This is a genomic window from Phytohabitans flavus (genome assembly GCF_011764545.1).
In the GTDB taxonomy this organism is placed as follows: domain Bacteria; phylum Actinomycetota; class Actinomycetes; order Mycobacteriales; family Micromonosporaceae; genus Phytohabitans; species Phytohabitans flavus.
In genome coordinates, this window is the sequence record NZ_AP022870.1 from 5774976 (window position 1) to 6004866 (window position 229891).

Annotated in this window: 204 protein-coding genes, 3 tRNA genes, 1 other RNA gene, 16 pseudogenes and 1 riboswitch (2 of these 225 only partly in view); of the genes and pseudogenes, 115 read left to right on the forward strand and 109 right to left on the reverse strand. The window is 70.9% G+C overall.

Annotated features, from left to right (window positions below):
- Positions 1–289, forward strand: partial view of an adenosylcobinamide-GDP ribazoletransferase gene (locus Pflav_RS25260; RefSeq protein ID WP_377308093.1) — the end only. The gene continues 470 nt to the left of window position 1, outside the view; the window shows 289 of its 759 coding nt (coding positions 471–759); its start codon lies beyond the left edge, outside the window; its stop codon occupies positions 287–289.
- Between the two features lie 50 nt (positions 290–339).
- The gene (locus tag Pflav_RS25265; protein WP_173038759.1) at positions 340–1275 is read left to right on the forward strand and encodes a hypothetical protein; all 936 of its coding nucleotides are present in this window, start codon (positions 340–342) and stop codon (positions 1273–1275) included.
- Here Pflav_RS25265 and gcvT read toward each other — a convergent pair.
- Positions 1272–2368, reverse strand: a pseudogene (gene gcvT, locus Pflav_RS25270) (glycine cleavage system aminomethyltransferase GcvT). The gene Pflav_RS25265 and the pseudogene gcvT sit on opposite strands and share 4 nt — an antisense overlap.
- An 81-nt stretch (positions 2369–2449) precedes the next feature.
- Here gcvT and Pflav_RS25275 point away from each other — a divergent pair.
- Positions 2450–4009 (forward strand): leucyl aminopeptidase, encoded by a 1560-nt coding sequence (locus Pflav_RS25275; protein WP_173038761.1) that lies wholly within the window; start codon positions 2450–2452, stop codon positions 4007–4009.
- Positions 4010–4144: 135 nt separating this feature from the next.
- Here the strand turns inward: Pflav_RS25275 and Pflav_RS25280 are convergent, their stop codons facing one another.
- Positions 4145–4471 carry a hypothetical protein gene (locus Pflav_RS25280; protein WP_173038763.1) on the reverse strand — a complete coding sequence of 109 codons (327 nt, stop codon included), beginning with the start codon at positions 4469–4471 and terminating at the stop codon, positions 4145–4147.
- A gap of 279 nt (positions 4472–4750) precedes the next feature.
- On the opposite strand from Pflav_RS25280, the gene lpdA reads away from it, so the two are divergent.
- The 4 genes and pseudogenes from lpdA to Pflav_RS25305 all read left to right on the forward strand — a co-directional run bounded on the left by lpdA (position 4751) and on the right by Pflav_RS25305 (position 11372).
- Positions 4751–6130: a dihydrolipoyl dehydrogenase gene (gene lpdA / locus Pflav_RS25285; RefSeq protein ID WP_173038765.1), complete on the forward strand. Its 1380-nt coding sequence runs from the start codon at positions 4751–4753 to the stop codon at positions 6128–6130.
- Between the two features lie 39 nt (positions 6131–6169).
- A pseudogene (gene sucB / locus Pflav_RS25290) lies at positions 6170–8070 on the forward strand (2-oxoglutarate dehydrogenase, E2 component, dihydrolipoamide succinyltransferase).
- Between the two features lie 134 nt (positions 8071–8204).
- On the forward strand, positions 8205–8909 hold the full coding sequence (locus Pflav_RS48950; RefSeq protein ID WP_377310551.1) for an AfsR/SARP family transcriptional regulator: 705 nt from the start codon (positions 8205–8207) through the stop codon (positions 8907–8909).
- Positions 8910–10469: 1560 nt separating this feature from the next.
- Positions 10470–11372, forward strand: a complete 903-nt coding sequence (locus tag Pflav_RS25305) for a TIGR01777 family oxidoreductase (protein ID WP_173038767.1) — start codon at positions 10470–10472, stop codon at positions 11370–11372.
- Between the two features lie 73 nt (positions 11373–11445).
- Here the strand turns inward: Pflav_RS25305 and Pflav_RS25310 are convergent, their stop codons facing one another.
- Both Pflav_RS25310 and Pflav_RS25315 read right to left on the reverse strand, forming a co-directional pair.
- Positions 11446–11838, reverse strand: a complete 393-nt coding sequence (locus Pflav_RS25310) for an SCO5389 family protein (protein WP_173038769.1) — start codon at positions 11836–11838, stop codon at positions 11446–11448.
- Between the two features lie 73 nt (positions 11839–11911).
- Positions 11912–12871, reverse strand: a complete 960-nt coding sequence (locus tag Pflav_RS25315) for an ATP-binding protein (protein WP_173038771.1) — start codon at positions 12869–12871, stop codon at positions 11912–11914.
- 182 nt (positions 12872–13053) lie between these two features.
- Here Pflav_RS25315 and Pflav_RS46215 point away from each other — a divergent pair.
- Positions 13054–14936 (forward strand): annotated as a pseudogene (locus Pflav_RS46215) (DUF2079 domain-containing protein).
- A 64-nt stretch (positions 14937–15000) separates the two neighbouring features.
- A complete protein-coding gene (gene lipB, locus Pflav_RS25330; RefSeq protein WP_173038775.1) occupies positions 15001–15642 on the forward strand; it encodes a lipoyl(octanoyl) transferase LipB in 642 nt (213 codons plus the stop codon).
- A gap of 56 nt (positions 15643–15698) precedes the next feature.
- Here the strand turns inward: lipB and aspS are convergent, their stop codons facing one another.
- Entirely contained in the window at positions 15699–17012 is a 1314-nt protein-coding gene (aspS, locus tag Pflav_RS25335; protein WP_173038777.1) for an aspartate--tRNA(Asn) ligase, read from the reverse strand.
- Positions 17013–17301: 289 nt separating this feature from the next.
- Between aspS and lipA the strand changes: the two genes are divergently transcribed.
- Both lipA and Pflav_RS25345 read left to right on the forward strand, forming a co-directional pair.
- Positions 17302–18261, forward strand: a complete 960-nt coding sequence (gene lipA / locus Pflav_RS25340) for a lipoyl synthase (protein WP_173038779.1) — start codon at positions 17302–17304, stop codon at positions 18259–18261.
- Between the two features lie 79 nt (positions 18262–18340).
- Positions 18341–19405: a cobalamin-independent methionine synthase II family protein gene (locus Pflav_RS25345; RefSeq protein WP_173038781.1), complete on the forward strand. Its 1065-nt coding sequence runs from the start codon at positions 18341–18343 to the stop codon at positions 19403–19405.
- Positions 19406–19436: 31 nt separating this feature from the next.
- Here Pflav_RS25345 and Pflav_RS25350 read toward each other — a convergent pair whose 3' ends face one another.
- Positions 19437–22313 (reverse strand): helix-turn-helix transcriptional regulator, encoded by a 2877-nt coding sequence (locus Pflav_RS25350; RefSeq protein WP_232071895.1) that lies wholly within the window; start codon positions 22311–22313, stop codon positions 19437–19439.
- Between the two features lie 97 nt (positions 22314–22410).
- Positions 22411–22599: a hypothetical protein gene (locus Pflav_RS25355; protein WP_173038785.1), complete on the reverse strand. Its 189-nt coding sequence runs from the start codon at positions 22597–22599 to the stop codon at positions 22411–22413.
- A 144-nt stretch (positions 22600–22743) separates the two neighbouring features.
- On the opposite strand from Pflav_RS25355, the gene Pflav_RS25360 reads away from it, so the two are divergent.
- Positions 22744–23433, forward strand: coding sequence for a DUF4191 domain-containing protein (locus Pflav_RS25360; RefSeq protein WP_173038787.1), 690 nt, complete (start codon positions 22744–22746; stop codon positions 23431–23433).
- Here the strand turns inward: Pflav_RS25360 and menC are convergent.
- The 6 genes from menC to glnA (Pflav_RS25390) all read right to left on the reverse strand — a co-directional run bounded on the left by menC (position 23430) and on the right by glnA (Pflav_RS25390) (position 29321).
- On the reverse strand, positions 23430–24542 hold the full coding sequence (menC, locus tag Pflav_RS25365) for an o-succinylbenzoate synthase (protein ID WP_173038789.1): 1113 nt from the start codon (positions 24540–24542) through the stop codon (positions 23430–23432). The genes Pflav_RS25360 and menC overlap by 4 nt on opposite strands.
- Positions 24539–25369 carry a GNAT family N-acetyltransferase gene (locus tag Pflav_RS25370; protein ID WP_173038790.1) on the reverse strand — a complete coding sequence of 277 codons (831 nt, stop codon included), beginning with the start codon at positions 25367–25369 and terminating at the stop codon, positions 24539–24541. Before Pflav_RS25370 ends, menC begins: the two co-directional genes overlap by 4 nt.
- Positions 25370–25465: 96 nt before the next feature.
- Complete coding sequence (locus Pflav_RS25375; RefSeq protein WP_173038791.1) at positions 25466–26017, reverse strand: CHRD domain-containing protein; 552 nt, start codon at positions 26015–26017, stop codon at positions 25466–25468.
- A 121-nt stretch (positions 26018–26138) separates the two neighbouring features.
- The gene (locus Pflav_RS25380; RefSeq protein ID WP_197938740.1) at positions 26139–27083 is read right to left on the reverse strand and encodes a sugar kinase; all 945 of its coding nucleotides are present in this window, start codon (positions 27081–27083) and stop codon (positions 26139–26141) included.
- A gap of 2 nt (positions 27084–27085) precedes the next feature.
- Positions 27086–27607 (reverse strand): bifunctional 4-hydroxy-2-oxoglutarate aldolase/2-dehydro-3-deoxy-phosphogluconate aldolase, encoded by a 522-nt coding sequence (locus Pflav_RS25385; RefSeq protein ID WP_232071896.1) that lies wholly within the window; start codon positions 27605–27607, stop codon positions 27086–27088.
- A 289-nt stretch (positions 27608–27896) separates the two neighbouring features.
- Positions 27897–29321 (reverse strand): type I glutamate--ammonia ligase, encoded by a 1425-nt coding sequence (gene glnA / locus Pflav_RS25390; protein WP_173038793.1) that lies wholly within the window; start codon positions 29319–29321, stop codon positions 27897–27899.
- A 267-nt stretch (positions 29322–29588) separates the two neighbouring features.
- Here glnA (Pflav_RS25390) and Pflav_RS25395 point away from each other — a divergent pair, with 267 nt between their 5' ends.
- Positions 29589–29954: an RDD family protein gene (locus Pflav_RS25395; RefSeq protein ID WP_232071897.1), complete on the forward strand. Its 366-nt coding sequence runs from the start codon at positions 29589–29591 to the stop codon at positions 29952–29954.
- Between the two features lie 79 nt (positions 29955–30033).
- On the opposite strand, the gene Pflav_RS25400 is transcribed toward Pflav_RS25395, so the two are convergent.
- The 3 genes and pseudogenes from Pflav_RS25400 to Pflav_RS25410 all read right to left on the reverse strand — a co-directional run bounded on the left by Pflav_RS25400 (position 30034) and on the right by Pflav_RS25410 (position 34945).
- The gene (locus Pflav_RS25400; RefSeq protein ID WP_173038794.1) at positions 30034–32199 is read right to left on the reverse strand and encodes an esterase-like activity of phytase family protein; all 2166 of its coding nucleotides are present in this window, start codon (positions 32197–32199) and stop codon (positions 30034–30036) included.
- A 72-nt stretch (positions 32200–32271) separates the two neighbouring features.
- Positions 32272–33759, reverse strand: a complete 1488-nt coding sequence (locus Pflav_RS25405; RefSeq protein WP_173038795.1) for a pyridoxal phosphate-dependent decarboxylase family protein — start codon at positions 33757–33759, stop codon at positions 32272–32274.
- Positions 33756–34945 (reverse strand): annotated as a pseudogene (locus tag Pflav_RS25410) (glycosyltransferase family 87 protein). The gene Pflav_RS25405 and the pseudogene Pflav_RS25410 overlap by 4 nt, the downstream one beginning before the upstream one ends.
- Positions 34946–34981: 36 nt before the next feature.
- On the opposite strand from Pflav_RS25410, the gene Pflav_RS25415 reads away from it, so the two are divergent.
- Complete coding sequence (locus tag Pflav_RS25415; protein WP_232071898.1) at positions 34982–36565, forward strand: hypothetical protein; 1584 nt, start codon at positions 34982–34984, stop codon at positions 36563–36565.
- 1 nt (position 36566) lies between these two features.
- Here the strand turns inward: Pflav_RS25415 and Pflav_RS25420 are convergent, their stop codons facing one another.
- The 4 genes and pseudogenes from Pflav_RS25420 to Pflav_RS25435 all read right to left on the reverse strand — a co-directional run.
- Complete coding sequence (locus Pflav_RS25420; RefSeq protein ID WP_232071899.1) at positions 36567–37388, reverse strand: SAM-dependent methyltransferase; 822 nt, start codon at positions 37386–37388, stop codon at positions 36567–36569.
- 63 nt (positions 37389–37451) lie between these two features.
- Complete coding sequence (locus tag Pflav_RS25425; protein WP_232071900.1) at positions 37452–38348, reverse strand: helix-turn-helix domain-containing protein; 897 nt, start codon at positions 38346–38348, stop codon at positions 37452–37454.
- A 70-nt stretch (positions 38349–38418) separates the two neighbouring features.
- The gene (locus Pflav_RS25430; RefSeq protein WP_173038801.1) at positions 38419–41415 is read right to left on the reverse strand and encodes a bifunctional [glutamine synthetase] adenylyltransferase/[glutamine synthetase]-adenylyl-L-tyrosine phosphorylase; all 2997 of its coding nucleotides are present in this window, start codon (positions 41413–41415) and stop codon (positions 38419–38421) included.
- Positions 41416–42172: pseudogene (locus Pflav_RS25435) on the reverse strand (type 1 glutamine amidotransferase); the annotation flags it as partial. It lies immediately after the preceding gene.
- 98 nt (positions 42173–42270) lie between these two features.
- Between Pflav_RS25435 and Pflav_RS25440 the strand changes: the two are divergent.
- Both Pflav_RS25440 and Pflav_RS25445 read left to right on the forward strand, forming a co-directional pair.
- On the forward strand, positions 42271–43158 hold the full coding sequence (locus Pflav_RS25440) for a S66 peptidase family protein (RefSeq protein WP_173042630.1): 888 nt from the start codon (positions 42271–42273) through the stop codon (positions 43156–43158).
- Between the two features lie 289 nt (positions 43159–43447).
- Positions 43448–43816 (forward strand): hypothetical protein, encoded by a 369-nt coding sequence (locus Pflav_RS25445; protein WP_173038803.1) that lies wholly within the window; start codon positions 43448–43450, stop codon positions 43814–43816.
- A 245-nt stretch (positions 43817–44061) separates the two neighbouring features.
- On the opposite strand, the gene glnA (Pflav_RS25450) is transcribed toward Pflav_RS25445, so the two are convergent.
- On the reverse strand, positions 44062–45414 hold the full coding sequence (gene glnA / locus Pflav_RS25450; protein ID WP_173038805.1) for a type I glutamate--ammonia ligase: 1353 nt from the start codon (positions 45412–45414) through the stop codon (positions 44062–44064).
- Positions 45415–45652: 238 nt separating this feature from the next.
- Between glnA (Pflav_RS25450) and Pflav_RS25455 the strand changes: the two are divergent.
- The 4 genes and pseudogenes from Pflav_RS25455 (at position 45653) to panB (ending at position 49562) form a co-directional block, all read left to right on the forward strand.
- A pseudogene (locus Pflav_RS25455) lies at positions 45653–47409 on the forward strand (NAD+ synthase).
- 95 nt (positions 47410–47504) lie between these two features.
- Positions 47505–48014 carry a Uma2 family endonuclease gene (locus Pflav_RS25460; protein WP_232071901.1) on the forward strand — a complete coding sequence of 170 codons (510 nt, stop codon included), beginning with the start codon at positions 47505–47507 and terminating at the stop codon, positions 48012–48014.
- Between the two features lie 31 nt (positions 48015–48045).
- Positions 48046–48621, forward strand: coding sequence for a Uma2 family endonuclease (locus tag Pflav_RS25465; RefSeq protein ID WP_197938741.1), 576 nt, complete (start codon positions 48046–48048; stop codon positions 48619–48621).
- Positions 48622–48731: 110 nt separating this feature from the next.
- On the forward strand, positions 48732–49562 hold the full coding sequence (gene panB / locus Pflav_RS25470; RefSeq protein ID WP_173038809.1) for a 3-methyl-2-oxobutanoate hydroxymethyltransferase: 831 nt from the start codon (positions 48732–48734) through the stop codon (positions 49560–49562).
- Here the strand turns inward: panB and Pflav_RS25475 are convergent.
- The 5 genes from Pflav_RS25475 to rnpB form a co-directional block, all read right to left on the reverse strand.
- On the reverse strand, positions 49559–50332 hold the full coding sequence (locus Pflav_RS25475; RefSeq protein ID WP_173038811.1) for a helical backbone metal receptor: 774 nt from the start codon (positions 50330–50332) through the stop codon (positions 49559–49561). The genes panB and Pflav_RS25475 overlap by 4 nt on opposite strands.
- Entirely contained in the window at positions 50329–51744 is a 1416-nt protein-coding gene (locus tag Pflav_RS25480) for an RNB domain-containing ribonuclease (RefSeq protein ID WP_173038813.1), read from the reverse strand. Before Pflav_RS25480 ends, Pflav_RS25475 begins: the two co-directional genes overlap by 4 nt.
- A gap of 69 nt (positions 51745–51813) precedes the next feature.
- Positions 51814–52473: a histone H1 gene (locus Pflav_RS25485; RefSeq protein ID WP_173038815.1), complete on the reverse strand. Its 660-nt coding sequence runs from the start codon at positions 52471–52473 to the stop codon at positions 51814–51816.
- A 66-nt stretch (positions 52474–52539) separates the two neighbouring features.
- Complete coding sequence (locus Pflav_RS25490) at positions 52540–52743, reverse strand: hypothetical protein (RefSeq protein WP_173038817.1); 204 nt, start codon at positions 52741–52743, stop codon at positions 52540–52542.
- Positions 52744–53035: 292 nt separating this feature from the next.
- An RNA gene (gene rnpB, locus Pflav_RS25495) (RNase P RNA component class A) lies at positions 53036–53440 on the reverse strand.
- A gap of 36 nt (positions 53441–53476) precedes the next feature.
- Between rnpB and Pflav_RS25500 the strand changes: the two genes are divergently transcribed.
- Entirely contained in the window at positions 53477–54235 is a 759-nt protein-coding gene (locus tag Pflav_RS25500) for a sulfite exporter TauE/SafE family protein (protein WP_173038819.1), read from the forward strand.
- Here Pflav_RS25500 and Pflav_RS25505 read toward each other — a convergent pair.
- The 7 genes from Pflav_RS25505 to Pflav_RS25535 form a co-directional block, all read right to left on the reverse strand.
- Positions 54228–55364: a bifunctional RNase H/acid phosphatase gene (locus Pflav_RS25505; RefSeq protein ID WP_173038821.1), complete on the reverse strand. Its 1137-nt coding sequence runs from the start codon at positions 55362–55364 to the stop codon at positions 54228–54230. The genes Pflav_RS25500 and Pflav_RS25505 overlap by 8 nt on opposite strands.
- The gene (locus Pflav_RS25510) at positions 55361–56101 is read right to left on the reverse strand and encodes a zinc ribbon domain-containing protein (RefSeq protein WP_173038823.1); all 741 of its coding nucleotides are present in this window, start codon (positions 56099–56101) and stop codon (positions 55361–55363) included. The genes Pflav_RS25505 and Pflav_RS25510 overlap by 4 nt, the downstream gene beginning before the upstream one ends.
- A complete protein-coding gene (locus Pflav_RS25515) occupies positions 56098–56901 on the reverse strand; it encodes a Nif3-like dinuclear metal center hexameric protein (RefSeq protein ID WP_173042632.1) in 804 nt (267 codons plus the stop codon). The genes Pflav_RS25510 and Pflav_RS25515 overlap by 4 nt, the downstream gene beginning before the upstream one ends.
- 1253 nt (positions 56902–58154) lie before the next feature.
- Positions 58155–58712, reverse strand: a complete 558-nt coding sequence (locus Pflav_RS25520) for a flavoprotein (RefSeq protein WP_173038825.1) — start codon at positions 58710–58712, stop codon at positions 58155–58157.
- Between the two features lie 72 nt (positions 58713–58784).
- A complete protein-coding gene (locus Pflav_RS25525) occupies positions 58785–60014 on the reverse strand; it encodes a helix-turn-helix domain-containing protein (protein ID WP_173038827.1) in 1230 nt (409 codons plus the stop codon).
- Positions 60015–60164: 150 nt separating this feature from the next.
- Positions 60165–61370, reverse strand: coding sequence for a DUF1501 domain-containing protein (locus Pflav_RS25530; RefSeq protein ID WP_173038829.1), 1206 nt, complete (start codon positions 61368–61370; stop codon positions 60165–60167).
- Positions 61371–61374: 4 nt separating this feature from the next.
- Positions 61375–63351, reverse strand: coding sequence for a DUF1800 domain-containing protein (locus tag Pflav_RS25535; RefSeq protein WP_173038831.1), 1977 nt, complete (start codon positions 63349–63351; stop codon positions 61375–61377).
- Positions 63352–63677: 326 nt separating this feature from the next.
- Between Pflav_RS25535 and Pflav_RS25540 the strand changes: the two genes are divergently transcribed.
- A complete protein-coding gene (locus tag Pflav_RS25540) occupies positions 63678–63941 on the forward strand; it encodes a DUF3040 domain-containing protein (protein WP_173038833.1) in 264 nt (87 codons plus the stop codon).
- A gap of 7 nt (positions 63942–63948) precedes the next feature.
- On the opposite strand, the gene Pflav_RS25545 is transcribed toward Pflav_RS25540, so the two are convergent.
- On the reverse strand, positions 63949–66276 hold the full coding sequence (locus tag Pflav_RS25545) for a glutamate-cysteine ligase family protein (RefSeq protein WP_173038836.1): 2328 nt from the start codon (positions 66274–66276) through the stop codon (positions 63949–63951).
- A 121-nt stretch (positions 66277–66397) separates the two neighbouring features.
- Between Pflav_RS25545 and Pflav_RS25550 the strand changes: the two genes are divergently transcribed.
- The 3 genes from Pflav_RS25550 to Pflav_RS25560 all read left to right on the forward strand — a co-directional run bounded on the left by Pflav_RS25550 (position 66398) and on the right by Pflav_RS25560 (position 69319).
- On the forward strand, positions 66398–67450 hold the full coding sequence (locus Pflav_RS25550) for a hypothetical protein (RefSeq protein ID WP_173038838.1): 1053 nt from the start codon (positions 66398–66400) through the stop codon (positions 67448–67450).
- Between the two features lie 205 nt (positions 67451–67655).
- The gene (locus tag Pflav_RS25555; protein ID WP_232072735.1) at positions 67656–68072 is read left to right on the forward strand and encodes a YciI family protein; all 417 of its coding nucleotides are present in this window, start codon (positions 67656–67658) and stop codon (positions 68070–68072) included.
- 8 nt (positions 68073–68080) lie between these two features.
- On the forward strand, positions 68081–69319 hold the full coding sequence (locus Pflav_RS25560; protein WP_173038842.1) for an RNA polymerase sigma factor: 1239 nt from the start codon (positions 68081–68083) through the stop codon (positions 69317–69319).
- Positions 69320–69352: 33 nt separating this feature from the next.
- Here Pflav_RS25560 and Pflav_RS25565 read toward each other — a convergent pair whose 3' ends face one another.
- Together Pflav_RS25565 and Pflav_RS25570 are read right to left on the reverse strand one after the other, a co-directional pair.
- Complete coding sequence (locus Pflav_RS25565; RefSeq protein WP_173038844.1) at positions 69353–69631, reverse strand: hypothetical protein; 279 nt, start codon at positions 69629–69631, stop codon at positions 69353–69355.
- A gap of 495 nt (positions 69632–70126) precedes the next feature.
- On the reverse strand, positions 70127–70264 hold the full coding sequence (locus Pflav_RS25570) for a hypothetical protein (protein ID WP_173038846.1): 138 nt from the start codon (positions 70262–70264) through the stop codon (positions 70127–70129).
- Between the two features lie 131 nt (positions 70265–70395).
- Here Pflav_RS25570 and Pflav_RS25575 point away from each other — a divergent pair, with 131 nt between their 5' ends.
- From Pflav_RS25575 to Pflav_RS25585, 3 genes are all read left to right on the forward strand, one after another.
- Complete coding sequence (locus tag Pflav_RS25575; RefSeq protein WP_173038848.1) at positions 70396–73044, forward strand: ATP-binding protein; 2649 nt, start codon at positions 70396–70398, stop codon at positions 73042–73044.
- Between the two features lie 63 nt (positions 73045–73107).
- Positions 73108–73512 (forward strand): four-helix bundle copper-binding protein, encoded by a 405-nt coding sequence (locus Pflav_RS25580; RefSeq protein ID WP_173038849.1) that lies wholly within the window; start codon positions 73108–73110, stop codon positions 73510–73512.
- A gap of 50 nt (positions 73513–73562) precedes the next feature.
- Positions 73563–73811 carry a hypothetical protein gene (locus tag Pflav_RS25585; protein WP_173038851.1) on the forward strand — a complete coding sequence of 83 codons (249 nt, stop codon included), beginning with the start codon at positions 73563–73565 and terminating at the stop codon, positions 73809–73811.
- A gap of 286 nt (positions 73812–74097) precedes the next feature.
- Here Pflav_RS25585 and Pflav_RS25590 read toward each other — a convergent pair.
- The 5 genes and pseudogenes from Pflav_RS25590 to Pflav_RS25610 all read right to left on the reverse strand — a co-directional run bounded on the left by Pflav_RS25590 (position 74098) and on the right by Pflav_RS25610 (position 78421).
- Positions 74098–74169, reverse strand: a tRNA-Val gene (locus Pflav_RS25590).
- 73 nt (positions 74170–74242) lie between these two features.
- Positions 74243–74707 (reverse strand): peroxiredoxin, encoded by a 465-nt coding sequence (locus Pflav_RS25595; RefSeq protein WP_173038853.1) that lies wholly within the window; start codon positions 74705–74707, stop codon positions 74243–74245.
- Between the two features lie 78 nt (positions 74708–74785).
- Complete coding sequence (locus Pflav_RS25600; protein ID WP_173038856.1) at positions 74786–75220, reverse strand: DUF3052 domain-containing protein; 435 nt, start codon at positions 75218–75220, stop codon at positions 74786–74788.
- 106 nt (positions 75221–75326) lie between these two features.
- Positions 75327–77662 (reverse strand): annotated as a pseudogene (locus Pflav_RS25605) (thiamine pyrophosphate-dependent enzyme).
- A gap of 99 nt (positions 77663–77761) precedes the next feature.
- Positions 77762–78421: a DUF6766 family protein gene (locus Pflav_RS25610; protein ID WP_173038858.1), complete on the reverse strand. Its 660-nt coding sequence runs from the start codon at positions 78419–78421 to the stop codon at positions 77762–77764.
- A gap of 151 nt (positions 78422–78572) precedes the next feature.
- Between Pflav_RS25610 and Pflav_RS25615 the strand changes: the two genes are divergently transcribed.
- Positions 78573–80144 carry an alkaline phosphatase D family protein gene (locus Pflav_RS25615; protein WP_173038860.1) on the forward strand — a complete coding sequence of 524 codons (1572 nt, stop codon included), beginning with the start codon at positions 78573–78575 and terminating at the stop codon, positions 80142–80144.
- Here the strand turns inward: Pflav_RS25615 and Pflav_RS25620 are convergent, their stop codons facing one another.
- Positions 80145–81761 carry a DUF4139 domain-containing protein gene (locus tag Pflav_RS25620; RefSeq protein WP_173038861.1) on the reverse strand — a complete coding sequence of 539 codons (1617 nt, stop codon included), beginning with the start codon at positions 81759–81761 and terminating at the stop codon, positions 80145–80147.
- Positions 81762–81782: 21 nt separating this feature from the next.
- Between Pflav_RS25620 and Pflav_RS25625 the strand changes: the two genes are divergently transcribed.
- The 8 genes and pseudogenes from Pflav_RS25625 (at position 81783) to gltX (ending at position 91208) form a co-directional block, all read left to right on the forward strand.
- The gene (locus Pflav_RS25625; protein WP_173038862.1) at positions 81783–82187 is read left to right on the forward strand and encodes a YjbQ family protein; all 405 of its coding nucleotides are present in this window, start codon (positions 81783–81785) and stop codon (positions 82185–82187) included.
- Positions 82188–82313: 126 nt separating this feature from the next.
- A pseudogene (aceE, locus tag Pflav_RS25630) lies at positions 82314–85055 on the forward strand (pyruvate dehydrogenase (acetyl-transferring), homodimeric type).
- A 38-nt stretch (positions 85056–85093) separates the two neighbouring features.
- Positions 85094–85564 carry a hypothetical protein gene (locus tag Pflav_RS25635; RefSeq protein WP_173038863.1) on the forward strand — a complete coding sequence of 157 codons (471 nt, stop codon included), beginning with the start codon at positions 85094–85096 and terminating at the stop codon, positions 85562–85564.
- Positions 85565–85587: 23 nt separating this feature from the next.
- Positions 85588–86187 carry a CGNR zinc finger domain-containing protein gene (locus Pflav_RS25640; RefSeq protein ID WP_173042633.1) on the forward strand — a complete coding sequence of 200 codons (600 nt, stop codon included), beginning with the start codon at positions 85588–85590 and terminating at the stop codon, positions 86185–86187.
- Positions 86184–87236 carry a winged helix DNA-binding domain-containing protein gene (locus Pflav_RS25645; RefSeq protein ID WP_173038864.1) on the forward strand — a complete coding sequence of 351 codons (1053 nt, stop codon included), beginning with the start codon at positions 86184–86186 and terminating at the stop codon, positions 87234–87236. Before Pflav_RS25640 ends, Pflav_RS25645 begins: the two co-directional genes overlap by 4 nt.
- 9 nt (positions 87237–87245) lie before the next feature.
- Positions 87246–88549 (forward strand): annotated as a pseudogene (locus tag Pflav_RS25650) (GH1 family beta-glucosidase).
- A complete protein-coding gene (locus tag Pflav_RS25655) occupies positions 88546–89802 on the forward strand; it encodes an MFS transporter (RefSeq protein ID WP_173038865.1) in 1257 nt (418 codons plus the stop codon). Before Pflav_RS25650 ends, Pflav_RS25655 begins: the two are co-directional and overlap by 4 nt.
- The gene (gene gltX / locus Pflav_RS25660) at positions 89799–91208 is read left to right on the forward strand and encodes a glutamate--tRNA ligase (RefSeq protein WP_269474539.1); all 1410 of its coding nucleotides are present in this window, start codon (positions 89799–89801) and stop codon (positions 91206–91208) included. Before Pflav_RS25655 ends, gltX begins: the two co-directional genes overlap by 4 nt.
- An 88-nt stretch (positions 91209–91296) precedes the next feature.
- On the opposite strand, the gene Pflav_RS25665 is transcribed toward gltX, so the two are convergent.
- The gene (locus tag Pflav_RS25665; protein WP_197938742.1) at positions 91297–92016 is read right to left on the reverse strand and encodes an NYN domain-containing protein; all 720 of its coding nucleotides are present in this window, start codon (positions 92014–92016) and stop codon (positions 91297–91299) included.
- Positions 92017–92351: 335 nt separating this feature from the next.
- Positions 92352–92543 carry a hypothetical protein gene (locus Pflav_RS25670; protein WP_173038869.1) on the reverse strand — a complete coding sequence of 64 codons (192 nt, stop codon included), beginning with the start codon at positions 92541–92543 and terminating at the stop codon, positions 92352–92354.
- 365 nt (positions 92544–92908) lie between these two features.
- Here Pflav_RS25670 and Pflav_RS25675 point away from each other — a divergent pair, with 365 nt between their 5' ends.
- The gene (locus Pflav_RS25675; RefSeq protein ID WP_232071902.1) at positions 92909–93547 is read left to right on the forward strand and encodes a hypothetical protein; all 639 of its coding nucleotides are present in this window, start codon (positions 92909–92911) and stop codon (positions 93545–93547) included.
- Between the two features lie 127 nt (positions 93548–93674).
- Here Pflav_RS25675 and Pflav_RS25680 read toward each other — a convergent pair whose 3' ends face one another.
- Positions 93675–94040 (reverse strand): hypothetical protein, encoded by a 366-nt coding sequence (locus Pflav_RS25680; RefSeq protein ID WP_173038873.1) that lies wholly within the window; start codon positions 94038–94040, stop codon positions 93675–93677.
- A gap of 60 nt (positions 94041–94100) precedes the next feature.
- Positions 94101–94640: a hypothetical protein gene (locus tag Pflav_RS25685; RefSeq protein WP_173038875.1), complete on the reverse strand. Its 540-nt coding sequence runs from the start codon at positions 94638–94640 to the stop codon at positions 94101–94103.
- Between the two features lie 142 nt (positions 94641–94782).
- On the opposite strand from Pflav_RS25685, the gene Pflav_RS25690 reads away from it, so the two are divergent.
- The 4 genes from Pflav_RS25690 to Pflav_RS48955 all read left to right on the forward strand — a co-directional run bounded on the left by Pflav_RS25690 (position 94783) and on the right by Pflav_RS48955 (position 97468).
- Positions 94783–96012, forward strand: coding sequence for a sensor histidine kinase (locus tag Pflav_RS25690; protein WP_197938743.1), 1230 nt, complete (start codon positions 94783–94785; stop codon positions 96010–96012).
- Positions 96009–96677 carry a response regulator gene (locus Pflav_RS25695; protein ID WP_173038878.1) on the forward strand — a complete coding sequence of 223 codons (669 nt, stop codon included), beginning with the start codon at positions 96009–96011 and terminating at the stop codon, positions 96675–96677. The genes Pflav_RS25690 and Pflav_RS25695 overlap by 4 nt, the downstream gene beginning before the upstream one ends.
- 174 nt (positions 96678–96851) lie before the next feature.
- A complete protein-coding gene (locus Pflav_RS25700) occupies positions 96852–97124 on the forward strand; it encodes a hypothetical protein (RefSeq protein ID WP_173038880.1) in 273 nt (90 codons plus the stop codon).
- Positions 97121–97468, forward strand: a complete 348-nt coding sequence (locus Pflav_RS48955) for an NYN domain-containing protein (RefSeq protein ID WP_173038881.1) — start codon at positions 97121–97123, stop codon at positions 97466–97468. The genes Pflav_RS25700 and Pflav_RS48955 overlap by 4 nt, the downstream gene beginning before the upstream one ends.
- On the opposite strand, the gene Pflav_RS25710 is transcribed toward Pflav_RS48955, so the two are convergent.
- Entirely contained in the window at positions 97453–98088 is a 636-nt protein-coding gene (locus tag Pflav_RS25710) for a phosphatase PAP2 family protein (protein WP_173038882.1), read from the reverse strand. The two genes, Pflav_RS48955 and Pflav_RS25710, sit on opposite strands and share 16 nt — an antisense overlap.
- A 43-nt stretch (positions 98089–98131) precedes the next feature.
- Between Pflav_RS25710 and Pflav_RS25715 the strand changes: the two genes are divergently transcribed.
- The 7 genes from Pflav_RS25715 to Pflav_RS25745 all read left to right on the forward strand — a co-directional run bounded on the left by Pflav_RS25715 (position 98132) and on the right by Pflav_RS25745 (position 105949).
- The gene (locus tag Pflav_RS25715) at positions 98132–99322 is read left to right on the forward strand and encodes a PucR family transcriptional regulator (protein ID WP_173038883.1); all 1191 of its coding nucleotides are present in this window, start codon (positions 98132–98134) and stop codon (positions 99320–99322) included.
- A gap of 113 nt (positions 99323–99435) precedes the next feature.
- Complete coding sequence (locus Pflav_RS25720; RefSeq protein WP_173038884.1) at positions 99436–100605, forward strand: acyltransferase domain-containing protein; 1170 nt, start codon at positions 99436–99438, stop codon at positions 100603–100605.
- Complete coding sequence (locus tag Pflav_RS25725) at positions 100605–101549, forward strand: beta-ketoacyl-ACP synthase III (protein WP_173038885.1); 945 nt, start codon at positions 100605–100607, stop codon at positions 101547–101549. Before Pflav_RS25720 ends, Pflav_RS25725 begins: the two co-directional genes overlap by 1 nt.
- Before the next feature lie 32 nt (positions 101550–101581).
- Positions 101582–101821 (forward strand): acyl carrier protein, encoded by a 240-nt coding sequence (locus Pflav_RS25730; protein ID WP_173038887.1) that lies wholly within the window; start codon positions 101582–101584, stop codon positions 101819–101821.
- Between the two features lie 2 nt (positions 101822–101823).
- Complete coding sequence (locus Pflav_RS25735; protein ID WP_173038889.1) at positions 101824–103047, forward strand: beta-ketoacyl-[acyl-carrier-protein] synthase family protein; 1224 nt, start codon at positions 101824–101826, stop codon at positions 103045–103047.
- Positions 103048–103061: 14 nt separating this feature from the next.
- Positions 103062–104486 carry an acyl-CoA carboxylase subunit beta gene (locus tag Pflav_RS25740; protein ID WP_173038891.1) on the forward strand — a complete coding sequence of 475 codons (1425 nt, stop codon included), beginning with the start codon at positions 103062–103064 and terminating at the stop codon, positions 104484–104486.
- Between the two features lie 680 nt (positions 104487–105166).
- A complete protein-coding gene (locus Pflav_RS25745) occupies positions 105167–105949 on the forward strand; it encodes an IS5 family transposase (RefSeq protein ID WP_173038893.1) in 783 nt (260 codons plus the stop codon).
- Between the two features lie 631 nt (positions 105950–106580).
- Here the strand turns inward: Pflav_RS25745 and Pflav_RS25750 are convergent.
- The 10 genes from Pflav_RS25750 to Pflav_RS25795 all read right to left on the reverse strand — a co-directional run bounded on the left by Pflav_RS25750 (position 106581) and on the right by Pflav_RS25795 (position 119733).
- Positions 106581–107432, reverse strand: a complete 852-nt coding sequence (locus tag Pflav_RS25750; protein WP_173038895.1) for an ABC transporter permease — start codon at positions 107430–107432, stop codon at positions 106581–106583.
- Positions 107429–108415, reverse strand: a complete 987-nt coding sequence (locus tag Pflav_RS25755; protein WP_173038897.1) for an ATP-binding cassette domain-containing protein — start codon at positions 108413–108415, stop codon at positions 107429–107431. Before Pflav_RS25755 ends, Pflav_RS25750 begins: the two co-directional genes overlap by 4 nt.
- An 18-nt stretch (positions 108416–108433) precedes the next feature.
- A complete protein-coding gene (locus Pflav_RS25760) occupies positions 108434–108973 on the reverse strand; it encodes an NADPH-dependent FMN reductase (RefSeq protein ID WP_197938745.1) in 540 nt (179 codons plus the stop codon).
- A 77-nt stretch (positions 108974–109050) separates the two neighbouring features.
- Positions 109051–109599, reverse strand: coding sequence for a class I SAM-dependent methyltransferase (locus Pflav_RS25765; protein ID WP_232071903.1), 549 nt, complete (start codon positions 109597–109599; stop codon positions 109051–109053).
- Positions 109600–109852: 253 nt separating this feature from the next.
- Complete coding sequence (locus Pflav_RS25770; protein WP_173038899.1) at positions 109853–112903, reverse strand: ATP-binding protein; 3051 nt, start codon at positions 112901–112903, stop codon at positions 109853–109855.
- 97 nt (positions 112904–113000) lie between these two features.
- On the reverse strand, positions 113001–115202 hold the full coding sequence (locus tag Pflav_RS25775) for a hypothetical protein (RefSeq protein ID WP_173038901.1): 2202 nt from the start codon (positions 115200–115202) through the stop codon (positions 113001–113003).
- Positions 115203–115267: 65 nt separating this feature from the next.
- Positions 115268–116239, reverse strand: coding sequence for a glycosyltransferase family 2 protein (locus tag Pflav_RS25780; protein WP_269474540.1), 972 nt, complete (start codon positions 116237–116239; stop codon positions 115268–115270).
- Between the two features lie 12 nt (positions 116240–116251).
- Positions 116252–117361 (reverse strand): MFS transporter, encoded by a 1110-nt coding sequence (locus Pflav_RS25785; protein WP_232071904.1) that lies wholly within the window; start codon positions 117359–117361, stop codon positions 116252–116254.
- 139 nt (positions 117362–117500) lie between these two features.
- Positions 117501–118508 carry a coiled-coil domain-containing protein gene (locus tag Pflav_RS25790; protein WP_173038903.1) on the reverse strand — a complete coding sequence of 336 codons (1008 nt, stop codon included), beginning with the start codon at positions 118506–118508 and terminating at the stop codon, positions 117501–117503.
- Between the two features lie 4 nt (positions 118509–118512).
- Positions 118513–118646, reverse strand: a riboswitch (cyclic di-AMP (ydaO/yuaA leader).
- Between the two features lie 118 nt (positions 118647–118764).
- Positions 118765–119733: a cation diffusion facilitator family transporter gene (locus Pflav_RS25795; protein ID WP_173038905.1), complete on the reverse strand. Its 969-nt coding sequence runs from the start codon at positions 119731–119733 to the stop codon at positions 118765–118767.
- Positions 119734–119889: 156 nt separating this feature from the next.
- Here Pflav_RS25795 and Pflav_RS25800 point away from each other — a divergent pair, with 156 nt between their 5' ends.
- On the forward strand, positions 119890–120816 hold the full coding sequence (locus Pflav_RS25800; RefSeq protein ID WP_232071905.1) for an SMP-30/gluconolactonase/LRE family protein: 927 nt from the start codon (positions 119890–119892) through the stop codon (positions 120814–120816).
- On the opposite strand, the gene Pflav_RS25805 is transcribed toward Pflav_RS25800, so the two are convergent.
- From Pflav_RS25805 to Pflav_RS25815, 3 genes are all read right to left on the reverse strand, one after another.
- Positions 120806–122911, reverse strand: a complete 2106-nt coding sequence (locus tag Pflav_RS25805) for a HelD family protein (RefSeq protein ID WP_173038907.1) — start codon at positions 122909–122911, stop codon at positions 120806–120808. The two genes, Pflav_RS25800 and Pflav_RS25805, sit on opposite strands and share 11 nt — an antisense overlap.
- A gap of 75 nt (positions 122912–122986) precedes the next feature.
- Positions 122987–123892: an alpha/beta fold hydrolase gene (locus Pflav_RS25810; RefSeq protein WP_173038909.1), complete on the reverse strand. Its 906-nt coding sequence runs from the start codon at positions 123890–123892 to the stop codon at positions 122987–122989.
- A 107-nt stretch (positions 123893–123999) separates the two neighbouring features.
- On the reverse strand, positions 124000–124326 hold the full coding sequence (locus Pflav_RS25815; RefSeq protein ID WP_173038911.1) for a hypothetical protein: 327 nt from the start codon (positions 124324–124326) through the stop codon (positions 124000–124002).
- Positions 124327–124578: 252 nt separating this feature from the next.
- Here Pflav_RS25815 and Pflav_RS25820 point away from each other — a divergent pair, with 252 nt between their 5' ends.
- Positions 124579–125070, forward strand: a complete 492-nt coding sequence (locus Pflav_RS25820) for a DUF3145 domain-containing protein (RefSeq protein ID WP_173038913.1) — start codon at positions 124579–124581, stop codon at positions 125068–125070.
- 49 nt (positions 125071–125119) lie between these two features.
- Positions 125120–126853 (forward strand): glycoside hydrolase family 3 protein, encoded by a 1734-nt coding sequence (locus Pflav_RS25825; protein ID WP_415624393.1) that lies wholly within the window; start codon positions 125120–125122, stop codon positions 126851–126853.
- 121 nt (positions 126854–126974) lie between these two features.
- On the opposite strand, the gene Pflav_RS25830 is transcribed toward Pflav_RS25825, so the two are convergent.
- A complete protein-coding gene (locus Pflav_RS25830; RefSeq protein WP_173038915.1) occupies positions 126975–127496 on the reverse strand; it encodes a hypothetical protein in 522 nt (173 codons plus the stop codon).
- Between the two features lie 200 nt (positions 127497–127696).
- Between Pflav_RS25830 and Pflav_RS25835 the strand changes: the two genes are divergently transcribed.
- Positions 127697–128269, forward strand: coding sequence for a DUF2269 domain-containing protein (locus tag Pflav_RS25835; protein WP_180201280.1), 573 nt, complete (start codon positions 127697–127699; stop codon positions 128267–128269).
- Positions 128270–128359: 90 nt separating this feature from the next.
- A complete protein-coding gene (surE, locus tag Pflav_RS25840; protein ID WP_173038917.1) occupies positions 128360–129160 on the forward strand; it encodes a 5'/3'-nucleotidase SurE in 801 nt (266 codons plus the stop codon).
- 3 nt (positions 129161–129163) lie between these two features.
- Here surE and Pflav_RS25845 read toward each other — a convergent pair whose 3' ends face one another.
- Positions 129164–130012 (reverse strand): serine/threonine-protein kinase, encoded by an 849-nt coding sequence (locus Pflav_RS25845; protein WP_173038919.1) that lies wholly within the window; start codon positions 130010–130012, stop codon positions 129164–129166.
- 123 nt (positions 130013–130135) lie between these two features.
- A complete protein-coding gene (locus Pflav_RS25850; protein WP_173038921.1) occupies positions 130136–130504 on the reverse strand; it encodes an STAS domain-containing protein in 369 nt (122 codons plus the stop codon).
- A 539-nt stretch (positions 130505–131043) separates the two neighbouring features.
- On the opposite strand from Pflav_RS25850, the gene Pflav_RS25855 reads away from it, so the two are divergent.
- From Pflav_RS25855 to Pflav_RS25870, 4 genes are all read left to right on the forward strand, one after another.
- On the forward strand, positions 131044–133320 hold the full coding sequence (locus Pflav_RS25855; RefSeq protein ID WP_173038923.1) for a sensor histidine kinase: 2277 nt from the start codon (positions 131044–131046) through the stop codon (positions 133318–133320).
- Positions 133299–133985 carry a response regulator gene (locus Pflav_RS25860; protein ID WP_197938746.1) on the forward strand — a complete coding sequence of 229 codons (687 nt, stop codon included), beginning with the start codon at positions 133299–133301 and terminating at the stop codon, positions 133983–133985. The genes Pflav_RS25855 and Pflav_RS25860 overlap by 22 nt, the downstream gene beginning before the upstream one ends.
- Before the next feature lie 81 nt (positions 133986–134066).
- On the forward strand, positions 134067–134396 hold the full coding sequence (locus tag Pflav_RS25865; protein ID WP_173038924.1) for a hypothetical protein: 330 nt from the start codon (positions 134067–134069) through the stop codon (positions 134394–134396).
- Positions 134397–134489: 93 nt separating this feature from the next.
- A complete protein-coding gene (locus Pflav_RS25870) occupies positions 134490–136016 on the forward strand; it encodes a hypothetical protein (RefSeq protein ID WP_173038925.1) in 1527 nt (508 codons plus the stop codon).
- Positions 136017–136076: 60 nt separating this feature from the next.
- Here Pflav_RS25870 and Pflav_RS25875 read toward each other — a convergent pair whose 3' ends face one another.
- On the reverse strand, positions 136077–137309 hold the full coding sequence (locus tag Pflav_RS25875; RefSeq protein ID WP_232071909.1) for an ROK family transcriptional regulator: 1233 nt from the start codon (positions 137307–137309) through the stop codon (positions 136077–136079).
- A 1106-nt stretch (positions 137310–138415) separates the two neighbouring features.
- On the opposite strand from Pflav_RS25875, the pseudogene Pflav_RS48960 reads away from it, so the two are divergent.
- The 3 genes and pseudogenes from Pflav_RS48960 to Pflav_RS25890 form a co-directional block, all read left to right on the forward strand.
- Positions 138416–138994, forward strand: a pseudogene (locus Pflav_RS48960) (GGDEF domain-containing protein); the annotation flags it as partial.
- A 73-nt stretch (positions 138995–139067) separates the two neighbouring features.
- Positions 139068–139877: an EAL domain-containing protein gene (locus Pflav_RS25885; RefSeq protein ID WP_173038926.1), complete on the forward strand. Its 810-nt coding sequence runs from the start codon at positions 139068–139070 to the stop codon at positions 139875–139877.
- Positions 139878–140100: 223 nt separating this feature from the next.
- Positions 140101–141447 carry an ArnT family glycosyltransferase gene (locus Pflav_RS25890; protein WP_173038927.1) on the forward strand — a complete coding sequence of 449 codons (1347 nt, stop codon included), beginning with the start codon at positions 140101–140103 and terminating at the stop codon, positions 141445–141447.
- 174 nt (positions 141448–141621) lie between these two features.
- Here the strand turns inward: Pflav_RS25890 and Pflav_RS25895 are convergent, their stop codons facing one another.
- Positions 141622–142959, reverse strand: coding sequence for an MFS transporter (locus tag Pflav_RS25895; protein ID WP_197938747.1), 1338 nt, complete (start codon positions 142957–142959; stop codon positions 141622–141624).
- A gap of 201 nt (positions 142960–143160) precedes the next feature.
- Here Pflav_RS25895 and Pflav_RS25900 point away from each other — a divergent pair, with 201 nt between their 5' ends.
- The 3 genes from Pflav_RS25900 (at position 143161) to Pflav_RS25910 (ending at position 145748) form a co-directional block, all read left to right on the forward strand.
- Positions 143161–144009, forward strand: a complete 849-nt coding sequence (locus Pflav_RS25900) for an SDR family oxidoreductase (protein WP_232071913.1) — start codon at positions 143161–143163, stop codon at positions 144007–144009.
- Positions 144010–144078: 69 nt separating this feature from the next.
- On the forward strand, positions 144079–145125 hold the full coding sequence (locus Pflav_RS25905) for a hypothetical protein (protein ID WP_173038930.1): 1047 nt from the start codon (positions 144079–144081) through the stop codon (positions 145123–145125).
- Positions 145113–145748: a hypothetical protein gene (locus tag Pflav_RS25910; RefSeq protein WP_173038932.1), complete on the forward strand. Its 636-nt coding sequence runs from the start codon at positions 145113–145115 to the stop codon at positions 145746–145748. The genes Pflav_RS25905 and Pflav_RS25910 overlap by 13 nt, the downstream gene beginning before the upstream one ends.
- 19 nt (positions 145749–145767) lie before the next feature.
- Here the strand turns inward: Pflav_RS25910 and Pflav_RS25915 are convergent, their stop codons facing one another.
- From Pflav_RS25915 to Pflav_RS25940, 6 genes are read right to left on the reverse strand one after another with little or no spacing between them, the layout of a single operon-like run.
- Entirely contained in the window at positions 145768–146613 is an 846-nt protein-coding gene (locus Pflav_RS25915; protein ID WP_173038933.1) for a glycosyltransferase family 2 protein, read from the reverse strand.
- A complete protein-coding gene (locus Pflav_RS25920; RefSeq protein ID WP_232071915.1) occupies positions 146610–147527 on the reverse strand; it encodes a glycosyltransferase family 2 protein in 918 nt (305 codons plus the stop codon). The genes Pflav_RS25915 and Pflav_RS25920 overlap by 4 nt, the downstream gene beginning before the upstream one ends.
- A complete protein-coding gene (locus Pflav_RS25925; protein ID WP_173038934.1) occupies positions 147524–148858 on the reverse strand; it encodes a hypothetical protein in 1335 nt (444 codons plus the stop codon). Before Pflav_RS25925 ends, Pflav_RS25920 begins: the two co-directional genes overlap by 4 nt.
- Positions 148845–149945: a glycosyltransferase family 4 protein gene (locus Pflav_RS25930; RefSeq protein ID WP_173038935.1), complete on the reverse strand. Its 1101-nt coding sequence runs from the start codon at positions 149943–149945 to the stop codon at positions 148845–148847. The genes Pflav_RS25925 and Pflav_RS25930 overlap by 14 nt, the downstream gene beginning before the upstream one ends.
- On the reverse strand, positions 149942–150793 hold the full coding sequence (locus tag Pflav_RS25935) for a glycosyltransferase (RefSeq protein WP_173038936.1): 852 nt from the start codon (positions 150791–150793) through the stop codon (positions 149942–149944). Before Pflav_RS25935 ends, Pflav_RS25930 begins: the two co-directional genes overlap by 4 nt.
- A 7-nt stretch (positions 150794–150800) precedes the next feature.
- Positions 150801–151994: a hypothetical protein gene (locus tag Pflav_RS25940; RefSeq protein ID WP_232071917.1), complete on the reverse strand. Its 1194-nt coding sequence runs from the start codon at positions 151992–151994 to the stop codon at positions 150801–150803.
- A 211-nt stretch (positions 151995–152205) separates the two neighbouring features.
- Between Pflav_RS25940 and Pflav_RS25945 the strand changes: the two genes are divergently transcribed.
- The 3 genes from Pflav_RS25945 to Pflav_RS25955 are packed head-to-tail and all read left to right on the forward strand — an operon-like array spanning position 152206 to position 155370.
- Positions 152206–152832, forward strand: coding sequence for a YveK family protein (locus Pflav_RS25945; protein ID WP_173038938.1), 627 nt, complete (start codon positions 152206–152208; stop codon positions 152830–152832).
- A 17-nt stretch (positions 152833–152849) separates the two neighbouring features.
- A complete protein-coding gene (locus Pflav_RS25950) occupies positions 152850–154118 on the forward strand; it encodes a DUF1800 domain-containing protein (RefSeq protein WP_173038939.1) in 1269 nt (422 codons plus the stop codon).
- A gap of 1 nt (position 154119) precedes the next feature.
- Positions 154120–155370 (forward strand): DUF1501 domain-containing protein, encoded by a 1251-nt coding sequence (locus tag Pflav_RS25955; protein ID WP_173038941.1) that lies wholly within the window; start codon positions 154120–154122, stop codon positions 155368–155370.
- Between the two features lie 16 nt (positions 155371–155386).
- Here the strand turns inward: Pflav_RS25955 and Pflav_RS25960 are convergent, their stop codons facing one another.
- From Pflav_RS25960 to Pflav_RS25970, 3 genes are all read right to left on the reverse strand, one after another.
- Positions 155387–156979 carry an exopolysaccharide biosynthesis polyprenyl glycosylphosphotransferase gene (locus Pflav_RS25960; protein ID WP_232071919.1) on the reverse strand — a complete coding sequence of 531 codons (1593 nt, stop codon included), beginning with the start codon at positions 156977–156979 and terminating at the stop codon, positions 155387–155389.
- Positions 156980–157104: 125 nt separating this feature from the next.
- Complete coding sequence (locus Pflav_RS25965; RefSeq protein ID WP_173038943.1) at positions 157105–158166, reverse strand: LCP family protein; 1062 nt, start codon at positions 158164–158166, stop codon at positions 157105–157107.
- A gap of 42 nt (positions 158167–158208) precedes the next feature.
- Positions 158209–159462, reverse strand: a complete 1254-nt coding sequence (locus Pflav_RS25970) for an RNA polymerase sigma factor (protein ID WP_173038944.1) — start codon at positions 159460–159462, stop codon at positions 158209–158211.
- Between the two features lie 69 nt (positions 159463–159531).
- Here Pflav_RS25970 and Pflav_RS25975 point away from each other — a divergent pair, with 69 nt between their 5' ends.
- The 6 genes and pseudogenes from Pflav_RS25975 (at position 159532) to Pflav_RS26000 (ending at position 166485) form a co-directional block, all read left to right on the forward strand.
- A complete protein-coding gene (locus Pflav_RS25975) occupies positions 159532–160548 on the forward strand; it encodes an RNA polymerase subunit sigma-70 (RefSeq protein ID WP_173038945.1) in 1017 nt (338 codons plus the stop codon).
- Positions 160549–160565: 17 nt separating this feature from the next.
- Complete coding sequence (locus tag Pflav_RS25980; RefSeq protein WP_173038946.1) at positions 160566–161108, forward strand: dihydrofolate reductase family protein; 543 nt, start codon at positions 160566–160568, stop codon at positions 161106–161108.
- 305 nt (positions 161109–161413) lie between these two features.
- Positions 161414–162808, forward strand: a complete 1395-nt coding sequence (locus Pflav_RS25985; RefSeq protein WP_173038947.1) for an ABC transporter substrate-binding protein — start codon at positions 161414–161416, stop codon at positions 162806–162808.
- 78 nt (positions 162809–162886) lie between these two features.
- Positions 162887–163840 carry a carbohydrate ABC transporter permease gene (locus Pflav_RS25990; RefSeq protein WP_173038948.1) on the forward strand — a complete coding sequence of 318 codons (954 nt, stop codon included), beginning with the start codon at positions 162887–162889 and terminating at the stop codon, positions 163838–163840.
- A 13-nt stretch (positions 163841–163853) separates the two neighbouring features.
- Entirely contained in the window at positions 163854–164741 is an 888-nt protein-coding gene (locus tag Pflav_RS25995; protein ID WP_173038949.1) for a carbohydrate ABC transporter permease, read from the forward strand.
- Between the two features lie 107 nt (positions 164742–164848).
- Positions 164849–166485: pseudogene (locus Pflav_RS26000) on the forward strand (glycoside hydrolase family 13 protein).
- A gap of 147 nt (positions 166486–166632) precedes the next feature.
- Here Pflav_RS26000 and Pflav_RS26005 read toward each other — a convergent pair.
- A pseudogene (locus Pflav_RS26005) lies at positions 166633–167225 on the reverse strand (snapalysin family zinc-dependent metalloprotease).
- 51 nt (positions 167226–167276) lie between these two features.
- Between Pflav_RS26005 and Pflav_RS26010 the strand changes: the two are divergent.
- From Pflav_RS26010 to Pflav_RS26025, 4 genes and pseudogenes are all read left to right on the forward strand, one after another.
- Positions 167277–167954 (forward strand): GNAT family N-acetyltransferase, encoded by a 678-nt coding sequence (locus Pflav_RS26010; RefSeq protein WP_173038950.1) that lies wholly within the window; start codon positions 167277–167279, stop codon positions 167952–167954.
- A 19-nt stretch (positions 167955–167973) separates the two neighbouring features.
- Positions 167974–168816, forward strand: coding sequence for an alpha/beta fold hydrolase (locus Pflav_RS26015; RefSeq protein ID WP_173038952.1), 843 nt, complete (start codon positions 167974–167976; stop codon positions 168814–168816).
- 2 nt (positions 168817–168818) lie between these two features.
- Complete coding sequence (locus Pflav_RS26020; RefSeq protein WP_232071925.1) at positions 168819–169730, forward strand: ion transporter; 912 nt, start codon at positions 168819–168821, stop codon at positions 169728–169730.
- 40 nt (positions 169731–169770) lie between these two features.
- A pseudogene (locus Pflav_RS26025) lies at positions 169771–170968 on the forward strand (RtcB family protein).
- On the opposite strand, the pseudogene Pflav_RS26030 reads toward Pflav_RS26025, so the two are convergent.
- Positions 170958–172360, reverse strand: a pseudogene (locus Pflav_RS26030) (aminotransferase-like domain-containing protein). The pseudogenes Pflav_RS26025 and Pflav_RS26030 overlap by 11 nt on opposite strands.
- On the opposite strand from Pflav_RS26030, the gene Pflav_RS26035 reads away from it, so the two are divergent.
- Entirely contained in the window at positions 172359–173246 is an 888-nt protein-coding gene (locus Pflav_RS26035) for a DMT family transporter (protein WP_232071929.1), read from the forward strand. The pseudogene Pflav_RS26030 and the gene Pflav_RS26035 overlap by 2 nt on opposite strands.
- A gap of 33 nt (positions 173247–173279) precedes the next feature.
- Positions 173280–173855, forward strand: coding sequence for an O-methyltransferase (locus tag Pflav_RS26040; protein WP_173038954.1), 576 nt, complete (start codon positions 173280–173282; stop codon positions 173853–173855).
- Positions 173856–173863: 8 nt separating this feature from the next.
- Here Pflav_RS26040 and Pflav_RS26045 read toward each other — a convergent pair whose 3' ends face one another.
- Positions 173864–174730: an aminoglycoside phosphotransferase family protein gene (locus tag Pflav_RS26045; RefSeq protein ID WP_173038956.1), complete on the reverse strand. Its 867-nt coding sequence runs from the start codon at positions 174728–174730 to the stop codon at positions 173864–173866.
- A gap of 230 nt (positions 174731–174960) precedes the next feature.
- Positions 174961–175469, reverse strand: a pseudogene (locus tag Pflav_RS46235) (DUF952 domain-containing protein); the annotation flags it as partial.
- On the opposite strand from Pflav_RS46235, the gene Pflav_RS26055 reads away from it, so the two are divergent.
- The 5 genes from Pflav_RS26055 (at position 175439) to Pflav_RS26075 (ending at position 179476) form a co-directional block, all read left to right on the forward strand.
- On the forward strand, positions 175439–175951 hold the full coding sequence (locus tag Pflav_RS26055; protein ID WP_415624394.1) for a SigE family RNA polymerase sigma factor: 513 nt from the start codon (positions 175439–175441) through the stop codon (positions 175949–175951). The pseudogene Pflav_RS46235 and the gene Pflav_RS26055 sit on opposite strands and share 31 nt — an antisense overlap.
- Positions 175948–177126 carry a hypothetical protein gene (locus Pflav_RS26060; protein WP_173038960.1) on the forward strand — a complete coding sequence of 393 codons (1179 nt, stop codon included), beginning with the start codon at positions 175948–175950 and terminating at the stop codon, positions 177124–177126. Before Pflav_RS26055 ends, Pflav_RS26060 begins: the two co-directional genes overlap by 4 nt.
- 98 nt (positions 177127–177224) lie before the next feature.
- Positions 177225–177854 carry a nucleotidyltransferase domain-containing protein gene (locus tag Pflav_RS26065; protein WP_173038962.1) on the forward strand — a complete coding sequence of 210 codons (630 nt, stop codon included), beginning with the start codon at positions 177225–177227 and terminating at the stop codon, positions 177852–177854.
- Between the two features lie 54 nt (positions 177855–177908).
- Complete coding sequence (locus Pflav_RS26070) at positions 177909–178559, forward strand: type IV toxin-antitoxin system AbiEi family antitoxin domain-containing protein (RefSeq protein WP_173038964.1); 651 nt, start codon at positions 177909–177911, stop codon at positions 178557–178559.
- Complete coding sequence (locus tag Pflav_RS26075) at positions 178556–179476, forward strand: nucleotidyl transferase AbiEii/AbiGii toxin family protein (protein ID WP_173038966.1); 921 nt, start codon at positions 178556–178558, stop codon at positions 179474–179476. Before Pflav_RS26070 ends, Pflav_RS26075 begins: the two co-directional genes overlap by 4 nt.
- 27 nt (positions 179477–179503) lie before the next feature.
- Here Pflav_RS26075 and sigJ read toward each other — a convergent pair whose 3' ends face one another.
- Complete coding sequence (gene sigJ, locus Pflav_RS43920) at positions 179504–181138, reverse strand: RNA polymerase sigma factor SigJ (RefSeq protein WP_197938748.1); 1635 nt, start codon at positions 181136–181138, stop codon at positions 179504–179506.
- Between the two features lie 344 nt (positions 181139–181482).
- Here sigJ and Pflav_RS26090 point away from each other — a divergent pair, with 344 nt between their 5' ends.
- A complete protein-coding gene (locus tag Pflav_RS26090; RefSeq protein WP_173038970.1) occupies positions 181483–182490 on the forward strand; it encodes a sugar phosphate isomerase/epimerase family protein in 1008 nt (335 codons plus the stop codon).
- A 391-nt stretch (positions 182491–182881) separates the two neighbouring features.
- Here Pflav_RS26090 and Pflav_RS26095 read toward each other — a convergent pair whose 3' ends face one another.
- The gene (locus Pflav_RS26095) at positions 182882–183184 is read right to left on the reverse strand and encodes a hypothetical protein (protein ID WP_173038972.1); all 303 of its coding nucleotides are present in this window, start codon (positions 183182–183184) and stop codon (positions 182882–182884) included.
- Positions 183185–183378: 194 nt separating this feature from the next.
- Between Pflav_RS26095 and Pflav_RS26100 the strand changes: the two genes are divergently transcribed.
- From Pflav_RS26100 to Pflav_RS26170, 15 genes are all read left to right on the forward strand, one after another.
- A tRNA-Asn gene (locus Pflav_RS26100) sits at positions 183379–183448 on the forward strand.
- Positions 183449–183570: 122 nt separating this feature from the next.
- Positions 183571–183644 (forward strand) — tRNA-Ile (locus Pflav_RS26105).
- 77 nt (positions 183645–183721) lie between these two features.
- Positions 183722–184648, forward strand: coding sequence for a tyrosine-type recombinase/integrase (locus Pflav_RS26110; protein ID WP_173038974.1), 927 nt, complete (start codon positions 183722–183724; stop codon positions 184646–184648).
- Positions 184649–185069: 421 nt separating this feature from the next.
- Positions 185070–185363, forward strand: coding sequence for a hypothetical protein (locus Pflav_RS26115; RefSeq protein ID WP_173038976.1), 294 nt, complete (start codon positions 185070–185072; stop codon positions 185361–185363).
- 73 nt (positions 185364–185436) lie between these two features.
- Positions 185437–185682, forward strand: coding sequence for a hypothetical protein (locus tag Pflav_RS26120; RefSeq protein WP_173038978.1), 246 nt, complete (start codon positions 185437–185439; stop codon positions 185680–185682).
- Positions 185682–187571 (forward strand): hypothetical protein, encoded by a 1890-nt coding sequence (locus tag Pflav_RS26125; protein ID WP_173038980.1) that lies wholly within the window; start codon positions 185682–185684, stop codon positions 187569–187571. The genes Pflav_RS26120 and Pflav_RS26125 overlap by 1 nt, the downstream gene beginning before the upstream one ends.
- Positions 187568–187849: a hypothetical protein gene (locus Pflav_RS26130; RefSeq protein WP_173038983.1), complete on the forward strand. Its 282-nt coding sequence runs from the start codon at positions 187568–187570 to the stop codon at positions 187847–187849. Before Pflav_RS26125 ends, Pflav_RS26130 begins: the two co-directional genes overlap by 4 nt.
- A 263-nt stretch (positions 187850–188112) precedes the next feature.
- Positions 188113–188412 carry a hypothetical protein gene (locus Pflav_RS26135; protein WP_173038985.1) on the forward strand — a complete coding sequence of 100 codons (300 nt, stop codon included), beginning with the start codon at positions 188113–188115 and terminating at the stop codon, positions 188410–188412.
- Positions 188409–188708, forward strand: coding sequence for a hypothetical protein (locus Pflav_RS26140; protein ID WP_173038986.1), 300 nt, complete (start codon positions 188409–188411; stop codon positions 188706–188708). The genes Pflav_RS26135 and Pflav_RS26140 overlap by 4 nt, the downstream gene beginning before the upstream one ends.
- Entirely contained in the window at positions 188705–189325 is a 621-nt protein-coding gene (locus Pflav_RS26145; protein WP_173038987.1) for a hypothetical protein, read from the forward strand. Before Pflav_RS26140 ends, Pflav_RS26145 begins: the two co-directional genes overlap by 4 nt.
- Before the next feature lie 6 nt (positions 189326–189331).
- Positions 189332–189712 carry a helix-turn-helix domain-containing protein gene (locus Pflav_RS26150; RefSeq protein ID WP_173038988.1) on the forward strand — a complete coding sequence of 127 codons (381 nt, stop codon included), beginning with the start codon at positions 189332–189334 and terminating at the stop codon, positions 189710–189712.
- On the forward strand, positions 189709–190098 hold the full coding sequence (locus Pflav_RS26155) for a hypothetical protein (RefSeq protein ID WP_173038989.1): 390 nt from the start codon (positions 189709–189711) through the stop codon (positions 190096–190098). Before Pflav_RS26150 ends, Pflav_RS26155 begins: the two co-directional genes overlap by 4 nt.
- Before the next feature lie 13 nt (positions 190099–190111).
- The gene (locus tag Pflav_RS26160; RefSeq protein WP_173038990.1) at positions 190112–190381 is read left to right on the forward strand and encodes a hypothetical protein; all 270 of its coding nucleotides are present in this window, start codon (positions 190112–190114) and stop codon (positions 190379–190381) included.
- The gene (locus Pflav_RS26165) at positions 190362–192323 is read left to right on the forward strand and encodes a hypothetical protein (RefSeq protein WP_173038991.1); all 1962 of its coding nucleotides are present in this window, start codon (positions 190362–190364) and stop codon (positions 192321–192323) included. Before Pflav_RS26160 ends, Pflav_RS26165 begins: the two co-directional genes overlap by 20 nt.
- A 49-nt stretch (positions 192324–192372) precedes the next feature.
- On the forward strand, positions 192373–193029 hold the full coding sequence (locus tag Pflav_RS26170) for a hypothetical protein (protein ID WP_173038992.1): 657 nt from the start codon (positions 192373–192375) through the stop codon (positions 193027–193029).
- Positions 193030–193153: 124 nt separating this feature from the next.
- On the opposite strand, the gene Pflav_RS26175 is transcribed toward Pflav_RS26170, so the two are convergent.
- Complete coding sequence (locus Pflav_RS26175; RefSeq protein ID WP_173038994.1) at positions 193154–193333, reverse strand: hypothetical protein; 180 nt, start codon at positions 193331–193333, stop codon at positions 193154–193156.
- 489 nt (positions 193334–193822) lie between these two features.
- Between Pflav_RS26175 and Pflav_RS26180 the strand changes: the two genes are divergently transcribed.
- The 3 genes from Pflav_RS26180 to Pflav_RS26190 all read left to right on the forward strand — a co-directional run bounded on the left by Pflav_RS26180 (position 193823) and on the right by Pflav_RS26190 (position 195787).
- The gene (locus Pflav_RS26180) at positions 193823–195037 is read left to right on the forward strand and encodes a helix-turn-helix domain-containing protein (protein ID WP_173038996.1); all 1215 of its coding nucleotides are present in this window, start codon (positions 193823–193825) and stop codon (positions 195035–195037) included.
- Positions 195038–195236: 199 nt separating this feature from the next.
- Positions 195237–195458 (forward strand): hypothetical protein, encoded by a 222-nt coding sequence (locus Pflav_RS26185; protein WP_173038998.1) that lies wholly within the window; start codon positions 195237–195239, stop codon positions 195456–195458.
- The gene (locus Pflav_RS26190) at positions 195455–195787 is read left to right on the forward strand and encodes a hypothetical protein (RefSeq protein ID WP_173039000.1); all 333 of its coding nucleotides are present in this window, start codon (positions 195455–195457) and stop codon (positions 195785–195787) included. The genes Pflav_RS26185 and Pflav_RS26190 overlap by 4 nt, the downstream gene beginning before the upstream one ends.
- Before the next feature lie 298 nt (positions 195788–196085).
- Here Pflav_RS26190 and Pflav_RS26195 read toward each other — a convergent pair whose 3' ends face one another.
- From Pflav_RS26195 to Pflav_RS26215, 5 genes are read right to left on the reverse strand one after another with little or no spacing between them, the layout of a single operon-like run.
- On the reverse strand, positions 196086–196652 hold the full coding sequence (locus tag Pflav_RS26195; protein WP_173039002.1) for a hypothetical protein: 567 nt from the start codon (positions 196650–196652) through the stop codon (positions 196086–196088).
- Positions 196649–196975 (reverse strand): hypothetical protein, encoded by a 327-nt coding sequence (locus tag Pflav_RS26200; RefSeq protein WP_173039004.1) that lies wholly within the window; start codon positions 196973–196975, stop codon positions 196649–196651. The genes Pflav_RS26195 and Pflav_RS26200 overlap by 4 nt, the downstream gene beginning before the upstream one ends.
- Complete coding sequence (locus Pflav_RS26205) at positions 196972–197154, reverse strand: hypothetical protein (protein WP_173039006.1); 183 nt, start codon at positions 197152–197154, stop codon at positions 196972–196974. The genes Pflav_RS26200 and Pflav_RS26205 overlap by 4 nt, the downstream gene beginning before the upstream one ends.
- The gene (locus Pflav_RS26210; protein WP_173039008.1) at positions 197151–197555 is read right to left on the reverse strand and encodes a hypothetical protein; all 405 of its coding nucleotides are present in this window, start codon (positions 197553–197555) and stop codon (positions 197151–197153) included. The genes Pflav_RS26205 and Pflav_RS26210 overlap by 4 nt, the downstream gene beginning before the upstream one ends.
- On the reverse strand, positions 197552–198331 hold the full coding sequence (locus Pflav_RS26215) for a hypothetical protein (protein WP_173039010.1): 780 nt from the start codon (positions 198329–198331) through the stop codon (positions 197552–197554). Before Pflav_RS26215 ends, Pflav_RS26210 begins: the two co-directional genes overlap by 4 nt.
- A 161-nt stretch (positions 198332–198492) precedes the next feature.
- Between Pflav_RS26215 and Pflav_RS26220 the strand changes: the two genes are divergently transcribed.
- The gene (locus tag Pflav_RS26220; RefSeq protein ID WP_173039012.1) at positions 198493–198669 is read left to right on the forward strand and encodes a hypothetical protein; all 177 of its coding nucleotides are present in this window, start codon (positions 198493–198495) and stop codon (positions 198667–198669) included.
- Between the two features lie 240 nt (positions 198670–198909).
- On the opposite strand, the gene Pflav_RS26225 is transcribed toward Pflav_RS26220, so the two are convergent.
- Together Pflav_RS26225 and Pflav_RS26230 are read right to left on the reverse strand one after the other, a co-directional pair.
- Positions 198910–199908, reverse strand: coding sequence for an NADPH:quinone oxidoreductase family protein (locus Pflav_RS26225; RefSeq protein WP_173039013.1), 999 nt, complete (start codon positions 199906–199908; stop codon positions 198910–198912).
- Positions 199909–200102: 194 nt separating this feature from the next.
- On the reverse strand, positions 200103–201104 hold the full coding sequence (locus tag Pflav_RS26230) for a sigma-70 family RNA polymerase sigma factor (protein WP_173039014.1): 1002 nt from the start codon (positions 201102–201104) through the stop codon (positions 200103–200105).
- A gap of 253 nt (positions 201105–201357) precedes the next feature.
- Here Pflav_RS26230 and Pflav_RS26235 point away from each other — a divergent pair, with 253 nt between their 5' ends.
- Positions 201358–201723 carry a hypothetical protein gene (locus Pflav_RS26235; RefSeq protein ID WP_173039015.1) on the forward strand — a complete coding sequence of 122 codons (366 nt, stop codon included), beginning with the start codon at positions 201358–201360 and terminating at the stop codon, positions 201721–201723.
- Between the two features lie 377 nt (positions 201724–202100).
- Here Pflav_RS26235 and Pflav_RS46240 read toward each other — a convergent pair whose 3' ends face one another.
- From Pflav_RS46240 to Pflav_RS26255, 4 genes are all read right to left on the reverse strand, one after another.
- Entirely contained in the window at positions 202101–202325 is a 225-nt protein-coding gene (locus tag Pflav_RS46240) for a PIN domain-containing protein (protein WP_232071931.1), read from the reverse strand.
- 17 nt (positions 202326–202342) lie between these two features.
- Positions 202343–202510, reverse strand: a complete 168-nt coding sequence (locus tag Pflav_RS46245; RefSeq protein WP_173039016.1) for a PIN domain-containing protein — start codon at positions 202508–202510, stop codon at positions 202343–202345.
- The gene (locus tag Pflav_RS26250) at positions 202507–202785 is read right to left on the reverse strand and encodes a type II toxin-antitoxin system Phd/YefM family antitoxin (protein WP_173039017.1); all 279 of its coding nucleotides are present in this window, start codon (positions 202783–202785) and stop codon (positions 202507–202509) included. The genes Pflav_RS46245 and Pflav_RS26250 overlap by 4 nt, the downstream gene beginning before the upstream one ends.
- Before the next feature lie 566 nt (positions 202786–203351).
- A complete protein-coding gene (locus Pflav_RS26255) occupies positions 203352–204521 on the reverse strand; it encodes a winged helix DNA-binding domain-containing protein (RefSeq protein ID WP_173039018.1) in 1170 nt (389 codons plus the stop codon).
- Positions 204522–204789: 268 nt separating this feature from the next.
- On the opposite strand from Pflav_RS26255, the gene Pflav_RS26260 reads away from it, so the two are divergent.
- A complete protein-coding gene (locus Pflav_RS26260) occupies positions 204790–205779 on the forward strand; it encodes a 5'-3' exonuclease (protein WP_269474638.1) in 990 nt (329 codons plus the stop codon).
- 111 nt (positions 205780–205890) lie between these two features.
- The gene (locus Pflav_RS26265) at positions 205891–206286 is read left to right on the forward strand and encodes a hypothetical protein (RefSeq protein WP_173039020.1); all 396 of its coding nucleotides are present in this window, start codon (positions 205891–205893) and stop codon (positions 206284–206286) included.
- A gap of 140 nt (positions 206287–206426) precedes the next feature.
- On the opposite strand, the gene Pflav_RS26270 is transcribed toward Pflav_RS26265, so the two are convergent.
- The 6 genes from Pflav_RS26270 to Pflav_RS26295 all read right to left on the reverse strand — a co-directional run bounded on the left by Pflav_RS26270 (position 206427) and on the right by Pflav_RS26295 (position 215447).
- Positions 206427–206666: a hypothetical protein gene (locus tag Pflav_RS26270; RefSeq protein ID WP_173039022.1), complete on the reverse strand. Its 240-nt coding sequence runs from the start codon at positions 206664–206666 to the stop codon at positions 206427–206429.
- A gap of 123 nt (positions 206667–206789) precedes the next feature.
- Entirely contained in the window at positions 206790–207986 is a 1197-nt protein-coding gene (locus Pflav_RS26275) for a TIGR02679 family protein (RefSeq protein WP_173039024.1), read from the reverse strand.
- Positions 207983–212101 carry a TIGR02680 family protein gene (locus Pflav_RS26280; RefSeq protein ID WP_173039026.1) on the reverse strand — a complete coding sequence of 1373 codons (4119 nt, stop codon included), beginning with the start codon at positions 212099–212101 and terminating at the stop codon, positions 207983–207985. The genes Pflav_RS26275 and Pflav_RS26280 overlap by 4 nt, the downstream gene beginning before the upstream one ends.
- Before the next feature lie 11 nt (positions 212102–212112).
- The gene (locus tag Pflav_RS26285; protein WP_173039027.1) at positions 212113–213462 is read right to left on the reverse strand and encodes a DUF2398 family protein; all 1350 of its coding nucleotides are present in this window, start codon (positions 213460–213462) and stop codon (positions 212113–212115) included.
- Positions 213459–215030 (reverse strand): TIGR02677 family protein, encoded by a 1572-nt coding sequence (locus Pflav_RS26290; protein WP_173039029.1) that lies wholly within the window; start codon positions 215028–215030, stop codon positions 213459–213461. Before Pflav_RS26290 ends, Pflav_RS26285 begins: the two co-directional genes overlap by 4 nt.
- Positions 215031–215177: 147 nt before the next feature.
- Positions 215178–215447, reverse strand: a complete 270-nt coding sequence (locus Pflav_RS26295; RefSeq protein WP_173039031.1) for a hypothetical protein — start codon at positions 215445–215447, stop codon at positions 215178–215180.
- A gap of 282 nt (positions 215448–215729) precedes the next feature.
- Between Pflav_RS26295 and Pflav_RS26300 the strand changes: the two genes are divergently transcribed.
- From Pflav_RS26300 to Pflav_RS26310, 3 genes are all read left to right on the forward strand, one after another.
- Positions 215730–215933, forward strand: coding sequence for a cold-shock protein (locus Pflav_RS26300; RefSeq protein ID WP_173039033.1), 204 nt, complete (start codon positions 215730–215732; stop codon positions 215931–215933).
- Positions 215934–216112: 179 nt separating this feature from the next.
- Positions 216113–216712, forward strand: a complete 600-nt coding sequence (locus Pflav_RS26305) for a class I SAM-dependent methyltransferase (protein WP_232072738.1) — start codon at positions 216113–216115, stop codon at positions 216710–216712.
- 156 nt (positions 216713–216868) lie between these two features.
- Positions 216869–218050 carry a Fic family protein gene (locus Pflav_RS26310; protein ID WP_232071932.1) on the forward strand — a complete coding sequence of 394 codons (1182 nt, stop codon included), beginning with the start codon at positions 216869–216871 and terminating at the stop codon, positions 218048–218050.
- 77 nt (positions 218051–218127) lie between these two features.
- Here the strand turns inward: Pflav_RS26310 and Pflav_RS26315 are convergent, their stop codons facing one another.
- Complete coding sequence (locus tag Pflav_RS26315; RefSeq protein ID WP_173039035.1) at positions 218128–218607, reverse strand: heme-binding protein; 480 nt, start codon at positions 218605–218607, stop codon at positions 218128–218130.
- Positions 218608–218785: 178 nt separating this feature from the next.
- Between Pflav_RS26315 and Pflav_RS26320 the strand changes: the two genes are divergently transcribed.
- Positions 218786–219133 carry a hypothetical protein gene (locus Pflav_RS26320; RefSeq protein WP_173039037.1) on the forward strand — a complete coding sequence of 116 codons (348 nt, stop codon included), beginning with the start codon at positions 218786–218788 and terminating at the stop codon, positions 219131–219133.
- A 184-nt stretch (positions 219134–219317) separates the two neighbouring features.
- On the opposite strand, the gene Pflav_RS26325 is transcribed toward Pflav_RS26320, so the two are convergent.
- Positions 219318–219611 carry a helix-turn-helix domain-containing protein gene (locus Pflav_RS26325; protein ID WP_197938749.1) on the reverse strand — a complete coding sequence of 98 codons (294 nt, stop codon included), beginning with the start codon at positions 219609–219611 and terminating at the stop codon, positions 219318–219320.
- 98 nt (positions 219612–219709) lie between these two features.
- On the opposite strand from Pflav_RS26325, the gene Pflav_RS26330 reads away from it, so the two are divergent.
- The 3 genes from Pflav_RS26330 (at position 219710) to Pflav_RS26340 (ending at position 221662) form a co-directional block, all read left to right on the forward strand.
- Positions 219710–219955, forward strand: coding sequence for a hypothetical protein (locus Pflav_RS26330; protein WP_173039041.1), 246 nt, complete (start codon positions 219710–219712; stop codon positions 219953–219955).
- 124 nt (positions 219956–220079) lie between these two features.
- On the forward strand, positions 220080–220676 hold the full coding sequence (locus tag Pflav_RS26335; RefSeq protein WP_232071934.1) for an RNA polymerase sigma factor: 597 nt from the start codon (positions 220080–220082) through the stop codon (positions 220674–220676).
- 14 nt (positions 220677–220690) lie between these two features.
- Positions 220691–221662, forward strand: coding sequence for a CU044_5270 family protein (locus tag Pflav_RS26340; RefSeq protein ID WP_173039043.1), 972 nt, complete (start codon positions 220691–220693; stop codon positions 221660–221662).
- Positions 221663–221737: 75 nt separating this feature from the next.
- On the opposite strand, the gene Pflav_RS26345 is transcribed toward Pflav_RS26340, so the two are convergent.
- From Pflav_RS26345 to Pflav_RS26370, 6 genes are all read right to left on the reverse strand, one after another.
- Positions 221738–223606 (reverse strand): transketolase, encoded by a 1869-nt coding sequence (locus tag Pflav_RS26345; protein ID WP_173039044.1) that lies wholly within the window; start codon positions 223604–223606, stop codon positions 221738–221740.
- Positions 223607–223681: 75 nt separating this feature from the next.
- Positions 223682–224122, reverse strand: coding sequence for a YbhB/YbcL family Raf kinase inhibitor-like protein (locus Pflav_RS26350; protein WP_197938750.1), 441 nt, complete (start codon positions 224120–224122; stop codon positions 223682–223684).
- 19 nt (positions 224123–224141) lie between these two features.
- Positions 224142–224564, reverse strand: coding sequence for a CBS domain-containing protein (locus Pflav_RS26355; RefSeq protein ID WP_173039046.1), 423 nt, complete (start codon positions 224562–224564; stop codon positions 224142–224144).
- Between the two features lie 111 nt (positions 224565–224675).
- Positions 224676–225113, reverse strand: coding sequence for a hypothetical protein (locus Pflav_RS26360; protein ID WP_173039047.1), 438 nt, complete (start codon positions 225111–225113; stop codon positions 224676–224678).
- A 41-nt stretch (positions 225114–225154) separates the two neighbouring features.
- The gene (locus tag Pflav_RS26365; RefSeq protein ID WP_173039048.1) at positions 225155–225949 is read right to left on the reverse strand and encodes a hypothetical protein; all 795 of its coding nucleotides are present in this window, start codon (positions 225947–225949) and stop codon (positions 225155–225157) included.
- A 53-nt stretch (positions 225950–226002) separates the two neighbouring features.
- The gene (locus Pflav_RS26370) at positions 226003–226323 is read right to left on the reverse strand and encodes a hypothetical protein (RefSeq protein ID WP_173039049.1); all 321 of its coding nucleotides are present in this window, start codon (positions 226321–226323) and stop codon (positions 226003–226005) included.
- 55 nt (positions 226324–226378) lie between these two features.
- On the opposite strand from Pflav_RS26370, the gene Pflav_RS26375 reads away from it, so the two are divergent.
- Positions 226379–227257 (forward strand): hypothetical protein, encoded by an 879-nt coding sequence (locus Pflav_RS26375; protein WP_173039050.1) that lies wholly within the window; start codon positions 226379–226381, stop codon positions 227255–227257.
- Positions 227258–227320: 63 nt separating this feature from the next.
- Here Pflav_RS26375 and Pflav_RS26380 read toward each other — a convergent pair whose 3' ends face one another.
- The 3 genes and pseudogenes from Pflav_RS26380 to Pflav_RS26390 form a co-directional block, all read right to left on the reverse strand.
- Complete coding sequence (locus Pflav_RS26380) at positions 227321–228163, reverse strand: sulfotransferase family protein (protein ID WP_173039052.1); 843 nt, start codon at positions 228161–228163, stop codon at positions 227321–227323.
- Positions 228164–228349: 186 nt separating this feature from the next.
- Positions 228350–229419: pseudogene (locus tag Pflav_RS26385) on the reverse strand (polyprenyl synthetase family protein).
- A 43-nt stretch (positions 229420–229462) separates the two neighbouring features.
- On the reverse strand, positions 229463–229891 hold the 3' portion of the coding sequence (locus tag Pflav_RS26390; RefSeq protein WP_173039054.1) for an alkaline phosphatase family protein. Its footprint extends 954 nt past the window's final position; the window shows 429 of its 1383 coding nt (coding positions 955–1383); the start codon falls outside the window, past its right edge; the stop codon is at positions 229463–229465.

Genomic DNA, 229891 nt, shown 5'->3' on the forward strand with positions numbered 1-229891 from the left:
CCGGCGCGGTGTCCCGGCGGCCCGCCCAGAGGGGCTGGGCGCGCTCGTCGCCGGCACGGTAGGGCCGATCCCGCTCGCCGTCGGCACGGCCGCCGTCGTGGTCGTGGCCGCCGCCGCGGTGCCCGGCCGCCCGTGGCAGGGTCCGGTCGCCGCCGTCGCGGCCCTCGCCGTCGCGCTCGTGCTCACCCGCCACGTGGTACGCCGTGTGGGCGGTATCACCGGGGACGTCCTCGGCGCCGCTATCGAGGTGACCACCACGCTCACGTACGTGGGTTTGGTGCTGGACTGAGCGTGGCGCGGGACGGACGGCGGGACGGGTAGCGGGTAACGTTCTTGGGCGTGGGAGAGCCCGACGACGCGCTGATCCTGCCCGTTCCCGAAGCGGTGTCGGCCACCTATCTGGTGCCCGTCGCGACCCCGCCCGACGAGCCCGCGGCGCTTGCCGACCTGGGCGCCAGGGCAGTCGATCGCGTGGTGTCCGGGCCGGCCCGCGACCTGGCCAAGCAGATGCTCGCCGGGCCGCTCATGACGATCGAGGTGCGCGAGGTCGACGACCTGCTGCCGCTACCGCTCGACCTGCTGTCCGCGTTCGGCGCGGACGAGGGTCAGGTGGGGCGGGTGGCGGAGGCGCGGCACGTGATCACCGTTAGCGCCGGCTTCCGGCCCGGCTGGCCGCCCGCGCACGAGTGGAGTGCTCGCGCGGTCGCCGCCGGGCTCGCCGGGGCACTGGGCGCCGACCTGATCGACGCGTTCCAGACGCAGGTGCTCACGGTCGACGCGGCGCTGCGCTCGCTGCCCGACGCCGAGGGGCGGGTGCGGCTCACCGACTGGATCCTGATTCCGTACTCGCCGGGTGACATGCCGGGCGAGGGCATGTGGTTCACGACCAAGGGCCTGGGCCGGTTCGGCCTGCTGGAGCTACAGACGCACGACGTGCCGCCGCAGCTGACCCGCGGCTGGGGCGCGACGCTCACCGGCGTGGCGCGGCGGCTGCTGCGCACGTGGAGCGACGCGCTGGAGCCGCCCGGCGAGCCGGCGTTCCTGCCGTTTCCGGCCACGGTGACGGTGACCGGCCACGACATCGCGGTGGCGTATGGCGCGCCGCCGGAAAAGGGCTCCGACCGCGCCGCTGAGCTGTCGCTCACGCTCGACCCGAGCCCCAACCCGGACGCCGACTCGTTCCTGACCGTCGCGCCGCCTGAGCACTACCAGGGTTCGCCGGGGACGTACTACACGCGCGTCTGCGCCACCCTCTTCGGCGATCCGGTCCGCTAGGCGCGCACCTGCGGCTTCACGAAAGGCGGCTTGACCACCCGCATCCGTGACCGGCGGCCGCGCACGTCGACCTCCACCTCGGCGCCGTCGGCCAGTCCGGCGGCGGTGTCGAGGAGCGCGAGCCCGACGCCGAGCTTGCGGGTCGGTGAGAACGTACCGCTGGTCACCTCGCCGACCTCGTCGTCGCCGACGAGCACCCGCATGTGCGGGCGCGGGATGCCGCGGTCGAGCGCCTCAAGCCCGCGCAGGGTACGCCGCGGGCCGGCCGCCTTCTCGGCGAGCAGCGCTTCGCGCCCCCAGAACGCCGGCTTGTCCCAGCCCACCGCCCACCCCACCCTGCCCTGTAGCGGCGTGATCTCCGGGCTGAGGTCCTGGCCGTGCAGCGCGTACCCCATCTCGGTACGCAGCGTGTCCCGGGCACCGAGCCCGCACGGCCGGAGCCCCAGCTCCGCCCCGGCGGCGAAGAGCCGGTCCCACACCTCGACCGCCCGCGCGGCCGGCACGACCAGCTCGTACCCGTGCTCGCCGGTATACCCCGTACGGCACACCACCAGGTCGTCGACGGTCGCGAAGCTCATGTAGCCGTGGTCGGCGGGCAGCCCGAGCGCGGCGACCGCCTCAGCCGAGCGCGGGCCCTGCACGGCGAGCACCGCGTACCCCTCGTGCTCGTTGGTGACCGTGACCGAGGGCGGTGCCGCCGCCTGGAGACGGCGCACGACCTCGGCGGTGTTGGCCGCGTTCGGGATGAGGAAGACGTGGTCGTCGGCGTGCAGGTACGCGATGATGTCGTCGATCGTCCCGCCGGTGGCCTCGTCGCAGCAGAGCGTGTACTGCGCCCGGCCCGGCCCGATCCGCCCGAGGTCGTTGGTGAGGCAGGAGTTGACGAAGTCGGCCGCGCCCGGCCCGGTCACCCGTGCCTTGCCAAGGTGGGAGACGTCGAAAACGCCGACCGCCTCGCGCACCGCCGTGTGCTCCCGCAGCACGCCTCCCCCGCGTACTCCAGGGGCATCTCCCAGCCACTGAACGCGGCGAACTTGGCGCCGAGCGCGACGTGCCGCTCGTGCAACGGCGAACACCGTAGCGGTTGAGTCATGGGTGGGAACTTACCCAAGGTTCACTGTGTGGTTAGCATCGGCGGGACACCAGCCAGCGCGAGACCCGCCGGAGCCGCCGAGTGACCTCCCCGATCCCGACCCTGAGCCTGGTCGACACCGATCCAGCAGAGCTTGCCGTCGATGCCATCGTCATCGGCGTGCACAGTTTGAACGGAGACGTGGCCGACGGGGACGGCGGCAGCCTTCTGCTGGCCAGCGGCGCGGAAAGCATCGTCGCGGCCTTCGACGGGCGGCTCACCGGCACGCTCGCGCTGCTCGGCGCCACCGGCGCGCCTGGCGAGGTGACCAAGCTGGCCACGCTCGGCACGATCACCGCGCCGGTCGTGGCCGCCGTCGGCCTCGGCCCGGAGCCCACCGGTGCCGCACCGCCGCCGGAGACGCTGCGGCGGGCGAGCGGCGCGTCGATCCGCGCGCTCGCCGGCGCGGGCACGGTCGCGCTGAGCCTGCCGCTCCCGGACGACGAAGACGCACCCGCTGCGGTGCGCGCCGTCGCCGAGGGCGCGCTGCTGGGCGCATACCGCTTCGCCGGGTACAAGACGAAGCCGCAGCCGGGCCGCCGGGCACCGGTCGGCGCGGTGGTCGTACACGTGCCGGACGCGGCGGAGGCGACCGCCGAGGCCGAGGTCACCCGCGCGGCGGTGGTGGCACAGGCGGTCGCGCAGACCCGCGACTGGGTCAACACCCCGCCGAACGAGCTGCGCCCGCCCGCGTTCGCCGACGCGGTCGCGGCCGCCGGTCGCGAGGCCGGGCTCGAGGTCGAGGTGCTCGACGAGGACGCGCTGCGCGAGGGCGGGTACGGCGGCATCCTCGCCGTCGGGCTGGGCTCCTCGGCGCCGCCTCGACTGGTGCGGCTGTCGTACACGCCGCCTGAGTTCGACAAGCGCGTGGCCCTGGTCGGCAAGGGGATCACCTTCGACACGGGCGGCTTCTCGATCAAGCCGGCGCAGGGCATGTGGGAGATGAAGTCCGACATGGCCGGCGCCGCCGCGGTCACCGCCGCGATGCTCGCGGTCGCCGCGCTGCGGCCGTCGGTGGCCGTCACGGCGTACGTGCCGATCGCGGAGAACATGGCCTCGGCGACCGCCTACCGGCCCGGCGACGTGGTGACGATGCGCAACGGCAAGCGGGTCGAGGTGCTCAACACCGACGCCGAGGGCCGCATGATCCTCGGCGACGCGATTGCCCGGGCCTGCGAGGACGGGTGTGACTACCTCTTCGAGACGTCGACGCTGACCGGCGGCCAGGTGGTGGCGCTGGGCAAGCGGATGGCCGGCGTGATGGGCACTCCCGAGCTCTGCGACCGGGTGAAGGCGGCCGGCGAGCAGGTGGGCGAGCCCGCGTGGCCGATGCCGCTGCCGGAGGACGTACGCAAGGGCATGGACTCCGACGTCGCCGACATCTCCCAGGTCAACGCGGCCATGGACCGGGCCGGGCACATGCTCCAGGGCGGCGTGTTCCTGCGCGAGTTCGTGACTGACGACGTGCCGTGGGCGCACATCGACATCGCCGGCCCGAGCTACAACTCGGGCGAGCCGACCGGCTACCTGGCCAAGGGCGGCACGGGCGTACCGGTGCGCACGCTGCTCGCGCTGATCGACGACATCGCCTCGGCTGGCTGAACGAGCCGCTCACCCCCGGCCGCGTAGCCGGCCGGGGTTTGGCTTGTGAACCGCGAAGGGCGAGGCCGCGGGAGCAGCGGTCCGGACCACCGCGGACGTCGCGGTAGCTCAGATCTCTGTCCTGGAATTGATCCTCTAGGCGCCGGCGGCGCGCTTGCGGCGCTCGTTGAAGTCGCGCATGCGCTGCGGGTATCCGACCAGCGCCACGTCGTAGATCGGGATCGCCAGGCGGTGGGCGAACCGCCGGGCACCCTCGGGGCTGTCGATGCGCCGCCGGGTCCACTCGCCGTCATGGGCGATGAGGAGCACGGTCGTCTCGGTCACCGTGGTGCGCGGCTCGATGAAAGCCTCGACGCCACGACGCGACCGGACGAACTCCTCAAGGTGCTCTAGATCGGCACGATTCGCCCCGCGCTGACCCGGCGCGCCGCCCGAATCCTTGCGCCGACGAAACCAGGCCACCGGCTCTCTCCTTCCACGTCCTCATCGACGAATGCGGCAAGCGTACGTCCCGGGGGCCAATGACGTCCGGCCCGACGTGCGCCGCGACGAGGGTGTACGGAACCGCCCCCGGAACGCAAGTAAGGCCCGGAGACGTGTCGTTGGGCACCTCGGTGGCGCGCTATGTACCGGCAAGTGACAAGATGGCCGGGGATTCACAGCTGCGCCTGACCTCCCGTCAGGCGAGGATCGCACCACAGCGTAGGCCCGCGTAGCAACGATGCGACTGGGAGTTGAAATATGAGCGGCGAGACCTTCGACGTAGTGATTCTCGGAGGCGGCAGCGGCGGTTACGCCACGGCCCTAAGAGCCGCGCAACTCGACCTTTCGGTCGTTCTAATCGAAAAGGACAAGCTCGGCGGTACCTGCCTGCACCGCGGCTGCATCCCGACCAAGGCCCTGCTCCACGCGGGTGAGGTCGCCGACCAGACCCGCGAATCCGACGCATTCGGCATCAAGGCCGAGCTGATCGGCGTCGACATGGCGGGGGTGAATGCGTACAAGGACGGGGTCGTCGCCAAGCTCTACAAGGGCTTGCAGGGTCTGATCAAGGCCGCCAAGATCACGTATGTCGAGGGCGCCGGCCGGCTCGTCGCGCCGGACACGGTGGAGGTCGACGGCACCCGTTACACGGGTCGCAACGTCGTGCTGGCCACCGGTTCGTATTCGCGCACGCTTCCCGGCCTGGAGCTGGACGGCACCCGGGTCATCTCCAGCGAGCACGCGCTCAACCTCGACCGCGTCCCGACCTCCGCGGTCGTGCTGGGCGGCGGCGTGATCGGCGTCGAGTTCGCCAGCGCGTGGCGCTCGCTCGGCAGCGAGGTCACGATCGTCGAGGCGCTCCCCCGGCTGCTCGCCGCCGAGGACGAGGACGCTTCGAAGGCGGTCGAGCGGGCATTCCGCAAGCGTGGTATCGGATTCAAGACCGGCAAGCCCTTCGAGAAGGTCGAGCAGACCGACGGCGGGGTGCGCGTCACGATCGCCGGCGGCGAGACGATCGACGCCGAGCTGCTGCTGGTGGCGGTTGGCCGCGGCCCGACGACGGCCGGCCTCGGCTACGAGGAGCAGGGCGTCAAGATGGACCGCGGCTTCGTCCTCACCGACGAGCGGCTGCGCACCAGCGTCCCCAACGTCTACGCGGTCGGCGACATCGTGCCCGGCCTCCAGCTCGCGCACCGCGGCTTCCAGCAGGGCATCTTCGTGGCCGAGGAGATCGCGGGCCAGCACCCGGCGCCGATCGACGAGGCCGGCATCCCGCGTGTCACGTACTCGGACCCCGAGGTCGCCTCGATGGGCCTGACCGAGGCGAAGGCCAAGGAGAAGTACGGCGCCGACAAGGTGCAGGCGTACAACTACAACCTCGGTGGTAACGGCAAGAGCCAGATCCTGCGCACCCAGGGCTTCATCAAGCTGGTCCGGGTGGCGGACGGCCCGGTGGTCGGCGTGCACATGGTCGGCGCCCGGGTCGGTGAGCTGGTCGGCGAGGCACAGCTCATCTACAACTGGGAGGCTTACCCGGCCGAGGTCGCCCAGCTCGTGCACGCACACCCGACGCAGAACGAGGCGCTCGGCGAGGCCCACCTCGCGCTCGCGGGCAAGCCCCTGCACGCACACGCCTGATCAGAGTTTTCCCGCGGAGCCTTGAAGGAGTCTGGAAAGATGCCGGTATCCGTCCCTATGCCCCGCCTGGGGGAGAGCGTCACCGAGGGCACCGTCACTCGCTGGCTTAAGCATGAGGGCGACCGCGTCGAGGTCGACGAGCCACTGCTCGAGGTCTCCACGGACAAGGTCGACACCGAGATCCCGTCGCCCGCCGCCGGCGTGCTGACCCGGATCGTCGTGCAGGAGGACGAGACCGCCGAGGTCGGTGCCGAGCTGGCCGTCATCTCCGGCGAGGACGAGGGCGCGGGCCAGGCACCGCAGGAGGCGCAGCCGGCCGCCCAGGAGGCGCAGCCAGAGCCGGCGCCCCAGCAGCAGGAGCAGCAGCCGGTCGCGCAGGCCCCGTGCAGCAGACCCCGGTGCGGGAGGAGCCCGCGCCGCGGCAGCCGGAGCCGGCGCCCGCGCAGGCCGCCGCCCCGCAGCAGCAGCCGAGCGGCCAGGGCGAGGCGTCCGAGCAGGGTGGCCAGCCGGGCGAGAGCGGCGGCACCACGGTCGTGAAGATGCCGGCGCTGGGCGAGAGCGTCACCGAGGGCACCGTGACCCGCTGGCTCAAGCAGGTCGGCGAAAACGTCGACCTCGACGAGCCGCTGCTCGAGGTCTCTACCGACAAGGTGGACACCGAGATCCCGTCGCCGGCCGCCGGCACGCTGCTTGAGATCCGGGTGCAGCAGGACGAGACCGCTGACGTCGGCGCCGAGCTTGCCGTGATCGGCTCCGCTGGTACGCCCGTCGAGGGTCACGCGGCCGAGTCCGCCCCCGCCCCGACCGTCGAGGCGGTCAAGGCGGAGAGCACGCCCGTGCCGCCGCAGCCGCAGCGCGCCCCCGAGCCCGCTCCGCAGCCGTCCCAGCCGGCGCCGGCCCCCGCCCAGGCGGCCCAGCCCGCTCCGGCCCCCGCCCAGCCGCAGCCGGCCGGCGCCGGAGCCCGTACCGCGCAGGCCAACGGCGGCGACACCGCGTACGTGACGCCGCTGGTTCGCAAGCTCGCCAGCGAGCACAACGTCGACCTCGGCTCGCTCAACGGCACCGGCGTCGGCGGCCGCATCCGCAAGCAGGACGTGCTGGAGGCGGCGGAGAAGGCCAAGGCGGCCGCGGCCGCAGCAGCGGCGCCAGCCCCCACACCGGCCCCGGCCGCGGACCAGCCGGCTGTGGCGGCCGCGATCAGCGAGCCGAGCCCACTGCGCGGCCACACCGAGAAGCTGACCCGCATCCGCGTCTCGATCGCCAAGCGGATGTACGAGTCGCTTCAGTCGTCGGCGCAGCTCACCACCGTGGTCGAGGTGGACGTCACGAAGGTCGCCCGGCTGCGCCAGCAGGCCAAGGGCACGTTCCAGCAGCAGCACGGCGTGAAGCTCTCGTTCCTGCCGTTCTTCGCGGTGGCCGCGGTCGAGGCGCTCCGGCGCTACCCGATCGTCAACGCCTCCATCGACCTCGACGCCGGCACCGTCACCTACCCGGACGGTGAGCACCTGGGCATCGCGGTCGACACCGAGCGCGGCCTGCTGGTGCCGGTGGTCCGCGACGCGAGCGACCTCAACCTGGCCGGCCTGGCCCGGCGCATCGCCGACCTGGCCGAGCGCACCCGCACCAACAAGATCAGCCCGGACGAGATCTCCGGCGCCACCTTCACGATCACCAACACCGGCAGCCGTGGCGCGCTCTTCGACACCCCGATCGTGCCGAAGCCGCAGTCCGCGATCCTCGGCACCGGCGCGGTGGTCAAGCGGGCGGTCGTGGTCGACGACCCCGAGCTCGGCGAGGTCATCACGCCCCGCTCGATGTGCTACCTCGCGCTGTCGTACGACCACCGGATCGTCGACGGCGCCGACGCGGCCCGCTTCCTGTCGGCCGTGAAGGAGCGGCTGGAGGCCGGCCACTTCGAGGCCGACCTCGGTATCGCCTAGACAGCCAGGGACAACCGCGACGCGCGGGGCCTACGGAAGATCGCATCTTGCTGACACCGGCCGGGTACGCGCTGCGGCTGGCCGACGGCGAGCTGGACGAGGCCGGGTTCATCGAGCTGGCCGGGCGGGCCCGGGTGGCCGGCGACCCGCGCGAACGGGTCGCGCTGCTGGCGGACGCGCTGGCGCTGTGGCGCGGCCCCGCGTACGCCGACCTGCGCGACTGGGCCTTCGCTCAGGGCGCCGCCACCCGCCTGGACGAGCAGCGGCTCACCGCCGTGGAGGACCTGGCCGAGGCCCGCCTGGCGCTGGGCGAGCACAGCGTGCTCGCCGACGAGCTTGGCGAGCTGGTGGCCGCCCACCCGCTGCGCGAGCGGCTCCGCGCGGCCCACCTGCGGGCGCTGTACCGCGGTGGGAGGGCCGGCGAGGCGCTGGCCGGGTACGAGGAGCTGCGCCGCCGGCTCCGCACACCTGCTGGGCGCCGCGCCCGGGCTGCGCGTGCTGGCCACCAGCCGCGAGTCGCTGGCCGTACCGGGCGAGACGCTCTTCCGGGTCGCGCCGCTCGACCCGCCCTCGGCGGCCCAGCTCTTCGCCGCGCGGGCAGCCGCGGCCGGCACCACGATCGACCCCGACGACCCGGCCGTGGCCGCGATCTGCGCGCGGCTCGACGGGCTGCCCCTCGCGCTGGAGCTGGCCGCGACCCGGGTGCCGGCGCTGGGCGTACGCGTGCTGGCCGGGCGGCTCGACGACCGCTTCCGCCTCCTCGCTGCCGCCGGGCGGGGCGTGCCGGACCGGCAGCGTACGCTTCGCGCGATGATCGACTGGAGCTGGGAGCTACTTGACGAGCCACAGCGGGCCGCCCTTGTCGGCCTGGCGGTGCAGCCCGGCGGCGCCACGGTGGAGGCGGCCGAGGCGATCTGCGCTGGGCCCGACGTGCCCGAAGTGCTTGCACAGCTCGTAGAGCGCTCGATGGTCGTCGCCGAGCGGAGTACCGCCGGCGACGTCCGGTACCGGCTGCTGGAGACCGTGGCCGCGTACGGCCTGGAACGCCTCGGCGGCGACCAGGCACCCCTCGTACGGCGGGACGCCTACTACGCGGATCTGGCCGAGTGGGCCGAGCCCCGCCTGTACGGCCGTGGGCAGCGCATTTGGCTGGAGCGCCTCGACCTGGAGGCACCCAACCTGCGGGCCGCGCTCGACGGTGCTGTCGAGCGCGGGGACCGCACGCTCGCGCTGCGCCTGGTCAACGCGCTGGCCTGGTACTGGTACCTGCGCGGCCGCCACCGTGAGGGGCAGCGCTCGACCGCCCGTGCGCTTGCCGTCCCGGGTACCGGCGGCGACGCGGCGCGGGCGTCCGCCTGGGAGACCGGGTTCGCGATCATCGCGGGCGACGGGGGCCTGGACCGCGACCTGCCCGAGGGCGGCGACGCCCGGGCCCGGTGGTTCCTCGCCCACGCCCACCTGCACTTCGGCGACGTGCCGGCCGCCGACGAGCTTGTCGAGCGGGCGCTCGCGGAGTTCCGCACAACCGGCGACCGCTGGGGCGAGGCGGCCGCGCTGGCCAGCCGTACGAAGCGGGCCAGCTTCCGCGGCGACGTGGCCGAAGGCGTCCGGGACGGCGAGCGGAGCCTCGCCCTCTTCACCGAGCTCGGCGACCGCTGGGGCCGCCTGTACGCCGGTGACCAGCTCGCCTACCTGGCCGAGATCGCCGGCGACTACGCGACCGCGGGCCGGCTGCATCGGGACGGGCTGCGCGCGGCCGAGGATCTTCGACTGTGGACGGACGTGACGTACCGCCTCGCCAGCCTCGGCCGGCTCGCGCTGTTGACCGGCGACCACGACCGGGCCCGGGAGTTCCACGAGCGGGCGATGCGGCTGGCGGCGCAGCAGTCCAACCGGTTCGCCGAGGAGTTCGCGCGCATGGGGCTGGCCCAGCTTGCCCGCCGTACCGGCGACCTCGACGGCGCCGAGGCACACCTGCGCACGATCCTGGCCTGGCACGAGCGGCTGGCCGCCGACTACGGGCGGCCGTTCTACGGTGTGACGCTGGTGCTGGCCGAGCTCGGCTTCGTCGCCGAGGAGCGGGGCGACGCCGGGCTGGCCCGGTCGCTGCACGAACGCGGGCTCGCCGCCGCCCGCGAGATCGGCGACCCGCGCGCCGAGGCGCTGGCCCACGAGGGACTTGCCGGTGCGGCCGCCCTGACCGGCGATCGCCGAGAAACCTGGTCCCACCTGACCGAGGCGATCCGCCTGCGCGAGTCGGCCCGCGCCCCGCTCCCGCCGGCTGAGCGCCGCGACGTAGAGCGAGCCGTGACCCGCTCCTTAAGGCGTTGATCAGGGAGTTCGTGGAGAGAAACACCGACAAAGTCCCTGATCAACGCGTACGGGGGAGGATGGGTCACATGCGGGTTGTCATCTCGGGCGCTTCAGGCTTTCTCGGGCGGCGGTTGGCCCAGTGGTTGACGGAGAACGGGCACCAGATCAGCCGGCTCGTGCGGAGGACGGACGCGGGGCCGGGCGAAATCCCGTGGGACCCGAAGGCCGGCACCCTCGACCCGGCCGCGCTGGCCCCGCACGACGCGGTGGTAAACCTCTCCGGCGCCAACATCGGTGACCACCGCTGGACCGACCGGTACAAGCAGGTGTTGATCTCCAGCCGCGTCGACACCACCGGCACGCTCGCCCGCACGCTGGCCGCGCTCCCCGCCGACGGGCGGCCGGGCGCGCTTCTCAACATCGGCGGCATCAACCTGTACGGCGACACCGGCGACACCACGGTCGACGAGCAGGCCCCGCCGGGCACCGGGTTCCTCGCCGACCTCTGCAAGGTGTGGGAGGCGGCCACAATGCCGGCCGAGGACGCCGGGGTACGGGTGGTGCGGCTGCGCAGCGGCACACCCCTGCACCGCGACGGCGGCTACCTCAAGCCGCAGATGCTTCCCTTCCGCCTGGGTATCGGCGGGAAGCTGGGCAGCGGCCGGCAGTGGATGCCGTGGATCTCGATGGTCGACTGGCTGCTGGCCGTGTCGTTCCTGCTGGAGCGGCACGACATCGCCGGCCCGGTCAACGTGGTCGCCCCGCAGCCGGTGCGGAACTCCGAGTTCACCAAGCAGTTGGGCGCCGCCCTGCACCGGCCGGTGATCATGCCGATCCCCACCTTCGCGCTACGCGTCCTGCTGGGCGAGATGGCTCCCGATACCCTCGCGAGCGTGCGCGCCCGGCCGGGCGTACTGCTGGACGCCGGCTTCACGTTCCGGCGGCCCGGCGTGCGCGAGGCGTTGGAAGACGCGCTCTACGACCGCTGAGCAGCGGCGGGACCGCCGCGGCGACCGTGTGGTCCACGGTCGCCGCGGCGGCATGCGCCGAAACAGGAACAGATCAGCAATCACGCAGTTCGGGAGACTGGTTGCGGATCTGGGCCACCGGCGAGATGAAGTCCTGGTACGGCTCGCCGCCGACCGCGGACAGCTTGAACGCGGCCACCCGGTGGCAGTTCTGGAACGCCAGCTTCACGCCGAAATGCCGCTCCAGCCCGCCCCGGATCGCGTCGCTGGCGAGCGCCCGCAGCAGCTCGCCGCGCTCCTTCTCGCTCGGTGGCGGGACGGCGTGGTCGGCGAACTCGCCGGGTGTCGTGGCCGAGCGGGCGGCGACGTCGGAAACGACCGCCCAGGCGTACGGCAGCGACTCGCGCACGCAGGCGACGAACTCGGCGTCGTCGACCTGGCCCCGTTCCGCGCGCTCCAGCAGGGCGGCGGGTACGTCGAGGGACATTCTCTCTCCTTAACTCTTCTGGGGCGCTGCCGGCCGCTTCGCGGACGCCAGCGCCGCCTACTGTCTGGGTGACTCAGCGGACCAGCGTCTGTGGCCCAAGCACGAACTCCGGGTCGACCTGGCCGGCGAGGTCCTCGCCCACCTTGTCGTTGGCCCAAGCGGTCGCGTTGCGCAGGTGAAACTCCACCGCCTGGCGGGTGTAGGTGGCCCAGTCCTTCGGACAAACAGCGACGGCTTCACGCATCGCGTCCAGGGCATCACGATTGGCAATCTCCAGTGTGGAGAGCGGCTGGGGCCGGCCCCGCTCGGCCGCCTTCACGTACGCCGAGCGCCCCACCCAGGTCAGCAGGTCGTCGCCGACGTGCGCACGGAGGAAGTCCACATCGGACTCGTCGTCGACCTTGTTGCCCACCACGTACACCCGCACGCCGAAGTCCCGCGCGTAGCCGACGTACTGCCGGTAGACACCCACGCTGCGCAGCGTCGGCTCACAGACGATGAACGTGGCGTCGAAACGGGTGAAGAGACCGGACGCGAACGAGTCGGCGCCGGCGGTCATGTCCACGACGGCGTACTCCCCCGGGCCGTCGACAATGTGGTTGAGCAGCAGCTCGACCGCGCCGACCTTGGAGTGGTAGCAGGCCACGCCCAGGTCCTCGGTCGCGAACGGCCCGGTCACCGCGAGCCGGATGCCGCCGACCTCGCGTACCAGCGCGTCGTAGATCGGGTTGGCACCGGTGATCGACAGCAGCCGCGAGCCTCGCCCGGGCGGCGTGGTCTTGACCATGGCCGCGGCCGAGGAGATCCGCGGGTTGCTCCCCCGCAGGTACTCCTTGATGCCGGCAAGGTGGTCGCCGAGCGCGGGCAGCAGCACCGCCTCGTCCTCGCTGGCGCCGAGCGCGGCGGCCAGGTGCTGGTTGATGTCCGCGTCGATGGCGAGCAGCGGCGCGCCGCCGGCGGCCAGATGGCGGGCGAAGAGGGCGGCCAGCGTGGTCTTGCCACTGCCGCCTTTCCCGACAAGGGCGATTTTCACGGTACGGGACTCCTTGGGCCGTCTTTACGTTGCTTGTATTGGATGTCATTTCCAATAGCGGCGCAAGCATTATCGGGCGTGTCGGCTACCGAACCTTTTTCCACCTCCCGTCACGGTCTGTCCTGACGCGCGGGCGCCGCGCAGTTCAGGTTGAAAAAGGTTCGTTGGTAGGGTGACGGGCCGTGACGCTGACCGAGCCTGTGGCCGCACCCACCGACCCGCCGGGCACCTCGCGCCGCCGGCCGGACCTGGTGGTCGCGGCGCTCTCGCTCGGGCTCGCCGTGCTGGTCACCGCCGGCCTCTGGGCCGACCCCAACCACCGCACCATCAAGGTCAACTCCAGCGACCAGGCGCTCTTCGAGTGGCTCCTGGCGTTCGGCGCGCATGCGCTCACCCACGCGGAAAACCCGCTCTTCACCCACCTGATGAACGTCCCCGACGGGGTGAACCTCGCGGTCAACACCTCGATCACCGTGTACGCGGTGCTCTTCGCCCCGCTCACGCTGCTGGCCGGGCCGCAGTGGTCGTTCGTGGTGATCCTCACGCTCAACCTGGCCGCGACCGCGTTCGCGTGGTACCTGCTGCTCTCCCGCGCGTTCCGCCTGCCGGTGCTCGCCGCGGCGGTGGGCGGGCTCTTCTGCGGCTTCGCGCCGGGCATGGTCTCGCACGCCAACGCCCACCTCAACTGGACCGCCGGGTGGCTCGTGCCGCTGGTGGTGTGGCGGGTGTTCGCGCTCCGCGAGCCGGGCCGGTGGCGGCGCAACGGGCTGATCCTCGGCGTGCTGGTGGCGGTCGCGTTCTCGATCGCGGCCGAGGGGCTCTTCTTCACCGCGCTGGCCTGCGGGGTGTTCCTCGGCGTGTGGGCGTTCTCGCGGCGGGCCGAGGCGCGGGCGGCCCTGCCGACGTTCGTACGCGGGCTGGCGGTCACCGCCGGGGCGGCTGTGTTGCTCCTCTCGTACCCGCTGTGGCTGCACTTCTTCGGCCCGCAGCGGTTCCACGGCACGGGCTTCGACCCGAAGGTGCACAACGAGGACCTGGCCGCGTTCGCCGCGTTCCCGGAGCGGTCGCTGGCTGGGATCGCCGGCTTCGGCACGGGCTTGGCACCAAACCCGACCGAGGAGAACTCGTTCTTCGGCCTGCCGCTGCTCGCGCTCGTGGTCGTCTGCTTCGTGCTGCTGTGGCGGCGCACGGCCCCGAGGCTGGCGAGGTCCGGTCCGAGGAGCGCAGCGACGAGGCCGGACCGAGCCGGCCTCGGGGCCCAGCGCGAGCGGAGCGAGCGCAGTCAAACACAGATGCGGGCCGGCGGGCGGTGCTGCGCGCGCTGGCGGTCACCGCCGGGGTGTTCTTCGTACTGTCGCTGGGGCCGGAGCTCAAGGTCGACGAGCGGCTGACCGGGGTCCCGCTGCCGTACGCGGCGCTGGGCGGCCTGCCGGTCTTCAACGCCGCCCTCCCGGCCCGGCTGGCGCTCGTGGTGATGCCGCTGATCGGGCTGGTGCTCGCGTACGGGCTGGCCGCCCTCGGTCCGCGTCCGGCGCCGGCCTGGCTGGGCGCCTTCGCGGTCGCGCTGCTGCCGCTCGTGCCGGTACCGCTGCACACCTCGGAGTACGAGCCGGTCCCCCGGTTCATCACGTCCGGCACCTGGCGCGAGTACGTCCAGGATGGCGGCGTCCTCGCCCCGGTACCGCCCACCTCCGACGTGCTGCCGGACGGGCAGCGCTGGCAGACGTACGCGCTGGCGCACGGGCAGGGCGAGTTCCGTATCCCGGCCGGCTTCTTCCTCGGCCCCGGCGGCCCGGACGGCAAGGGACGGATCGGCCCGGTCCCGCGCCCGTCGGCCGACCTGCTCTTCGAGGTGGCGCGCACGGGTGTCGTACCCCCGATCACGGACGCGGACCGGGCGGCGGCGCGCGAGGACCTGCGCTACTGGGGCGCGGAGGCCGTGGTGCTGGCCGACCGGGTACACGGGGCGAAGTTCCCGGCCCACCCGGAGGCCCTGCTGCGCGCGACGACCGAGCTGCTCGGCCCACCGCAGCGGGTCGACGACGTGTGGCTGTGGCGGGTGTGACTCCCCACAGACGTGAGCAGAGACACGCAGCGATCGGCCCCCCACCTGGGTCTACGCTGAATGGGTGACTAGCGCACTCACCGAGCTGCGGCACCGGAAGCTCGGCCGCATCGACTACCTGGCGGCGTGGGATGAGCAGCGGCGGCTGCACGAGGCCGTGGTCGCCGGTGCGGAGCCGGGCACCGTGCTCCTGCTCGAGCACCCGAGTGTCTACACGGCCGGCAAGCGGACCGAGCCGCTCGACCGCCCGATGGACGGCACGCCCGTCATCGACGTCGACCGCGGCGGCAAGATCACCTGGCACGGCCCGGGGCAGCTGGTCGGTTACCCGATCCTCAAGCTGCCCGACCCGATCGACGTGGTGGCCTACGTGCGGCGCACGGAGCAGCTGCTCATCGACGTCTGCGCCGAGTTCGGCCTGGCCACGACGCGGATCGAGGGACGCAGTGGGGCCTGGGTGCCGGCCGACGACCGCGGGCCGGACCGCAAGATTGGCGCGATCGGCATCCGGGTGTCGCAGGGCGTGACGCAGCACGGCTTCGCGCTCAACTGCGACTGCGACCTGGCGGTCTTCGACCGCATCGTCCCGTGCGGCATCCGCGACGCGGGTGTCAGCTCGCTGAGCGCGGAGCTCGGCCGGCAGATCACGGTGGCCGACGTGCTCCCGGTGGCCGAGCGCCACCTGGGCACACTGCTCGCGGAGTAGGCGAGCCGGCCCAGGTGCTCACCCAGGCCGGCCGGCCTCGCGTTACTGACCGCTCGCTACGGGGTCAGCCGGTGGCGGTCACGCGGAAAGGCTGTCACCTCGCGTACGTTGGCGGCGCCGGTGAGCCGGGCCACAAACCGCTCCAGCCCGATGGCAAACCCGCCGTGCGGCGGCATCCCGTGCCGAAATGCCTCCACATAGGACTCGTACGGCGCGAGTGGCTCGCCCCGCGCGGCAAGCGCCGCCACGTAGTCCTCGTACCGGTGCAGCCGCTGCCCGCCAGTCACCAGCTCCACACCCCGGAAAAGCAGGTCGAACCCGTTCGTGTACCCGGGACGGGTCGGGTCTGGGTGCGTGTAGAAGGGGCGCTTGGCCGCCGGGTACCCGGTGACGAACACGACGTCCGACCCGTGCTCGGCAAGCGCCCACTCCCCGACCGCCCGCTCGTGCGCAGGCGCTAAATCTACTGGGCCCTGTTCGTCGCGTCGCGTGCCCGCGACGCGACGAACAGGGCTGGAAACCGAGTCCGGCTCGTCCGGGGGCGCGCCGGCGATCTTCAGCGCCTCGGTGAAATGCAGCGCGGGAAACTCGGCGGGCAGCGCCGCCGGCAGCCCGGTCGCCGCCACCATGCCGCGGATCACCTCGGCGAGTACCGCCATGACGTCGCGGTGGTCCTCGACGAATCCCAGCTCGGCGTCGAGCGACGTGTACTGAGCCAGGTGCCGCCCGGTCTCGTGCGGCTCGGCACGGAAGACCGGCCCCACCTCGTACACACGCTCGAAGACGCCCACCATGACCTGCTTGTAGAACTGGGGCGACTGGGCCAGGAAGGCGGGCCGTCCAAAGTAGTCGATCGCGAATACGTTCGCCCCGCTCTCGGTGGAGCTGGCCACGATTTTCGGCGTGTGCACCTCCACGAAACCCAGACCGTCCAGTGTGGACCGGAAGCCGGCCACGGCCGCCGCGGAGACACGCAGCGCGGACGCACGTGTGGCGTGGCGTAGCGAGAGTGACGCGTGGTCGAGCTGAGTGGGCAGGGTTGCCCCCAGCTCCGGCCGGAAGAGGTCGAACGGTGGTGGCTCGGCGGTCGCTCCGAGTACCCGTACCAGAGGCTCGACCACCTCGACCCCGGCGGGCGCGGCAGCGTTCGCGACGGCCTCGCCGGTGAGCTCGACGGCGGTCTCCTCGCCGACGGCCTCGATCTGGGCACGGACACCGGGGTCGGTGACCACGACCTGGCTGAGCCCGGCGCGGTCCCGCACGATCAGAAACGCCACCGACTTCAGCAGCCGGCGGCGGTGTACCCACCCGGCGAGTCGCACGGTTTCGCCAATGTGGGCAGGCAGTTGGGTGGAAAGGATGCGTTGCATGGGCACCTCCTGGTCATCGCGCAACGCGATCCCCGACTGGGCGCGGGCGAGTGGGGAAACTCGCGGTGCCACCGCGCCTTCACCCCCGAAGGGGCCTCATTCGAAATGCGGCTCTGGAGTGTCTTCGCGCCCCGGCGCCGGGCCACCGTCACAGCTGCGGGTGGCTCTCTCGGCCGGCGGATTTCGGGGCGGTACTTGGTTCCGTCGTCGCCGCTCACGACACGCTAGCAGGACAAACCGGTGGTGGGTATCACATAAAGCGCAGCGTGAGGCTCGTCGCCTAGTGTTCATGCGTGACCACAGCGAGCGTAGTCTCGGATCTGTGACCATCGCTCCAGAGGGACGGCGCCTGCTGCGCATCGAGGCGCGCAACGCCGAGACGCCGATCGAGCGCAAGCCGCCGTGGATCAAGGTCAAGGCCAAGATGGGCCCGGAGTACACCGAGCTACGTGGCCTGGTCCAGCGCGAGGGCTTGCACACCGTTTGCCAGGAGGCCGGCTGCCCCAACATCTACGAGTGTTGGGAAGATCGCGAGGCCACCTTCCTGATCGGCGGCGACCAGTGCACGCGGCGATGCGACTTCTGCCAGATCGACACGGGCAAGCCGGCCGAGTTCGACGCTGACGAGCCCCGCCGCGTCGGCGAGTCGGTCGCCACGATGGGCCTGCGGTATGCGACGGTCACCGGCGTCGCCCGCGACGACCTGCCGGACGGCGGTGCCTGGCTGTACGCGGAGACGGTCCGCCAGATCCACAAGCTCCAGCCCGGCTGCGGTGTCGAGCTGCTGATCCCCGACTTCAACGGCGACCCCGCCCAGCTCGGCGAGGTCTTCGACGCCCGGCCCGAGGTGCTCGCCCACAATGTCGAGACGGTGCCGCGCATCTTCAAGCGCATCCGCCCCGCGTTCCGCTACGAGCGCTCGCTCGACGTGCTCACCCAGGCCCGCGCGGCCGGCCTGGTGACAAAGTCCAACCTGATCCTCGGGCTGGGCGAGGAGCGCCACGAGATCTCCCAGGCTCTGCGCGACCTCCACGAGGCCGGCTGCGAGCTGGTGACCATTACGCAGTACCTGCGACCCACGCCGCGCCACCACCCCGTGGAGCGCTGGGTCAAGCCGGAGGAGTTCGTGGAGCTGATGGAGGAAGCCGAGCAGATCGGCTTCGCCGGCGTGATGAGCGGCCCGCTGGTCCGCTCGTCGTACCGCGCTGGTCGCCTCTACCAGCAGGCCCTGGACGCGCGCAACGCCTGAGGCGCACTGTCACGCTGAGATACCACTTTCGGACGAAGCGTGTTGAGGAAGGCTCATCGAGGACACTAGATTTCTCGCCATGAGTCTCCCGACCGAGCCGATCGGAAGCATCCCAAGGTCCCCCGCCCTCCTCGCCGGCATCGCCGACCACGCCGCCGGACGGATCGACAGCGAAGCCCTCGACAGCCTGTACGACGACGCCCTGCGCGACACGATCGCGACGCTGGAGTCGCTCGGTTCGCCGGTGGTCACCGATGGCGAGCAGACCAAGCCCTCCTTCTTGACGTACCCCCTCGCCGGACTCGACAACCTGGCGCCGGACGGCGCCGTCATCCCGTTCGCCGACGGCCACACCCGGCAGCTGCCTCGGCTCGCGAAGGGCCCGTTCCGTTACGGGGCCCGCTCCGGCGAGTACCTCGCCGCCGCGCGCCGGTACGCCACCGTCCCGGTCAAGCAGGCGGTCATCTCGCCGTCCGCGCTGAGCCTCCTCTACCCGCAGGACCCCATCCCGGGGTACAGCCGCGAGGAGTTCCTCGACGACCTTGTGGACGAGGTGGAGGCGGACATCCGCGGCGCTCTGGACGGCGGCGCGCACACGGTCCAGATCGACTTCACCGAGGGGCGCTTCTCCCTCAAGCTCGACCCGTCGGGCGGCGTGCTGCGGTCGCTGGTCGAGCTGAACAACCGGGTGCTCGCCCGCTTCACGGACAGCGAGCGGGCGCGCATCGGCGTACACACGTGTCCCGGCGGTGACCAGGACTCCACGCACAGCCTCGACATCGACTACACCGCGCTGCTGCCTCATTTGTTCGCGGTAAACGCCGGCGTCTTCTACGTGCAGCTCGCCAGCGAGGCAGACCCCGATCGGGTGCTCGCCACGATCGCCACCCACCTCCGGCCGGACCAGCGGGTCTTCGTCGGCGTCACCGACCCGATCGACCCGGTGGTGGAGACGCCCACCCAGGTGCGCGACCGGGTGCTCCGGGCGGCCGAGCACATCGCCCCGGACCGGCTGGGCACCTGCGACGACTGCGGCTTCGCGCCGTTCGGCGACGACACGTCCACCTCGCGGGAGACCGCCTTCGCCAAGGTGCGGGCGCGCGTCGAGGGCACGGCTCTGGCCGCGGAGTCACTTGGCGCCTAGGCGCCGATACCGTCCTATATGGATCGTGGGGCTACTGGCGCTCCGCCAGTAGCCCCAGGCGGTGGGCGACCGCGGCGGCCTCGACCCGGTTTGCCACCGCGAGCTTGGCGATGATGCGGGAGACGTGGACGCTGGCCGTCTTCGGCGAGATGAAGAGCTGCTCGGCGATCCGCCGGTTGCTCAGCCCTTCGGCCACCAAGCGCAGCACCTCCTGCTCGCGCACCGTCAGCAGCTCCGGCTCGTCGGGCGCCGAGTGGCTCGACACCCGCACCCCGACGCGGCGGGCGAGGGTGTCCAGCTCCTCGCGCAGCGGGGCGGCGTGCAGGTCGTCGGCGATGCAGCACGCCTCCTCGACGGCCTCGCCGACCAAGCCGCGATCGCCCGCGGCCGCGGCGGCTTCGGCCAGGCCCAGCAGGGTGCGGGCCAGCGGGTACGGCTGGCCGTCCGTCCGCCAGGCCGCCACCGCCTCCCGCCAAGCGGGCAGCGCGTCGGGGCCGGTGGCGAGGACCGCGCGGGTCTCCGCGGCACTGGCCCGCTGCGCCGGCTGGTCCGCGGTCAGTGCGGCCATCGCCGTGCGGACCCGCTCGGCCAGCACCGCGTCGCCGCCCAGGACGGCGGCACGGGCGGCGGCGGCCATCAGCGGCCAGCTGTGCCGCGGGAACTCGTCCAAGCGCGGCACCCCGACCGCGATCCCCGCCGCCTCGACCGCGCCGGCCAGGTCGCCACGCCGGAGGGCGGACTCGACGCGCAGCTCGTGCAGCGGGATGGCGAGCTGGAGCTCCAGGTAGGGCCGGCCGAGGAAGCTCACCGCCCGGGCCAGAAGCTCGTCGGCGCCGGGGTGGGCGCGGGCCAGGCGGAGGTGGGCCCGGATCTGTAGCCAGTGCAGGCCGAGCGTGCCGGGCGGGTCGATGCGCGCGGTCTCGGCGCAGAGCGCGTCGGCCTCGTCCCACCGGCCCAGCGCGAAGAGCGCCTCGGCGTGGTTGGAGAGCAGGAACGCCCCGGTCGAACGGCTGATGCCCACCCGCTTGGCCTCGACCGTGCCGTCGGCGGCGCTGCGCGCGGACTCCGCGTACTGCCCGATCTCGAAGAGCACATCGGAGATGTTGACCAGCGCGTGGACCAACTGCGGCACATCGCTGGTGCGGCGGGCCACCTCTTCGGCCTTGCGCAGCTCGACAAGCCCGGCCGCGGCCGAGATCTCGTGCGTGCACACCCGGCCGAAGGCGAGTGTCGCCGCGACCTGGGCCGCCGGCTCGCCGAGCGCCTCGGCGTCGGCCAGGGCCTCGCGGGCGATCCGATTCCCTTCCGCCAGGCCGACCTTGCCCAGGTGGGTGGCGACATTGGCCAGGATCTGGACCCGCTCGGCTCCGTTGGGCACGTCGCGGACCAGCTCATAGGCACTGCGGAGCTCGGTCGCGCCGTCGCTCTTGCCGAGCACGCGCATCAGCCGGCCGCGGCGCTCCAGCATGCGCGCGGCGCGCAGCGGCTCGGCGTCCCTGTCGATCTCGGCGAGCGCGGCGCGGGTGAGGCTCATCGCGCGGGGGTAGTCGCCGGCCGTGGACGCCGCCAGCAGCGTCTCCTCCAGCAGTGCGAGGTGGTCCATGGCGAGCCGGTCGGCGGCGTCGGGCACCTGCTCCCACAGCTCCAGCACCCGCTCGAGCAGCCGGCTCTTCTCCGCGTACGCGTACCGCTTACCGGCCGCCGTCGCCGCCGCCCACGCCGAGGTGAGCGCGCGGGGGTGGTCGTGTGCCTGGTACCAGTGGTGGGCGATCTCGGCCGGTGCGCGGTCGGCGCCGACGAGCTGGGGCCGGACCTCGATGGCCGCCGCGTACCGGGCGTGCAGGCGGGCCCGCTCCCCGGGCAGCGAGTCCTCGTGCACGGCCTCGCGGACCAGCGCGTGCCGGAACTCATAACCCCCGTCGGTGCCGGCGACCAGCAGCTGGGCGGCGACCGCGGTGCGCAGCGCGTCTTCGAGGGAGTGGTCGGGCACCTCGGCGACCTCGACGAGCAGGTCGTGGCCGATCCGGGTGCCCCCGGCCGCGGCCAGCCGCAGCACCCGCTGCGCCGCGTCGGGCAGCCGGTCGATGCGGGCCAGCAGGAGGTCCCGCAGCGTGTCGGGCAGGTCGCTGCAACCGTCGGGGTCGCTCGATGCGGCCAGCTCCTCGACGAAGAACGGGTTGCCCTGCGAGCGGTTGTAGACGTTGTCGACCAGGGCCGGACGGGGCTCGGCGCCGAGCAGGTCGGCGAGGATCTCCATCGTGCCGTCGCGGTCGAGCCGGTCGAGGTCGACGCGCTCGACGCCGCGGGCGCGGTCGAGCTCGGCCAGGAAGGGCCGCAGCGGGTGGCCCCGGTGCAGCTCGTCCGAGCGGAACGTACAGATCAGCAACGCCTGGGCGGTGCGCGCCGAGCGGATCAGGAACGCGATGAGGTCGCGTGTGGAGCGATCGGCCCAGTGCAGGTCCTCGATGACAAGGACCAGCGGGCGCTCCCGGGCCAGCCGCCCGAAGAGGCCGGCGACAAGCTCGAAGAGGTATCCCCGGTTGGCGTCGACGAGACCTTCGGGACCTGCCGGGCCCAGCTCGGGCAGCAGCCGGGCGAACTCGTGCTCGTGCCCGTCGAACGCGGCCGAGCCGTCGCGCCGGTGCAGGTCACGCAGCGCCGCCACGAACGGCGCGAACGGCAGGCCCTCCTCGCCGAGCTCCAGGCACTGTCCGGTGAGGACGCGGACGCCGTCGCCGAGTGCAAACCGCCGGAACTCCTCGACGAGCCGGGTCTTGCCGATCCCCGCCTCGCCGCCGAGCAGCACGGTCGTCGGCTCGTCGCCGCGGGCGCGCTTGAGCGCGTCGCGCAACGCCGAAAGATCGGCGTCACGACCAACCAGGACGGAACTTGTGGCTCGGGCGGTCACGAGATCGAGCATGACACGCCCTTCCGACATCCATCAGTGATTAAGCGGGTGGCCGAATCCGGCCCGCCCCCGTGGCGGGCCGGATTCACGGCGGGTCTCACGAGGGCGCCGGAGCGCGCGTCGCGGCCCCGTGCTGGCGCCGCCCGGAACGGGACCACCAGTGCGGCTCAGGTCCGCCGCCGCGCACGACGGCGCGGGCCAGGCGTACCCGGTCGGCTTCGGCGAACAGCTCGGCCGAACGGTGACGGTGAAGGGTCAGTGCGGAGTGCGCGTCGGGATTCGTCATGACAGTTACTCTCCGCGCGAAGGCAGGGCCGCCGCATGGGTGCGATTCCCCATGTTGCGGATGAGCGGGGTCCTTAGCCGGGGCTGCGGCGGCAGTGCGGGGCCGTAAGGTACTTACCGCGCGCGGCCCTTTAGACTTCCTGACATGGCAAAGCCCGAGGAGAAGGTCTCATTCGGCCAGCGGCTGAAGCAGATCGGGATGGTTTTCTCGTTCACCGCCAAACGCGACAAGTGGTTCGCACCGCTGGTCGCCGGCGCGGTGCTCATCCCGCTTGCGCTCACCGCGGTGGCAGTGATCACCTGGGGCTGGCTGTGGCTGCCCGTGGGCATCCTGCTCACGCTGCTCGCCGTGCTCATCGTGCTCAACCTGCGGTCCAACGCCGCGATGATGAACGCGGCGGAGGGCCAGGTGGGCGCGGCCGCCCAGCTTGTGGAGAACATGCGCGGCGACTGGCGAGTGACCACCGCCGTGAGCTCGACCACGCAGATGGACATGGTCCACCTGGTGCTCGGCCGGCCGGGCGTGATCCTGCTGGCGGAGGGCAACCCGCAGCGCGTGCGCAGCCTGCTCGGGCAGGAGAAGCGGCGGCTGGCCAAGGTGATCGGCAACGCCCCGATGTACGACTACATCGTCGGCACCGGCGAGGAGGAGCTGTCGATCCGCAAGCTGCGGACCACGCTCATGCGCCTGCCCCGCAACCTCAGCGGCAAGGATGTCAACGCGCTCGACAAGCGCCTCACCGCGCTGTCCGCCCGCCCCAACCTGCCCAAGGGCGCGATCCCCAAGAACATGCGCCCGCCGAGGGGTGCCTCCCGCCAGATGCGCGGCCGCTAGGGAGCGATCTTCAGCCACTCGGTGGCGGTGGTGTGCTCGCGCAGCGCGTCCGGATCGGGCACCACACCCAGGCCGGGGCCGGTCGGCACGCGTACGTGCCCCTCCTCCAGCACGAACGGCGCGGTGATGTCGCGCGCGAAGTACCGGTCCGAGGCGGACGTGTCGCCGGGCAGCGTGAAGTTGGGCAGCGCGGCGAGCGCGACATTCGCCGCCCGCCCGAGGCCGGTCTCCAGCATCCCGCCGCACCACACCGGCACGCCGTGGGCGGCGCAGACGTCGTGCACCCGGCGGGCCTCCAGGTAGCCGCCGACCCGCCCGGGCTTGACGTTGACGATCGCGGCGGCGCCCAACGCGATCGCATCCGCCGCCGCGCGGGCCGAGGTGATCGACTCGTCCAGGCAGACCGGGGTACGGATCAGGCGTGCGAGGGCGGCGTGCCCACGTACGTCGTCCTCAGGCAGCGGCTGCTCGATCAGCAGCAGGTCGAACGGGTCGAGCCGGGCCAGCTGCCGGGCGTCGGCCAGCGTGTACGCGGTGTTGGCGTCGACCTGGAGCAGCACGCCGTCACCGAAGCGCTCGCGCACGGCGCGGACCGGCTCGACGTCCCAGCCGGGCTCGATCTTGAGCTTGATCCGCAGGTAGCCCTGGCCGAGGTAGCCGTCGACCGCGTCCAGCAGCGCGGGGATCGAGTCCATGATCCCCACGGAGACGCCGGCCGGTACCCGCTCGCGTACCGCGCCGAGGTAGCCGCCGAAGGAGAGCCCGGCCGCCCGGAGCTGCGCGTCGAGCAGCGCGGTCTGCACCGCCGCCTTCGCCATCGGGTGGCCCTTGATCTCGGCGAACAGCGGCTCGACCGCGACCGGGTCCGGGCTGGGCAGGGCGGCGACGGCGGGCGCGAGGAAGCGGCGGACCACCTCGGCGGCGCCGTCCACGTACTCGCTGGAGTAGCGCGGCTCGGACATCGCCGCGCACTCGCCCCAGCCCTCGGCCTCGTCGGTCACCACGCGCACGAGCAGCACGTCCCGCTCGTGCTCGGTGCCGAACGAGGTCCGGAACGGCGCCACAAGCGGCATCGCGACACGCCGCAGCTCCAGGCCCGTCAACTTCACGAGTCCTCCAATACGTACCAGCCGTCACGAGTCACGCCGGCGACCGTGTAGCCGCGCTCCATCGCCGCGGTGACCGCCTCGCGCAGCGCGTACCGCCAGCGCTTGGCCAGCGGCGGGTCGGTGCGGCGCAGCGCCTCGACGTCGGGCGGCGCGGCCACCAGCAGCCGAGGGCCGCTCGCCGCCGCGACCGGCACCGGGGCGCCGTCCTCGTCTCGCCCCAGCGCCACGACACCACCGGCCGGGTCGACCTCCTGGGGCTCGCCACCGGCCGCGGCGGTCGCACCGGGCGAGGTGAGGTCCCAGCGCACGTACATGCGGTCGCTCGGGCCGCCGACGTTGGTACCGAGGTCCATCTGCCCGTAGAAGTCCGGCAGGTAGGCGGTGATCCGGGCGCCGAGCTTGCACAGGTTGAAGTACGCGTTGCGGCGGACCAGCGGGTCGTACGTCCAGCACACCGTGGGCAGGCCCCGGTCGAGCGCCCAGGCCCGCTGGTGCAGCTTCATGACGTACCCGAGGCCGGAGCCCTGCCGCCCCGGCTCCACCCCGGCCACGTGCGAGTGCAGGTGGCCGGCGCCGAGGAAGGCGACGGCAGCGCCGAGCAGCTTGCCGTCCCGGTACGCGCCGACGACGTAGTTGCCAGAGTGGGAGAACGCCCGCATGAAGCCGGCGTTGACAAGCTGGTCGGGCGAGTCGGCGTCCCAGACGCGCTGAAGCAGCTCGGCGGCCGCCCGCTGCTCGTCCACCTCGGAGAGCTCCAGCACCTCTACACCGAGCCGCTCCGCGGCACCAGTGGCCGCTAACCGCGCCTCGTCGGCCGGCGTGCTCATCGCCCTACGGTACTGATTCGCGCCGGGAATGTGATCAGGGCGTCCCCTGGAAGTCGCCGCCGCGACCCGGGGCACGCCCTGATCAAGAACGGTTTGTCAGTGGTGGTCGTGGTCCAGCTGGGCGCGGATCTCGCCGCCCGGGTAGAGGGTGCTGTGGACGTTCACGTACGTGGCCCCGGCCCGGATCGCGTCGACAAGTTCCGTGAACTGCCCGGCCGTGATCCCCTGGCCTGTCGGGCCGATCACGTCGCCCGGCCGGATGGTGCCGGTGACGTTCGCCGGTGCGGGTGGGCAGGCCTGGGTACCGGCCGGCCCGTTACCGAGGTTCGTGCACAGGAATACGCTGATACCGCCACTTTGCGCCTTGCCTCCAAAGTGGATGTGCGCCTGCGTGACGGTGCCTTCGAGAGCGGTGTAGCTGAGCCGGTACGTGATCTCCTGGGCCCGCTCGTTGATCTGGGCGCGGAATTGGCCCGAGCCGGTCGTGGAGAGGACGAGCGGATCTTCCTCGTACCCGGAAAGCCGTTCCTGGATGGCGTTGCCACCCCGCGGGCCGTCTCCGCCCGCGAGTGCGGCGCTCCCGCCCACGGTGGTAACTACGACAGTCGCGATGGCGATCGCCAGGAGCCGTACGTGTCTAACCTTCACGTCTTGCCTCCGTCCGTAGCGTGCGTGCCTATTGGCAGGCCACGCGCCACGACGGGGTCAGGTTCGGCTCGTTCGCATCCTGCGAAACAGCAGATTAGCCGCTCAACCTGGTCGAACGCTCTTATCTGAGCGTCGTACCGGGGACCGCGTCCAGCAGCCCGAGCTCGGCGCGGGTGGGCAGGCCTTCCCAGTCGCCCCGGGAGGCCACCGCGAACGCCCCGGTCGCCACCGCCCGGTCCAGCCGCCCGGCCACGTCGGCGTCGTCGAGCAGGCCGGACAGGTACCCAGCCACGAACGCGTCGCCCGCGCCGACGGTGTCCACGACCGGCACTCGGCGGGCCGGGCGGTCGACGGTCAGGTGGGGCCGGTGCGCCGAGGCGCCGTCGCCGCCCCGCTTGATCACTACCTCGCTCACGCCCGCCTCGAAGAGCGTAGTCAGCGGGTCGGCACCGGGGTCGACCAGCACCGGAAGCTCGTCCTCGGAGGCGACCACGATGTCGACGCTGGACAGCAGCGGCCGGAGGGTGGCCGCGGCGCGCTCGACGCTCCACAGCCGGGCCCGGTGGTTGACGTCCAGGCACACCGTGGCCCCGACCGTCTTCGCCTGGGCGACCGCGCGCGTCACCGCGTCCCGCGGCCCGTCGCCGAGGGCCGGCGTGATGCCGGTGACGTGCAGCACCCGCGGCGTCGCGCCCTCGAACGCCGCCGCGGCCTCCGCCTCGGACAGCCGTGAGCCGGCCGAGCCAGAACGGTAGTAGCTGACCCGCGTCAGGTCGGCGACCCGCGGCTCGAAGATGATCAGGCCGGTCGGCGCTTCCGGTGCGACCCCGCAGGCGGACACGTCCACGCCCTCGGCCCGCAGCGTACGCAGCACCAGCGCGCCAAGCTCGTCGGCGCCTGTCACGCCCACCCAGCGGACGGCGTGGCCGAGCCGGGCCAGCCCGATCGCGACGTTCGCCTCCGCGCCGGCGATCGAGAGGGAGAGCTGCCCGCCAAGGCGCAGCGGCCCACCCGCCCGGAAGGCGGCCATCGTCTCACCAAGCGTCAGGACATCGACACCGCCCATGTTCATACCACGACCGCGACCGCGTCCAGGAAGCGTGCGGCCCGCTCCGCCAGCCCGGCCAGGTCGCCACCGTGCGGGGCGTCACCGAGCAGCGGCGAGCCGACGCCGACCGCGATCGCGCCGACGGACAGGTATTCGCGGGCCAGCTCCGCGTCGACCCCACCAACCGGGACGAACGGTACGTCCGGGAAGGGGTCGCGGAGCGCCTTCAGGTATGTCGGGCCGCCCACCGACGCCGGGAAGAGCTTGACCGCGGCGGCGGCCGCACCGGTAGCGGCGATCACCTCGGTCGGGCTGAGCGCGCCGACCAGGGCCGGCAGCCCGAGCCGGGTCGCCTCCTCCACGCCGGGCCCGTAGCCGGGAGTCACCACGAACGAAGCCCCCGCCTCGGCCGCCCGCATCGCGTCGACGGCTGTACAGACCGTGCCGGCGCCGAGCGTCACCTCCGGCCCGAGCTCGGCGCGCGCCCGCTCGATCACGGTCTCGGCACCCATCGTGGTGAGTGAGACCTCGACCAGCGGCACGCCGGCCTCGACAAGCGCGATGACGCTCCGGGTGGCCGCGTCCGCGTCCCGCCCCGGACGATCGCGACCAGCCGGTGCTGCTCCAGCAGTCCCCTCAGGTCCACAAAGATCACCCTAGCGGCCCCAGCCCGCGCGCTGCGCGCCCCAGGCCTGTTGATCAGGGAGTTCGTGGGCGTGTCGCCCGGCGCGCCTCTACACAAGGTCCCTGATCAACCGCGTGGCCCGCGGCGAGAAACGTGAAGGCCGGCGCACCCTAAGGTGTGCCGGCCTTCACGACCCGGACTTTCGGTCAGACGTTGTAGTACATCTCGAACTCGTGCGGCGTCGGGCGGAGGCGGACCGGGTCGACCTCGTTCTCCCGCTTGTACGAGATCCAGGTCTCGATCAGGTCAGGCGTGAAGACGCCGCCCTCGAGCAGGAAGTCGTGGTCGGCCTCGAGCGAGTTGAGCACCTCGGGCAGCGAGCCGGGCACCTGCTTGACGCTGCCCCACTCCTCCGGCGGCAGGTCGTACAGGTCCTTGTCGATCGGCTCCGGCGGCTCGATCTTGGTCTTGATGCCGTCGAGGCCGGCCATCAGCATGGCCGAGAACGCCAGGTACACGTTGGCGGACGGGTCCGGCACCCGGAACTCGACCCGCTTGGCCTTGGCGTTGCTGCCGGTGACCGGGATACGGGTGCAGGCGGAGCGGTTGCGCTGCGAGTAGACCAGGTTGACCGGGGCCTCGAAGCCGGGCACCAGGCGCCGGTACGAGTTGACCGTCGGGTTGGTGAACGCCAGCAGCGACGGCGCGTGGTGCAGCAGACCGCCGATGTACCACCGGGCCATGTCGGACAGACCCGCGTAGCCGGTCTCGTCGTAGAACAGCGGCTCACCGTTGAGCCAGAGGCTCTGGTGGGTGTGCATGCCGGAGCCGTTGTCGCCGAAGAGCGGCTTGGGCATGAACGTCGCGGTCTTGCCGGCGGCCCAGGCGGTGTTCTTCACGATGTACTTGAAGAGCTGGAGCTGGTCGGCGGCGTGCAGCAGGGTCGAGAACCGGTAGTTGATCTCGGCCTGGCCGGCGGTGCCCACCTCGTGGTGCGAACGCTCGACGGTGAAGCCAGCGCCGATCAGGTTGACCACGATCTCGTCGCGCAGGTCGGCGTAGTGGTCGACCGGCGGCACCGGGAAGTAGCCACCCTTGTAGGCGGTCTTGTAGCCCTTGTTGCCGCCCTCTTCTTCGGCGCCGCTATTCCACGCGCCTTCGATCGAGTCGATGTAGTAGTACGCCTTGTTGGCCGCCGTCTCGTGACGGATCGAGTCGAAGATGTAGAACTCCGCCTCGGGACCGAAGTACGCGGTGTCCGCGATGCCGCTGGCGGCGAGGTAGGCCTCCGCCTTCTTCGCGACGTTGCGCGGGTCACGCGTGTAGGCCTCGCGCGTGAACGGGTCGTGGATGAAGAAGTTCAGCGCGAGAGTCTTCTGCGCGCGGAACGGGTCGATGTAGGCGCTTGCGACATCCGGCAGCAGCAGCATGTCCGACTCGTGGATCTGCTGGAAGCCGCGGATCGACGAACCGTCAAAGGCAAGGCCGTCGGTGAAAACACTGTCGTCGACTGACTCGACCGGGGCGTTGAAGTGCTGCATCACACCCGGCAGGTCACAGAACCGCACGTCGACGAATTTCACGCCCTCGTCTTTGAGGTACCGAAGGAGTTCCTCGGAATTGGCGAACAACACGTCCTCCTGGCACGTCGCTGAGCTATAACGTCGCTGAGCTTAAAGGCGGCACGGCCGCCTGGATGTCTGGCTGGTCGCGACGGTATGGCTGTGCCGTTGCCCAGGCGTGTCTCTAATGTTTCCGCCGTGTTACGTCAGCGGTAGAGGGCGCGCGGTGTGGCAAAGTCCACCACTCGGCCGTCACCAGATCACCGAACGGACCATACACCCAGCGCCCCTGGTCGGCGGCGATATGCGGAGAGGTGTCCCGTAGGCTGGGCGACCGTGACGACGGAGCGGGCCGACCAGGAGCTTCCGACCCTGGCCAAGCGCTTCGGGGCGCTCGTGATCGACTGGCTGCTCTGCCTCCTGATCTCCAACTTCTTCGGCGACCCACTCCGCGACGGCTGGCCACCCGTAGTCGTCCTCATATTGGAGTACGGCTTCTTCGTCGGCCTCTTCGCCCAGACGCCGGGCATGGCCGTGCTCCGGCTCAAATGCGTCTCCTTCAAGGACGGCGGCCGCATCGGCATCCCCCGAGCGCTCCTGCGCGGCGTGCTGCTCGCGCTTGTCGTGCCCGCCCTGATCATGGACCCGCAGCGACGCGGCCTGCACGACAAGGCCGCCGGCTCCATCGTCGTCAACCCCTAGCCCGCGGGTTGATCAGGGACTTGGTGGGCGTGTCGGTCGGCGCGCCGCTGCACAAAGTCCCTGATCAACCGCAGTGGATCTAGAGGAGCTTGCCGAGGCGCATGAACACGGTCTCGCCGGTCGACTCGTCGACACCGTCGTTGTCGGTCACCGCGTACGTGCGACCGTCACCCCCGATGGTCAGGCCCTCGACCTTGTCCTGCGTCCAGCCGTTGCCGGCCTGAAGCAGCGGCAGCAGGTCGATCGCGAGGCGCTTCTTCACGACCGGAAGGCCGGTACCGAAGGCACCCGGGACATCGAAGGTGTAGACCTTCTTGACCTTCGCGGCCGGGCCGCGCTGGTTGTCCCGCTCGATGACCGCGAACGTGTTGTGGTCGACCACGACCAGCTCGGAAAGCCCCACCCACGCACCAGCGGGAGCGGCATCCAGCGGGTACGCGAGCCACGCCCACGTCTTGGAAGCCACCGAGTAGCGGCCGATCCGGACCAGGCCCTTCTGGTCGCCGGTCAGCTCGCGCTGGATCGCGACCCAGACCTGCTCCTTCGAGCCGCTGCCGGTGACCGCGACGCCCTCGATGCCGTTGCTGGTGATCGCGGCGGCCACGTCGGCCGGCAGCGGCACCTCCTCGGCGACGGCACCGTTGGAGTGAAGGCGCACCAGCAGGTTGGGGTTACCGGTGGGGCCGGTGCCCTCGACGCCGAGCCAGTAGCCGCCACCTGCGCGGGCGGCCACCCCCTCCGCGTCGTACCCGACGGGCTCGCCGTCCTTGGTGACGGTCAACGCGCTGGTGATCTTCGCCGGCTTGTCGCCGGTGTCGATGGTCAGCAGGCGGGTCGGCTCGTACACGCTGTCGGTGACCGACACGAGCCGGTCACGCTTGCCCGGCACCGGAGAGAGACCGGAGAGCGCGCCCCACCCGATGTCGTTCGTCGAGACGATCGACGGGAAGTCGGTCTTCGCGCCGAACTTGTAGAGCTGCACCGAGGAGCGGATGCCCTCGTCCGGCATGTCCTCCTCGCTGGAGACGACGACAAGCCCGCGGGACGGCGCGGTGACCACACCCTCCGGCCCGTTGACCGCCGGCATCAGCTGCACGAAGCGCGGCGCCCACGGCTTGCGCACGTCGTACACGGCGACGAAGTTGCCCCGCTCGGCGTTGACGAACAGGTACGGCGTGCCGCCGAACGTGCCCACCGCGACGTTCTCCGGCTCCACGCCCTTGGCGTCCGACCGGTTGTCCGGGTAGAGCCCGTGCGCGACGGCGAGCCGGTCGAGCGCGTTGCCGCTGTCGAAGACGGGGCGGCCGGTGCGCTTGTCGAAGATGCTGAAGCCGCGCGAGCCACCCTCGTAGTCGCCCTCGTTGGCGGTGGCGAAGAGGTTGTCGTCCAGCCACGCGACGCCGTCCGGCTCCCGCTTGGCGGTCACCGTACCGTCCAGCACGATGTTGTCGTCGTCCTTGGTGTCCACGTTGGACACCGTGACCGAGCCGGCGGAGAAGTGTTTGACCACCTTGCGGTCGCGCAGCCGCACGACGGCGAGGTGGTTGTTCTCCTGGAGGCTCACCACGGCTTCGTCGTCGCGGTTGATGCTCACGTACTCCGGCTCGGGGTCCTCCGGAGCGACCGCGGCCAGCCCGGTGAGGTCCACCTTGGACACTGACCAGGTACGAGTGTCCACAACAGACAGCCAGCCGGCGGGAAGCTGCGGGATGGCGCCGTCGTCGACGTCCTCGTCCCGCTCGTTCTCGATGGCGATGGCGATGTACTTGCCGCTCGGCGCGACCGCCACCGAGTCCGGCTGGCCGCCGAGGTCCAGGGTGCGGACCACCGCGCGGGTCTTCGCGTCCACCACGACGAGCTGGCCGGACGGGTTGGTGAAGCTCTCGCGGGTGTTGACCGCGGCGAGGACGTACTTGCCGAACGTGGCGACCGAGGTCGGCTCACCGGCCAGCTCCAGCACGCCCGACGGCTTCGGGCGGGAGGAGTCGGTGATGTCGATGAAGCCGAGACGCTCCCCCGGGCTGTCGGTGTAGATGACCGTACGGCCGTCGGAGCTGACCGCGGCGATCTCGGCAGCGGCATCGTCGGTGATGTCGCTGTTGAGGTACGCCGGGATGGTGGCGATGCGCCCGAACGGGCCAGGGCCACCGTGCGACGGATTGCCGTGCGCCGATGCTGGCATGCTGGGCAGCATCGATGCGACGAGCACTCCGGCCGCGAGCGGCCCCATGTGTTTGCGCTTCATCCACTGTGCGTACTCAGTGCGCCTGTCCGGCTGGGTAACAGCGGGGAAACGTCGGGGCAACGACCGTGCTGATCAGGGGATCAGCGACCGGACGATCTCCACGAACACGTTGATGTCCGACTCAGTGGTGCGCCAGTTGACGATCGCCGGGCGGAGGGCCACGCGGCCACCGTACACAGTGGTCCCCGCGAAGACCCGCCCGTCCGCGAGCAGTGCCGCGCCCACCTTGCGGTTGAGGTCGTCAAGTTCTTCTTCCGGTACGCCCGGCGGGCGCACCCGGAAGCAGACGATGCACAGCGGCACGTCCGCGAGGCGCTCCAGCTCGGGCGCCGCGTCGACAAGCGCGGCGAGGTGCTGGGCGAGGTCGAGGTGGCGCTCCACCATCGCCTGGTACCCCGAGCGCCCGTACGCGGCGAGCGTGGCCCAGATCGGCAGCGACCGCGCGCGGCGGGACGACTCGGGGCCGAGCAGCGCGTACCCACCGCGCGGATCGTCCGGCGCCGGTAGGTAGGCGGCACTCTGCATGCCGAAGGCGACCGCCAGGCGGGTCGGGTCGCGCAGGAAGGCGAAGCCGCTCTCGTACGGCACGTTGAGCCACTTGTGCCCGTCGCACGCGATCGAGTCGGCCCGCTCGATGCCGGCTACGAGCCCGGCGGTACGCGGCGACAGCGCGGCGAAGAGCCCGAACGCACCGTCCACGTGCAGCCAGGCGCCGTACCGCTCGGCGAGGTCAGCCAGGTCGGCCACGGGGTCGAAGTCGCCCGCGTTCACCTCGCCGGCGTTCGCGATGATCACAGCGGGCCCACCGAGCTCGGCCAGCCGCCGCTCCATCGCCGCCAGGTCGATCCGGCCGATCGGGTCCCGGGCGAAGACCTCGACACTCTCGCGGCCGTGGCCGAGCATCTGGAGGGCCTTGCGCGAGCTGGCGTGCACGTACCCGCTGGAGAGCACCGGCATGCGCGGCAGCCCGGCCAGCCCGTCGGCGGCGACGTCGGCGCCGTGCCGCTCGCCCCACCAGTGGGTGGCCGCGCCGAGGCTGGTGAAGTTGGCGAACGTGGCGCTGGCCACGAGCGCGCCGCCGTACCCCTCGGGCAGCCCGAACAGCTCACGCAGCCAGCCCAGCGCGATCGTCTCCACCTCCGTGGCGAGCGTGGAGGAGACGCGGAAGGCGGCGTTCTGGTCGAGGAGCGAGGCGGTCCAGTCGCCGGCGAGGGCGGCCGGGGTCGCGCCGCCGATCACGAAGTGGAAGAAGCGCGGGCCCGCCGAGTGCGTGGCGGCCCCCGTACCCACGCGGAGAAGCCGGCGCACGGCGGCGGCCGCGCCCTCGCCCTTGTCCGGGAGGTCGCCGGAGAGGTCGCGCAGCAGCGGCGCGGTGGCCGGGTCGCTGACCGGGCGGTCGGCGAGCGAGTCGAGGTACGGCCCAGCGGCCTCGTACACCTGGCCGAGCACGCCCTCGCCGCCACCATCCAGCAATGGATCGCTCTGTGCCTGCCACGCTCCGTCGCTCGGCGCTCGTCCGCCGTCGTGGTCGAGGCCCGTAGCCTCGCGACTCCCGCTCATGCACTCACGATGCGCCGCCGCTCCGCTTCCTCCGAGGACCAATCGGTAAGTGGTGGCCCGTCTGTCCGTTCCGGTGTCGGTAGGAAGAGGAGCAGGGCGAGGCTGACCCAGACGTACATGTTGCTGCCGAGAAAGCCGCTCACGCCGGACGACCCGTACTCCCACATCCAGACAAAGCGGCTGGTCAGTATCACGTACGCGAGCGCCGCGAAAGCGAGGAGACGCCGGTCGCGGGCCGCCAGCGCGCGGTCGACGAGCAGGATCAGCGCGGGGAGCAGCCACACGAGGTGGTGCACCCAGGTCACCGGGCTGATCAGGCACCCGACCACGCCGGTGAGCGCGAGCCCGGTGCGCACGTCGGCGTACCGCACCCGCCACACCCAGATGGCGAGCGTGGCGAGCACCAGCACCAGCCACGTGATCGTGCTCGGGTGCACCGGGTCGAGCCGGGCCATGACGCCTTGAAGCGACTGGTTGGAGACGTACGAGAGCGAGCCGACCCGGTCGGTGTTCCAGAGCATCTCGGTCCAGAACTGCCGGGACGCGTTCGGCGCCAGCGCCGCGGCCAGGAGCGTCGCGCCAGCGGCCGTCGCGCTCGCCGTGATCGCCGCGCGCCAGCGGCGGGTGACCAGCAGGTACAGGATGAAGATCCCGGGGTCAGCTTGACCGCGGTGGCCAGGCCGATACCCACGCCGGCCGCCTTGTGCCCGCGCCCGACGAGCCACAAAAGGTCTACCGCGACGAGGAAGAGCAGCAGCGTGTTGACCTGCCCGAAGCTGAACGTCTCGCGCATCGGCTCGAACGCGGCCACCAGGCAGGCGGCGATCACGAACGCGAACCAGCGGGTCCACCCCTCGCGCCGGGAGATCGGGTCGAGCAGCCACCACAGGATCAGTCCGGTGGTCACTACCACCGCGGCGGAGCTGATCACGATCGCGACCGGCCAGGAGAAGAGCGCCATCGGCAGCATCGCGAGCGCGGCGAAGGGCGGGTACGTGTAGCCGTACTTGCTGTTGGGCTTGAGAAAGTCGTAGATCTGGCCGCCGTCGTGCACCCAGTAGTTGATCGACCCGTAGTAGACCTTCAGGTCGAAGAAGCCGTGGCGGATCATCGTGAGGCTCAGGAAGCCGGCCGTCACCAGAACCATGGCGACAACAACGGCTATCCTCCTGTTCACCTTCTCCATGCTGCCGGTTACCCTCTGCCCGAGATGGAGGTGTCCGTGCACGAGGGTCGTACGGTGGTTGCCACCGCGGCCCTGGCGACCGCACTAGCCGCCGCCTTCCTCGCCTTACCCACTTTGGGCCCCGATCTATCCGCCCAGGTCGCCCGCGCGGACTTCTTCGCCGGTCACGGGCTCACCCCGATAGACCTCCGCTGGTACGGAGGGATTAACCAGTTCGGGTACAGCCTGGTTTCGCAGCCGGTGATGGCGCTGCTCGGCGTGCGGGTGACCGGCGCGCTAGCCCTGGTCGGTGCGGCGGTGGCCTTCGCCGCGCTGCTCGTGCGCGAGGGCGTGCCCCGGCCGCTGCTCGGCAGCCTGGTCGGGGCGGTGTGCATCGCCGGCAGCCTCGTCTCCGGGCGCGTGACGTACACGCTGGGCGTCGCGTTCGGGCTGGCGGCGCTCGTGGCACTGGTGTCCGGTTTCCGCTACCGGCTCGTCGCCGCGGCCGGCCTCGCCGTGCTGGCCACCGCCACGAGCCCGGTGGCCGGCATCTTCGTGGGGGTCGCCGGCCTCGCGCTGGTGACTGGCCGCCGGCGCCGGGACGGCACGGTGCTCGCGGTAGCCGCGGCGGTCCCGCTCGGCGTGACCGCGCTGCTCTTCGGCGTGGGCGGCTGGATGAACATCAGCCGGACCGATGCCCTCCACGCGATCGTCACGAGCCTGGTCGTGGCGTTGCTGGTCGGCTACCGCCCGGTCCGGGCCGGCGCGCTGCTCTCGGCCGCCGGGGTGCTGGTCGCCGCGCTCGTACACACCCCGGTCGGGCTGAACGCGACCCGGCTGGCGGCGATGTTCGCGCTCCCGGTGCTCGCCGGCTGCGCGCGGGTGCCCCGGATGCCGCGCGGGATCCGCTCCCCTCGGATCCACACGCGGGTACGCGTACGGCGCCGCATCCGCAGCCGCCTCGCCGCAGCCGGGCTGTTAGTGACGCTCGCCGCCGTGTACGTGTGGCAGCCGCCGGTCTCCTGGGCCGACCTGCGCGACGCCGGCAACCCGACCAGCGACCCGGCGTACTTCGCGCCGCTGCTCGCCGAGCTGCGCGCCCGGCGGCCGGCCGGGCGGGTGGAGGTCCCGCCGACCCGGGACTACTGGGAGGCCGCGTACCTGGACGGGTTTCCGCTGGCCAGGGGCTGGCTGCGGCAGGCCGACATCGAGCGCAACCCGCTCTTCTTCGAGACCGTGCCGGGCGCGTCCGGTACCGGGGTCGCGCTCACGCCGGAGGCGTACCGGGCCTGGCTGGCGCAGAACGCGGTCACGTACGTCGCGGTGCCGGACGCCGAGCTTTCGTGGGTGGGCCGGGCGGAGGCCGCGCTGGTGCCGCGGCTGCTGCCGCAGGTGTGGTCGGGCGGGCACTGGCGCCTCTACGCGGTGCCCGACCCCACGCCCCTCGTCGCCGCCCCGGCCACGCTTGTCGCGAACGACGCCGCCGCGCTGACCTTCGACGCGCCGGCCGCCGGGGACGTGCTGGTCCGGGTGCGGCACAGCCGCTGGCTCACCATCGACGGCGGTGCCGTCCTCGCCGGCGACGGCGGCTGGACGCTCGCCCGGGTACCCGGGCCCGGCCGCTACACCATCACGTCGTGAATCAGGGCTTGCGGGCGACGCCGACCAGGTTGTCCAGTGTGGGCGGTGGGCCGGACGGGCTCGGGTCCGGCCGCCACACGGTGACGTCGACGAGACCGGGCTCGACGAACTCAAGTCCGTCGAAGTAGCTCCTGATCTCCTGCGGACTGCGCATCGTGTACGGCGGGTTTGCCGTCTCGTTCCAGATCTCCATGACCTGGTTGAGCTCGGGATTCGTGTTGGCGCCGTCGAGAGCTACCAGATAGCTGCCCGAGGGCAGCACGTCCATGATGCGCCGCACCACGTCCCGGGCTTCCTCCACTGTGGGCAGGTGGGCCAGGATCCCGGAGAGGATCACCGCGACCGGCTTGCTGAAGTCGAGCGTCCGGCCCGCCTCGCGCAGGATCGTCTCGGTGTCGCGGATGTCGGCGTCGATGTAGTCGGTCGCACCCTCGGGGCCGCTGGTGAGCAGCGCGCGGGCGTGCACGAGGACGAGCGGGTCGTAGTCGACGTAGACGATGCGCGACTCTGGGGCGACCGACTGGGCCACCTCGTGCGTGTTGTTGGCGGTGGGGAGCCCGGTGCCGACATCCAGGAACTGCCGGACGCCCGCCTCGCCGGCCAGGTATCGCACCGCGCGGTTGAGCACGGCGCGGTCGGCGCGCGCGATGTCCAACATGATCGGGAACGCCTTGGTGATCTCGTCGCCGAGGGCCCGGTCGACGGCGTAGTTGTCCTTGCCGCCGAGCCAGTAGTTCCACACACGAGCGGTCTGTGGAACGCTGCTGTCAATCTTGGGCTTTTCTCCCTCGTCCTTACCGGAGAGGTCGATTTCCTCGGTCACGAGCGATGCCCTTCGGGTGTGCCGCGGATCGGTCCGGCGCGCTCGCCAAGGATATACATCCGATCACTCCGGCGCCTGGTCGAGGTCGTGGAGAATACGCTCCAAAATCCGCACGGTATCGCGCAGTGGCGCGGCCTCGACGAATAGCCGGTTTACCGCGTCGAAGTAGTAGTCGACGTCTTCGCGCTTGTCCAGGTAAAGCGCGCCAGACAACTGCTCGATGTAGACGACATCGGGCAGGCTCGCCTGCGGGAAGCGGAGAATCGTGAAGGGCGTGCCGGCCACGGCGTAGCCACCGGCTGCGAGCGGGACCACCTGCAAGCTCACATTCGGCGCCTTGTCCACAATGGAGATGAGCGCCTCGATCTGGTCGCGCATCACCCGCCGGCCGCCGACCGGGCGGCGCAGCGCGGCCTCGTCGACCACTGCCCACAGCCGGGGCGGATCCGGCCGGGTGAGCACCTGCTGCCGCTCCAGCCGCAGCTTGACCCGGCGCTCGACCTCGTCGCGCAGCCCGGGGCTGTGGCTGAGACTCATGACCGCCCGCGCATACTCTTCGGTCTGCAACAGGCCCGGCACGAACGCGACCTCGTAGGTCCGGATCAGCGCCGCGGTCGCCTCCAGGCCCAGGTAGCGCTGGAACCAGTTGGGTGTCACGTCGCTGTACGGATGCCACCAGCTGGGTGCGTTGGCCTCGCGGACGCGCGCCAGCAGCGCCTCGCGCTCGGCCTCGTCGCGCACGCCGTAAAGGGTGAGCAAATCCTTGACGTCGCGCTGCTTGAAGCCGACCCGGCCCAGCTCCATCCGGCTGAGCTTCGACTCCGAAGCCCGGATCGTCTCGCCGGCCTCGGCCCTGGTCAGGCCCCGCTCCTCGCGCAACTGGCGGAGCTGGGCACCGATGAGTATCCGGATGGCCGTCGGGCCATCGACGTGCCGGTCCTGCTCTGGTGATCCAGTCACCCGCACCTCCCGGGCTGTCCCGACGCATAGCATGCCACCGGGTTGGCGGCAAAGCTACCGACGACGCGAGTCAGCTGGCGAGGACGCGTTCGTACGCGGCGCGAGACCTCCTCGTCGTGCGCAGGTAGTAGTCGAGGAACTCGCCCGGGTCACCGCCGTCGAGCAGCCGCACCACGCCGGCCAGGTCGACGCCGTGCCGGGGAAGCTGGTCGGTCGGACGGCCACGGACAAGCGTCAGCGCGTTGCGCACCCGGGCGGCGAGCGTCCAGCCGGCCGCCATCGCCTCGGCGTCGGCGGCGGGCACCAGACCGGCGTCGCGGGCCGCGGCGAGCGCGTCGAGAGTATGGGTGCAGCGCAGCTCCGGTCTCGCCCACGCGTGTCGAAGCTGCACGAGCTGCACGGCCCACTCCACATCGGCCAGTCCGCCCCGGCCCAGCTTGGCGTGGGTCGCCGGGTCGGCGCCGCGGGGCAGCCGCTCGACCTCCACCCGTGCCTTGATCCGGCGGATCTCGGTGACCTGCTCGCGGGTGAGGCCACCATCGGGGTACCGCACGGTGTCGGCGAGCGCCTCGAACTCCCGCCCCAGCGCCTCGTCGCCGGCCACCCATCGGGCCCGGAGCAGCGCCTGGGCCTCCCACACCTTCGACCATCGGGCGTAGTACTGCGCGTACGCGGCCAGGCTGCGTACCAGCGGCCCTTGCCGCCCCTCCGGGCGCAGGTCGGCGTCGACGCCGAGCGGCGGATCGGGTGCCGGGCGCCCGAGCTGGCGACGCAGCTCCTCGGCGATCGCCTGCGCGGCGGCACTCGCGGCGCCCTCCGGTACGCCGGACGGCGGGTCGTACACGAAGAGCACGTCGGCGTCGGAGGGATAGCTCATCTCGTACCCGCCGAGCCGGCCCATGCCGATGATGGCGAAGCGCAGCCCCGACATCTCCGGCACGGTGGCACGCGCGGCCCGCAGCGCGGCGGCGAGCGTCGCGTCGGCCACATGGGACAGTGCACTCGCGACGGACGCGATGTCGACAGGCTGCGCGGGGGCGAGCGTGCCGGCGTGGGCGAGCACGTCGGCGCAGGCGACCCGGAAGAGCTCGCGGCGGCGCAGCGCGCGTACGGCGCTGATCGCCTCCTGGGGATCGCCGTGCCGCTCGGCGGCAGCGGTGAACCCCTCGCGGATCACCTCGCGCGGGCGGGGCACCAGCTCCGCGTCGTTGGCCAGCAGGCGCAGCGCCTCCGGGTCGCGGGCGAGCAGGTCCGCCGCGTACCGGGACAGCACCAGCACCCGGGCCAGGCGCAGCGCCACCGGGCCCTCGTCGCGCAGCAGCCGCAGGTACCAGGGGGTGCTGCCGAGCTTGTCGGAGACCTGGCGGTAGCTGAGCAGGCCGCGGTCCGGCTCCGGCGCGTCGGCGAACTCCTGTAGCAGCACCGGCAGCAGCGTGCGCTGGATCGCCGCCGTACGGGACACGCCACCGGTCAGCGACTCGATGTGACGCAGCGCGGTCGTCGGGTCGAAGCCCAGCACCCGCAGGCGCTTGGCGGCCGAATCGGGCACCATGCGCAGCCCTTCGGCCGGCACCCGGGCGACCGCCTCCAGCAGCGGGCGGTAGAGCAGCTTGACGTGCAGGCGGCGTACCTCGGCGGCGTGCGAGACCCACTCGGCGCGGAACGCCTCGACCGCCTCGCGCCCCGGCAAGGCCGCGGCTATCGGCGTTCCCTCCGTGCGCGCGACGCCACCGGCGCTGTACCCGAGCGCGTGCGCGAGCCAGCGGACGGCGGCCGGGTCGGTCGGGACCGTGTGCGTACGCCGCAACGCCTGCAACTGGAGGCGGTGCTCGACGGCACGCAGGAAGCAGTAGCCGCGCAGCAGCGCCTCGCCGTCGGCGCGGCCGACGTAGCCGCCCGACACGAGCGCGCGGAGCGCGGGCAGTGTGCCGGTCACGCGCAGCGTCTCGTCCACCCGACCGTGCACGAGCTGGAGCAGCTGCACCGCGAACTCGATGTCGCGCAGCCCGCCCGGCCCGCGCTTGATCTCGCGGGGCAGCTCGCGCGGCGGCACGCTGTCGATGATCTTCCGGCGCATGGCGCGCACGTCCTCGACCGCCTCGGGGCGCTCGGCGGCGTGCCACACCAGCGGGGCGAGCTGGTCGATCCACTCCTGGGCCAGCTCCGCGTCGCCGGCCGCCGGGCGGGCCTTGAGCAGCGCCTGGAACTCCCACGTGCGGGCCCACCGCCGGTAGTAGGACAGGTGGCTGGCGAGCGTACGCACCAGCGGGCCACGGCTCCCCTCCGGCCGAAGCGCGGCGTCGACCTGCCACGCCACCTGGCCGCAGATCGCGATCAGCTGGGCCGCGACCGTGGTACCGGCGGCCAGGTCGGCGTCGGCCGCCGCCACGAAGATGACGTCCACATCGGACACGTAGTTGAGCTCGTACCCGCCGCATTTGCCCATCGCCACGACCGCGAGCCGCGGCGGCTCGGTGCCGGCGGGCAGCTCGGCGACCGCGATCGCGTAGGCCGCCTCCAGCGTCGCGTCGGCCAGGCACGACAGCGCCGCCATACTCTGCTCCAGGCCGCGCCCGCCAGTCAGGTCGGCCGCCGCGATCCGCAGCAGGGCCAGCCGGTACGCGGTGCGCAGCGCGGGCACGGTCGGCGCGGCGAGGTGCAGCCCGCCGTCACCATTCGGCGCGACGCCGTCCTTGCCCGTGATCAGCGCGCTCCAGTGGCTGGGGTTGGCGACGAGGTGGTCGCCCAGCGCGGACGAGGCGCCGAGCACCGCGACGAGCCGGCGGCACAGGCCGGCATCCGCCGCCATCGTGACCAGCAGTGCCCCCTCCTGCCGGCGGTCGGCCTCGACAAGGCGGTGCAGCTGCCGCAGCGCGAGGTCCGGGTCGGCGGCGCGGGACAGCGCGGTGAGCAGCTCGCCGGCCGACTCGTCGGTGGGCTCCTGGGCGGCCGGGTCCCACAGCGCCAGCTCGCCGGGGCCCAGCATGTCGGCGGCGCGGGCGACGTCGGCGGTGAGCCCGAACCCGTACCGGGCCAGCCGCGCCTGCGCGCTCGTCGGCCTCGTCATCTACTGGCCCAGCAGCGGCAGCGGGCGGCGCATGTCGCTCAGCTCGCCGAGCGCCAGCGCCGCGAAGCGCGCGGCGAACGGCTGCCAGACCTCTTCGACGTCGACCATCACCGCGTCGCAGGCCGCGATCACCTCATACGCGTCGTACCCCTCGGGCAGCGACTCGGCCCAGTCGCCGATCATCGGGGTATCGCACTCGATGTGGAACTGGAGCGCCCAGGCCCGCTCCCCCATCCGGAACGCCTGGTGCGGGTACCGCGTCGAGGCGGCCAGCAGCACCGCGCCCGCGGGCAGCTCGGTGATCTCGTCGAAATGCCACTGGAGCACGTCGGGCGCCAGTGGTACGTACCGGAACAGCGTGTCGGTCTCCGCGGCGTCCCGGCGGCCGACCAGCGCCGGCCCGATCTCCGGGCCGGAGGCGCTGCGCTCGACCGTGCCACCGTGCGCGGTCGCCATCAGCTGCGCACCGAGGCAGATCGCCAGCGTGGGTACGCCATTGCGGGTCGCCTTGCGCAGCAGCGCCTCCACGCCGTCGAACCACTCCGGGCGCGGCGGGTACGCGGACTGCTCACCGCCCAGCACCACCAGCGCCACGAACCCCTCGAGGTCGGCCGGGAGTGGGTCGCCGGCGTAGGGCTTCACGACTGACAGGGCCAGCCCCGCCTCGGTCAGCCACTCCCCAGTCGCCGCGCGTCGTCGGTCGGGTCGTTTTCGATCACCAGCGCCGTGCTCACGTACCGAGGCTATCCCGGACTCTGCTGGCTGGCTCGCCCCGCTCGCTTCGGGCCCTGGGGCCGTAGGCTCGGTGTCGTGCAGGTTGTCCTTCCCACCGCCCTGCGTGCGGGCGACACCGTGATGCTCGTCTCGCCGAGCGGGCCCGCCAGGCCGGAGCGGGTGGCCCGCGGCATCGAGCTGCTGACCGGGTGGGGCCTGCGGCCGGTGCTGGGGTCGAATGCGCACGCGCGGCAGGGCTACTTCGCGGGCGCCGACGCGCTGCGTGCCGCCGACCTCAACACCGCCTTCGCCGACCCGGAGGTACGCGGGGTCCTGTGCACCCGCGGCGGGTACGGCGCGCAGCGGATAGTAGACGCGATCGACATGGACGCGGTACGGCGCGACCCGAAGGTGGTGGCCGGCTTTTCCGACATCACCGCGCTCCAGTTGGCGCTGTGGCGGTGCGCCCGACTGGCCACAGTGCACGGCCCGGGCGTGGCGTGGCTGGACAAGCGGACCCCGCCGGTTTCCGCGGAGTCGCTGCGCGCCGCGCTAATGGGCACCGATCCGGTCGTGGTCAAGCGGGTGGAGACCGAGGAGACCGCGCCGGTCGTGGTGCCAGGTACGGCCAACGGCCCGCTGATCGGCGGCAACCTCAGCCTCCTCGTGTCCACTGTGGGCACTCCGGACTTCCCTGATCTGCGCGGCGCGATCCTGCTCGTCGAGGACGTGTCCGAGGCACCGTACAAAGTGGACCGCATGCTCACCCACCTCCGCCGCGCCGGGGCGCTCGACGGGGTGGCGGGCGTGGCGGTCGGACAGTTCACCGACTGCGCCGACGGCTGGGACGTGCCGGTGGCCGAGGTGCTGGCCGAGCGCCTCGGCGGCCTGGGCGTGCCGGTGCTCGGCGGCCTGCCGATCGGCCACGGCACCGGCCAGCTCACCGTGCCGGTCGGCACCCCGGCCACCCTGGACGCGGACGCCGGCGTGCTGACCGTGTCGCCGGCTGTGTCGTCAGGTGTGACGTGACAGTCACTTTGTCCGTGGCCGGTCGGTTCGCCTCCGGAGCAGGCTGAGAGGTGAGTGGGAACCCCATGCCGGCGACGATCAGATCGGCAGTGGCGAGCCGGCACGGGGGTGTCGGCTCGCCCACGTTCTCGCTCCTGTGCGCGGGCTGGTGACGCAGCACGCCAAACCGCACTATCCACGCAAGCCGGACGCGGACTTTCAGTCGCGGGACAGGCCCCACAGGGTGAAAGCCCAGGTGACGCCTCCAGCCTCGGTCGGGTACCCCGTTCCAAGCGATTTTGGAGGTCTCATGAGTAGGCCAATTTCGAAGAAGGCCGCGCTCACCGGGCTGGCCGTGGCCGCCGTGCTGTCGGTGGGCATCGCGGCACCGGTCGCCGCGTACGCCGACGACCGCGGTGGCCGGCCGCCCGCCGGCTCCCACGGCCACGGCGACGGCCCGGGTCGACCCGGCGACGGCAAGGACCGCGCCGCGCACGACGCGGAGTTCGCGGCGGCGCTCGCCAAGGAGCTCGGCGTCCCGGAGGACAAGGTGGCGGACGCGCTGAGCAAGGTGCGCGAGCAGCTACGCCCCGAGGGCAAGCCGCACCCCGGCCGCGGCCCGCGCGATGGCCAGCCGTCATCCCCACCGGAAAGCCCGGCGCCAACCCCGACGAAGTAGCCGGGCCAGCTTCATAGGCCCGCCCGCGTTCCGCCACGGTAGCCGCGGCGGCTCGCGGGCGGAAGGCGGAAGGCGGAAGGCGGAAGGAGATCGTGGTACCTGGCTGTCGCTCTGGCAACAGCCAAGTACCACGATCTGCTTAACCGCAGGGCGTTCTACGCCCGGGGTTGTGAAGCGCGGAGGGTGAGGCCGCGGGAGCAGCGGTCCGGACCACCGCGGACGTCGCGGTAGCTCAAAATCTCTTTCTAAAGGGCACCCAGGTAGCGCTGGCGCTCGTAGGGGGTGACCTCGCGGCGATACTGCTCCCACTCCGCGCGCTTGTTACGCAGGAAGAAGTCGAAGACGTGCTCGCCGAGCACCTCGGCGACCAGCTCGGAGCCGGACATCACGTCGATCGCCTCGGAGAGGTTTTCCGGGAGCGCCTCGTAGCCCATGGCCTTACGCTCGGCGTTGGAGAGCGACCACACGTCGTCCTCGGCGCCTGGCGGGAGCTCGTAGCCCTCCTCGATGCCCTTGAGGCCGGCGCCGAGCATCACCGCGAACGCAAGGTACGGGTTGGCGGCCGAGTCGAGCGAGCGGACCTCGACGCGGGCCGAGTTGGGCTTGCCATAGGCCGGGACGCGCACCAGCGCCGAGCGGTTGAGGTGGCCCCAGCACACGTAGGCCGGGGACTCGGTGATCCGGTCGGGCAGCGCCTGCGGGAAGAGCCGCTTGTACGAGTTGACCCACTGGTTGGTGACCGCCGTGTACTCCCGGGCGTGCACCAGCAGGCCGGCGATGAACGCCTTGGCCACCTTGGAGAGCTTCATCGGGTCGCTCGCGTCGTGGAACGCGTTGCGCTCGCCCTCGAACAGCGACAGGTGGGTGTGCATGCCGCTACCCGGCTGGTCGGTGAACGGCTTCGGCATGAACGTGGCCCGCACGCCGTGCGACAGCGCGACCTCCTTGACCACGTGCCGGAACGTCATGATGTTGTCGGCTGTGGTGAGCGCGTCCGCGTACCGCAGGTCGATCTCCTGCTGGCCGGGAGCGACCTCGTGGTGGCTGAACTCGACCGAGATGCCGATCCGCTCCAGCGCGAGCACCGCCTGCCGGCGGAAGTCGCGGGCGATCGCGTGGGTGGTGTGGTCGAAGTAGCCGCCGGCGTCGACCGGGGTGGGCACCGAGCCGTCGGAGGGGCCGTTTTCCAGCAGGAAGAACTCGATCTCGGGGTGGGTGTAGAAGGTGAAGCCCTTTTCCGCCGCCCTGGAGAGCGCGCGGCGCAGCACGTGCCGCGGGTCGGCCCAGGAGCCGCTGCCGTCGGGGAGCAGGATGTCGCAGAACATCCGCGCGCTCTCGCCGCTCACCCCGCCCTCGAACGGGAAGACCTGGAACGTGGTCGGGTCGGGCATGGCGATCATGTCGGACTCGAAGACGCGGGCGAAGCCCTCGATCGCCGAGCCATCGAAGCCGATGCCCTCGTCGAACGCCGCCTCCAGCTCCGCGGGCGCCACCGAGACGCTCTTGAGCGTGCCCAGCACATCGGTGAACCACAACCGGACGAACCTGATGTCGCGCTCCTCCAGAGTGCGGAGCACGAACTCCTGCTGACGGTCCACTTCAACCCCTAGAAAGCACTCGCTGTGGTGACGCTCTAGCTGCGCAAAAGCTGGCGGATCAGTCTCCCGCCACGTCGTTACACCGACGTTACGTGAAGAGGACGCTGACCGCCGTACCGGGTCCTGGCGCAGCCTGCTTGGTTCGTGGCTGTTGTTACCAAACATGCGGAAGGGACAAAAGCGTAGACGAGCGCGGCCTCACAGCGCATGTACGGCCCGGAGCTGGGAGAATGGATCCATGCCGACCCTGCGTCTCGCCCTCGCCCAGGTCAACCCGACCGTCGGCGACCTGTCCGGCAACGCTGGCATCGTGCGCGAGTGGAGCCGGGCCGCGGCCGACTCGGGTGCCCAGCTCGTCGCGTTCCCGGAGATGATGCTGACCGGATACCCGGTGGAGGACCTGGTCTTCCGGGACTCGTTCGTGGCCGCGTCCGTCGCGGCGCTGGAGCGGCTCGCCGCCGACCTGGCCGCCGACGGCCTCGGTGAGCTGCCGGTCGTGGTCGGCTACCTGGACACGGACGGACCGGCCCGGATCAGCGCCGCGGCCGAGCCCAACCGCGGGCCGCGGGACGCGCTCGCGCTGCTGCACGGCGGCCGGGTCGCCGCCCGGTACTACAAGCACCACCTGCCCAACTACGGGGTGTTCGACGAGGACCGCTACTTCGTGCCCGGCGACTTCCTGACCGTCGTGCGGATGGCCGGGGTCGACGTCGCGCTCACCGTCTGCGAGGACATCTGGCAGGCCGGCGGGCCGTTCGCGATCGCCCGGGACGCGCGGGTCGGCCTGATCGTCAACATCAACGGCTCGCCGTACGAGCTGGAGAAGGACGACGTGCGCCTCCCGCTCGTGGCCCGCCGGGCGCAGGAGGCCGGTGCCGCCGTGGCGTACGTGAACATGGTCGGCGGCCAGGACGAGCTTGTCTTCGACGGCGACTCGATCGTGGTGGCCGCCGACGGCACGCTGCGGGCCCGGGGCCGCAGTTCGCCGAGCACCTGCTGATCCACGACATCGACCTGCCGGCGGCCGACCCGGACGCGCCGGAGGGTCCCCTCGGCGAGATGAGCGTGCGGCGCGTGGTCCTCGACGCGGTACCGCCGGCGCCCGCCACCACCGTCGAGGGGGGCGTCGCCGAGCGGGTCACCGACGAGGCCGAGGTGTGGCAGGCGCTGGTGCTCGGCCTGCGCGACTACGTCCGCAAGAACGGCTTCCGCTCGGTCGTGCTCGGCCTCTCCGGCGGCATCGACTCCTCGGTGGTGGCGGCGATCGCGGTCGACGCGCTCGGTCCGGATCGGGTGGTCGGCGTCTCGATGCCCAGCCAGCACTCGTCCGAGCACTCCCGCGACGACGCGGCCGACCTCGCCAAGCGCACCGGCCTCGACTACCGGATCGAGCCAATCCAGCCGATGGTCGACGCCTTCCTGGCCAACATGTCGCTGTCCGGGCTCGCCGTGGAAAACCTGCAGGCGCGGGTGCGCGGCGTGATCCTCATGGCACTGTCCAACCAGGAGGGTCACCTGGTACTCACGACGGGCAACAAGAGCGAGCTGGCAGTCGGATACTCCACTTTGTACGGTGACTCGGTGGGCGGCTTCAACCCGCTCAAGGACGTACCGAAGACGATGGTGTGGACGCTGGCCCGGTGGCGCGATGCGGAAGCCGAGCGGCGCGGCACCGAGCCACCCATCCCGGAAAACGCGATCAGCAAGGCGCCGAGCGCCGAGCTGCGCCCGGGCCAGCTCGACACCGACTCGCTGCCCGACTACAGCGAGCTGGACGTAATCCTGATGGGGTACATCGACGGCGACAAGGGCCGCGACGACCTGATCGCCGAGGGCCACGACCCGGCCGTGATCGACAAGGTGCTGCGTATGGTCGACATCTCCGAGTACAAGCGCCGCCAGTCCGCGCCGGGCACGAAGATCTCAATCAAGGCGTTCGGCCGCGACCGCCGCCTGCCCATCACGAACAGGTGGCGCGAGCCCTCCGACCGGTAGCATGGTATGGATCGAGGAGGTGAGCCATGACCGCAGTGCACTCTGGCCGTCGCCTACGGGTGGACCTACCGCCGCGTCCACTCACTCTTGACGACGTGGCCGAGCTGGCCGCCGCCGACGAGTCCGGACACCGCTACGAACTCGTTGACGGTACCCTCCTCGTCGTGCCTCCGGCGGATTTCGACCACGCGGAGACGATCACCCGCCTGACGGTTTGGTTTGTTACCAACGGCTATGGGACTCACCAGGTCCTCGCAACGCCGGGCATCCAGATCACCGAGCGCACATCGGGACGGGTCCCAGACCTGATCATTCTGCGGCGCCGCAGGGACGGACGCACAGTCTGGGCCGATCCCGCTGACGTCGCCTTGGTGGTCGAAGTGGTCTCCCCCGGGTCAGAGCGCGTCGATCGCGAGGCCAAGCCCGGCGAATACGCTCGGGCTGGAATCACGCAGTTCTGGCGGATCGAGCGAGGCGACAACGCCGAGGCGACGGTCCACCAATTCCGCCTGGGTAACGATCTGCGAGGCGAGCCGACGTACCTCGGTCACCGGGCTGTCCTGCTTGAGGACCTGCTCGCGAGCAAGCCGCCCGAGCTGCTGTGACGCGAGGCCATCGGGCCGGAGGAGGTGAGTCGTGACGACCGTTCATCCGAAGAGGCGGCTGCGTGTCGACCTGCCAGTCTACGAACTCACGCTCGACGACGTGGCGGAGCTGGCCGCGGCGGACGAGCACGGACACCGCTACGAACTGATTGACGGTAACCTCCTCATCATGGCCCCGGCCGACGCTGACCATATGAGCGTCATCGCCGACCTGGTGACTTGGTTTCGTACAAATGGCTTCGCCAGAGGCCTCGTGCTTCCGACACCCGGTATTCGCATCAAAGGACGGTCGTCTGGCCGCAATCCGGATCTGATGGTGCTGCGCCGGCCTGTCCCCGGGGGCACCGTCTGGATCGAGCCGGAGGACGCGCTTCTCGTGGTCGAGGTCGTCTCGCCCAGCACCCGGAGTGAGGACCGGATGCGGAAGCCGGCCGAATATGCCGGTGCCGGGATCCGGCACTACTGGCGGGTCGAGCGCGACGACGGGCCGGCGACGGTGCACTTGTTCGCGCTCGGGATCGACGAGCATGGTGAGCGGCGTTACATCGGGCACGAGGCGGTGCTGCTCGATCGCCTGCTCGAAGGGGCGCCGCCCGCGCTCGCGTAACGCGTGTGAAATCTTCCACTAAGACCTGACGTGTCCGGTAGACGCGGTGGGACAGTTTCCCTAGTGACCCGGGGACCGCGAGCGCGGCCTCGAGGCGAGAGGAGACGACGATGTCAGAGCCGACCCTGTACGGCGGCCCAGCCACCCGGCGGGTACGCACGCGGGACCTGATCGCCGCGAAGCAGCGCGGCGAGCGGTGGCCGATGCTCACCTCTTACGACCAGTACACCGCTGCCATCTTCGACGAGGCCGGCATCCCGGTGCTCCTCGTCGGCGACTCCGCGGCCAACAACGTGTTCGGGTACGAGACCACCGTCCCGATCACGGTCGACGACCTGCTCCCCCTGGTCCGCGCGGTGGTGCGCGCGACCAAGCGCACGCTTGTCGTTGCCGACATGCCGTTCGGCTCGTACGAGGAGGGCCCGACCCAGGCCCTGCGCACCGCCGTCCGGTTCATGAAGGAGGGCGGCGCCCACGCCGTCAAGCTTGAAGGCGGCCGTCGCGTGGCCGACCAGATCGCCGCGATCACCAACGCCGGCATCCCGGTGATGGCGCACATCGGCTTCACGCCCCAGAGCGAGCACGCGATCGGCGGCTACCGCGTCCAGGGCCGTGGCGATGCCGCCGAAGACGTGGTGGCCGATGCCCACGCGGTGGCGGAGGCGGGCGCGTTCGCGGTGGTGCTGGAGATGGTGACCAGCGAGGTCGGCAAGCACATCACCCACGACCTCGCCATCCCCACGATCGGTATCGGCGCCGGGCCGGACACCGACGCCCAGGTGATGGTCTGGCAGGACATGGCCGGGCTCCGCTCCGGCCAGACTCCTCGCTTCGTCAAGCGCTACGCCGACCTGGCCGGCGCCCTCACCGACGCCACCAAGCGCTTCGCCGACGAGGTCCGGGGCGGCGACTTCCCCGGCCCCGAGCACGCCTACCACTAGCCACTTTCGGCCCCGCCGAAGCCCGCGCGCAGTTGGGACTCCAACAGCGCGCGGGCTTCCGCCAACGACGGGCCGTACCAGGTCAGGTGCCGGCCTGAGACGAGGGCGCACGGCACGCCGGGGAAGGACTCGGGGCCGTCGTCGGCCGTGAAGGCGTACGGCTCGTCGGGGAGTACGACAAGGTCGGGGGCGCGAGCGACGATCTCGGCGAGCGGCGGGCGGGGATAGCGGTCGGGCGCGTCGTCGTACAGGTTGTGCACGCCCAAGCGGCGCAGCACGTCGCCGGCGAAGGTACCGCCGCCGATCACCACCCACGGGCGGCGCCAGACCGGGATGACGGCCCGCCGCGGTACCGCTGGCGGCGGCGGTGCCCAGGACGCGCGGGCCTCGGCGAGCCAGGGCGGATCGCCATCACCCAGAACGGCCAGCAGCCGCGCCAGGGACGTGAACGCCTCGTCCAGCGTGCGCGGGTACGTCACCCACACCGGCACGCCGGCGCCGCGGAGCGCCTCGACGTCCTCGCGGCGGTTCTCCTCCGCATTCGCGACGACAAGGTCGGGCGCCAGCGCGAGGATGCGCTCCACCGACGGGTACTTGGAGCCGCCGACCCTCGGGACGTCAAGTCCGGGCGGGTGGGTGCAGTAGTCGGTGGCGCCGGCGAGCAGGCCGGGTGTGGTCACCGCGACCGCCTCGGTCAGCGACGGCACAAGCGAGACCACGCGGTCCGGCGGGCGCGGCAGGTGTACCGCCGCGCCCAGGTCGTCGTTCATCCCGCGCGGGTGAAGAGGATGCGCCGCTGCTGCGGGTCGGCCGTCACCAGGCGGACCCGGACGCGCTCGCCGAGCGGGAGGTCGCCCTCGCAGCGGGCGCGCACCGGTGGCTCGTCCAGCGCGATCATGCCGCCCGGCACGCGCTTCGGGCGGTCGTCGAGGTCGAGCACCGCGGCGTCGAACTCCTCGCCGACCCGGCCGGAGAGCAGCACCGCCTCGGTGAGGTCGACCGCGGCGCGCTCGGCGGTGCCGGCGACGCGGTCGGTGCTGGCCATCACCTCCGGCAGCTTCGGCAGTGCGGCGCCGGCCCAGTCGGGCAGAGGCGCGTCGGCGAAGAGCGCGAGGCACACCTCGGTGGCGTACCGGTCGGCCAGGCGCCGCAGCGGGGCGGTCACGTGGGCGTACGGCGCCGCCACCGCACCGTGGCCCGGGTCGTCCGGCACCTTGCCGTCGAACGCTGTGTACCCAGCGCCGCGCATCAGCTCGGCCGCGTGGTCGAGGAACGCGGCGGCGGGCGGCGAGGCCGGGTCGACGCCGGCCACCACGCGCCCCACCGGCGCGCCGTCCGGCCACTCCACGCCGAGCGCACCGGCGGCCGCGCGGAGCTTCGCGATCGCCTGCTCGCGCGGCGCGGGCATCGTACGCAGCAGGCCGATGCCGCCGTCGAGCATCACGCGCGCGGCGGTCATGCCGGTGAGCAGCGAGATCTGCGCGTTGTACTCCTCGACGGGGTACGGCGCGCGGAGCACCAGCCGCCACCCCGTACCGTCCGGCTCGATGTCCTGCTCGGGCAGCGGGAGGCTGATCGCGCCGCGCTCGAAGCCACGCTCGGCGAGCAGCTTGCCGAGCTCGGGCAACGCGGCGATCGGCTCGGGCAGCCGCCCAGCGTCGGCGTCGGCCTGCACGCCCGCGTAGTTGAGCTTGGCCCGGCTGCGCACGCGGGCCCGTTCGAGCCGTACCGACGTGGTGTCGCCGGAAGAGTCGAGGTCGATGGTCCACACGACCGCGGCCCGCTCCTGGTCGGGCAGGAGGCTCACCGCGCCCTCGCTCAGCGCGACGGGGTGCAGCGGCACCTTGCTGTCCGGGAGGTAGACGGTCTGCCCGCGGCGCCAGGTCTCGGCGTCGAGCTCCCCGCCGGGCCGCACGTACGTGGCGACGTCGGCGATCGCGTAGTGCACCCGGTAGCCGCCGTCGCGGCGCCCGATCCACATGGCCTGATCGAGGTCGCGTGAGGTGGGCGGGTCGATCGTGACGAACGGGATGTCGGTGCGGTCGGCGGATGGCAGGGCGGTACGGGACGCCGCCTCGTCGGCCTCGCGCTGCGCCGCGGGCGGGAACACCTCAGGGAGGTCCAGCTCGCGGCGCAGCTCGCCGAAGTCGATGCGGGGTGCGACGACGCGTCGGATAACCACGCGATCATTCTTACCGTTGCGATCCTCGCCCGGCATGGCTGGGCGTCGGACCGTCACACCCCACCCGTACTAACGCGTGGTGCGAGTAGTCGTCTTACGCGCGGTGGTCTTACGCGCGGGCGCCTTCTTGGCCGCCGTAGTGGTGCTCTTGGCCGCCGTCTTCTTGGCGGCTGTCTTCTTGGCCGGAGTCGCCTTTGCCGTCGTCGTCTTCTTCGCGGCGGTCTTGCGCGCGGTGGTGGTCTTCGCCGCCGTGGTCTTACGCGCGGTCGTCGACTTCGCGGCGGCTGTCTTCTTGGCGGTCGTGGACTTGGCGGGAGAGGTCTTCGCCGCCGCCGTCTTCTTCGCCGCCGCCTTGCGCGCGGTGGTGCTCTTGGTGGCGGTAGCCTTCTTCGCGGGCGCCTTCTTCGCAGCGGTTCTCGTCGCCGGCGCGGTCTTCTTGGCCGTGGCCTTCTTAGCCGTCGTCGTCTTCTTGGCGGCGGCCGTCTTGCGCGCGGTCGTCGTCTTCGCCGCGGGAGCCTTCTTCGCCGCGGTAGTGGTCTTCTTGGCGGGAGCCTTCTTCGCCGTCGCCTTGCTCGTGACGGTCTTGCGCGCGGCCGGCGTCGCCGTGGTCGCCGGCACCGTGACCTTGACCTCGTCAGTCGCGGGCGTCGCCTCGGGCGTCACCGTGCTGTCCTTGGCAGCCGCGCGCTTCGCGGCCGTTTTGCTGGTGGCCTTCTTCGCTACGGCCATCTCTTTCTCCTCCTTGCGTTGCGATCCTCGCCCGGCTGGACGGCCGTGCGCAGCGGATCGCGCCGATTACTTGTCTTCCCCCGACCAGCGGGCGTCTTCCTCGTCCCACTTCTCATTGCGCTCACGCACCTGCTCGAGCGCATGCTCCGCTTCTTCTGCGGATGGGTACGGACCGAGCGTGTACTTAGCTGGGCACGAGTTGGACTCGTCCTCGACGCGGTGGTGGCGCACGCACCAGTAGTACCTTGCGCCACTTCCGCTGTTAGTCATGGGATCACTGTGCACCGCAAACGGAACAAGCGCCACCTTTTCCGCAGAAAAATCGGATGCGCCTCCACAATAGACCAGCCCGGCTGACAACGGTACACGGCTCGCCACACGGCACGCTTCGGAGAGAAAGCCTTATTCGATAAGGGATTTATTCGTGTAAGCGCAAGGACCTACCCGCCGCACCGACCGTGACCGCGTCCCAAAAAAATTCTTGCACAGGACGCCCGCGTGGCGTACGCAGTCTCCACTGTGGCCCCCCATCCCGGGTGAGGCGCGAGTGCGTCAGGCGCGACGGACGAGTCAGCCTGTACGCCGGATTCTGTCCCGGCGACACGTGTCGCCGGTGGCGGCCATCCATCTCCGCCTACCGTTGCCGGCAGGCTCCAGCGGCCTACCCGCAGGCATCGGGCGGGCCGCCCTCAATCGCCTGCGCGAGCCGCCGCCTCTCAGTGGCGACTCTTCTTGGCCTTGCTCCAGGTGGGGTTTACCGAGCCGCTCCGGTCACCCGGAACGCTGGTGGGCTCTTACCCCACCGTTTCACCCTTACCGCGCCGAAGCACGGCGGTTTGTTTTCTGTGGCACTGTCCCGCGGGTCACCCCGGGTTGCCGTTAGCAACCACCCTGCCCTGTGGAGTCCGGACGTTCCTCGGCAGCTCCGTGCTGGGCACGAAGCTGACGCGACCGCCCGGCCGACTCGTCCGTCGCGCTGTCAATCGTACTAGCCTCGGCGGCGATGGATCTTCCAGGAATGGCACTGCTCGCCGCAGCCGGGCTCGGCGCGGGAACGGTCAACGCGATCGCCGGGGGCGGCTCGCTCATCACCTTTCCCGCGCTCATCGCGGCTGGGCTCGCACCCGTGCCGGCCAACGTCACGAACTCGCTGGCGGTCAGCCCGGGCTACGTCGGGAGCGTGGTGGGCAGCCGCGCCGACCTGCCGCGCGAACGCGTACGGGCACTCGTGCCCATCGCCGTGGTCGGTGGCTTCGCGGGCTGCGTGCTGCTGCTCGCCACGCCGCAGCGCGCGTTCGAGGTCGTGGTGCCGTTCCTCGTGCTCGGTGCGGCGGGCGTGCTCGCCTTCCAGGACCGCCTCCGGCGCCTCGTGGGTCACCCGCGTCACATGCCACCGCGCCGTAACAGGGCCGCGCTGTACGGGTTGACCGCCGCCGGTGGGGTTTACGGCGGGTACTTCGGCGCCGCGCTCGGTGTGATGCTCGTCGCCGGGCTGGCGCTGCTCCTCGATGAGCGGCTCGCCCGGATCAACGCGCTCAAGAACGTGCTCTCGGCGGTCATCGGCGCGGCCACGGTCGTCGCGTACGCCGCCTTCGGCCCGGTCGAGTGGGTGGGCGTCGCGGTCATCGCGCCGACCACGCTGCTCGGCGGGTACGTCGGCGCGCACCTCGCCCGCCGGCTGCCGAGCGTGGTGCTGAAGGCGGTCATCGTGACCGCCGGCACAGTGGTGGGCCTGGTGCTGCTGTGGCGGGCGTTCAGCTGAGATGCGCGGTCTCGTTCACCATCCGGACCGCGACGCCGCCGTCCGCCCACATGTCCACGATGGACAGGCCGGCTGGGTCGAGGTAGAGCCGGTGCAGGAACGCGTCGCCCGCGGCGAGCGCGTCGCGCAGCAGGATCTTCAGCGGTGACACGTGTGAGACAACGACGAGCGTGCTCTCCGGGTACGTCTTGTGCAGCGTCGCCACCACGCGACGGACCCGGGTCGCCACCGCGCGGAACGACTCGCCGCCCGGCGGTGCCTCCTCAGTGGACCCCAGCCAGGCGTCCATCTCGTCGGGCCACTCGGCGCGTACCTCGGTGAAGGTCTTGCCCTCCCACGCGCCGAAGTCACACTCGACGAGATCCGGCTCCACTGTCACAGGCACCCCACCGCCCAGCGTGGCGGCGATGACCTCAGCGGTACCCGTACACCGAGACAGCGGGGAGCTGACGACGGCGGCGACGGAGGGCGCGAGTGCCTTCACCCGCGCGGCGGTCGCCCGCGCCTGCGCCAGCCCCACGTCGGAGAGCGGCACGTCACCCCGGCCGGAGTAGCGGCGCTGTGCGGTGAGCTCGGTCGCGCCGTGGCGGACGAGCAGCAGGCGCGTGGGGGTCGCGACTGGCGGCTCCCAGGAGGGCCGGACGGCACCGGCGGCAGGCGCCGCGCGTCGCTCCTTCCCCGCCCCTTCGGCCCCGCCACGCCCGGCCTTGCTGACGCCGGCCGCCTCGTCCATCGCTTTGTTGGCGAGCGCGTCGGCGTGCTTGTTCCGCTCGCGCGGTATCCACACGAAGGTGACCAGGTCGAAGCGGCGCACGAGCGTGGCCGCCTGGGCGGCCAGCGGGCGCAGGCCCGGGTTTTTGATCTGCCAGCGGCCGGACATCTGCTCCACGACAAGCTTGGAGTCCATCCGCACCTCGACCTCGGCCGCGCCGAGGTCGGCGGCGGCGCGCAGCCCGGCGAGCAGCCCTGAGTACTCGGCGACGTTGTTGGTCGCGATGCCCAGCGCTTCACCGCGCTCGGCGAGCACCTCACCGGAGTTGGCATCGCGCACGACCGCGCCGTAGCCGGCCGGCCCGGGATTGCCCCGCGCTCCCCCGTCCGCTTCGACGACGACCCGCAACGGCGTCATAGGCCGGACTCCGCCGTGCGGACCATGATGCGGCGGCACTCCTCGCAGCGCACCACCTCATCCGGCGGCGCCGCCTTGATCCGGGCCCGCTCGCCGCCGGACAGCTCCAGCCGGCACCCGCCGCAGCGGCCGCCCTTGAGCAGCGCGGCGGCGAGTCCGCCGGATACCTCGCGAATCCGGTCGTAGAGCGTGATCAGGTCGGCGGGCAGGTCCGCGACGAGGGGCTGCCGCGCGGAGGTACGAAACTCCTCCTCCTTGGCGATCTCGGCGAGCGCCTGCTCGCGCCGCACCTCGGCCGCCTCGCGCGCCTCCCGGCCGGCGGTCTGCTGGCCGAGCAGCTCGTCGAGCGAGCCCTGCGCGGTCTCCCGCTGCTCCATCAGCTCCAGCTCGGCGTCCTCCAGCTCGCTCTGCCGCCGGGACAGCGATACGAGCTCGTGCTGGAGCGCCTCCAGCTCGCGCGCCGGGCCGCGCCCGGTGTCGAGCCGCGCCTGGTCCTTGTCCTTGCGTCCGCGCACCTGCTCCACGTCGCGCTCGATGCGCGCGATGTCGCGGTCGATGTCGTCCACGGCGACCTGGGCCCGCACGCGCCCGTCCTCCAGCCCGGAGAGCTGCCGGGCAAGGGTCTCCAGCTCGGCCAGCTCCGGCAGCGTACGGCGCTTGTGGGCCAGCTGGGCCAGCGCGGTGTCGATCGCCTGGAGGTCGAGCAGGCGTCGCTGTGCTTCCGGGTCTGCCTTCACGGGCGGGGCTCCTTCAACGAGTCGTGCACGGTCCACGGGTCGGTGTCGAGGTCGGAGACGACCGCCTCGACACCGCAGGCGGCGCGCAGATGGGCCGCGAGGTCGTCCAGCCACGGACGCTCGGTCGCCCAGTGCGCGGCGTCGAGCAGTGCCGGACCGCCACCGGCGATGTGCTCGCTGACCGGGTGGTGGCGCAGGTCTGCGGTGAGGTACGCGTCGACGCCCGCGGCGGTCGCGTCGGGGAGGAACGGGTCGCCCGCACCGCCGCACACCGCCACGGTCGAAATCGTGCGATCGGGTCGCCCCGCTGCCCGTACCCCCCAAGCGGTGGTGGGAAGGGTGACGGCCGCGTGGTGGGTGAGCTCGGCGAGCGTCATGGGCTCCGGGAGGCGGCCGATGCGGCCGGTGCCGCGGCCGGCGGCGTCGCCCTCGACCGGGCGAAGCGGCCGCAGGTCGCGCAGGCCCAGCCGGGCGGCGAGCGCGTCGGAGACGCCCGGGTTGGCGACGTCGGCGTTGGTGTGCGCGACGAAGAGGGCGATGTCGGCCTTGATGAGCTGGTGGACGATCCGTCCTTTGTACGTCGTCGGCGCAACGGACGACACCCCACGCAGCAGCAGCGGGTGGTGCGCCACGATCAGGTCCGCGCCCACCTCGCGCGCCTGCGCGACAGTTTCGGGCACGCAGTCGACGACACACAGCACCCGGCGCACGGGAGCTTCAGGCTCGCCGAGCACCAGCCCAACCCGGTCCCACGACTCCGCCCAGGACGGCGGGTACCGCCGGTCGAGGATCGCCACCACGTCGGCGACGGTGGGTTCGACAGTCGTGTCGGGTGCTCTCACGGCGGCGAGGCTACCAGCGCGGGCAGCCGCTTCTCATGGTCCTCTCACACAGAGTGGGCCAGCGTGTCCCCATGATGGAAAACCTCCAGACCGGGCGCACCCGATGGGGTGACGACGCCACGCCGGCCGCCATGCGGCTGCTCGTCGTCGAGGACGACCCGACGCGCGGAGCTTGAGCTCGGCGTCGCGGAAGAGGACCCGCGGGCCGCGCGGCGCGCCCTGACCGCCGCGCTGGTGGAGGCGGACCGACTCGGCCGGCTCGCCACCGACCTGCTGGTCATCGCACGGTCCCGGGCCGGTGCGCTGGAGCTGGACCGGGCACCCACCGACGCCACGAGCGTGGTCCGCGAGGCGGCCGCGCGCACGGCGGCACCGCCACCGCCAGCAACGACTCCGCCCTCGGCGGCGCCCGCGTCCGCGTCCGCTTCGCCTAGCCGATCTGCCACGAGGCGCGGTCGCGATTCCCGAGACAGACCTGAGCTACCGCGACGTCCGCGGTGGTCCAGACCGCCGCTCCCGCAGCCTCACCCTCCGCGTCTCACAACCACAACGCACCTACGGGCATCCGCGCCACGCCGGGGGCGGGCCACCCCGGCGCGCCTCCGGAGCTGGGCGCACCGATGCGCCCAGCCCAACCACCCTGAGGGCCGCCACCCGGCGGTGGCCCCCGAAACGGCCCACTTACGGACACGGACCAGGCTTGGCTGGGTAAGCGGCCGCCCAGGCCCGATTCCCAGGCCCGCCCGCGTCGCGGGCGGCCCCGAAGGCGTGCGCGTCGCGGGCGGCCGCCGGGCCGTAGCCTCACCGCCGGCCATTGCCGGGCGCGGGTTTGGTTGTGAACCGCGGAGGGTGAGGCCGCGGGAGCAGCGCATGGATCACGACGGACACCGCGGTAGCTCAATCTCCCTGCGTTGCGGGCAGCGCGGAAGTCGGGCTTAGATCGCGGGCTGACGCGCCGGGGCGACCACGGCCCGCCCTGGTCCACGAGCCGGTCAGCGCAGAGTGTCGCCGGTCCCAGGCCGGTCGGGGCGGGCGCATCGGTGCGCCCAGCTCCAGAGGCCACCAGGGCGGCAGTCCGCCGCTCGCTCTGATGCCCACAGGGATGGGTGGGGTTTGGTTGTGAACGGCGGAGGGTGAGGCCGCGGGAGCAGCGGTCTGGACCACAACGGGCGCCGCGGTAGCTCGAATCTCTCTTAGAATTTATGTTCTGGTCAGGGGGTGCCGGGTGAGTCGGCGTCGACGCGGCTGTGCAGGGCCTCCAGCGCCTGGCCCCACGGGAACGTGTCGCGGTGTTGCTCGCCCGTGCCCGGCGGATGCAGTGGGAAGTCGTCGCCGAAGAGCACGGTGATGCCCCAGCCGCGCAGCCGGTCAAGGCTCTCCCGGAACGCCGGATGCGCGCCCATCACCTCGTTGGTGTACGGCATCGCGACGATCGGCAGCCCCTTGCACTGCCCCTCCACCACGAGCCCGAGCGCGAGCGTGTCGGCGATGCCGCAGGCCCACTTGTTGACCGTGTTGACGGTCGCGGGCGCCACGATGATGGCGTCCGGGGAGGGCAGCACGTCCGGGTCGCCTGGGTTTTTGTAGAGCGTGCGGACTGGGTGGCCGGTCAGCACGGAGAGCGCGGGCACGTCGACGAACTTCCGGCCGTCGGGCGTGACCACCACGCACACGTCCCATCCCGCGCGCTGGGCAAGGGTCACCAGCTGCCCCACGTCCCCGGCGGCCGGTGACCCACACGCGATGACATAGAGAACGCCGCGGTTCACCCGCTGTCACCCTTTGTCCGGACGCTCAGCGCCGGCCCGGGCCGGGGCCTCGTGCCCCGCTCGCTCACGCTGTCATACCCCAACCCCCATGTGCTCGGCGAGCTCCGCGACCGGGGTCGGCGGCGCCCCCTTGGTACGGCGCAGCACGTCCGAAAGCACCTCGTGTGCGATCGGTCGGCAGCGGATCTCCGAGGGGGCGAGGCGGTCGCCCTCCAGGAGCATCTCGCTGGCCCGCTCGACGTCGCCGATCTGGGTGTACCCGCGGGCGATGTCGATGAAGTGGTGCGCGCGCCGCTCGGGCAGCAGCGCCGCGAACGCGTCTCCGTCGATCTGCTCGTGGGTGTCGACCGCGACCCGCCCCTCGCCCAGCTCGACCGCGGCGGCGGCGCGGTGCAGCAGCACGTTCGTGGGGCCGAACGAGGTCCAGAAGTGGTTCTGGTCGCTACCCAGCTCACGGGCGGCGCCTTCGGCGGCGGTGAAGAGGTCGCGGACGGTCGCGGTGTCGCCGATCCGCGCCGCGGCCATCGCGCCGTTGAGCAGCAACATGCCGTACACCGAGAGCCGCTCGGGGGAGGCGTCGTTGCCCTCGCCGGGTGCGATCCGGTTGGCGATGTTGACGTTGACTTCGAGCGCGGGGCGGGCGCGGCCAAGGGCGAGCAGTGCGCTGCCGACCCGGTAGCTGGCGATGGCGGCGAGCAGCTGGTCACCGGACCGTTGGGAGACCGCGATCGAGCGGTCGGCGGCTAGCCAGCACAGCTCGTGCTCGCCCACCTTGCGGAGCGTGGACGAGGCGATCTGGTAGATCTGCCCCAGCAGGTGGGCGGCCTCGGCGGACTGCTCGCCGTTCGCGTACGCCGTGTCGGCGGCCTGACCGTCGCGCAGCAGCTTGGGTAGCGCGCGGGCCAGTACCCCGTACTTGGCGTGCTGGTAGGTCAGCCAGGCGTGGCTTACCGCCTTACGCATCTCGGCCAGCGGCAACGCCTGCACGGGGGCGACGAAGAAAGCGCTGATCTGGTCGTAGCGTTCCAGGGCGGCGCGGATCTCCTCCACCTCGACCTGGTCGATGCAGTTGACGCTGTCGGCCCGCCGCTCCGGCTCCTTACCGAGCAGGAGCTGTACGTCGACCTGGAGGACGTCCGCTATCTCGTAGACGACGGAGAACTTGTCGAGCCGGCGCACGCCCCGCTCGACCTTGTCCACCCAGCTCTTCGACTTGCCCAGCCGGTCGGCGAAGACCTGCTGCGACATCTTGCGGCGCCCGCGCCAGTATGCGACGCGGCGCCCGATGGGCAGCTCATCCACGTCGTACCTCCCCTTCCCTCGCCGGCGACCGGGCCGGTTGGGCGGTGCGGTCCGTTTCGTCACTCATTCGGACCTGGGTCGAGCCCCGGATGGGTGATGGCATGGCGTATCTTGGCCGCATTCCCGGCCGCCATAGATCCGCCAGATGGCCTAGGCGTTGAAGAGTTTCATGGGCGCGTAACGGCGCTGCGGGAAGACCTTGGCGACCTGGGCGTCGGTGAGGCCGAACTGGGTTTGCGTCACCGAGCCGTACACGTCGAAGAGGTTGTTGAACTCCGGAACGTCGCCGCTGTCCAGCTTGCCCAGCCCGTCCCAGCGGCCCAGCAGCGAGCTGCCCAGCTTGCGGCCGGACAGCAACATCACCAGTCCGCCGTGGCCGTGCTCGCTGCCCGTACCGCTCTCCGCCACCCGGCGGCCGAACTCGCTGGACACCAGCACGGTGACGTCGGCGGCCGCCGGCCCCAGGTCGGTGAAGAACGCGGCCATCCCCCGCGCCAGCTCGCTCAGCCGCACGTGCAGGTACCCGCCGTCCTGGCTGCCCTGGTCTTCGTGCGTGTCCCAGCCGCCCATCGCGATCGCGGCGACCCGTACGTTGGCGCCGCCCTTGATCAGCTGGGCGACCTGGCGGAACGCGAGCCCGACTCCGTCGTACTCGACGCCGTCGGCCGGCGCGTACGCCATGCCCTGCACCGCGCGGACCGCGCCCAGCGTGGCGCCGACCGCGTCCTGCACCGGGTGGTTGATGTCCTTGTAGAGCGCGCCGATCGCGGCGAGCGTCGGGTCCTTGAAGCGCGCCTCGCCGTTCAGTGCCAGACCGTCCACAGTGCTCAGTGACAGCGCGCCGTTGGTACCGACCAGCGAGCGTGGGAGCGTGCCGCCGACACCGACGCCGCGGAAGGCGGTACCCGGACCGAGCTGGTCGACGAGGCGGTCCAGCCAGCCCCGCCCGCCAGCCTCGCGCGGCAGCCCGCCGAGGTCGCACATGTCGACCGCCTGGAAGTGGCTGCGCGACAGGCGCGGGTCGGAGACGCCCGGTATGAAGCCGAGCTGGCCGTCCTTCAGGTACCGCTCGAGTGGCGTGAACGCGCTGCTGAGCCGGAACGAACGGTCGACCGCCAGCGCGGTGCGCTCGGTCATCAGCAGGTTGGGGCGGACGTCCTCCAGCACCCGCTCGTCGGTTGGCGCGACCACGCTCAGCCCGTCGAGGCCGCCGTGCAGGAAGACGTGTACGAACGTGCCCTTGGCCGACGCCGCGTACGCCGCCCGCCCGGGGAGCATCTGGCTCGTGGCGACCGCCGTGACGGTGGCCGCCGCTCCGGTGAGGAACGCGCGCCTGCTGAGCTCGGGGTGTCTCATGCGGTCACCTCAGCAGGTGTTGGGGGGAGGCGAGGATCACGCGGGCCACGGCCACGGCGGCGCCGTTGAGCGACGCGTCGACCGCCGCGCCGAACGCGACGCCGGCAACGGAGGTGATCGCGTCCACCTCGCGGCGAGACAGCGGCTGGTGGATCAGCCGCTGCGCGAGTGCGGCGACGTAGGCACCGGCTGTCTTCGGCGGCTTCGCACCGACAAGCTGCTCCGGCCGCTGGTACGTGAACATGGGTCGGCTCCCGGCGACCGCGTCGGCGGCCTCGTTCCAGAGGCCCACCATCGTGCTCGCCGACGACCACGCGACGAAGACGTCCGGGTAGCCGGTCGGGCCGGGCGCACCGGCCGGGTAGTGGCCCAGCTCCTGGAGCCGCGCCTGCAACTGCCGCATCCCCTCGGCGAACGGCGTGTGGGCCGGGCTGGCGGCCCGGAAGCTGGCCGGCGTCTGCGGCGAGACGCCGAGCGTGCGGTACGTCGCCACCACGTACTCCAGCGGGCGGCGCACCTTCTGCCCCACGGCGGCCCAGAACTCGGAGGAGCTGAGCAGCTCCAGCAGCAGCGGCTTCACCGCGCCGCGGTTGACCGTGAAGCTGCGCGCGAGCCGGTCCACGAGCGCCGGCGGCGGGGTGTCCGAGACGAACCGGATGGCCAGCCGGGTGGCGACGCGGCGGGCCGTCGACGGGTGGTTGGCCAGGTACCGGAAGTACTCCTCGCCGGCCTCCTCCCCACCCTCGGCGGTGATGTTGGGGTGGCTGAAGCCCATGATCTTCACAGCGCCGATGTAGTGCTTGTCGGCCCGGTACACGTACTGGTCGTCCCGGACCGCGCGCCCCGTCTGGAGCAGCGCGGCCTGTCGCACGTCCCGCTCGGTGTAACCGCCGTCGACACCGACCGAGTACAGCTCGAGGTTCTCCCGGGCCAGGTTGTCGGTCAGTTCGTCCTTTGTGGACGCCGACTGGTCGAGGTAGGTCAGCAGCGCCGGGTGGCGGTTGGCGGCGACGAGCATGTCCGGGTAGTTGTCGAGCGCGTACCGCCGGATCACGTCCCGGTCGAACGACGACCGCAGCACCGGCGAGCCCTCGTGGAACGCGGGCACGTGCAGGAAGTCGTTCCAGAAGTCGACCATCACCTCGAAGAGCTGGCGGTCCGACCAGATCTGGCGGGCGATCGTGGCCTGCACCATCTCCTCGTCGGCCCGGATGCCCTTTGCCTCCAAGCCTTCCCGGGCCGCGCGCAGGTCCGCGATGCTCATGCCCAGCGTGGTCAGGTCGCCGAGCTTCGCCTCCGCCGGCGTGAGCGGAATCCGCTCCGGGTCGAGCTGCTGCGTGATCCACTCGTCGATGCCGATCCGCGCGACGTCCGCCATCACCTTCTGCGTGGGACCGAAGGTGAGCCGGCTGGCAAGGTGCCGTACCGGATCGAACGCCAGCGCCGTCGGCACCGTCACCTTCGTCGCCTGCGCGGCGATCGCGGGGCTGGAGAAGCGCCGCCCGCCGGCCGGGATGTTGCCGCGCAACGCGTCGCCGGCCGCCGACGCCATGTACGACTCGTTCTGCTCGGTGTACGTGCGCACAGTGCTCGGCTGCTGCCCGCCCGGCCGGCCTGGGTTACCGTCACTGGCCGGGTCGGCCGCGGGGTCGTAGTCGGTGCGGCCCATCGCCCAGTCGACGACGTCCTGCCCGCTCGGCGTGGCGGCGAACGCGGTACCGCCGGTGAGCGCGGCGAGCCCGCTGATGCCGAGGATCGCCTTGCGCCGCCCCACCCCCGCACCGCGGCGCCGGCGCCGCTCCGTCGGTGCCTTCTCAGGCTCCGCGGCCGGCTCCGGCTCCGGTGGCTGGCGGGTCGGGTGCTCCGAGGCCCGATGCCGTGGTGGCGGCGGCACGTACGGCCGGTAGTGGTGCGAGTGCGGCTTTTGCTGCACCGCCGGCTCGGCGTGCTGCGCGTGGCGAGGCACACTCCGATCGACCATGCACCAGTCCCGATTCTCGCTGTCCCTCCCGGCCTATGCCTTCCGGCCGGAGAAGACCGATTACTCAGTGATACGGGACGGTAGTTAACGATCTGGGCTGGCTCAAGGCGAGGACCCCCGTTCGGGTACCGGCTTAAGCCCACGCTGCATCGCCTCGGGTTGTCGTGACGGCGGGATTCCCGGCGTGGAGCAGCGCAAACCGATCTCCCGGGCTACACGTTCGTTTATCCGCGGCGGATGACTACCTCAACGAGATTTAAGGCACCGCTAAGAGTGGCACTTCGTCCGACGCTTGGCTGAACCGTGCCCTGGGTAAGTGCGCGGTTATGCTCAGCAGCGACGAGCGGCGCCGGCTCGACGAGATGGCGCAACACCTTCGTACCACAGATCCAGACTTCGTCGCCCGCATGGGCGACGGCGCGGAGACCCGGCGGGGTCGCAAACGCTTGAGGATCATGATCGCGGCCTGCGCCCTGCTATGGGCCACGGTGCCGATCCTCGCGTTCATCGGCGGCTGGGTCGCGGCGATGGTTTCGGCTGTGGTACTCGCATTCGCCGGGATCCTGCTCCTGAAGGCTCGGCACTGGTAGAGGTGTCCTACGCGAAAGGCACGCGGCCTGCCGCGACGAGTGCGGCGGGCCGCTCCCGCAGGGAGCCGGTCCAGTCCGACACCGCACGCTCGGCGAAGGTGACTCCGGTGCGTACCACCTCGTCGAGCGGGTCGAGCAGACGCTCCGCGTCCGCCCGCTCCAAGCCGGCGACGGCACGCGCCCGCAAACCTTGGCGGGCAAGACCGAGCAGGGCCTCGGCGGTGCCGCCCACCGATCGGTCACCCACCATCGCGTCGAGCCCTTTGACCGCCACGTACTCCGACGCCTGCGCCAGGTCCGCGGCGGTGAGGCCGTCGAGCAACGCGAGCGCCGCCCGCCGCGCCGGTGCGTGGTAGGCCAACCCCACGCAGAACGCCGGTGCGGCCGCGAGTGCCTCCCACGGCGGCCCGTCGAACGCCCGCATCTCCAACGTGTGCCGCGCCCGCACCTGTGGCCACACCTGCGACAGGTGGCCACGCCAGTCGTCCAGCCCCGGTGCGGTGCCGTCGCCGAAGCCGTGCTCGACAAGCTCCCGGAACGGCCGCTCCGGCCCGGGCACGTAGCCGGTGCCCACCCGCCGGTAAATCATTGGGAGCGCGCTCCCCCACTCGACCACGTCGGCGAACGACAGATCCGGCCGCACCGCGAAACCGAGGACGCCGCACCGGCTCGGATCCACGTACCCCCACATCTGCATCCGCCGGGAGAGCACCCCGGTCGGCCGTCCCTCCTCGATCGGCGAGTTGACGAAGAGCGCCGCCGCGATAGGTGCCGCCTTCACCAGTAGTGCCAACTTTTCCCGGAAGTCCTCTGGCGACACATAGTCCACTGTGGTCTGTGTGGAGAGGGTCAGACCCATGACGTTCTCCGCGTACGCCGCAGCGGGCCCCAGCCCCTGGAAGTAGCGGCGCATGATGTCGATCCGTGGCTTCGGCGCCCATGGGATCCGCTCCCTCGGCGTGAAGGGCACAAGCCCGCCCGGCAACAACGCGAGCCCGGACCGCGCGGCGATCGAGGCGATCGCCCTCAGGTCGTGCCGGGTGGTCGCGACAAGATCGCTGAGCGACCGGAACGGAGGCGAGGAGTACTCGATCGCGCCGCCCAGCTCCAGCGACACCTGCGCGCCGTGGGCCAACTCCACGCCGACCAGCGCGCCCGCTTCGTTGATCGGCTCGGCGCCGAGCTCGTGCCGGACGCGCTCCAACAACGCCCGCGAGCCGCACTGCCCGTCATAGGGTGCGCTCTGCCCGAGGCGATCGTCGACGAGGCCGCACTCGACCTCGATCCCGATCCGCTCCTCCGCCGCCGGTGTGAACAGGCCCTCAAGCTCCACCATCGCCTCCCCACGCAGACGGTGACCACCTGTAACTACACGAACACACATCGATGGCGGAGGGCAAGGCTGTGTTTTTGATGTCCGTGCGGTTTTTGATGTCCGCGCGCGGCGCGCGTCAGGCGCCTGTCGCACCCGGGGTGGGGTGGTGAAGAAGTACTGGTCGCCGGCCGCCTGGTAGATGTTCGTGGCGTTGCGGGCGTTCATCACGACAGTGGCGCGCGCCTCTGCCGGTGGTGGCGGTGCGGCCGCCGGAGGGCCCTCGGGCTCGCGGGCCAGCCGCCGCGCGAGCGCGACGAGGTCGGCGCTCGGCCGGCTTCCGCTCACCTCCCACATCTGCTCGGCCGCCCGCGCGAGGAACGACGGGATAAGCGCCCGCTGGCCGCTGCCGGCCAGCCCACGGACGGCGAGCGCCATGCCCCGCTCGGTCGGCTCCTCCTCCACCAGCTCGGCGGCTCGAATCACCACCTCGCCGTACGCGCCCGCGCGCAACAGCAGATCCAGCATGTCGTACGCGGCTTTGAGTCGCTCCAGCCGCAGCCCGTGGCGCCGAAGCTCGGCCCATTGGCCGGTGACGTTGGCGAGGGCCTCGCCCCGCCAGAGCCGGAGAGCGCGCTCGAACGTCTCGACCGCGCGCGAATCGTCACCCTTCCGCGCGAACGCACGGGCGGTGGCGGCGAGATCGGTGAAACGCCGATGGTCGACAAGATCCGGGTCGGCATCGAGCCGGTAGCCGTCGAGCCGCCGATTCACTATCCATTCCCGGCCGCCACCGGCTTGCTCGATCATCCGGCGCGCGGCGCGTACATAGGTGGCGACCGTCTCCTCCGCCTTCGCCGGCGGATGCTCTCCCCAGACATGCGCGATGAATGTGCCCAGCGGCACGACACGTCCCGCGTTGAATGCCAACGTGGCGAGCACACAGCGCTCGGCCGCGCGATCCAGTGCGTACGTGACTCCGCCCGCCTCGATCTCGACATCGCCGAGCAGTCGGATGTCCATCGTCGAAGTGTGACACGCATATTTTTCCGCCTCGTTCACCTGCGCATTCGGTGACCGCGTCCGGAATCGTGTCCGGCTTCGCGCCCGGATTTCGTCCAGCTGGCCACCGCATCGTCTTGGCATGGCACTTATCCGCGCGACTCAGCGCACAGTCCTGGCGGTCGCGCACATGGCGACCGCCAGTCATGTGCTCGACGCCGTCGATCTCCTGGTGCCGGACCACCGGATCCACGTGGTCTGCACGTCGGCACCCGACACCTCGGCTGCGCGGGCGGACTTCGACCTCGTCATCACGGGTGGGTGCGGCGGCGCACGGCGTCACCGTGGCCCATGGCTGGCCATCACACCCGCCGTGATGGGCGACCTCAGCACACCCTGGTCGGCCTGGCACGACAGCCGGCGACCGGACGCGCTGGCGGTGCCGCACCAGGATCTCGTACACGTGCCGCAGACCAGGCCGACCGCGGCCGTGACCGGCGACCTGTGCCTGGATCGCCTGGTCCGGAGCCGCCCGCACCGCGCCGCGTACCGGCGGGCTCTGGGCGTGGCGGACGGCCGAGTCCTCGTCGCGGTCACCTCGACGCACGGCCCCGACTCTCTGCTGGGACGAGCGCCGGCCGCGCTGTTCGACGTGCTGGGCGCCCTGCCGAGGGACGAGTTCGCGGTGGTGCTGGGGCTACACCCGAGTGCCTGGTACGGGCACCTCAGCCGCCCGCTGCTCGCCTGGCTGGAGCGACGGCGGCGGGCCGGACTGCGAATCGTCGATCCGGCCACCTGGCGCGGACTCGTGTGCGCGGCCGACGTCGTCCTGGGCGACTACGGCGCGGCGACCGTCTACGCGGCTGCCGCCGGCGTGCCGGTACTCAGCGCGGTCCGGTTGCCGCCGGGAAGCGCACCCGACTCCCCCGCGATGGCGCTGTCGCTGGCAGCGCCGGTGGTGCGCCCGGAACGGCCGCTCATCGCGTACCTACGGGAGGCGGTCGAGGCATTCGACCCAGCACGGTACGAGTCGGTGGCGGCCGCGGTCACGTCGCGCCCGGGCCGGGCCGCCCAATCGCTGCGCGAACAGGTCTACCGGCTGCTGCGCCTGCCCGAGCCAGCGACCGACTGCGAGGCGTTACCGGTCGGACCGGCCATGGCCATCCCGGGTGAATCGCTCGCCAACGCCGCCTGAAGCCGGCACCGCGACGCTGCCTGACGGCCGCGTCGGGCGTCCGCCTCGTACCGGGTCCAGCGGCCGGGCCTGCTGGACCGTCGGCGCTTTCGCCTCTCGTCTCGTAGCCTGCGGGTGGCGATGTCCGGTGCCGGGCGGCGGCTTCGACGTCTCCCGTGACGGCGCCGCAAGGGCGCCGGATGGAGAGGAGCGCGGCGTGAAATACATGATCATGCTGATGGGATCGCAGCAGGACTACGACATGATCACCGGCAAGCAGGTGGGCGACGCGCCGGCCTGGACGCCGGAGGAGATCGGCGCCATGCACGAGTTCATGGGCAAGTGGAACGGGGAGCTCGTGGAGTCCGGCGAGTTCGTCGACGCGCGTGGCCTCACCGCTCCCGTGCTCGCGCGGCGCGTGCGCGTACAGGACGGCGTGCCGGTGGTGACCGACGGGCCGTACGCGGAGACGCAGGAGGTGCTCGCCGGCTACACGATCGTCGAGTGCGAGAGCTTCGACCGGGCCACCGAGATCGCGGCCAAGCTGGCGCAAACGCCGCACCCGGAGCACGCCCAGCCCCGCAACGAGTGGTACGTCGACATCCGCCCGATCGTGGACGGCTTCGACGAGTTGGAGCTCTGAGCCGCGCCGTGTCGGAGGCCGCGGTCGAGGATCTGCTGCGCACGCTCGCGCCGCAGGTCCTCGGCGCGGTCGTGCGGCGGTACGGGCACTTCGACACCGCCGAGGACGCGGTGCAGGAGGCGCTGCTCGCGGCGGCGCTCCAATGGCCGAAGGAGGGGGTGCCGGACAGCCCGCGCGGCTGGCTGGTCACCGTCGCCGCGCGGCGCCTCACCGACCTACTCCGCGCCGAGCAGGCCCGGCAGCGGCGCGAGGCCACGGTCGCCCAGCGGGTACTGCCCGAGCAGTGGCTGGCGCCCGCCGCGGACCGGCCCGCGTCCGACTCCGACGACACGTTGATCCTGCTGTTCATGTGCTGCCACCCGGCGCTCACGCCGGCCGGCCAGATCGCGCTGACGCTGCGCGCGGTGGGCGGCCTGACCACTGCGGAGATCGCGCGCGCCTTCCTGGTGCCCGAGGGCACGATGACCCGGCGGATCAGCCGGGCGAAGCAGAGCATCCAGCAGAGCGGCATTCCCTTCGGGATGCCGAGACCCGAGGACCGCACCGACCGCCTGGCCGCCGTCCTCCACGTCCTCTATCTGATCTTCAATGAGGGGTACGCGACAACGTCCGGCCCGGCCCTCCAGCGCGCCGAGCTCGCCACCGAGGCGATCCGGCTGGCCCGCATGGTGCACCGGCTGCTGCCCGACGACCCCGAGGTGGCCGGCCTCCTCGCACTCATGCTGCTGACCGACGCGCGGCGGCCGGCGCGAACCGGGCCGGACGGCGAGCTGGTCCCGATGGCGGAGCAGGACCGGACCCGGTGGAACGCGGCGAACGTCGCGGAGGGCGTCGCGCTGATCAGTGCCACGCTGCCAAAGGGGGCGCCCGGGCCGTACCAGATCCAGGCCGCGATCGCCGCGGTCCACGACGAGGCCCCGAGCGCGGAGGCCACGGACTGGCCGCAGATCCTGGCCCTGTACGAGGTGCTGATGAAGATGTCGGACAACCCTGTGGTCGCGCTCAACCACACCGTCGCGGTGGCCATGGCGCGCGGCGCGCCTGCCGGCCTCGACCTGCTCGAGCGGCTGGCGGCCGACGAGCGGATCGCCCGCGACCATCGGCTGCACGCGGTACGCGCGCACCTGCTGGAGATGGCCGGCGAGCGGGCGGCGGCGCACGCGACGTACGAGCTGGCGGCCGGCCGCACGACGAGCCTGCCGCAGCAGCGCTACCTGCGCGCCCGCGCCGCACGCCTGCACCCCTGAACGGCCGAGCGTCGGCCACCAGGAGAGCGGACGCTATCGCGACGCCGCCGACAATGCGCCGATAAACGCGTCGGCCAGCGCTGACGCAACGGACTGCATAGATTCCCAGTGCGGATACTTGGAGATAAGGCCAGATGCAGCCTGCAATTGCGCGCCAAACTCCGCACCGGCCGATCCGAAGAGCAGACATTCCCAGTGCGGATAGCCAAGAATCGATGCCGTCAGCGACCAGTCCTGCGCCACGACGCCGACTCCGGCGCAAGCAGCCAACACAGCGACCAGCGTTGCCCTAGCACCAATTCGGCGGACCACCTAAGCTCCCTCGCGTCCAGGCTGGGCGACCAGGGACACGCCCGTCATCCGCCCACCAACTCGATACGACTACCCTGTTGCAGAAGATCATAGATGACTGCCCGTAGCCCCGCCGACATGCTCGCAGGGGGCACCCAACCGCCTCCGACGATGGAAGTTACCGCAGTGGAGCCACGGGTTTCAACGGGGTCCACTGAGGACTCGTCGGTTGCAAGAGACCGCTACGCTCAGCGATGGCTCGCACACAGGTTCGCCGGACGCGGTCGACTTAAGACACCGCTAAGGTAGTCCGCGCATCAGCGTGCGGCGCCATTTCGGGTAGCGGCCATCCCGAGCGGGTTACTAATTCACTCGAATCGCAGGTTCGCTTATCCGAGTCCGTATCGCGCCAGGCCGAACGCCGGCAAGTCGCGCGCTAGCGCTCGATATTTGCACTCGGGATGATTGCCACATTTGCTTGGCCACGCCGACCTTCGCGCAATCGCCCACCTTCACTCAATGGTCGCCCTTCATGTCGCCCGCCAACGTTCCAACGCCGGCCGACCGCTTCGCATTTTGAGGGATTAGCGTTGCAAGTACGAAACGCTCCTCCGCGCAGGCAAACTCGAAGATCGTATTTTCGGTCTCGATCACGACGGGATCCACAGCCGAAAAAAATCATGGTGCGCATCCTCCCGCGGCCACGTCGGATCAATAGCAGAAGTGAACGACAGCCACCGATCTCGCGTACCGTGGTTATTGCAACACCCTACGTGAGGATCGTGATGACTACGGCCAAGGACGGACCGCGACCGAAGGAACGCGACGAGCCCACGACGACGGATCTCAATATCCAGGCGCGCAGCAATGATCGCGTTTACCAGGCGGCGGGAAACCAGTACTTCTACGAACGGCTGTGGACGCCTACAGTCGCTGTGCCCGCCAACACGCTCCCGCGCGACATAGCGGCGTTCGTCGGGCGTGGTCGCGAACTGAAGGCGCTCGTGCACACTCTGCTCCAGCACCCCGGGCCCAGCACGCTTCCGTTGTATGCGATCGACGGCATGCCTGGCGTGGGCAAGACGACGCTGGCGATCCACGCGGGACACATGCTGCAAAGCCGTTTTCCCGACGGTCAGTTCTTCGTCGACCTACACGCACACACGGCTGGACGCCGTCCGCTGCATCCGAACGATGCCCTCTTCGCGCTGCTGTCGGCAGATGGCGTCCGGCCGGCGCAGATACCGGCGAGCCAGGACGAGCGGGCCTCGCTGTGGCGTAAGCGGCTGGCCGGCCGCAGTGCTTTGCTCATACTCGACAACGCCGAGAGCCGGTCGCAGGTCCAGCCTCTCCTTCCCGGCGCGGGGAGCTGTCTCGTCATCATCACGAGCCGACGTAGGCTGGCCGCGCTCGCGGCTCAGCAGGTGCCGGTGAGCCTCGCCCTCGACACCCTGTCCCCAGACGACGCGACCGCCCTATTCGCCACGGTCGCCGATCGTCACCTGAGCCCCGAGGAAACGGACGCGGTCGCCGAACTGATGCACCTCAGCGGCTACCTTCCGCTCGCGATATGTCTCGTGGCGACAAGGTTGCGGCCGGAGCCCCATTGGCGCATCGCCGACATCGCGGAGGAACTCGCGGAGACCAGGCACCGCCTCGCGCGCATGCAGGCCGAGGACATGGCGGTCGCCGCTGCCTTCGGCCTCTCCTACGAGCGCCTGTCTCCCGATCGCCAGCGTTTCTTCCGCCGGCTCGGGCTTCACCCAGGCCCCGACATGGACCCGTACGCCGCCGCGGCTCTGGACGACATCGCGCCGGCTACGGCGCATACCCACCTGGAAGCTCTCTATGACGACCACCTCCTCGACCAGCCCACACACGGTCGATACCGGATGCACGATCTCATTCGCGAGTACTCGGGAATGCTCGCCGAAGAGGATCCCGCCGCGGACCGGGAGCTGGCCGTCGAGCGGTTGCGCTCGTACTATCACGACGCCGCTGCGGAGGCGGCCCGCCACCTGTCTCGCCAGGTCGACCGCTCGCGCCGTCCTTACGGGCCCGGGACTGGCACGAAATCGGATAGTGCGCCGGTGATTCACACGCGGAAACAGGCGATGGCGTGGATGGAGGCCGAACGCGCCAACCTGTTCGCTTGCGCCAGCGGTATGCGCACGCCGAGCGAGGCGGCTCGACTCGGCGCGTTGGCGGCAACGATGGCGCCGTACCTGCGCCTTGCCGGTCCGTGGGACCACGCCATGTCGATTCACCGGAGCGTCGCCGCTCTCGCGGGACAGACAGGCGATCAGCCGTCGCGGGCCGAGGCGCTGATCGAACTCGGCGTCCTGGAGCGGTTGACTGGCCACTCCGTGGCCGCCGAGCGCACCCTCACGCAGGCCCGCGAACTCTGCGAAGAGATCGGCCACCGACCCGGCCTCGCCGAGGCCCTCGTCCAGTTGAGCGGTGTGCGGTGGCGATCGGGAAATGCCATGGGCGCGGCGGGAGGGCTACGCCAGGCACTCAGCCTCTACCGAAGCCTTGGCGACGCACGCGGCGAGGCCGACGCGCTCAACGAACTGGGCGCCGTGCACTACTTCAGTGGAGATTATTCGGCGGCACTCGAAAGCCTCGAATTCGCGCTTACGCTGTACGAGGATCTTGACGACCCCCAGGGCATGGCCAACGCCCTCACCCAGATCGGCATGGCGCAGCAGCTCACTGGCGAATATCCCAGAGCCATCGAAGTGCAGGAACGTGCACTGATCATCTACCGGGACATCGGAGATCGCTATGGGCTCTCCCGTGTACTCAATTACCTTGGCTCGGCTCTATGTCAGGTGGGTGACTACGAGGGGAGCGAGATCGCGCTGTCCGAAGCGCTTACGGTGCATCGCGATCTCGGTTACCGCCCCGGCCAAGCCAATGCCCTGAACTACCTCGGCATCGTCCATCGCTCCACCGGAAACCTGCCCGAGGCCGAGCAGCGGCTGACCGAGGCCCTCAGGCTCTATCGAGACCTGCACAACCGGCACGGTGAGGCCGACATGGTCAACCAGCTCGGCGTCGTACGGCGGCTGGCGGGTGACCGTGGCGGCGCGGCCAAGGAGCACGAGCGGGCGCTTGCCCTCTTCGAGCAGCTCTCCGACCAGCTCGGCCAAGCCGAGGCGCTCAACAACCTCGGCGAGCTGATGCTCATCGGTGACCAGCCGTATGAGGCAATGGGCCACTTCCGGCGCGCTCTGAACCTCGCGCGGCAGGTGCACTATCCAGTCGGCGAGGCGAACGCCCTGCAGGGCGTAGGTCGATGCACCTTGCGGCAGGGCGACTCACGGAACGCGGTCGAGACGCTCCGGAAGGCAGGGGCAATCTTCCAGCGCATCGGGATGGCAAGGGCGGCGACAGAGACCGCTGCTCTCATCGCCGCCTGCCCACGGTGACCTGGGCTGGGCAAGACGTGACACGGCGGCATGAGACGGCCGTCACGGGGAAATCGCGCCGCCATGACCACCACGCTCTCCATGCTGGAGACCCACCCGCGGCGGGCCGACGTGGACCGCACCCGCCTCGCCGCGGCGATCGACTCGTTGAACGCGTGCGCGGAGACCTGTACCGCGTGCGCCGACGCGTGCCTCGCTGAAGACCTTGTCGCGGACCTGACCCGCTGCATCGCGCTCAACCTCAACTGCGCCGACATCTGCCTCGCCACCGCCCGCATGCTCTCCCGCCACACGGCCGAGGACGGCGCGATCAGCCGCTCGATGCTGGAAGCCTGCGCGACCGCCTGCCGCGCCTGCGCGGAAGAGTGCGCGAGGCACGCCGATCGGCACCAGCACTGCCGGGTCTGTGCCGAGGCGTGCCGTTCGTGCGAGAGGGTCTGCCGCGACCTGATCGTCGCGCTGCGGTGAGCTCTGGTGGGTGCCGTTTGTGAGCGGCGTGGGTGGGTAGCCCGTTCGGCATGGGTACAGACACCGATGGCGTCTGGCGGGACGAGGAGAAGCTGCCCTTGTCTGAGCTGACCCGAGCGATGGCGTTGTCTCCAGGTGACGGACAGGTCGACGACGAGACCGGCAACGACGTGGGCATGGTGCAGGGCGAGGAGGAGGTCCAGCGGGAGGTCGACAAGACCAAGGGCGAACCCGATCCCCACAGCCCCGCAGGCCGCGCCCTACGCCCCGACTTCACCGGCCCCACCGGCCCCCACTAACCCGCAACCCCGCCCACGACCCCAACGACGGACCGCAACCACCGCACCTCAGGGTCTCCGGGGTTCGGCAAGGGGCAACCGAGTGGCCGACAGGGACGGAACGACGGACCGCAACCACCGCACCGCAGGGTCTGCGGGGGTTCGGCAGGGCCGACCACGAGGGGAGATTGCGCGAACCGCGGACCGCGACCAACCCCGCGTGGGGTTTCCGGGGCTCGGCCCCGGAATAGGAATGACAAGCGACTGAGGTCCGCGCCCCCCGCGGACAGCGTCCGCCGCAAGCTTGTGGGCGCGGCAGGGTTCGAACCTGCGACCCCTCGGTTGTAAGCCGAGTGCTCTTCCGCTGAGCTACGCGCCCCGACGCCGAATGTGAAGCCAGGCGGCGGCAAGCTTACCTTGCCGGGACCGCACGCTCGGCGCAAGTTGTCCGGTCAGGACTCCGCCTCGGCCAGCGCTTTGCGCCAGCCGGTCTGGTCGCGGGCATCGCCCGGCATGTTCATCTCCGCGAATCGCACGATGCCGGTCTTGTCGATGACGAACGTGCCCCGGTTGGCGTAGCCGCGGTCCGCGTTGAAGACCCCGTACGCCTCGGCCACGGCGCCGTGGGGCCAGAAGTCAGCTAAAAGGGGAAAATCATACCCCTCTCGGTCGGCCCACACTTTGTGGCTGTAGACCGAGTCGACACTGACCGTCAGCACCTGGACGTCCGCATTCGCGTACACGTCGAGGTTTTCCGCGACCTCGCACAGCTCGCCCTGGCAGGTGCCGGTGAAGGCCAGCGGGTAGAACACGAGCAGCACTCGCTTTTGGCCGCGAAAGTCGGAGAGTCGCACCTCCTGGTTGTTCTGGTCGCGCAGGAGGAAGTCGGGCGCCTCCGCGCCCACCGCGATCGGCATCGGGGTGACCCTTCTCGTGAACGCATGGCGACGGGCCGGCGGTCGATCAGTGCGTCCCGCCGGTCCCGCGCGGGTGGGTTATTTCTTGCGAGCGGCGCGCGGCGTGACGAGCCGTGCGGCACTCCAATCCTTACCCGCGTTGACCGTCGAGGTCTGCTGCAGTCCGGCGGTCGGTGCCACCTCGCTGATCTCGCTCGGCTCGACGTGCCCAGGCCGGCCAGCCTTGGGCGTCAGCAGCCACACCACGCCACTGTCGGCCAGCGGCGTGAGGGTCTGGACGAGCAGGTCGAACAAGTCACCGTCGCCGTCGCGGTACCAGACCAGCACCGCGTCCACGACCTCGTCCGTGTCTTCGTCGACCAGCTCCCCGCAGCGGTCAATAAGGGCGTCGCGGAGATCCTCGTCGACGTCGTCGTCGTACCCCATCTCCATGACCACCATCCCCGGCTCGATGCCGAACCGGTCCGCCAGGCTGCGTACGCCGTCGGCGGCCTGACCAGCGGTCGCGCTCACTGTCGCGTGCCTCCTCATCTCAACACTCCCGGCGTCAACCGCCGATAGCGCGTAGTCCACACAAGTGCGTCGCCGGGCGCAAGTGGCGCACCGAGTGGAAGGCAATTTACCGTGCCAGAAGCCCTCGGGCACCCTGTGTGATGGCATCTTCGGTCACGAGCACATGACGGGCGGCCGGACCTAGCGGGATGAATGAGTCAACTGACGCGATTCGCCGCGCCGCACCTACGAATCCCCCGTCGACAAGAGCGGCGAGAACCCCCTCGCCGACTCCCCGGAGCGGCGCGTCTCGTCGACGATGAGGACCCGACCGGTCGCGGACGCCTCGCGGATGATGTCCGCCACGGGCAGCGGGGCCAGCCAGCGCAGGTCCACGACGCGGGAGCCTACGCCCTCGCTGGCCAAGCGGGCGGCGGCGCGCAGCGACATGCGTACACCGTTGCCGAATGTGATGATCGTGATGTCCTCGGCCGAGCCCACGCCGTACACGCGGGCCCGCCCGATCGGCACGTGAGCGGCCGCCCATGCGTCCGGCGACAGGTACGGTGCCAGCCACTCACCATCACCCTCGGCGTACAGATCGCGAGTGTGGTAGAGAGCGATCGGCTCCAGGAACACGCACACGCTGCCGTCAACGGCCGCACTTGCCAGGCAGGTGCGGAGCATCGGCGCGGCGTCGTCGGGCCGGGCCGGTACCGCGACCACGATGCCGGGAATGTCCCGGAGCACAGCCACCGAGTTGTCGTTGTGGAAGTGCCCGCCGAACCCTTCCTGGTACGCCAGCCCGGCGACCCGCACCACCATCGGGTTGCGGTACGCGCCGCGGGAGAAGAACTGCATGGTGGAGGCCTCGCCGCGGATCTGGTCCTCGGCGTTGTGCAGGTACGCGAGGTACTGGATCTCCGGCACCGGCAGCATGCCGCTCAGCCCCGCACCCAAGCCGAGGCCGAGGATCGACGTCTCGTCCAGCAGGGTGTCGAAGACCCGGGAGGCACCGAAGCGGTCCCGCAGGCCCTTCGTGACCCCGTACACCCCGCCCTTGACCGCCACGTCCTCGCCGAAGAGCGCCATGCCCGGGTTGGCGACCATCCCGTCGGCGAGCGCCGCATTGATCGTCTGAGCGAGCGTCAGCGGGCCAGCCTCCTCCGGCAGCCGCGCGGAGAACCCGGCGTCCCGGGCGGCGGCGGACGGTCCCTCCGCCCGCGAGGCGGCCTCGGCGATCGCCTTCGCCACGCGTACCGGCCGGCGGGGCGCCAGCGGGGCGGCGACGTCGGCCGGGCCGTCGAGCTTGGGCTCGGCGATCACCTCCTCGGCGACCTTGCGGACCTGCCAGCCCACCTCGTCGTACCGCGACACGATCTCGTCCGGCCGGGCCAGGCCGGCGGCCACCAGCAGGCGCGCGGTGGCCACGAGCGGGTCGCGCGCCACGTCGGCGGCGATCTCGCTCGACGCGCGGTACGCGGTCTCGGCGTCCGCCCCCGCGTGCCCCATGAGCCGCACGGTGGTCAGGTGGAGGACGGCGGGGCGGCGGTGCCGGCGTACCCAGGCTGCCGCCTCTGTCGCCGCGTCGAAGGCCGCCGCGAGGTCACAGCCGTCCGCGGCGAAGTATTTGATCCCCGGCCGCGCGCGCAGCGCGGCCGCCACCCAGCCGGAGGGCGAGCGGACGCTGATGCCCAGGCCGTTGTCCTCGCACACGAAGAGCACGGGGAGGCGCACCCCGGAGTGGTCGCACCAGCCGGCGGTGTTGAACGCGGCCGCCGCGCTGGCGTGGTTGACCGAGGCGTCACCGAAGGAGCACACCGCGATCGCGTCCGCCGGCCACGGCGACTGCGCGTCCAGATGCGGGCGGGCGGTGCGCATGGCCCGGGCCGCGGGACTGAGCCGCCGCAGCCGCTCGATCGCGAACGCGACGCCCACCGCGCGCGGCAGGTGGGAGGCCACTGTGGACGTGGTCGGTATCACGTGCAGGTCCGCGTTGCCGAAGACCTTGTGCCGCCCACCGGCAATCGGCTCCTGGCTCGAGGCCACCATGCCGCGGAGCACGTCCCGGGCGGCGACGCTGACCGCGCCGTCGTCGTTCTCCTCCTCGGCGACCGGCCTGGCCTGTGCCACGCGCATGCAGTAGAACGCGCCGGACCGGTAGTGCAGCAAGGCCGGATCGGTGACGCGCACGGCGGCGGCGACGGCGGCGTTGCCTTCGTGCCCTGAGGAGCCGATCGTGTAGAACCCCTCGCCGAAGCTGCGCAGCCAGCGCCCGGCCAGGTCGAGGTGACGGCTGGTGAGCTGGGCGTCGAACAGGTCGAGCGCGGCGGTCCCGGTGAGCAGCGTGCCCTCGCGCACCGGCGCCCCGGGCTCCTGCTGGCCCGTGGACTCGGTCAGGCCGCCTACCGCCTCCCGGAAACGCTCGTCCAGATCTTGAGGGGTGGTCACGGTGCACAGCATTACCGACTCAGGCCCACCCCGGCCACCCGGACCGTCCGTCACCCGCTTCGATGCTCGTGGTAGCCGTTACCCATCGCGGGCGCGCTACGCCCCAAGGCGCTACTCGCCGGTGTGAGCGTCTGAACTGACCACCGGCTTCGACTGGGGAGAGCCGTGTTGGCGCAGCACGATGCTGAGCACGATTAACGCACCGACCGCGAGAAACTCGCTCTGCCAGTTCTGCATTGACTGGAACCAGAAGTCGCTGGTGGTGACGAACTTCCCCGGGCTGACCGGCGGCGCGCCATGCTCCAGTTTCTGCACCTCGTTGTAGTCGGCCGTGCCGCCGAGCACGTGGAGCGCGAACGACAGGAAGAAGCCCGCGAACAGCACGATGGAGAGGCTGTTGCGGTAGAACACGTACGCCAGCCCGCGTTTCTTGGCAAAGGCGGGTGAGTTGGCACCGGCCGCCTCCGGGTAGTCGTCGGGACGGTCTGTCTGGTGCAGCGGCTTGGACTCCGGCGAGCCGCGCTGGACGAGGTACCCGGTCAGCAGCACGTACGAGCCCATCTGAAGGAACTCGGACTCCCAGTTCTCGAACACGGCCTCGATGAAGTGGCCACTGCCGAGGTACACCCAGTAGCTGGCGGGCTCACGGCCGAACTGCACCAGCTGCTCGTTGCGCATCTGCCACCCGAACACACTCTGCAACACCAGAAACAGCAGGAACGCGCCAAACGTCACCAGGGCGAGTGCGTTGAACCAAAGCCAGCGACGCATGGACCGACTACTTCCCTGTGTCAGTCGATCTCATGCCTGGCGGCTAAGTACACCGCCTGTTCCGAGCGTGTTCAACATCAAGATCCATTGACGGAACGGTTGGTCGGAAGGCTGCGGATGTCGGTATTCGTCGATCCCTGGGGAGGAAACGATGCCCGTATCCCGGCGTACTCTGATCATCGGCAGTGTCGCCGCCGGCGCCGCCGGCGCGACGCTGCCCGGCACCGCTGCCTCGGCCTCCGGTGGGCCGCTTCGGACAGACCCGTTCACGCTAGGTGTCGCCTCCGGCGACCCGGACCACGACGGCTTCGTGCTCTGGACGCGCCTCGCTCCGCAGCCGCTGGCCGAGGATGGCCTCGGCGGCATGCCCAACCGCCCGGTCGCGGTGCACTGGGAGCTCGCCGCCGACGAGCGCTTCCGGCACGTGGTGCGCCGCGGCGTCGCGCTGGCCCGCCCGCAGGCCGCGCACAGTGTGCACGTCGAGCTGAACGGGCTGCCGCCCGGCCGCGAGTTCTTCTACCGCTTCAAGGCCGACCGCTACGTTTCGCCGGTCGGCCGCACCCGCACCGCGCCGGCGCCGTGGGCGCTGGGTGGCGCGCTCGCCATGGCGTTCGTCTCCTGCTCCCAGTACGAGCACGGCTACTTCACCGCGTACGGGCGGCTGGCCGAGGAGGAGCCCGACCTGGTGCTGCACCTGGGCGACTACCAGTACGAGTACACGAAGGACACGTACAACATCCCGGGCGGCAACCCGCGCGACCACGAGGGCCCGGAGACCGAGACGCTGGCCAACTACCGGCAGCGGCACGCGCAGTACAAGGCGGACGCCGACCTCCAGGCCGCGCACGCGGCGGCGCCGTGGCTCGTGGTGTGGGACGACCACGAGGTGGACAACAACTGGGCCGACGAGGTGCCGGAGAACACCCAGCCGAACTTCCTGGCCCGGCGCGCGGCGGCGTTCCAGGCGTACTGGGAGAACATGCCGCTGCGCCGCACCTCGATCCCGCGCGGCATAGACATGCAGCTGTACCGGCGGATCCACTGGGGCCGGCTGGCCACGTTCCACATGCTCGACACCCGCCAGTACCGCAGCGACCAGGGCTGCGGGGACGGCTACAAGGAGTGCCCGGCCGCGTACGACCCGGCCCGCTCGATCACCGGGGCGGAGCAGGAGGCGTGGCTGCTGGACGGGTTCCGCCGCTCGTCGGCCCGCTGGGATGTCCTCGGCCAGCAGGTCTTCTTCGCCCAGCGGGACAACAACGCCGGCCCGGCGACCGTGACCAGCCAGGACGCCTGGGACGGGTACGCGGCCTCGCGCGACCGCATCACCCGCGGGTGGCTGGCCGCCGGCGTGCGCAACCCGATCGTGCTCACCGGCGACGTCCACGCGCACTGGGCCAGCGACCTCAAGCTCGACTACGCCGACCCGACCTCCCGCACGGTCGGCGCCGAACTGGTCTGCTCCTCGATCACCTCGACCGGCGACGGCGCCGACTCCGACCCCACCACTCACCCGTTCATGGCGATCAACCCGCACCTGCGCTTCTACAACAACCAGCGCGGGTACGTCTCCACCAAGATCAGGGCAGACCGGCTGGACGCGGACTTCAAGGTCGTGCCGTACGTGACCACGCCCGGCGCGCCCGTCCACACGCGCGCCTCGTACACGGTGGAGGACCGGGTGCCCGGCCTGCACCAGACGTACCTGCGCCCGCTTGGGTGATCACTCCCGCCAGCCGGACATCTCCACACCCCGGGCGAGCTCCACGCGCAGGCCCATGTTGACCTCCTTGGTCTCGCCCGGGGCCAGCTCCAGCTTCCAGCTCAGCACGCCCAGCTCGGTGCGGTCGACCGGGTTGGGATCGACCTTGAACGCCCGCACCGTGATCCCCTCGTCCCGGGAGACCGGGATCTGGTCCAGCACGGTGACCTTGGCCGGCCGCGGCGTGTGGTTGGCGACCGTGGTCCGGTACTCCACCTCGCGCCGCCGGGTCGAGCCGAGCGCCGCCTTCGTCGCCGTACGCCGGGTCAGCTTGCGCTCCACCCGGATCCGGTCGTCGAGGCCGAGCGCCAGCTCCACCTCCTCGCCCGGCGCCCACGTCTCCAGCCGGGTGGTGCCCACGAAGTCGGCGTCGTGGAAGACCGAGGCCGGGCCGGGCAGCAGGGTGTGCGCCGAGGCGTTCACCGCGGTGGCCCGCAAATAGGCGTCGGGCGACTGGGCCGGCGCGGTCACGTAGTCGAGCTCGGCGCCCAGGTCGAGCACGGCCACCGTGGCCCGGTGGGCGGTGCCGTCGGCCGGGACCGCGACCGGGTGCTCCGGACGGTACGTCGCCGCGGCGACCCCCTGCTCGACCACACCGGTGCTCACCTCCAGCATGGCCATCTCGGCGTCCGCGCTGGCGTCGGCCCCGTAACTGAGCGGCATCGCGCCGGGCGCGGCCGCGGGCGGCGGAAGCGGCGCGCCGGCGCCACGCAGCATCTCCTTGCTCCGGGAGGCCGCCACGGCCCGCGCGACCGGCAGCGGGCGGATGCGGTCGAGGTACCACGGGTCGAGGTCGGGCACGGTCGTGGTGGTCGCCGGGCGGGCGGTCGAGAGCACGAGCTCACACTCCGGCCAGTCCTCCCCCGTGTGCTGGGTCACCAGCCCGAACCAGGAGACCGCCAGCCGGTCGTCGGCGAGGCGCACGTCATATGTCGACTCCCAGCCGGCGCCGTCCACCACGTACGACAGCTCCAGCTCGACCCCCTCGGCGGCGGAGACCTGGAGGCTGACCGCGGCCGCCAGCTGGTCCGGCCCCCGCTTGCCGGAAAGCTCCTTCAGCCGGCGGTCGAGCGCGGCCTTGCGGTCCCGGGCCTCCTCGGCCCGGCGGGCGAGGTCGCGCTGGCGGGCCTTGCCGGCGCCGAGCTGATCGGCGATCGAGTCGGCGAACGCGGCCACGGCCGCCGGGTCGGACTCGCCCGCCGCGACGGTCCGCGCGTACGTCGAGCCGGCCCGCTGGGCGAGCGTGGCGAGGAACTCCGCCCGCTGCGCCTCGACCGCCTCGGCGTCGGCGAGCTCGGCCAGCTCGGCGAGGACCGCCCGGCGGGCCTCCTCGACCTCGGCGACGGTCTCGTCGGCGGTGCGGGCCTGGTGGCGGATGACCACATCGACACCGAGCACGGTGGCCGGGCCGTGGCCGCCGACCCGGACCGAGTCGCGGTGCAGCCCGAGCGGCAGGGGTCCGATGTGGACCGTACTCAGGCCGGCGGGCAGTTGCAGCTTGCCGCGGCGGGTCACCCGGGCCCGGTCCGGATAGACCGTGACCGCCACGATTGGGGCGTCGAGCACCGATGTCTGCACGGGTCAAACCATACTGGCGGCATGCACACAGAGGTGATCACCGTGAAGACCGGCGGGCGCGCCACCGTCCGCGACATCACGAGCGAGGCGGCCGCCTTCGTGGACGGACAGGGGGACGGGCTGCTGCACGTCTTCGTGCCGCACGCGACCGCCGGCGTGGCGATCATCGAGACCGGCGCCGGCTCCGACGACGACCTGCTAACCGCCCTCGACTCGGTGCTCCCCACGGACGACCGCTGGCGGCACCGGCACGGCGCCAAGGGGCACGGACGGGACCACGTGGTGCCCGCGTTCGTCGCCCCCTACGCGTCCCTGCCGGTGGTGGGCGGGCGGGTCGCGCTGGGCACCTGGCAGTCGATCTGCCTCGTCGACACGAACGCCGACAACCCCAGCCGGCAGGTCCGCTTTTCCTTCCTCCCAGGTTGACGGGTTGTTACCCCCCGGTACATGTGTCGAGCGTCGCGTAGGGGTCCACCAGGCGTGACGGAGGCCGGAGCACAAGGCAGGATAGAAGGCTACAGAGACCCATCACACAAAGCAGAGGGAGCGCTGGTGGCTACCGAACGCAAGCGCCCGGTGATCAGCGATGGCCTGCCGAGCCAGCTTCTCGACATCGATCCCGAGGAGACCCGCGAGTGGATCGAGTCGCTCGACGCGGTCATCGACGAGCGCGGCGCCAAACGCGCCCGCTACGTCATGCTGAGCCTGCTCGAACGCGCCCGGGAGCGCCAGGTCGGGGTCCCACCCCTGACGACCACCGACTACATCAACACCATCCCACCGGAGCAGGAGCCCTGGTTCCCGGGCGACGAGTTCGTCGAGCGGCGCATCCGGCATACATCCGGTGGAACGCCGCGATGCTCGTGCACCGCGCCCAGCGACCCGAGATCGGCGTCGGCGGGCACATCTCGACGTACGCGAGTGCCGCCTCGCTGTACGAGGTGGGCATGAACCACTTCTTCCGCGGCAAGAGCCACCCGGGTGGCGGGGACCACATCTTCTTCCAGGGTCACGCCTCCCCGGCATGTACGCTCGGGCGTTCCTCGAGGGGCGGCTGGGCGAGGACCGGCTCGACGGGTTCCGCCAGGAGCTCTCGCACGCCGGACCGGGCGGTGGCCTGCCGAGCTACCCGCACCCGCGGCTGATGCCGGACTTCTGGGAGTTCCCGACCGTGTCGATGGGCCTCGGCCCGCTCAACGCGATCTACCAGGCCCGGTTCAACCGGTACCTGCACCACCGGGGCATCAAGGACACGTCTGACCAGCACGTATGGGCGTTCCTCGGCGACGGTGAGATGGACGAGGTCGAGTCGCTCGGCGCGATCGGGCTGGCCGCCCGCGAGGAGCTGGACAACCTCACCTTCGTGATCAACTGCAACCTCCAGCGCCTCGATGGGCCGGTACGAGGTAACGGCAAGATCATGCAGGAGCTGGAGGCGTTCTTCCGCGGCGCCGGGTGGAATGTGATCAAGGTGATCTGGGGCCGCGAGTGGGACCCGCTGCTCGCCGCCGACACCGACGGTGCCCTGGTCAACCTCATGAACACCACGCCCGACGGCGACTACCAGACGTACAAGGCAGAGTCCGGCGCCTTCGTCCGCGAGCACTTCTTCGGGCGCGACCCGCGCACCCGCAAGATGGTCGAGCACATGAGCGACGAGGAGATCTGGAACCTCAAGCGCGGCGGCCACGACTACCGCAAGCTGTACGCGGCGTACAAGGCGGCGGTCGAGCACACCGGCCAGCCGACCGTGATCCTCGCCAAGACGATCAAGGGCTGGACGCTCGGCTCGCACTTCGAGGGGCGCAACGCGACCCACCAGATGAAGAAGCTGACGCTCGACGACCTCAAGTCGTTCCGCGACCGCCTCTACCTCGACATCCCCGACTCCGCGCTCGAGTCCAACCCCTACCTGCCCCCGTACTACCACCCGGGTGAGAAGTCGGACGAGATGCAGTACCTGCGTGAGCGGCGCGAGCAGCTCGGCGGGTTCCTGCCCACCCGGCGCACCACCACGATCCCACTCCAGATCCCGGGCCGGAGCGGTTCGCCGACGTCAAGCGCGGCTCGGGCAAGCAGAAGGTGGCCACCACGATGGCCTTCGTCCGCCTGCTCAAGGACGTGATGAAGGACAAGGACTTCGGTAAGCGGTGGGTGCCGATCATCCCGGACGAGGCGCGCACGTTCGGCATGGACTCGCTCTTCCCGACGCAGAAGATCTACTCGCCGCACGGGCAGAAGTACACGTCCGTCGACCGTGAGCTCTTCCTGTCGTACAAGGAGGCGACGGCCGGGCAGATCCTGCACGAGGGCATCAACGAGGCCGGTTCGGTCGCGTCGTTCACCGCCGCCGGCACGTCGTACGCGACGCACGGCGAGCCGATGATCCCGCTGTACATCTTCTACTCGATGTTCGGCTTCCAGCGCACCGGCGACGGGTTCTGGGCGGCGGCCGACCAGATGGCGCGCGGCTTCGTGCTCGGCGCCACGGCGGGGCGCACCACGCTCAACGGTGAGGGCCTCCAGCACGAGGACGGCCACTCGCACCTGATCGCGGCGACAAACCCGGCCGTGGTGGCGTACGACCCGGCGTTCGCGTTCGAGATCGCGCACATCGTCGAGGACGGCCTGCACCGCATGTACGGCGAGCAGGCGGAGGCGATCTTCTACTACCTGACCATCTACAACGAGCCGATCCTCCAGCCGGCCGAGCCGGAGGATCTCGACGTCGAGGGCGTCAAGCGGGGCATCTACCGGTACTCGCCGGCGCCCAGCGTCGATGGTCCGAAGGCGCAGATCCTCGCCTCCGGTACGGGCATGCAGTGGGCGCTCAAGGCCCAGCAGCTGCTCGCCCAGGACTGGGGCGTGGCGGCCGACGTATGGTCGGTTACCTCGTGGACCGAGCTGCGCCGCGACGCCGTACGGGCCGAGGAGCACAACCTGCTGAACCCGGGCAGCCCGGCACGGATGCCGTACATCAAGGCGAAGCTGGCCGAGGCACCCGGCCCGGTGGTCGCGGTCAGCGACTGGATGCGGGCGGTGCCCGACCTGATTGCCCGCTGGGTGCCCGGCGACTACACCTCGCTCGGCACGGACGGCTTCGGCCTCTCCGACACGCGGCACGCGCTGCGCCGGCACTTCCACGTCGACGCGGAGTCGGTCGCGGTGGCCACGCTGCGCCAGCTCGCCGCCCGCGGCGAGATCCCGGCCGCGGTGCCGGCCGAGGCGGCCAAGAAGTACGCGATCGACGACGTCAACGCCGCCCCGGTCGGCGAGACCGGCGGCGACAGCTAACCAATCCCTACTTGTTCCGTGCGGCCATCCTTGATCGGGTGAGCCGCATGGAATGGGTGGTCTTCGACCGGCGGGATCCGTCGGTCGTGGTCGAACTCATCCGCGGGGTCGCCGCCACCGGCGACCCCGGGGAGTACGGCGACGGCGTCGAGGTCGTCGTCGAGGCCCCGGAGCCTTCGTTCCTGCGCGATGTGTTCGGTGCCGAGCCGGCCAGCGCGCACATCGCGGTTACCAAGCCCGGCGGCGAGGTCGGCTACCCGTTCCACGTACGGCTGGTCAGCGACCAGGGTGGCGACGCCGGTCAGCGGGCGCCGCGACGGGCCGGCTGGGCGATCAGCAACTCGGTCGGGCTGGCGTTCCTGATGCAGAAGGGCGCGGCCGGTGCCGCGCCGGACTGGGCCGACCTGGTCGACGGCGCGATCGCCGCGCTCACCGCCCTGCGTACCGATGCCGACGACCCCGGCTGGCGGACCCGCGTGGATCGCGAGGTGTCGCGCGCGTCCTGGTAACCCCTTATCGTGGTTACGTGACCATGGTGCTCCACCACCCGGACGGGCAGGTCTTCACGTTCGATGCGGGTGCGCTCAGCCTGGAGCTGTCCAGTACGAGCGGTGGCGAGGGGTTCCGGGCTCGGTTCGAGTTGCTGCACGAGCCGGCTGACTACCCACGCTGGGCCGCCCGCGGGCGTCTCGACCTGCCCGGACGCGGCATCGACCCGGCTGAGGTGATCACGACCGCCGCCGACCTCGCCGAGGTCAAGCTGCTGCGCGAGGCGCTGTGGGTGAGCGCGCTGCGGGCCACCGAGGGCAGGCGACCTGACCCTGCCGACCTGGCCGTGATCAACGAAATCGCCGCCGGTAACGGTCCGGTGCCGATGATCGACCCGCACACGAATACCGCAACGTGGCGCCGGCCGGTCACCGCCCACCAGCTCACCGTGGCGTACGCGCGGGACGCCGTCGACACGTTCACCGAGCCGGCGATCGGCCGGATCCGCATGTGTGCGGCGGACAACTGCGCCCTGATCTACCTGGACACGTCCCGGCCCGGCAACCGGCGGTGGTGCTCGATGCAGCGCTGCGGCAACCGTAGCAAGGTACGCGGGCACCGGAATCGCGTGGAGAAATCATGATAAAGGTGACGTGGGGCCAGATCCTTCGCTGGCGGATCGAGCGACAGTTCCTCGGCGCGACCCGGGGTGCGGACGCGGTCGCCGTGGCCCGGCGGCTGGGCGGTCTGCACGCCCAGCTCGCCGCCTCGGCGGTGACCGCGCTCGACCTGCGGGTGACCGGCGGCGCCACCGCGGAGAGCGTCGACGAGGAGCTGTGGGGGAAACGGCGACTTGTGAAGACCTGGGCGGCCCGGGGCACGCTGCACCTGCTGCCCGCCGACGACCTGCCCACCTGGGTGGCCGCGATGTCCACCCGTAGCCGCGAGAGCACCGCCTCCTGGCTGCGCTATCAGGGGGTGACCGCCGAGCAGATGGCCGACGTCATCGCAGCGGTGCCCGACGTGCTCGGCGGTGAGCCGATGACCCGTCAGGAGTTGGCCGACGCGATCATCAAGGCAACGCGGCACGACGACCTGCGCGAGCCGCTGACCCAGGGGTTCGGCATGCTGCTCAAGCCCCTCGCGTTCCGCGGGCTGCTCTGCTTTGGGCCGCCGCGCGGGCGCAACGTCACGTTCGTCGCGCCGCGCCAGTGGCTCGACTCCTGGGACGACGTCGACAGCGACGCGGCGATCGACACACTCACGCTCGCCTACCTCGGGACGTACGGGCCGGCGACGCCGGAGGAGTTCAGCCGGTGGTTCGACCTGAAGCCGGCACTGGCGAAGAAGGCGTTCGCGCGGCTTGGCGACCAGCTCGTCGCGGTCGAGGGCGGCTCGATGCCGGCCGCGCTCGTCGGCGAGGTGGCGCAGGAGCGACCGGTATCGGTGCTACTGCTGCCCGCCTTCGACCCGTACACGGTGGCGAGCATGCGCCAAGCCGACCGGGTGGTCACCGGCGACAACAGAGCCAAGGTCTCCCGCCCGCAGGGGTGGATCTCGCCGGCTCTTGTGGTCGACGGCCGGATCGACGGCGTGTGGGACGAGGGGACCGTGACCCCCTTCGTACCGCTGGCGAGGTCGATCCGTTCGGCCCTGGTGAGGGGGTTTCCCGGGGTCAGCGTCGCGGACTAGAGTGCGAGGATCTTTCGCGTTCTAGGAGGTCCGCGCGTGGCCTTTACCTGGGGTGTATCGACGGCGGCTTATCAGATCGAGGGCGGCGTCGGCGAGGGCGGGCGCGGGCTGTCCATCTGGGACACATTCAGCCACGAGCCGGGGCGGATCTCCGACGGCAGCACCGGCGACGTCGCGTGCGACCACTTCCACCGGTACGCGGAGGACGTCGACCTGATGGCCGGGCTCGGCATCGACGCGTACCGCTTCTCGGTCGCCTGGCCACGCATCCAGCCGGACGGCACCGGTCCGGCCAACGCGACCGGGCTCGACTTCTACGACCGCCTCGTGGACGCGTTGCTGGGCAAGGGGATCGACCCGGTCGTCACGCTCTTCCACTGGGATCTGCCGCAGGCGCTACAGGACAAAGGTGGGTGGCTGAGCCGCGACACAGCCTTCCGCTTCGCCGAGTACGCAGGGCTTGTCGCGGCGGCGCTCGGCGACCGGGTGCGGCTCTGGATCACGCTCAACGAGCCGTTCGTCCACATGACGCTCGGCTACGCCACCGGCGAGCACGCGCCCGGCCAGACGCTCCTCTTCGACGCGCTGCCGGTGGCCCACCACCAACTGCTGGGCCATGGTCTCGCGGTGACGGCGCTGCGCGCCCAGGGTGCCGCCGCGGTCGCCATCGCCAACAACTACACCCCCATCTGGCCGATCGGCGAGGGAGACGTGGCGGCGGCTGCTGCCTACCACGCGCTGCACAACCGCCTCTTCACCGATCCCTGCTCGGGCGCGGCTATCCGGAGCTTGGGCTGGACCCGTCGGTGGTACACGCCGGCGACCTCGACACGATCGCGGCACCGCTCGACGCGCTGGGCGTCAACTACTACAACCCCACAGGTGTACGTGCACCGTCCACTCCGGACAGCCCGCTGCCGTTCGAACTCGTGCCGATCTCGGGCTACCCCACGACGGCGTTCGGCTGGCCGGTGGTCCCGGACGGGCTGCGGCAGCTGCTCGTGTCGCTCAAAGAGGAGTACGGCGAGTCGCTCCCGCCCATCCACGTCACCGAGAGCGGCTGCGCGTACGACGGGATCGACGACCCGGAACGGGTGACCTATCTGGACGGCCACATTGGAGCGATGCGGTCGGCCATGGCGTCCGGTGTGGACGTTCGCGGCTACTTCGTCTGGTCGCTGCTGGACAACTTCGAGTGGGCCGAGGGGTACACGAAGCGCTTCGGCCTCGTGCACGTCGACTACGACACGCAGGTGCGTACGCCCAAGACGTCGTATGCCTGGTACCGGGATCTCATCAGAGCCTCCCGATGACGACCGGGGTCGAGGTCCCTGCCGCGCTCGCCGAGCCGACGGTTCCGGTACGGCGGAGCTGGATCGCGCTCATCTTCAGCGCCAACCTCGGCGTGTGGATGGCGTTCTTCACGCCGATCCAGGTGCTGCTCCCCAACCAGGTGGAGCTGATCGACCCGGCCAACAAGGAGGCGATGTTCGGCTGGGTGACCGCGCTGGGCGCACTCGCGGCGGTCATCGCCAACCCGCTGGCCGGCGCGCTCTCCGACCGTACGTCGCTGCGGATCGGCACCCGGGAGTACGGCCGCCGCCACGTCTGGACGCTCTCCAGCGCGCTCCTCGGCGCGGGGGCGCTGGCGGTCCTCGGCCACCAGCGCACGATCCTCGGCGTCGCGGTCTGCTGGGTGGCCGCACAGGTCTGTTTCAACGCCGCGCTCGCGACGCTCACCGCCGCCATCCCGGACCGGGTACCTGTGGCCCAGCGCGGCGGCGTATCCGGCTGGGTGGGCATCCCGCAGTCGCTCGGCCTTGTCGTGGGCGCGGTGCTGGTCACCGCGATCTTCACCGACAACAAGGCGGGGTACTACGCGGTGGCGGCGGCCGTGCTGATCCTCGCGCTCCCGTTCGCGCTGCTCACCCCGGACGACCCGCTGCCCCGCGCGTACCGCCCACGGGTGCCACTGCTCTCGGGCATGTGGATCAGCCCGCGCCGGTACCCGGACTTCGCGTGGGCCTGGGGCACCCGGTTCCTCGTACAGGTCGGCAACGCACTGGGCACGCTCTACCTGCTCTACTTCCTGCAAGATGGGGTCGAGTACGCCGACCCCGAGGGCGGCCTGCTCGTGCTGATCCTGATCTACACGGCGGGCATGATGGCCACCGCGGTCGTGGCTGGGCGGCTCTCCGACCGTTCCGGCCGGCGCAAGATCTTCGTGATCTGGTCCGGCGTGATCATGGCGGTGGCCGCGATCTTGCTCGCGGTCTGGCCGCTGTGGTCGACGGCGATCGTGGCGGCGGTGCTGCTCGGCGCCGGCTACGGCGTCTACCTGGCGGTCGACGCCGCGCTGATCACGCAGGTACTCCCGCGCGCCACCGACCGAGGCAAGGACCTTGGCGTGATCAATATCGCCAACTCCGCACCTCAGGTGCTCGGCCCGGCCATGTCCGCGCCGATCGTGGTACACCTCGGCGGCTACCCCACGCTGTACGCGCTCACCGCCGCCGTCACCCTCCTCGGCAGCGTCTTCGTGGTCCGGATACGCTCGGTGCCGTGACCGTACGCGTGCGCTTCGCCCCGTCTCCCACCGGAATGTTCCATGTCGGCGGTGCCCGTTCGGCGCTGCAAAACTGGATCTATGCGAAGCAGCACGGCGGCGTATTCGTCCTGCGGATCGAGGACACCGACGCCGCCCGCAACCGCCCGGAGTGGACCGAGGGCATCCTCAACGCGCTCGACTGGATCGGCATCGAGCGCGGCACGTACGAGGGACCGTACTTCCAGTCCGCCAACGCGGGTGAGCACCGCGCCGCCGCGGAAAAGCTCTACGCCGCCGGCCGCGCGTACTACTGCGACTGCACCCGCGAGGACGTGCAGGCCCGCACCGGCTCCCAGTACCAGGGATATGACGGCTTCTGCCGCGACCGCGGCCTGACCCCTGGCCCCGGCCGGGCGCTGCGCTTCCGCACTCCGGACGAGGGCCTGACCGTCGTGGTCGACCTCATCCGCGGCGAGCCCACCTGGGAAAACAAGCTGCTGGAGGACTTCGTCATCGCCCGCGGCGACGGCTCGCCGGTGTTCCTGCTGGCCAACGTGGTCGACGACATGACCATGGGCATCACGCACGTCATCCGCGCCGAGGAGCACCTGCCCAACACGCCGAAGCAGCAGCTGCTCTGGGACGCGCTGGGCGTGCGGCCGCCGATCTGGGCGCATGTACCGGTAGTGGTCAACGAAAAGCGGCAGAAGCTCTCCAAGCGGCGCGACAAGGTGGCGCTGGAGGCGTACCGGGACGAGGGCTACCTCGCCGACACGATGCGCAACTACCTGATGCTGCTCGGCTGGGCGCCCAGCGGCAACCGGGAGATCGTGCCCTGGTCGGTGGTCGAGGACGAGTTCCGGCTCGACGAGGTCAACCCGTCGCCGGCGTTCTTCGACGAGAAGAAGCTGCGCGCGTTCAACGGCGAGTACATCCGGGCCCTCGACCCGGCCGCCTTCTCCGCCGCCTGCCAGCCCTGGCTGAGTGGCACCGAGACCATCCCGCCACCCCCGTGGCGCCCGGAAGACTTCGACCCGGCCGCCTTCGCCGCAGTCGCGCCCCTGGCTCAGACCCGCATCACGGTGCTGAGCGAGATCGTGCCGAACGTCGATTTCCTGTTCGTACCCACCCCGGAGATCGACGAGGCCGCCTGGGAGAAGGCGATGAAGGACGGCGCCGCCGACCTCCTCGACGCGGCCGCCGCCGCTTTCGACGCCCTTCCGACCTGGGACGCCGAGTCCCTGAAGGCGGCGCTGGAGGCGGTGGGCGCCGCACGCGGGCTGAAGCTGGGCAAGGCCCAGGCACCGGTACGGGTCGCGGTCACGGGCCGGAGCGTGGGACTGCCACTCTTCGAGTCGCTTGTCGTGCTCGGCAAGGAGCGCACTCTGGCCCGCATCGAGGGCGCCCGCGCCCGCCTCATCTGACCGAGGATAAGAAAAACCCGGCCCCAGAGGAGCCGGGTGAATTATGCGGAAAGTATAACACGAGGGCCGTGGTGCTGGGCGATCCGGTTTACCAATCGAGCGGTTTGGTTAAGGCGCCAGCCGGATCCGGAAGTTGGTGCGGGTAATAGTCGTCTTGGCGGAGCCTGCGCCACCAGTGGTTGCCTACCCCTTCCGATGGGAGGCCGGCCAGATCACCGGCGAAGGGCGTGTTTCGCGGATTGACGAGCCCGACCGGGACTCGCTGCCGGGCGACCTGCACCGGCAGTCGCAGGTCGCTGTCGTTGGACATAACCACGACACCGTCCACTCGGCCCTCGAGAATGTCCATCAACAGGTGCGACGCGACGTTGACGTCCGTGCCCTTCTCCTCCTGATGTAGGAGCGAGACCATAAAGGCGGCCTCGCCATCGATGATCGGTGTCGGGTATTGCACCTTTATCGGCCACTCAGGCCTCACCACTACGGGGACACCGCCCGGTCCTCTCGTCGCGAGCGGCGCATGCTTCACCCTCGCCACATAGTTTCCGTACTCGATCAGGTCGACACTCTTCGTCTCCGCGAGCGCGCGGAGATAGACCTCCTGGTCGGCGTTGCCGCTCGGGTTCGTCGCGCCATCGATCCGCGCTGTGCAGTAGACGATTCGGTCGATGGCGGCGCCTGGCCAGCCGCGCTGTGCCGTCACCAGCGACGTGGCCAACGCACGCAGGTCGAGCCACCGCCAGCCGGGGGTGCCACGGCCACAGACCGCGCGGCCTCCGTAGTAGAGGTTGTAACCGTCGATGTACACGCCTATGCGTGTGGGAATCGGGGGCATGGCGGCTGACGGTACGCGGAAGTCGCTGTTGGTGATGACCCGCCAACTCGCTGTAGATCACGCAGGTCCCCGGGCGAGCGGTATCGTGAGGTCCGCGGCCGTCCGCGGTCCGGGCGCGGTTTCTGGCCGGGGACGAGGCCGGCGGCGGCGAGGAGCGGATCGCGAAAGGGTTCGCCGAGCGGGTCACGCTGATCTCGATCGGCGAGCGTTCGGGGATCGCGCGGTTCGGAGGGCTGGGCGAGCTGCGGGCGGAGCAGTTGCGCGAGCTTCCGCGTACCAAGGCGGCGGCTCGGCCGGGAGACCCGGCCCTACCTTGGCGACACCTGGGCGTTCGCGATGATCGAAGGGCTGGCCACGGCGCGAGTGCCGCTCGTGGCCGCCGGCAGGCCCGTGGACCGGCAGACCCCGGTCACGCTGACCGAGGCCGGCATCCAGGTGCTCGCGGCGAGCGGGACCACGCGGTGCTCAACGGCGTCGACCGCTGGATCGGTGGCGTGCACTTGCTGGGTACGCCGGCGTGGCGGTGGGACGAAGGCAAGGAAGCGATCGTGTAAAGAGGCGGTGCGAGAGGGAGTGGCCACTTTGTACCCAGAGGCCACCTACCAGCGGGTGGCGGCGGGTCAACTCTTCAGCCGCACCACAATGTGGCGCCCAGGCCCCACGACCGGCGGCGGCCGGTTACGATTCGGCGGCCGAATGAATAGCCATGTTGTAACGCTGGCGACGATCGCAGATAGTTCGAAAAACCTAGGCTGCGCATGCAACCGCGCAAGACATGGCGGAGTCTTTGGTTTGAGCGGATCGCCGGCCACACCACGGGGCGGGACCATCCATCGGGGCGGGGAGGTCGGTCATGGTCGCAAGGATGAGCCGCCGATGGTTCATGAGCGGTGCCGCGTTGGTCGTCGTCGCCGCTCCCCTGCTCGTCCCGTCGCCCGCCATGGCCGCTCCGCCCAGGCCCGACATGGTCACCGTCGACAGCGAAGAGATGGATCCGGCCATCGCGGTTCGCGCCAAGGCCAACCCGGATCTCTTCGAGGCGGTGCTTAGCCAGGTCGACTGGCTGGCCACGGCCAAGGGGCAGACCAGCTCGCCGAAGGCGGCCAACCTCGGCCCCAAGTTCACTGTGGTCGTCCACATCGGTGAGCAGCCGAAGCAGACCTACGACCTCTACCCGCTCGCGGCGGGCGGCCCCCGCGCCTTCCGCCCGGCAAAGCAGCCGGACAAGCGCAAGACGACCAACGCGTGGTTCTACGGGCGGCTCAACATGTCCGAGACCCTGCGGGCGGCCGGCGTTCCGCTGCCGGAGCGGCCGGAGACGCTGCACGGCGGTATCGGCGGCGGCGAGCGCGTCTTCGACCAGGACACGCTCAACCCGGGCCGCGACCTGGACAAGCTGCTGGCCGACCTGCGCGAGGTGCTGCTGCTCAACGGCGCGGTGGTCCTCGCCATCACGCTGGGGCTGGCCGGCATCTCGCTGCTCGTCCGACGACGCACCCGCTAGCGCCCGTGGGCTGGCGCCCGCCAGCGCACGCGCGGCCTAGAGCGGACGCGCGGGAGCGCAGCGAGCGCGCCACTAGGCCCGGCAGCACGCGCGGGCAGCGGCTCGACAGCGAAGCATCGCGGCGAGGTCAGCACCACCGGTCCGGCGGACGCTCCCGCCGGGTCGCGCGGGCCTGCGGTCGGACGGCGCCGTGCCGATGAGCGCCCGCCCATCCCGCACGGCTGGACCGGCACACCGCCGGGCCGCGCCGCTCGGGGACGAGCGTTCGCCCCTCGTCGGGTGGCGGCTCATCCACCGGATCGTCTGACGCCTCTACAGGGGCACCAGACGCAACGTCTGTCGCACCGGGAGCGGCCGGCGGCACCGACTCCTCCACGGGCTGCGGACCGGCGCCGCATACCCACCGCAACACCCTGCCGGGCACGACGTGCTCACCCAGCAGGTAGTGCTGCTCGCCCTCGACGCTGCCGTGTTCGGCCTCCCCGTGCGTCATATTCCGATCTCCTCACCGGCGGACGACCGCCTGCACCAGGCACCCCCGGTGCCTACTACATCACTCCTTGGCCCGTGCTGGAAATAACGTGGCCCACAGTGGGAAGGCGATCAACCAGACGACGAGCGCGACGGTGAGCCGCCCGATCCACGCATCCAACTGTTCGGTCCGGTCCCGGTCGCCGACCAGGAGGATGCCCCCCACCAGCAGTCCGCAGGCGACCACCCAGCCGGCCAACCCCTTGAACCACTCCCGCCACTCGTACCGGGCACGCTCCCATCCGCCCTTCGGCGGCTTCCACGGCGGCGGTCCGCCTGCGAAGCGGTGGGCGAACCGCTGGTCCGCCCACCGCACCATTGAGTGCCCGAAGGCGATGGAGAATCCGATGTACGCCGCGGCCAGGCCGTGGGTGGAGGTGGCCTCCGCGCCGCGCCGCAGGTCGACCATCGTCGCCCCCAGCAGCACCACGTCCACGAGGGGCACACACAGCAGGAGTACGGCACCGACGCGGCGCCACCGCAACAGGTACCGCGCGACGAGGCCGGCGCCCAGGATCACCCAGAACCCGATCTCGCACGCGACGATGATCGCCAGAATCATGGTCTCAGCCTCGCCGCGAGGTTGGCTCCGGGCCTCGGCGGCGGTGAGGGAATCCGTGTACATCCTTCGACGGACCCCGCACCCCCGTCAGCTCGTCGTCCGGTCGGAGGCCGCGTGGCGGAACGTGTGATGTGATCGGAGTGTGCCCAGTACGAGCGGGGTTCGCGAGGCTACGGCCCGGACCACGACGGCGGACGAGCGCCGAGCGACGGCGCGCCAGCAGGCACTGCTTCGACGGGATCTGACCCTGGCGGGCCTGTCGCTCGTCGGCGGCCTGGCCATGCTCGCGCTCGGCGTGGCGCATACCATCCAGCCGTGGCCGACGCGGCCGCCGACCGTGCTCTTCGTAGCGCCGCTCCTGCTCGTCTGCGTCGCGCTCACCCTGCGCCGCATCGCCACCCGCACCGGCCTCGCCCTCGGCACGGCCGCGCTCGCCGCCGACCTCGCGCTGGGCGCTTCGCTGGGCACGCTGCTGGTGTACTCGCAGGTCATCTATGACGCCTGCCTTTACGGCTCGGCCCGGATGTGGCGGATCCTGCTGCGGGTCGGCATCGGCGTAAGCGCCGCCAGCGCGATCGCCGGCCCGATCCTTTTCGGCTCGTGGCGCGGCGTGCAGCTCGCCATCCCCGCGGTGCTGATCCTGGTACTGCCGGTGGTGACCGCGATCAGCGTGCGGCAGTACCGGGACCAGGCCGCCGCCGAGCGGGCCCGCGCCGAGCAGACCGCCCGCCTCGTCGAGCTCGACCGCCGGCAGGCGGTAACCGCCGAGCGCACCCGGATGGCCCGGGAGCTGCACGACGTGATCGCCAACCACCTCAGCGCGGCGGCCATCCACGCGACGGCGGCCCTGTCTGTACGCGAACGCGACCCGGAGGCGGTCGAGCAGTCGCTCAAGGTGATCCGCGAGAACAGCGTGCAGGGGCTGGCCGAGATGCGTCAGATGATCGAGCTGCTCCGCGAGGGCGCGGGCGACGACGAACCCACCCGCGTACGGCTGGCCGAGCTCGACCAGCTCATCGCGCAGGCGCGGGGCGCTGGGCTCGCCGTCGAGCTGAAGACGACCGGCGAGCCGTATGCGCTGCCGGTGGGGGTGGACCTCGCGGGGTACCGGATCGTGCAGGAGTCGCTCACCAACGCGCTCAAACACGGGACGGGCCGCGCGGACGTGGCGGTCGCCTATGACAGCGGGGTCGTCTCCCTCACCGTCGAAAACCCCATCAACGGCGCATCGGCGGTACCCGGTGCCGGCGCTGGCCTGATCGGGATGCGCGAGCGGGCCGCGCTGCTGCACGGCCGCTTCGACGCGGGCCACGACGGCACCCGCTGGCGAGTCCACGCGGAGCTCCCCACGGCCATGGAAGAGCTGGCATGACGATTCGAGTGGTGATCGCGGACGACCAGGACGCGGTACGGGCAGGCCTCGCCATGATCCTCAATGGCGCACCGGACGTGGAGGTGGTCGGCCAGGCCGCCGACGGCGCCGAGGCGCTCACGCTGTGCCGCCGCCTCCACCCGGACGTGGCCGTACTGGACGTGCGCATGCCCCGCCTGGACGGCATCTCCGCCACCCGCGAGATCGTCGCCGAGGGCCTAGCCGACGTGCTGGTGCTGACCACGTTCGACCTGGACGAGTACGTCTTCGGCGCCCTCCGCGCCGGGGCGGCCGGCTTCCTGCTCAAGGACACCGACGCGGCCGGCCTGGTCGAGGCGGTGCAAACCGTGGCCCGAGGGGACGGCATCATCGCACCGGCCGTGACCCGCCGGCTGATCGCCGCGTTCGCCGCCACCGCACCGGGCACCCCAGCCGCCCTGCGAGCGGCCGTGGACGGGCTCACGCCACGCGAACGGGACGTGCTCGCCTGCCTCGGGCAAGGCCTGTCCAACCTGGAGATCGCCGAACGCCTGGAGTTGGCCGAGTCGACCACCAAGACCCACGTGAGCCGCATTCTCACCAAACTGGCGCTTCGCAGCCGAGTGCAGGCCGCGATTCTCGCCCAGGACCTCAATCTTCTATCGATCAAGGGATTTGATGGATGATCGGCCAGTAGCCCCAACGGAGTGAACTGAAATCTTCCCCGGCATGCCGACATTCCCTGGGGACACCCGAGTTGACAGCCGCCGGTGCGCGCGCTATAAAGGACTCAATGTTCCCCGCCATCCTGGCTCCGGCCCGGATTGGCGGGGATTATTCGTTGCTGGCGGAGCGATCCCGTGACAGATCGCATGATGCTCTTCATCGACTACCAAAATGTCTATCGCGGCGCGCGCGAGTGCTTCCACCCTGAGGCCGATGCTCCGAGCATCGCCGGACAGATCAGCCCAATTCTGCTTGGCGAGCACATCGTCGCGACAAGCCCGTTCGACCGGGAGTTGGCGGGCGTCCACATCTATCGTGGCCGGCCCGACGCAACTCGGGATCCTCGGGGAACGCAGCTTGTGCACGGCAAGTCGAGGCGTGGACGCGCGACCCACGGGCAACCGTGATCGCCAGACCACTCCGCTACCCACGCGGATGGCCACACCGCTGTCAACCTGGCGAGAAGCCCCAAGAGAAAGGTATCGACGCAGCGCTTGTAGCGGATTTCGTCCAGTTGGCCTGGGAGGATCAGTATGATGTCGGCGTACTTATGTCGACGGACACCGACCTCAAACCTGCCCTGGAAAAGGTTGCCGCTCGGGCTGGAAAGCGTGTGGAGGTTGCTGCTTGGCGTGGTGAAGGTAGGTACAACCAGCGGCTCTCTATTGATAGTGCGCGGCTCTGGTGTCATTGGCTTGACCGCAAGGTCTATGAGCAGGTTAGCGATACGACAAATTATTCGCGACCGTAGTGCGCACCGCGAGCGGTGATCACGTGGGCGGTCAGCGGGACCACCGTCAGCGCGAGCAGCCACCCGCCCACGACGTCGGTCGGCCAGTGGGCCAGCAGCAGCACCCGCGTCGCGCCTACGAAGAGGGCCAGCGCCGCCGCCCCCGCTACCACCAGCGCCCGCCCGCGCCTTGCCAGATGGGGCCAGAGCAGCAGCACGGCGACAAGCGCGGCCGACGCGGCGTGTGACGTGTGGCCGCTCGGAAAGCCATTGCTGTCCACGAAGACGAAGCCGTTCGGCGGGCGGGGACGGTGCACGGCCCAGTGCATGAGCCCCCACAGCGCCGGGATCAGCACGGTGACCCACGCGCACAGGTAGGCCTCGCGGCGGTGGCGGCGCAGCAGCAGGCCCACGGTCGCGACCACGCCCACGGCCACGAAGGGGATCGTCGCGCCGACGTCGGTGGCGACCCGCAGCGCGTCGATCTGCCGTGGGTGGTCGGTGCCGTACCCCCGCAGGTCCTCACTCGCCGTAACGTCCAGCCGGTTGAGCGGGCCCCAGTCGGCCGCCACCAGGGTCATCAGCGCGAGAAACGCGACCAGCGCCGCGACGGGCACGACCAGCGGAGGGCGGGCGATCATCCCGGCCATAGTGGCACGGACGCCGGCATGACAGGCTGGGACCGTGGGTGAGGACGGCACCGCGCTTAGCGAGACCGTACGGCGGATCGAGCGATCGGCCGGCTCCCTCGCGACCGCGAGCGTGGCCCGCATGGACGAGACGCTCCCGTGGTTCCGCGAGCTGCCGGCCGACCAGCGGGCCTGGGTCATGCTTGTCGCCCAGGCGGGCGTGCGGTCCCTTGTCGAGTGGCTGCGCCGGGAGGGGCGGCGGCCCAGCCAGGACCTGGCCGACGAGATCTTCGACGCGGCACCCACGGCACTGGCCCGCTCGATCTCGCTGCAACAGACCGTGGCGCTGGTCAAGGTCACTATCGACGTCGCCGAGGAGCAGGTGCCGCACCTGGCCGTACCCGGTGAAGAGGGTGCCCTCCGCGAAGCTGTGCTGCGGTTCTCGCGCGAGGTGGCCTTCTCGGCCGCGCGGGTCTACGCGCGGGCCGCGGAGTCACGCGGCGCCTGGGACGCGCGGCTTCAGGCCCTGCTTGTCGACGCGCTGCTGCGCGGCGACTCCTCGGACGTGCTGGCCAGCCGGGCGGCCGCACTGGGCTGGGCGGACGCGCCGCCGGTGGCGGTCGCGGTGGGTCGCTCGCCGGGCGGTGAGGCGGCGGCGGTACTGCACACTGTGTACCGGGCCGCGCGGCGGATCGGCGTGGAGATCATCGGCGGCGTGCACGGCGACCGGCTGGTGCTGGTGCTGGGCGGGGCGAGCGACCCGCTGTCCGCCACCGCCAAGCTACTGGCCGGGTTTGGGGCTGGCCCGGTCGTGGTCGGGCCGGCGGTGACCACACTCGACGAGGCGACCGAGTCGGCGCGGGCGGCGCTGGCTGGCTTCCGCGCCGCGCCCGCGTGGCCGGACGCACCGCGCCCCGTGCTCGCCGACGACCTGCTGCCCGAGCGCGCGCTGGCCGGCGACGTCGAGGCGCGCCGGCGGCTGCGGCTGGACGTGTACGGTGACCTGATCCGTGCCGGCGGCGAGCTGTTGGAGACCCTCGACGCGTTCTTCGGGGCGGGCGGGGTTTTGGAGGGCGCCGCGAGGGCACTATTCGTCCACCCAAACACCGTGCGTTACCGGCTCCGCCGGGTCGCCGACGTCACCGGCCTGTCGCCACTGACCCCACGGGACGCGTTCGCGCTCCGGATGGCGCTCACGATCGGACGGCTCGACCCGCAGGCACCTGTGACGCAGGCCACAACCTGAACGATCCCTAGGGCGCCACCTGCGATCTTTGTAGGTTCTCCACAAAGTCTGTAGTGCGGTTTGGTGCATGGCAGCAAATACCTGACCCGTGAGTATCAAGGAAAGTCGTAGTCGTGCTCGCCGTACTGTCGCCCGGACAGGGCTCCCAGAAGCCCGGATTCCTGACCCCATGGCTGGAGCTGCCCGGCGCCGAGGCGCGCCTGCGGTGGTGGTCCGCTCTCGCGGGCGTCGATCTCGTGCACCTAGGCACCGAGGCCGACGCCGACCAGATCAGGGACACCGCGCGTACCCAGCCGCTGCTTGTCGCCGCCGCTCTCCTCGCGGCCGAGCAGCTCCCCCTGTACGACGTCTCGGTCGTCGCCGGCCACAGCGTCGGCGAGTTGGGCGCGGCCGCGCTGGGCGGGGTGCTGCCTCCCGAGGCGGCGATCGCGTTCGCCGGCGTGCGCGGCCGCGAGATGGCCGCCGCCTGCGCGCTCGAGCCGACCAGCATGGCTGCGCTGCTCGGCGGGGACACCGACGAGGTCATCGCCGCCATCGATGCGTACGGGCTGTACCCGGCCAACCGCAACGCCGCCGGCCAGATCGTGGCCGCCGGCGCGGTCGACAAGCTGGAAAAGCTGGCCGCCGACCGCCCTGGCGGTGCCCGGGTCCGGACGCTGCAAGTGGCCGGCGCCTTCCACACGCCGTACATGGCATCGGCCGAGAAGGCGCTCGCCGCGGTGGCCGCCGGCATGACTCCGACCGACCCGAGCAAGATCGTGCTGTCCAACCTGGATGGTGCCGCCGTCAACCACGGCCGCGAGCTGCTCCAGCGGCTGGTCCGCCAGGTCACCGCGCCGGTGCGCTGGGACCTGTGCATGCGTTCGCTCGCCGACCTCGGCGTGACGGCGGTGATCGAGCTTGCCCCGGCCGGCACGCTCGCCGGGCTGATCAAGCGGGAGCTCGCCGACACCGGGGTGCCCGAGATCGTCACCCTGAACACCCCGGACGACCTGCCCAAGGCGCGCGACCTGATCGCCCGCCACGGTGTCGCACCGGACCACGAGCCGACCCCCCAGTTCCGGGTCGTGGTATCGGCGAGCGCCGGCACCTTCGAGCCAGCCGCCGGCCTCGCCGAGGGTGACGACATCTCCGCCGGGCAGGTGATCGGCCTCGTCGCCACCCGCCAGGGCGCGGTCGAGGTCGCGGCCCATGACGGGGGCGTGCTGACGGAGTGGCTCGCGCACCACGACGACCCGGTCGCCCCGGGCCAGCCCCTCGCCCGCATCGGAGGACACCTCTAATGGCCGGTTCCCGCATCCTTTCGATGGGCCACTACCAGCCCTCCCGCCTCGTCACCAATGACGACCTCGCCGCCATCGTGGACACCAACGACGAGTGGATCCGGGACCGGGTGGGCATCGTAACCCGCCGGATCGCGGAGGGCGAGACGGTCGCCGACATGGCCACCGCCGCCGCGGGCAAGGCGCTGGCCGCCTCCGGGCTCACCGCCGCGGACATCGACATGGTCGTGGTCGCCACCTGTTCCTCGATCGATCGTTGCCCCAACGTGGCCAGCCGGGTTGCCAACAAGCTGGGCATCGCCGCGCCCGCGGCGATGGACGTCAACACCGCGTGCTCCGGCTTCTCGTACGCGCTGAGCACGGCCGACCACGCGATCCGGGCCGGCGCCGCGCGCAACGCGATCGTGATCGGTTCCGAGAAGCTCTCCGACATCACGGACTGGAGCGACCGTTCGACCTGCGTGCTCTTCGGCGACGCGGCCGGTGCGGCGGTGGTCACGGCGACACCCGACGGTGAGGAGCCAGGCATCGGGCCGGTCGTGTGGGGCTCGGCGCCGGAGAAGGCCGACGTACTCAAGATCGAAGGCTGGCAGCCGTACATCCAGCAGGAGGGGCAGACGGTCTTCCGCTGGGCCACCACGATGCTCGCGCCGCTCGCGCTCCAGGCCTGCGAGCGGGCCGGCATCGCGACGGAGGAAATCGCTGCCTTCGTGCCACATCAGGCGAACGCCCGAATCATCGACGGTATCGTCAAGCGTCTCGGCATACCCAACGCGGTGATCGCGAAGGACATCCTCGAGTCAGGCAACACGTCGGCGGCAAGCGTGCCGCTGGCCCTGTCGAAGCTGATCGAGCGACGCGAGGTGCCTTCCGGCGCCCCGGTCCTGCTCTTCGGCTTCGGTGGCGGCCTCACCTACGCCGGACAGGTCATCCGCTGTCCGTGACGATCCCCATTGCACGAGAGGAAACAATCCCCATGACCCGTGACGAGATCATCGCCGGCCTCGCCGAGATCCTCGAAGAGGTGGCCGGGGTGAACCCGGACGACGTGGCCGAAGAGAAGTCGTTCACTGACGAGCTCGACGTGGACTCGCTCTCGATGGTCGAGGTCGTGGTCGCGGCCGAGGAGAAGTTCGGGGTCAAGATCCCGGACAACGAGGTCCAGAACCTCAAGACCGTGGGTGACGCTGTCTCCTACATCGAGAGCAACGCCTGACCATGCCACACACAGACGTCGTCGTCACCGGGCTCGGCGCGACCACCCCGTTGGGCGGGGACGTCGCGTCCACCTGGGACGCAATGCTTGCTGGCCGCTCCGGGGTGGGTCCGCTCACCCAGGAGTGGGCGCAGTCCCTCCCGGTACGGATCGCGGCGCAACTCGCCGTCGACCCGTCCGAGAAGATCGAGCGGGTCAAGATGCGCCGGCTCGACAGGTCCGAGGCGGTCGCGCTGATCGCCGCGCACGAGGCGTGGGCCGACTCCGGACTCGCCGACTCCGGGCTGGACACCGAGCGGCTCGCCGTCAGCGTCGGCACCGGTATCGGCGGTGCGATGACGCTGCTCGCCCAGGACGACATCCTTGAGGCCTCCGGCCCGCGCAAGGTTTCGCCGCACACCGTGCCGATGCTGATGCCCAACGGCCCGGCCGCCTGGGTCGGCCTTGAGCTCGGCGCCAAGGCCGGGGTGCACTCGGTCGCCAGCGCCTGCGCCACCGGCGCCGAGGCGATCGCCCAGGGCGTCGAAATCATCCGCGCCGGCCGCGCCGACGTGGTGGTGGCCGGCGGCTCCGAGGCTGTCGTACACGCGCTGCCGATCGCCGGGTTCGCCTCCATGCGCGCCATGTCGGTCCGCAACGACGATCCCGAGCGGGCCTCCCGCCCGTGGGACAAGGGGCGCGACGGCTTCGTGCTCGGCGAGGGCGCCGGCGTCGTCGTGCTGGAGCGGGCCGACCATGCCAAGGCTCGCGGCGCCAGGGTGTACGCGCGCCTCGCCGGTACCGGCATCACCTCGGACGGGTTCGACATCGTGCAGCCCGACCCGGAGGGCACCGGCTTCGTCCGGGCCGTCCGCATGGCGCTCGCCGAGGCGGACCTGGCGGGCACGGATGTCGTACATGTCAACGCGCACGCCACCTCCACGCCGACCGGCGACATGGTCGAGGTGGCCGGCCTGCGCACCGCGATCGGCGACCATGTGGTGCTGACCTCCACCAAGTCGATGACCGGCCACCTGCTGGGCGCGGCCGGCGCGGTGGAGACCATCGCCACGATCCTCGCCATCCGCGACGGGGTCATCCCGCCGACCATCAACCTCGACGACCCTGAGGACGGCCTGCTCGACGTGGCGGCGCACAAGGCCCGGCACGTCGACGTCCCCGTCGCGCTGAACAACTCGTTCGGCTTCGGCGGTCACAACGTCGCGCTGCTCTTCACCCGGCCCTAATGGGAGGAAACGCCGTGACCACCACGTCTGTCACCCCCGATGCGTCCACTGTGGACTATCGCGACCCCGAGGTGCGGCTGCGTGCCCTCTTCGACACCGGGTCGCTGCGGCTGATGATGCCGCGCGACGACTCCGGTGTCCTCTGGGCCCGGGGCGAGATCGAGGGCACCCCCGCGATCGCGTACGCCAGCGACGGCACCAGGATGGGCGGCGCGATGGGCACCGAGGGCTGCCGTCACGTCGTCGACGCTATCGACGAAGCCGTCCGCGAGCGGGTGCCCGTGCTGGGCCTCTGGCACTCCGGAGGCGCCCGGCTCGCCGAGGGCGTGGTCGCGCTCGACGCGGTCGGCCAGGTCTTCGCCGCGATGGTGCGTGCCTCCGGGCGCGTGCCGCAGATCTCGGTAGTTGTCGGCCCGGCGGCGGGCGGCGCGGCGTACGGCCCGGCGCTCACCGACATCGTGGTGATGGCCGGCGCCGGCCGGATCTTCGTCACCGGCCCTGAGGTGGTCCGCTCGGTCACCGGCGAGCAGGTCGACATGGAGCGCCTCGGCGGCCCCGAGCCGCACGGCCGGCGTTCCGGCGTGGTGCACGTGACCACCAAGGACGACGAGTCGGCGATGACCGAGGCGCGCAAGCTGGCCCACCTGCTGGGCCGCCAGGGCCGCCTCAGCCCCGCCGACGTACCGCTCAGCGACGTCGACGGCCACGACATGGCGGCCCCGATGCCGCCCGAGGCGAGCCGGGCGTACGACGTGAAGCCCGTGGTCAAGGCCCTTCTCGACGGCGAGTCGGTGGAGCTGCACGCGCGCTGGGCGCCCAACATCGTGACGACGCTGGGCCGCTTCGCCGGTCGTACCGTCGGGGTCATCGCCAACAACCCGCTGCGCCTGGGCGGCTGCCTCGACTCGGCCAGCGCGGAGAAGGCGGCCCGCTTCGTGCGGATGTGCGACGCGCTGGGCGTACCGCTGATCGTGCTGGTCGACGTGCCCGGCTACCTGCCCGGCCTCGGCCAGGAGTGGGACGGCGTGGTGCGGCGCGGTGCCAAGCTTCTGCACGCGTTCGCCGAGGCGGTGGTGCCGAGGGTGACGCTGGTGACCCGCAAGGCCTACGGCGGCGCGTACATCGCGATGAACTCCCGCTCCCTGGGCGCGACCGCGGTCTTCGCCTGGCCGAACGCGGAGCTCGCGGTCATGGGCGCCTCCGCCGCGGTCAACATCCTGCACCGCAAGAAGCTCGCCGCCGCACCGATCGAGGAGCGCGAGGCGCTGCGCACGCAGCTCGTCGAGGAGCAGACCCGGGTGGCCGGCGGCGTCAGCCGGGCACTGGAGATCGGCGTGGTCGACGACGTGATCAAGCCGAGCGAGACCCGGCGCCGCATCGCCGAGGCGCTGGCCTCCGCGCCAGCGGCCCGCGGCGCCCACGGCAACATCCCGCTGTAAAGGCACAACCCCACGCCACGAGGCGTCGATCTAGGGCGAGTCCACGCGACTCGCCCTAGATGCTTTCAGAGAGAGATCCGAGCTACCGCGACGCCCGCGGTGGTCCAGACCGCTGCTCCCGCGGCCTCACCCTCCGCGTCACACACCCACGCCGGCGAGCTGCGCGGGGGATGCTTCTGCCGCCTATCCGGTCGCTTAAGGCCCGGAATCAGTTGCTGACGGCTCGCCAGCACGCCGCTTCAGCAGATCGTGGTACCTAGCCTGTCTCTGTGGTGCCTGTCGCAGAATCGCCAGATTCGCGCCGCGTTAACCCTCGCTGGCCGCCATTCGACGGCCAGCGGCCACACGGCCGTGTTTTCGATCTGCCGCTCCGACCCATCGCGGGGGCACTGCGCCCGGTATCGCGGGCCGCGATGACAGGGGTGCGCCCGGCTTTGGGGAAATCTATTGCTGCCATAGAGCCTGTGTCTGAACTGGTTTGGTGGTGGTGTGTTAGGGGTGTTCGGCGTGGCGTGGGGGTATGGGTACGGGCTCTTGATAGGTAGACGGTTCCTACACCTACCCACCCTCAAGAGCCCGCGATGTCATTGAACCCTGCCCAGCTCACCGAGGCCAAGCCTGCCACGGCGGTGTCGTGCCAGTGCGGTTGTCTCACTCGCACCCGCCGGTATCCGACCGACATGACCGACGCCCAGTGGGCGATCCTGGAGCCGCTGCTACCGGTCCCGGCCTGCCAACTGCCCTCCGGTGGCCGACCCGAACGCCATCACCGGCGTGCGGTCCTGGACGCGATCTTCTACCTGGTCGACAACGGTGTGAAATGGCGGGCCCTGCCCGCGGACTTCCCACCCTGGCGGACCGTCTACGGCCTGTTCGCCCGCTGGTCAGACAACCTGAACACGATCGAGCTGACCGACCGACTCCGCGCCAACCTCCGCCAAGCCCTGGGCCGCAACCCACAACCATCCGCCGGCTGCATCGACTCCCAATCCGTGGCCGAAACAGCCGAAGCCACCGTCCCCACCTCCACCAGCGGCTTCGACCCCTACAAACGCGTCAACGGCCGCAAACGCCACATCACCGTCGACACCCTCGGCCTCCTACTAGGCGTCGTAGTCACCCCCGCCAACGTCCAAGACCAACACGCCGCCCGAGCCCTGCTCGCCGACGCCGACCGACACGGCATCACACACCTGTGGGCTGACAAGGGCTACCACGTCGACGCCCTGATCACCACCGCGAAAGAACTATGGGACATCACCATCGAGATCGTCCGACGCGACCCCACCATCCGCGGCCTACAAATCCTTCCCCGCCGATGGGTCGTCGAACGCACCTTCGCCTGGACCAGCCGACGACGCCGCTGCGCCCGCGACTACGAACGACTCACCGACCACCACGAAACCATGACCCACTGGGCCGCCATCCTCACCATGACCCGACGACGAGCCCGACACCCCTAACACAACCCACCCCAACAAGTTCAGACACAGGCTCCATAGCAACCATGAATCTCCCCAAGGTGTCGGCGCCGAGCCTTGCGCACTCCCGGCGGCGGTCACACCCACCAGACCGCAGACCGTGATCCCGAAAGGTTCATAGAGGCCGATGGTCGCTCTGGCTCGCCGGGGTAGCCGGGGTAGCCGGGGTAGCCGGGGTAGCCGGCGAGTCTGCACGCGCTACGCGGGCCTCTCGAGCTGGGCGCATCGATGCCCCCAGCTTCCGAACGCCGTGCCGACCGATCCTTGTCAGGCGCGCTGTCCGGCAGATCGTGGTATTTAGCTGTGGTTATAGCGACAGCTAAATACCACGATCGTTGGCGTGCTCCGACTGGCATGCGGACAAACCAGCTAAAGCGCCCAACCCGACGTGCCGCTGCGGCCAAGCCCGCGATCTAGTCGACTTCCTGTCGCCCTGACGGCAGAAAGTCGACTAGATCCAGAGTTTCCGCCGGGAGTGCACAGACTCGGCGCCGGAAACCATTCCCGGGAAAGCTATGGCCGCTACGGCAGCAACAGATCTCCCCAAACCCCGACCGGCCCTCAGCGACCCGGCCCAACCCGGCACTCCCCGCAGCCTCGGGCAACGCCCAAGTTAGCGGCGGTTGTAGAGGCGCATCGTCAGGGCGCCGAAGACCACCGTGATCAGTACGCCGGAGACGAGCACCCAGGTCATGTCGGTCGTGTCCCAGCCGCCGTCCATCAGCGCGCGCACCGCGCCGACCAGGTGGGAGATCGGGTTGATGTCGACGAAGGCCTGGAGCCAGCCGGGCATCGTGTTCGGGTCGACGAAGACGTTGCTGAGGAAGGTCAGCGGGAAGAGCACCATCATGCTCACGCCCATCACGGACTTCTCGCTGCGCAGCAGCAGGCCGAACATGGTCCAGATCCACGAGAACGCGAACGAGAACGCGACCAGCACGCCGATGCCTGCGGCCACGCCCACCACGCCGCCCTCCGGGCGGAAGCCGAGGATCAGGCCGACGCCGAGGATCACGAGCGAGGCCACCGTGTACCGGAACGCGTCGCCGAGCAGGTAACCGACCATGGTGGACGGTCGCCAGATCGGCAGCGTGCGGAACCTGTCGAAGACGCCCTTGACGATGTCGGTGTTGACCGCCACGCCCGTGTACATCGTGATCATGACGACGCTCATCACCATGATGCCGGGGAGCAGGAACTGGAGGTACTCGGTGGTCGAGCCGGCCAGTGCGCCGCCGAACAGGTACGTGAACATCAGCGTCATCATGATCGGGAAGGCGGTCACGTCGAACAGCTGCTCGGGCACGTGCTTGATCTTCAGCATCGCCCGCCAGCCGAACGTGAACGACGCGGACAGCCAGCTCGGCCGCCTCGGTGCGTCGCCCGGCGCGAGCACCGCTTGGAGTGTTTCCGGCGAGAACGTGTAGGTGGCCTCCTGGGCCTCGACCGTCGTCGCGGTGCTCATGCCTTCGTCTCCTCTTCCACAGTGCGGTCGGTCAGGGCCAGGAACACCTCGTCCAGGCTGGGCTGGCCGAGAGAGAAGTCGTCCACGGTGATGCCCGCCTCGGCGAGCGCGGTGAGCGCGGCGGCTGCCTGCTCGGCGGTACGCCGGTCGGTGTCGCCATTGCCGTTGCCGGACACCCGCGCGGTCAGCGCCACCGGGTCCGCCTCCAGCACCACGTGCCCGCCGAGGCAGCGGGAGAGCACCCACTCCGCCTCGGTGCGCTGGCCCGGGTCACGCAGCCGTACGTGCACCGCGCCCGCGCCCACCGACGACTTCAGCTCGCCCGGCGTGCCCTCGGCGATCACCTTGCCCTGGTCGATCACCGCGATCCGGCTGGCGAGGCGGTCGGCCTCGTCCAGGTACTGCGTGGTCAGCAACACCGTGGTTCCGTACGAGACCACGGCCCGCACGATGTCCCACACCTGGTTGCGGCTGCGCGGGTCGAGGCCGGTGGTGGGCTCGTCCAGGAAGAGCAGCTTCGGCGTGTTGAGGATGCTGGCGCCGATGTCGAGCCGCCGCCGCATACCGCCGGAGTAGTGCTTCACCTGCTTGCCGGCCGCATCGATCAGCCCGAACGCCGCCAGCAGCTGCTCGGCCCGCCGCCGGGCGGCCCGCTTGTCGTACCCGACCAGCCGGGCCAGCAGGATCAAGTTCTCCAGGCCGGTCAGGTCCTCGTCGACCGACGCGTACTGGCCGGTGAGGCTGACCCTTTGGCGCACTTCGTCGGGTTCGCGCAGCACGTCGTGGCCGAACACCCGGGCATCACCCCCGTCCGGCCGCAACAGGGTGGCGAGCATCCGCACCACGGTGGTCTTGCCGGCACCGTTCGGGCCGAGCACGCCGTACACCGTGCCGGCGGGTACGGCCAGGTCGATGCCGTCCACCGCACGGGTCTTGCCAAAGGCCTTGACCAGTCCCCTGGTCTCGATCGCGAGCGCACTCACGTTGGTTCCTCCATCCACTTAAGAGACATACGGTCGGGCGGCACGGGCCTCCCGCAGGGCGAGACCCCACCAGACGAGCTGGTCGAGCATTGCCGCGACCGCGTGGTCGTCCTCGTCGAGCCGGTCGTGCATCAGGTCCAGCCGCACGCCGTCGCGCATGGTGACGGCGTGTAGCTCGCAGAAGACCGGGCGGAGCTGCTCCACGGCGTAGACGCCGTCGGACCGGTACCCGTACGACACGAAGCCGACCGGCTTGGCCCGCCACTCGTCGTACGCGTAGTCGATCGCCTGCTTGAGGGAGGCTGGGAAGCTGCGGTTGTACTCGGGCGTCACCACGACGAACGCCTCGGCCCGCCCGACCTCCGCGGCGAACGCGGTGACCTGTGGTGTCGGCGACTTCGGGTAGCGCGCCGGCAGCTCGTAGTCGACGAGGTCGAGCACGCGTAGCTCGAGCCCGTCCCGCCCAGCCGCCCGCGACACGAACCACTGACCGATCCGGTCGCCGACCCGGCCTTCCCGGGTGCTCCCGATGATCACAGCGACGCGCAGCGGCTCCACACCAGATAGGCGCGAGAAGCCAGGCGCTAGCCCGCTAGATCCGATCTAGCGAGCTTCGCGGGCGACGTGCTGGCGCTCTAGCGGACGGGACGGTGCGCGCGGAGCATCAGCGAGACGCCGGGCAGGGACTTGACCGGCAGGTACCGCTCGGCGGTGATGATCGCGGTCAGCCCCAGGTTGACCACGGCGGGCAGCTCGTCGAGGTCGCTGCCGGTGGACTTGCGGCGGCGCCAGGCGGCGACCGGGCGGAGCAGCACGTTCCAGCTCCACAGCTCGTCGATGACCAACCCGGCCTTGGCCACGACGGCGGCCAGCGACTCCCGCGTGTACCGCCGCACGTGGCCGACCGCCACGTCGTGCGCCGACCACAGCCGCATGTCGCACGGGACGGCGATCAGCGCGCTGCCACCCGGGCGCAGCGTGCGGTGGATCTCCCCGGCCGCCGCGTGGTCCTCGTCGATGTGCTCCAGCACGTCGAACGCGACGACGAGGTCAAGGCTCGCGTTGGGCAGCGGCAGCGCGCGGGCGTCCGCCCGGATCACGTCGAGCCCGCGCTCGGCGGCCACCTCGGCGCCCTCGGTGCTGTACTCCAGCGCGATCGGCGACCAGCCCCGCCGCTTGAGCACCCGCGTGTTCCCCCGCCCGCGGCCCCGATGTCGAGCGCGCGACGGCCCATGCCGCCCGCCACCGGCCCACCAGCGGCCCCGGCCGCGCCCGAGGCGCGATCCGGAGAGGGACCGGAGGCCCGGGCCGGAGAAGGCAGGCGGCGCAGCGCCCGGTCCAGCAGCGCGCGGCGCTCCCGGTACCACCAGTGGGTGTCCTCGAGCGCGGCCAGCTTGCGGATCTCGGTGGCCTCCACGCGGCTAACCCTAGTGAGGGTCACAGCCGCCAGGTGACGCCGGGCTCCGGGTCGTAGCGGCATGTGGCGCCCGTCGAGACCGTGGCGCGCAGGTGGGCGGCCAGCTCGGGGTGGCTCTCGTCCAGGCGGCGGAGCGTGTCGCGGATGCGGGCGGTGACCGTCTTGCGCGCCCGCTCGGCCTCGTCGCCGAGCCGGCGGGTACGGCCGCCCAGCCCGGCGGCGGCCCGCAGCTCGTCGATCAGCGCCTTGCGCTCGTGGTCGAGGGTGGCCGCACGCGCGTCGTCACCCCGCGAGGCGGCGCGGTCGATCTCGTCGTCCAGCCACACGAGTCGCTGCTTGTACCGGGACTTCGCCTCCTCGTCGAGCACCGGGTCGCCACCCATCCGGCGGGCCGCGACCACGAGCGCGCCGCCCTCGGGGCTGAGCAGCTCGACCGCGGGCACGTCGCGTCCCGGCGCACCGAGCAGCAGGTGCAGGTCGCGCAGCCCTTTCGCGTCCGGCATGTGCACCTGGCGGCCGCCGAAGCCGAGCACCCAGACAGAGCCGTCCAGGCGAAACTCGCTGTCCGCGAGGGGCACCCCAGCCCGGCGCATCCCGATCTCGGCCGCCGCCACCTCGATCTCCCGGCGCAAGGCCGTGGCCGCCGTGAGATCGCCGCGAGCCTGGAGGGCCGAAGCCAACCGGGTGCGCGCCTCGATCGCCCACGGGCGGGCGCGGAGCCGGTCGGCGGACTCGGCGGCGCTGGCGAGCCGGCGGACCGCGTCGTCCCAGTGCCCCTCGGCCGCGTCCAGCGCGCCGAGCCACAGCTCGACCGGGCCGCTGACATCGCAGCCGTAGAGCGAGACAAGCCACTGCCCGTCGTACGGCATGAGAGCCGCCCGCGCCCGCGCGCACAGCTCCGGGTCGCCCGCGACGGCGGCCACCTGGGCTTGCGCGCGCAGCCACAGCGCCGCGTACGTGCGCGACACACTCTCCGGCAGCAGCCGTAACGCGGTCTCCGGGTCGCCCGTGGCCGCGGCCGAGATCGCGGCGAGCAGCGCGCCGTGTGGGGGACGCTCGTCGAGCATCTGGTGCAGCGCGGGCAGCTCCTCGTACCGGCCCTGGAGCTGGTACACCGCCCAGCGCAGGTGCCCCATCATGAACGCGAAGTGGTCGTGCTGCTGGTGCTGCTCGCTGAAGCGGGTGATCGCCCGCTCGATCGTGGTCTCGGCGTCCTGGAATCGGCCGCCGACCGTGGCGATGATCGTCTGGTCGATGGCGGAGGCGAGCGTCGAGCGCGGCTTGCCCTCGCGGCTCGCGATCGCCACGAACTCCTCGTACTGGTCGAGGTAGGCCGGGTCGCCCTGCTCCAGCAGCGCCACCCAGCGGAAGGACGCCGCGAAGTACGCCCCACTCTTGTCGTCCTCGCGGCGGGCCAGCCGGATCAGCTCGGCGGTGATGCCCACCCGCTCGGCCGCGGTGCCCGGTCCCCAGATCGCGTCGTGGCGGGACCAGAGCGCGACCCGCAGGGCCTCGTCGTCGCCCCCAGCGCGGGCCAGGTCGACGCCGTGGCGGGTGAGCTCGCGGGTGAGCCCTTCGTCGCTGCCCTCCCACTCCTCGCCGGTCACCAGGGGGTACACCTCGTGTCGCAGCGCCGTGACGTCCGGCTCCTCGTACCAGTAGCCGCTGAGCGTCACGCGGCTCAGCAACTCGGGGTCGCCGATCTCCCGGGCGATCGCGATCACCTCGTCGTGGACCCGCGCCGCCTCCTCGGGCTCGGCGCTGTGGCGCAGGTCGCGGACCAGGGCGATGCCGACCGTGACCCGGCGCCGGCCCAGGGTCGCGGTGCGCTCATACGCCCGGCGGTGGTGCAGGAGGCACTCCTCCATCGCGAGGCGGCTGTCCGCGTCGCGGGCGGCCGCCACCAGCACGTCGACCGCGCGGCCGGGGTCGAGCTCGCGGCCGGCCAGCCAGGCGTGGCGGGCCAGGTCGCCGGGGACGAGCAGGTCGCGGTCGAGCACCAGGACGACGGTGGCGTGCAGCCGCCGGCACTCGGCGTCGTCCAGCGCGTCGTACAACGTCTCGCGGACCAGGTCGTGGGCGAACGCGAAGCGCCCCTCGCCGAGCGCCACCACCAACCGGGCCACCATCGCCTGGTCGAGCAGCCGGTCGACCTCGGGCACCGGCACGGAGAGCGTGGCGGCGAGCACCTGCCGGTGGAACTCGTGGCCGAGCACCGCCGCCGAGATGAGCAGCCGGGTGACCGCATCGGGCAGCAGGGAGAGGCGGCGGCGTACCGCATCGCGCACCCCCGGGGCTATCGCGCTGACCCCGCCCCCGCTGCGCCACAGCCGGGCGGTCTGCTCGACGAAGAACGGATTGCCGCCGGTGCGCAGGTGCACCTCGGTGACAAGGGCGGCCTCTGGCTCGTGCCCGACCGTACGGGCGATGAGCGCGCCCACCTCGTCGCGCGCCAGGCCGGTCAGCATGACCGTCGTGGCCTTGGCGACCAGCGGCGTCATCAGCGGACGCAGCGGGTGGTCGACGGCGTCGACCTCGACGTCCCGATACGTCCCGATGATCAGCAGCCGCTCGAACCAGGTGTGCTGGGCGACGAACTCAAGCAGTCGCAGCGAGGCGGTGTCGGCCCAGTGCAGGTCGTCGAGGACCACCACGACCGGCCGGTGGTGCGAGACCGCGACGAGCGCGGTGGTGACCGCGTCGTAGAGCTCGAAGCCCTCCATCGGATCGCCACCGGCGTGGTCGCCGAGCAGCACCGACAGGCCGGAGCCGCCGGCCTCCTCAGCCGCCGCCCACTCCTGCTCGCCCGCCGCCCGGCGCAGCGCCCGAACCACCTGCACCCAGGGCCAGTAGCCGGGTGCGCTCTCCGAATCCCAGCAGGCACCGCCGAGCACCAGCGCGCCGCGCGCCCGGGCCTCGTCGGCGGCACCGGTGACCAGCGTGGTCTTGCCGATGCCGGCCTCGCCGGTGACCAGCAGGAGCCCACCGTGGCTCTCGGCTGCCCGCGCGAGCTCCGCGCGCAGCACCCCCGCGGGATGATCCCGCCCGATAATCTCCCGGCCCCGACCCATGACGCCTAGACGGTATCGGCTACGTCCGACAAACGGGCATGTTGATCAGGGACCTCATGGGGCGACACGCCCACCGACACGCCCACCAACTCCCTGATCAACTCCTGAGGGAGTAGACCGCCATGCGGGAGTTTTCGAAGCGCAGCGGGGCTAGTGTGGCCAGGTCTGGGGACTCGAGCTGTATGTCGCGGTCTACGACGAGCCATCGCACGCCGCGTGCCCGCAGGGCGTCGAGGGCGGCTGGGGTGGGCTCGTAGAAGGCTGCGTCGTTTAGCGCTAGCAGCTCCTGGTCCCAGAAGGGTTCCCAGGGGCCGTATGGGAGGCCGACCATGCGCGGCGCGAACGCCCAGCCCTCCACAAGCACCGACCGCTCGGTGTACGCGCTCAGCCAGAACGTCCGCGCGTCACAAACGTCAGGCCGGTCCGAGGGAACACAGTGGGCATTGGTGGCCACCACGTCGTCCGGGTCGCTGTGGTCGTGCACCCAGCGGGCGGCCTCGATCCGGGAGGCGGGCAGGGCGGTCACCGCGTACGCGCCGCCGTTGGTGTAGCGGTGCGCGGCCGCCGCGTCCATGACCAGCCCCGGGGCGCCCGCCACGAGGATGCCGGTCAACAGGTAGGCGGAGAACCGCCGCCGCCACAGCAACCCCAGGAACGCGAACACAAGCGCCAGCCCGAACGCCCAGTAGAGCAGCGGCCGCACCGGGTCGTACGGCGGATCCCAGACCACAGTGGCCGGCCCGGCGATCAGCTGTACCGCGCACAGCAGCGCGCCGAACCCGATCCCGAACCCGATCAGCGGCCACGACGCGCGCGAACCGGCAGCCCTCACGTCGCGGGTCGCCGCGTCGCGCGAGCGCGACGCGGCGACCCGCTCGGGGAAACAGATGGCAGCCCAGCCCCACGCCGACAGGATCACGCCGAACGCGAAGGCGGCCCGCACGAAGTACTGGTTGCTGCTGCCGGGGTGCGCGGTGGCCAGGTAGAGCAGTGGCCCCACGACCGCCCCGCCGAGCAGGAACACCTGCTCCGGCTCCAGCCGCAGCCGCCGCTGCCACAGCAGTGCGACGATGCCGGCGAGCCGGAGCTGCATGTTGAGCAGGAACGCCACGAACACGAGGACCCACGACACCGCACCGGTGGTGTACGGCTCGAGGCCCGAAAACGCCTTCACGGTCACGCCGTGGCTCTCGAACGCGAACAGGATCGCGGTCGCGAACACCTGCGCCACCGCCGCCAGCCCCAGCGCGCCGAGCACCGCCCAGGGCAGCCGCCGCCGGCTCACGAACATTACGAGCGCGGTGATCCCGAGCGCGGCCGCGGCCACCGGGATCGAGCTCGCCTTCGCCCCGGTGGACGCCGCGAGGAGGAGCGCCGCGAGCACCCAGGTCCCCCGGGAGGCCTCGCCGCGGATGATCGACACGAACACGGCGATCAGGGGCAGGAGCAGCACCCAGCTGTACGTCATCGACGGGCTGCCCCACACGATGAACGTCGCCTGCGTGCCGAAGAGCTGCCGGATCCCGTTTTCGTAGCCGAACTCGCCGATCGTGAACATCAGCACCGCGGCGCCCACGCCCACGTACGGCCGGCGGCTGACCCGCCACCCGACCACCGCGACGAGCACGACCGCGAGCGCGCAGAGCGCCGGCACCGCGAGCCGCAGGAAGACCGTGGGCAGGTCGACGCCGCTGACCAGCGACGCGGCGCCCATGTGCGCGAAGCCGAACCAGTGGTAGTGCAGCGGCTCGCCGGCCACCTGCGGTACGTCGAGCGGCGCCTGGTGCTTGGCCGCGCCGGCGATCGACATCTGGAACGCCAGGTCGATGTACTGCGCCTGCCCTTCGGTGGTGGGCAGGATCGGGTTGCGGCGCAGGAACGAGTCCCAGAGGTACACCGTGAAGCCGGCGATCACGCCGGTCACCGCCCACGCCCACCCGGCCGGCACCGGCGTGTAGCCGCGCACGACCCAGTGCCGCCGCAGCGCCGGTACCGCGAGGAACGGCACGATCACCGCCGCCGGCCACACCCACAGCCACCGCTCGGCGCCCACCGACACGAAGCCGAACCACGCCGCCAGCTCCAGCACAAGCCCGACCGCCGCGCCCATCGCGAGGTCTTCGACAAGCGTGTGCGGCGTGCGGCGCAGGGCCCGGTAGACAAGCGTGCCGGGCAGCACCACGGCGAGCGCCGCATACGCGGCGTAGCGCAGGACATCCAGGACCGGCGTCCCGGTCACCAGCAGGGCGGCGGCAACGACCGCGAAGGCCACCGCCGCCGGGGTGAAGCGCCGCGCCATTTCTGGTACGCGAGACGGCCGTCCCGGCTCGTCGGATATGGCCGCCGAGCGGCTCGCCGTAGCGGTCACTTGAGACTGTCCACCATGGAGGCTGGCGACGTGGTGTCGCTGTCCTCGGCGATGTAGTACGCCGGTCGCGCCTGCACAGCGGTGTAGATGCGGGCCACGTACTCGCCTAGTAGCCCGAGGCAGAGCAGTTGCACCGCGCCGAGGAAGAGGATCGCCACGTAGAGCGAGGGCCAGCCGGAGACCGTCGCGCCCAGGAAGTACGCGACAACGGCGACCACGACAAGCACCCCGCACACCGCCACGCCGGCCAGCCCCAGCCAGGTCGCCACCCGCAGCGGCGCGGCGGAGAAGCTGGTGACGCTGTCAGCGGCGAGCGCGATCATGCGGGACAGCGGGTACTTGGTGCGCCCGGCCGCCCGCTCCTCCCGCTCGAACGTCACCTCGCCGCTCGGGAAGCCCAGCCAGGGCACCACGAGCCGCAGCACGGGAGCGCGCTCGGGCAGCTCGCGCAGCGCCTCCACCGCGGCGCGGCTGAGCAGGCGGAAGTCGCCCGCGTGGGCGGGCACGTGATTGCCGACGATGCGGCGCATCATGCGGTAGTAGACGCTGGCGGTCCACCGCTTGAAGGCAGTGTCCGCTCGGCGGTCGGCGCGTACCCCGTACACGATGTCGAGATTTTGATCCCGCGCGAGCCGCAACATCTCGACGATGGTCTCGGGCGGGTCTTGCAGGTCGGCGTCGATGCTGACGACGTGGGCCCCACGGGCGCGCATCAGGCCGGCGATCAGCGCGGGCTGGTGGCCGCTGTTGCGGCGCAGCCGCAACACGCGCAGCTGTGGCCACTGCCGGCGCGCGGCGAGCAGCGCGACGGCGGTGTGGTCGGTGCTCCCGTCGTCGACGGCGACCACCTCGTAGGGCTCACCGAGCGCGTCGAGCACCCCGCGCAGCCGGGCCACGAGCAGCGGCAGCACGGACTCCTCGTTGTACATCGGGACGACCACGGAGAGTGCCGGCTCGGAGGCGACCACGCCCGCACGGTATCAGGACGAACTGCCCGCCGACGGCAGCCACCGACGGGTCAGCCCGCCTGACAGGACGAGCGGCACCCCGACAAGCGCCAGCAGTACCGGCACCGGGAGGGCGGCCGACCCGAGCCCGAAGCCGGCGAACACCGCGAGCGCCGCCACCTCCTGCCCGAACCCCGCCACGGACAGCACCGTCGCCCGCGCCGGACCGGCGATCGCGTCCTGAATCCGCGCCTCGGTGAGGATGTCGAAGAGCTCCAGGACGGCGAAGCAGAGCGCGACCGCGACCATACCGATTGGGTGACCCGCGTTGGATCCTGCGGCGAGCAGCACCCCGCCGACCGCCACGGCCGCCGCCAGCCGTGCCGCGGACAGGTGCGCCCACCGCTCGGCGAGCGCGCTCGCGACCGCCATCGCCGCGACCGGGAGTACGAAGAGCAGTGGTACGAACGCGGTGGGGGCGCCCATGTCCCGGGCGAGGATCGGCACGTACTCGTCGATCGCGCCCATGCCGGTGACCAGCGCGTAGAGCACGACCGCCCGGCTCACGGTCCGGTTGGCGCGCACTTCGGCGAGCCCAGCCCGCAGCGTCCTCAGGTAGCCACCCTCAGCGGTCTCCTCGACGCGCGGCGCCTCGGGGAAGGAGAGCGCGATCGGCACGGCGGCGAGGGTCACCGCGATGCTCGCGACGCCGACGAGCGTGTACCCGCCGAGCAGGAACACGGGTGTTGCCAGCGCCATCGCGGCCAGCTCCGCGACAAGCGCGGTGGTCTGGGCCAGCCCGACCGTGCGCACGTACCGCTCGGTGGCGCCCGCGGCGGCGAGCTCGTCGTAGACGAGCGCCTCCACGCTGCCGGAGGTCATCGCGCTCGACGCGCCCCACAACACGAACCCGGCGGCGAAGGCCGGGTACGAGGGGAAGAAGGTCCAGAGCGCGAAGCCGATGGCGCGGAGCACGACCGCGATGGCGACGAGGCGGCGGCGCGAGTAGGCGTCCGCCAACGCCCCGGACGGGATCTCCAGCGTGAAGCTGACGATCGACCAGATGACGAAAAGGGACGAGATCTGTCCGGTGCTGAGGCCGGAGTCGGCGAAGAGCAGCGCGTAGACCGGATAGAGCAGCACGCCCTCGGTACAGGCGCGCAGGGCGCAGAGTCGCCAGGTGACGCTACGGGTGCCGGCGCTGGCGAAACGTCAAGCGGGGTGGCGTGTTGGCTCGACCATGGGGCAACCGTGCCACCCATGATCGAGCCCGTCAACGCGTTTAGGGGATGAGCGACAGGTGTACGTGGTTGGTGTGTAACTCGCTTGGCCCGCAACAGCCGCTGTACGACTTCCAGCCGCTGCTTGGCAGCCAGATCTGGCGGAACCAGATCACGTACTTCACGCCCAGCCGGCTCGCGTTGTTGACGAAGAAGCGAGCCAGGTTGTTGCCGTACGTCTTGGCCGCGCCGGAGGCCGTGCCGCCGAAGACGTCGTCGGCGTCGACACCGAAGTCGCAGGCCTGACCCAACGGATGCTCCCCATCCCCGCCCGAGCGGTAGCAGGAGACGAAGATGTCGAAGTCCGCCGCCTCGGCCTGCTTGTACGCGTGGGACGTGCGCGGCGTGATGCACCCCTGCTTCGAGGTCGGGTCGGGGCGAATCGTGCAGCCGGAGCCGCCGGTGAACCGCGCGGCCACCGCGGTGGCGCCGCTGCCGACCGGCGGGCCGCTGACGTCCTCGCCGCCGCCAGCCTCCTTCAGCGCGGTCTCCGCCTGCTTCTTGCGGGCGGCCATGACCTGCACCTGCTTCTGCTGATCGCGGATCTCGTTATCGATCGCCAGCTTGGCGCGGGCCGCCTCGTCCTTGGTGTCGAGCAGGTCGCGGAGCTTCTTGTCCTCGGTCGCCGCCACCGCGTCGAGCGCCGCCGCCCGATCGATGAAGCCCTCTGGGGTGGAGCTGTTGAGCAACGCGGCGACCGGGCCGATCCGGCCGCGGCGGTACGCCACATTGGCCACCTCGCCGATCACCTCGGTCTTGACGACCAGGTCTTTCTCCAGCTGGGCCAGCTGTTGGGTCAGCTCCTGCTGGCGCTTCTTGGACTTGCCCAACGTCTCCTGGGCAGTGAGGAACCCCCTGGTGGCCACGTCGAGCTGCTTTCGCAGCGTGGCGGTACCGCCCTCGTCGTCGACGGGCGCGGCGGCCGCCGGCTCCGCGGGTAAGCCGATCAGCGCGAACGCCGCGGTGAGCAGCACCACGACGAGGCTGACCCGGCTGCGGGCATGAGCCATCAACCATCCTTCCAGTCAGCCGCCTACCGAGTTAGCTGACGGGTTCGGGACGGAAGTCTCCCTACCGCTGGCGCGGATTCACCCCAGTGGATCGGTGGTTCCCCGGCTCGCCCGAAGGCGACTCGGCGGCGACCAACACCGGCGCCGGAGGGCGCCGCCGGGCGTTGGCCGGAGCTGACAATAGCGGCTTTCTCATCGATGTGCCCACTGTTGCACCGATGGTGACGAATCAAATACGCCCTGCTCAGAGGCGGTTTCACCAGCCGGTGGGGTGACAGTCGCCAGCTCTCGGCTCGACCTGGAGGGTCGCGTGCCCGATGTCGAAGTCCTCGTGCAGAGCCTCGCGGGCAGCCACCAGCACCGGCCCCACCTGCGCGGACTCCTCCAGCGCGAGGTGTGCCGAGGCCACCTCCATGCCCGAGGTCAGCGTCCACACGTGCAGGTCATGCACGTCCCGCACGCCAGGGACGGCGGCGAGTCGCTGCCGTACCGCGGTCACGTCGAGGTGCTCCGGCGCGGCCTGGACCAGGATGCGCACGGCCGCCCGGGCCAGCCCCCAGGTGCGCGGCAGGATGAACAGGCCGACCGCGACCGCGACGATCGGGTCCGCGTACGCCCAGCCGGTCAGCCCGATCACGACCGCGGCCACGATCACGCCGAGCGAGCCGAGCAGGTCGCCGACCACCTCCAGGTAGGCGCCGCGCACGTTGAGGCTCTCCCGCGCACCCGAGCGGAGCAGCCAGAACGCGACAAGGTTGGCGAGCAGGCCGGCGATCGCGACCACCAGCATCGGGCCGGCGGGCACCTCGGGCGGGTGACCGAAGCGGCGCGCGGCCTCGACCAGCACGTAGATCGCCACGCCGAAGAGCAGGATGGCGTTGCCGAGGGCGGCGAGGACCTCCAGCCGGTACAGCCCGAAGGTGCGCTGCGGATCCCGCACGGCTCGGGTCGCCGCTCGGCCGGCCTGGGTCGCGGCCACCTGATCGTCGGGCGGCCCAGCGGCGGCGGACGCGGCCCAGATCGCCGCGAGCGCCATGCCGATGCCGAGCACGTCGGTGAACATGTGGCCGGCGTCGGAGAGCAGGGCGAGCGAGCCGGTGAGCAGGGCGGCCACGGCCTCGACCACCATGAAGACCGCGAGCAGGCCGAACGCGGCCCACAGCCGCCCGCGGTGGCGCTCTCCCCCACGCGCGGCGGCCGCCCCGTGATCGTGCCCGGCTCCCATGGCCCAGAATATATGCTGACATTGCTATGTATGCAAACATGGCATTGGCAATCAGTGTCAACGCTGTTATCGGTGTTGTTTCCTGAGTCTCGGTCGAACCGTTGGGGAAAGATGTGCGTGGATTCTGATGTGGACCGATCACAGGGAGTACCCATCGTGCTGACCAGACGAGCCCTGATCACCTCATCCGCCGCCGCGGCCCTCACCGCGGCCACACTCACCGTCCCGGGCGCCGCCAGCGCCCACGGCTCCCGCCACCGGCGCTTCCCCGACACCTTCCCGCTGCCGAACGCGTTCCAGCCCGAGGGCATCGCGATCGGCCGGGCGCCATTCGCGTACTTCGGCTCCCTCGCCACCGGCGCTATCTACCGTGCCAGCCTCGTCACCGGCCGGGGCGAGATCATCTCCGAAGGCCCCGGCACCCCGTCGGTGGGCCTGAAGATCGACGACCACGGGCGGCTCTTCGTCGCCGGTGGCGCCGCCGGCAACGGTCGCGTGGTCGACACGCACAGCGGCCGCATCCTGAGGTCGTGGACGTTTGCGACCGCTCCCACGTTCGTGAACGACGTCGTCCTGACCCCGAAGGGCGCGTTCTTCACCGACTCCAACCAGCCGTTCCTCTACAAGGTGCCGCTGAGCCTGCGCGGCGAGCCGGTCCGGCTCCCGCTCACCGGCGACCTCGTCTACGGCGCGGGCTTCAACGTCAACGGCATCGCGCGTACGCCGGACGGCCGCGGCCTGCTGGTCGTGCAGTCGAACACCGCCAGCCTCTTCCGCGTCGACCCGGACACCGGCGTGACCAAGGCGGTCGACCTCGGCGGCTTCGCGCTGACCAACGGCGACGGGCTGCTGACCGTCGGCCGCACGCTGTATGTCGTGCAGAACCGCTTGAACCAGGTCGCCGTCTTCACGCTCGACAAGCGCGGCCTGAGCGGGCGCCTCACCGGCACCCGTACCAACCCCAACTTCGACGTGCCCACCACCGTGGCGGCCTTCGGCGACCGGCTCTACCTGCCGAACGCCCGCTTCGGCGTCACGGTCACCCCGGACACCACGTACAGCGTCAACTCGGTCAAGCGCTAGGGCCTAGCGTCGTCAAGCGCTGGGTGGCTCGGGAGAGGGCCACGTAGAGCGTCCGTGCGCCGGCGTCGGTCCTTATCTCGTCCGGCGAGATGAGGACCACGCCGTCGTACTCCATGCCCTTGGCCTGAAGGCTGGTCACGACCTGGAGGCGATCGGTGGGCAGGCCGGCCACCCACTCGGCGACCTCGTCGCGGCGGGGCACGGACGTGATCACGCCGACCGTCCCCTCCACGTCCGCTAGCAGGCGCTCCGCGGCCTCCCGGGTCGCGGCCGGCAGCTCGGCGGCGGGCACGGTCAGCTCCTCCGGCGGTACCCCGGTCGAGCGCACCGCCCTCGGCAGCGCGATGTCCGGCGACACCTCGCGGATCACCCTCGCCGCCACCTCGAAGATCTCCGCCGAGTTGCGGTAGTTGGTGGTCAGCGTGAACTCGTGCCGGCGCCGCCCACCCAGCGCCTTGTCGCGGGCCCGGGCCAGCTCGCCCGGGTCGCCGGTCCAGGCGCTCTGCGCCGGGTCGCCGACCACGGTCCACGAGGCGAGGCGCCCGCGCCGGCCCAGCATCCGCCACTGCATCGGCGAGACGTCCTGCGACTCGTCGACCACCACGTGCGCGTACTCGCGGTAGTCGTCGGGCCGCTGCACGGCCGCCGCGCGGGCCGCGCGCTGGCGATCCGCGTACGTGCTCACCTCGCGCACGCCGTCGACCACGTGGAACGGGTCGCGCTGGCGCTTGGCCGGCTGCGGCGGGCGGCCGAGCAGCTCGTCAAGCTCGTCGAGGAGCGCCACGTCCGCGACGGTCGGGTCGCCGGGGGTGAAGGCGCCGCGGAGCAACGCGATCTCCGCGGTGGAGAGGAGCCCGCCGGCGTACGAGTTGAGCCGCTTCGGATCGGCCAGCCAGGCCAGCACGTGCCGGGGCGCCAGCCGGGGCCACCACGCCTTGAGGAACTCGCGGAAGTCGGAGCGCTCGGCCAGCTCGTCCTCGAAGTCGACCTGGGCCGGCAGCCCGCCGATCTTGTGGCGCTGGGCCTGCGCCCACAGCGCGTCGAAGAGCCCGTCGATGCCGGCCCGGCGCACCTCGTTGCGGCGGGCACCGCGGGGCAGCGCGCGGGCGCGGATCGCGTCGAGCTCGGGGCGGCCAAGGCGTAGCAGGCCACCCCGGTACAGCAGGCGCAGCTCGGTGGGTCCGCCCGGTACCGCGTCGTGGGTCGCCCGCTCCAGGACTCGGCGCATGCGCAGCGAGCCCTTGACCGAGGCGACCGCGGTCGGGTCGGTGCGCGTGGCCGTCACGCCTCCCACGATCGAGCCGAGCGAGTGGAGGGCGGCGGCCTCCTCACCGAGCGAGGGGAGCACCGAGGCGATGTACTCCACGAACACCGAGGACGGGCCGACCACCAGGATGCCGCCGCCGGCGAACCGGGAGCGGTCGGAGTACAGCAGGTAGGCCGCGCGGTGCAGCGCCACGGCCGTCTTGCCGGTGCCCGGGCCGCCCGAGACGATCGTGACGCTGGAGGCGGGCGAGCGGATCGCCTGGTCCTGCTCCCGCTGGATAGTGGCGACGATGTCGCGCATGCCCCGGCCGGTGGCGCGGGCGAGCGTGGCCAGCAGCGCGCCGTCGCCGACCACCCGCATGCTCTCCGGCGCGGCGGCCGGGTCGAGCAGGTCGTCCTCGATGTTGGTGACCTTTTCGCCGCTCGACTGGATCATGCGGCGGCGCACCACGCCCCGGGGGTCGGCGGCCGTGGCCTGGTAGAACGCCGCGGCGGCAGGTGCCCGCCAGTCGACGACCAGCGGCTCGGCGTTTTCGCCGCGCACACCCAGCCGTCCCACGTGCAGCACCTGGCCCTCGCGCAGGTCGAGGCGGCCGAAGACAAGGCCCTCGTGCTCGGCGTCCAGCGCGTGCCGCCGCCGCGCGGCGTGGAAGACCATCGCGTCCCGCTCCACCAGCGCGCCGAAGTTACCTACGCGGGCGAGGCGGTAGCCCTCCTTTTCCGCTCGGGCCGCGGCCTGCCGCAGCACCGCCAGCCGGGCGTAGACCCGGTCGACGTGGCGCTGCTCGGCGGCGATCTCCTGCTGAAGGGTGGTGGCGGCGTCGGTCAAGTTTTCGGGGCTCCCAGGAGAAGTGCGGCGCCTGGCATGTGACAAGGCCAGACAAGGGTACGCGCCCGCCGGGCGTCATGCTCCCCTGTGCTGATCATGGACCGCCCGCACGACCTCGATCAGGGCGCTTGTGACCACGTCGGGGCGTTCCAACATCAGCATGTGGCCGGCGCCCGGGCAGATCGTGAGCGCCGCTCCGGGCAGCGCCTTGGTGATCGACAGCGAGCAGGCCGGCGGGGTGAGCTTGTCCCGCTCGCCGACGAGTACGGCGGTCGGCACGCTGGGCAGCGCGGCGAGCGTCTCCAGTCGGGCCTGTGCCCCCACCGAGGGGCGGAACCCGCCGATCGAGCCGAGCGAGGCGCGGACCACCGCCTGCGTGGTGAGGTGCAGGTCCGCCGGGTCGCACGGATGCCCGAAGAGCAGCCAGCGCAGGCTCGGGCGCAGCGCCAGCGCGAACACCCGGTGCGGTCGCCAGTCACCCAGCCGGGCGAGCACCTGCGCGCTGGTCATCTCGGCGACCCGGACGAGGTTGGCGACGCGCGGCGGCAGCCCGTACACCGTATGGGTGTGTCCCTCGGCGGTGGTGCTGAGCAAGAAGAGGCCGGCCACCCGGTCGGCGAAGTCCGCGGGGTGCCGGTGGGCGTACTCCATGATCGTCATGCCGCCGAGCGAGTGGCCGGCGAGCACGACCGGCCCTGTCGGCGCGACAACCCGCAGCACCTCGGCGAGGTCGTCACCGAGCTGGTCGAGCGTGGCCGTACGGCGGTCGAGCCCGCCGGAGCGCCCGTGGCCGCGTGCGTCGTACATGACCACCCGCGCCACCTTGGCGAGCGACGGCACCTGGCGGTGCCAGGTACGGCCGTCGAGCACCCAACCGTGCAGCAGCACGACGGTGACCGGCGCACCGGGCTGGCCGGCGGTGCGAATGTGCAGTCGGGGGCCGTCCGACAACCGGATCTCGGCCTGCTCGACTGTTGTCATGGGCGCCTCCCAAAGTACCCACGGGTAACAATCATGCCCGAAAAGGCGCTCCGCGTATAGCAAGAGGCCCCGCCACTATGGGCGGGGCCTCTTGTCAGAGGATGGGCTCAGGCCTCGAAGACGCCGGCCTCGACCAGCCGCTTCTCGGTCGCGTCCCAGCCGTCGCTCGGCGCGGCGGCAGCGAGGGCGACGAGCTCCGCGCGCACCTTGGCACCGTGACCAGCACCCGCCAGCGCCCGGACCTCCTCGATGAAGGCCTCGGAGTCGGTGCGCAGGTGGATGGTCTTGCCGGTGGTCAGGTTACGCACGTAGGCGTGCTTGCCCTTGTTGAGGGGGATCAGGTACTTGTACTCGCCGAGCACGCTCAGGGCGCCACCCGCGCCCTGGCCGGCGCGGACGGACGCGCGCGCGGTCTTGGAGGTGTTGCTCGCCACGGAGGCACTCCTTGCAGGGAGGACAAAGGAAAACAGACCACAGAACCTTACCCGATGACCCGGGCGTTCCGCCCCTGTCGTGGCCAGCGCTCTCCGTCACAGCGCAAGTGGAAATGCGTTACGGCCCAGGGGAATTCTCGGCCGACTTTACCGATTCTCTGGCGCACCATCCGTCACACCAGTCATCATGTTCTTCAGCCATCCGGGATCGAGGTCGTAGGGAAGACGCACCTCGCTCACCGGGAGGTCAGAGTGCCAACGCGTGGCGTCGTATATGTCCACTCGACCCCGCTCGCCGTGTGCGCGCATGTCGAGTGGGCGATCGCGCGCGTCCTCACCGTGCCGGTCAAACTGCACTGGACCAGCCAGCCGGTCGAATCCGGCGCCCGCCGGGCCGAGTGCAGCTGGACCGGACGCACGGGGACCGGCGCGGAGCTGGCTGCTGCCCTCAGGCAGTGGCCCATGATCCGTTTCGAGGTGACCGAGGAGCCAAGCCAAGGCGTCGACGGAGAACGCTTCATGTACGTGCCCGGCCGCGGCCTCTTCCGTGCCACCATCGGCGCCGCCGGGGACATCCAGCTTGGCGAGGACCGGCTGCGCGCAATCATGGAGACCGCCCGCGCGCCGGAGGCCCTCGCCCACGCCCTCGACCGGGCGCTCGGCACCGCCTGGGACGCCGAACTCGAGCCCTACCGCTATGCCGGCGATGGCGCCCCGGTCACGTTGCTTACCCGGGTGGGCTGACTCCCCCACACTCATGGTCGATTTGCCCGTACCGGCCTGAACTGCTGGGATAGCGAGCGTGCGTCTGGGTACTCGCGCGCTCGCGACCCTGCTTCTCGCCGCGGCTGGCATCGCCGGCTGCGACGCCAGCGCGCCCACGGCCGCTCCGACGACGGCCGCCTCCACACAGCCGCCGCCGGCGGCCACACCTCGGGCCGACGCGAGCCCCGCGGAGCGCGCCGCCGCCCTCGCCGGCACGCTCTCCGACGAGGACCTCGTGGGACAGGTGCTGATGCCGTACGCGTACGGCTCCTCGGCCACCGACGTCACGCCCGGCAACAAGGCGGGCAACCAGCAGCTGGCCGGCGTCGACACCCCGGCCGAGATGGTGGCCAAGTACCGGCTCGGCGGCCTGATCCTCGTCGGCTTCTCCGCGGACGACCCCACCTCGAAAAACCAGGGCACGACCAATGTGGACAATCCCAAGCAGGTACGCGGGCTGACCACCGGACTCCAGGCGGCCAGCGCAAAACTCGCTGCCGGCTCCGCCCCGCTGCTCATCGGCACCGACCAGGAGTACGGCGTGGTCACCCGGATCAAGACCGGCGTGACCGCCCTGCCGAGCGCGATGGGCGCGGGCGCGGCCGAGGACCCCCGACTGACCGAGGACGCCTGGCGCGCGGCCGGCGACGAGCTGTCCGCGCTCGGCTTGAACGTCGACTTCGCCCCGGTGGCCGACGTGCTTGGCGCCGCGGACAGCACGGTGATCGGCTCCCGCTCGTTCGGCTCCGACCCGACAAAGGTCTCCGCCCAGGTGGCCGGCGCGGTCCGCGGCCTTCAGGCGAGCGGGGTCGCGGCCACGCTCAAGCACTTTCCGGGCCACGGCCACACTTCCGGCGACTCGCACAGCACCCTCCCCAGCCTCGCGCAGGACCGGCGCGGCCTCGACCGCGGCGACCTGCCCCCGTTCGTGGCGGGTATCGACGCCGGCGCCAAGCTCGTGATGTCGGGCCACCTCGACGTGCGGGCGATCGACCCGGGCACGCCGGCGACGTTCTCCCACAAGGTGCTCACCGACGTGCTCCGCGGGCAGCTCGGTTTCAAGGGTGTGGTCATCACCGACGGCATGAACATGGCCCCGGCCAAGCGCTGGCCCGCGGGCGAGGCCGCGGTGCGCGCGCTCAACGCCGGCAACGACATCCTGCTGATGCCGGACAAGCTGCCGGAGGCGTACAACGGGCTGCTGTCCGGCCTGCGCTCCGGCGGCCTGGCTCGCGCTCGCCTTGTCGAGGCGGTCGCCCGGGTGCTGACGCTGAAGTTCGAGCTGGCCGCCAAGCCCGCGCCGGCGATGTCCACTGTGGGCAGTGCCACCCACCGCCGGGCCGCGGACAAGCTCGCCGCCGCCGCGGTCACCCAGCTCCGCGGCGCCTGCGGTACCGCACTGCGCGGCCCGGTCCAGGTCACCGCCGCGGGCGGCCGGGAAACCACGCGCGGCTTGCTGGTCAACGCCCTCCGTGCCGCCGGCGTCGAGGTGGTGACGAGCGGCGGCACGGTGGTCCACCTGGTCGGGTACGGCGACGAACCCGGCGACCTCAGCGAGGGCGCGGCGGTCACGGTGGCGATGGACACGCCGTACCTGCTGGCCAAGTCCAACTCACCGGTGCTGCTCGCGACGTACTCGTCGAGCCAGTCCTCGATGACGGGCCTGGCCGCGGTACTCGCCGGCAAGGCCCAGCCGACGGGCCGCTCCCCCGTCCCGGTGACGGGCCTACCCCCCAGCTCCTGCACCCCCCAACCCGGCTGACCAAGGTTGCGCCCCGCCTCGGTCGCGGGCAAACTTAAGAGGTCGGCGACACTAGCCGCCGAAAGTGAGCCCGGGTCGGACCCGCCGGACGACGGGAGCCCGGGCTTTGCGCTGTCCGGGACTATGTCGCCCGAAGATCCACGATCTCTTTGATGAGCGGACCGACCCGCATCCGCCACTGACCGCCAGCGCCGTAGCACCAGGCCACCGCGTCCGGAATCCACAGCGCCGGCTCCTCGTAGCACTGCAGATGCAGGTAGGCCATGGGATCCTTAAGCCCGTGCTGGCCGCCGGCAAGCACCTGCGCGATCGTCCGCCGATCCTTTCTGTCCTGCGCCTGGCCGCGGCTCTCCAACACCAGGCGCTGTGCACCCAACCGCCGGCAGTCTTCGACGGCGCGGCTGAGACACGCCGCACGGGCGCGGTCGTCCCGGCCCCGGGCGACGTAGATAACCGTTTCGACGTGGAGCGACGTCAACTCCGAGACGATCTTTCGCCGCCGTGGGTCGCTCTCCGCCTGAAAGTGAACGCGTCGCTCGCCGGGCATAAGCAGTGCCCGCAGGCATCGCCGCACCACCGCGAGGTGCACGGGCGCCACGGTCGTGGCGGCGAGTAGGTAGCCTCCGCGTACCGACTCGTCCACGAAGACATGGGACATCCAGACGACGGTTTCACACCACCGCTGAGTCCGCTGACCCGTTGCGCCATATCGCAATTCAGTGCCCGAACCGTGACCCGGCCGTCGTCCATAGTGGACTTTGAGGCTCGTACGCTGTTGGGCGTACTTGAAGGGTCGACGCTGGACCGACGACCGCGCCGGCTGATGCCGGGAGCATGGCTGGCATGACGATTTCCCAGCCGTGGCGCAAGGCCCTGCTCACCCTGCACGTGGTCTCGTCGGTGGGGTGGCTCGGCGCGGACATGGTCCTGCTGACCCTGAGCATCGCCGGGCGCACCGGCGCCGATCCCGCGGTCGTGTACCCGGCGATCGGGCTTGTCGGGTCGGTCCTGCTGGTACCGATCAGCGTGGTCTCGTGGCTGGTCGGCCTCGCCAGCGCCCTGCTCACCAAGTGGGGTGTGCTGCGCCACTGGTGGGTCGTGGTCAAGCTGGCCGTCACCACGATCCTGACCGCGCTGGTGCTCTTCGCCCTGTGGCCGGGGCTGCGCGAGGCCACCGACCTCGGCGCCGCGCTCCCCCAGGAAACCCGGGACCAGTTGCTGATCGCGCCCAGCGTGTCGTTCGTGGCGTTGACCGCGCTAACCGCCATTTCGGCGTACAAGCCGTGGGGCCGGACCCGCCGCACCCGCCAAACTGACAAGACCGGCCGCACCGCCCGGAAAGACCAGACCGGCCAGACAAGCCATATCCCACCCATCCGCCACACCCGGGTAGCAGCGGCCCCGATGGGGAAATAGGGGCATGACGCCGGCGCCGCAGCTCACGGTCACTATCGAGCAGCCGGCCGCGGCGGTGGAGATCCAGACGCAGCTCAAGAGGCTGGAGCGATGAGGGTACTTGTAACGAACGACGACGGGATCCAGGCGCCGGGCATCCGCTACCTGGCGCGGGCGCTGGCCCGGGCGGGGCAGGACGTGGTGGTCGTCGCACCCAGCCAGGAGGCGAGCGGCATGAGCGCCGCGATGACGGCCGTCGAGGAGGAGGGCCGCATCGTCGTGGTGACCCACACGTTCGACGAACTCGCCGGCGTCGAGGCGTACGGGGTGGCTGGCTCTCCCGCGTTCATCGCGCTGATCGCCGCCCGTGGCGCCTTCGGCCCAGCACCCGACCTGGTCTTCTCCGGCATCAACCGGGGTGCCAACGCGGGCCTCGCGGTCCTGCACTCGGGCACTGTCGGCGCCGCGTTCACCGCCGCGGAAAACGGCTCTCGCGCGCTGGCGGTCTCGCTCGACGTGCTCACCGCCGACGAGGTGTCGTCGGTGAGCGGCGGCGCGGCGGCGGCGCAGGTGGGCGCCGCCGACGAGCGGCGGCACTGGGAGACCGCCGCCGCCATCGCGGCGGACCAGCTGCCCGTGGTCAAGGACCTCCCGCCGGGCACCGTCCTCAACCTCAACGTCCCGGACCTACCCCGCGACCACGTCAAGGGGGTACGCCGGGCGCGGCTGGCCCGCTTCGGCCAGGTGCAGATGGCGGTGGCGGAGATCGGCCGCGGATACCTGCGGACCACGATCGAGCAGTCCGGCGCGCGGCTGGAGGAGGGTACGGACCTGGCGCTGCTGGCCGAGGGGTACGCCACGGTCACCCCTGTGCGCGCGGTGACCGAAGTGGACACCGACCTGCCGTATTAGGGCCTAAGCGCGGGTGGGCGACGGGGTGGAAAGCATCCCCCAGAGCGCGAACGAGACGTCCCGGCTGCTCGGCCGGTCGGCGGGGCGCTTGTTCATGCAGGACCGGCACATGTCGGCGACCTCCCGGGGCAGGCCGGCGATCGCGAGCACGGGCGTCGGCGCCAGGTGGCGGACGTGCGGCAGCTCCAGCTTTCCCGGGTACGGCGAGCGGCCGGTAAGCATCTGGTAGAGGAGCACGCCCAGCGCGTACACGTCGTCGGCCGGCTGCGCCGCGCTGGTCACCGGGTGCGCCGGCACGACCGGGCGGCGCGGCACGGTGGTGCGGGTCACTCGCGGGCGGTCGTTTCGCGGGCGGTCCACAATGGTCGCCAGCCCGAAGTCGATGATCTTTACGCCGTCGCGGGTCAGCATGATGTTCTCGACGGTGAGGTCGCGGTGCACGACGCCCCGGCGGTGCGCCACCGCCAGTACGTCGGCGACCGTGGCGGCGACCCGCACGGCCTCCTCCCACGGCATCGGCCCGTCGGCGAGCCGGTCGGCCAGGGAGACGCCGTTGAGCAGCTCCATCGCCAGGTACGGCGCGAAATTGCCGTCGGGCAGCCGCGCATACCCAAACTCGTAGATCCGCGGGACGCTCGGGTGGCGCAACCGCTGCGTGATCAGCGCCTCACGCCTGACGTTGTCCTGCGCGCGGGCGTCACCGGCCAGCGCCGGCGACAGCACCTTTACGGCGAGCGGGCGCGGCGACACCACGTCCACTGCCTCGTATACGACCGACACGCCCCCGCGCCCGATCGGCCGCAAGACGATGTACCGCCCGACGATGGCGGTGCCCATCCGCAGCAGCGTCACGTCATCGGACTATTCCGCACATGCTGGATCAATTACAAGGGCAAGTTGCGCGTCACACGACATCGACGAGCGTCTCGCACCCTGCGCGATTGGCCCTTCACGCGCAGGGTGGGAGGGACGCAGTCAGACGCCGGAAGTGGGCACCTCGGTCGCGGGCGCGGTGCCCGCGAAGTAGGGCTCCGGGGCGCCGAAGAGGCCGAGCAGCCCGGTGACCCAGAGCTGGCGGTGCACGAACCGGCTCGGCTCGGTCACCAGCAGCTTGACACCGCTCACCTCGGCCATCTGGAACCCGGCGACCATCGCGCTGATGCCCACCGAGTCGATAAAAGTAACCAGTCTCATGTTGAGCTCGATACGGCTTGGCCGGCCCTTTGTCAGCACCGCTGCCACCGCCTCGCGCACCTCGTGCGCCGTGTCGACATCGATCTCACCGCGGGGAGCAATCTCCACAACACTGTCGGGGGAAACCGACGTCACGATCGACAGGCTCACGCAACACCTCCACCCGCCCGGAACCCAGGCGCCTCGTCAGTACGCGGGCCGCGACCGAGCGTATTCCTCCGCCCCGCCAGCCGCCAGCCCCCGGTGGCGGCAATTTTCCGGTCTCCCGTGACAAAAGCGGCCAACCTGGACAGTCGGCATCATATGTACCCACGGCCCCACGCACGCAAACTACCCACGAGGATACCGGTGCGCGCCACTGGAATCGCCGGCCCACGCGAGTGAGTTGAGTTGATCGCAGCAGCTTGGAGCCTTGGCGCTGGTCCGCGCATGAGCATCCGTGAGCGATGCCATAGTGTGAAATTGTCAGAGGCTGACACAATCACCGCGACAACTGTGATCACAGCCGGCGCACATGCAACAGCCGCCGGGCGCACGCCGACCTGCGCGCGGCCGAGCCCGGCCAGGAGACCGTGGCCAGCGGCTCGGCCCGCCGGCTGCCACGGGCGCGAATACCTCCTTAGGTATAGGTGTCCTACGTCCCTGGTCGGATGCCCGCGGTCGACACCGCCGCTTATCGTCGTACCGTCATGGGGGTCCTGCGAAGCTGGCTGCTGCCCGCACTGCTGGCCGCCGGCCAGGCGGCGCTGTGGCCGGGCATCCCTTTGCTGCTCGACCGCCCAGTCGACCGGGTGGAGGTGGCGGCGGCGCTGACCGCCACCGCGCTGGCCACCATCGCGCTCGGCTGGCGCCGCAAGGCACCGGTCGGCGCGCTGGCCGTGATCATTCCGGCGCTGACCCTGGGGCTGATCGCCACGCCGCCGGAGTCACTCGTCGTGCTCGTCTTCGCCGACGTCATCACGCTGTACTCGGTGGGCGCGCGCCGCCCGGCCCGGGTCACGTTCGCGGCCACCGCCGTGCTCATCGTCTGGCAGGCGATCGTCGGCATCTTCCTGTACCGGGACCCGCGCGAGTACATCGGCAACGTGGTGATCGGCGTCGTCGTGTACCTGCTCGCGGCGGGCCTCGGTCGGAGCCGGCGGCGGTGGCGGGCGGCCCGGCGCGACGCCGCCGACCGCCTGGCGCGGGCCGAGTCCGACCGGCGGCAGGCGTCGGTGCAGGAGCGCCAGCGGCTGGCCCGCGAGCTGCACGACGTGAGCGCGCACCACCTGACGTCCATTGTGGTCACCGCGACCGCCGCGCAGCGGCTCGCCGCCAAACGCCCGGAGCTAGCCGCCGAGGCACTGGAGTTCGCCGCGCACACCGGACGGGAGACTCAGTCGGCGCTGCACCGGTTGGTCGCCGTAATGCGCGGGGTGGAGCTGGACGGCGGATCCGAGCTGGGGCGCCGGATCGAAGAGCTTGTCGCCGGCTTCGTCGCGCTCGGCCAGCCGGTCACCACCCGGCTGAGTGTCGACGGAGTGGCCGGCCCAGCCTGCGAGGCGGCGTACGGCATCGTGCGCGAGGCGCTCACAAACGCGCTGCGCCATGCGCCGGGCGGCGCGGTGGAGGTCGCGCTCCGCCAGCGCGACGGCTCGCTCGAGGTACTCGTGACCAACGGCGTCGCCACCACACCTGCCGCCGCGAGCGGGCTGGGGTCCGGGCGGGGCATGGAGGGCATGCGAGAGCGGGCCGCGTCCGCCGGTGGCACGCTCGAGGCCGGCCCGGAGCCGGACGGCGGGTGGCGGGTACGCGCGCTCCTGCCGGAGTCCGCCGCGTCCACAATGGAGAATTCGCTGCGCCGGGTACGTGGCCCGCGCCTGGCCGACATCGCGATCGCACTCGCCGCCGCGACGCTGCCGGTATCGCTGATGGTCCTCCCCGACCCCACGATGCCCAGAGTGGACACGACCGCCGCGGCACTCGCCACGATGCTGATGGCCGCGCACGCCCTCCCGCTGCTGTGGCGCCGGCGCGCGCCTTGGGCGGTGCTCGGAGGTGTGCTGGCCACCACCGCGCTCTGGCCGGCGGTGGCCGGCTTCCACCTGCTGCCGGAGACCGCGCTCGTCGCGCTCGCCGCGGGCATCGGCGCCGACCTCGTCGCCGTGTACGCGGTCGCCGCCTACGGCCGTCCCCGCCACCTCACCTGGCTCTCGATGCTGCTGGCCGCCGGGGTGCAGGGCGCGGGCACGCTGCTGGCGCTCACGCTCGACGGGTGGCTGCTGGGGCAGCCGGTCATGCCCACGGTGGTGGCCGTGGCGCTCGCCCTGGTCACGGTGCCGTTCCTGATGCTCGCCACACCCGTGTGGCTGGCCGGGTTCCTGGCCCGGATCCGTCGCGAAGGCGTGGTGTCCCGGGAGCGGCGGGCGGTGGCGGCCTCCACGGCGGGCGCGGTCGAGCTCGCGTACGCCGAGCGGCAGCGCATCGCCGCCGGCCTGCGCGCCGCGGTACTCCGGCAGGCCGCGCGGGTCACCGAGGCCGCGGAGGAAGGCAGGCTGGACGCGGTGCTGGAGTCGGCCCGGGCCGCGCTTGCCGCCATGCGCGACCTCCTCGGCGACCTGCGGGTCGACCCCGAGCGCGAGCCGCAGCCGACCGCCGCCGCGATCGACACGCTCTGCCGCGAGCTGCGGGCGGCCGGGCGTCGGGTGGAGCTGCACACACCCGCGCCGGCGCCCGAGCTGCCGCCGGCGGTGGACGTTTCCGCGTACCGCGTGGTGGAGACCGCCCTCGGCGCGGGCGACGACGGGCCGGCTCGGGTGACTCTCGGCTACGGCCCCGCCGACCTGCGCATCACGGTGACCGGGGTACCCTCGGCGACCGCCGGACCCGTCGCGGCAGGGCTGCGGGCCCGCGTCGCGGCGATCGGCGGACGGATGACAGTGGATCCAGCGGGGACGATGGACGTATGGCTGCCCTCCCGGACCTGACCCGCGTGCTCGTGGTCGACGACCAGCCGGTGGTGCGCGCCGGATTCGCCGCGATCCTGGACGCCGAGACCGACCTGTCCGTGGTGGGCATGGCCGCCGACGGCGCGGCCGCGGTCGAGCTCGCCGGCACCCTCCGCCCGGACGTCGTGGTGATGGACATCCGCATGCCGGGCATGGACGGGCTGACCGCCACCCGACTGCTCACCGGTTCGCCGGACCCACCGCGGGTGCTGGTGCTGACCACGTTCGACCTCGACGCGTACGTCTTCGAGGCGCTCCGCGCCGGCGCCTCCGGCTTTCTGCTCAAGGACGCCCACCCCGACGACCTGCTCGCCGCGATCCGGGTTGTCGCGGCCGGCGACGGCATGCTCGCGCCGGCCGTCACCCGGCGCCTGATCGCTGCGTTCGCCGGTGGCGTCGTGAGCCCGCCGGCCGAGGGCGCCTCGCCGCCCGGCCTTACGCCGCGCGAGCGCGAGGTGCTCACGCTTGTCGCGAGTGGACTGTCCAATGCGGAGATCGGCGACCGGCTGGGCGTGGCGACCGGCACGGTCAAGACACATGTCAACGCGCTACTGACGAAGCTCGGCGTCCGCGACCGCGTACAGGCCACCATCCTCGCGTACGACATCGGCGTTGTACGGCCACGCGGCGGTGCGCGGGATTAGTACGCCTCTACCCGGAGATACAGGCTGATCTCCGTGTCCGGCATGACGATTCGCGCCTCGGCCGTTCGTACCGTCGAACACATGATGCGACGAAGCGTGCGAAGCACCGCCGTCCTGGCGACGGCGGCCGTGCTGGCAGGCGGCACCGCGGTGGCATTGATCGCGCTCGCCTTCTGGCTGCGCGGCTGGGCGCCGGTGAGCGACGGGCCGAGGTTTGCCGATCCGCGCTGGTGGCTGTCGTTGCTCAGCCAGACCGCTGGCTACCTTGCGCTGGGCAAGGTCGGCTTCAAGGTAGCGCTCGCGGTGGTGCTGGGCGCGTCCGGTCTCACGGTGCTCATGTGGGAACGGCGCCGCGAGCGGCGAAAGGCGGAGGAGAGTGACGCTCCCACACCCGGCGGAGAGCCCAGCTGACGGGGTTGCGACCAACCAGTTCCAGTAGCTACGGTGCGCTGTCCTTCGTAAACCTCCTTACGAATCCAGCTCTCTCACGAGACTTTCCTTTGGGTGAAAGGCACGATGCGCTACAAGACGCCCCTGGGCCGGCTCGGCTTGGCCTGCGCGGCCGCCAGCATGGTCGCCCTCGCCGCCGCCGCACCGGCCCGCGCCGAGGAGCCCGTGGAGTATGGCTGGGCCCAGCCCTCCATGGAGTACGTGGTCAACGTCGCGATGGACGCGACGACGCCGAAACCAATCAAGATCACCGTCGAAAACAGCGTGCCGACCGCTGCCGTCGACGTGACCGTCAAAATCGACACGTCCACGGTCTCGGCGGCGTTCAAGCTCGACCTGCCCGGCGCCGACCAGGGCTGCACCGTCGCTGGCAAGGTGGCCACCTGCACGCTCGCCGAGCTTCCCGGCGAGTCGAAGAAGGTCTACACGATCGACGCGCTGCCGGGCGACCTTGAGGTGCTGGAGTACCAGGGCCTGATCCAGGTGACCACCTCGGCGGCCAACATGCCTGAGGACCAGCAGGCCGAGGGCTACGTGCAGCTCATGTCGCCCGGCATCGACCTCGTGATGGACCAGATCGACGACATGACGCTCGAGCCCGGCCGGGCCGCCAAGCTGCCGATCCAGGCCGCCAACGTGGGCACCGTCGCCGCGGCCGGCGTCGAGGTGATCCTGAGCGTCGGTCTCGAAATCGAGTTTCCGGACCAGTACGAAAACTGCACCTACAACCCGGACTTCCTGGAGCTGAACTGCTGGGTCCTCGGCGATGTCGCCCCCGGCGACGTCTTCGCCATCGCCGACGAGACGCCGCTGCGGATCGCGGTGAAGGACAAGGCAGCGGGTCCGGACAAGCAGTGGGTCTCGGCGCGGGTGGCGCCCTTGGGCGAGGAGCAGATCGAGGAGCTGGCCGCCAAGGCGGCCAGCAAGCGGTCCGCCGGCCAGCAGCTGCGGCTCGCCGAGGTCGGGCCGATCCCGGACCTGAACGACTACGACAACTTCACCCAGTTCAACGTCAACATCCCCAAGAACTCGGCCGACAGCGTGGCGATCGGCGGTACCGTGCCCGGCGCTGTGGGTGACGAGGTCGACCTCAAGGTGGGCCTGCGCAACGACGGGCCGAACAACATGCTCAAGCCGGGCGAGGAGTGGGCCGCGTCCGCGCTGGTGACCCTCCCCGCCGGGGTGAAGGCGCTTACGGTCAGCGACCGCTGTACGCCGATCGTCGACGGCGAGGCCCAGTGGGAGGACGAGGGGAAGCCCATCGGCCTCGTCTACGTCTGCTGGCCGTCGGACAGCCTCAACGCGGGCGAGGAGTTCCTCTTCCCGTTCAAGGTGGAGATCGTGGACACCGCTAGCGCGGCCGGCTCGATCGTGGTCGACGGCGGCGTGCAGGACCCAGACACCTCCAACAACACGGCCGAGATCACGATGGGCGCGGGTAGCGGTGGCGGCGGCGGTGGCCTGCCGGTGACCGGTGCCCGAGCCGGTCTCGTCGCTGGCGTGGGCGCGCTGCTCGTCGCCGCCGGCGTGGTGGCCGTGGTGCTGTTGCGCCGCCGCCGGATCGTCACGGTCGTCGAGTAGGAACCACGAACCGTACACATCGGACCCCCGTCGGGCTCGCCCGGCGGGGGTTCGCCGTCGCTAGGCGTGCGCCGTGGTGCGGGCGAGCGTGGCCAGCGGGTCGGCCATGAGGTCGGCGAAGCCAAGCTCGGCGGCACCGACCAAAGTGGAGTCATCGCCCAGTGCCGAGGTGCTCAGCCGGACCCGCTCGCGGGCGACCGGCAGCACGTTGGTCGCGATGCGGTGGCGCACCTGGGGAGCCGCGCCCGGGTACACGTCGCGGAGCATGCCGCCGAAGATCACCATGCCGGGGTTGAAGAGATTGATGAGGTTGGCGACCCCGATGCCGAGCCAGTCGCCGATCCGGCGCAGCGCCTCGCGGGCCAGCTCGTCGCCACGGTCGGCGTCGTCCACCACCGCCCGCAGCGCGTCGCGGCCCCAGAGGTCGGCCGGCCGCCCGGCGGCGTCGAGCAGCGCCCGCTCCCCCACCTCCGCCTCCAGGCAGCCGTGCGAGCCGCACCCGCAGGGCCGCCCGCCGTACGGGTTGACCACCATGTGCCCCAGCTCGCAGCCATACCCGCCGTCGCCGTCGAGCAGCTTGCCGCCGACGATGATGCCGCCGCCGACGCCGACGTCACCGTGCAGGTAAAGCAGGTTCTGGAAGCCGATCCCCGCACCCCGCTGCTGCTCGGCGAGCGCGCCGAGGTGCGCCTCGTTGCCCACCCGCACCGGGATGCCGAGCCCTAACCGGCGACTCAGCTCGGCGCCGAACGCCTGGTCCACCCAGCCCATGTCCGGGCCGAAGCGCACCATGCCGTCGCCGGGACGGATCATCCCGCAGTACGAGGCGCCGATCCCCACGCACACCGAGTCGGGCGGCGCCGCCTCGTACAGCTGGCGGCCGAACTGGGCGAGCACGTCCACCACGTGTTCGAGGTCGGCGCCGGCCCGGGGGCGTACCGCCTCGCGCCGGTCGAGCAACGCCCCGCCAAGCCCGACCCGGGCGGCGACAAGGCGGTCCACGGCGACGTCGAAGGCCAGCACGTACGCCCAGTCGGGCCGGGCGCGCACCAAGAGGGAGGGGCGGCCCGCGCGGCGGGTGTCGGTGGGCGGGGCCTCGCGCACGAGACCGGCCGCGCCCAGCTCGGAAGTGAGCGCCATGATCGTGCTGCGGTTGAGCCCCATGCGCTCGGCCAGCGTGGCACGCGAGACCGAGCCGCCGAGATGCACGTGGCGGAGCAGGGTGCCGATGTTGTGCCGGTGGATCTGCTCCTGCGCCATCCCGACCGCTGGCTTCGTCGGGGCTCTCGACATCGTGGGAACCTCGGCCGATCGGAGTCCAGGGGATTTTTACAGAATCGTAAAGTGCCAGCGTGCAGCACCGCCAGAGCGGCGATCGGCGGGGGAAAATATCCGATTAGTCCGTCGGTACAGAACGCGAAGGAGCAGTAGACTCACGGCGCTGCCGAGCCGTTTGGCCGCACCGGGGGTTTCCAACTCAGCCAGGGAAATGGGACGAAGATCGTGATCGGTGCGCCGCGCCGCGCGTGGCTGATCGTTCTGGCCGGCGGCCTCACGCTGGTCCTTGCGGCCTGGCCCTTGCCACACGCTGTCGCCGCTCCGATCTGGATCGTCACGCAGCTTGTCACGGTGGCCGTCGCGACGTACGCGCTGACGAGCCGCGAGGCGCTGCACCGCTCCGGCTGGTGGGTGCTCCTGTCCAGCTGTGGCCTCGGCCTGGCGAGCGCCGCCCTGCACGTCGTGCCCGCCGACGAGATCTCCGACGAGGCGTGGCCGATCGCGCTCGCCGCCCGCTCCGCGCTCTTCGTGCTCGGCCTGATCCTGCTGCTCGGCGTGCGCCGCGCCCAGCCCACCGACCAGAACTTCCTCGACGCCGCGATCGTCGCGGCCGGCCTTGCGATCGTGGCGTGGGCGTTCCTGATCGAGCCGTGGATCAGCGCCAACCCGCCGGACGCCGAGTACACCGGGGTGGTCGTCTGCTTCGGCGTGCTCGACCTGCTGCTGCTCGCCCTGGCACTGCGGATCGTCGCCAACCCCACCTCGCGTACGCCGACGATGCTGCTGCTCGCGGCCGGCGCCGGTGTGGTACTCGCAGCCGACATCGCGTCGATCCTCCGGGTCGGCACGCACGCGCTGGACGGGTTCCAGCCCGGCGGGCTTGTCTTCACGGCCTGGCAGCTCTGCGGGGTGCTCGTCGCGGCGGCCGCGCTCCACCCGTCGTACGGCGAGGGCTACCGCCGGCCGGACGGCGGCACCGAGGACGTGCTGCCCCGCGCCCGGTTCGTGACGTTCGTCGTCGTGGCGTTGCTCGCGCCGGTCGTACCGGTGGTCGGCCTGCTCACCTCGGGGCTGCTCCCGGAAGAGGCGGTGCCCGCGCTTGTCGGCGCGGCCGCGTTCACATGCGCGCTGCTGGTGCTGCTCGTCGTACGGCTGGGCAACTTCGCCCGGCTAGCCGTGCGTCGCGCTGGGGCGATGAACGTACAGTCCGCCGCGCTCATGGTGCAGGCGACCGCACTCCAGCAGGCGCTCAACGAGCAGCAGGCCCTCCAGGAGGAGCTGGCCCACCGCGCGCTGCACGACCCGCTGACCGGGCTGGCCAACCGCGCGTTGCTGGCCGAGCGGCTGGAGCTGATGCTGGTGAACGCCGGCCGGGCCCAGGCGCGCTGCTGCTCATCGACCTCGACGGCTTCAAGGACGTCAACGACACGCTCGGCCACCCGGCGGGCGACGAGCTGCTGGTACGGGTCGGGCAGCGGCTGCGGGTGGCTACCGCCGGCGCCGACACCGTGGCCCGGCTGGGCGGCGACGAGTTCGCGGTGCTGCTGACCGACACCGACACCGAAAGCTGCCGGCTCCTCGCCGGGCGGGTCATCGAGACGGTCCGCGACGCATACCCGCTCGCCGGGCGGCAGGTGCTGCTGGCCGCCAGCGGGGGCCTGCTGATCCTCGACGCGGAGCGCACCGAGCCCGCCGAGGCGCTGCGCGACGCGGACCTCGCGCTGTACGCGGCGAAGGAGGCCGGCAAGAACCAGGTCGTCGAGTTCAGCCCGCGTGCGCGAGGCCCGCCTCCACCACGCCGAGCTGGCCGCGAGCCTGCGGGCCGCACTCGCCGCCGACGCGCTAACCGTGCTGTACCAGCCGATCGTCGACCTCCACTCGGGCCAGCCGGTCGCGCTGGAGGCCCTGCTGCGGTGGCGCACGGCGGACGGCCGGGACGTGCCGCCCAGCAAGTTCATCGCGGTGGCCGAGGAGATCGGGCTGGTCGTCGACGTCGGGTCGAAGGTGCTGCGGGACGCCACCGCGCAGGCCAGCCTCTGGTACGCGCGGCACGACGTCGCGGTCAGCGTCAACGTTTCGGCCCGGCAGCTTGCCTCGCCGACCTTCGCGGCCGACGTACTCACCGTGCTCGCCGAACGCTCGCTCCCACCCGCCGCGCTGATCATCGAGATCACCGAGACGGTACTTGTGGACGCGGCCGGCGAGCTGGCCCAGCAGACGCTGACCGCGCTCCGCGAGCAGGGCGTGCGGATCGCCGTGGACGACTTCGGCACGGGCTACTCGTCGCTGGCCTACCTGCAACGGCTCCCCATCGACATCCTGAAGATCGACCACACGTTCACCGCGGCGCTGGACTCGCCGGGTGATCGTGGCGTGCGGTTCGTCGGCGCGATCCTCGGGCTGGGATCGAGCCTCGGCGTGCCGACGGTGGCCGAGGGCGTGGAGACGCCACGGCAGGCCGCGCTGCTCCGCGAGCTCGGCTGCCCGCTGGCACAGGGCTACCACTTCGCCCGCCCGTGCCCGCCCGAGGGCATCCTGGACTACCTGTCCACCCCGGTCGCGATGCGTGCCTCGCTGACCTGAGGATCCAACGGACGGGGCCTCCTGTACCCTCCCGCGGGTGACCACACTGGCGCCCACGGCCGAGGCCCAGCCCACCCCGCCGACGGCCCGGGCAGCCGGAATACTTGGAAGACCCTGGTTATGGTCAGGGTTGCTGGTCGCTGTCGGCACCGTCATCCGAATCCCGCAGTTGTTCCACTCACTGAATGGAACCCACCCCTTCCGGCAGACGCAGACTGCCTTGGTGGCACGCAACTACGCCGAGCGCGGCATCGACCTGCTCCATACTCCGCTGACCGTATTCGGCGAAGGCTCGGATGTGCCTATGGAGTTTCCTCTGGTGCAGGCAGTCGCCGCATTGCTTGTCCGCCTGGGCCTATCCGCTGATGTCGCCATGCGGCTTGTCGGTCTCGTCTCTTTCCAGGCGGCCGCGCTTCTGCTCTTCGCTCTCGCGTTGCGATGGCACGGTCGGCGGGTCGCGGTCATCGCCGTCGTCCTGCTGGAGTTCTCGCCGTTCACCATGTTGTGGGGTGCGGCCTCGCTGATCGAGTTTCCCACCGTGGCGTTGGCCCTCGCGATGGTGCTTGGTTTGGACCATTGGTTCGCGGGTGGTCGGTGGTGGTGGCTCGCAGCCGGGGCGGTCAGCGGTGCGCTGGCGTTCCTGGTGAAAGTGACGACCATGCCCGCATTCATGCTGCTCCTGGCGGGTTCGGGGGCCGCCGTTATCTTCCAGCAGGGTTTGCGGCAGTCGTGGCGGCGGGTCCTGGTGGGCGGTGCGGCCGCGGTCGTACCAGGACTAGCGCTGGCGGCGGTGTGGACGGTTTACGCGGACCACATCAAAGCCGGAAATCCAGCGACTGCCTTCCTGACCAGCTCCGCGCTGCGGGACTGGAACTTCGGCACGCTTGAGCAACGTCTCGACATCACCAGTTACGCGACCATCATGCAGCGCATCACCGACGAGATCGTGGGTCCACACGCCCTGACGCTGTTCGCCGGTCTAGCGGCAGTGGCCCTCGGCCTGACGCTCGCCGACCGCATCCGCGGGCTGGCGTGGGTCGGAGCAGTGATCGTCACACCATTGCTGTTTTTCAACCTGTACGTCAGGCACAGCTACTACCTGTGTGCCATCGTCCCCGCTGTCGCCATGCTCGCCGCGCTTGGGCTTGACGGGGTGGCCCGGCTCGCACGGGACAGGACACACCAGGCCATCGTGGCCGGAGTCGCGACGTTGTTCGTGCTCGCCAACAGCGCCATCAGTCCGCTCGGACGCAATGACATCAAGGAGTGGCGCACCGAGCCGCCTCCGCCCGAGGCTGCGAGCGTGCTCGCAGCGCATACGGACCCGGGCTCGAAAATCATATTGATCGGCTGCGACTGGAGTCCGGTACTTCCGTATTTCTCGCATCGAGACGCGGTGATGTTCAGGCGGGCCGACGGTCGCGAATACTGGGAGCACGCCGGTGACGTCACGGACTACGGCTGGCTGTACGCATGCAAAGACGCCGACCCGCGGCCGTATCTACCGCCTGGGGCAGCGGCGACGCCATCGGGACAGCCGTCGTTGTGGCGGGTGACTCACGCCGGCTGACCAGTCTCGCGGCCCCGGCGACGCCGCCAATGGCAGGCGCATGCCAATGGTCCTAAATGGACGATCATGGCGATCCTCGCGGGCCTGGCGGGGTTGATTGTGGACCGCGGAGGGTGAGGCCGCGGGAGCAGCGGTCCGGACCACCGCGGGCGTCGCGGTAGCTCAAATCTTTATTCAGCGGGCGCCGGCCTCGTGCGGTATGCCGGCCGGAGTCGGTGGGCGAGGGCGCTTCGGGCTGGCGGCCCGTAGTGGGGCGATCGTCGGGGCGGCGATGTCGATGTCCCGGGTCTCCTTCGAGAACAGGAACGCGACAAGCGAGACAAGCGCGGTCAGGATGATCCAGCCGGCGACGAGCCAGGGCTCGCCGCCGCCGGCGCGCAGTAGCGCGGCCGCCACCAGCGGGGAGAAGCCGGATACGACCGCGCCGACCTCGCGGGAGGCGGCGAAGCCTGTGTAGCGCACGCCGGCGCCGAAGAGCTCGGCGTAGAAGATCGGCTGCACCGCGATCATCGGGGCGAAGCCGAGCGCCATCGCGGTCACCATCGCCAGCCAGATCACCGCGGGCTGGCCGGTGCCCACCAGCAGGAAGAGCGGGACCGCGAAGAGGGCGGTGAAAACGACGCTGAAGAGGTTGAGCGGGCGGCGGCCGATGCGGTCGGCGAGTGCGCCGTACACCGGCTGGAGGGCGATCACGACAAGGCTGAACAGGATCACGCCGGTCAGCGCGACGGCGCGGCTCTGCTCCTCCTCCGTGACCAGGTACGTGATCATGAAGGTGCCGTACACGTAGACGACGGCGGTGTCGCACACGTGCGCGCCGACCCCCACCAGGAAGCTACGTGGGTAGCGCCGCAGCGTGGTCAGCACCGGCGAGGGCACGGTCGTGCGGTCGCGCTCCATGGCCAGGAAGACGGGCGACTCCGCGACCCGCAGCCGCACGTACAGCGAGACGAAGATGAGCACGAAGCTGGCCAGGAACGGCAGCCGCCAGGCCCACTCCCGCACCGCGTCGTCGCCGAGCAGCTGTACCAGCAGGAACGCCACTGTGCCGGTGAGCAGCCCAAGCTGTACGCCGGTCTGCACGAACGAGGCGTAGTACGCCCGCCGGCCGCGCGGGGCGTGCTCGGCCAGCAGCGTCGACGCCCCGCCGAACTCGGCGCCCGCGCCCAGGCCCTGGCAGATGCGGGCGGCGACCAGCAGGATCGGGGCGAGCACGCCGGCCGACTCGTACGTGGGCAGCAGCCCCACGATCCCGGTCGCGAAGCCCATCAGCAGCGTGGTCATGACGAGCGTGGAGCGGCGGCCGATCCGGTCGCCGAGACGGCCGAAAAAGAACCCGCCCAGCGGCCGGAAGATGAACGCCACACCGAACGTCGCGAACGACGCCAGCACCCGCACCGGATCCGACGCGTTCGGGAAGAACAGGTCACCAAGGACAAGTGCCGCGGCAAGTCCGTAGATGAAGAAGTCGTACCATTCCAGGGCGGTACCCACCAGCGACGCCGCGACCACCCGGCGCAGCTCAGCGCCAGGTCTGGCCGGTTCGGCAGGGGGCGGCGGGGTCAACTGGGGCGCTCCGGCGTGATGGGATGCGTGAGATACGCAACCGTATGTATCTGGGACGGGGGTTTCGCGGCAGGGTACAGCGTGCCAGGTTTGACGCCGCCCGGGGTCGTTTCGCGGGCGTGTTGTCGATCGTGGGAGGACGAAACCGTGACACCCGCCCTCGCCGTCACCGGCGCTACCGGCCGCCTTGGCCGCCGCGTCGCTGAGCGGCTGTCGGCAGCCGGCGTACCCCAACGGCTGCTGGTCCGCGATCCGGAGCGGGCACCGAGCCTGCCCGGCGCCGAGGTGGTCCGCGCCGAGTACGCCGACGGGGATGCCGCCCGCCGCGCGCTGGACGGCGTGACCACGCTCTTCATGGTGTCCGGCGCGGAGGAGCTGGGGCGGGTCGAGGCGCACCGCACGTTCGTCGACGCGGCCGGCGCGGCCGGCGTCAGGCACCTTGTGTACACGTCGTTCTTCGGCGCCGCGCCGGACGCCACCTTCACGCTCGCCCGCGACCACTGGGCCACAGAGGAGCACATCGCCGCGAGCGGGTTGGACGCCACGATCCTGCGCGACAACCTCTACCTCGACTTCTTTCCGCTGATGGTCGGCGAGGACGGCGTGCTGCGCGGGCCAGCCGCCGACGGGCGGGTCGCGGCGGTCGCCCAGGACGACATCGCCGACGCCGCGGTAGCCGTACTGCGCGAGCCGGAGCAGCACGCGAACGCGCGGTACGACCTCACCGGCCCGGCCGCGCTGACGCTGCGCGAGGTGGCCGCCACGATCACCGAGGTCACCGGCCGCCCGGTCCGCTACCAGGACGAGTCGCTCAACGAGGCGTACGCGTCACGGGCGGCGTACGGCGCGCCGGCCTGGCAGGTGGAGGCGTGGGTGAGCACGTACACGGCAATCGCGGCGGGTGAGCTGGACGGCATCACCGGCGCGGTCGCCGAATTGACCGGTCGCCCCGCGACAAGCCTCGCCGACCATCTATCCGCCCAGCGTGAGAGCTGACCTCCGACTTAGCGAACGTGCCTGCGCTCGCTAGGATCCGCATACGGAACCAGCGGGGAGGGTTTGGGGATGCAGCCAGGCAATCCGTACCACTTGATCGAGGCGGTTGGCTCGTGTCAGGTGGGCAGTGTCTGGTCAGCCATCGACCCGCAGGGCCGGTCGCTGATGGTGGCGCTGCTCGATCCCAACGTGGCGACCGACCAGCGCTGGCGGGAGGCCTTCCAGGAGGCGGCCAACGCGCTGGTGCAGGCCGGCGAGCCCGGGTACCTGTATGCGGACTTCGCGTCGGGCTCCCCCTGGGTGGCGTACGCGGCGGAGAACGGCGTCGGCGCCGAGCGGGTCTTCCTGGCGCTGGGCATGGACTTCCAGCCGGTGCCGCCGGACGGGCTCGGGCCGATGGACTACACGCCGGTCGAGCCGACGACCCAGCTGACGACGCCGCCCCAGGCGCCGGACACCGCGGCGCAGCAGCAGCCGCTGCCGCCGGACGTCATCGAGGCCAGCACACCAGCCGAGGCGCCGCCGACCACGGTGTTTCCGCCGGTGCAGCCCGGCCCGCCGGCCACGGAGTCGGCGCAGCCGGTCGCCGCCCAGCACTCTCCCGCACCGGCCCCGGTCGTGCCGCAGCCCGCGCCGGCACCCGCTCCCGTGGAGCAGGCGGACGAGAGTAACCAGCCGACCCACGCCATCCAGCTGCCGCCCATGACGCCGCCGCCGGTCGCCCCCTGGCCGAGCACGGCAGCGCCGCAGCCGGCTCCCCCGGTCCCGCCACAGCCCCAATCCGCGCCTGTGCCACCGATCAGCTCGGCACCGCCGCACCCGGCATCCGGTGCGCCGTACCCGGTCTCCGGCGCGCCACACCCCGTCTCTGGGGCGCCGCACCCGATCTCGGGGCACCGCACCCCACCTCGGGCGCGCCCCGGCCGGTGTCCGGCACGCCGATGTCTCCGGCGTTCAGCCAGCCGCTCTCGCCGGTATACGGCGCCCCGGCGTACGGGCCACGGCCGCCGCAAGGGCCCGCGCCGTACGACCCGTACGCACCGGTCGCCCCGCCCCAGCCCCGCCGCTCCCGCAGCGGCCTGTGGATCGGCATCGCGGTCGCGGTGCTGGTGCTGATCGCCGGCGGTGGCGGTGTCTACGCGTGGCAGGCCTCCGGCGACACACCTACGACGCCGGAGGGGACCAACGCCGCGACCGAGGCGCCGCTGCCGACTGCCACGCCGCTGCGGCCGGGCATAGAGCCACCCCAGGACGGCAACTGGGATACGAAGTGGCCGAGGTTCATCGACCCGCCGGACAAGGTGCGTGAGGTAAACCCGGACGGGGTCGGCTTCAAGTTCCTCGTGCCGCGTGATTGGGACTGCCAGCTCAGTGGGAGCGGGCAAGGCTTCGTCAAGTACAACTGCGGCCCCACCCCGGGCGGCAGTGTGGAGATCGGCGGCGAGCTCGTCGTGCGCGAGTGCCCGGATCCCTGCGACGATGCGCGCCGGCTCGCGATGCGCAAGGCCGAGGAGGCATGGGGCCTGCGGTGGAAGCGAGGTTCCCGGCTGTCCTCGTACGCCGAGGCCAACGACATCGACGGCGAGGCGCGCTACGGGCTTGTCATCGTGGCGTACTCGCGCAGCGCACCCGACTCGGCGGTCAACCGGCAGATCGTGTTCCGGATGACGGCGCCGGTCGAGCAGGCCGACGTCATCCGGAAGATCTCCCGTTCGGTACGGACCAGCGCGCTCTTCTAGCCGTCAGCTGACTTCGTCGTCATGCCTGCCCGCCGGCCGGGGGCGTAGCCAGCGCCGGGTCGCCCACCGGCGTGCCGACCAGCGCGGCGGCCGCGCGGTGCCGGCGGCGTGGCCGGGGCAGGCCGGCGACAAACTCGGGAAACATCCTGAAGAAGGTACGTGCCGACCGCAGCTCCAGCGAGTGCGCCCGGGACCAGCGCAGCGAGTTGGTGGCCCGAGCCCAGTGATGGGTCCAGCGGACGTCGCCGAGCAGGGCCACCCGCTCCCCCTCCCGCCAGGCGCGCAGGCCGAGCTCGTGGTCCTCGTAGTACAGGAAGAAGCGCTCGTTCCAGCCGCCGATCCGCACAAAGGTGTCCCGCTTGGCGGCGACCGCGGCGCCCATCACCCAGACCACCCAGACGGCGGTGCCCGGCGTCGCGGTCACCCGGTAGCCGGCGTGCATGTTGGACAGCGGCCACACCTTGCGGTTGCCGAGCTTCGCGGTGGCGTACGGAAAGCCCCGCCCGTTCGGCTGCGGCTCGCCATCGGTGCCGAGCAGCTGCGGCGCGACGAGCCCGCCGTGCGTGTCGAGGTGTGCCTGGAGCCGCTCCAGCCCGTCCGGCTCCACCTCGAGGTCCGGGTTGGCGAATAGGACGTAGTCGGCGTCGGACTCGCGTACACCGGCGTTGTTGGCCTTGCTGAAGCCGACGTTGGCGGGCAGCCGCACCACGCGGGCGCCCAGCTCTCGGGCGACCGCGACGGAGTCGTCGGTGGAGTCGTTGTCGACCACGATCCAGTCGTACGGCTTGGCGCCGCTCCAGCACTGCCGCAGCGTGTCCGCCGAGTTGTACGTGACGGTCACGACGCTCCACCGGTGCCGGCTCATGCGGCCCTCCCCGTTCGTAGGTAGCTGACCAGCGACCCGAGGCCGAAGCGGCGGCCGCGCCACTGCCTGCGGGCGGCCGGTGCCTCCCGCAGACCGGTGCCGACGCCGCGCAGGAACGGCCGCAGCAACCCCTGCCGGGCCCGCCGGGCCGCGAGCGCGCAGTGCGCGAGCGCGATGAACGGCACCGCGAGCAGCGCCAGCGGCCAGGAGAACGTGCGCGCGGCGACCAGGATCCGGTTGCGCGCCAGCAGGTACGCCCGGAAGCCGAGCAGTTTGCCGTCGCCACCCACGCTGTGCCCGCCGGCGTGTTCCAGCGCGAGGTCGAGCGGGCGGGTACGCCGGCCCGCCGCGTACAGCCGGTAGGCCAGGTCGGCGTCCTCGCCCCAGGCGAACAGGTGCTCGTGGAAGCCGCCGAACTCGCGGAAGACCTCGATCGGGAAGACCGCGCCGCCGCCGGACGGGCCAAGCGGGCCGCGCCGCGCACCGGCCAAGCGGTCGATGAACAGCGAGATCGGGTGTACGTCGATGCCGGTGTAGTCGCCGCCATGCATGGCGAGCCCGACCGCGATCGGGTCGCCGGGCGCCGCCTCGACGGCCGCCCGGATCCGGGTCAGCGAGTCGTCGCGCAGCCACACATCCGGGTTGAGCAGCAGCACGTGGCTTGTACCGGCGGCCGCGACGGCCCGATTGCAGCCGGCCGCGAAGCCCGGGTTGGCCGGGTCCGGCAGGTAGGTGTACCGCTCGTCGTCAAGGCAGCCGGCGATGAGCTTCTCGCACCCGTCCTCGGGCCAGTTGTCGGCGAACACGAACCGCACCGGCAGTCCCGCCGCGCTACGCACCCAGGTGGGCAGCGTCTCGGCCAGCATCGGCGCGGACCGGTAGAGGACCGTGACGACAGCCAGCGTGCCGGTCACGTCGCCGCCCTCCCCAGCCGGTGCAGCACCCAGAGCCCGGGTACGAGGGCCAGCCAGGTCGGATAGATGAACGGATACAGCTCGTAGATGCCGAACACCGCGAAGTACACGACGAATCCGCGGGCGATCTGCTGGGCCGGGCCGGTGGAGAACTCCAGTCGCCGCTCGGCCAGCCCGACCGCCAGCCCCAGCAGGGCGAGGAAGAACGCCGCGCCCACCGGGCCGTAGTCGAGCAGCGGGATCGCCACGAACGTGGCCGTGTTCATGTAGTAGGGGAGGCTGAGCTCGGACGTCATCGCGTACAGGTCGACCTTGCCGACCAGCGGCTCGGCCCGCGAGCCGAGAAACATCAGCGAGTACGCGCCGTACTCCGGCGGCTGCGTCTCGCGCTGCGCCCACAGCCGGCCGAACGTCTCGACGGACGAACTCAGGGACAGGTCCAGCGAGCCGGCGCTGGAGGTGATCGCGTTGTCGCCGTACCGGGACCGGAACTCGTCCTCGAAAGTGCCGGTGCCGGCGAGCGTGCGCTGTCCGCCGAGGAAGACCATCGCGCCGACCAAGGCGACACCGGCGAGCAGGATCGCGATCGGCGCCCGGCCGGTCAGGAGCTTCGGCCTGGCGACCGCGCCGCGGACGGAGAGCACCGCGATGATCGCCGGGACGAGGCCGACGAGGACCGAGTTTTTGCTCGCGCCGAGGGCCGCGCCGACGGTGAAGACCGCGGTGGCGCCGAGGTAAAGCGCGAGGCGGCCGCCGCGGGAGGTGAGCGCGCGCAGCAGCGAGATGGACATGCCGAGCGTCCACGCCTCGGAGAGCAGGCCGACCACGATGTTGGACCGCTCGCGCAGCACCTGCCGGGCCGCGTCCGGGTTGTCGTCCAAGAGCGGCGGCATGATCCCGCGGAAGCGCAGCACCGCGGACAACACCGCCACCGCGAGGACGGCCAGCAGGTACAGCCGCAGCCGCGTCTCGGAGGGCCAGGCGAGCGTGGGCCGCGCCCCGGCGGCCGGTGCGCCCAGCCGCTCGGCGATCCGGCGTCCGCCGACCCAGGCGATCAGGAAGGCGCCCACGTATACCGCGAGGACCGGTAGGACGGCCGGCCCGGCCCAGGAGTCGTACGGCCCGGCTAGCAGGCGCACGGCCAGGAACGCCGCGACCCAGCCGGCCGCGCAGAGCGCCAGCGCCCACATCCGCTGGCGGGCGGCGAAGACCGCACCGGCGGCGATCGCGAACGTGACGGCCAGGCCGGCGTCCAGCGTCAGCAGGAGGAGGAACACGCCGGCGCACGCCGGTATCGCGGCTGACCAGAGCCGCCGCTCAGTGGCTGTCATGGGCGACCGACCGGTAGAGCCCGAGCCACTTCTCAACACATCGACCAAAGGAGTACTCCTGCGCGTACCAATGGGCCAGCTCGCGGCGCGCCGCGGAGACCGTGCCGCCGTTGCCGTCCGTCGCTTTCGCCACCGTCGCGGCGAACGCCGCCGGCGTGAGATCCGCCCGGTAGGCCAGGATTCCGTCGCCACGCCGGGTGAGGTCGGCCAGGCCGCCCGCGGCGGAGTGCACCACCGGCACGCCGAGCGACATCGCCTCCAGCGCGCTGCGGCCGAACGACTCCACCCGGGACGGCACCACCAGGCAGTGCAGCTCACGCAGGAAGGTGGCGGCGTCCACCCTCCCCAGCAGCCGCACGTTCGGCAGCGGCGGTACCTGTGTCGAACCGGCGCCGGCGACCAGCAGCTCCGCCTCGGGCAGTGCGGCCGCGATCCCGGGAATGAGGTCGGCGCCCTTTTCCGGCTCCAGCCGGCCGAGGAAGCCCACGCGTACCCGCCCCGGCGGCGGCTCGCCAGCGGACCCGTCCACTACTGGCCAGCTCTCCGGCAGCGGGTTGGGGATCACCCGCACGTCACCGACGCGACCGCGTTCGCGCAGCTCCTCGGCCTCGAAATCGGAAACCGCGACCGTGACGTGCCGGCGGACCCGGCGCATGGTCAGGTCCAGGGTGATATTGGCCTGGACCGCGGCCTTGGCCCGCATGGACGGTGCGGCGTCGCGGTACTGCCAAAGACTGTTGTGCAGCGCGACGACGAGGCCGATACCGCGCAGGTCGCCGCGGAGCGCCGCACGGGCGTGCATCGCGGCGGAGAGCAGGTGCGCGCTGACCACGTCCGGCCGCAGCTCGGTGGCGAGGCGCCGGATCTCGCGTACGTACCCGAGGTCGATGCGGCGGCGGGCGCCCAGCTCGATCCAGGTCACGCCGGCCGCGCGCAGCCCCGCGCCCACCTCGTCGTCGGGCGTGCAGGCGACGACGTCCACCCCCTGCGCGGCCAACGCGGGCAGCATCTCGACGAGAAACCGCTCCGCACCGCCGAGCTGCCGGCGCCCGGAGCCGCCGGTGGTACACACGAACATCAGCTTCATCGCGCGCGCAGTCCCTCGACCGCGCCGCGGGCGATCGCCCGGCGCACCTCGCCGCGCCCCACCGCGGCCCGGGCCAGCACGCCCAGGACGTAGGCGCCGCAGGCGATCCGGCCGCGCCAGCCGGCGAGCTCGCGACTGGCCCGGATGAACTCGCGGGTCTGCCGGCGGGAGATCTCCGCGTCGGTCCAACGGCGTTTGGCGCTCGCGTCGTCCTCGTGCGTGACCACGGCCTCCGGCAGGTATGCCAAGCGCAGGCCGCGCTGCCGCACCGCCCAGCAGAGCCGAAGGTCCTCCGAGTAGAAGAACGACGACTCGTCGACGCCACCGATCGCGTCGAAGGTTTCCCGGCGGATCGCCACGAACGGGCCGGAGAGCCAGTCGGCCCGCTCCGGGGCGGCGACGATCCGCAGCCCGCGGAAGAGCAGGCTCAGGCCGGTGGCGTGGGCGACCCCGACTCCGATCGTGAGGAAGCGCCCGGCGGCGGTCTGGTCGCTGCCGTCCGGCCCGCGCACGCCGGGGAAGGCCGCGCCCACCGCGGGATCGCGCAGGCGCGCGGCCAGAAGGGCGATCGCGTCGGGGTGCACGACGATGTCGTTGTTGGACAGGATGACGACCGAGCGGGTGGCGTGCCGCGCACCGAGGTTCATGCCCTTGGCGTAGCCGAGGTTGGTCTCCGCGCGCACGTACGTCGCACCGGTCTCGGCGCACATCGCGCGCAGCTTGTCGCCGATCTCCTCGGCGCTGCCGTTGTCGACGACGATGGCCTCCACGCCATCCGGTAGCGACCGGACGCAGCCATTGGTGCGCTCGTAGTCTTCCCAGGTCAGTACGACGACCGAGACATCCATCGCGTGATCACCCCTGGGCCAGGAGGACCGGGGCCCGGCGCAGGCTGAGGCGAGTGCGCACCGCGTACACCGCGTACGCGGCCGAGGACGCCACCGCCGCGCCGAACGCGCCGGCCACCGGGATGAGGACGAAGTAGAGCGCGATCGCGGCGCACATGGCGGTCACGGCGACGGCGGTGGTCGCCCCCTCGCCACGCTGCTTGAGCAGCAGCGCGCTCCAGGTCTTGCCGGCGGCCACCGCCATGGCCCCGGGTAGAAGCAGCAGGCCGTAGAGCCAGCCGTCGGAGTACTCCGACCGGATGAGACCCACGAGGCCGAGCGCGGCGATGGCCGCCAGAGCCACCGGCAGCGCGGCCCGGACGATCACACCGGTGCGGTCCGGCGTGCTGTCGTCACCCTCCCGGTCGACGAGGATCCGCTGTGCCCGCACCACGGCACCGGCCTGTGCGAACTCCAGCGCCGCGACGGCCAGCGCGTAGACGCCGAGCGGGCCGGTACCGGCGAACCGGGCGATCAGGATCTGGTCCAGGCGGTACGTCAGCATCTGCGCGCACACTCCAATGTGGAGCCTGCCCATGGCGAGCGCGTCGGCGCGCAGCTCCGGCCCGGTGACGCTACCTCGGCGCGGTGGCCGGGACCGCCAGGCCAGGCCGAGCACCGCGGCGCACATCACCACGCCGGTGAGCACCTGCACGGACAGCCACGCCACGCTCCATGCGGCGCCGTCGAGGCGGCCGGCCCGGTACAGCGCGAGATAAGCCAGGATGAGGATCGCGCCACCGGCGGCACGCATCGCGTACACGAACATGAAGCGCTTGACCCGCAGGGCGAGCGACGCGAACGCGTTGAACACGGTCAGCGCGCACGCGGCGCCGATGCCGACCGCGTAGCTGCCGGTCCCGGCGAGCGCGATCAGCCCGGCCGCGGCGACCGAGGAGAGCGCCAGGCAGCCGGCCAGGAGGGCCAGCATCCACCACGGGCCGCGGGCGACGATCCAGCCCGCGGGCCGGGAGAGCAGGAACGTGTCGACCGAGAGACCGCCGATGGCCGCGCCGAGCGTGGCGCTGGCCATGCTGGCGGCGAGCTCACCGCGCTCGGCCGCGGGCAGTGCCACCGAGACGACCGCGGCGCATCCGGTGAAGCCGAGGGCGGCCATGTAGACCCGCTCGGGTGAGACAAGCCGCCGGTAGAGCGATGGCATGGCTCCCCCACCCCCGCGGCGAATATCGACCATTGTCCGGCGCGACTACAAGCGCCTCCGGTCGCGGGACCTTCCTACCCGATGAAAGGTGGGCGCCGCAAGTCATCCCGTTTCGTCGCGGTTACCAGCACGCCCTGCTTTCGTATCGCCCTGTTCGGTCGCGGATGTACTCTCTTCGCGACCTCTAGCGCGCCGATCATCGTGGAGCCCGATGCAATCCGCCGTCTATATCCGCGCTATTCGCGGCAGTTGGCTGCTTATCGCGGTATTCGTCGCATGTGGCGGTATCGGGCTCGGCGCCCTCGCCCAAAGCAGGGAGCCGGTCTACACGTCGGAGGCACGGCTGCTGGTCACCTTCACGCCGACGCTGGAGCACCCGTCGCAGCAGACGAGCCGGCTGATGCAGCGGTTGGCGAAGACGTACACGACCGCGGTGGCCACGCCGCGCGTTACCGAGCCGGTGATCGGCAAGCTGGGCCTGGACACCACGCCGGAGGAGCTCGGCGAACAAATCACCGCCTCGTCGCCGGTCAACAGCCACGAGATTCGCGTCACGGTCACGGACACAAGCGCGGCCCGGGCCGCGGCGATCGTCAACGCTCTCGCCGCCGAGCTCGGCACCATCGCGGCCCGGAACAAGCCCTCCGCCGAGCTGCCGGCCAACGTCGGTATTTCGGTGGTGAGCGGCGCGTCGGTGCCCGGCAAACCGGAGCCCGTACGGTGGCCGCTGCACGCCCTCGCCGGTGCCTTTGCCGGTTTCGGGATCGGGCTCGGGCTGGCCGTCCTGCGTGGCCGGCGTAACGACGACGCACAGACTGGTGTGCCGCTGCGCCGGTAGTCGTCTATGTTTCCAGCATGACCGACGACGTCGCGCTGCTGCTGGCCCGCGCCGGCTTCGGCCCGACGGCGGCCGAGCTGGCCGTGGCACGCAAGACGGGCTACGCCGGCACCCTCTCCGCGTTACTCGATCCGTCCCTACCGGACATCGGCGCGACAAGCGCGCCGGAGCCGCGGCTCGGCATGGATCCGTTCGCGGATTTACCAACCCCCACCAACCAGCAACGCATCGAGGCCAACGGGATACGTGACCGGCAGATCGAGGAGATCACCCGGTGGTGGCTCGACCGGATGACCGTCACCGACCACCAGGCTCTGGAAAAGTTGGTCTTCTTCTGGCACGGCCACTGGGCCACGTCCGTCGACAAGGTCCGCAGCCCGCAGCTCATGCTCTTGCAGCACCGCACGATGCGCGGCGCCCGCGACTTCGTGGACATGTGTCACAAGATGGCGGTCGACCCGGCGCTGGTGTACTGGTTGGACGGCCAGCTCAACACCAAGGCGTCGCCCAACGAAAACCTCGGGCGCGAGCTCATGGAGCTCTTCATGCTCGGCATCGGAAACTACACGGAAAAGGACGTCAAGGAGGCTGGCCGGGCGCTTACCGGATGGCGGGTCAGCCTCGGCTCCGAGGCGTGCTTCTTCCAGCCCGAGCAGCACGACAGCGGCAGCAAGACCATCCTCGGCGTGACCGGCGCGCTCGACACGGCCCGCCTGGTCGACCTGTTACTGCGGCGCAAGGAGTGCCCGCGGTTCGTCGCCGCCCGGATGTGGCGCCGGTACGCGTCGTCCAGCCAGCCGATTCCGGAGCCCACCCGGGAGGCGATGGCGGAGGTGTTCCCGGCGCCCCGGGCGATGCTGCGCGTGCTCTTCGAGGACGAGGCGTTCGGCGCGACCGCGGGCAGCCTGGTCAAGCAGCCGGTGGAGTGGCTGGTCGGCGGGATGCGCCAGCTCGGCCTGCGGCTGGGCGGCCTGCCGGCGGAGACCCTCACCACGATCCTCAAGGGCCTGCGAGACCTGGGCCAGCTGCCGTTCGTCCCACCCAGCGTCGGCGGCTGGACGGCTGGTGGCTCGTGGCTCACCTCGGCCGCGGCCCAGGTGCGGCTCGCCTTGGCGGGTACCCTCGCGACCCTTGCCGCGGTGGAGAAGCTGACTCCCGACGAGGTGGCGTACATCCTTTGCGTCGAGGGCTGGACCGACCGCACCTATGCGGTCCTGCGCGGCGTAAAGGACCCGCGCCATCTGCTCATACTCGCCATGGCGAGCCCGGAATACCTGGTGACCTGAGATGGATGCACTGACCCGCCGCCGCTTCCTGCTCGCCTCCGGCGTGGCGGGCGCTGGCGCGCTGATGGCCGGGACGACCGCGATCGGGATCGCCGAGCTGCTGCGAAAGGGCGACAGGGCCGTGGCCGGCAGTCAGGGGCAGGTGCTCGTCCTCGTCACGCTGTACGGGGGCAACGACGGCCTCAACACCGTCATCCCGTACGCCGACCCGGCCTACCACTCGCTCCGCCCCGAGCTGGCGTATCCGCAGGAGAAGGTGCTGCACCTCGACGACGCGCTGGGGCTCAACCCGAAGCTGCCCGGCCTCAAGCGGCTGTGGGACGAAAAGCGCCTGGCGATCGTGTCCGGGGTGGGTTACCCGCGTCCCGACCTTAGCCACTTCCGCTCGATGGACATCTGGCAGACCGCGTCGCCGCTCACCCCCATACACACCGGCTGGGTGGGGCGCTGGCTGGACGGCACCCGGGCCTCGCCCGAGATGGCGGTGAGCTTCGAGCCGGTACTGCCGGTGCTCCTGGCCGGCGAGACCCGTGCCGGGGCCTGCGTCAGCATCGGCGGGCTCACATTGCCGGAGGGCATCGACGCCAAGATGGTGGCCGAGCTCGGGCGCCCGCAGCCCGGCGAGCCTGCCATGCAGGCCCAGGCCGCGACGTCGTACACAGACCTGCTCCAGGTGGAGCGGCTGGTGCGCGAGGTGGAGCACGCCGACGACGCCGACGACAAGGGCGGCGAGCCGGCGGTACCGGCCACCGGCACCGGCGGCGCGAGCGCGCTGTCCACGCAGCTCTCGCTCGTGGCCCGCTGCGTCGAGGCGGGCGTGCCGACCCGGGTCTACTCGGTGAGCCTGGGCGGTTTCGACACCCACGCGGCGGAGATCGCCGGGCACGAGATGCTGCTCGGCCAGCTCGACGCCGCACTCACGTCCTTTGTGGACCGGATGGGGCAGACCGAGGCAGGCCGGCAGGTCACCGTGCTGGTCTACAGCGAGTTCGGCCGGCGGGTCGTGGCCAACGCCTCCCAGGGCACCGACCACGGCACAGCCGGCCCAGTCTTCGTGCTCGGGCACAGGGTCGCCGGTGGCTTCTACGGCGAGCAGCCCAGCCTCGCCGACCTCGACAATGGCGACCTCAAGTCTAATGTGGACTTCAGGCAGGTCTTCGGCACCGTGCTCGACTCGGTGCTACAGGCCGACCCGGCGAAGTACATCGACGGCTACCAGGGCGAACCGATGCGTTTCGTCCCGGTGGGCTAGCGCGCGGGACGCACGCCTACCGGCCGCCGCCCCGGAAGACCTCGGCAATTGTGCGCAGCAGCACCTTCATGTCGAGCCAGAGCGACCAGTTTTCGATGTAGTAGTTGTCGAAGCGGGCTCGGTCGGAGATCGGAGTGTCCCCGCGCAAGCCACTGACCTGGGCCAGGCCGGTCAGGCCCACCGGAACGCGGTGCCGCATCGCGTAGTCCGGGTGCTCGGCGGAGAACTTCTCCACGAAGTACGGCCGCTCCGGCCGCGGCCCGACCACCGTCATGTCTCCGCGCAGGATGTTCCACAGCTGGGGCAGCTCGTCCAGCGACGTACGCCGCATGAAGCGGCCGATCGGGCCGATCCGCCGGTCACCCGCGATCGACCAGTTGGTCTGCGACTCGTGCTCGTCGAGGGGGCGCATGGTGCGAAACTTGATGACCTGGAACGGCTTGCCGCCCTGGCCGATCCGCTCCTGCCGGAAGAAGATGCCCCGCCCGCCGTCGAAGAACGTGGCGATCGCGCAGAGCAGGAAGACCGGGCTCAGCACCGCGAGCGCGAGTCCGGCGAAGACAATGTCCGAGGCACGCTTGGCCACCCGCCGCGGACCGGAGAGCATCATGTGCCGCGCCTGCACGACCGGGATCGCACCAATGTGGTCGGAAATGCGCCCCTGCGCGTGCGAGCCCCAGAGCCGGGGCACCACCCAGAGATCGCAGCCGGCACAGGCCGGGCGGCGCAGCACCTCCATCAGCCTCGGCTCCGGCGATGTGGTGTCGGCCAGCAGCAGCACGTCGGCCTCGACCGTCGGAATCATCGTGTCGAGCTCGTCGAGCGTGCACAGCAGCGGCAGCGCCGAGGCGTCCGCGGACGGCTCCGTGTCGACCAGGCCGGTGAAGCGCAGGCCGTAGCGCGGGTAGCGGCGCAGCAGCCGAGCCAGCTCGACGGCGACCGGACCGGCACCGATGATGATCGCGTTGTGCTCGACCCAGCGCTGCTTGCGGGCCAGCGTGGTGAACGATCTGGTCAGAATCCGGCCCACGATCACCAGACCGCCGGCGACGGCCACGGCGCGCATGAAGCCGGCCACGTACTCGACGGACTCGTGGCGGAGCGCGGAGATGATCGCGACGATGGCCGCCGACGCGAGCAGCCGCCCGCAGAGGCTGGGCAGCTCGTCGAGGATGCTCACGTGCCGGCGCGCGTTGTAGAGCCCGCCGGCCGCGAAGATGACGACGGTGAGACCGGCGAGGAAGCCCGTGCCCTTCCAGTACTGCGTCGTGATCAGCAGCGGTGCGAGCATGGCCGCGGCGTCGACGGGCGCGGTGATCATCCAGGCGCGCAGCGGCCGAGTGCGCTTGGAGGTGGTGGAGCCGACGTACGGCAGGACGGCGGTCGGCGCGGGCCGCGGCGGGATGACGACCGGCACCGCGTGCTCGGCACCGCCCGGCTGCCCGTTGGCGGATGTCGCCGCCGCGGGTGTGATCTCCTCGCTGGACGTCCGCTGCCGTGGGAGCACGGGAGCGGCATCAAGTCCGTCGGTTTCCTCGGCGCCCGGCGCTTCTTCCGCCGGTCTGGATCTCTTGTCGATCACCGGCAGTTCTACGGTGCCCTCACCCACTGCCGAGAGGCTGAAGCCAGACATTTATCCCCCGATTTGTGCCGCAAAGCTACTCCGCTGTGAGATCGCCGGCAGGATACGCGCAGCCGGCTGTTGATTTCTCCTTCCGCAAAGCCATCGATCCGCTACTTCCCAGCATTGAGGACATCCTGCACAGCGTCGCGGCGTACCGCCTCGAAGAGCGCCTTCGCCTTCTGTGGATCCTCCAACACCACGCTCTCCGAGCCGACCTGCCCCGACCCCTTATTCGGGCTGGTGAGGAACGTCAGGTTGCCGCTGCGCAGGTGGCGCAGATCCGCCGCCGTATCGAAGATACTCATCGTCTCGTCGACCGACACCGCGTCGGCGGTGGCCCGGAGGAAGGAGTTGAGCCGGCCCGGGTTGGTCAACAGCCCGCCGGAGGCCGCCTTGTCCAGCACCGCCTTGATGAGCTGCTGCTGGTGGCGCATCCGAGCGAAGTCGCCGTCGCGGAACGCGTACCGCTCGCGGGCGTAGTCGAGCGCCGCGGCCCCGTCGAGCGTCTGCGGCCCCTTGGTGAACTTGCGGTGTGGCTTGTGGATCGACGTGAAGCTCTGCTCGACGTCGATCTCCACACCGCCGAGCGCATCGACGATCTCCTGGAAACCACCGAAGTCGATGATCGCCACGTGGTCGATACGCACTCCCGTGTACTTCTCCACGGTCTGCACCATCAGCGGAATGCCACCCCATGCGAAGGCGGCATTGATCTTCGCGTCCCGCCCGCCGTGGCGGCCGTCCTTTGACTTGGGCACAGACACCCACAGGTCACGCGGAATGGAAATCATCTGCGCGCTGCCCCGCCCCTTGGGCAGGTGGGCCAGGATGATCGTGTCGCTGCGCGAGCCCGATGTGTTTTCCGGATCGCGCGAGTCACTGCCGAGGATCAGGATGTTTTGCGCGTCCGCGACAACCTTTTGCGGACGGCTCTCCTCGGGCACGTCCTGGAAGGCGTCCACCCGCTCGATGCTGCCTTCCACCGAGCGCACGTAGAGCCCGCCGGCGAGCAGGCCACCGCCGGCCAGCAACGCGACCACCAGCAGGCAGATCAGCACGATGCGGCGGGTGCGACGGCGCCGCTTCGGCTTTTCGGCGCCCGGCCCGCCCTCCGGAGTCGGCTCGAACGTCTCGGTGGAGTCAGGGTCGGCGACCTGCGGGTGGCGTGGCATGGGCCGATGGTACTGATTCACACAATCAGATGTCGCCCTGGTTCAGAGAGTTAACAAAGCGCGAACACGCTCCAGGAGCAGCTCACGCTCCCGCGCGTTTCGGGTCAGATCGGCCGCCCGGGTGAGCTCGGCGGCGGCCTCCTCGCTGCGTCCCAGCTTGGCCAGTAGGTCACCGCGCACGCTCGGCAGCAGGTGGTAGTCCTTGAGCGCCGGCTCTGTCATCAGCTCGTCGACGAGCTTGAGTCCTTCCGCCGGCCCGTATGCCATGGCCACCGCCACCGCGCGGTTGAGCTCGACGACCGGCGACGGTGTGACCATGGCCAGCTCCTCGTAAAGCGCGGCCATCCGGACAAAGTCGGTCTCTTCGGCGGTACCCGCGCGCGCATGCACCGCGGCGATCGCGGCCTGGAGTGCGTACGGGCCCCGCACACCGCCCAGCTTCACGGCTCGGTCCAACGCGGCGAGTCCACGATGGATGAGCAGCTGATCCCAGCGGGTGCGGTTTTGCTCCAGCAGCAGCACCGGCTCCCCCGACGGGCCGACCCGCGCAGCGGCGCGGGACTGCTGGATCTCCATCAGTGCCACCAAACCGTGCACCTCAGGCTCCCGTGGCACCAGCTCGGCGACGATCCGGCCGAGGCGCAGCGCGTCCTCGCACAGCGCGGGCCGCATCCAGTCGTCACCCGCGGTCGCGGTGTAGCCCTCGTTGAAGATGAGGTAGATCACTTCGAGCACGGCGGCCAGCCGGGCCGGCAGCTCGGCCCCGCTCGGTACCTCGAAGGGCACATGCTTTTCGGCCAGCGTCCGCTTCGCCCGCACGATCCGCTGGGCGACGGTGGAGTCGGAGACGAGGTACGCCCGCGCGATTTCCTCGGTGCTCAGGCCGCCCAGCACCTTCAGCGTCAGCGCGACCCGAGCCTCCATCGACAGCACCGGGTGGCAGGCGGTGAAGACCAGGCGCAGCATGTCGTCGCCGATGTCCTCGACCGCCGCGTCGAAGTCCGGCGTGTGCTCGGTCTCCAGGTCGCGCCCGAGCTCCTCGACCTTGCGGTCGAACCGCTCCCGCCGGCGGAAGTGGTCGATCGCGCGCCGCTTGGAGATGGCCATGAGCCAGGCGCCGGGATTATCCGGTACCCCCGACTCAGGCCACTGCTCCAGCGCGGCGACCAGGGCATCCTGCGCCAGCTCCTCGGCGAGGCCGACGTCGTGTGTCATCCGCGCCAGGCCGGCGATCAGGCGTGCTGCCTCGATCCGCCAGACCGCCTCGACCACCCGTTTGACGTCTGCACCAGCCACGCCCCGATACAACCATGCCCGTGAGCGTCAGTCCTGCTGGCTGTGCAACTCGGCGTAACGTTCGCGGTTATGGGGGAAGAGTCCGAGTTCGTGGAGTTGGTGGAACGGCACCGGCGGGAGCTGCGCGTGCACTGCTACCGGATGGTCGGCTCCTACGACGAGGCGGAAGACCTTGTGCAGGAGACGCTCCTGCGGGCCTGGAAAGGGCGGGACGCCTTCGCCGGGCGCTCTTCGCTGCGCGCCTGGCTGTACCGGATCGCCACGAACGCATGCCTCGACACGCTGCGCGGCCGCGCTCGCCGGGTACTGCCGCAGGACCTGGCGCCGGCCGCCCACCCGCACACCGACCTGCCGCCGCGTGCTGACATCCCGTGGCTACAGCCCTTTCCCGACGCGGCGGCTCCGGCCCAGACCGAGCCGGACTCCGTCGCGGTCACCCGGGAGACGATGGAGCTCACGTTCCTGGCCGCGATCCAGCACCTGCCGCCCCGGCAGCGGGCCGCGCTGATCCTGCGGGACGTGCTCGGCTGGTCGGCCAAGGAGGCGGCGTCGGCGCTGGACGCCAGCGTCGCCTCGACGAACAGCGCCCTGCAACGGGCCCGAGCCACACTGCGCGAACACCTCCCGGAACACCGGCTGGAGTGGACCCGTCCGCTCGGCCCGACCGAGGAGGAGCTGGCCGTCGTCCGGCGCTACGTCGAGGCCGTCGAGCGGGCCGATCTCGACGCGCTGGCCGACCTGCTCGCCGAGGACATCCGCGCGATCATGCCGCCGTGGCCGATGTGGTTCGCCGGCCGGGACGCGGTGCTGAGCACGCTCAGGGAGAGCTGGGACCCGGAAGGCCCGTACTACGTTGGCCGGTTGCGCATGGTGCCGACGGCGGCCAACGGCATGCCGGCCGTGGGCGCGTACGTGTGTGGGCCGGGCGACGACACGTACCGGGCGTTCGCGATCGGGGTGATCCGCGTGGCGGGCGAGCGGATCGCCGAGCTCAGCGCCTTCCACGACCTCGGGCTGTTCCACGCGTTCGAGCTACCGATGACTTTGCCGGTCGCGGACGTCTCAACGGGTGACCTGTACACCTGACGGGAAAGAAGCAGCTCATGGCAAAGATGCTCTACTCGGCGACGATGTCGCTGGACGGTTTCATCGCCGAACACGGCGGCGACATGTCCTGGATGAAGCCGTACTTCGGCCCCAACCCCGAGATGGACAACATCGTCGACCGGATCGGCGCGCTGCTCGTCGGCCGGCGGACGTTCGAGGGCGACGACCCCAACAAGGGCACCGAGCACGAGGGTGCGTTCGGCGGCGCGTGGAGCGGCCCGACGTTCGTGCTCACCCACCGCATCCCGGCCGATCCCGCGCCCGGCATCACGTTCATGGACGACCTGGAGAGCGCGGTGGCCGCCGCCAAAGAGGCCGCCGGAGACAAGTACGTCAATATCCTCGGCGCCGAGACGGCGCGGTCCTGCCTCGACGCGGGCCTGCTCGACGAGGTACTTGTCTGCGTCGCGCCGGTGCTGCTCGGCGACGGTACGCGGCTGTTCGAGCGGCCGGGCGGCGACAACGTACAGCTGGAGCGGATCAGCCTGACCCACGGCGAGTTCGCGACCAACATCTGGACGCGCGTACTGCCGCGGTAAAGGTCAGATTTCAGGGCGGTTGCAGCCGTGGAAGCGGCGGCAACCGCCCATACCGTCATGCAAGCCTTATTCGGCGCGGAATGCGCGTGTCCGTCAACGATCAAACACGGTTGAGTCTCAACTTTGCAGAGTTCAATCGAAACCTTGCAGAAATATGTCGTGTTAGCTACGGTGACTCCACTTGCGCTTGTGCACGAATCCGGTGCGCCAAGCCATCGATCGACACGACGAGTTACAGACGCACCGCGGTGACGCGTCACCGCAGGGCACCGATGACGCAACCGGAGTTCCCGAAGGGAAGGACAATGTCCGCACCGCTGTATCGAAAGGTCGTCGCCGTAGCTGCCGCGGCCGGTCTCGCGGGGCTTAGCCTCGCGGCCTGTTCCACAAAGAGTGACGACGACGGATCGTCGTCGTCCGGCGGAAAGGTCACCATCACGGTCGACTGCCAGCCGGTCGCGTCGCAGAAAGAGCTGCTGGCCAACTGGAATGCGGATGTCGAGACATTCCAGAAGGAAAACCCGAACATCGAGATCAAGAGCGTCTCGGTCGGCACGCAGTGCAACAACCCGCCGGACTTCACCGCCCGCCTCCAGGGCGGCACGACCACGGACGTCTTCTACGGGTACATGACGGACCTGCAGCAGGTGCTCGACTCCGGCCAGGTCATGGACATCACCGAGTACGTCAACTCGACGACCATCCCCACCTGGGAAAGTGTCGACGCGGGTGCCAAGGCGACCTTCACCGAGGACGGGAAGGTATACGGCGTCCCGACGAAGAACTACTCGATGGGTCTGGTCTACAACAAGAACCTGTTCCAGCAGGCCGGGCTCGACGTCAAGAACCCGCCGAAGACCTGGCCGGAGGTTCGTGAGGCCGCGAAGAAGATCGCAGCGCTCGGCAACGGGATCGCCGGGTACTCCGAGTACAGCGCGGGCAACACGGGCGGCTGGCACTTCACCGCGGAGATCTACTCGCTCGGCGGCCAGATGGTGACCGCGGACGGCAAGAAGGCCGACTTCAACAACCCCATGGGCAAGCAGGTGCTGCAAACCCTCAAGGACATGCGGTTCACCGACAACAGCGTGGGTGAGAAGCAGCTGCTCCAGTGGCCGGACCTGCTCACCAACGCGGGCGCCGGCAAGGTCGGCATGTTCGTCGGCGCGCCGGACGCCACCACCGCGATCGTCACCCAGTTCCAGGGCAAGTACCAGGACTGGGCGATGGGCCCGATGCCCGGCCAGGACGGCGCGGCCAAGGCGACGCTCGGCGGCGGCGAGGGCTACTTCTTCAAGAAGGGCCTGAGCAAGGAGCAGGTCGAGGCCGGTCTCAAGTGGATCGCCTACCAGAAGCTGACCCCGGGCAAGGGCCAGTTCGACTACGTGCGGGCCAAGCCGCAGAACAACCCGGTGGGCCTGCCCCAGCCGCAGCTGTTCACCATTGGCAGCGCGGCGTACGGCCAGGAGCTCGAGCAGCGCAAGGCGAACGCCAACGTCACCGTCGACGACTTCGCGCCCTTCGAGAACAACCCGGTGCCGGTGAAGGTGGAGCCACCGAACGCGCAGGCGATCTACGCGGTGCTGGACGCGGCGATGTCCGCGGTCCTGACCGACTCGAAGGCCAACATCGACCAGCTGTTGAAGACGGCCGAGGACAAGGCGAACCAGGTCCTCGCCACGGGCGGAACCGGTAGCTGAACCACTCGTGCGGGGGCCGGTGCGCCGGCCCCCGCACGACCTGCTCCCTGACCCCAGACCGTCCACACAGGAGTCGTCATGGCGACAATCACGGCCCACGGCAAGCCCGCTGGGGTGTCCGGGCCCAGGCCCGAGCCGCCGGCCCGGCGGCAGAGCCGGCGCCGGCGCCAGCTCCAGAACAACCTGACCGGGTACGCGTTCCTCATCGGCGCCGTGGTGTGTTTCGCCGTCTTCTCCTGGTACCCGATGGTCCGCGGAATCATCATGAGCTTCCAGCGGACGCGGCGTGGCGAGACCACCTGGGTCGGCTGGGACAACTACGAGCGCATCATCAACGACCCGAGCTTCTGGACCGCGTGGAAGAACACCTTCTACTTCACCGCGCTGGCGCTGATCCTCGGCTACGCCGTGCCGTTTTTCGTGGCGATCCTGCTCAACGAGTTCCGCCACGCCAAGGGCTACCTGCGCATCCTGGTGTACCTACCGGTGATGCTGCCACCGGCGTCCGCGCTCTTCCTTTTCAAGTACTACGCGTACGACCCGAGCGACGCCGGCCTCTTCAATGCGATCCTCAATTTCTTCCATCTGCCCACATCGGACTGGATGCAGTCCACCACGATGACGATGCCTGCGATGGTCATCGCGTCGACGTGGATGAACATGGGCGCCGCCGTGCTCATTTATCTGGCTGCCTTACAGAACATTCCCGGGGAGCTCTACGAGGCGGCGGAGATCGACGGCGCCGGCATCTGGCGACGCATCTGGAACGTGACGATCCCGCAGACGAAGCTGATCCTGTCGCTGATGGCGATGCTCCAGATCGTGGCCACGATGCAGCTTTTCATCGAGCCGCTGATCCTCGCCAACGGCGCCGGTACCCAGGACTCGGCCACCTCGGTCGCGTACCTCATCTACCAGCACGGCTTCTTCCAGAACGACCTCAACGGGGCTGCGGCGCTCGGCGTGATCATGCTCATCGTGCTGGCCGGCTTCTCCTTCGTGTACGTGCGCCTCACCTCGCGACAGGACTAGGGGAACAGCACTCATGGCAGCGGACTCGGGTACCCGGACCCTTATCTCCTCGGCGCAGATGCGGCGCGGGCGGGGCAAGTACATCTACTGGACCCTGCTCACGCTCGTGATCGTCATCTTCACGCTGGTCTTCATCGGCCCGCTGTACTGGATGGTCACCGGCGCGCTCAAGTCCGGGCAGGAGATCGCGCAGACCCCGCCGACCCTGTGGCCCCAGGATCCGCGGCTGAGCAACTACACCGACGCGTGGAGCCAGCTCGACCTGGCGAAGCTGCTCTTCAACACGTTCTACTACGCGGCCGGCGCGCTCATCTTCCAGCTCGTGCTGGACACCACGGCCGCGTACGCGCTGTCGAAGCTCCGCCCCGCGTTCGGCAACGTGATCCTCGGCCTGATGCTGGCCACGCTGATGATCCCGGCGATGGTGCTCATCATCCCGCAGTACGTGACGGTCATCGACCTGCCGATCCTGCATATCAGCCTGCTCGACTCGCCGCTCGCGCTGTGGCTGCCCGCGGTGGCGAACGCGTTCAACATTTTCCTGCTGAAGCGCTTTTTTGACTCGATCCCAGAAGAGATCATGTCAGCGGCCGTCATGGACGGTGCGACGCCGCTCCGTACATTGTGGTCGATCATCCTGCCGATGTCCCGGCCGATCCTCGGCGTGGTCTCCATCTTCGCGGTGACTGCGGTGTGGAAGGACTTCCTCTGGCCGAAGCTCGTGATGCCGTCGCCGGAGACCCGGACCGTCAGCGTCGGCATCTACGCGTTTTCCGGTGGCACCCCCATGAACGTGGTGGTCGCGGCTGCGGTCATCGCCGCGATTCCGACCATCATCTTCTTCCTGATTTTCCAGAAGAGCATCATGTCCGGCCTCACGGCGGGCGGCTTGAAGGGATAAAGCGGGACCGCGGCCGTCCGGCCGTATTGCCACATCGCACGAAACACATTGACGTACAAGGAAGCAGGTTAGCCGTGGGCGAAATCGGGACCGTCGAGCCGGAGCAGGTGCGGTCGGCGACGGTGGAATGGTGGCGCTCAGCCGTCATCTACCAGATCTATCCGCGCAGCTTCGCCGACAGCAACGGGGACGGCATCGGCGACCTGGGTGGCGTTCGCGCCCATCTCGACCACCTGGCCGCCCTCGGCGTCGACGCGGTGTGGTTCAACCCTTGGTACGCCTCACCGCAGGCCGATGCCGGCTACGACGTCGCCGACTACCGCGCGATCGACCCGGTCTTCGGCACCCTCGCCGAGGCCGAGGAGCTGATCCGGGAGGCGCACGCGCTGGGCATCCGGATCATCGTGGACGTGGTGCCAAACCACTGTTCGGACAAACACCCGTGGTTTGTCGAAGCGCTTCAGAACGGCCCGGGTTCGACCGCGCGCGACCTGTTCTGGTTCCGCCCGGGCGCGGTATCTCCGGCGAGCTGCCGCCCAACGACTGGCAGTCCATCTTCGGCGGCCCGGCCTGGACCCGCACCACCAACCCGGACGGCACGCCCGGCGAGTGGTACCTGCACCTGTTCGCCCCCGAGCAGCCGGACCTCAACTGGGACAACCCGAAGGTGCGCGAGGAGTTCGAGGACGTGCTGCGGTTCTGGCTGGACCGGGGCGCGGACGGAATCCGGATCGACTCGGCCGCGCTGCTGGTGAAGGACGGCGGGCTCGTCGACTTCGACCCGGCCGAACCGCCGTTCCCGCACCCGTTCCAGGACCGCGACGAGGTGCACGACGTGTACCGGGCGTGGCGGGCGATCACCGACAGCTACCCGGAGCCGCGGGCACTTATCGGCGAGGTGTGGCTGCCGGACGCGGAGCGGTTCGCGGCGTACATGCGCGAGGACGAGATCCACACCGCGTTCAACTTCGCCTTCCTCGGCTGCCCCTGGGACGCGACCGCGCTGCGCGCCATCATCGACGAGACCCTGGCGGTGCACGCCCCGGTCGGTGCGGCCGCGACGTGGGTACTGTCCAATCACGACGTTCCCCGCCACGTCACCAGGTACGGGCGGGTCGACACGTCGTTTACATTGGACTACCGGCAGCTGGGCGCACCCACCGACCGCGCGCTCGGGCTGCGGAGGGCCCGCGCCGCGCTGCTGCTCAACCTCGCGCTGCCCGGCTCGGTCTACCTGTACCAGGGTGAGGAGCTCGGCCTGGAGGAGGTCGAGGACATCCCGGACGGCGTGCGGCAGGACCCGATGTTCTTCCGCACGGACGGGGAAAACCTCGGCCGCGACGGGTGCCGCGTGCCGATCCCGTGGTCCGGCACCGCCTCGCCGTTCGGCTTCAGCCCGCCCGGTGCCACCGCCGAGCCGTGGCTCCCGCAGCCGGCCGCCTGGCAGGACCGGACTGTGGAGGCCGAGTCGGGCGACCCGGACTCGATGCTGGAGCTGTACCGGCGGGCGCTGCGGCAGCGGCGCAGCCAGCCGGAGCTTGGTGACGGCCCGATCGCGTGGCTGCCGGGCCCAGACCGGGTGCTTGTGTTCAGCCGGGGGCGGAACGAGACGTTCGCCTGCGTGGTCAACGTCTCCGACGCCCCGGTCGCACTGCCCGTGGCCGGAACGGTCGTGCTGACCAGTGGCCCGCTCGAGGACGGCCTGCTGCCACCGGACACCGCCGCCTGGGTGGCGACGGCCTAAGCCAGAGCTGCTGAGTGTGTGTGGCCGGCGGCTCCGCCGCCGGCCACGCTGGTCGGGTTGGGTTGTGAAGCGCGGAGGGTGAGGCCGCGGGAGCGACGGTCTGGACCACGACGGACGTCGCGGTAGCTCAGATCCTGGGGTCAGCCGTCAGCGCCAGACATAGGCCCTTGCCTCGACCGGCGCGGCGCTGCCGGCGAAGAGGGAGTTCACCCGCGCCGCCTCGGCCGGGCTGGGCGTGGCGTTGGCGCAGGAGACCGGCGCGCTGCTGCCCGACATCAGGTCCGAGCAGCGGCCGGTACGGTTGTCCGGCAGGCCGAGGATGTGCCCCACTCGTGGGTGGCGATGCGGGTGCGGTTGTACCCCTGGTCGACCGCCTGCCGGCCCATGTAGATGCGGCCCGAGCCGAGCCCGGTCACGTACGCCCGCGGCCATCCGTTGTCGACGTAGATGACGACGGTCGCCGGCGAGCCGGCCTGAAGCCGTACGTTGGTCACGCTGCTGTTCCAGATCTGGGCCGCCTGCGCGAAGTTGGTGGCGAACTCACCGGCCCGGCTGGCGTCGTAGTAGACGACCCGCGGCGCCGCGGAAGCGGGCGCGGCGGCGAGCACCTGGACGCCGACGAGCGACAGGGAGAGCGCGAGCAGGCCCAGGAATGCGCGTTTGAGCATTGTGGACTCCTCAGGAGGAATGGGGGCATTGATACACGGCAATCTAGCTGTGCGGTGTGGCCCGCACCGCATAGCAATTGCCCCATAGCGCCCACTGCCGGCGGGTCGCGCGATGATCTGTGGGTGACACACGTACTGGACGATCCGGTGTGGGCCGCCCTGGCTGGCGCGCACCACCACCTCGGGCGCTTCGCGGGCGACGCCGCTCGCTACCCGTCAGACGTCGCGCCGTTCGCCGCGCTGCGTCCCGGCGCGGGCGGGCACGCCCTGGACGACCTCGCCACGATCACCGAACCCGGCGCTGTCGTCGCCACGGTCGGCGCGGACGTACGCCCGTCGGACGAGTGGGAGCCCCTTGATGTGTTCGCCGGGGTGCAGCTTGTCGACACGGCACTGACCACCGCCCCGGACCCGGAGGCGGTACGGCTGGGGCCGGCCGACGTCGACGAGATGCTCGACCTCGTCGACCGTACCGAGCCCGGCCCGTTCCGAAGGCGCACCATCGAGCTCGGCACGTACCTCGGTATCCGGCGGGAAGGGCGGCTCGTCGCGATGGGCGGCGAGCGCTTCCACCCACCCGGCTGGACGGAGATCAGCGCGGTCTGCACCGATCCGGCGTACCGCGGGCAGGGCCTGGCCACCCGCATCGTGCGCGCTGTGGCGGACGGCATCAAGGCGCGCGGCGAGACCCCGTTTCTGCACGCCTCCGCGGACAACACGACCGCCCTGCGGCTCTACAAGGCCATCGGTTTCAGCCTGCGCCGCGAGGTGGCGATTACGGTGCTGGAGCGGCGCGCCTAAGAAGGCCATACTGGCTCGGATGCGTGACGACTCGATGACTCTTCCGGACGGGCGCACCCTGGCATTCACCGACCTCGGTGCCCCCGACGGCGCTCCGGTGTTCTACTTCCACGGCGCGCCGACGAGCCGGCTCGACCTTGTGCCGTGGGACAACGAGCTCGCCCGGATGGGGCTGCGGGTCTTCTCCCCCGACCGCCCCGGGTACGGCCGCTCCACGCCGCTCCCCGGCCGCGACCTCGAAGACTGGCCGGCCGACGTCGCCGCGCTCGCCGGCTACCTGGGGCTGGCGCGGTTCGCCGTGGTCGGCTACTCCACAGGCGGGCCGTACGCGTTGGTGAGCGCCGCCCTGCTGCCCGGCCGGGTGGCCGCGGCCGGCGTGGTGGCCGGCGTGACCGACATGGGGTGGGCGCCCGCGTGGGAGGGTGTCGAAAAGCGCGAGGCCGAGCTGATGCGGGTCGGCGACGAGGGCGCTGCGGTGAGCTGGTGCGAGACGCGGTACGGCGCGGACGGCGCCCGCTTCTCCGGCGGCAGTGGCCCGTGGGCGGACGCCGACCTCGTGCTGATGGACAACATCGAGGTGGCGGCGTCCCTCGCGGAGACGGTCGGCGAGAGCTTCCGGCAGGGCGTCTCCGGGTACGCGCAGGACGTCACGGTGCAGGCACGCCCGTGGACGTTCGACCCCGGCGCGGTCCGGGTGCCGGTGGTCGTGCTGCACGGCGAGGCCGACACGGTCATCCCCACCGTCCACTCGCGACACACGGCCGACCTCGTGCCCGGCGCCAAGCTGGACCTGCGCCCGGCCGACGGCCACCTGAGCATCGTGGCCCGGATCCCTCGGTTGGCCCTCGACCTGGTCGGCTGAGCGTGTCGCAGTTACGCCTGGCCGACCGCTGTGACCGCATCGTCCGGTCCCGCGCGTTCGACATCGTCATCGTGGTCCTGATCGGCGCCAACGCGATCGTGCTGGGCCTCGAGACCTACCCGCACCTCGGGATGGCCGGCCCGCCACTGCACGTGCTGGAGTGGTTCTTCCGGGCCGTCTTCGTCACCGAGATCGTCATCCGGATCCTCGCACACGGGCGCCGGCCGCAGGACTTCTTCCGGCACGGCTGGAACGTCTTCGACTTCGTGGTCATCGCCGCCGCGTTCATCCCCGGCCTGCACGGCGACTCGCCGATCCTGCGCCTCGTACGCATCGCGCGCGTGTTGCGGTTGGTGCGCTTCTCCCCCGGCCTTCGCACGATCGTGGCGGCGCTGCTGCGCAGCCTCCCGGGAGTGGCTGGCTTCCTGGCGCTGGCCCTGGTCACCCTCTACGTGTATGGCATGGCCGGCTGGCTCATCTTCGCCGAGCACGCCCCCGACGAGTACGGCACGATCGGGCGGGCTGTGCTCACCCTTTTCGTCCTGCTGTCGCTGGAAAACCTGCCCGACCTCATCGAGCAGGGTATGGCGCTGTCCCCCTGGACACTCGTCTACTACGTGAGCTACGTGCTCATCACCGTCAACCTGCTGCTCAACATCCTCATCGCGGTCATCGTCAACTCGATGGAGGAGGCCCGGCGGTTGGAGATGACCGAGCGGATGGCGGCCGACGAGGACGGCGACGGCGTGCCGGACGAAATCGACCGTATTGCCATCAGCCAGCGCCTGGACGACCTGCGTGAGGTCATCGCCGAACTTGAGCGGGAGCTGCGCATCGAACGCGATGAACCGGCGCCGCGCGGACCGGCACGCGAGCCCGAGGCGGCGAAAACACCGTTGCCGCGCAGCCCTTGACCTCCCTACCGTGGAGCGGCCGGAAGGGGGCGAAAACACCATGGGATACGAACTGCTGGCGGGCACCAAGGCACCGGTGCGGGTCTGGACCGACCCGTATGGCATCGAGCCCGATGCCGCACAGCAGCTCCGCAATATCGGTCAGCTGCCGTGGGTCGAGGGCGTCGCCGTCATGCCCGACGTCCACTTTGGAAAGGGCGCGACCGTCGGCTCCGTCATCGCCATGCGGCAGGCCGTTTCGCCGGCCGCGGTCGGCGTCGACATCGGTTGCGGCATGTCCGCGGTGCGCACCTCGCTGACCGCAGCCGACCTGCCGGACAGCCTGGCCCCGCTGCGCCGCGCGATCGAGGACGCGATCCCGGTCGGCTTCGCCCAGCGCGACCGCGAGGTCGACCCGCGGCGGGTGCGCGGCCTGGAGCAGGCGGGCTGGGACGCGTTCTGGCGCGGGTTCGGCACCCTCCACGATGGAGTGTCCAAGCTGGAGGGCCGAGCGCACAACCAGATGGGCACGCTTGGCGGGGCAACCACTTCATCGAGGTCTGCGTCGAGCAGGGCGGCCCGGACGACGGACAGGTGTGGCTCATGCTGCACTCGGGCTCGCGCAACATCGGCAAGGAGCTCGCCGAGCGGCACATCGCCATCGCCCGCCGCCTGCCGCACAACACCGACCTGCCCGACCGCGACCTGGCCGTCTTCCTGGCCGGCACGCCGGAGATGGAGGCGTACCGGCGCGACCTGTGGTGGGCGCAGGAGTACGCGCGCCGCAACCGGGCCGTCATGATGGCCGTGCTTTGCGACGTCGTACGCCGGATGCTGCCCCAGGTGACCTACGGGGAGCCGATCAGCTGCCACCACAACTACGTGGCCGAGGAGTCCTACGGCGGCGTGGAGGTGCTGGTGACCCGCAAGGGCGCGATCCGGGCCGGCGCCGGCGACCTGGGCATCATCCCGGGCTCGATGGGCACCGGTTCGTACATCGTGCGCGGGCGCGGCAACGCGGACGCGTACTGCTCGGCGTCGCACGGCGCGGGGCGGCGGATGTCGCGGTCCAAGGCGAAGAAGACGTTCAGCACCGAGGACCTGGCGGCACAGACCGCCGGCGTCGAGTGCCGCAAGGACGCTGGCGTGGTCGACGAGATCCCGGGGCGTACAAGGACATCGCGCAGGTCATGGAGCGGCAGGAGGACCTTGTCGAGGTGGTCGCCCATCTCAAGCAGGTCGTCTGTGTCAAGGGTTGACGGCTGGGTCTAGGGCGTGGGCGAGGCGGCGGACCGCCTCGTCCATGAGGTCGGGTGGGGCCGCGGCGTAGGTCAGGCGCAGGTGCGGCGCCGGGGTTCGGCCGCATACCAGGGCCGGCCGGGGAAGACGACGACGCCTTCGGCGGTAGCCGCGGCGGCCAGCGCGACGTCATCGGTGCCGTCCGGCAGGCGAGCCCACAGGTGCAGGCCGCCGCGCGGTACCGCGGACGGGACGAGGTCCGGCAGGTGGCGGCGCAGTGCGGCCAGCAGCGCCTCGCGCCGGGCTCGCAGCGCGGTGCGCAGGGCCCGGCGGTGCCTCGTCCAGGCCGGCGCGGTGACGAAGTCCAGCGTGGCCTGCTGTAGCGGGCCGGCGACGAAGAAGTCGTCGAGCAGCCGGGCCGTGCGCAGCCGGGCGCCGGCCGGACCGCGGGCGCCGAGCGCCGCGACCCGCAGGCCGGGAGCGGCGGACTTGGTCAGCGAGCGGACGTAGACCACGTGCCCGTCGGGGTCGTCGGCGGCCAGCGGTGGCGGCGCATCCCCGTCGATGGTGAGGTCGCGGGCGTAGTCGTCCTCGATCAGGAAGGCGCCGGCGTCCCGTACCGCCTCGGCGACCTCCACTCGCCGCCGAGTCGAAAGCGTCGCTCCAGTCGGGTTGGCGTAGAGCGGCTGGCAGTAGAAGAGCCGCGCGCCGGTGCGGCTGAACGCGGCGGCGAGCTGGTCCGGCAGTACCCCATCGGCGTCGGCTGGCACCGGCACCACTCGCAGCCCGGAAGCCCGCGCCGCGGCCAGCGCCCCCAGGTAGGTCGGCGACTCGACGAGCAGGGTGTCGCCGGGCGCGGCGAGGGCGCGCAGCGCGGAAGAGAGTGCCGCCTGGCCCCCCGGGCAGATCAGCATGTCGTCGGCGCGCAGCCCAGCCCCAATCTCGCGGGCGAACCAGGCGCGCAGGTCCTCGCGCCCCTCGACCGGCCCGCGCTGCCAGGCCGCGGGCTGCCGGGCGGCCCGGGCGAGCGCGGCGCCGAGCCCGGCGACCGGCTGAAGGTCCGCGTCCAGGTAGCCGCCGGTGAGCGGAATCGTCCCGGGCCGCGGTAGCGCGAGTAACGCCTGCATCTCCTCCTCGCCCGGCCGGCCTGCGCCGAGCGCCACGGTCTGCCACGACAGGTCGGGCACGCGGCGCTCCTGTGGCCGGGCGGCCACGTAGGTGCCCTTTCCCGGCCGCGCCTCGACAAGCCCTTGCGCCACCAGCTGCCGTACCGCCTCGGCGACGGTCACCGGCGAGGCCTGGTGCCGGGCGGTCAGCTCGCGCACCGAGGGCAGCCGCTCGCCGGGCTCCGAGACGGCCACGAGGCGGCGCAGATCTTGGATAACACGATCGACCGCGTTACCGTACTCCATGAAAGCTCAGAGTAGCGCTACTGTCGTCGCCACGGTAACGGCCAACCGCGCCAGCGGCCTCGCGCTCGGCGGGCTGGGCGTGCTCGCGTTCAGCCTGTCGCTGCCGTTCACCCGGGTCGCCGTGCAGCAGCTCGACCCGTGGTTCGTCGCCTTCGGCCGGGCCGTCGGTGCGGGCCTGCTGGCCTGGGCGTACCTGCGGCTCACCGGCGCGCCCCGGCCTACGCGGAGCCAGTGGCGGCGGTTGTCGGTCGTCGCACTCGGCGTCGTCGTCGGCTTCCCGCTCTTCACCTCGCTCGCCCTGACCACGCAGACGTCCGCGCACGGCGCGGTCGTCATCACCGTGCTGCCCGCGATGACCGCCGTGTTCGCGGTGCTGCGGGCCGGCGAGCGCCCGCCGCCGCTGTTCTGGGCGGCCAGCGCCGGTGGGCTGCTGGCGGTACTCGCGTTCCTGGTCGCAAGCGGCGCGGTGCGGGGCGCGCTGACCGCCGCCGACCTGTTCCTGCTCGTCGCGGTCGTCCTCTGTGGACTCGGATACGCCGAGGGTGGCGCGCTGGCCCGGGAGCTGGGCGGCGCCCGTACGATCTGCTGGGCGTTGCTGCTCTCGCTGCCGGTCACCGTGTTCGTCACGCTCGGCGCCGCCTGGGCCCACCCGCCGCGCGCCGATCTCAACGCCTGGGCCGCGTTCGGCTACCTCACCGCGGTCTCCATGTTCCTTGGCTTCTTCGCCTGGTACGCGGGCCTGGCCCGGGCGGTATCGCCCGGGTCGGCCAGATCCAGCTCACCCAGCCGGTGCTCACCCTGCTCTGGTCCGCGCTGCTGCTCGGCGAGAGCGTCACCCCCGCCTCGGTGGGCGCCGCGCTCGTCGTGCTCGCCTTCGTCGTGCTGACCCAGCGCAGCCGCGCCGGGTACGGTGTCCGGCGTGGATGACTCCCCCACCCGCCGGCCGGCCGCGCTGGCCGGCATCCTCGCCGACGCCGAGGCGCGCGAGTTCGTGATGTCCTGCGAGGCGCGCACCGGCTCGCTGCTGGCCACGCTCGCCGCGTCCAAGCCCGGCGGGCGGCTGCTGGAGCTGGGCACCGGCACCGGTGCGGGCGCCGCCTGGCTGCTCGACGGCGCCGAGGCCGGTGCGCGGCTGACCACTGTGGAGGTCGACCCGGACGTGCAGGCGGTGGCGGTCAAGCACCTCGGCCTCGACCCACGGGTCACATTCGTCACCGCGGACGCCGACGAGTGGCTGTCCACGTACGACGGTGAGCCCTTCGACCTCGCGTTCGTGGACTGTATCCCGGGCAAGTTTCACCGGATGGACGAGGTCGTCGCGCTGCTCAAGCCCGGCGGCCTGTACATCGGCGACGACCTGCTGCCGCACCCGGGCTGGCCGGCTGAGCACCACGACCGGGTGGACGCCTTCGTCGCCGGCCTGCCGCTGGTGCCCGGGCTGCGCACCACGACGCTGGCCTGGGCCTCCGGCCTGGTCATCGGCGTTAAGTCGTAACCCGCCCGCTAGATAGACGCTAGGACCTCGGCGAGCGAGTGCCGGCCGGCGGCGGCCAGAGCCGGGTTCGTGTACCTGTAGGTGCGCACCGCGCCGAGCCCGGCCCGCAGCGCCCAGCCGCGACCCCGCCGCCAGGTCGCGTCGTCGACGCCCACGACCGTGCGGAAGACGTCCCGGGTCCGGGCGCTCAGCAGCGCCCAGGCGGGCAGCAGGTCGGTGGCCGGGTCACCGGTGCCGACCAGGCCGAAGTCGATGACCGCGGCGAGGCGGCCCTGCCGGGCGACGAGGTTCGCCGGCATCAGGTCGCCGTGCAGCCAGACCGGCGGTCCCGCCCAGGGCGGCGCGGCGAGGGCGTCCTCCCAGATCGCGGTCGCCCGCTCGGGGTCGACGATACCGACGGCGGCCAGGCGTTTGATGGACTCGTTCACCTCGACGTCGCCGGGCGCGACAGGCACGGCGCGGGGCGAGCGCGGGGCGCCGGCGGTGTTGATCCGCTGTAGCGCCGCGACGAACCGGCCCAGCCGCACCGCGACGTCGCGCAGGTCCAGGTCGGGCCGGTTGGCGAGGGTCTCCCCGTGGAGCCAGCGGTACACCGACCACGGGTACGGAAACTCGGCGTCCGGCACGCCCGCGCCCAGCGGTACCGGCACGTCCAGCGGCAGGCGCGGCGCCAGCCGGGGCAGCCACTCCCGTTCCCTGGCCATCATGGGCGCGGCCCGGGGCAGGGCGGGCAGGCGCACCACGAGCTCGTCGCCGAGCCGATAGATCAGGTGGTCGGTGCCGACGGTGGGGATCTCGTGCACGGGCAGGTCCGCCCACTGCGGAAACTGCCGCGCGACCAGTCTGCTGACTAGGTCAACCTGGCTCGCGCTCACGGCCCGAAGGTTACCGAGCGGCCGGAACGCCTATGCGCGGGGCCGTACCAATTTCGCGTTTCGCGCAGGCCAGGCCACGCCCGCGCGGGCCAACTACCGCAGCCGTAGCGCGAGCATCAACCGGCGCTGGGCAGGGTCTTGTCGACCTCGGCCGCGCCGGCGACCTCGTAGACGGCGGTGACGGCGTCGCGCGGGACCGACCCGTACACGTGCGGAAACAGGCCGCGGCCGTCGCCGGCCGCCTCCCAGCGGACGCTCTCCCCAGCGCGTCCGCGTCGATGGCGGCGATCACCAGCGCGGGCTCGGCCGGAAACACCAGCAGCGCGGTGGGGCCTACCTGCTCGCGCGAGGAGCAGTGGATGAACCCGGACTCGTGGTCGAACGCCGACCCGTCGAAGCGCCCAGCGGCCTCGAACTCGGCCCACTCGGCCGGCAGCAAGATCTTGTAGATCAACACGGGTCCCAGGGTGCCACGGCCGACCGCTTGAACGCGCCGCCGGGTGCCGAGGTTGTCCTGCCTCGGGGTCAGGTTGGCGACCGGAAAGGGGGCGCGCCCCGGTAACCCGGCACGGAACGCAGCGACGTTTATACGTGTGTCCATCGCCGCGCGCAGGCAAATCGCCGTAAGTTCCATCCCGACCGGAGTTGTTCCATGACCCAAGCCATGACCGGGCCGCCCGATCGGGCGCCACCGCCCGATCGCCCGTGGTGGAGCAGATGACCAACGACTTCGACTCATTCTTCAGAGGTCGCGCCCCCGCGCTGCTGCGCACGGCGTACCTGATGACCGGCGACAAGCACCTGGCCGAAGACCTCGTCCAGGACGCGTTGGCCCGTACCTTCCGGGCCTGGCGGCGGCTGTCCGACGGCGGCAACCCGGAGGCGTACGCCCGCCGCGTGATGTACCACCTCCAGGTGAGCACGTGGCGACGGCGCCGCGTGGTCGAGACCATGCCGGGTGAGCTGCCCGAGCGCCGCGACCACGCCGACCACGCGCACAACGCGGTCGAGCGGCTGGCGTTGCGCCGGGCGCTCCAGGCCCTGCCGGCCCGCCAGCGGGCCGTCGTCATCCTGCGGTACTTCGAGGACTACAGCGAGGCGGAGACCGCCGACATCCTCAACTGCCGCGTGGGCACGGTGAAGAGCCACACCGCCCGCGCCCTCAGCAAGCTCCGTGAACTGATGCCCGAGATCGAACTGTCCGAAGGGGTGACCCGATGAACGACCTGAACCAGCGACTCGCCACCCTGGCGGACGAGATGACCGACACCGACTACACCACGCTGCGGCAGCGGGTGGACACCACCGCGCGCCGCCTCGGGTACCGCCGTGCCGCCGTCACCTCGGTCGCGGCCCTGGCCCTGGCTGGAGCGGCCGCGATCGGCGGCGTCCAGATGCTGCCGCAGGCCAACGAGACGCCGCAGCCCGGCGAGTCGGCCTCGGTGGTCGCACCACCCACGCCGTCGCCGTCCACCCCGCCCGCCCCGCCGGTCGTGTCGCCGCCGGCAAACCCGACCTCGTCGCCGCCCGCGTCTTCGGCAACGCCGCCGGACCACGTCCCGGGCCGCCTCGTGTACCTGCGGGTCGGCGGCGAGATCGAGATGGTCACGGTGACCAACGGGGTCACCAAGACCACCAGCTTCGGCGGCTGGTGGCGGGGCGACCAGGCCATAACCGTCTCACCCGACGGGACCATGGTCGCGCTGGTCCAAGCGATGGACAACCGCAGCGAGTACCCCGGCGACCTGCTCATCGTCCGACCCGGCGGCTCCCGCAAGCTCGTGGCCCAGAGCGTCATGTGGGGCGGCGGAGTCGCGCCGGTCTGGACGCCGGACTCCAAGCACCTGCTGGTCGGCATCACCGAGCTACAAGGCGACACCGCCGTCGGCGAGAAGTACGGCTACGTCGACGCCGCCACCGGCACGTTCACCGAGACCGACCTCGACCAGTTCCCGGAGTACCTCACCTGGTCCGCCAACGGCTCGTTCCGCGCCCACGCCGAGGGCAGCAGCACGATCGTGGTGGAGCGGGCGAACGGCACGGTGCTCCGGCGGTTCAGCCTGACCCCGCAGCCGGAGTGCGCAACCCGCGAGTGCCCGTTCGCGGTGCAGGCGGTCTCCGACGACGGCCGGTACATCGCCACCGCGATCGGCAACACCGACCCCACCCGGGTCACCGGTGCCCAGATCGTCCTGGACACCACGAACGGCCGGCGGGTTCCGATCCCCGCCAGCGTGAAGGGAATCACCGAGATCTTCTTCCGCTCGGACAACAGCCTTGTCGTGCAGACCAAGGACAAGCTCCACCTGGTCAACCGCAGCGGCAAGATCACCGCGACGATCGACCGCCCGGACCCGACCAACGAGGCCGACCTCGGCCGGTACACCGACCGCTGACCCATCGACCAGAGCGGTGCCGGACACGTTCCGGCGCCGCTCGTCGCTGTCCCGAAATTCGATTGCGCCGCCGGCGGGCGGCAGGCCACCGTCAACCGGTGTTCGATTCGCCGTCTCAGCCCGTCTCGTATGTGCGCGACCTCCTCGACGGATTCGGTCCGCCGTGGTTCCTCTGTGGAGGGTGGGCCGCCGACTCATGGCTCGGTCGGCAGAGCCGCGACCACGCCGACGTCGACATCGGCGTCTTCCACGACGACCAGAAGGCCATCTTCGAACACTTCGAGGGGTGGGCGCTCATCGCTCACGATCCCAACGTCCCCGACGACACAAAAGAGCCATGGAACGGTCGGCGCCTCGACCCGCCCGCGCACATCCACGTCACCACGCGCACCAGCAACCTGTCGACCCTGCCGGACGCGACCCACTCGGCGTACGAGTTCGAGTTTCTGCTCGCCGAGGGTTCCGGTGACTGGATCCTCAGGCAGACGCCGTACCTCGCCGTACCGCGAGACCGCGCGATCCGCCCCTCACCTTGGGGCCTGCCGACGGCCACCCCGCCGGTGATCCTCTACTTCAAGGCCGTGTCGGACGACCCGATCCGCCGCCAGGACGAGCAGGACTTCCACACCCTCCTCCCGATCCTCGACCAGGAAGAGCGCGACTGGCTGCGGGAGTCGCTCGCCACAGCCCACCCCCACCACCCCTGGCTCCGTCACCTCCCGACCTGACCTCAACCAGACGCTTTATTGGAGCGTTCGTCGCATTATTGCTACGATCGCTCCATGTCCAGGGGTTCTGCGCTGGCCGTACTGAGTCCAGTGGCAAGCGAGCAGTGGGGCATGGTTACCGCCGGACAGGCCAGGCGACTCGGCGTTTCACGCCAGGACCTGAACCGGCTGATCGACGACGGAACGCTTGCCGTCGCCGATCAGGCCGCTCGTGTCTACCGGCTCACGGGCGTCCCCGAAAACCCCGACCTCGACCCGCTGCGCGCGGCGTGGCTACAGCTCGGCGGTGCCAGCTTCTGGCACGAACGCATCGCCGCCCCGGACGTCGTCATCAGCCACCGCAGCGCGGCTCATCTACGCGGGCTCGGCGACCTGATTCCGCGTGAGCACGAGTTCTACGCCACCACCCGGCTGCGCCCGCGACGGAAGGACATCAAGCTGCGCGTGCGTTCGCGCATCGCCCCAGAAAGCCGGGAGGTCTGGGATGGGCTGCCCGTCAGCACGGTGCCGGCGATCATTGCGGACCTCCTTAGCGATCGCGAAGACGAGTCCGCCGTGGCTCAAGTCGTACGGGATGGGCTCGAACGAGGGCTCCTGCGAAGAGAGGCAGTCCAAGCGGTCATCGAGCCACACACGGCCGCTTACGGTCACTCGGACCCAATCGAGTTTCTCCGGGTGCTTGTCGGTGAGGCGGCTCAGGCATGACCGAGGCCAAGTTCCGGTACGACACGCCTTCTGCGTTCAGAACGGCGCTCAAGGACCGCTTCGCGCAGATCGCTCGTACGGACCGGCGCTACTCAGTCGGTGAACTCCAGCGCCAGTTCTCCTACGACCGTGCCCTCGCGCGACTGTTCAGCTCCGCCGAGGCGGACCGGTGGGTACTCAAGGGCGCGGGAGCGCTCTTGGCTCGCCTTGCCACCGCCCGGCACAGCAAGGACGTCGATGTGTTCTTCAGCGCGACGAACGCCGATGTCGATGACGCCCTTTCCGCGCTGCTGGTCGCGCTACGGGTTGACCTGGGCGATCACTTCGATTTCGACGTCACACGAGTCGCGCCGCTCCAAGAGGAGGCCAAGGGCGCTCGCGTCCATGTCAACGGACGGCTCGGCCCGACGCCGTTCGCAACGTTCCACATTGATGTCGTCGTGGGCACGGCCATGACAGGCTCGCCGGACATCGTTGCGCCACTGACGCCATTGGAGATCGAAGGACTCGTCCGGCCCCGGTACCGTGTCTTCCCGGTCGCCGATCACCTCGCGGACAAGCTCTGCGCCATCGTCGGCAGCTATGCCCGGAGCGGACAGCCCGCCAGCAGCAGTCGGGTCAAGGATCTCGTCGACATCGCGATCATCGCCACCACGCAGACCGTCGACTCCACGGCACTGCGCGTCGCTGTCGTCACCAATGCAGCGCTACGTGCGCTTGAGCTTCCCGACCGATTCCTCGTGCCCGACCCGGTTGGCTGGGCCACACGCTATCCGCGCGTCGCGGCGGAGGCGCCCGGTCCTGTCGCGGACTACGACACAGCTGTGAACCTCGCCGAGAAGATCTTCGATCCAGTGCTAACAGCAACCGCGACAGGTGTGTGGGACCCCTCCTTGCAGGCATGGATCCCACGGTGACCTCGCCGTGTGCCGAGGACACCTGGGTCACTGTGATGACGCCGCGGAAGACGGCGAGGATGTCAGCAGACTGGCCAGCTTTTCCGGGTTTCGCACCGCGTCCAGCGCCACGATACGGCCACCGTCCACTGTGAACGCCACCACCGTCAGCACCCCGCCGGTGTCCCGCGCGACGATGCCCGGCGCGCCGTTCACCGTCACTACTTCGACCTCGCCCGGCCAGGTCCGGGTGAAGCCGATCAGCGCGCGGGCCACCGCCACCGCGCCGTGCGCCACTGGCAGTACCGCCGACACCTTGCCGCCGCCGTCGCCGTGCCAGACCACGTCAGGGTCGAGGAGCCGCACGAGCCCGTCCAGGTCGCCGCGCGCGCAGGCGGCAAGGAATGCGTCCACCAGGCGCCGCTGCTCCTGGTACGTGGGTGGGAAGCGCGGCCGGCCCTCCGCCACGTGCCGGCGGGCCCGGGCGGCGAGCTGGCGCACGGCGGCCGGTGTGCGCCCCACCACACCGGCCACCTCCACGAACGTGAGCCCGAACACGTCGTGCAGCAGGAACGCCGTGCGCTCGGCGGGCGAGAGGCGTTCGAGCACCACGAGCAGTGCCATGCTGACCGACTCGTCGAGCGTGACCCGGTCGGCCGGGTCGAGCGCCTCCTCCACCAGCGGCTCGGGCAGCCACGGACCCACGTACCGCTCGCGCCGCGCCCGCGCGCTCCCCAGCGCGTCGAGCGCCAGCCGGCTCACGGTGGTGGTGAGCCACGCGCCGAGGTCGCGGATCCGCTCCGGCTCCGCTACACCGCGCAGGCGCAGCCACGCCTCCTGTACGCAGTCCTCCGCCTCGACGAGCGAGCCCAGGGTCGCGTAGGCCACCCGAAGCAGCCGTGGCCGGTGCACCTCGAACGCGAGCGCGAGCTCCTGCTCATCGCTCATGGCCGCCCCGCCAGCCACGCCCCGAACGGCGTAACCCCCTGAACATCGGGTCGCTCCGCCGCCAGTACCCCTCTCGCAAAGCCCGACCCAGACGGCCCGGAAGCGGCATGGGGAGCAGCAGCGCGCGGTGGCCGGTGATCCTTTTCCAGGTGGTCGCGAGCTGGCGTGCGTCCGCGACCTCCGGGCCCGCGACCTCGACGCGCCCCTGGCGCGGCGCCCCTCCGCGACGTCGGCGACGGCCCGCGCCGCGTCGGCCACCGCGACCGTCCGCAGCCGCGCCCGCGGTACCGGCAGCAGGCGCCACCGCCCGGCCGGCGCGAGCGTCGCGGCGACGAGTTCGTGGAACTGGGTGATGCGCACCGTCGTCCACGGCACCGGGCCGTCCGCGACGACGCCTTCCTGCTCGGCCTTGACCCGGAAGTAGCTCAGCGGGACCCGGTCACACCCCACGATCGACACGCACACGTGGTGGGCCACCCCTGCGGCGGCCTCGGCCGCGAGCAGTCGCCGCGAACCTTCGACGAGTACCGCAGCCGCGTTCTTGTTGGAGTTTGTGGCATCCACCACTACGGCGCAGCCGGTCAGCGCGGCCTCGAGCCCTTCGCCAGTGGTGAGGTCGACGGGGTGGTCGGGTGACTTGCGGCTCAGGACGCGTACCTCGTGCCCGCGCGAACGCAGCTCGTCGACGACGTGCCGCCCGAGCGTGCCGGTGCCTCCGGTGACAGCGATTCTCATGCCCTTGGGACGGTGTAGCGGGTGTGGAGTGTGACATCCGCGTCCGTCCGCCGGCGCGGCGGCTGTTGACGCGCCGCGCTTGCGTGGGGCCGGGCTCGCGCGTCCTCACTTTTGTCGGCGCTGGCCTCTCGCGCATCCTCTTTCGGCGCGGGAGCAGGGTGGCCCTTTTCGTGCGGTGGCGTGGCGGCCTAGAGTTGGGCTGGCGTTGACCGGGCGTGGGTGTGCGTCCGGGCGGGAGGCGCAACCCGCCCGGAGTTGCCTGCCACCTGCCGTCCGGGCGGCGCCGCTGCATTGCACCGGACCGGTCACCTCGCGCCGTCCACCGCTCTTACCAGGAGAGGGACATGGCCCGACCGATCACGCTGTTCACCGGCCAGTGGGCCGACCTGCCATTCGAGGAAATGTGCCGGCTGGCCTCCGAGTGGGGCTACGACGGACTGGAGATCGCCTGCTGGGGCGACCACTTCGAGGTCGACAAGGCAGTCAACGAGGACGGATACGTCGAGCGCAAGCGGGAGACGCTCGCCAAGTACAACCTCGAGGTCTTCGCGATCTCCAACCACCTCGTCGGCCAGGCGGTCTGCGACCACCCCATCGACGAGCGCCACCAGGGCATCCTGCCGGCCCGCATCTGGGGCGACGGTGAGCCCGAAGGTGTCCGCCAGCGGGCGGCCGAGGAGATCAAGGACACGGCTCGGGCGGCCGCGAAGCTCGGAGTCAGTACTGTCGTTGGGTTCACCGGCTCGTCGATCTGGCACACGCTGGCCATGTTCCCGCCGGTGCCGCCGTCGATGATCGAAAAGGGATACGAAGACTTCGCCAACCGCTTCAACCCCATCCTCGACGTCTTCGACGAGGTGGGCGTCCGCTTCGCGCACGAGGTGCACCCCAGCGAGATCGCGTACGACTACTGGACCACCAAGCGCACGCTCGAGGCGATCGGCAACCGCCCCGCCTTCGGGCTCAACTGGGACCCGTCGCACTTCGTGTGGCAGGAGCTCGATCCGGTCAACTTCATCCTCGACTTCGCCGACCGGATCTACCACGTCGACTGCAAGGACGCGAAGGTCCGTACCGGCGACGGCCGCCGCGGCCGCCTCGCCTCCCACCTGCCCTGGGCCGACCTCCGCCGCGGCTGGGACTTCGTCTCCACGGGCCACGGTGACGTGCCGTGGGAGGACTGCTTCAGGGCGCTCAACGCGATCGGGTACGAAGGCCCGATCTCCGTCGAGTGGGAAGACGCCGGCATGGACCGCCTCATCGGCGCGCCCGAGGCGCTGCAGTTCGTGCGGCGGCTGGCATTCGACGCGCCGGAGGCGGCGTTCGACGCGGCCTTCGCAAGCAAGGACTGACGCGGCGTTCTTTGTTGGGCAGCTCGGCGCTTGTGCGGCGGGCTGAGGTTTCGGTGGCCGGCGGGCCGCCGCGGAGCGCTGGCCGGGCCTTGGCCTGGTCGGTATCGGCTTCGTGGCGGCCTACCGCCGCCTTGGGCGGCATGTCCGCTGCGGCCGGTGGCGGCCAGAGGCCGAGCTTCGCGGCCACCTCCGGGCTGCGCGGAGCCCAGGGCCAAGGCTTCGTGCGGCCCCGCCGGCCTGGCGGAGCGCGGGCAGGCCTCGTGGCGGGCCTGCGGGCCGGCGCTTCACGACGGCCTGCTGGATGGCTTGCCGGCTCGGCGCAAAGCGCACACCCGAGACAAGGAACGGGGCCTAGCCGATCGACGGCCAGGCCCCATTGCTGTCACGGGTGTCAAATGGTGGTGTTGTTACGGTGCCCGCTACTGGACCCGGTTGACGTGGTCGACGCAGCCAGCGCGTCGTCCATGCCGCCGGTGAGCTTCTCGCCGACCCGGGTGTGGGCCAGGCGGTCCTTGCCCTCCGCGTAGAGGCGGTTGGCCTGCGCCTGCGCGACGCCGGCCGCCTCCTGCACCGTCGGGTGGTCCCACACCTTGCGGGCGTTACGGACCAGCTCCTCGTACCTCTCTCGGCCGGCGCGGGCACCCAGGACGAAGCCCGCAGCCAACCCGCCGATGAACCACAGCTTTCCGCGCATTAGCGGCTCCTTCCCAGTGGTCTTGTACACCGGTACCTACCCATCCTGCCTCGCACTCATGCACTCTTGGGCGCGGAGCGGCAGAATGTCCTGAATTGGGCCTGGCGTGTCCTGGATAACCCTGTAGCCCGAGGCCCCCACCGTCCTGTAGTCTTGTCCCGTCGCGCGGCACCGGAGCGATCCGGGCAAGCTCGATCCCCATAGCTCAATTGGCAGAGCAGCCGGCTGTTAACCGGCAGGTTTTTGGTTCGAGTCCAAATGGGGAGCTCTCACTTGCTCTGTGGCCGTTCGTCCGGTTCGGTACCTGTGGATCCCGGCCCCCTCTTGTCACGCGGCGGGTCAGTGGCCGCTGGCACCGGCTGCGGGATACGATCCCGGCGCCAGCAGGGGCGGTAGCTCAGCAGGTTAGAGCAGGGGACTCATAATCCCTCGGTCGCGGGTTCGAGTCCCGCCCGCCCCACAACCAGGGAAAACAGTCCAAGATCCGGCATTCGCAGGTCTGCACAACGCTCGCACAGTGAGGTACTGTCCGACTTCATGGAGGCCGTGACCACCACCTCACTCGATCAACTGAACGATCTCCGGACGCTGCTGCCTGATTGGCGGAGGCACCTCAAGGCCAAGAACCGGGCGGACCAGACCATCGCCTCGTACCTGCGGTGCGGGCAAAACCTCGCCGACTTCCTCGTCGCGCAGGGCATGCCCACCGACATCAACCAGATCACCCGCGAGCACATCGAGGCGTTCCTGGCGGACATGGTCGACCGGCTCAGCGCGGCCACCACGGCGAAGCACTACCGGTCGCTCCAGCAGTTCTGGAAATGGCTTCTCGACGACGGCGAGATCACGCGCTCGCCGATGGAGCGCATGTCGCCGCCGGCCGTGCCCGAGCAGCCCGTACCCGTCTTCACCGAGGACGAGCTGGGCCGGCTGCTCGCCGCCGCGAAAGGCACCGACTTCGAGCACCGGCGCGACACGGCGATCCTGCGCGTGCTGATCGAGGCTGGGCCGCGGCTCGGCGAGGTGTCCATGCCAAAGGTCGAGGACGTCGACTTCGACCAGGACGTGATCCGGGTGATGGGCAAGGGCCGCCGGGCCCGCGCGGTCCCGTTCGGTGCCAAGACGGCTGATGCGCTGCGCCGGTATCTGCGCGCGCGGGCCAAGCACCCCAAGGCCTTGGAGACAGACGCGCTGTGGCTCGGTCGGCGCGGCGCCATGACGCCCAGCGGCCTCGCGCAGATGCTGGAGCGCCGCGGCCAGGAGGCTGGCGTGGCCGACGTGCACCCGCACCGCTTCCGCCACTCGTTCGCGAACGACTGGCTGCTCTCCGGCGGCCAGGAGACCGACCTCATGCGGCTCGCCGGCTGGAAGAGCCGGCAGATGGTCGGCCGGTACGCGGCCTCGGCTGCTGACGAGCGCGCTCGCGCAGCACACAAGCGCGCGGCTCGCGGCGACCGGCTGTAGCGACTCGCACAGTGCAGCCATGGCGGTCCGATGTGACGCAGATAACACATCCACGTACGCCATCATTTCGACGTACGTAAATTTGCGCTGCTCACGGAACCAGTTCAGCCCCTTGTAGAGCAATTCGGTGGTTGATTCTCGGCGAACGTATGCGAATGCCGGCGAACACAGGCGATTTTTTGCGAAGTCGCTACGGCGGTCGCACAACGCTCGCGGTCAGCGTCCTGGATAAACCAAGCGACACAAGGCATTCTCAGCTTTGTGCCGCTTGGCACTACACGGATGTAGTTTCCCCGGCCGAGTTGCGACCTCGGACGGTTCAGAGAGAAGGCGTTGCGACCGCCAGCTCTCTCACGCGACTTTACGCTGTGCTGCCGCACGCGCGACGGACGCCGGGGCTGAACCGAAAGGTCCGCCCGCCATGGCCGCAGAGTCCGCCACCGACCGTGCGCTGATCGCCCGCCTCGCCGCCCACACCAAGTGGGCAGGCACCGAGGACCGCACCGCCGCCACCGCCGCCGCCCGCGCCGCGTTCGTCGACCACTTCGAACGCGAGGTCGACCCCGACGGCGTACTCGACCCAGCCGAGCGCGCCGCCCGCGCCGCATCGGCCAAGAAAGCGTTCTACACGCGGATGGCGCTCCGCAGCGCTCAGGTCCGCCGTGCCCGGCGAAAGGCCCGCAACGTCAACACGACGTCGCCAGCCACCGCCTGACACCAGATACGGCGATGCCCCGGGCTTCCGCCACCCGGGGCATCGCGTGAAGTCCTGAGAGGACCCCGACCCGATGCCCACCGTACAACACCAGCAGACCACCACGCGGGCCACCAAGCAGGCACCAAACCGGCGGTGCGCCTGCCCGCGGCAGTACGACTGGTGGCTCTGCACCGTCGCCCGCAACATCGACTGGGACACCGACGACAAGGGCCGCACCATCGCCGACCCAATCCGGAACGACGACAACGACCTCTGCGACCTCAGCCTCGTCCTCGCCGCGACCGGCTCCGACGTGTGGCGCGGAGGCAAACGCTGATGCCGGTTTCCTTGCGCTGCAACGAATGCGGCACCCCGTACGACCCATGGATGGTGCCCGGCAAGAACGTCCCAAGCCTGCACTGCACGATGGCGTGTCTCGAAGCGTGGCAGCTGCGCAACGGCCACCTCGGACACAGTGCCGAGACCCGCCCCGAGCTGGACGCGTCCAACCCGGCCGTCGCGACCGAATGGCTCCGCATCGGCATCGGCGCCGGGCTGCTCGCCGGCATGTTCGCCCGCGGCCCCGACATCGTCCACACCCCGCGAGAGGGCGAAGACGGATACGTGCCGCTCGTTGACCAGGACGACGGCAACGACGGTCCCGCCCAGGTACGCCCAATCCGGCCCGATGGCATCGCCGCGCGGGTGCAGCACTCCCACAACGTGTACCGGCTCGTGAAGCGCGGCGACGACTACGTCAAGGTGCCCGCGCTGTTCCCCACCGCCGCCGCGCGGATGGTCGCCGCCGCACCGGACATGGCACCCAACCTCCGCCGGCTCCGCGGCGTCATCCACACCCCGATCTTTCGCCCTGACGGCAGCATCCTCGCCACACCCGGCTACGACCCCCCGACCAAGCTCCTGCACCTACCCGAAGCCGGCCTCACCGTGCCCGAGGTGCCCGATCAGCCAACCCGGGCGCACCTCGCAGCCGCCATCGACCTGCTCGACACCATGACGGCCGGCTTCCGATGGGTCACCGACCACGACCGCGCCAACTACTACGGCCTCCTCCTCACACCGCTCCTACGCGGCCTGGTGCCACCCCCGTACAAGCTCGGCGCCATCGGCGCACCCATGCCCGGCTCCGGCAAGACCAAGCTCGCCACTATCCTCCGACTCATCCACGGCGGCGTGTTCCGCGCCGAGATGCCCGAGGACGACGCCGAGCTGCGCAAGCAAGTCACCTCAATCCTCGCGGTCACCACTGGTCCGATCGTCCACATCGACAACGTCTCCGGCGTGCTGCGCTCCTCCACCCTCTCCGGCCTGCTGACCTCGGACCGGTGGGACGACCGACCCCTTGGCACCACCGACATGATCAGCCGCGACAACGACCGCCTGTGGGTCATCACCGGCAACAACCTCAGCCTCGGCGGCGACCTCGTACGCCGCACCCTCTGGGTCACCATCGACCCCGGCGTACCCAACCCGCACCTCCGAACCGACTTCGCCATCACCGACCTTGAGGAATGGGTACGCGTCCTGCGTGGCCCGCTCCTCCACGCGCTGCTCACCCTCATCCGTAGCTGGGTCGTCGCCGGCCGGCCCGGCAAGCCACGCGGCGGCGACTCCTACGCCCGCTGGATCAGCGCCGTCGACGGCATCCTCAGCCACGCCGGCGTACCCGGCACCTTCGACCACGCCGAGTCAGCCCGGCAGCAGGTAGGCACCGACGATGACGAATGGGCCGACTTCCTCACCGCAGTACACCAAGCGTTCGGCGATCGCGTGTGGACCGTCAAGGACCTGCTCGCCGACATCGACACCGGCGACCTGCTCCGCCCCGGTGGCATTCCGCTCGACGCGCTGCCCGCCGAGCTCGCGGAGAAGGCGGGCCGGCCTCACGTCGGGGTTGCGGGGATCGGGCGCTCGCTCGGCATGTGGCTGAAGAACCGTGACGGCCGATGGGCCGGGACGCTTACCGTTCGCGGCCTTGGTAAGGACCGCCGTGAGGCGAGGCAGTACCGAATCGAAAGTGCCGGGACTGCCGGGACTGCCGGGACCTTCCCGACCCCAAGGAGTTTGAGTCCGATGGACAAATCGGATCACAACGCCACAGGTGCCAATGTGCCAGTTGGCGGAGAAGTCCCGGCAGTCCCGGCAGTCCCGGCAGTCAGCCACCACCACGACCCAACCGCACCCCAATGGAGCCACCAACCATGACTCCTTACACCCCACCAGCCGACGTCCTGCCCCGCCTCACCGCCGTAATCGCCGACGCGCTCGCCGACCTCCTCGACGACGCCGACCTCACCGCAGCCAGCAACGCCCTCGATCAAGGCGACCTCGACCTACACCGCGACATCGACAACTGGATCCACATCCGCATCGGCGGCAAAGCAGGCGTCTTGATCCGCGCACACGTCCTACCACCGGACCCAACCACCGAGAAGCTGGCCAAAACAGGGAGACCCGTGCACGAGAACCTCGATGCGTCGTGACAGCGTTACGCGTAACGCGTCACGGCCGTGACACCCTGACCAGTCACGCCCCGCCGGCAGGGGTAGGGGGGCCGGTCAGACGCGGGAGCAGCGCAAACGCGACCCCTCGCTTCCGTCGCGCTTCATACCCCCCGCTCCCATGGGAGATGCGGTCACGGTCACGGAACGTTACCTGTCACGAACGAACAGAAATCCGCGACGGAAGCGAAGGGTCGCAGTGGTCGTGCTTCGGTCCGCAGGCCGCCCCCCTGGGGGTGGGGGTGGTGAGCAAGGCGAGCGAGGCGGGCGGGTACGGCTGGTCGCATCGGCGCGAGCGGGAGCGGTTGCTCGGCGAGTTGCGGCGGGCGGGCGAGTTGCCGTGCTCGATCTGCCGGCGCCCGATGACCCTCGACATGGAACTGGACCTGCACCACCTGGAGCCGACGGTGCTCGGTGGCGCGCGTGGTCCTCGGAAGCTGGCGCACGCGCGCTGCAACCGCGGCCAGGGTCGTGCGCTGGCGTTGGGCCGCCGACCTCGTCCACCGCAGCAGCCGCTGCGTTCCAACTACTCCCGGCAGTGGTGAGGAGATCCCCCGATGGTGATGACGACGACCCGGACGTGCGCGCCCAGTGGCGTGAGGTTGGCCGGCTGCTGGTGAGCGCGCTCGCGTGGGCGCTGTACGCGGTGGGCTGGCTGGTGGCGAAGTCGCTGCGTGGGGCCGGCGCGGTGTTGGGGTGGCTGCTGTTCGCCGCCGGGTACGCCGGCGCACGCGCTCTTCGGCCGGCCCTGATCTGGTGCCGGGTGGCGGTTCGGCTGGGCTGGCATGCCGGGCTGAAGCCGGGTCGCCCGGGTGCGGGTCCTCGGCGGGCGGGCGAGTGAGCGGCGACGAGCAGGAGCGGGTTGCCCTACACGAGAGCGGCCACGCGGTCGTCGCGTGGAGGCTGGGCCGCACACCCAAGGGCATCTCGTGCGTGCCTGGCCGCCGCTGGGCCGGTACGGCGCACTTCGGCCTGCCGCAGGTGCGGGGCCGGGAGTGGGATCGGCTCGACCCGTCGCGGCCGTTGACCTGCTGGCCGGCTGCGGTACGCCGCTCCTTCGAGTCGAGGGCGTTGACGGCCGCCGCCGGTGACGCCGCCGAGGCGCTGTTGTGGTGGCCGGCGCAGGGTACGCACGTGCGTACCCCGGAGCCGCTGGCCGCGCGGATAGCGGACACCTTCCCGGTCGGCGAGGCGGAGCGGGTGCGGTTCGCGGCGGCGGCGGTGGACACGGACGGGCTGACCGACGTGGAGCAGCTGCACCGCCTCGCGCTGGCGCTGTACCCCGACGCTGACGGGCCGCGGCAGGCGTGGCTGTCGTGGGTGGACGCGGAGGCGAAGGCGATCGTCGCGGCCGGCGCCGAGCGGGTGGAGCGCCTGGCCGCTGTCGTGCAGGACCGGGGCCGGCTGTCCGGCCGGGCGGTACGCGACATCCTGCGGGGACCGGGCGCAAGCCCCTGATCCCGGATGACCGTCCACCTCACTCCGGCGCTGGCCGCACACCTGGCGGTCGCCTTGCGGCGGCACCTGCGCACGCTGCGCGCGGACGGGGTGCCGCCGCCTGCGGCGCTGGTCGCGCTCGCCGACGCGCTGTTGAGCGGCCAGGAGCGGCCAAAACTTGGCTGCTGGTGCGGATGCGCCGATGCTGGAACCACGGTTGCTCCTGGTGCCGCGGCCACTGTGGACGCGGCGACGGCGGCGGGCCTGCTGGGGATATCGGTTCGGTCTCTGCGCAGGCTCGCCGCCAGCGGCCAGATTCCGCAGGTGCGGATCGGGCGGCGGGTGCGGTACCGCCTCGCCGATCTGGAGCGGTTCCTCGAGGCCCGCAGGGTGAGGAGAGCAGGATGACCAAGCAGTGGGGCCCGGCCGAGCGGGCGCAGTACCTGGCCGACCTCGACGCGCGCGCGATCGGCGCACCGGCGACCGGGACCATGTTCACTGCGGTGACCGAGGCGGAACGGCTGGTCGCCGCGTGCGAGCGCGATTGGGACGAGGCGACCGCGGCGCTCGGCGCCGCCCGGGCGAACGCGGGCCCGGACGCGGATCTGGCCCACAGTCGGCACCTCGCTCCGGCCGACCGGGCGCGGCTGGTCGGGGTGTACCAGGCGGAGGAAACGTGGCGCCTTGCCGGGGAGGCCTACGACCGGGCGCGTGCGCGCCTGAACGCCGAGCTGGCCCGCCTCGACGATTTGGCCCGTCCCGATCTCGGCCTGCCGCCCGGGCCGCAGTGGTGAGGCTTCCGAGGAGATGACCACTGTGGACAGGGCAACGGTGCTGCGCGGACAGGGGCAGGCGTACCGGACGGTGCTCGCGCACCTGGATGGTGACCACGACCAGGCGGCCGAGCAGTTCAACGCCGACCCGCACGGCGCCCTCTACGGGCTGCTGGAGCTGATCCGGGCGTTCGGCGTGAGGACGTGCGGCGACGGGCTGCGCGCTGTCGTGGCGGAATTGGCGCTCGGCATGGACGTCGACGCGATCGCAGAGGAGGTGACCGGTGGCGAAGGAGCGCGTTGAGTTCGACGTCATCGGCAACGACCGCGGCGGTAGCAAGGCATTCCGTGACACCGGCGACTCCGCCGCTAAAGCGGGCAGGCAGGTCGACGACTTCAAGGGCGAGCTCAAGGACCTTGACACCCAGATCGACGCCTCGAAGAAGGAACTCGTCGAGCTCGCGCGTGCGTTCGCGAAGTCGGGCGGCGACGGCGACCTGTGGAAAGACCTGCGCAGGCAGAAGGGCGAGCTGCGCAAGATCCTCGACGTCCGGAAGATCATGGAGGACGCCGGCGGCGATGCGGCGAAGGGTTTCTCCGCTGGGTTCGTTGGGCGGGTGGGGCCGCTCATGGCCCGGGCGCCGCTGTCGCCGCCGCTACTCGCCGCGATCGGCGCAGCAGCGCCGGCTCTCACCGCGACTCTCTCGACCGCTATCGGCGTCGGCGCCGCCACAGGCGCGGTCGCGCTCGGTGCGGCGATCTCCACCAGAAACCCTCAAGTCGCGGCCGGCATAGCCGACCTGAAGGCCTACATCGGTTCGCAGCTACAAGCATCTGCGCAGCCCTTTGTCCCGGCCATGCTCCGAGAGATCGGGCGCGTCAAGCTTGAGGTTCAGACCATCCGGCCCGAACTCGACGCGGTGTTCGCCAAGTCCAGCACCTACCTTGAACCGCTGACGGAGGGCGCTGTCGGGTTCGTCCGCAACGCGCTGCCCGGCTTCCGCTCCCTTGTGGACGCAGCCGAGCCACTGGTGGAGATCTTCGGTGAGGAACTGCCCGAGTTGGGTGGAGACTTCGCCAGCCTGATGGAGAGCATCGGCGACAGCGCCGCCCGCAACGAAGACGAGTTCCGGGCCATCCTGGACACCACCGGCCTGATCGTCCAGAACATCGGGTTCGCCATCGACAAGATGGACTATCTCGGGTCCGGTCCGACCCGCGCGTTCCTGGACGGTATTCGCAAGGCGCAGGACGAACTCAGCCAGATCCAACAGGTGAGCGGAACCATCCTCGGCGACGCCCCAGAATCGCTACGAGGATTCCTATATGGAGCCAAGGAGCTAGCCGAGCCGTTCAACCTGGCGGCGGACGCCACCCGCAGCTTCCGCGAGGAAATGGACAAGCTGATCAACGATCAGCTCTCCTTGGAGCAGGCGACGATCGACTGGCAGGCCGCGATCGACGCGACGACCGAGGCCGCCAAGCGCAACGGCTCCACTATGGACGCCAACACCGAGAAGGGCCGCAACAACCGCCAGGCCTTGAAGGATCAGGCTCAGGCCGGCCTGGAGTACGCGCAGGCCATCTATGACGAGAAGGCCGCACTCGGCGACGTGGTTGGCGCGGAGGCGGCGGCCGAAAGGGCCTACCAGCAGTCACGTGCCGCGCTGGTCAAGTCGGCGACGCAGATGCTCGGGTCGAAGGAAAAGGCCGAGGCGTACGTGACCTCGATCCTCGGCATCCCCCCGACCCGGAACACCCGGGCTGACTTCAACGGCGACAACGCCGGTGTGAGTGCGTGGAAGAGGACGCTGTCCGGGATCCCACGCGAGATCTTCACCAGTGCCCGGCTCCGCGCGATCGTCGACGTCGAAGTCCGCCGCGAGCAGGCGACCCAGGCGACGGGGCGGTCCGAGGGCGGCCTGATCACCGGGCCCGGCTCGGGCACCTCGGATGACATCGTGGCCCTCGTCAGCAACGGCGAGTTCGTGGTGCGGGCCGGCGCCGTCCGTGCCCTCGGCGTCGACAAGCTCGAAGCCATCAACCAGGCCGACCGCAACGGCGGGGTGCGACTTCCGGTCAGTGGGGGTTCCGGCGTCTCGGGCGGTTCCGGCGCCGCCAGCATCGACTACGCGCGGCTGGCGAGCCTGATCGGCGACGAATTCCGGAGGTCGTTGGAGGGCGCGCGGCTGCGCCTCGATGACCAGACGGCCCGGATCCTGGACCTGCGTGCGAGGGGCGGCTGACGCCAACCCGACAGCGATCATGCACACCGGGGGCGTACGGTTCGCGGCCATGACCGAGCAGTCGTACACCCCAGGTGACGTCCCGCCCGCCCAGCCTCGCCGCTCGCGGACGCCGCTGGTCCTCCTCGTCGTCGCGGTCGCGGTGCTATCGGCCGGCGGCGGCGCGGGTGGCGCAGTGCTACTGCTCGCCGATGACAACGACGGGTCGACGCCGGCCGCCGCCGCGGCCGGCCCCTCGACATCAGCCCCGGCGCCCGCACCCACTACCGCCCCGGCCCCGGGCCCGTCATCTCCGCCAGCGCCAACGTCGTACCGCTTCGGGCAGAAGGCGTCGGACGACGCCGCCACAGTGGACGCCACCGTCCTCTCCTATAAGCAGCCCGTCGCGACGGGCGTGCCCAAGCCCGACCAGCCCGGTGCGGTGTGGGGCGCCGCGCAGGTTCAGGTGTGTGCTCGCGCCCAGGATGTGGGTGTTAGCAGGTTCCCGTGGAAGCTGGCGTACGCGGACGGTGGTGTGGTCGAGCCGTCCGGCACCGGGTACGAGGGGTTCCCGACGCCGGAGTATCCGTGGGAGGAGCATGCGCTGGCGCCGGGCCGGTGCGCGAAGGGGTGGATCGTCTTTCCCGTGCCGCCGGGGCAGCGGCCGGTGTTCGTCCAGTACCACCCGCAGGACAACCGCCTGCCCGTCGAGTGGCGCGTGGCGTAGCGCAGAGGGTCGCCCGATCGCAGACGGCTGGCCGCCGCCGCTATCCGCAATCCCGCAGGTCATAGACGATATCCGGCCCGCTATCGATAGCACCCCGCCCGGACTATCGATAGCGGGCCTCTCCCTACCGGATCCCGCCGTGGCCGGTCGGCGCGTTCAGGTGGACACCTACCGGCGACCGCTCGATGTGCGGCTCCAGGTGGTCCGGGTGGTGGCCAGCCTCGATGGCGAGCGCACCCGCGATGATCGGCGAGAGGTACCTGGCAACGGTGCGGCGCATCAATGTGCGCCAGTTCTTGGTCATGGCCCGCACCATGCCGGATCCCCGGACGGGATTGCTGACGGTCAATCCCTGGGCGGGTAGGAGTCGCCGCGGCGGTACGGCTGCTCCTACTCCTCTTGGCCGTGTGCACCGTGTGCACGAGCGGTGCGGAAGCCGTGCACACGGCCCTCTACCAGGAGCCAGCTGCAACCGTGTGCACCGTGCACACGTCAGGCCGAGGATCGGCACCCACCGACCCGCGTAACACGTAGCGCGTAGCGGCTGCGGGAGGCCTTCAACCATGCCTGAGGCCCGAAACCGGCCCTCGGGCGGAGGTGCCCGCTACCCGCTACATTCGGCCGTTTCCCGCAGGCCAACCCAGTAGCGGCCTGCGTAGCGTTGCCGCTACGGGTAGCGGTAGCCGCTACCTCCCGCGCTACCCCCGCCCAGCAAGGGTTACCGTGGAGGTTGGCGGCCGCCGGGGTAGAGGCCGGCGCGCCGCCGCCCAGTCCTCTACCTGGGATGGTCCGCATGGAACCGACGCCAGAACTGACCTTTGGCCAACGGCTCAAGGTGTACCGCGAACGCTCCGGCAAGACCCGCGCCGTCCTCGGCGGCCTGGTCGGCAAGAGCGCCGAGTGGGTCAAGGCCGTCGAGACCGGCCGGCTCCTCCCGCCGCGCTTGCCGATGCTCGACCGCCTCGCCCAGGCCCTGCGCGTCGACGTCGCCGACCTCGCAGGCGGCAATCTCAGCCAGATGACCGAGACCCTCACCGGGCCCCGGCACGCCGCCCTCCCCGCGGTCGCCGCCGCCATCAACCGGTACCCGATCGCAGGCACTGAGCCACCGCCCGCGCTCGACCAGCTCGGCGAGCGCCTGGCCGTCGCCTGGCGCGCCAGGCACGGCTCACCGGACCACCGGACCGTCCTCGGCGGCCTCCTGCCCGACCTCATCCGCGACGCCCAACGGGCCGTTCACGGCCACGACGGAGCCGACCGCCGCCGCGCTCAGGCGCTGCTCGCCGACCTCCTCGGTCTCAGCCAAATGTTCATTGCTTACCAGCCCGACGCCGCTCTCCTGTGGAGGGTCACCGACCGGGCCGTGGTCGCCGCTCACGAGTCCGGCGACGTGCGCGCCATCGCCGGCGCAACGTGGTTCGCGATGGAGGCGTACCGGGACGCGGGCGACTGGGACACTGCGACGGCCATCAACCTCGACGCGCTCCAGCTCGTCGAGGCGCGGCTCGCCGAGGGCGGCCACGAGCTGCTCGCACTGTACGGCGCGTTGCAAACCGGCGCGGCGTTCACCGCCGCGCGTGCTGGCGAGGATGGGCGCGCGTGGCGGCACCTCGACCTCGCCGAGCAGGCCGCCCGGCGCTTGCCTGAGGGGTACGCGCAGCCCTGGACGTGGTTTAGCGGCCCGGTCGTGGGGTTCTACGCGGTCAGCCTCGATGTGGAGCTCCAGAAGGGCGGCGAGGCGCTCCGCCACGCGCGGAGGATCCCGCCGGCCTCGATCACGTCGCGGCCGCGACGGGCCCGCCACCTGATCGAGGTGGCCCGCGCGCACAACCTCAAGGCGCAGCACGAGTCCACTGTGGCCACGTTGCGCGAGGCGTACGACACCGCGCCGGAAACCATTCGCTACAACGGGTACGCGCGCCGGATCACGATGGAGCTATTGAGCGGGCCGGCGCCGGTGCGTCGTGACGCTCATGACCTGGCGGTCAAGGTGGGGCTGATCCGGTAGGGGTACAAACTGTACCCATGATCTTGTAACCACTCACCTACGGTCAGCGACGTCGGGCCGGTTGCATGTGTGCACCTCCGCCGCTGCGCCGGCCCGGCCCCCGCACTGGCGCGGCGGCCGTTGGTTGTTGTGGGCCCCCCAACCACGCTTCCAAAGTGGATGGCCGCCGCGCCACCCAACAGCCGGAAGGTGGGAAGGCGTGCGCCAGCACCAGCGCGACGTACCCGGGTGGGGCTGCACCTTGTGCGGCCGCCCCTGGCCCTGCGCAGGTGCGCGCGTCCAGCTCGCCACCGAGTACGCCGGCGCACCCGTCAGCCTCGGCACCTACATGGCCGGCCAGCTCGACCTTGCGATCGCGGACATGCCCCACGCCCAGCCTCACGAGCTGTGGAGGCGTTTCCTGTCCTGGACGCACCCATGACCACCACTCCGCGGATCCAGCGGACCGGCGTGCCGCTCCTCGACGCCGTGGCCGCCGCCATGCTCGCCGCCAAGGAGGAGGGCAGGGCCGAGGAGCGCGGCGACCAGGGCGCGATCGCCGCGGCGCAAGCCGCCACCTTGCGAGCGACCGACGAGGTCATGCGGCTGTGGCGTCAGCTCGACATCGAGGTGAGCGCTGCGAGGACCGCGCCGACAGCTACCCGCCCGCTAGGGCGGTCGGTCTCCCAGGGCGGCCGGGCAACCCCCGGCGGGGAGACGAGTGAGGAGGGAGGCCACCCGCCGAGATGCGGGTGGCCTCCCGTGGCATAGGCACCAACTCGCGCGCACACATCGATGTCGACCTGTGCCAAGGGCGTGTCGGTTCGCGGCCAAGGTGTCCACCAACGTGGCGGCGTTCTCCCTGATGGCAGCCCTTGGCGCAGCGCGCACGTGTCCAGCTCTTGTCACGTGTTTCGACGCCGGTAACTACTCAGTTCAGGTCGGCGTCCCTCCCCGCCCCATCGTTGCAACGTTGCCCCGGCGACGCGGTCCGACAACGCGCTGCCGAACCGCGTCACATGCCCAGCAACGCCGCACCGTGGCGCCGGTCGTCGCTGGGCACCCCAGATCACGCCAGGTCCCGCGCTGCGTCGTCAACCAGCCGCAGCACCGTACCGGCGAGCACCGAAGCAAGATCGAGCGGCATGATCAGCACCTCTGCCGGCTCCGTCTCCACGACAGCAGCGTCGTACGCCTCCACCGTCACGAGCGTGACCGCCCGATCCCCGCCCTGCGACAGGAACACCTGGAGCGGTCGAACTTCGCCCGGCAGCGTCTCCACCATCGCCGCGCCGGGCAGCACGATCGGCACGGATTCGTGTGCCTGGTGGATGGTGTGGCCGCGGCGACACCACGATGGATGCCAGCGCCCGTCGCCGCCGAGCTGATCGGCGACGACCAGGAGATGAGCGGCGTGCCGGCGCAGTCCAGCCTCGTCGAGCTCCACCCGCAGGCCACCGACCGTCACGACGCCGTACGCCTGCCCGTCGAAGCCCTCAGCCTGGACCACGAGCACGACCGGTTCGCCACCGTCGAGGGTGCCGGGCACCTCCAACGGCACGCCGAGGTGACGCTGGTTGGCGGGGTGGGCCCGCCGGCACCACGAGGGGTGCTCGGCGGGCGTTGCCGCGCTCACCGCGGTGCCCTATCCGGGTCGTGTCGGTCGATCAGGTCGGCCAGCTCCAGCGCGTACCGGGCGAGCTTGCGCAGGTCGCACGCGCAGAACTCGACCTCGCTGTTGCCGACCTCCAGCATCGCCACCGGCCGCTCGTCGGCGTAGCCCTCGATGTTCAGCCCGACGTCGACCGGGTCGTGCGGCGCGTTCGGCTGCTGGCCCATGAGCAGCTTCATCTCGCTGGAGTGCCACCGCCGCCCGTCGTCCGTCTCGTACGACGAGACGCTCCAGGCCGGCTTGCGCGCACGCCGCCGACGCGGCCGCGGCAAGTTGGTGTCCGTCACCGCGCGGTCTCCTTCCCGACAATCGTGTGGAGGCGGGTCGCGCAGGCCGGGCAGCGACCACGTACACGCAGCACGCCGCCCGGGCTGGCCACCGGGGTACCGGTGATGGGCTGCTTGGTGCGGCACTGCCGGCACCACGTAGACGCGGTGACGGCAGTGCCCTCGTTCGGTGCGCTCACCGGTGGCCTCGCCAGTCGAACTCCGCGTTGAACCGGCGGGCGCGCGCCAGCTTCTCGCGCGCCGTGCCCTCGGGCGCGTTCAAGATGGCCTCTACGCCATCCATGAACTCCTGGTCGACCTGCTCACCCTCGCGGCACGTCTCCTCGGCATCCAGCTCGGCGAGGGCGTCGGCAGCGGTCCGGCGGACAACTCCGGCAGCCTCCTCGCTGATGCCCCACGCGGCCGCCAGCTCGGCCGTGGACGATGCCGCCCACGCGGAGGCGGTCTTGCGCACGCCAGCGATGTGGGCCGCCTCGCCATCCGGGCAGGGGAAGACGATGCGGGGGATCTCGGCCGTGTCGAGGGAAGACAGGCGGAGTGCGCTAGGAACGTGGGCGATACCCACGGCCGTGGCCGTCATCGGGTCACCGCCGGCCGTGCGATGTGGCTACCGGTGTTCGCGGCGAGGTGCCGGTAGTACGGCGAGCCCCACGCCGGGCCGCCGGTGGCCGGCTTGGCCACGAACTCGATCCCACCGTGGCACGTGGCGCACACGCTCTCGACGCCGAACCGGGCGAGCAGGCCGGCGCGCTCCCGGTCGGTCAGCGCCGCGAGGTCGGGCAGGGTCTCGAGCACCGCCTTAACGCCCTGGCGGGTCATCGTCGGGCCGTGCATCTCGGCCGCCGCCCGCACCGCGGTCTCGGCGGCGTCGATGACCGGGTGACGGCCCTTCGGGAAGAGCACGCGGAGAGCAGCATCGGTGATGTCCGCGTCGGTGACGCAGTCGTGCTCGGGTACCCAGTCCCCGTGCCCCGGGTCGCCGCAGGCCGGACAGAACCAGTACGGGAACTTGCAGCGCTTCATCTCCAGGTCGGCGCCGCAGTCGTGACAGCCGCCGGGGCGGGGAGCGGTGAGCGCCTGCATGGCGAGGAAGTCGAAGCCGTCGCCGCAGCGCTTGCTGGCCTCGTCACTCCTGGCCATCCGGAACGGGGTCAAGCCGGTCGCGGCGACGAACACCTCGTACGCCGCAACGGTGGTCGGGGCGTGTCCGGTGCACAGGTACACCGAGCCGTCGAGGCTCTTGTACGCGGGGCTGTCGTACAGCTCGAAGTGGGCCACCGCCGGCTTACCGCACGCAGGCAGGGCGGGCAGGGCTGGCCGGCTTTCGCCGCCGGCAGGCGTCGGTACGGTGTTCATGGGTCGGAATCAGTCCTTCCGATCAAGGCCCTCGGCTTGGTGCTCGCAACACCGCCGGGGGCCGCTTTTGGTGCTGGGTGTAGCTACACCCTAGGCGCTTGTGTAGCTACACCGCAAGCCCGTAGCGTGTCCGGTGTAGCTACGAAATGAAGGAGATTCCGATGGCGCCCACGCGCGGCACGCCGACGCGCCCCATCCGCATCGAGCCGGCGCTGTGGGAGAGCTTCGGCAAAGCGACCGCAAGGCAAGGTACCGACCGCTCAGCCGCGTTGCGCGACTTCATCCGCTGGTACATCGGCGAGGCTGGCGCGACCTTGCCAGAGCGACCAACCGGGTAAGCGGTACAGCAAGGGACTACGGCAGGTAGGGTCACTGGCGTAGAGCGTTTTTGCTGGTCAGCACAGCGCTAAGAGAGAAAGTGCTCATAATCCCTCGGTCGCGGGTTCGAGTCCCGCCCGCCCCACCCGCCCCACCCGCGCCTGCTACGCGTCTGCCGTCCATCTCGTTGCGATTGCCGCTGCATGCCGGACAAAAGACGCCACCCGGCGTATGCGGTCGCCGGAGGTGCCAGAGGTTCGTCAGGGTTGCAGGGCCAGTTTGCCGATGGTGGCCCGCGCTTCCAGTTCGGCAAGTGCTTTGGGGCCGTCGGCCAGCGGGTAGGTGGTGGGCTGGCCAGGGCGGAGCACCCCGGCCGTAAGGAGGCTGAACATCTCACTCATGAGCTGGCCGAAGATGTGCGGTGCGGCCTGGATGAGGATGCCGATGTTCAGGCCGATGACGTGAATCTGATGCTTGTAGACCAGTTCCCAGTTAGTGATTGTGGCTTGCCCGCCGGCCAGCCCGTAGACGACGACCCGGCCGGTGACCCGCTTGGTCGCGGCCAGGCTGGCGTCGAGGGTGGCGCCGCCAGCCGACTCCAGTACCAGGTCGGCGCCCGCGCCGTCGGTCAGCCGCAGGACCTCGGCGGCGAGGTCGGCGCGGCGGGAGTCGATGACGTGGTCGGCGCCGTGTCCCCGTACCACCTCGTGCTTGCCTGGTGAGGCCGTAGCGATCACCGTGGCGCCGTAGTGTTTGGCCATTCTCACCGCGGCCTGGCCGGTCCCGCCGGCCGCGGCGTGGATCAGCACGGTCTGCCCACTGGCGACGCCGCCCAGCGGCTTGAGCGCGGCCAGCGCGGTCGGCCAGTTCACGACCATGCCCAGCGCCTGCTGATCAGCCCAGCCGGCCGGCACGGGGATCGCGGCGGCCGCGGGCAGCAGCATGTACTCGGCGAAGGCGCCGCCTTTGATCCCGACGCCGATGACGTGAGTGCCGGGCTGCGGGTCGGTCACCCCCGCGCCGACGGCGGTAACTTCACCGGCGCCCTCGATGCCTGCGAGGTATGGGGGCTGCGGGCCACCTGCGAATGTGCCGCGGGCCTGTGAAAGGTCAACGAAGTTGACACCGGCGGCGGCGACCCGGATCAGGACCTCACCCGGGCCCGGGGTCGGTACCGGTGCGTCGGTGATCAGGCGCAGGTCCCGCGGACCGTTGAGGGACGTCTGCTGAAGGGCACGCATGGTGGAGGGGCTGCTCATCGCAATCGGCTTCCTTAGCTTGGGTGGTCGAGGGTCGCCTACCTACACCTGGGAAGACCCGGTGCGACCGACAAAGGAATCGCTCAGAACGCCGTGCACCTCATGAAGCTTGCCCGCGCCGCAGGCCCGGGGACCCGTCTCCCGGGCTTGCTCCAGTGCCCGCCTGACCCGCCAGGGCACCAGGGCGGTGCCGATCAGGTGCTCTGTGCTTGTGCCATGTCCAGTGCTTGTGGCACGTGCGGCCCAAACCCGAACAAGGCCACCAGTCCCGGATCCCCGAAGGAGGAGATTCGGCGGATGCCTGTATCCGTGACCGTGAGCACGCAAATTCCGTATGACTGATATTTCCCGTGCTGGTCGCGGGTGTAGGCCGCCGCAGCAGGCTGCCCGTTGGCGCTGGTGGCCAGCATCCGCCAGTCACCGGGCGAACCCAGGAGGTGGTTGCGCAGGAACGGTACGCAGACGTTGCGGCCGGCGAACCAGGTGCGCAGCGGTGTCGCCTCCAGCGTGGCGTCCTGCACCAGGAGCCGCTCCAGCGCCGCTGCGTCGGCATTCTCGAACGCCGCGATGTACTGGTCGAGAAGCTCGCGGGCGCGCGGCGCGGTCGGTTCGGTGATCTGGCCGTCGTTCAGAGCCAGTTCCTCCAGCCGTGCCCGGGCGCGCTGGAGCGCACTCTTGACCGACACCGTCGTGGTGCCGAGCATGACCGCGACCTCGGTGGCGGGAAACGCCAGCACATCCCGCAGGAGCAGCACCGCCCGCTGCCTCGGCGGAAGGTGCTGCAAGCTGGCGACGAGCGCCAACCGCACTCCCTCACGGGCCGCGACGATGGCCGCGGGATCAGCCGAATCCGAGAGCACCATCGCATCCGGCACGGGCTGCAGCCAGCTCACCTCGGTCCCGGCCGCTTCCAGGTATGCGTCAGGATCCTGTTCAGGATCGGAAATGCCAGATGGCAGCACTCGCCGGCTTTGTTTAGCCAGCTCTGTCAGGCACCTGTTAGTGGCGATCTGGTAAAGCCAGGTGCGCACCGACGACCGCCCCTCGAAGCCTTCGTAGGATCGCCAGGCTCGCAGGTACGTCTCTTGGACCAGGTCCTCCGCATCCTGGATCGAGCCGAGCATGCGGTAGCAGTGCGCGATCAGCTCGCGCCGGAACGGCTCGGCAGCATCGACAAATCCGGCGCTATCGGGCACGGCTCACGCCACCTCGCTCGGAACGTCGCGGGATGATCGGCGAGTCAGCCCGGACAGAAGCTGCCGTAGCGCTACACGCAACTCGTCGGCGACACGATTGTCATCCACAACGACTATTCAAACACCATGGACGCGGGCCTCGGCGCAGGAGTCAACCACGTCGGCTTGGCCAGGAATCGGACAGCCACGCCACGGCAGTTGCCGATGGCGGAAGCGGCGAGCGCGCGCTCGGCCTGTTGCCGCGTTAGCGCGCATGCCGGCGACGGTCGAGGCGAAGTCCACGCGCCTCATCACCCGGGCTTCAGCAGCGGCGGTATGGACCGGCGCCGGTCGAAGCGGCGGCTCAGGCCCGAATGGTGCGGCGAGATCACCACAGCATGGTAGGAACAAGAAGGCGATTAAGCAGGTGATGGCTTCCCACAAGGAAGCGTCGCTGACTCATCGGCCGCTCGCCCACCCGCGCCTCGGCACTGACCTGGCCGGCTGCACCGGCAACGACCAGAACCGGTTTCGTATTCTGCTGCGTCCGGCCCACCCGAAACGCGTAGCAGACGGGCTGCCGAAACGCGGGACAGGCACGGTCCCAGGTGCTTACCGGCTGGTGGTGGTGTGCCGGTAGGTGGTGGGGCGGCCTTTGCCTCCGTCTTGATGCACGAGACCTGATTCGCGCAGGCTGCGGAGGGCTTTGCGTATCAGATCGTCCAGGTTCTCGGTACGGCCGAAATGTAACCCCGGGGGTACATTTCAAGCTGCGGAGTTACATTCCGGTTGCATTCGGGTGAGTGCCTTCCAGGCGGACCAGCGGGTCCATCTGACACCACCGCGCCCGAACGTGACCTGGCCACCTGTACTGGCAGCGGGTCGCCGGCAACCGTCAGAACGGTGTTCTCATTCTGCCGCGTCAGGCCCACCGAGACGTGCAGCAGGCGCGAGGCAACCGCGCTCGTGTGGGGGCCTCGTCATCGAGCCGTGACCGCCCGTCGAGGGAACAGCTGGTCAGTTCTGACCAGGGCTGGCTGTCGGTAGGCCTGCGGCCTTGGCGCTTTCGAGCAGTCGTCGGTCGTAGGTGGCGAAGGCGGTAAGAGTCGTTCCGGATTCGTTGGTAAGGACTTGGGCGGTGGCGACGTGGATGGCGTCGAGGCTGCGCAGTGTTGGTTCGGCGAACGCGGCAGCGGTCGCGCGGATCGTGTTGTCGATCTCTAGCCGGAAGAGCCGCCCCACGGCCGCTGGCACACCGATCAGGGCTTGCGGGCTGATCGGCGCGGTGCCCCGGGCACCTCCACTTCGACGAGGGCCGAGGAGACCAGTGGCGCATCGTCATGGGTATTGAGCCAGGCGACGAGGTCGGGGCTGCATTCCTCTTGCCGTACCAACTTGACGACGGCGGCGGAGTCGAGATAGATCACCAGCGCTCCTCGTCGCGCATTTCGGCGAGCGCCGAGGCGACATTCACACCCTCGTCGCCGAGTTTTGGTGGCAGCGGTACGAGGCCGGCGCCGGTAGGGGCGACGGCCCGACCAGCGGCTACCAGTTTGGCCAGCGCTGACCTGTCGTCACCCACGGGGACGAGTCGGGCGATCGGGTGGCCCCGGTCCGTGATCTCGACGGTCTCGCCGCCGCTGACCCGGGCCAGTACTTGGCTTGTGTTCTGGTTCAGCTCCCGCACACCGATGCGCTCCATGGCAAGAGTGTGGAACGGAATGTTCTACTTCGCCAGTGGCGCGCAGTCGTTATCCCACGTCCCAACTTTGGGTCGCCGAATGATGATCGGATCGAACCACTTGATGATCGTCGCTTACGCCGTCCGTCGCGTGACCTTGCCGTCTGCACCGGCAATGGATCGCCGGCGACGGTCAGGACCGGCGGCATTCTGGTGTGCCCGGCCCACCAGACGCGCCCTGAACGCGGGGGTAGACGCAGGTCAGAGAGCCGAGTAGCGGGGGCTTGCCACGGGCGTCATCTGATCCTTCTGGTCGACCTGATCAGCGCGCTTGCGCGCGATTCGTCTGGGTGCGGCTGGCCCGAGTGATCACTGAGGTGGAGTGCAGCCTGGCGTGCAGCACTGCCTGCCCGTCAGTCGGTGCAGCGGTTGCCCCATTGACGCTGGGTCCGGACCGAGCCGCGACCATGGACGGTAGCCTCCGCCTTGCGCACCAATGATCAGAGCGCCCTTCAGCTAACCCCAACCGGAACCCTCGTCGTTACCGTCGTCGGTCGCCACAGCTCATTTCTCGGAACGGTGCGTAGTTACGCATGGGCGCCTATGGTCACCGGGCCGAGGGTCAACTGGGGTTTGCTCTCCAGGATCTCCCCGATACGTTCCACGCGGTCGTCGAGATCCCGGCGCTCGGCGGCGGTGAGCGGGGTAAGGGGCTCGACCGTGACCTTCAGCCTGCGTCCCGAGCGGCGCCCGTGCCACACGCCAGCGACCGTGCCGTCGATGAGCAGTACCGGAAAGTTGCCGGCCTGGCCGCCGGCGAGCGCGCGTTCTGCGGCAGGTCCCCGGAAGAGCCGCTCACGCGGATGGCAGCCAACGGTGTAGGCGTCGAAGTATGGCAGTAGCTGTACTCCGTGTGGTGGCGTGGTTGGCGGCGCGGTGTCGCCGGCGCGGACCCAGGCGGGGTGACCATCGACCTCGACCTGTTCCAGTTCGCTCGCGAGAGAGTCGAACAACTGGATCGCCCAGCGGCGAGGCGCGGACAGCCATTGCGCGAACTGCTGCGGTGTGGCCGGACCGTAAGCGTGCAGGTAGCGCCGGACCAGGCCGGCGAGGGCGGCGGGTGCCGGAGCAGGCTCGAATCCTGGCAGCCACCGCTGCGGGCTGGTGTAGGTTACCTTCCGCCCACGGTTCGGGCCGAAACACAAGGCTCCGCGGTGTGCGGCAAGGTGCATGGCCTGCCGCCAGCGCGGCCACATGCCCCCGAATGCCGGCATCACTGGGTCTGCGGCCCAGGGACCTGTGCGGGTGGCCACTGCGGCTGTGAGTTCGTCGATGGTCAGTTCCGCGTCAGCCAGTGCTCCCGCGATGGCCGCGACGACTTCATCGGTCTGGTCTGGGGTCAGCCGTGCGTCGATGTGCATGCTGGTCGAAGCGGGTGGCAGCGCGCCGAGCGCGCCGGTCCACAGTGGCAGCTCGTGTGCGGGTAGCAGGTGCACCGTACCGCGCGGGCCGAACGTTTTAACCAGGCTGCGTTCGTTCCACAACGCGTCTCGAACATCGTTGTGAGTGGCACCGGCGACACGCAGCCCAATGGACAGCTCAGCGGCGGAGAGCAGTTGAGCGTGTGCGCCGCACATGGCGGCAACGGCATCGGCCGGGCGGCCGCGTACCGGAGTGGACAGCCCGTGCCGGTCGAGCCGCCGGCCCCATACATCGGGCCACGACAGCCGCGGCACCACCGCGGAACGGTTGGTCATCGAGTACGGCTCCGGTGTCGTCGTTCGGTCTATTGACCTGAAATGAGCTCATCTCGTCGCTCACGACAGCCACGGTACGGGCACGCTAGGACAGGTACAGCCCTAGCGGGTCGTAACTTTCTGGGCATATTGGAAACCTCCGCCCGGCTCCCAGGGCTGCTCTCGCTGCTGCAAACCCCGCGCGATTGGACCTGCGCCGTAGCCCTATCCTGCGCCGACCCGCCGTTTACGCTGGTGGCGTGAGCCCCCGGAGCCGCTGCTGCTCGCCATTGACGGCAACAGCCTGCTGCACCGCGCGTACCATGCCGCAGCCACAGGGGAGCTGCGCGACGGTGAGGGTCGGGCGGTGTGGGCGCTCAAGGGTCTTGTCACGCATGTCGCCCATGCGGCGGCCCGGCTGCGTCCGGACGCCGTGCTCGTCGGCTTCGACTGTCCAGTGTCGTCAACGAGGGCGGACGACTACGCCGGGTACAAAGCGCATCGGCCGGCCAAGCCCGCGGATCTGCAGGAGCAGCTGGCCGCCGCGCCGGACCTGCTGCGCGCGGCTGGGCTGCCGGTCTTCGTCCCGGCCGGCTACGAGGCCGACGACGTTCTCGCCAGTTGCGCGGCGAAGGCACGGGACACCGGCTGGCGTACCGTCCTGGTCACCAGCGACCGCGATGCCTTCGCACTGCTTGACGCCAGCACCTCGGTGCTGCGGATCCGCAACGGCGGCCGCGACGCCGCAGTGCTGGTCAGGGCCGCCACCCTGCCCGCCGTGTGCGGGGTCGAGGCGTGGCAGTACCGCGACTTCGCCGCGCTACGCGGCGATCCGTCCGACAACCTTCCCGGGGTGCCCGGCTTCGGGCCAGCGACCGCCGCCGACCTACTCGCCGCGTACGGGACGGTCGACGCGGCGTGGGCGGCACTGGACGGTGGGAAGGCGGCTGAGGTGACCGCAGCCGTGGGCACACGAGCGACCGAGCGGTTGGCCGAACCGGCCGCGCGCAAGCTGGTGGAGCGCAACCGCCGCTTGATGCAGATGCGCACTGACCTTCCACTGCCCGATCTCGAAGGGATCCGGCTCCCGCTCGAGTATTCCCGGATGCGACGCACACTCGCCGGCCGGGGCATCCTGCTCGGCCCATCGTTGTGGGCACTGACCGGTGGCTCCGCGCCGGACGAGGTCGCGGACGCACCGGCATGGGTACGCGTAGCAGTCCGTCCACCGCCTTCACGCCGGCCCAGCCCGATACCGGGACAGCTCACCCTCTTCTGACGCTGCGAGCCGAGAAGGTAGCCATAGCTGGCCGCATCGCGGAGCCCAGGTTCGCGGCTCCGCCGGGGCTGGATACCCTGAAGCGCACCCCGTCTTGCCTGGAGTGGACCGATGCTGGAGATCGACAAGTTTGATCTCGACGAGACCGCGACCGCGCTTGCGGACCAGAGCGCCTACGACGAGCATCGGTATCTGATTGAACCCGCAGACCGGCGAGGTCGTATTTCTGGACCCGCGACGGTGGCATCGACGGCAAGACGCCCGTTGACGTCGATGACCTGGATCTCGTCGCGATCCACCCGCTGCGCCCGCGTGTCTGGTAGCAGGACATGGCGGATGTCACCGCGTTTGGTCGGCGACGAGCAGGCGGCCCGCAGACTTGCCCGCGCGATCGACGGACGCGGGGCATTCCGCCGGTTCAACAACGAGCTGCACCAGGAATACTCACATCTAATTCCCGCCTGGCGCGCCTTCCGTGACAACCGGGCCGCCTGCTGGGCGGGGTGAGCTTGCCCAACCGCGAAGGGTGAGGCCGCGGGAGCGACGGTCCGGACCACAACGGACGTCGCGGTAGCCCGACTTCCCTGATTTTGGACCTTTATCCGCAACAAGACGCCGAGGCCACCCCAACTCCAAAAGCTTAGGCGTCAGCCAGAGCGGCGGTTGCTCCATTGACGCTGGCCCTGGACCGGACCGCGACCGCCCGGATACTGGCCCTTGCCCGTCGGCTGCGACTGTGCCGACGACTTGCCCTTGCCCTTGGCACGCCGCTCCGCCCGGTTGGCGAAGACGGGAACGTCCGGTGCGGCATCCTCATCGGGCGCAGACCGATCGTCCGAAGCCTCGTCGGGCTCGCCGTTCGGCGGCGTCGCGGTATTGTCAGGCATCGAAGCCCCCGGGAATTGACTGGTACCGGCGTGGACGACGCCGACCGCTGCATAACCTGAGCCTTACGCACCCATGATAGAAGCCTTCCATCGGCGGCCGGGACTTCAGGGGCGTCAGCAGACCTACGCCTGCGTGGGCGCGAGGTCGGCCAGCAGGGCGTCGAGCAGTCGTTCCTCCATCACCGCCCGACCGACGCGGGTCAACTCTTCTGACAGCGACGGATCCCACGGGCTTTCCGCCCGTGTGCCGAGCAGCGGCGGCCCGGAGCCGGCTGCGCGTAAGTAGTCCTCGCAGGTCATACGCCAGGGAACGGCGCGTGGGTAGCGGCTCAGCGCGGCGGCGGTCAGGCGGAGGCCGGCCCAGTCGAAATCGTTGCGCCACCTGAGCCGAGCGTGCACCGCGTACCGCAGGAGCTGGTGTGCGGCGGCCGAAGGCACGCCCTCGGTGCAGACCAGTGGCCGGGCATGCGTGCCGAACCTTGCGGCGGCGGCGCGAAGCACCGCCGGATTCTCGCAGACGAAAATCTCGTCGCAGTCCAGTCGCAGTGGTGCGAGCCGTAGCTGGTGGAGCGTGATGCGCATCGGGATGCCAACCTCCCTCGCCTGGCCTAGCCAGGAACCCACCAGGCCGCCGGAGGCTGGCAGGTTGAGCACGAGGATCTGGCTGGCGAGGTCGTCCGGCACGACACCGACCGACTCCCAGAGCGCTCGCTCCTGTTCGGTGTTGGCCGGCGTGGGCACCCGCTGCCAGACGGCGAGCGCGCGAAGGACGAGGCCACGTACCGTCCCGTCGGTGAGGGCCTTCGTGTCGTCCAGGATCCGTTCGGCGAAGACCGGCATCGGTTCGTCGGCCGCGGGCAGGGCGTCCAGGACCTTGATGACGTCGGAAAACGGGAGTCCAGCACGGATCGCGCGGGTTAGCGTGCCGTCCTGGCGCACGCCCTCGAGCCATTCCTGGTACCAGCCGGCCGCGGCGTGACGCCCGTCGCGGGCGGCGGCGAGTATCGCGTCGCGGGCGACGGCCTCCCGCTTGAGTTCGCCGGGCCGATCGCGTAAAGGCTTTGCCGCTGCCAGGACCTCGGCGAGGCCGGCGCCGTGCGCGGCCCGAAGAAAGGCGTCGAGCTCCGCCAGGGGTACGGTCAACCGCTGGGCAGCGGCTGACCGGTGTGCGCCGGTGACCCCGATGACCACCAACCGCTCCGCGTCGGTCGGGGAGGTCACCGAGACGCTGCCATCGAGAGAGCCGCCGCTGCGTTCGAGGCTGCGTCGCGCCGCCGCGAGCAACCTTGCCCAGCCGGGTTCGTCGAGCGGCTCGGTCATTCGTCGATGCCGTCGAGGGTCAGTTGGGGTAGGGCGACCTCGGCGGCCGGCGCGCGGCGTGTCTCGGGCGAGCCGAGGGCGCGGGCGAGGGTCCCGTCGAAGTCGGCGATATTCGCCGAGCCGTCCCAGACCAGCAGAATGGTGGAGACCGTGTGCTCCACCGCCGAGTGCGACAGGTCGTAGTGCGCGGCACCACTCACCGCCGGGTGCGCGGCCCAGAGGTCGTAACCGGTCATGAACAGGTCCAGGTCGAACTGCTTGGCCAGTGCCATCAGCTCGCCCCGGCCGTTGTCGTCGACGCCGGCGAATGCCTCGTCGAGCCCGAGCAGCCGGGGAGCGTCCGGGCGGGCGGAGCCGAAAAGGGCGTTTGCGGCCGCGAAGAGGGGCAGGTGCAGCGACACCGACTGCTCACCGCCGGAGAGCTGGCTGTGCCGGGCCCGAGTGAGCGCCTCGGCGGCGCCGCCCGGACGGTGCAGCGTGAACGCGAAGAACCGCCACCGCCGGTAGTCGAGGACGTCGGCGAGCAGGTCCCGGTACGGCTGCTCAGGCGCGGTCGCGCGAGCGGTCTTGATCCGGGCCGCGAAGTGCCGCCGGAGCGTGGTGAGCTGGGCCGGCCCCAGTCGCGCCGGATCGCGTTCCAGCAGCTTGCACACCTCGCGCTGCTCCGCGTCGAGGTCGTCGGAGAGCCGCCATCCGACACCGACGGTCAGCCCGGACGACATGCGGCGGGCCCGCATCTGGGTGTCCATGCCTTCGACCAGGTCGCGGGCCTCGATGGTGCGGCGGTGGATCTGCCGGGCGAGCTGGCCCAGCAGTGCGTCCTCCAAGATTCGCTGCTCGGCGTCGGTGAGGAGCTGTTCCTGATCCGCACGTTCGCGGCTGATCCGGTCGGCGAAACGGGCGACCGGGCTGAGCCCCTGCTCGTCGGCGACCCGGACGACGATCACGCCGTCGTCGGCCTCCCACTCCGGCCGGTGGTCGAGGCCGGATGCGGGGAGCTGCGCTTGTAGTTCGGTAAGCGCCGAGGTCAGCCGGGTGGCGCTCTGCTTGAGTGACGTCTCCGTCGGGCTCAGCTCGCGGGTGGCGGCGAGGAGCGCGTCGTGCAGCGCCACGATCTGTGCGTCCAGTGCCGCGTCCGCTGTCCCTGCCTGTGCCGGCCAGCGCAGATCGGTCGGGCAGCGCAGCAGGCCAAGCAGGTCGGGATTCGAGTACGGTCGCAGCCGCAGCGCCTCGTGATGTGCCTCCTGGACGGCGTCTGTCAATGCCTGCTCGCTCAGCTCCACGCGGGTACGGGCGGAGGAGCAGCGCTCGCGAGCCGCGGTGACCTCTTCCCGTGCGCGGGCCAGTGCCGCCTCGGCGTCGGTGATCTCGCCTTGGACCCGCGCCACGTCGGCTAGGACCTGCTCGGCCTCGGCCCCGATGGTGGCGCGCAACGTTTGGTACGCCTCGTTCTTCTCCTCGTACCGGAGGGTCGCCTCGTGCTGTGCGGTCTGCGCCTCGGCGAGCCGATCGTGCGCCTCCTCGTGGCGGCCCTTCGCCTCCCGCTTGGCCTCCACCGCCTTGGCGGCCGCCGGCCCGGCCGCATCGAGACGTACGCCCAGCTTCTCGAAGCGGGCCGTGGCATCGCTGACCTGGTCGACATGATCGGCCGGCAGCGAACGGTCAGCGGTGGTGCGCCGCAGTGCCGCCCCGGCTGCCGCCTGCTCAGCGAGTGCCTGGTCGAGGCGATGTGCGGCGGCGGCCGCGGCGTCCTGGCGGGTTCGGAAGATGGCGGCGGCCCGGTCCAGTGCGCGCAGCGCGGCATGGATGGGAGCCACGGGTGGCAGGTCACCACCGGCGGCGTCGACCGCGGACAGCGCGTCTTCGAGTGCCGTTCGCTGCCGCTCCACCTCGGCGATTTCGTCGTCGAGTGTGGACAGCGTCCGGTCGCACTCGGCGATCCGGGCCGCTCGGCGGGCCGCACGCGCGGTGGCGCCGATGTACTCCGGGGCCGCCTTGCGGTAGGCGCCCAGTGTGACGTCCTGGGAGTACTGGCCGGATCTCCCGATCGTCGTCGATGCCGAGGCGTCGGGTGTGACACTGTCGGCCAGCGCGATCGATGCCAGCACCTCGCGGATCCGGTCGGTCGTGACCTCGTCCTGCTCTTCAGGCAGCAGCACGTCGGCGAGGGTCCGCCCAGCGGGCCGGCGGTCCGCCGGCAGCTCGACCAGATAGCCGTCCTGCTCGCCGCCGGCCAGAGCGGTCGCGGTGGCCGATTTGGCGGGGTGCACCCAGGCGTCCAGCAGCCCTGCGGCCTGCAACGCCGCCTCGATCCCGGCCGCCTCCGTATCGCTCACGGCGTCGGCGAACCGGACCAACCGCCAGAGCGGGGCTCCGGCCCGGCCATCGCGCGACGACGGCCGGGTGTGCGTGGCTGGCGGGGCGTCGTCGTGCTCGGCGGCAATTCGTGTGCGCTCCGCCGCCACCTCCGCCCGCCGGTCCCGCAGCGACGAGCGGCGCGACCGCAGCGTGGCGAGCGCGTCGCGCCGAGTGGTGACGGCTGGCGCGACCGCCTCGACGTAAGCCTCCTTGAGGGTCTGCGCGCCGGCCTCACCGGCTTGGTCGACGGCAGCGCGCAACATCGGCATGAGGTGTGCCAGGTCGAGCTCGGCTAGCAGGTCCGCGTGAAGCCGCTCCCACCGCTCGGTGTCCGCACCGACCTGGCGCCGCGCCTCGCCGACCGCAGCCTCGGCACTCCGCTCGGCTACCTCGGCTTCCTCGGCCGCCGCCGCGGCAGCGGTCGACTCCTGGGCCGCGCGCACATGGTCACGCTCGGCCTGGAGCAGCCGGGCAGCCTGCTCGCGGACCGCGCGCACGTCGTCCCGCCGGGCGCTGACCCGGGCACTGATCCGCGCGGCCAACCCGTCCGTTCGAGCATCCTCCCCGGTCCACGGGATACCGGCGGCCTCTGCGTCCAGCAGCAGGTCGGCCGCGAGACGCTGGACCGCCGCCTCCGCCTCGCGGGCGGCCACCGCCGCGCGCTCCCACTCATCGTGCCGCCGCGCGACCGCCGCCCGCTCCACACGTACCGCGCCAGAGGACCGCTCCGCGGCGGCGGACAGATCGTGTAGATGCCGCTCGAGGTCGGCGAGCTGCTCGTGCGACCGGTAAGCCGCCGAGCTCTTCAGGCTGTCCAGATGGGCGCGGAGCCGACCCGGCTCGCCGTCGATGGAGAGGAGCCGGCCGGTAGCCGTCTCCTCGGCCGCGGTGGCTTCGGCCAGCCCGCCCCGCGCGGCCGCCGACGCCGCGCGGCGGTCGTCCGCTGTGGTGCGCCGTGTGCTCAGGGCGTCGGCCGCCGCTCGCGCATGCGTTCGCAGATAGGTCGAGTACACCGAGAGGAAGGCGACGGTCGCCGCGTCCGCGGCGACCAGACCCTCCAGGGTCCGGGCCACTGCCTCCATGTCGTCGAACGAGGCGGCCGCCTCTACCAGCAGGTGGTCGTCGACAGGTCGAAGGCCGCGCTGAAGGGTGCGGGACAGCTCGACCGGGTTGAGATCCTTGGCGAGCTGGGGCTTGCGCAGCGTCAGCACGAGGTCGAGCATCTGCTCGTAGCGGGCCGGCCCGAGCCCGAAGAGCCGGGCGTCGACCAGGTGCCGATACTCCTCGGGCGAGTCGCGCACAGCGTCGGCGCCGAGCCGCCCGATCAGGTCGCGGCGGCTCAGCGGCCGGTCGTCCGCATCCAGCAGAGCGAAGTCGACGCCGACGCGGCCCTCAGCGACGAAGTGCCACCGCGTGACCCGGTCGACGTGCCGGTGTGCCCGCAGGCCGATGCCGATCGTGACGTACTGGTCGCCGCAGCCGAACTCCATCCAGACGTACGAATGCGCGACCTCTTGGCCCCGGTAGAGCAGGTTGGACTTCATCGTGCGGTCTTCGCTGGCGAACGGGTTGAGCCGGCGCGGCTCGATGCGCCCGTCCAACAGAAACGGAAACAGCACCTCCAGCGCTTTGGTCTTTCCAGACCCGTTCGGCCCGCGCAGCACCAGCCAGCCATCGACGAAAAGGAACTCCTCGTCGCGGTAGTCCCAGAGGTTGACGATGCCGGCACGAGTGGGCGCGAAGCGACGTTCGGACATGGTTTCCTCGGCTACAGAAGGGTCTGCTGTGTGGGCCGTTTCTTGATCGTCGCCACGGTGTTGCGGTAACGCCCGACCAGAGGACGCACCAGCACACCGCCCGGCACGACGGTGACCGCGCCGAAGCGGGCCAGCAAGCCGACCGCCTCAGTGCGCAGCCGCTCCGGGTCCGCGTGCCATTGCGCACCGAACGCGGACGCGTACCGATGGAGGATCTCCTCGACGGCGGTGCGCAGGTAGCTGTCGGTGACGAACGGCAGCTTGGCCGGGTCTTCCTCGCCGTCGCCCGGCTCCGCCATGATCGCGGGTGCGGTCTCTTCCATGGGTACCAGCGTGGCGGTTGGCAGCCCCGCGTCGATCTCGTCGATCATGGCCTGCTGCTGGTCGCGCCGGTCTGGCGGGGTCATCCGCTTGACCCGCCGGCCGTCCGGGTCGGCGGCGCGTTCGGCCATCTCCGCCGCGAGCAGGACCGCCGCCTGGGCCACCGAGCCGGTGCCGGGGAACCTCTCGATGGAGAGGTTGGCGGTGTCGACGAGCAACACGCCCTCAGCGCGCCGCTCCACCCGCAACCCGGTCAGGCGTTGCAGGTCGGCGGCGAGCGCCGAGCCGCGCAGGTGGTTGGCGGTCGTGTCGTCCACGTCGGCGTAATAGACCACCGGCCGCTCCACGACGGCCCGGCGGGCAGCCTGCGCGGCGGCGCGCCGCTCGGCGTTTCCGCTGTTGGCGATCGATCGCGTCAGTAGCGCGGACACCGTGTCGACATGCTGAAGCACTCGGCTCGGCCGGAAGAGCGCGAACACCACGTCTCGCGCCACGTCGTAGAGTGCCTCGCCAGCTCCTGGGTCACTCGCCCACGCCGCGCTGGACCCGTCGGCCAGCCGCAGCGCACCTCGATCCTCCAGCCAGCCGACCGCATCGACGAACGCGCGCCGGTCAGCGCCCCGATCCGGGTCCAGACCCAGTCCGGTGATCCGGCCGGCGTCGGCGGCGACCCACTCGGCCAGCTCGCTCAACGCGATCTGCACGCCGGCGCGACCCAGCACTGCCAGGCACAGCGCCAGGTAGGCATACCTCTGGCGGTCGAATGGCCGGTCGGTGCGGGACACCGCATGCTGGCTCGCGTCGATCTGGTCCAGGGCGCGGACCAGCCGGGCCGTCGACCCATGGAGCTCCAGCCGGTATCCGAACGCGTCGGCGAGGTCTTGCCGGAGCGCGGCGCCGAACCGGCGTACCCGCGAAAGGGCTTTGTCGTCGGGCCAGCTCGCCGTGATCAACGGATGCCGCAGGACCAGCCGGACGGCTCGCTGGTAGTCCCCGAGCTCAAGCTCGGAGACGTCCCTGGCAAACCGGCCCTCACTCATATCCCGACGAGCTCCCGCTCGCGCGCGACGGTGTGGTCGGCGGTGTCGATCGAAAGGGTGAAGCCGTCGAGGTACAGCGTGCCGCCCGCAGCGGGCACCGCGGTGAACCGGCCGGCGGCCGGGGTCAGGGTGAACCGGATGCCATACGCGGCGGCGGCCAGCGCCGCCCCCTCACGCCCGGACACCCGCGCCGCCAGCGCGATGTCGAGCAGCCTGAGCAGCACCGTCGTCTGCGCCTCGTCGAGCGGCCTCTCGCCCAGCGCCAGGTCGACGAGTCCGGCGGCCGCTTCCGCCGACCGCCGCTCCTCCGCGAGCTGCGCCTGGCGCAGCCGGGCCCGTGACTCCGAAGACCTCTCCAGCCGTGCTGGACGGCCATTGCCCTGCCCGGGCGCGCGCCCGGCCTCGACCAGCGTGCGGGACAGCTCCACCGCCGGCGCCTCCCACCAGGATTGGCGGGTCGGGATCGCCTCCGGATCGCTGTGGGTGACGCTGACATGACGTGGACCGCCCAGGCCGAAGGTGGCGTCGAACAGGGCATGCGCCGCGTCCTGACTGCCCACCGCGGTGAACCAGGTGGCCAGATGCCGCAGCTGCGACTCTCGGCTGACGCCACCCCGGCGCGCCTCGGTCACCCGCCGCAGCAATGCCAGCACGTCGCCGACCGCGGAGATCGTGGCATCGGCCAGCCGGTCGGCCTCGCTGATCTGGTCAGTGCCCGGCGGTGCCAGCCAGGACCGTAGCCCCTCCCAGCGGCGCCGCCAGTCCGCCACGCGCTCCGACGGCGTGCGGAAGATCCGCTCATCGGCCTCGGCAGCCGCCTCGATCATCCGCTCCAGACCGGTGTCCTCGACCGCGTGCACTGCCTCGCGCAGCCGGGGCGTGTAACGCTGGAGCTCGTCGTGGAAATCGCGCAGATGAGCCAGCAAGGCATCCTTGTGCGCCAGGAACGTCTCCGGGCGGCTGTCATTCGTCCGGCTCAGGTCGCCGAGCATGTGGTAAAACCGCGCGGCCCGCTCGGCGATGTCAGCGAGGGCTCGGTCCAGCCGGTTGAGCTTGCGGTAGACCTCCTCCGCGTCGCCTTCCGCATTGGCCGACGCGAGCGCCGCCAGGTCAGCGAGTAGGTCGGCGAAGACAAGGCGCGACAGCGTCGTGTCGTCCATGGTCGCGGACAGCACGCTCTCGACCGCACGGTGCGCCCGGAAGCCGGCCTCGGTGAACTGGTACACCGAATGCCGGTTGCGGTACTCCGCCAGCGTGGTCGCACGGGTGCCGTCCTGGCTGCGATCGAGCACACCCCACTCCACCAGCGCGTCAAGCAGCCGAGGCAGCTCAAGGTCGGCCGGATCCGGGCATTCCTCATGCGTGCCGTGCAGGCCAGCGAGCGCTACCCCGACATCCGACGTGTGCAGCAGAACGTGGTAGTTGGCGCGGGCGGCATCGAAGGCGCGGAGCAACCACAGGTATGCCAGCCGGTTGTCCGCTGTCACATAACCGAAGAGCCGCATCCGATCATCGAGACCGAAGACATCGAGACCGAACGTGGGACGGGCTTCTCGCTTTTCCTCCATGGCGCGGCCCACCCTACCGAGAGGGACCGACAGGCCGCCGCAGACGCCCGGGTGACCGCCGAGCGGGACGTAACTCGTTCGAGGGACTGCGGCCCGGCCGACGGCGGATCAACCTTCATGATCCGGACATCGGCCGGCACGAGCCGGTCAGGCGCGGGCCGGTCCGCGGTAGTCGGGTGCCACGTAGACGGCCCTCCGCTCGCCGCCGGCCTGAGCGAACCGGCGGGTGTACACGACGTGTTCGCCTGCCGGAGCGGCATCTTCTAGGCCCGGTAGGCCGCCGCCCGCGCGGCGGTCGTCGAGGGACTCCCTGACGCTGTACTGCTGGGGCAGTCCCTCGCTCCCACGCGCCCGCCGAGACGGTACAACCTCGTGCCGCTCGCCGTGCCAGGGGCCACCCAGGAAGAGAACGTGCATGTGGTGATTGTCTCCTGTTTCAGTGCGGCGTGGCGGCGCGGGGGCCATTGAATCGGTAGCCGTGATCATCGTAGTCGCTGTAGCGGCACGGCGCCTCCCCCAACGTGGTACCGTCTACGCCGTTGCAGTTTTGGGCTTCCACGGACTTTGCCGACGCTTGGCAACGAGATCACCAGGCGTTCTTTGTTTTTTCCGGACATTCTCCGGACGAGGATTGATCAACGCGGCGACGCGGCGCCCGCACGGTGTGGGCTCCATCAGCCTTCGACGAGGAGAAGAGTCATGGCTACTGGCACGGTGAAGTGGTTCAACGCGGACAAGGGCTTCGGCTTCATCACGCAGGACGGCAACGGGCCTGATGTGTTCGCCCACTACAGCGCCATCGTTGCGGACGGTTACCGCAACCTCGAGGAGAACCAGCGCGTGGAGTTCGACATCCAGCAGGGTCAGAAGGGCCCGCAGGCGGCGAACATCCGGCTGATCTGAGCCTCAGCTCGGGTTGCCGTGCTCGGTTCGTCGAGCACGAGATGTAGTAGGTCTACCTACCGTCGGCACCTTGGGGCCCCGCATGCGGGCTCCGAAGCCAACTCCTATGTGGAGAGTGCACGCTGGACCTCCTGGGCGCACCTCGCGCACCAAGCATCGACCAGCTCCAGTTGATCCACGTGCCGTTGGTGCCGGAAGTGCGCCTGTTTTTGGCAGAGGATGCCATCATTCTGTGGGCGCGGCTGGAGGCGACCGCGGGCCGATCGCTACCCGCGCCTTACTGGGCATCCGCGTGGCCGGGTGGGCTGGCGCTTGCCCGGTACATCCTCGACCATCCAGCCGTCGTCGCGGGGCGCACGGTGCTTGATATCGCCTCTGGGTCCGGCCTCGTGGCGATTGCCGCTGCGATGGCCGGCGCCCGAGCGGTCACAGCCAACGATGTCGATCCGTATGCGATCGCCGCGATCAGCGCGAACGCCCAGGAGAACGGCGTCGTCATAAGCCCGGCGGCCGACGATCTCTTGGACGGCGACGGCGACGGGGCGGACGTTGTCCTCGCCGGCGACGCTCTGTACGACGAGTCGCTGGCGCGGCGGGTCGTGCCGTTCCTGACCCGCGCGGTAGACCGCGGCGCGCACGTCCTACTGGGTGATCCGGGCCGGCAGCACCTACCGACCGACCGGCTGCAATCCCTCGCCGCCTATCAGACGGCCGTCAGCGGGCCGCCCGAAGACGCGCAGATCCGCCGCGCGGACGTCTTCACGTTCCAGCAGCGCTAGCTGACCACACACCTTCGCCCCGACTGTCCGAGTGGGCGGCGCCGTGTGATGGTCACCGCAGCGATGAGGCTGGCGGGTCATCATTCGGGTACAAGAGTTCGAGCCGGACGCCTCGATGTCCCGATAATCGAGACACCAGCAGGCTACGATGTCTAGGTGACCAGGACATCGGGACAGCGTTCGTCCATCTACACTCCGCCGCCGCCGACGTCGGAGGATCTTGTTGTGCTGTCCGAGATTCACGATATGCGGCGAGATCTAGCGATGGCCCTTCGTGTACCGAAGCGGTGGAACGGTGGATTGCGGCGCACGATGCTTGCCCGAGCGATCCGGGGCTCTAACAGCATCGAGGGTTACTGGGTTGAGGAAGACGACGCCGCCGCCGCGCTCGACGACGAGGAGCCGCTGTCGGCTGATCAGCGAACATGGGCAGAGATCCGCGGTTACCGACAGGCGCTGGGCTACGTGCTCCAGATGGCCAACGACTCGCATTTCACCTACGACAGCACCGCTTTGCGTGGCATGCACTTCATGATGCTGCAACACGATCTCGACAAGAGCCCTGGGCAGTACAGAAGCCGCACGGTCTACGTGCAGGACGAGCGCACCGGACGAAACGTGTACGAGGGCCCGGATGCGGCCGATGTGCCGCAGCTCGTAGAGACCCTGACCGAGAGCCTCCGCACCGGAGTAGGGCACGACCCACTCGTGCAGGCAGCGATGGCCCACCTAAACCTGGTCATGATCCACCCGTTCCGGGACGGCAACGGGCGCATGTCCCGCGCGCTGCAAACCCTTGTACTGTCTCGGCAGGCGATCGCGGAACCGGCATTCTCCAGCATCGAAGAGTGGCTGGGACAAAACACGGAGGACTACTACCGTGTCCTAGCCATCACCGGCCAAGGCATTTGGAAACCACGCCCCGACGCGCACCTGTGGGTGACCTTCAACCTCCGCGCGCATCACATGCAGGCGCAGACGACCGCGCGCCGGTTGGAGGAGGCAATCGCGATCTGGGACGAACTCGACCACCTGGTTGCCGACAGCGCGCTACCCGACCGCGTTACTGCTCAGTTGTACGACGCGGTCCTTGGCTACCGGCTTCGCCGCTCCACCTACGCCAAGGCGACCAGCACGGAGGAACGGACGGCCAGCAGGGATCTTGGCCGCATGGTAGATCTCGGCATCCTCGTGCCGCGCGGTGAAGCGCGCGGCCGCCACTATGTAGCCGGTGAAGTCCTGGCCGACCTACGGCGCCGGTGCCAAGAGCGGCGTCGCCCTCTTACAGATCCGTTCCCCTGGATGAGAGAACGACTTGCGCGGGAAGATATCGGCTAAGCCGGCAGCTTGCGGTCGTCACGAAGGCCTGCGACAGCATCCGCGGGCGACCACCACGGGGCGCCGGACGCCGTTGGTCAGGCACTCCGGGGGCGCAGGTATCGGCGCAGAGTTTCGGCGGCGACCTCGTGGTCGATGACGTCGGGCTCACCGGAGACGGTGATGGTGCCCACGACCTCATCGCCGTTGCGCAACGGGATCGAGCCACCGTGGGCCCGGAAGCGGGAGTGGTCGATGTCCGCGCGGCCTCCGAACGGGGTGCCGGCTTCGATATGGCGCAGCTTGACCAGTAGCGATGGCTCGCCGAAGCGGGTCGCCGTCGCGGCCTTCGCATCGAGCCAAAAGTCGTTGTCGGGACCGGTGTTCTTGAGCTTGGCGCGGAACATCGAGTGGCCGCGCAGCGTGACGTCCACGGCGAGGTTGACGTCGCGCTCCCGGATGAGGGCGACGGCGACGAGCCCCAGGTCGACCGCGTCGTCGGCGCTCATATCGCCGACTGACAGCTCGCTGAGCTGCTCGAGCTCCGGGACGGTGAAGGTCGGCAAGGGCGCTGTCACGGCATAGAGGATACGGCAAGCCGGAACGTCGATGGCGACGGACGATGGGTGATCGCGCGCGAGGCCTGATATAGCGCCGAGCGCGAAACGAGACCATTGACGCTCATGGATCGGCTGCCACAATGGCTTAGGAAAGCGCTTTCCAAGGCACTCCGCTCCAGGCACCGAGAGGAGACCGGTGAGACGCACACTGTTGTCGGCCCTGACCGCCGTGCTGGTGGTCGGCGCCCTGGCCATCGCAAAGCCCGCCCAGGCCGACCCCTACTTCACCACTACCCCGCCCGACGGCTGCTACCTCTACACCTACTCGCACCAGGGCTACACCTACGCCTCGCAGACCTATTGCACGAGGATGCATGGCTTGCACCGGGCGGTGGCAGTCTGCTCGGACGGCCGCACCGTCCACGGCTACGCGGAGGAGATGGACTACTTCCGGTTCTCCACGGCCGAGTGCCGCTCGACCGCATATCCCTGGGACCCGATCCCGGCCGTCGAGATCTGGGGCGAGTACTGGCCCGACTACTGAGGACAGCGCGAGCGCTGCCACAGCCAGCCGCGGGAGCAGCTCGGCCAACAGCGGGGGCGACGGGACCACTCGTTGCCCCCGCCTCTATTCCATATTGGAGATTTGGGCTACCGCGATGTCCGCGGTGGTCCGGACCGCTGCTCCCGCGGCCTCACCCTCCGCGTTGCACAACCCAACGCATCGCCTATGCGCGAGACAGATACGCCAGTACGGCCAAGACTCGTCGATGAGTGTCGCCCGAGTCGTGGATACGCAGCTTGTGGAAGATGTTGCGCATGTGCGACTCCACCGTGCGTTCCGCCATGCGCAGTCGGGTGGCGATCGCCGCGTTCGAGTGGCCCTGCGCCACCAATGACAGCACCGCCTGCTCCCGTTCGGTCAGCGCGCCAAGCGGGGCGTGACCGCCGCTGCCCGGCGCGAGAAGCGCGGCGACGACCTGCGGGTCGAGCGCGGAGCCGCCCTCGGCGACCCGGCGCACCGAGCGCGGCACAGCCCGGCATCGACCGTACGGCGGCGGCCAAGCAACTCGTCGCGACCGAGACCGGCTCGATCCTCGCACCGTTCTTCCTGCTGTACATGGTCGGACTGATCGGCGGCAGCATCGTGCTCACCATCGGCCTGCTGATCGCCCGCGCGCAGCCCTGGTGGCTGACGGTGCTCGTCGGCGCGTCGATCTTCGCGATCTTCTTCGCCAGCACGGGCAACCCGAGCGGCCTGATCACCGCACTCGTGATGGCGGTGGCGTTCGTTCTCGCCGCGCGCCAGCCGTCGGCGCCCGGACAGCAGCCCGCGCCGGTACCGGCCGTGAATCTGGCACGCTGACCGACTTCCAAACACCAAGGCCGCCCCGTCCAGTCATCTGGGCGGGGCGCAACCGTGTCCGCGAACCGGGTAGGCGCGCAGTGGCAATACACAGGTGACAGTGTCAGATCGCGGGGGAGGTCGAGTGACGGCACAGGAGACCGGCGTCATGCCAGACGCGAACGTGATCCGGGAGTCTCTGGCGGATCCGGATCGGTTTGCCGAGCTGTACGACCGCTACGCGGCTCAGTTGTACCGCTATGCCTACCAGCGGGTCGGGCCGCAGAACGCGGAAGACGTAGTGGCCGAGACGTTCCTGGCCGCGTTCGAGGCGAGGCGGTCCTACGATCCCGGTCGTCCGGAGGCGCGGCCGTGGCTGTTCGGCATCCTCACCAAGAAGCTGGCCCGCCATCACCGTTCCGAAAAGGCAAGGTTGCGGGCGCTGGCGCGGGCCGCACCCGATGCGGCCACCCCAAGCCCGGCGGACCGGGTGGCCGCCCGCGTCGCCGCGGCCGGAGTCGCACCCCAGCTGGCCGCCGCGCTCGCCGGCCTCCCCCGCGGCGACCGGGAGGTGCTGCTGATCATCGCGTGGGGCGAGCTGGGCTACGACGAAGCCGCCATCGCGCTGGACATCCCTATCGGCACGGTACGCAGCCGGCTGCACCGTGCCCGGCAACGGGTGCGAGCGGCCCTCGGCGGGACTGATCCGACCGCCGATTCCACCGACGGCAACGATCTGTGAACCGGGAGGAACCCATGAAAATGCTCCACGACCTCGGCGAGGCTTTGGCTCCACCCGCGGCCGGCGACATCCAGCCGCCGCCCGACCTGCGCCGCCGGGTGCTGACCGCCGCACGCGAGCGCCGCCGCCCACGGCTGGCGGTCAGGACCAGACTCGCCTGGCGACTTGGCGCGGTGGGCGCCGGTGTTGTCGCGTTCGCCGTACTGCTCGCGCCGAACCTGCACCGGGCCGACGATCCGCCACCGAACGCCGGCGAGACGAGCGACGCGGCCAGCGTCCTGCGGTTGGCGGCACAGACCTCGGCGGCCCTGCCGGCACCGGCCCGCGACGACAAGTTCGTCTTCATGGAGACTGTCGACTTCATGCGGGTCGGCCGCATCCTAGAGCCCGGCCGCGAGCCTCAACGGCGCCTGGAAGGGCCGCAGCTGAAATACACCTGGTGGCCGGTTGATCCCGCCCGGAACGACGGGTACTTCAAGATGCTGCCCCCCTTCTACGGCAAATGGGCCAATCTCGGCGCTCCCAAGTACCGGCCTCCGACGCCGATACCGACCGAGGGCACGCTCGACATTGGGGGCACGCCGCCGGTGCTGTCCACCGATCCTGAGGGGATGCTGGCCTACCTTTATCGCGAGGACCCCGAAAACGCCCGCCTTCCCGGGGATACCCCCGACCAGCGGGCGTTCGACCGGCTCACGAAGACGGTGATCCCGCTAAGCTACGGCAACCCGGCTGCCCAGGCGGCAGCGCTTCAGGCGGCCCAGCGGATCGGCGGCGTGCAGGTCCTCGAACGCGTCACGGACGCGGCCGGCCGCACCGGCGTCGCGGTGGCCCGCGCCGAGGGCGGCACGCGGATCGAGCTCATCTTCGACCCGCAGACCTACCGCTACCTCGGCTACAACTTGGTCGACGCCACGGGCGAGATCCAGCACAGCATGGCCATCAAACGCACCGCGTTCGTCGACAAGATCAAACAGCTTCCCTGAACCACATAGGACGAGGCTCCCGGCAGGACAGCGCTCGATCACGCGCTGCCCGACCGGGGCCTCGTGCCTGCGTTCTCAACCGCCGATCATCGCGCGGGCCGCGGCGACGATGGCGTCGGCGTCGATGCCGGCCGCGCGCAGCTGCTCGTCCGGCTTCGCCGAGGCGGGCATCGACCGGACCGCCAGCTTGTGTACCCGCGGCGGTGGCTCAGTGCCGTCAGCCCACACGTCGAGCACCGCGTCGCCGAGGCCGCCCTCCGGCCAGTGGTCCTCCACGGTGACGATGCGGCCGGTGTCCCGCGCCGCCGCGCGCAGCGTGTCAGCGTCGATCGGCTTGACCGAGTACGCGTCGATAACCCGGGCCTGGATGCCTTCGGTGGCAAGACGGTCGGCGGCCGCCAGAGCCTGGTGCACGGTCACACCGGCGGCCACGATGGCCACCTTGTCGGCGGTCGACTCGCGCAGGACGCGGCTGCCGCCGATCGGAAACCGTTCGCCGGGCGCGTAGATCACCGGGGTGTCGCCCCGGTTGGTACGCATGTAGCTGATCCCCTTCCGGTCCGCCATCGCGACCGTCAGCTGGGCGGTCTGGTTGGCGTCGCAGGGGCACAGCACGGTGCTGCCGTGCACCGCCCGCAGCATCGCCAGGTCTTCCAGACCCATCTGCGACGGCCCGTCCTGCCCGATCGCCACCCCGACGTGCGAGCCGCACAGCCGCAGGTTCGCTCGGCTGACCGCGGCCATGCGGATGAAGTCGAATGCGCGGGTCATGAACGCGGCGAACGTTGCCGCGTACGGCACCCAGCCGCGGGCCTGCATCGCGGTGGCCGCGGAAATCATCTGCTGCTCGGCGATGTAGCACTCGAAGAACCGCTCCGGGTACTTCGCGGCGAAGTACTCGGTGCGTGTCGAGTCGGCCACCTCGCCGTCCAGCGCCACGACGTCGCCCCGGGCGCCGCCGAGCGCGACAAGCGCCTTCCCGAACGCGGTGCGTGTCGCGGCCTTCTCCCCCACTTGATAGGTGGGCAAGTCCAGATTCCCATCGGGGAACCGGTTCGGCGTACCGGAACGGTCCGGTTGCGTCACCTGTACCGTCAGGTCGCGCACGCCGCCAAGCTCCCGCACCGCCTCTTCCGCGTCCGGCACCGGCTTGCCGTGAAAGCCCTCCTGATCCTCCACCGCTGCGACACCACGCCCCTTGCGTGTACGGGCCAGGATCGCCTGCGGGCGGCCGGTGGTGGAGAGAGCCTGCGCGAACGCCCGGTCGACGTCCGCGATGTCGTGCCCGTCCACCTCGATGACCCGCCATCCGAAGGCGCTGATCCGCCGCGAGTACGCGTCCAGGTCCCACTCGTGCCGGGTCGGCCCGCGCTGGCCCAGCCGGTTGACATCGACGACCGCGGTCAGGTTGTCCAGGCCCGCGGTCCCCGCCTGCTCGAACGCCTCCCAGATCGAGCCCTCGGCAAGCTCACTGTCACCGCACAGGACCCAGACGTGGTACGGCAGGCGGTCCAGCCGCGCGCCGGTCAAACCCAGCCCGACGCCGACCGGCAGGCCCTGCCCCAGCGACCCGGTGGCCACTTCCACCCAGGGCAGCCGTGGCGTCGGATGCCCTTCCAGCCGGCTGCCCAGCCGCCGGTACGTCATCAGCTCGTCGAAGTCGATCGCGCCGGTGGCGCGGAGCATCGCGTACAGCAGCGGCGAGGCATGCCCCTTGGAGAACAGCAGGTGGTCGTTGTGCGGGTCGTCCGGCCGTGCCACGTCGTACCGCAGGTAGCGGGTCAGCAGCACCGACATCAGGTCCGCCGCCGACATCGACGAGGTCGGATGTCCCGAGCCGGCGGCCGCGGCGGCGCGTACGGCGTCGACCCGCAGCTGCTGGCCCAGCTCGGTCATCCAGCCCACGTCCGGCCGAGCCTCGAGGTTCGTCCCAGTAACAGCCATAACCCCGCGCCTACCCGTACGCCGGGCGGCCAAACCCGTGTGCGACCGGCTACGTCACGAAGTCATCCACGCCGGTCAACGGGCGAACATGCCCACCAGCGTGCCAGAGGCCAGCTCCTTCCGCCCTATGGCCCGCCGTACGTCGGTGACGCCCGGCCGGTCCGGCAGGTCCAGCGGCTCCCGGACGGCGTACACGTGGAAGAAGTACCGGTGCGGCTCGTCCCCGATCGGCGGCTGCGGACCAGCCCAACCGGTGCTGCCGAACCCGTTGGTCCACTCCGTGCCGTGCGCGGGGACCAGGCCCTCGCCCACCTCGCTGACCTCCGGGTCGATCCCGGTGACCAGCCAGTGCAGGAACGGCTCCTCCCCAGCGTCCGCGTCCTCGCAGAGCAGCACGAGCTCCGCCGTACCACCGGGCGCGGCGGACCACTCCAGCGGCGGCGAGCTGTTGTCCCCGGATCGGGACATGCGGTCGGGCATCAGATCGTGGTCGTTGAACGCGGTACTACGCAGCATGAGACCTGACACGGCCACCTCAGATGTTCTCGTGAGCGACGCTGATGTCCGCCAGCGCTGACCGCGGGTCCCGCTCGATGGCCATGTCGCCGAGGGACAGCACACCGACCAGCTCGCCGCGATCCACGACCGGAATGCGGCGTACCGCCCGCTGGCGCATCATCTGGACGGCCTGGTCGGAGTCGTCGTCCGGGCCGATCACCGCCAGGTCCGGACTGCAAATCTCACCGATTGTGGTCGAGCTCACGTCCCGCTCCTCGGCCAGGACACGGACGATGATGTCCCGGTCGGTGACGATGCCGCGCAACCGCCCGTCGCCGCCGACTACCAGCACGTCTCCGATGTCCTTCGCGCGCATCTGCTTGGCCGCCGCGGCGAGCGAGGCGTCGGGCGCCAGCGTGACCGGATGCGGCGTCATGAGCTCGCGGACCTTCTCCGCCATTAGTCGCACCTCCAAAAGACTTCAGTCTCCTGACGGCCTACCCGTGCGAGGCTCGGTGAAACCCGCTCCGCCGGGGGATGGCGAGGGCCGGTGCGTCCGCGGGCAGTCGGATCAGGCGAGGTCGAGCAGCTCCATCTCGCCGCCGCGGACCATCCAGCGCGTGAACGAGCCGATCTTTCCGCAGGCGACGCAGCGCTCGGCCGTGGCCAGCGAGCGGATGCCCTTGCCATTCGGGTACAGCGAATAGCCGACCGCGACGTCGAAGCCCTCCTCCTCGCAGACGCAGACCATGACCTGGACGTCGTCCTCGGACCAGTACTCGCCGCTGCCCGCCACGAAGTGCTCCGCCTCGCACTGGCGACAGGTGCGGCGCATCGTGCCCTCCACCGGGTCGCCGGAGACGCCGAACACGCCGGCGCCGCACTGCCCGCAGGCCGAGTGCCGGATCTCGTGCACGTCATACCCCTCGGCGCCGATCTCCTCCAGGAACGCGTCGAGGTCGTCAGGTCCGTCACCGACGTGCCATTCGCCGTCCATCCGCAAAGCCATGGACGGATCCAACCAGAGACCGCCAGCCGGCGGTGCCCCAGTCAGGTGAGGACGACGCGTGGGATGGGAGCGGTGTCCGCCTCCCAGGCGGGCATCGGGCGGACGCCGCGCACCGAACGGCGGGCCGGGCGGGTACGGCGAGCGCTGGCCGCCTCGCGTACGCGGAGTGCGGCCGAGAGTGCCTCTGTGTCGAGGCTCCGCTTGGCGGCCACCGCGACCTCCGCCGCCTGCCACGCCGAACTCTCCACTTCAGACAGTGTCTCGCACGCGCGGCGCAGGCGGTCGCGGCGGGCCACGCTCAACCGGGTGTCCTGCTCGAACGGGTGGCGCCGCGGGTCCCAGCCGTCGCGCCCGGCGAGCACGGCGCCGAACTCTTCCGCCGCAAGGTCTCCTCGGCGGTACGCGGCCGCGGCGGCACGCTCCAGGTAGCGGCGGCGTACCGCTACCTCATCCACTGTGGATGGTGGATCCGGAATGCCGAAGGCCTCCGCCTGTATGGAGCGCAGTGCCGCCTCAGCCGCCTCGTCGTACGCCCGCCACGCCGCCTGTTGAGTGCGGCACACCGCGGCCCACGCGGCGCGCCGCCGCTCCGCCGTCACCGCCGCACGGCTCGCCGCGACGGCCACCTCCTCCGCGTACCGCCGCAGCTCGGCCTGTCGCGCGGCGAGTGACTCGCGTCGCGCCCTGACCCGCTGCTCAGGCCGGGTCCGGCGCCACCGGCGCCGGGCGGAGATGGCCATCGCCACGAACGGCACAGCGCCCACGGTGACGAGCGCCAGCCAGATCAAAGCGGCGCCGCGCATGTCCAGCAGGAGGCCATGGAAATCGATCTTCACGGGAAACACCTCACCCACGGATCGGAGGGGTACGGGAGGAGGTTGTGCCGGGGTCAGCGCACGAGCTGGGGCGGGGCGCGCTGGCCCTGCGCCGACCGATCGGCGCTGTCGGCGGTGACCCGCTCGGCGGGCACCGGCGCCTGGGCGGCCCGCGGCTCGGCGGCCACGGGCACGGAGGTCTCGACCACGGCCGCCGCATCGATCTCTGTGGACAGTCCCACCTCGACACAGACGCCCACCGGCGTCGACACGTCAGGCGGGGGCGCGGCGTGGACGGATCCGGGCACGGCCAGCACGGCCAGGAACGCGAGGCCCGCGGCCAGACGTCCGCGCAGCCGACCCCGCACGCGGCGGGCGGGCGCGGCGTCGGACATCCATACACGTTATCGCAGCCGGGAACCGGACACGCCGAAGTGCCGTCAGATGGAGATGACGATCGCACCTGGCTTCCGCGCGGCGGCCGCCGCATCCCTATTCCTGCTGGTCGCGTGCGCCCAGGAGGGCGGTGACAGCACGTTACCGGCCGACGCGCCGGCCCAGCGTCCGGCGGACGCCATCGCGTTGCGGATCGACCACACCGGCGGCTTCACCACTCCCGGTGACGGAGTCGCACGGCTACCGGTCGTGGCGATCTACGGCGACGGCCGGGCGATCGTCCAGGGTCCCCAGCTCACGATCTACCCGGGTCCGGCGCTGCCCAACCTTCAAGTGATCCAGATCTCGGCCGCGGACCTGGACAAGCTCGTCGCGCGGGCCACGGACGCCGGCGTCGGCACAGCCAAAGACCTGGGACAGCCGCCGATCGCCGACGCGCCGTCCACCCGCTTCACCGTCGACACCGCGGACGGCCCGGCGACCACGGAGGTGTATGCGCTGGACGAGACCGGCGGCACCGGCAGTGGCCTCACCGCCGACCAGGTCGCGGCCCGCACCAAGCTGCGCGACCTCCAGGCGGCCGTCCGCGACCTGCACGGCACGCTCGGCGTCAGCTCTGGATCGGAGCAGCAGTACAAGCCGGTGGCGCTGGCCGCGGTCGCCACGCCGTACGTCGCGCCCGAGGGAGCCCCGGGCATCAAGGAGCAGCCGGAGGTCGCCTGGCCGGGGCCGGCACTGCCCGGCACGTCGATCGGCAAGGGCCTGGAGACCGGGTGCGTGACGGTCACCGGTGACGACACCGCCAAGGTGCTGGCCGCCGCGGAAAAGGCCAACGCGGCGACGCCGTGGGCCTCCGGTGGTCGCAAGTGGACGGTCATCATCCGCCCGCTGCTGCCGGACGAGACGGACTGCGCCGATCTGCTCAACCGTTAGCGGACTGCCGGCGGGTCTTGGTGGGCGGTCGGCGGGCCCACGGAGACCCGCCGGGCCCCGCTGTCAGTCGGACCCGCCGGAAGCGGGCCAGGGGTCGCGCCAGCCCAGCAGCTCGGCGAGCCGCGCGTTGTACGGCACGAAGTAGTCGCGCAGTGCCCGGGCCACCTCCGCCGGTGGCCCGCCCCGCTCCACCCGCCGCGTGTGCTGGGCGAACCGGGGCGGCAGAAACGGCTCCAGGTCGAGAAACTCCAGCAGCTCCGCGTACGTCGACGCGGGGTCGGCGTAGAAGTCCTCGCTGCGCACGACCATGACCTGCTGGCGTGGCACGTGCCGGAACCACCGCTCCAGCTGCTCGGCGTACCGCCCGCGCGCCGTGTACGAGTACCGTCGCAGCACCGTGTGCGCGGCCCGGCTGTCCGGGCCGGCGCGCAGGGCCCACGCCAGCCGGTCGTGCTCGGCCGCAATCGCCTCGGCGAAATTGAGCGGCTCCACACCGGACGACCGGGTCTGTAGGTAGTGCGAGTAGGCCCGCTCCACCGGGTCGCGCAGCAGCGCGATGTACCTCCCGTACGGCAGCGTGGCCGCCGCCCGCTCGGCCGCGCGCGGGTGGAAGAGGTAGTACGGGCTCGCCTCGAAGCTCAGCCGCCCGGCCATGGGCGCCGGGAAGTGACCCCGGTACCAGCGCTCACCGCGTCCATAGTGGATGCTGAAGAACTGGATCTCCTTGCCGGCCGCTGCGCGCACCTGCGGGTGCTCGGCGAGGTACTGGTGCAGCGAGGTGGTGCCGCACCGCTGGGCGCCGACCACGAGGAAGTCCGGCAGCGCGCCGGGGGCCACCGACCGAGCCCACGCCCGGGTGCTGCGCACGGCTCGGCGCACGGTGTCGACCGCGGGACGGCGGCTCATGACAGCTCTGCTGGCTGGCTCGCTCCGCTCGCTTCGGCCCCGGATGCCGGCTCAATCCGGGCCGATCGCGCCGCGCCCAGCTCCGGATTGAGCTGGCCCCGCAGCCACGCCGCTACCGCTCGTAGCGCCATGGTCACCTCCCGAACCACCCGGTACGGACGGCTCAGAGTCTGCCATACGGCGGTGTCAGCGCTGCCTGTTGATCGCCGATGCGGCAAGTGCCACCAGAGCCTCGCGGGCGTCGGCGGGGATCGGGGCTTCGGCGAGGGCGGCAACGGCAGCGTCGGCCCGTACCCGGATCATCTGCTCGATCCGCTCCAGCGCACCGGTATCCACGATGATCGCGCGCAGATCCTCGGCGCCGCCGGAGTCGAGGTCCGGGTTGCCGAAGAGGTCCCGCAGCCGGGCGGCCTGTGTCCGGTCGGCGCCGCTGCGGGCCAGCGCCATCATGACGGTCGGCTTGCCCTCGCGCAGATCGTCCAGGATGGACTTGCCGGTGAGCGCGGGATCGCCGAAGACGCCCAGCACATCGTCGCGGAGCTGAAACGCGTCGCCGAGCGGGTCGCCGAACGCGGCGTACGCGGTGTGCAGCTCCGCCCCTCCCCGGCCAGGCCGGCGCCGATCTGGAGCGGCCGGGTCACGGTGTACCGGGCTGCCTTCATCCGGATCACCGTGAGCGCGCTCGCCACCGAGCCGTCGCCGACACCGGAGACGAGATCGAGGTACTGGCCGGCGATCACCTCGGTGCGCATGTGGGCGAATACGCCGTACCCGTGGTGGATCTGCTCGGGCGGCAGGCCACACTCGTGGAACATCTGGTCGGCCCACGCGGCGCACAGGTCGCCACAGAGCAGGGCGGTGTTGCGGCCGAACGATGCCGGGTCGCCGCGCCACATCGACTTCGCGTGCAGCTCGGCGAAGACCTTGTGCACCGAAGGCTCGCCGCGGCGCCGGTCGCTGCCGTCCATGATGTCGTCGTGGATCAGCGCGAAGGCGTGGAACAGCTCCAGCGCGGCGGCGGCCACCACCACCTCCGGGCTGTCCGTGCCGCTGGCCCCGCGCCAGCCCCAGTAGCAGAACATCGGCCGCAGCCGCTTGCCGCCCGCGAGCACGAACCGCCGCAGCGTCGCCAGTACGCCCCGGGGCGCGCCGTCCGGCCAGTCCGGGTCCTGCCGGTCGATGAACGCCGCGAGCTCGGCGTCGAAGCGCTTCCGCAACCCGTCCAGCTCCGACTCGGGGACGACCTCGACACTCACGTCAGTCCCCGCTTCGCCGCAGGAAGTCGCTCGCCGTGCCCGCTCATGACCGCAGCCCTGCCAGGCCGAGCAGGAAGCGCTTGACCTCCGTCGCCGCGAGGTGCGGGCGGGCGGCCGAGCGGTCCGAGCAGATGAGCACGGGTGCGTCGTTGGGGTGCGCCGGAAGGCGGCCGTGGGTCCCGCGCACGGCCTTCGCCCCGGCGTCCAAGCCGACGACGCTCATCATGTAGCGCATGCCGAGCTTCTTGCGGGCCAGCGCCTTGGCCGCCCGCCGCTTGGCCGCAGCCGGCGCGGCCGGGTCGAACAAAAGCTCGGCCGGGTCGTACCCAGGCTTGCGGTGGATCTCGACGAGTCGCGCGAAGTCGGGGGCGTGGGCGTCGTCGAGCCAGTAGTAGTACGTGAACCAGGCATCTGACTCGGCTACGAGCACCAGCTCGCCCGAGCGCTCGTGGTCGAGGCCGTGCGCCGCCTT

Excerpts from the sequence above, each read along its gene's own strand:
- Pflav_RS25835 (WP_180201280.1), top strand. The coding sequence starts at position 127,697 with ATGACGATTTCCCAGCCGTGGCGCAAGGCCCTGCTCACCCTGCACGTG.
- Pflav_RS25940 (WP_232071917.1), bottom strand. The coding sequence starts at position 151,994 with ATGCCATCGCTCTACCGGCGGCTTGTCTCACCCGAGCGGGTCTACATG.
- Pflav_RS26375 (WP_173039050.1), top strand. The coding sequence starts at position 226,379 with ATGACGATCGCACCTGGCTTCCGCGCGGCGGCCGCCGCATCCCTATTC.
- Pflav_RS25505 (WP_173038821.1), bottom strand. The coding sequence starts at position 55,364 with ATGACGCCGTTGCGGGTCGTCGTCGAAGCGGACGGGGGAGCGCGGGGC.
- Pflav_RS25980 (WP_173038946.1), top strand. The coding sequence starts at position 160,566 with ATGGCAAAGATGCTCTACTCGGCGACGATGTCGCTGGACGGTTTCATC.
- Pflav_RS25585 (WP_173038851.1), top strand. The coding sequence starts at position 73,563 with ATGGGTACAGACACCGATGGCGTCTGGCGGGACGAGGAGAAGCTGCCC.
- Pflav_RS25400 (WP_173038794.1), bottom strand. The coding sequence starts at position 32,199 with ATGAAGCGCAAACACATGGGGCCGCTCGCGGCCGGAGTGCTCGTCGCA.
- lpdA (WP_173038765.1), top strand. The coding sequence starts at position 4,751 with ATGAGCGGCGAGACCTTCGACGTAGTGATTCTCGGAGGCGGCAGCGGC.
- Pflav_RS26380 (WP_173039052.1), bottom strand. The coding sequence starts at position 228,163 with ATGAGCCGCCGTCCCGCGGTCGACACCGTGCGCCGAGCCGTGCGCAGC.
- Pflav_RS25735 (WP_173038889.1), top strand. The coding sequence starts at position 101,824 with ATGCCACACACAGACGTCGTCGTCACCGGGCTCGGCGCGACCACCCCG.
- Pflav_RS26330 (WP_173039041.1), top strand. The coding sequence starts at position 219,710 with ATGGTCGGACTGATCGGCGGCAGCATCGTGCTCACCATCGGCCTGCTG.
- Pflav_RS25310 (WP_173038769.1), bottom strand. The coding sequence starts at position 11,838 with ATGTCCCTCGACGTACCCGCCGCCCTGCTGGAGCGCGCGGAACGGGGC.
- Pflav_RS25305 (WP_173038767.1), top strand. The coding sequence starts at position 10,470 with ATGCGGGTTGTCATCTCGGGCGCTTCAGGCTTTCTCGGGCGGCGGTTG.
- Pflav_RS25645 (WP_173038864.1), top strand. The coding sequence starts at position 86,184 with ATGATAAAGGTGACGTGGGGCCAGATCCTTCGCTGGCGGATCGAGCGA.
- Pflav_RS25445 (WP_173038803.1), top strand. The coding sequence starts at position 43,448 with ATGAGTAGGCCAATTTCGAAGAAGGCCGCGCTCACCGGGCTGGCCGTG.
- Pflav_RS26265 (WP_173039020.1), top strand. The coding sequence starts at position 205,891 with ATGCTGGAGATCGACAAGTTTGATCTCGACGAGACCGCGACCGCGCTT.
- Pflav_RS25710 (WP_173038882.1), bottom strand. The coding sequence starts at position 98,088 with ATGATCGCCCGCCCTCCGCTGGTCGTGCCCGTCGCGGCGCTGGTCGCG.
- Pflav_RS26060 (WP_173038960.1), top strand. The coding sequence starts at position 175,948 with ATGAACGACCTGAACCAGCGACTCGCCACCCTGGCGGACGAGATGACC.
- Pflav_RS25500 (WP_173038819.1), top strand. The coding sequence starts at position 53,477 with ATGGATCTTCCAGGAATGGCACTGCTCGCCGCAGCCGGGCTCGGCGCG.
- Pflav_RS25930 (WP_173038935.1), bottom strand. The coding sequence starts at position 149,945 with ATGAAGCTGATGTTCGTGTGTACCACCGGCGGCTCCGGGCGCCGGCAG.
- Pflav_RS25675 (WP_232071902.1), top strand. The coding sequence starts at position 92,909 with ATGAGCCGCCGATGGTTCATGAGCGGTGCCGCGTTGGTCGTCGTCGCC.
- surE (WP_173038917.1), top strand. The coding sequence starts at position 128,360 with ATGAGGGTACTTGTAACGAACGACGACGGGATCCAGGCGCCGGGCATC.
- Pflav_RS25875 (WP_232071909.1), bottom strand. The coding sequence starts at position 137,309 with ATGTCGAGAGCCCCGACGAAGCCAGCGGTCGGGATGGCGCAGGAGCAG.
- Pflav_RS25955 (WP_173038941.1), top strand. The coding sequence starts at position 154,120 with ATGGATGCACTGACCCGCCGCCGCTTCCTGCTCGCCTCCGGCGTGGCG.
- Pflav_RS26275 (WP_173039024.1), bottom strand. The coding sequence starts at position 207,986 with ATGACCGAGCCGCTCGACGAACCCGGCTGGGCAAGGTTGCTCGCGGCG.
- Pflav_RS25770 (WP_173038899.1), bottom strand. The coding sequence starts at position 112,903 with ATGGGTCGGGGCCGGGAGATTATCGGGCGGGATCATCCCGCGGGGGTG.
- Pflav_RS26340 (WP_173039043.1), top strand. The coding sequence starts at position 220,691 with ATGAAAATGCTCCACGACCTCGGCGAGGCTTTGGCTCCACCCGCGGCC.
- Pflav_RS25555 (WP_232072735.1), top strand. The coding sequence starts at position 67,656 with ATGATCATGCTGATGGGATCGCAGCAGGACTACGACATGATCACCGGC.
- Pflav_RS25485 (WP_173038815.1), bottom strand. The coding sequence starts at position 52,473 with ATGGCCGTAGCGAAGAAGGCCACCAGCAAAACGGCCGCGAAGCGCGCG.
- Pflav_RS25490 (WP_173038817.1), bottom strand. The coding sequence starts at position 52,743 with ATGACTAACAGCGGAAGTGGCGCAAGGTACTACTGGTGCGTGCGCCAC.
- Pflav_RS25905 (WP_173038930.1), top strand. The coding sequence starts at position 144,079 with ATGCAGCCAGGCAATCCGTACCACTTGATCGAGGCGGTTGGCTCGTGT.
- Pflav_RS26225 (WP_173039013.1), bottom strand. The coding sequence starts at position 199,908 with ATGAGCAGCCCCTCCACCATGCGTGCCCTTCAGCAGACGTCCCTCAAC.
- Pflav_RS25405 (WP_173038795.1), bottom strand. The coding sequence starts at position 33,759 with ATGAGCGGGAGTCGCGAGGCTACGGGCCTCGACCACGACGGCGGACGA.
- Pflav_RS25750 (WP_173038895.1), bottom strand. The coding sequence starts at position 107,432 with ATGAGCACCGCGACGACGGTCGAGGCCCAGGAGGCCACCTACACGTTC.
- Pflav_RS25680 (WP_173038873.1), bottom strand. The coding sequence starts at position 94,040 with ATGACGCACGGGGAGGCCGAACACGGCAGCGTCGAGGGCGAGCAGCAC.
- Pflav_RS26360 (WP_173039047.1), bottom strand. The coding sequence starts at position 225,113 with ATGGCTTTGCGGATGGACGGCGAATGGCACGTCGGTGACGGACCTGAC.
- Pflav_RS26290 (WP_173039029.1), bottom strand. The coding sequence starts at position 215,030 with ATGGAGGAAAAGCGAGAAGCCCGTCCCACGTTCGGTCTCGATGTCTTC.
- Pflav_RS26210 (WP_173039008.1), bottom strand. The coding sequence starts at position 197,555 with ATGACGGCCACGGCCGTGGGTATCGCCCACGTTCCTAGCGCACTCCGC.
- sigJ (WP_197938748.1), bottom strand. The coding sequence starts at position 181,138 with ATGAGAATCGCTGTCACCGGAGGCACCGGCACGCTCGGGCGGCACGTC.
- Pflav_RS25575 (WP_173038848.1), top strand. The coding sequence starts at position 70,396 with ATGACTACGGCCAAGGACGGACCGCGACCGAAGGAACGCGACGAGCCC.
- Pflav_RS26160 (WP_173038990.1), top strand. The coding sequence starts at position 190,112 with ATGACCACTGTGGACAGGGCAACGGTGCTGCGCGGACAGGGGCAGGCG.
- Pflav_RS25625 (WP_173038862.1), top strand. The coding sequence starts at position 81,783 with ATGCACACAGAGGTGATCACCGTGAAGACCGGCGGGCGCGCCACCGTC.
- Pflav_RS25935 (WP_173038936.1), bottom strand. The coding sequence starts at position 150,793 with ATGGATGTCTCGGTCGTCGTACTGACCTGGGAAGACTACGAGCGCACC.
- panB (WP_173038809.1), top strand. The coding sequence starts at position 48,732 with ATGTCAGAGCCGACCCTGTACGGCGGCCCAGCCACCCGGCGGGTACGC.
- Pflav_RS25655 (WP_173038865.1), top strand. The coding sequence starts at position 88,546 with ATGACGACCGGGGTCGAGGTCCCTGCCGCGCTCGCCGAGCCGACGGTT.
- Pflav_RS25725 (WP_173038885.1), top strand. The coding sequence starts at position 100,605 with ATGGCCGGTTCCCGCATCCTTTCGATGGGCCACTACCAGCCCTCCCGC.
- Pflav_RS26170 (WP_173038992.1), top strand. The coding sequence starts at position 192,373 with ATGACCGAGCAGTCGTACACCCCAGGTGACGTCCCGCCCGCCCAGCCT.
- Pflav_RS25730 (WP_173038887.1), top strand. The coding sequence starts at position 101,582 with ATGACCCGTGACGAGATCATCGCCGGCCTCGCCGAGATCCTCGAAGAG.
- Pflav_RS25550 (WP_173038838.1), top strand. The coding sequence starts at position 66,398 with ATGGCACTTATCCGCGCGACTCAGCGCACAGTCCTGGCGGTCGCGCAC.
- Pflav_RS25535 (WP_173038831.1), bottom strand. The coding sequence starts at position 63,351 with ATGGTCGATCGGAGTGTGCCTCGCCACGCGCAGCACGCCGAGCCGGCG.
- Pflav_RS26345 (WP_173039044.1), bottom strand. The coding sequence starts at position 223,606 with ATGGCTGTTACTGGGACGAACCTCGAGGCTCGGCCGGACGTGGGCTGG.
- Pflav_RS25915 (WP_173038933.1), bottom strand. The coding sequence starts at position 146,613 with ATGAGCCGGCACCGGTGGAGCGTCGTGACCGTCACGTACAACTCGGCG.
- Pflav_RS26370 (WP_173039049.1), bottom strand. The coding sequence starts at position 226,323 with ATGTCCGACGCCGCGCCCGCCCGCCGCGTGCGGGGTCGGCTGCGCGGA.
- Pflav_RS26250 (WP_173039017.1), bottom strand. The coding sequence starts at position 202,785 with ATGGAGCGCATCGGTGTGCGGGAGCTGAACCAGAACACAAGCCAAGTA.
- Pflav_RS25580 (WP_173038849.1), top strand. The coding sequence starts at position 73,108 with ATGACCACCACGCTCTCCATGCTGGAGACCCACCCGCGGCGGGCCGAC.
- Pflav_RS26255 (WP_173039018.1), bottom strand. The coding sequence starts at position 204,521 with ATGACCAACCGTTCCGCGGTGGTGCCGCGGCTGTCGTGGCCCGATGTA.
- Pflav_RS26015 (WP_173038952.1), top strand. The coding sequence starts at position 167,974 with ATGCGTGACGACTCGATGACTCTTCCGGACGGGCGCACCCTGGCATTC.
- Pflav_RS25795 (WP_173038905.1), bottom strand. The coding sequence starts at position 119,733 with ATGGGAGCCGGGCACGATCACGGGGCGGCCGCCGCGCGTGGGGGAGAG.
- Pflav_RS26035 (WP_232071929.1), top strand. The coding sequence starts at position 172,359 with ATGAAAGCTCAGAGTAGCGCTACTGTCGTCGCCACGGTAACGGCCAAC.
- Pflav_RS25775 (WP_173038901.1), bottom strand. The coding sequence starts at position 115,202 with ATGGCGCGGCGCTTCACCCCGGCGGCGGTGGCCTTCGCGGTCGTTGCC.
- Pflav_RS25355 (WP_173038785.1), bottom strand. The coding sequence starts at position 22,599 with ATGACGAATCCCGACGCGCACTCCGCACTGACCCTTCACCGTCACCGT.
- Pflav_RS26285 (WP_173039027.1), bottom strand. The coding sequence starts at position 213,462 with ATGAGTGAGGGCCGGTTTGCCAGGGACGTCTCCGAGCTTGAGCTCGGG.
- Pflav_RS25345 (WP_173038781.1), top strand. The coding sequence starts at position 18,341 with ATGAGTCTCCCGACCGAGCCGATCGGAAGCATCCCAAGGTCCCCCGCC.
- Pflav_RS25860 (WP_197938746.1), top strand. The coding sequence starts at position 133,299 with ATGGCTGCCCTCCCGGACCTGACCCGCGTGCTCGTGGTCGACGACCAG.
- aspS (WP_173038777.1), bottom strand. The coding sequence starts at position 17,012 with ATGCAACGCATCCTTTCCACCCAACTGCCTGCCCACATTGGCGAAACC.
- Pflav_RS26220 (WP_173039012.1), top strand. The coding sequence starts at position 198,493 with ATGGCGCCCACGCGCGGCACGCCGACGCGCCCCATCCGCATCGAGCCG.
- Pflav_RS25945 (WP_173038938.1), top strand. The coding sequence starts at position 152,206 with ATGCAATCCGCCGTCTATATCCGCGCTATTCGCGGCAGTTGGCTGCTT.
- Pflav_RS25370 (WP_173038790.1), bottom strand. The coding sequence starts at position 25,369 with ATGAGCACGCCGGCCGACGAGGCGCGGTTAGCGGCCACTGGTGCCGCG.
- Pflav_RS26350 (WP_197938750.1), bottom strand. The coding sequence starts at position 224,122 with ATGCTGCGTAGTACCGCGTTCAACGACCACGATCTGATGCCCGACCGC.
- Pflav_RS25865 (WP_173038924.1), top strand. The coding sequence starts at position 134,067 with ATGATGCGACGAAGCGTGCGAAGCACCGCCGTCCTGGCGACGGCGGCC.
- Pflav_RS26075 (WP_173038966.1), top strand. The coding sequence starts at position 178,556 with ATGACCGAGGCCAAGTTCCGGTACGACACGCCTTCTGCGTTCAGAACG.
- Pflav_RS26295 (WP_173039031.1), bottom strand. The coding sequence starts at position 215,447 with ATGCACGTTCTCTTCCTGGGTGGCCCCTGGCACGGCGAGCGGCACGAG.
- Pflav_RS25360 (WP_173038787.1), top strand. The coding sequence starts at position 22,744 with ATGGCAAAGCCCGAGGAGAAGGTCTCATTCGGCCAGCGGCTGAAGCAG.
- Pflav_RS26215 (WP_173039010.1), bottom strand. The coding sequence starts at position 198,331 with ATGAACACCGTACCGACGCCTGCCGGCGGCGAAAGCCGGCCAGCCCTG.
- Pflav_RS25810 (WP_173038909.1), bottom strand. The coding sequence starts at position 123,892 with ATGACAACAGTCGAGCAGGCCGAGATCCGGTTGTCGGACGGCCCCCGA.
- Pflav_RS25965 (WP_173038943.1), bottom strand. The coding sequence starts at position 158,166 with ATGCCACGCCACCCGCAGGTCGCCGACCCTGACTCCACCGAGACGTTC.
- Pflav_RS25540 (WP_173038833.1), top strand. The coding sequence starts at position 63,678 with ATGCTCAGCAGCGACGAGCGGCGCCGGCTCGACGAGATGGCGCAACAC.
- Pflav_RS25990 (WP_173038948.1), top strand. The coding sequence starts at position 162,887 with ATGGCGACAATCACGGCCCACGGCAAGCCCGCTGGGGTGTCCGGGCCC.
- Pflav_RS25440 (WP_173042630.1), top strand. The coding sequence starts at position 42,271 with ATGCTCGTCTCGCCGAGCGGGCCCGCCAGGCCGGAGCGGGTGGCCCGC.
- Pflav_RS26115 (WP_173038976.1), top strand. The coding sequence starts at position 185,070 with ATGGCCGCAGAGTCCGCCACCGACCGTGCGCTGATCGCCCGCCTCGCC.
- Pflav_RS25610 (WP_173038858.1), bottom strand. The coding sequence starts at position 78,421 with ATGCGTCGCTGGCTTTGGTTCAACGCACTCGCCCTGGTGACGTTTGGC.
- Pflav_RS25545 (WP_173038836.1), bottom strand. The coding sequence starts at position 66,276 with ATGGACATCCGACTGCTCGGCGATGTCGAGATCGAGGCGGGCGGAGTC.
- Pflav_RS25925 (WP_173038934.1), bottom strand. The coding sequence starts at position 148,858 with ATGACAGCCACTGAGCGGCGGCTCTGGTCAGCCGCGATACCGGCGTGC.
- Pflav_RS25855 (WP_173038923.1), top strand. The coding sequence starts at position 131,044 with ATGGGGGTCCTGCGAAGCTGGCTGCTGCCCGCACTGCTGGCCGCCGGC.
- Pflav_RS25640 (WP_173042633.1), top strand. The coding sequence starts at position 85,588 with ATGGTGCTCCACCACCCGGACGGGCAGGTCTTCACGTTCGATGCGGGT.
- Pflav_RS26120 (WP_173038978.1), top strand. The coding sequence starts at position 185,437 with ATGCCCACCGTACAACACCAGCAGACCACCACGCGGGCCACCAAGCAG.
- Pflav_RS26125 (WP_173038980.1), top strand. The coding sequence starts at position 185,682 with ATGCCGGTTTCCTTGCGCTGCAACGAATGCGGCACCCCGTACGACCCA.
- Pflav_RS25475 (WP_173038811.1), bottom strand. The coding sequence starts at position 50,332 with ATGAACGACGACCTGGGCGCGGCGGTACACCTGCCGCGCCCGCCGGAC.
- Pflav_RS26090 (WP_173038970.1), top strand. The coding sequence starts at position 181,483 with ATGGCCCGACCGATCACGCTGTTCACCGGCCAGTGGGCCGACCTGCCA.
- Pflav_RS25950 (WP_173038939.1), top strand. The coding sequence starts at position 152,850 with ATGACCGACGACGTCGCGCTGCTGCTGGCCCGCGCCGGCTTCGGCCCG.
- Pflav_RS26180 (WP_173038996.1), top strand. The coding sequence starts at position 193,823 with ATGGAACCGACGCCAGAACTGACCTTTGGCCAACGGCTCAAGGTGTAC.
- Pflav_RS25430 (WP_173038801.1), bottom strand. The coding sequence starts at position 41,415 with ATGACGAGGCCGACGAGCGCGCAGGCGCGGCTGGCCCGGTACGGGTTC.
- Pflav_RS26270 (WP_173039022.1), bottom strand. The coding sequence starts at position 206,666 with ATGCCTGACAATACCGCGACGCCGCCGAACGGCGAGCCCGACGAGGCT.
- Pflav_RS25685 (WP_173038875.1), bottom strand. The coding sequence starts at position 94,640 with ATGATTCTGGCGATCATCGTCGCGTGCGAGATCGGGTTCTGGGTGATC.
- lipA (WP_173038779.1), top strand. The coding sequence starts at position 17,302 with ATGCGTGACCACAGCGAGCGTAGTCTCGGATCTGTGACCATCGCTCCA.
- Pflav_RS25995 (WP_173038949.1), top strand. The coding sequence starts at position 163,854 with ATGGCAGCGGACTCGGGTACCCGGACCCTTATCTCCTCGGCGCAGATG.
- Pflav_RS25595 (WP_173038853.1), bottom strand. The coding sequence starts at position 74,707 with ATGCCGATCGCGGTGGGCGCGGAGGCGCCCGACTTCCTCCTGCGCGAC.
- Pflav_RS26280 (WP_173039026.1), bottom strand. The coding sequence starts at position 212,101 with ATGTCCGAACGTCGCTTCGCGCCCACTCGTGCCGGCATCGTCAACCTC.
- Pflav_RS26070 (WP_173038964.1), top strand. The coding sequence starts at position 177,909 with ATGTCCAGGGGTTCTGCGCTGGCCGTACTGAGTCCAGTGGCAAGCGAG.
- Pflav_RS26110 (WP_173038974.1), top strand. The coding sequence starts at position 183,722 with ATGGAGGCCGTGACCACCACCTCACTCGATCAACTGAACGATCTCCGG.
- Pflav_RS25615 (WP_173038860.1), top strand. The coding sequence starts at position 78,573 with ATGCCCGTATCCCGGCGTACTCTGATCATCGGCAGTGTCGCCGCCGGC.
- Pflav_RS25975 (WP_173038945.1), top strand. The coding sequence starts at position 159,532 with ATGGGGGAAGAGTCCGAGTTCGTGGAGTTGGTGGAACGGCACCGGCGG.
- Pflav_RS25695 (WP_173038878.1), top strand. The coding sequence starts at position 96,009 with ATGACGATTCGAGTGGTGATCGCGGACGACCAGGACGCGGTACGGGCA.
- Pflav_RS26155 (WP_173038989.1), top strand. The coding sequence starts at position 189,709 with ATGACCAAGCAGTGGGGCCCGGCCGAGCGGGCGCAGTACCTGGCCGAC.
- Pflav_RS25380 (WP_197938740.1), bottom strand. The coding sequence starts at position 27,083 with ATGGGCGGTGTCGATGTCCTGACGCTTGGTGAGACGATGGCCGCCTTC.
- Pflav_RS26130 (WP_173038983.1), top strand. The coding sequence starts at position 187,568 with ATGACTCCTTACACCCCACCAGCCGACGTCCTGCCCCGCCTCACCGCC.
- Pflav_RS26300 (WP_173039033.1), top strand. The coding sequence starts at position 215,730 with ATGGCTACTGGCACGGTGAAGTGGTTCAACGCGGACAAGGGCTTCGGC.
- Pflav_RS25530 (WP_173038829.1), bottom strand. The coding sequence starts at position 61,370 with ATGAGACACCCCGAGCTCAGCAGGCGCGCGTTCCTCACCGGAGCGGCG.
- Pflav_RS26095 (WP_173038972.1), bottom strand. The coding sequence starts at position 183,184 with ATGCGCGGAAAGCTGTGGTTCATCGGCGGGTTGGCTGCGGGCTTCGTC.
- Pflav_RS26150 (WP_173038988.1), top strand. The coding sequence starts at position 189,332 with ATGACCGTCCACCTCACTCCGGCGCTGGCCGCACACCTGGCGGTCGCC.
- Pflav_RS26175 (WP_173038994.1), bottom strand. The coding sequence starts at position 193,333 with ATGACCAAGAACTGGCGCACATTGATGCGCCGCACCGTTGCCAGGTAC.
- Pflav_RS26190 (WP_173039000.1), top strand. The coding sequence starts at position 195,455 with ATGACCACCACTCCGCGGATCCAGCGGACCGGCGTGCCGCTCCTCGAC.
- Pflav_RS26235 (WP_173039015.1), top strand. The coding sequence starts at position 201,358 with ATGCCGGCGACGGTCGAGGCGAAGTCCACGCGCCTCATCACCCGGGCT.
- Pflav_RS26355 (WP_173039046.1), bottom strand. The coding sequence starts at position 224,564 with ATGGCGGAGAAGGTCCGCGAGCTCATGACGCCGCATCCGGTCACGCTG.
- Pflav_RS25985 (WP_173038947.1), top strand. The coding sequence starts at position 161,414 with ATGTCCGCACCGCTGTATCGAAAGGTCGTCGCCGTAGCTGCCGCGGCC.
- Pflav_RS25745 (WP_173038893.1), top strand. The coding sequence starts at position 105,167 with ATGACCGACGCCCAGTGGGCGATCCTGGAGCCGCTGCTACCGGTCCCG.
- Pflav_RS25790 (WP_173038903.1), bottom strand. The coding sequence starts at position 118,508 with ATGGCTCATGCCCGCAGCCGGGTCAGCCTCGTCGTGGTGCTGCTCACC.